This is a genomic window from Actinomadura sp. NBRC 104425, assembly GCF_030269545.1.
Classification (GTDB): domain Bacteria; phylum Actinomycetota; class Actinomycetes; order Streptosporangiales; family Streptosporangiaceae; genus Spirillospora; species Spirillospora keratinilytica.
Genome location: NZ_BSTN01000007.1, coordinates 1 through 230,686 on the forward strand (window position 1 = coordinate 1; position 230,686 = coordinate 230,686).

A 230,686-nucleotide genomic window follows, 5' to 3' on the forward strand; every position below is an offset into this window, starting at 1 on the left:
GCCTACACCGAGATCCTGCCGGATGAGACCAAGGAGTCGGCAGCCGCGTTTGTGGACTCGTGCGCAGGCGTTCTTCGCCGCCGCCGGAATCACCGTGCGCCGTGTACTGACCGACAACGGCTCGTGCTACCGATCGCGGCTGTGGCGCGACACCCTGACCGCCGCCGGAATCGCGCACAAGCGCACCCGCCCGTTCCGGCCGCAGACCAACGGCAAGGTCGAGCGCTACCACCGCACCCTGCTGGACGAATGGGCCTACGCCCGCCCCTACGCCTCCGAGAGCGAACGCCGCGCCGCGCTTGCGCCCTGGCTGCACATGTACAACCATCACCGCGGCCACACCGCACTCGGCGGCCTCCCACCCGCCAGCCGCGTCACCAACCTGTCAGGACAGAACAACTAGCGCGGGGCGGGCGCGCCGCCCGCGGGCTCCTTGGCCTCGGCGCCGTCCACCGCGCCGCCGTTCACCGCGCCGCCGTTCACCGCGCCGTCCTTCACCGCGCCGTCCTTCACAGCGCCATCCTTCACCGCGCCGCCTTTCACTGAGAGCAGGCGGCGCAGCAGTCGCGGGCCGAGCACCGAGACGGCGGCGGCCACCGCGGCCGACCCCAGCACCACCGTCCAGGCGCCCGGGCCGAGCGGCACCGACCCGAAGAAGTGGCTGAGGCCCGGCGTCTCGATGACGACGGCGAGCACCAGCACCGAGGCGGCGCAGGTCGCCAGCACGGCCGGGCTGTGCCGTCCCATCTGCAGCGTCTGCGCCAGCTGGGTGATGACCAGCGCGGCCAGGCCCATGGTGCCGGCGCGGCGGCGCCGCCCGGTGAGCCGGCCGATCTGCCAGGCGAGGATGGACCCGAGCGCGGTGACCAGGCCGCGCGCCGCGATGGCCTCGTACAGCGGGTCGCCGAACGGCCCGCGGCGGGCCGGGCGCTCGCCGTCGCCGTCGGGCGGCGCCAGCGCCACCGCCAGCGCGGGCATCATGTCGGTCAGCATGTTGACCAGCAGCAGCTGGCGGGTGCTGAGCGGGGCGCGCCCGCCGACGGCGGTGCCGTACACGGTGAAGGCGATCTCCCCCGCGTTCCCGCCGACCAGGATGGACACCGCGTTGCGCACGCTCTGCCACAGCATCCGGCCCTCCAGCAGCGCCTCGGTGATGCCGGGCAGGTCGCTGCCGGGCAGGATGAGGTCGGCGGCGGAGCGGGCGGCGGCCGAGTCCCCGGCGCTCAGCCCGATGCCGACGTCGGCGAGCCGGATCGCCGCGGCGTCGTTGGCGCCGTCGCCGGTCATCGCGACCACCCGGCCCGCCCGGCGCAGCGCCTGCACGATGCGGACCTTGTGCTCGGGGCCGACGCGCGCGAACACCGACGTGCGGGCGATGCGGGCGGCGCGGTGCCGGTCGCTGAGCCGGTCCAGCTCGGCGCCGGTGAGCACCCGGTCGGCGTGCGGGACGCCCAGTTCGGCGGCGACGGCCTGGGCGGTGGCGGGGTGGTCGCCGGTGATGACGACGACCCGGATGCCCGCCTCGGTGAGCGTGCGGATCGCGTCGGCGGCGTCGCGGCGCGGCGGGTCGGCGATGCCGACGAACCCGAGCAGGGTGAGCCGCTCCCCGTCGAGCGCGGCCCTGCCCTCGTCCAGCCGGGACGCGTCCGGCCGCGCCTCGGCGACGGCCAGCACCCGCAGGCCGCGTTCGGCCAGGTCCTGCACGACGCCGCGGGCCTTGCCGCGCCGCTCGGCGGTGAGCGCCTCGGTGCCGGCGGCGGACGCGACGCGGTCGCAGCGCTCCATGACGACCTCGGGTGCGCCCTTGACGACGAGGGCGGGCCGGTCGCCGTCCCAGCCGGTGGCGGCGGAGAAGCCGCGGCTGGGCTCGAACGGGGTCTCGTGGACCAGCCGCCAGCCGTCGTCGCCGCCCAGGTGCGCGGCGGCCGCGTCGAGGACGGCGCGGTCGGTGGCGTGGCGCGGCCGCTCCGCGCCCCGTCCCTGCGGGCAGGCGCGCGCGGCAGCGGTCAGCACGCGCCGCCCCAGCGCCGAGTCGAGCTGCGTTTCGCCGTCGGGTCCGCTGACGGTGGTGACGCGCAGCCGCCCCTCGGTCAGCGTCCCGGTCTTGTCGAAGCACAGGGTGTCGACGCGGCCCATGGTGCCGAGCGTGCGGGAGCTGCGCACCAGCACATTGCGGCGCGACAGGCGGCGCGCGGCGGCCAGCTGCGCCACGGTCGCCACCAGCGGCAGCCCCTCGGGGACGGCCGCGACCGAGACCGCCACGCCCGACGACACCGCCTGCCGGACCGACGCGCCGCGCAGCAGCCCGAGCGCGCCGACCAGCGCGCCGCTCAGCCCGGTCACCGGCAGCGCCACCCGGGTCAGCTCGTTGAGCTGCGCCTGCACGCCGCTGGGGGCGGCGCCGCGTCCGGCCAGCGCGGCGGCGCGCCCCGCCTGCGTGGCGGCGCCGGTCGCGACCACGACGGCGTAGGCGCGGCCGGTGAGCACGGTGGTGTCCTGGTAGAGCATGCAGGTGCGGTCGGGGAACTCGGCGCCCGGAACGGCCTCCACCGACTTGGCCACCGGCAGCGACTCGCCGGTCAGGCTGGCCTCGTCGACCTCCAGGTCGTCCGCGGCCAGCAGCCGGGCGTCCGCGGGCACCAGGTCGGACGGGCCGAGCGCGATGACGTCGCCCGGCCGCAGCTCGGCCGCCGGCACGCCGTCGGTCGGCACCGGTTCGCAGCGCCGCACCCGCGGATCGTCCCACGGCCGCCGGCCGCCGTCCGCGCGGACCCGGCGGACGGGGGGACGCTGGTCCAGCAGCAGCTCGCGCAGCGCCCGCTCGGCCCGCGCCCGCTGCACTCCGCTGATGAGCGCGTTGCCGGCCATGACCCCGCCGACCAGCCCCGCGTCCACCCCGGATCCGACGACGGCGGACGCGGCGGCGCCCAGCACCAGCACCGGCGTCAGCGGGTCGCGCAGCTCGTGCCCGACGGCGCGGGCCACATCGGCGAGCATCCCGGCGCGGCGGGCGGCCCCGTCGGGCAGCGGAAGGAAGATCGGCGGGCGCCGCCGCGGCGGCTCCTGCGCGGGCGGGGCGGCGCGCAGTTTGAGGGCCTGTTCGGCGGCGGCCTGCGGGTCCAGCGCGTGCCAGGGGACGCGCGGCAGCGGTTGCGGCGCGGGCCGGGCGGCCAGGCGCCGCGCGGACACCACGCCGCCGAGCAGCGCGATGAGCGCGGCGCTGTGCATCGGGGCGAGGTTGAGCGGCGCGGTGGCGCGGCGTCCGGTGACCACCAGCAGCGCACCCAGCGCCGACCCGCCGGCGGCCAGCCGCACCGCGCGTCCGCTGGCCTCGCGGGCGGCGCGCACGGCGGCCAGCACCCGCCACGCCTGTTCCAGCCCGCCGGTGCAGATCAGGTCCGCGCCCCAGCACACCGGCCCCGGGACCGCCCCGTCGGGGGGCGGCGCGGCCTCGCCGCCGCGCGGGGGCGCCGCCGGTCGCGCGACCACGCCGACGCCGACGTCGGCGGCCAGGGCGGCGTCATCGTCGGCGCCGGTGAGGACGAGCACGCCGTGCCCCTCCTCCTGCAGCCGCCGCACGTGCTCGGCGAGCGGCAGGCGGGGGTCGAGCGCGTCGTCGGCCAGCGGCATCAGCTCGTCGGTCGAGGCGTTCTCCGTCAGCAGCACGCGCACGCCGCCGTCGCGCGCCGCGGTGAGCACCGCCTCGGCCAGGGGGTCCAGGCGGTGGCCGACGACGGCGCCGCCGCGCGCGGTGCCGTCGGCGTCGACGACGCGCACCCGCACGCCCCCGGCGCCGTCGTCGGCGACGCGTTCCAGCCGCAGGCCGTCGTCGCCGGGCCTGCCGTCCAGGCCCGGATCGTGCTGCAGCAGCCGCGCCGCCGTCCGCCACGTCGACGGGTCGTCCGCGGAAAGGATCTCCAGGTCGTCCGCGCACAGCACGGACGCGTCCACCACCACCGCGCTGATCCGGTCGAGCCGCAGGTAGCAGGAGCCGTCCAGCGGGACGACCCCGGCGCGCGACAGCTGCCGGTCGAGCGTCGCGGCGAATCCGGCGCGGCCGAACCGGGCGGCCCGCGGCACGGTCGCCATGACGAGGTCGGCGGCCGTGCCCGGGTCGCGGGTCAGGGCCAGCACGGCCGCGGCCCCGCCCAATGTGGCCAGCGCGGAACGGTCGGCGGCCTTCTCCACCGGTCCGTCCGGCAGCGGGACGGGCCGTTCGGCGCGCAGCGGCGGCTCGTGCGGCACGCCGGCGGCGGACAGCCGGTGGTGCCAGCCGTGCCAGGCGGCGCGCCGCGCGTTGAGTTCGGCGATCAGGACGACGCGGTGCACGACGTCGACGGCCAGTCCGGCCGGCTCCTGGGTGAGCCCGTGCAGGGCGGCGTTGCCGACGGCGAGCACCAGGTCTGCGCCGTGCGGGCCGAGCCGGCGCTCCAGCAGGCGGCGCAGCCTCGGCTGGTGGTCCACCCAGGGCAGCACCATGCGGAACACGCCCGGCAGCCGCGGTGCGCGCGTCAGCCGCCCGGTGGCGGCCAGCGCGAGCGCCGCGCAGTCGGACGCCAGCGCGATCGTCTCGACGGTGACCGGTGCGCGGTCGGCGGGATGGGCGGACAGGGGGAAGGGCTCGTCGGGGAGATCGTGGTCCTTCTCCACGTCGGCGATCACCGCCACCAGCCGCTCCACCGGCAGCGCGTCCTCGTCGAAGGCGCACAGGATCTCGCCGGTGACCGCGTTGACCTGCGCCCAGTCCACGCCCTCCAGCCGCCGCACAGCCGCGCCGACCGCCCGGCGCAGCTCGGCGGCCTCGCGCGCCCGCCCGACGGCGCGACGGTGCAGCTCGATGCAGGCGCGTCCCTCGCTGGCCCACACGCGGCGCCTGCCGTGCGTCCCGACCAGGGCGCCCAGCTCGGCACGCCGCGAGAGGTCGGCGATCCGCGACCATCCGGGCGGGCGGGGCAGCGGCCTGGGCAGCCCGCGCGGCCGGTGCAGCGCGATCAGGCCGGACACCGCGGCGGGCAGCGCCATCGCCGCCGGCAGAACCGGCGGCGCCGGCCGGGGGACGGGCGGGGCGGGCAGCGCCCGCACGGCCCGCCGGGGGACCTGCACGGCCACCTCGGCGGCACCCCACGCCAGCCCGGCCGCACCCCCCGCCGCTTCGGCGGCCCCGGAGGCGACTCCGGGCACCAGGCGCGCCGCGGATCGCAGCAGTCCCATGATCGACTCAGCCCCCCACGCCTGCTGGACGTGACGGTCTGTGCAACTACCCCCGGTACCGGACTCGACACCGGAACGCCGCGACTTTCGTGGCCTCCGGGACCGGCTGCCAGGCGCCCTGCCCTTGAGCAACCCCGCTGTCAGGCCTGGGCGACGGCGCCGCCGGACAGCAGGTCGTCCACGTCGTCGAAGCCCAGTTCGGCCAGCACGGCGCGGGTGTCGGCGCCGGGGGCGGGGGGCGGGCCGCCGATCTCGGGGGCCGTGCGGGAGAAGCGCGGCGCCGGGGCGGGCTGGCGGTGCCCGCCGCGTTCCACGAACACCTCCCGCGCGGTGTTGTACGGGTGCTCGGCGGCCTCGCGCAGCGACAGCACCGGCGCCACGCACCCGTCGCCGGGCAGGAAGATCTCCGCCCACTCGTCGCGGGTCCTGGATTTGAACGCGGCGGCGAACCGCTCCCGCAGCTCCGGCCAGTTCGCGGGGTCGCCCCGGTCGGGCAGGCCGGCGTCGGCCAGGCCGAGGCGCTCCAGGAACTCGGCGTAGAACTGCGGCTCCAGCGCGCCGACCGCGACGTGCTCGCCGTCGGCCGTCTCGTACACGTCGTACCAGGGCGCGCCGGTGTCGAGCAGGTTGACGCCGCGTTCGTCGCGCCACATGCCGCCGGCCAGGAACGAGTGGATGAACGTCGACAGGTGCGAGGTGCCGTCGACGATGGCGGCGTCCACGACCTGGCCGCGGCCGCTGGCGCGCGCCTCCAGCAGCGCCGACAGCACCCCGACGACCAGGTACATGCTGCCGCCCGCGAAATCGCCGAGCAGGTTCATCGGGACCTGCGGCGGGCCGCCGGCGCGGCCGATGGCGTGCAGGGCGCCGGTGACGGCGATGTAGCCGATGTCGTGGCCGGCGCTGCGCGCCAGCGGCCCCTCCTGGCCCCAGCCGGTCATCCGCCCGTACACCAGGGCGGGGTTGCGGGCCAGGCAGGCGTCGGGGCCGATGCCGAGCCGTTCGGTGACGCCGGGCCGGAAGCCCTCGATGAGCACGTCCGACCGCTCGACCATGCGCAGCACGACGTCGCGTCCCCGCTCGTTCTTCAGGTCCACCGCGATCGAGCGCTTGCCGCGGCCGAGGAAGTCGGCGGGCACGGGATCGGTTCCGCGGGTGGCCGAGGAGGCGCGGTCGACGCGGACGACGTCGGCGCCCAGATCGGCCAGCAGCATCGCGGCGAACGGCCCCGGCCCGATGCCGGCCAGTTCGATCACCCGCACGCCCGACAGCGGCCCTTTGCCCATCGACGGCCCCTTTCGCCTCGTTTCGCCTCTCGCCGTCCGCACCCTTCGCGCGGAATGCGGTTCGCCTCCCTAGTCTGCCCCACTCCAGTAAGCGAGTGCTGACCGGGTGCCGGGCGGGTTCAGCGGGCGCGGGCGGTGAGGGTGATGGGGACGCCGGACTGGTGGGCCGAGCGGAGGCTGGAGGCGACCAGCAGGCGGCCCCTGGTGTCGGCCGTGCGCAGGGCCCCCTCGCTCTGGATGTGCGGCACCAGGCCCGGACCGGCCGCGGCGAGGTAGTACCAGCGTCCGGACGGCGCCTGCCACCAGGTGCCGCTGACCGGCCTGGCCACGTCGCAGCTGCCGGTTGCGTGGTGGGCGCCGCGCCGCAGCAGCGTGGCCTCGCCCGCCGGGCCGCCCGTGGTGAAGGACAGGCTCGTGCACACCCATTCGGCGGGGCCTCCGCCGTGGGGCAGGGTGCCCGTCCAGAACCGCCGGGCCGACGCCTCGGTGACCGAGCGTTCCAGGCGGGGCAGCGCGCACGCCACCCGCTCCCACAGCCGCACGCCGTCGGCCGTCAGCGGCGCGGCGGCGCGCGCGCCGGAGGCGGCCTTCGCGCTGCGCGCGTCGGGGGCGGGGCGGCGCGCGTCGGGGGCGGGTTCGGCGGGACGCTGGGTCAGCACGGCGGGCCGGGCGAAGCCGAGGTCGCCCACCGTGCGGGCGCCGTCGGCGCCTTCGAGGCGGAGGAGGGGGCCGCGCCCGCACGGGGTTTTGGGGGCGGGCACCCGTTCGGTCACGCCCGCGTCCACCTCCACCTTGCGGCCGCCGGGCGTCGCGGCGCGGGTGTCCCAGGGTGCGAGCAGGTAGCGGCCGCCGCCCAGCGGCAGCGGGGTCGAGCCGTCGTCGGCGGCGGCGGTGAAAATCTCCACGGGGCGCCCCTGCCCGCTGTAGCGGGCGACGCGGTCGCCGTTGCGCAGCAGTGCGGTGGGGACCCCGTCGACGTGCCCGGCGAACAGGAGCTGGGCGCCGACGTCGCCCCTGCCCGGCGGGCGCGGGGCGGCGGGCGAGCGGGCCCACGCGCGCAGCGCCCGCGTGGTGAAGCCGCGGTCGCCGGCCAGGTCGCCGCGGGCGGGCCAGACGTCCAGGCGGTGCGGGCCGCCGCGCCAGGCGCCGGGCGCGGCGGTGAGCAGGTGCAGCCGGCGGTCGTCGGCCGCCCCCTCGCCGCCCGCCAGCGACCCCTCGTTCTCGGTGATCACCAGGGCTCCGCCGAGCGCGGCGGTGAGCGCCACGGCCGCGGCGACGGGGATGAGCGGGCGGCGGCGGACGGGGTGGTCCATCCCGGGGCCGAAGGCGAACGCGTCCGGCGGCTCCAGGGCCGGCAGCTCGGCGGCGTCGGCGGCGTCGATCACCGGCCAGGGGTCGCGGACGCGCAGCCGCAGCAGCTGGTCGCGCACCGCGTACCGGCGCATGCCCTCGATCCGCCGCAGCACCCAGGCCACCCGCACGGGCGGCTCCAGGTCGGCCAGCGCGGCGGTCAGCGCCGCGTCCGGCAGGCGGGCGGGCAACGCGCGCAGCCACGGGCCCAGGCCGATGCGCAGCCGGCGGGACGGGCGCATGGCCCGGCGCAGCACCCGGGTCCGCTGCCGGGCCAGGTCGCCGCGCGGGCGGCGGGTGACGGCCTCGTCGACGATCCGCCGGGCGACCGCCATCCGGTAGACGCGGCGCGCCCGGCCCGGCTGAACGAAATACGCCAACCGGACAAGATCCCGATAATGCGTTTCCGCCTCGTTTCTCGTCGCCACTTTCTCCGGCATCGCGCCAGCTCCTCAGGCCGCGAGGGATGAATCGTCAGTGCGGACCGAGAGTAGGGAGCGCCGCCGGAAGGCCGTGCGGGTTTGGTGGAACGATTAACTACGACGCCCGACAATTCCCGCAATGTCGCGACAGAATGACGTCCCGCCGATCATGTGCGGCGCACTCTAGGCGCACACTGAAGCCTTCCGTCCCCTTTGCGCGGAGGCCGCCGCGGCCGGTGCACCGGGCCGACGGGGCGAACCCCGCACTCCCCGACGTGTCGCATGTGTGAGCGGAACCGCCGGAACGGAACGAACGCCGGGGCGATCCGGAACGTCCTACCCTGTGGGATCGCCGACGCGAACCGAGATTTCCGAGGTGGACGTGGACGTGGCAAGCGCTGACGCGGGCAGCATCGCCGACCTGTGGGATCGGCTGACCGGGACGCAACCGGACCCTCCGTGGTGGCTGGTGATCCTGGTCGGCCTGCTGGCGCTGGGCGCCGTCCTGCACGGGCCCACCTGGCGGGTGGCGCGCAACGTGGTGACGATCGCGCACGAGGGCGGGCACGCCCTGATCGCGCTGGCCACCGGCCGCAAGCTGGACGGCATCAAGCTGCACTCCGACACCTCGGGCGTGACCGTCTCGCGGGGCAAGCCGCACGGTCCGGGCATGGTGTTCACCGCGATGGCCGGGTACCTCACTCCCCCGCTGCTCGGCCTGCTGTTCGCCCTGCTGCTGGCCGGGGGCCGCGTCACGCTGATGCTGTGGTTCTCCCTGGCGCTGCTGGCCGGGATGCTCGTGATGATCCGCAACGTGTACGGGGTGGTGTCGGTGGTGGCCACCGGCGCGCTCATCTTCGGGGTGTCGTGGTTCGGCGGCGACAAGACCCAGGCGGGGTTCGCCTACCTGGCCGCGTGGTTCCTGCTGTTCGCCGCCATCCGCCCGGTCGTGGAGCTGCAGCGCATGCGCGCCCGCCACATGGCCCCGTCCTCCGACGCCGACCAGCTGGCGCACCTGACGGGCGTCCCCGGGCTGGCCTGGGTGACCCTGTTCGCGGCGGTGTCGCTGGCGTCGCTGCTGGCGGGCGCGACGCTCATGGCGCCCGACGCGTCGTCCCTGCCGGATCTTCCCCTGCTGCCCGGCGTCTGACCAGGGCGGACGCGGCCGGACCGCCGGTGCCCGGGGGCCCCGGCCGGGCGGATGCTCCGGCTCGGGTGTATGTCAGACCCGGTGGATATTTTCGACACGTGAGCGATCGATGGGGCCGGGAGCAGGTGCTCGCCCTCGCGCCCGACGCGGCGTCGGCCAAGGCCGCCGCCGGCGTCGCCAGGCCCGCCAAGTGGAGCGGGACGGGCGCCGACGGCGAGGCGGTCTGGGGCGAGTGCCAGGGCAGCGGCAGGAGCACCTACCGGGCGTGCGTCGATGTGACCGCCCCGGCGTTCCGGTGCACCTGCCCGAGCCGCAAGTTCCCCTGCAAGCACGGGCTGGCGCTGCTGCTGCTGTGGAGCGACGGCGCGGTCGGCGGCGGGGAGCGCCCGCAGTGGGCCGCCGAGTGGATCGAGGGGCGCCGCGCCCGGGCCGGCAAGGCGCGCGAACGCAGGGCCGCCGCCGCGCCCAGGACCAGGGACCCCAAGACCGCCGAGCGGCGCCGCCGGCGGGTCGAGGACGGGCTCGCCGAGCTCGACCGGTGGCTGTGCGACCAGGTCGCCCAGGGGCTCGCGCAGGCCGAGCACGCCCCCTACCGGATGTGGGACGACGTCGCCCGCCGCCTCGTCGACGCCCAGGCCGGCGCGCTGGCCGGGCAGATCAAGGCCCTGGCGGGGCTGCCGCGGCGGCCGGAGTGGCCCGACCGGCTGCTGGAGGAGTACGCGCTGCTGCGGCTGCTGGTGCGGGCCTACCGGCGCGGCGGGGAGCTTCCCGAGGGGCTGCGTGAGACGGTCCGCGCCCGGGTCGGTTTCACCCTGTCGCAGGACGAGGTCGCCGAACGCGGCGAGCGGGTCCGCGACCGGTGGTGCGTGACCGGCGCGCACGACTCCGAGCAGGACCGGCTCACCACGCGGCGGGTGTGGCTGCGGGGCCGCCGCACGGGCCGCCCCGCGCTGGTGCTGTCGTTCGCAGCGCCCGGGCGCCCCCTGGACGCGTCCCTGGTGGTGGGCACGGAGTTCGACGCCGAGCTGGCGTTCTACCCGGGGGCGCAGCCGCTGCGGGCGCTGGTGGGCGAGCGGCACGGCCCGGCCGAGCCCGCGGTGCCGGGCGGCACGACGGTGCGGGGGTTCCTGGACGAGCACGCCGCCGCCCTGGCGCGCGACCCGTGGCTGGACCGCTGGCCGGTGACGCTGGCGGCGGTGCGGCCGGCCCGCTCCGCAGCCGGCGTCCTGCACGTCATCGACGAGGCCGGGGACGCGCTGGCGCTGCGGCCGACCGACCCGTGGCGGCTGCTGGCGGTGTCGGGCGGGCACCCGGTCGTCTTCTCCGGCGAGTGGACGCCGCGCGGGCTGCGCCCCCTGGCGGCCTGGCACGAGGACGAGGGGATGGTGGTGCTGTGAGCACGGCGCCGGGCGGGGTGTGGAACGAGCACGTCACCGCCGCCCTGCTGGGGACGCGGCGCAGGTCCGCCCCGCCCCTGCCGCAGGCGCCCGCCGAGGCCGGCGACGCGGCGGAGCGGCTGCTCGACCAGGCGGCGCTGCTGACGGTGCGGCGGCGGGCGGGCCGGCGTGCGTCCGGGGGCGTGGAGCCGATCGCGCCGGCGCCGGTGGAGGACCTGCCGGTCGTGTCGCCCGCGGCGGCGCGGCGGCTGGAGCTGATCCTTGGCGGCACGCAGATCCGGGTGCTGCCCGAATGGCTGGAGGCGGCCGCGGCGCACGGTCGGCGCGTCCCCGCCCGGTTGCTGCCCGACCTGCTCGAACGCGGCCGCAGCGACCGGATGCTGCGGCCGTACATCGCGCGCGCGGCCGGCCGGCGGGGCGTGTGGCTGGCGCTGCAGAACACCGAGTGGGCGTACCTGGTGGGCGCCGGGGACGACCCGGGCGGCGGCCCCGAGGTGTGGCGGACCGGCACGCGCAACCAGCGCGTCGCCTACCTGACGGCGCTGCGCGGCACCGATCCGGCGGCGGCGCGCGAGGCGCTGCGCGAGACCTGGGGGCGCGAGCCCGCGCCCGACCGGGCGGCGTTCCTGGCGACGTTCGAGCACGGCCTGTCGGCCGACGACGAGCAGTTCCTGGAGTCGGCCCTGGAGGACCGCGGCAAGGACGTCCGGCAGACCGCCGCCGACCTGCTGGCCCGGCTGCCGGGTTCGGCGTACGCGGCGCGCATGGCGGCCCGGGCCCGCGCCTGCGTGCGCGCCGAGGAGCGCACGGTGCAGGGCCGCCGCCGCACCTGGGTGCTGGTGGAGCCGCCGCGCACGCACGACGAGGGCCTGGCCCGCGACGGCGTCCCGTTCCATCCCACCGGGTCGTTCGCGCCGGGCGGCCGGTCCGGCGGGCCGGTCGGCACGCGGTCGGCCTGGCTGCGGGAGATCCTGGCCCGCACGCCCCTGTCGGCGTGGACGGACCTGTTCGGCCTGCCGCCCGGGGAGATCGTCTGCCTGCCGGTGGCCGACGCCGCCGGGCGCGCAGACGCCCGCGCCGCCGACGCCCGGGCCGCCCGCGACATGCACATCGGCTGGGCGCGGGCCGCCCTGCGGCAACGCGACGTCGCGTGGGCGCGCGCGCTGCTCAAGGGCGGCGTCATGGTGGACGAGCCCGAGGCGCTGGCCGACCTGCTGCAGGTGCTGCCCGGCGGCGAACGCGAGCAGGCCGCCGCCGACCTGATCCGCTGGGTGGACGGCGACCCCGACCTGCTGCGCGTCCTGGAGCGCATCCCCGGCCCGTGGACGGGCCGGCTCGCCGACGCCGTGGTGGCCGCGCTGGCGGCCGCCGCCGAACGGCGGGCGCGGTCCCACGAGCACACCCTGACCCAGCTGTGCCGCCTGGCCGACCAGCGCCTCGGCCCGGACGCCGCGCCCCGGCTGGAGGCCGTCGCGGCCCGCCTCGGCACCGCCGCCCCCGGCACCACTGCCCCCGGCACCGCCGCACCCGGCGTCCGCGCGTCGGGGGCGGCCGGTCACGCGCTCGCCGAGCTGATCGAGACCCTGCGTTTCCGCCACGACATGCTGAAGGAGCTGTCCCGTTGACCTCTCCCACCGACTCCACTCCCCCGGGCGGCGTGCTGCGGCCGCACGCCGAGCAGCAGTACGCCGACGAGCTGGCCGGGCTGGCCGAGCACGACGACCGGCCGCGCCCGCCCGGGTGGCGGCTGTCGCCGTGGGCGGTCACCACCTACCTGATGGGCGGCGAGCTGCCCGACGGCACGCGGATCACCCCCAAGTACATCGGGCCGCGGCGGCTGATGGAGGTCGCCGTGGCGACGCTGGCCACCGACCGCGCGCTGCTGCTGCTCGGCGTGCCCGGCACCGCCAAGACCTGGGTGTCGGAGCACCTGGCGGCGGCCGTCAGCGGCGACTCGACCCTGCTGGTGCAGGGGACGGCGGGCACCTCGGAGGAGGCCGTGCGGTACGGGTGGAACTACGCCCGGCTGCTGGCCGAGGGCCCGTCGGAGCGGGCGCTGGTGGAGAGCCCGCTGATGCGGGCGATGCGCACCGGCGCGGTCGCCCGCGTCGAGGAGCTGACCCGCATGCCCGGCGACGTGCAGGACACCCTCATCACGATCCTGTCGGAGAAGACGCTGCCCGTCCCCGAGCTGGGCACCGAGGTGCAGGCCCGCAAGGGCTTCACCGTGATCGCCACCGCCAACGACCGCGACCGCGGCGTCAACGAGCTGTCCAGCGCGCTGCGCCGCCGGTTCAACACGGTGGTGCTGCCGCTGCCCGCCACGGTGGAGGAGGAGGTGGAAATCGTCTCCCGCCGGGTCGCGCAGATCGGCAGGGCGCTGGAGCTGCCGGAGACGCCCGCGGGACTGGAGGAGATCCGCCGGGTGGTGACGGTGTTCCGGGAGCTGCGCGGCGGCCTCACCGACGACGGCCGCACCCGGCTCAAGTCGCCCAGCGGCACGCTGAGCACCGCCGAGGCCATCTCGGTGGTCACCAACGGGCTGGCGTTGGCCGCGCACTTCGGCGACGGCGTGCTGCGCGCCGCGGACGTGGCGGGCGGCATCGTCGGCGCCGTCGTCCAGGACCCGGTGTCCGACCGGGTGGTGTGGCAGGAGTACCTGGAGACGGTCGTCCGCGAACGCCCCGGCTGGCAGGACTTCTACCGCGCCTGCCGGGAGGTGTCTTGACCCCGGCCCCGCCCCGTCCCGCCGCCTCCGCGCCGGCGGCCCCGGGCCCGTCCGCGGCGGGGCGGGCGCGGGTCGAGGTGTTCGGGATCCGGCACCACGGCCCCGGGTCGGCGCGGGCGCTGCGGCGGGCGCTGGAGGAGTACAAACCCGACGCGGTGCTGATCGAAGGGCCCCCGGAGGCCGACGACCTGGTCTCCCTGGCCGCCGACCCGGGCATGGTCCCGCCGGTGGCGCTGCTGGCCTACTCCCCCGGCCGCACCCCGTCCCCCGACGGCGGCGAGGGCGCCGGGCGGCAGGCGGCGTTCTGGCCGTTCGCCGAGTTCAGCCCGGAGTGGCAGGCGCTGCGCCACGCGCTGGACGCGGGCGTCCCCGTCCGGTTCTGCGACCTGCCCGCCGCGCACCAGCTCGTCCGGCAGCACGACCCCGGCGCGCCTCCCGAGGGCGACGGCCCGCAGCCGCCCGCCGGACGGCCCCCGGAGCAGGGCGAGGCGCACGGCATCCGGATGGACCCGCTGGGCTGGCTGGCCAAGACCGCCGGATACGACGACGCCGAACGCTGGTGGGACGACGTGGTGGAGCACCGCCGCGACGGCCCCTCGCCGTTCCCCGCGATCGCCGAGGCCATGACCGAGCTGCGCGCGCGGCTGGCCGAGCTGCCCGAGCCGGAGCGCGGCCCGGACCTGCTGCCGCCCGGCTACCTGCGGCGTGAGGAGCAGCGCGAGGCGTACATGCGCCGCACGCTGCGCCGCGCCCTGAAGGAGGGGTACGAGCGCGTCGCCGTCGTGTGCGGCGCCTGGCACGTGCCGGCGCTGCTGGAGCAGGTCCCGGCGGCGCGCGACGAGCGGACGCTGCGCGGCCTGCCCAAGACCAAGGTCGCGATGACCTGGGTGCCGTGGACGCACGGCAGGCTGGCGGGCGCCTCCGGGTACGGCGCGGGCGTGCGGTCCCCCGGCTGGTACCACCACCTGTTCACGTCCGGCGACCGGCCGGTCGAGCGGTGGCTGACCGAGGCCGCGCGGATGCTGCGCGAGGAGGACCTGCACGTCTCGTCGGCGCACGTCATCGAGGCGGTGCGGCTCGCCGAGGCGCTGGCCGCGCTGCGCGGCCGTCCGCTGGCCGGGCTGGACGAGGTCACCGAGGCGGTCCGGGCCGTCTTGTGCGAGGGCAACGACCTGCCGGTGGAGCTGATCCGGCGCCGGATGACGGTGGGCGAGCGGCTCGGGTCGGTGCCCGAGCGGACGCCGATGGTGCCGCTGCAGCGCGACCTGCAGGCCGAGCAGCGGCGGCTGCGCCTCAAGCCGTCCGCGATCGACCGGGAGTACGACTTCGACCTGCGCAAACCGCTCGACCTGGACCGCAGCCGGCTGCTGCACCGGCTGCGCCTGCTGGACGTCGAGTGGGGCGTGCCGCAGGAGGCGCAGGGCCGGTCCAAGGGGACGTTCCGCGAGAGCTGGACGCTGCTGTGGCGGCCGGAGTTCGACGTGGCGCTGATCGAGGCCAGTGCCTGGGGCACCACCGTGCTGGAGGCGGCGGCCGCGCGGGCGGAGGCGGCGGCCGCCCGGGCCGCGTCGCTGTCGGAGCTGACGTCGCTGGCCGAGCGGTGCCTGCTGGCCGACCTGGGCGACGCGCTGCCGGCCGTCATGCGCGCCCTGGCCGACCGCGCCGCCGTCGACTCCGACGTGGCGCACCTGATGGCGGCGCTGCCCGCCCTGGTGCGCGCGCTGCGGTACGGGGACGTGCGCGGCACCCCCACCGGCCCGCTGCGCACCGTCGTCGACGGCCTGGTGGTGCGCGTCTGCGTGAACCTGCCCCCGGCCGTCACCGGGTTGGACGACGACGCGTCCCGGGAGATGCTCGGGCGCATCGACGCCGTGCACGGGGCGCTGTCCCTCCTCGGCGACGACGGCCACACCGACCGCTGGCTGCGCACCCTGCGCGGCCTGGCCGACCGGGACGGCGACCGCGCGGTGCACGGCCTGCTGGAGGGGCGCCTGGTCCGGCTGCTGCTGGACGCCGGGCGGCTCGACGACGCGCCGGTCCGCATGGCCCGCGCCGTGTCGGCCGGCACCGCGCCCGACCGCGCCGCCGCCTGGGTGGAGGGGTTCCTGGCGGGCGGCGGGCTGCTGCTGGTGCACGACGACGACCTGCTGCGTCTGCTGGACGGCTGGATCGCCGGGCTGCCGGGTGAGGCGTTCACCGCCGTGCTGCCGCTGCTGCGCCGCACGTTCGGCGGGTACGCGGCGGCCGAGCGGCGCGCCATCGGCGAGCGGGTGCGGCGGCTGGGCGGCGCCGCGACCGCCGCGCCGCGCGGCGACCGCGACAGCGAAAACGACGGCGTCGACGCCGGCCGCGCGGCCGCCGCCGCCGCGACGGTCCTGCGCATCCTCGGCTGGGAGGCCCCCGCGTGAACGACGTGACCATTCCCGACGACGAGCGGCTCAGGCGGTGGCGGATGGTGCTGGGCGGCGAGTCCGCCGACGGCACCGGCGTCGCGCTCGAGGGCGCCGACGCGCGCATGGACGCGGCGCTGGAGAAGCTGTACGGCGGCGGGCAGGGCGGCGGGTCCCGGTCGGGCCGCCGCAGCGCCGGCCTGGGCGACTCGGCGCCGACCGTGGCGCGCTGGCTGGGCGACATCCGCGCCTACTTCCCGTCCAGCGTGGTGCAGGTGATGCAGAAGGACGCCATCGAGCGCCTCAACCTGACCCGGCTGCTGCTCGAACCGGAGATGCTGGAGGCCGTCGAGCCCGACGTGCACCTGGTGGGCACGCTGCTGTCGCTCAACAAGGTCATGCCGGACCGGGCCCGCGAGTCGGCCCGCGCCGTGGTCCGCGCGGTCGTGGCGGAGCTGGAGCGGCGGCTGGCCCAGCGCACCCGCTCGGCGGTGTCCGGCGCGCTGGACCGGGCGTCCCGGACGCTGCGGCCGCGCCGTGCGGCCGACATCGACTGGCACCGCACCATCCGCGCCAACCTGCGCAACTACCTGCCCGAGCACGGCACGGTGGTGCCCGAGCGGCTGATCGGCCACGGGCGCCGCGACCAGGCGGTCGAACGGGACGTGGTGCTGTGCGTCGACCAGAGCGGCTCGATGGCGGCGTCGGTGGTGTACGCGGGGGTGTTCGGCGCTGTGCTGGCGTCGATGCGCTCGCTGCGCACCTCGCTGGTGGTGTTCGACACCGCCGTGGTGGACCTGACCGCGCAGCTGCACAACCCGGTGGAGCTGCTGTTCGGCACCCAGCTCGGCGGCGGCACCGACATCAACCGCGCGCTGGCGTACTGCCAGGGCCTGGTCACCCGGCCCCGCGACACGATCCTGGTGCTGATCAGCGACCTGTACGAGGGCGGGGTGCGCGCCGAGATGCTGCAGCGGGCCGCCGCGCTGACCGGGGCGGGCGTCCAGGTGATCGCGCTGCTGGCGCTGTCGGACGAGGGCGCCCCGGCCTACGACCGGGAGAACGCCGCCGCCCTGGCCGCGCTGGGCGTCCCGGCGTTCGCCTGCACGCCCGACCTGTTCCCCGACCTGATGGCCGCCGCCATCCAGCGCCGCGACCTGAAGGAGTGGTCCGAACGCAACCTGGGCTGACCCCGCCCCGGCGGGCGCCGGACCGTAAGTTATATTTGCTCATATGAGCAGCGCTTCAGATGTCCGGGTCGCCGACGTGTGCGCGGTGCGGGTGGTGGACCGGGAGAAGGTCGCCGTGGTCACCGCGGCCCTGCCCGCCGACGACAAGATCACCGAACTGGCGCAGGTGTTCGGGCTGCTGGCGGATCCGGGCCGGCTGCGGATCATCACGGCGCTGCTGGAAGGCGGCGAGATGTGCGTGTGCGACATCGCGGCCGCGTGCGGGCACTCGGAGTCGGCGGTCTCGCACGCGCTGCGGCTGCTGCGCGCCAGCGGGGTGGTGCGGGCCCGCCGGTCCGGGCGCATGGCCTACTACCGGCTGGCCGACTCGCACGTCCGGATGCTGCTCGACCTCGCCCTGGCGCACGTCGGCCACCAGGAGGGCGAGGCATGAGCGCGGAGCGGCAGGAGGCCGCGGGGAAGCGGCGCGCGCGCCGGCGGTTCTTCCTGCCCGGACGCGGGAAGGCCGCCGAGCACGGGCACGGGCACGGCCATGGGCATGGGCACGCGGTGTCGGCGAACGCCGACCGGCGCCACCTGTCGGCGGCGCTGGCCCTGCTGCTGGCGTTCATGGCGGGCGAGGTGGTCGTCGGGCTCGCCGCCCGGTCGCTGGCGCTGATCACCGACGCCGCGCACATGCTGACCGACGCGTTCGCCGTCGCGCTGGCGCTGGTCGCCATGCGGATCGCGGCGCGTCCCCCCAAGGGCGGCTACACCTACGGGCTGCGCCGGGCGGAGATCCTGTCGGCGCAGCTGAACGGGCTGACGCTGATCCTGCTGGCGGCCTTCTTCGTCTACGAGGGGGTCCGCCGGCTGGTGGCGCCGCCCGAGGTGGACGGGAGCCTGGTGCTCTGGACGTCGCTGGCCGGCATCGCGGTGAACCTGGCCGCGACGTGGCTGATCAGCCGGGCCGACCGGCGCAGCCTCAACGTCGAGGGCGCGTTCCAGCACATCCTGAACGACCTGTTCGCGTTCGTGGCCACGGCGGTCGCCGGGCTGGCGGTGTGGGCGGCGGGGTTCACCCGGGCCGACGCGATCGCCTCGCTGGTGGTGGCCGCGCTGATGCTGAAGGCCGGGTACGGGCTGCTGCGCGACGCCGGGCGGGTGCTCATGGAGGCGGCCCCGGCGGGCGTGGACCCCGGCGAGATCGGCACCCGGCTGGCGGGCCGCCCCTGCGTGGAGGAGGTGCACGACCTGCACGTGTGGGAGGTCAGCTCGGGCTACCCGGCGCTGTCGGCGCACGTGCTGGTGGAGCCGCGGGGCGACTGCCACGCGGTGCGCCGCGACCTGCAGGACGTGCTGCGCTCCGCCTACGGCATCACCCACACGACGCTGGAGGTCGATCACGTCACCGACGACTTCCACTGCGAGGATCCGCACGGGCCCCGGCACGTCAACGGCTCGGGCGAACGGCACGACCATCTCGCCGACCCCCGCTGCGGCCACTGACCCGGCGGTGGAATGGCAGTCGCCCCACCGTCGTTCAACGGAACGTAATGGGGCACTCAAGTACGCGCGACGGCCGGGCGGGGGACGACGGGTAGGGTGATCGGGATGGACGGCACACGACCGCGCGCGCCGCGCAGCAAACCGCAGCTGCAGGCGGCGATCCGGAGCGGCGGGCGCGCCGTGCTGGTCGTCAACGCGCGGTCGCGGCGGGGCCGCCGTCTGCTCGACCGCGCCCGGGAGCTGCTGGACGCGGCGGGCATCGAGTTCGTGCGAGAGTTCCCGGTCACCGACCCCGGGCGGTTGGGGGAGATCTTCGCCGACGTGCTCGCCCTGGAGCCGGACCTGGTGGTGGTCGGCGGCGGGGACGGCACGGTCGCCGAGGCCGTCAGCCACCTGGCGCACCGCGACGTCGCGCTGGGCGTGCTGCCGCTGGGCACCACCAACAACTTCGCCCGCAGCCTGGAGCTGCCGCTGAACCTGGCGGACGCGGTGGCGGTGCTGCGCGACGGCAAGGTCGCCGACGTGGACGTGGGCTGGGTGCAGGGCACCCGGCCGGACGGGTCGGGCCCCGAGCCCGACGGCGGCCGCCACATCTTCGCCAACATGGTCAGCCTGGGCCTGTCGGTGCAGATCGCCGAGCACGTGCCGCACGGCCTCAAACGGGTCGCCGGCCGCGCCGCGTACGCGCTGACGGCGGCGTGGCTGCTGCCCCGGCACACCGCGTTCCGGGCGACCATCCGCGCCGGCGACCGCGTCGAGGAGGTCGTCACCCACCAGCTGAACGTGGCCAACGGCGCCCACCACAGCGGCCGGCGCATCGCCCGCGACGCCAGCCCCGACGACCGGCTGCTGGCGGTGTACCGGCTGGGCGACGAGCGGCGGCTGCGGCTGGCGTCGGCGACCGCGCGGCACCAGCTCACCGGCCCGCGGCGGTCGCTGCGCGAGGACGCCTTCCTCACCACCGACGAGGTGCACATCGCCACCGACCTGCCGATGCCGGTCGATGTGGACGGCGAGGTCCGCGGCCGGACCCCGGTGACGGTGCGGCTGCTCGGCAACGCCCTGCGGGTGATCGTCCCGCAGTCCTTCGTCGACACCTGAGCGGCCCCTCCCCCGGGCCGCGCCCGCCGCGAATCCGGGCGGCCCCGCCGGTTCGGCGGGGCGCCGAAGAGGGGAGGCATAGCCGCATGGGAACCGACATGCTCAGCGACCTGAACCCGTTCGACCTTTTCGACCGCGAAGCCCGGCGGCTGGACGCCTACTTCGCCGAGCTCGGCGCCGCCGACTGGGACCGCCCCTCCAGGTGCAAGGGATGGACGGTGCGGGACGTCCTGGCGCACCTGGCCGGGGAGGAGCTGTACAACCACGCCTGCCTGGACGACGAGCTGGACGTGCTGTTCAACCGCCTGGACAAGGAGGGTGTCGAGGGGCTGGCCGGCTTCAACCAGTGGTGCGTGGACACCCGCCGCGGCCTGCCGGTGGCGGGGGTGCTGGCCGAATGGCGCCGCCAGAACGGCGACACGCGGCGCCGCATGCGCGAACGCGGCGCCGACGCGATGCTGCCGACCATGGCCGGTCCGTACCCGGTGGGCCTGCAGACCTTCCACTACGCCTCGGAGTACGCCACGCACGCCGACGACGTCGGCGCGCCCGTCGCGGACGGCGAGGAGCCCGAGCGGTCGCGGTGGCGGGCCCGGGTGGGCCGGTTCGTGCTGGCGGAGCAGGGCTCGCCCGTGCAGGTCGAGGAGGTGCCCGGCGGTGTCCGGGTGCGGCTGGACGGCGAGGCCGGCGGCACGGCCGCCAAGGAGGCCGAGCTGTCCACGTCCGACTTCGTCGAGGCCACCGTCAACAGGCTGCCGGACGACCACCCGCTGGACGCGCAGCTGCGCGCGGCCCTGGTCTGCCTGGCCTGACCCGGCCCGGGTCCGCGCCGGGCCACCGGCTGAGGCCCCGGGCCCGGGGCCTCAGCCGCCGACGAGCGGCACCAGCTTGATGAACACCACCTCGGGGTCGCCGCCGAGGTCGACGACCTCGTCCAGGTCCTCGACCTGCCGGTCGCCGACGAGCACGAAGAAGCCGTTGGACAGGAACGCCCGCTCGGCGATGTCGGCCTGCCGCTCCCAGTCGACGTGGCGCGCCTTCCGCGGCCGGCCCCCGTCCGGCTCGGTCTCGTCCGGCTCGGTCTCGTCCGGCCCGGTCTCGGCGGGCTGCACCAGCCCGGTGAAGCGGCGGTCGGGCCGGGCGTTGTGGCGGGCCACCTCCTCGCGCACCCGCAGCCGGATCAGCTCCCGGACGGTCATCGTCGCGGGCAGCCCGGCGACGGAGAACGCGTCGAGCCCCCCGCCGGCGGCGGTCTCGTCGCGGAACGTCACGGCGGCCATGGTCATCCCCTCCGGATCTGCCGCATGATCGACGGGTCGGTGATCGCGGTGTCGGCGGCCAGCAGGAACGCCTTGGACAGGATCAGCGCCAGCCGGTCGTCCTCGAACGGCAGGAAGACCGTCCCGACGCGCGAACGCCCCGGGACGATGCACAGATACTGGTCGTCCGGCTCCATCAGGATGTTCGCCGACCCCAAATGGATCTTGTAGGTGCGCAGGTCACCGCGGACGACGAGGAAACGCCCGTCCAGCGCGCACCGGTCGGCGATCTTCGTGCGGGGCAGGATCCGGGCCAGCGCGTCCCGCCGCGTCTCGGCGCTCGCCGTCAACTCCCCGAAGCCCGCCTGCCGCCAGTAGCCGGCGAACCGGTCCTCCCCGCGGTCGATCCAGTCGGGGTCGGCGGCCACCGACGTCACCGACACGAACAGGTCCACATCCCGCATCGCCTCGCTGAACACCGCCGGCGGCACCTCGGCCAGCGGCACCTCGCGCCAGTCTCCGTCGCGGTGGCGGGCGATGCGCACCTGGTCGGTGGACGCCAGTTCCTCGCCGCCCTCCCCGTCGTGCAGGTAGGCGTGGAAGAAGCGGGCCTGCCACCGACCGCCCGCGAGGACGCGTTCGGCCCTGTCCTCGTCGCCGCCGTCCCAGGGGCCGAGCAGGCCGCTGGACCAGCCGCGCGAGCGCAGCAGCGCGAACAGCCGCCGGTAGCGGACGATGTGCCCGGCGAAGCGGTTGGAGTAGACGCCCGTCTCCTCCTCCGCCGGGGTCAGCCGGTAGATCTCGCGCCACGCCTGCCGGAACGGCTGGCGGATCCGGCGTTCGGCGAGCAGGTCGCGCCAGGCGCGGATCTCCTCCGCGGTGGCGTGGACCGGGTGCCACAGCCGGACGGGGGTGTCGTCGTCCACACCGTCCAGCGGCCTGCCGTCGACGCCGTGCAGGACGGCACCGCCGTCGGCGGGCAGGGCGGCGCGGCCGCCGACGTCCCAGATGAGGCGGCCGACGAGCGTCCCGGTGAGCGGGTGCGCGGCCAGTTCGGCCCGCCAGGCGCGGTACGGCCGGGCCGCCTCCACCGTGAAGCCGCCCTCCAGGGCGCGGGCGACCGTGGCGAGCTGCGCGCGGACCCGCTTGACCAGCTCGCGCAGCTCCTTGAGCTCGTCGCCGTGGTCGCGGCGGACCGCGGCGGGCACGCCGCGCAGCCGCCTGCCGTCCGCCGCCCGCCACCGCAGTTCCACGTCGTCGCCGACGACGATCTCGGCCTGGTGGCCGCCCAGGTCGCGGCGCAGGACACCGCCCGGCGCGAAGCCCGGCGCGGGCAGGCGCAGCGCGACGTCGACGCGTTCGGCCAGCGCCGTGTCGACCTTCCTCAGCATCTTGGCGAGCTGCTTGGGCACCGCCTTGTTGCGGGCGATGGCGCGGGCCTCGCGCAGGGTGGCGGCCAGCTCGGGGGTGGGGAAGTCCTGCGCGGCCCGAGCCAGCTCGTACAGCAGCGCCTGGGACGGCAGCGTCCGGGCCCCGGTGGGCGCGACGGCGACGCCGCGCACCAGCCGGTCGAGCAGACCGGGCAGCCACGGCTCGTCGTTCATCAGCGCGACCCTGGCGGCGCGGCCGAGCACCGCGACCTCGTCCTTGGTGAACGCCCGGTCGGCCCGGTACGGGATCTCGCCCGCCTGGATGGCCGCGACGCGGGCGTCCGCGGCCTTGAGGGCGGATCGGGCGAAGTCGGCGTAGCCGTACCCGGCCAGGCGCTGCCACCGGTCGGGCGGCGGCGCGGGTTCGGCTCCGGCGGAGAAGCGGTGCTCGTCGGCCAGGCCGGCCAGCAGCGCGTGCCCGGCCGCGTCCCAGCCGCTCAACAGCGCCAGCTCGTCCCGCGCGATCGGGCCGCGTTCGGCGGCGAGCCGGGCGGCGACCCGGTCGTACAGGTCGGGGCCGGCGATGCGGGCCAGCGCGAGCGCGGAGAAGGGGACGCCCCGGAACGGGACGCCCGCGTACAGGCCGTCCCGCGAGTCGTCGAGGACGAACTCGACCAGCGCGCGGGCCGGTTCCTCCAGGCCGCCGGGCGGCGGGCTCTCGCACCACAGCAGCGCTCCCGCCGCCAGCGCCAGGTCCGCCCACTCCCCGCCGTCGCCGATCGTACGGGCCTGAGACTCCAGGACCTCGCGGGCAGACGCGGGGGTGTGGCGGTCGCGCCGCTCGGCCGCAGGGGCGGTCACGGGGTCGCCGTCCGAATCTGCCGCATGATCGACGGGTCGGTGATCGCGGTGTCGGCGGCCAGCAGGAACGCCTTGGACAGGATCAGCGCCAGCCGGTCGTCCTCGAACGGCAGGAAGACCGTGCGGCGGCTGCGCGTGCGCGCCGGGACGATGCACAGGTACTGGTCGTCCGGCTCCATCAGGATGTTCGCCGACCCCAGGTGGATCTTGTAAGTGCGCAGGTCGCCGCGCACGACCAGGAACCGCCCGTCCAGCGCGCACCGGTCGGCGATCTTCGTGCGGGGCAGGATCCGGGCCAGCGCGTCCCGCCGCGTCTCGGCGCTCGCCGTCAGCTCCCCGAAGCCCGCCTGCCGCCAGTAGCCGGCGAACCGGTCCTCCCCGCGGTCGATCCAGTCGGGGTCGGCGGCCACCGACGTCACCGAGACGAACAGGTCCACATCCCGCATCGCCTCGCTGAACACCGCAGGCGGCACCTCGGCCAGCGGCACCTCGCGCCAGGCGCGGCCGGCGCGCCGGTCGAAGCGGACCTGGTCGGTGGAGGCGTACTCGGGCGCTCCGGCGCTCTGCGACTCGACCGCCTCGTGGAAGAAGCGGACGCGCCACTCCCCCTCGGCCAGGACCCACTTGGCCTCCCCGGCGTAGCCGTTGTAGTAGGGGCCGAGGTAGTTCGCCGTCCAGCCGCGCTGCTTGAACAGCGCGTACAGCTGGTCGTAGCGCACGATGTGGGCGGCGAAGCGGTTGGAGTAGACGCCCGTCTCCTCCTCGGCCGGGGTGAGCCGGTAGGTCTCGCGGAACGCCTGCTTGAACGGCTGGACCATCCGGTTGTCGGTGACGAACGCCCGCCAGGCCCGCACCTGGGCGGCGGGGGCGCGCAGCGGATGCCACAGCCGCACGCCGGCCGCTTCGCCCGGTTCGGGCAGCGCGTGCCCGTCGGCGGTGACCAGCGCGGAACCGGCGGGCGCGGCGGCCGTCCAGGTGCCGTCGGGGTGCTGGAACTCCCAGATCAGGCCGGACGTGACCGCGCCGGTGATCGGGTGGTCGCGGTAGTGGCGGCACCACTCCCCGTAGGTCCAGGTCGCCTCGGCCGACATGAGGGCCTCGATGCGGGCGCGTTCGGACGCCAGGGTGCCGCGCACCTGCTTGGCCAGGTCCTTCAGCTTGTCGATCTCGTCGGCGAACGGCTCTTTGAGCGCGGCCGGAACGGTGCGCAGCGCCCGCCCGGCCGCGTCGACGAAGGTCAGGCGCACGGTGCGGGGGTCCTCGACGGCGACGACGCCCCGATGGCCGCCGAGTTCCCGGGCCGCCGAGCCGTCCGCGCCGAGCCCGTGGTCGGGCACGGTGCGTTCGGTGAGCTGCCGGGGAGTCAGGCCCTGCCGTTCGGCGGCCGCCCGCACGGCGTTGGCGACCTGCTTGCGGCCGCCCGGGTAGCCGACCTGCTCGGCGAGGGCGCGCAGCGTGCTCATCACCTCGGGGTGGTCGCAGGCGCCGAGCGCGTTGACGGTGGCGTTGGCGAGCTTCTCGTCGGCGAAGTACTCGCGGCTGAGCCAGGCCGCGTGCCGGAAGACCGCGACCAGCTCGGTGAACGCCGCCGGGTCGCCGGACAGGGCGGCGGCCCAGACGTAGCCGCGCGCCTCGCGGTCGGCGACCAGTGTCTTGAGGTCGGGCGGCCCCCACTCGCACGGGGCCGCGCGGTCGCCCCGGGCGTACCCGCGGACGGTGGCCAGCACGTGCTCGCGGACCCCCGGCCGCTCCAGCAGTTCCAGCGTGCGGCGCCGCCACTTCTTGGTGGGGCGGACGGCCTGCATCTCGGCCATGTGGGCGTCGACGGCTTCGACGTCGGCGGGCGCGGGCGCGCCCGCCGGGGAGGCGTCCTCGTTCGGCATGGGGCCGATCATGGCAGGCGGCGGCGACACTTTGTGGGCCTGGTCAGCTGACCGATGGGTCATTACGCTCGGGGCACGGACATCGCAACGACACCCCCGGACGGCGAGATGGACGCACCGCACGACGTCGTGATCATCGGAAGCGGGTTCGGCGGGATCGGCATGGCGGCCCGGCTGCTGGCGGCCGGGGTGCGCGACGTGGCGGTCCTGGAGAAGGCCGCCGGGCTCGGCGGCACCTGGCGGGACAACACCTATCCGGGAGCGGCCTGCGACATCCCCTCGCACCTGTACTCGTTCTCGTTCGCGCGCAAGACCGACTGGAGCCGCCGCTTCCCGCCGCAGGAGGAGATCCTCGCCTACCTGTGGGACGTGGCGCGCGAGCACGGCGTGCTGCCGCACATCAGGTTCCGCACCGAGGTCACCGGGGCGCGGTTCGACGAGCGGGCCGCGGTGTGGCGGGTGTCGACCGCCGGCGGCGGCGAACTGGCGGCGCGGGTGCTGGTCAGCGCATGCGGCCAGCTCAACCGGCCCGCGCTGCCGCAGATCGAGGGCCGCGACTCCTTCGCCGGGACCAGCTTCCACTCCGCCCGCTGGGACCACGGCGCCGACCTGGCCGGCCGGCGGGTCGCGGTGATCGGCACCGGCGCCAGCGCGATCCAGATCGTGCCGGAGATCGCCCCGCGGGCCGGGCGGCTGACGGTGTTCCAGCGGTCCGCCCCCTACGTGATCGACAAACCGGACCGGCCGTACCGGGCGTGGGAGAAGGCGCTGCTGGCCGCCGTCCCGGCGCTGCACGACCTCAGCCGCGCCCGGATCTACCTGTCGTACGAGTCGCGGGCGCTGGGTTTCGTCAAGTACCCCTGGCTGATGAAGCCGCTGGAGTGGCGGTTCCGGCGCAACCTGCGCACGAAGGTGCCCGACCCGCGGCTGCGCGCCCGGCTGGTCCCCGACTACCCGATGGGCTGCAAGCGCATCCTGCTGTCCGACGACTACTACCCCGCGCTCCGCCGCCCCGGCGTCGAGCTGGTCACCGACCCGATCACGCGGATCACCCCGACCGGCGTGCAGACCGCCCGCGCCGCCTACGACATCGACGTGATCGTCTACGCCACCGGGTTCCACACCGACGGCTTCCTCGCCCCCATGACGATCGTGGGGCGGGACGGCCGGACCCTGGACGCGGCGTGGCGCGGCGGCGCCCGCGCCCACCTCGGCATCACCGTCAGCGGCTTCCCCAACCTGTTCCTGCTGTACGGCCCGTACACCAACCTCGGCCACAACTCGATCATCTACATGCTGGAGTCGCAGATCAGGTACGTGCTGGGCTGCGTGCGGGCGCTGCGCGAGGCCGGCCTGGCCTGGATCGACGTGCGCCCCGACGTGCAGGACGCCTTCGACCGCCGGATGCAGGAGCGGATGCGCTCCACCGTGTGGGAGGCCGGCTGCTCCAGCTGGTACCAGACCGCCGACGGCAAGGTCGTCAACAACTGGCCGGGGTTCACCTTCGCCTACCGGCGCGCCACGCGCCGCCCCGACCCGCGGCACTTCCGGGCGGGACGCGCCCGTCCCGCCGCCCCCGTCCGCGCCGTCCCGGGGTGACGCCGTAGGGTCGGGGCATGCCGACTGCTCTGATCACCGGCGCCACCGCCGGCATCGGCGCCGCGTTCGCCCGCCGGCTGGCGTCCGACGGATTCGACCTGGTCCTGCTGGCCCGCGACGCCGAACGGCTCGACCGCACGGCGCGCGACCTCGCCGACCGGTACGCGGTCCGGGTCGAGGCGCTGCCCGCCGACCTGGCCGCCGACGAGGGGCTGGCCGCGGCCGAGCGCCGCGTCCGCGACGGCGTGGACCTGCTGGTCAACAACGCCGGGTTCGGCCACGGCGGCCTGTTCCTGACCGTTCCGCTGGAGAACGAGCTGGTGATGCTGCGGGTGCACTGCGAGGCGGTGCTGCGGCTGACGCATGCGGCCCTGCCCGGCATGCTGGAACGCGGCCGCGGCGGGATCATCAACGTCTCGTCCACCGCCGCGTTCCTGGTGCGCGGCACCTACGGCGCGTCCAAGGCGTGGGTGGTGAGCTTCAGCAAGGCCGTCGCCGCGGACATCGCGGCGCGCGGCGGCCACGGCGTGCGCGTCATGGCGCTGTGCCCGGGGTTCGTGCGCACCGAGTTCCACGAGCGGGCCGGGATGGACGTCTCCCGCTTCCCCGAGGCGATGTGGCTGGACAAGGACATGGTCGTCGACACGGCGCTGCGCGACCTGCGCCGCGGTGTGCACGTCAGCGTGCCCGCCGCCCGGTACAAGGCGGTGGTCGGGCTCAGCCGCCTGGTGCCGTCGTCGCTCGTCGCGCGGGTGTCCTCGCGCCTCGGCCGCCGCTACCGCTGACCCGCCCGCCGGAGTGATCGCCGCCGCGCCGGAGCCGTCTGCGTTGCGGAGCGTACCCGGTGACGTGGATGCTTGGGACCATGCGGGTCTTGGTGACGGGGGCGGCCGGCTACGTCGGGTACGCGGTGGGACGGCGCCTGGTGGCGGCCGGGCACGCGGTGGACGGGCTCGTCCGCGACGCCGGCCAGGACCTGCCGCCGGGCGTGCGGCCCCTGGTCGGCGACCTGCTCGACCCGCCCGCGCTGCGGGCCGTGCTGACCGAGCCGTACGACGCGGTGTGCCACCTGGCCGCGCTGACGCGGGTCCGCGAGTCGTTCGAGGAGCCGCTGCGGTTCTTCGCGGTCAACGTGCAGGGCACCGTGAACCTGCTGGACCTGCTGGCCACCGGCACCCGCGTGGTGTACGGGTCGACGGCCGCCGTCTACGGCACGCCCGAGTGGCAGCCGATCCACGAGGACCAGACCCCCGCCCCCGCCAGCCCGTACGGCGCGTCCAAGCTGGCCGCCGAACAGGTGGTGCGCTGGCACGCCCGCACCGGCGCGATCGGCGCGGTGGTGCTGCGCACGTTCAACGTCGCCGGGGCGGTGGACGGGCGCGGCGACCCCGACCCGACCCGGCTGATCCCCCGGGCGCTGGCCGTGGCGGCCGGGGAGGCGCCGCACCTGGAGATCAACGGCGCCGGCGACGCCGTCCGCGAGTACGTGCACGTGGACGACCTCGCCGACGCGCATGTGCGCGCCCTGTCCGCCGTCCGGCCCGGCGAGGACCGCGTCTACAACGTCGGCAGCGGCGCACCGGTGTCGGTGCGCGACGTGGTGGCGGCCGTGGAGAAGGTCACCGGCCGCCGCGTGCCGACGGTGCGCCGCCCGCCGCGGCCCGAGCCGCCGCTGCTGATCTCCGATGCCACCGCCGTCCGCCACGACCTGGGCTGGCGGCCGCGGCGCTCGGAGCTGCCCCGCATGATCGCCGACGCGTGGGCGGCCCGCACCCGCGCGGCGGGATAAACTCCCAGCGTGTCCGAGCCGAAGTTCGAAGTCCAGATGCTTCACGACCGTGTCATGATCAAGGTCGAGAAGGAGCCCGGGGAGCGGCGCAGCACCGGTGGCATCGTCATCCCGGCCACGGTGGAGCAGTCCAACCGGCTCGTGTGGGGCCAGGTCTGCGGCGTCGGTCATCACGTGCGCACGGTCAAGGTCGGCGACCGGGTGCTGTTCCACCCCGACGACCAGTACGAGGTGGAGATCCAGGGCGAGAACTACCTGGTCATGCGGGAGCGGGACCTGCACGCGATCGCCAGCGAGCGGCCCGAGCACGGCACCGGCCTGTACCTGTGACGGCCCGCCGGCGTCGGCCGCGCCGCCGCTTCCGGGCCGATACTGCACCGATTTCGTACGCCTCACTCCCTTCCTGACTGTCATGACGGCATCGCTCAGAGATGCCAGAATGTGACTCCTCCACGAATCCGGGGGGCCGGCACAGGAAACGGCGGCGGGATGACAGAGCGCGGAACACGGCCGGGCGCGCGCCTCGACGCGCCCGCGAGCTCACGGATCACAGACTTCTCGCTGGGCGGCAAGGACAACTACGCACCCGACCGCCGGACCGCCCTCAGGGCGCTCGAGGCGCTGCCCGCCGCCCGGCTGCTGCCCCGGGAGAACCGCAAGTTCATGCGGCGGGCCGTGCGGTACCTGGTGGCCGCGGGCATCCGGCAGTTCCTGGACGTCGGGTGCGGCCTGCCCGGCAAGGGCAACGTGCACGAGGTCGTCCACGGCGCGGACCCCGCCGCGACCGTCGTGTACATCGACAACGACCCGGTGGCGGTGGTGCACTTCCAAGCGCTGCTGCACGCGGTGCCGACGGCGACGGCGGTGTGCGCCGACGCCCGCGACCCGGCCGCGATCCTGACGCATCCCGAGGTCACCGCGCTGATCGACTTCACCCGTCCGGTCGGGGTGCTGATGTTCTGCGTGCTGTCGCACTTCGCCGACCCGCAGCGGGCGCACTCCACGGTCGCCGCGTTCCGCGCCGCGATGGCTCCCGGCAGCCACCTGGCGCTGAGCGACTTCACCGACGAGGCGCTGACCGACCGCGAACGCGAGGTGTCCGCCGAGCTGATGCGCGAGAGCGGCATCCACCTGTCCTTCCGCCCCCGCGACTGCCTGGCCGCCTACTTCGACGGCCTGGAGCCGGTGGAGCCGGGGCTGGTGCCCGCCCCCGAGTGGCGCCCCGACCGGCCCTACGAGCGGCCGACCGGCTGGCTGCTGGCGGGCGTCGCCCGCAAACCCTGAGACCGGCCGGGCCCGCCGGGTCACACCGCGACGGTCACCGTGGAGCCCTCGCGGCGCTTGCGCAGGCGCAGCTGCGCGGGGATGCGGGTGCGCAGCTCGGCGACGTGGCTGACGACGCCGACCGCGCGTCCGCCGTCGCGCAGGCCGTCCAGGACGGCCATCACCTCGTCCAAAGTCTCCTCGTCCAGGGTGCCGAAGCCCTCGTCAACGAACAGCGTGCCGATCTCGGTGCCGCCGGCCTCGGCGGTGACCACGTCGGCCAGGCCGAGCGCCAGCGCCAGCGAGCTGACGAACGACTCGCCGCCCGACAGGGTGACCGGGTCGCGGGCCTGGCCGGTCCAGGCGTCCACCACCCGCAGGCCGAGCCCGCCGCCGCCCCTGCCGCGGTCGCCCGCGGCCTTGTCGACGGTGTGCACGAGCGTGTACCGGCCCGCCGACATGCGCGCCAGCCGCTGGTTGGCGGCGGCGACGACCTGCTCCAGCCGCGCGGCCAGCACGTACGCCGACAGCGACATGGCGCGCCGGTTGTCGGGCGACCGGCCGGAGGCCAGACCCGCCATCCGCGCGGCGACGGCATGGCGGTGCGCGGCCGGGCGCCAGGCGGCGACCGCGGCCGCCAGCTCGGCGCGCAGCTCGGCGAGGCGCTCGCGGCGGCGCCGGGCGGACGCGGCGGCGGACGCGGCGGCCGTGTGCTCCGCCTCGGCCGCCTCCAGGGCGGCGCCCAGCGCGTCCAGGTCGGGGGCGGGGGCCTGCGCGGCGGCGGCCGTCTGCGGGTCGTCCAGGACGGCCTGGACGCGGGCCCGCCGGTCGTCGTAGTCGCGGGCCTGCTCGTCGAGAGCGCGGCGGCGCTCGTCGGCGAGTTCGGCGGCGAGCGCGTCGTCGGGGGCCGCGAAGCCCGCCTCGGCCGCCGCCCGGGCCGCCCGCTCCCGGGCCGATGCCAGCTCGGCGGCGGCGTGCTCGGCGTCCCGCGCGGCCTGGACGGCGGCGGCGAGCGCGTCGGCCTCGCCCCGCAGCCGGTCGATGCGGGCCTCCAGCGTGGGGTCGTCGCCGCGCGCGGCGTCGAGCTCGGCGCGCAGCCGCTCCTGCTCGGCGGCCCGCTCCCGGTCGCGGGCACGGGCCTCGGTGAGCGCGTTGCGGGCCCGGTCGAGGCCGGTGCGCGCCTGTTCGAGGTCCTGTTCGCGGCGGTGCAGCTCGGCCTCCAGGCGTTCGGCCTCGGCGGCGCGGGCGGTCAGCTCGGCCAGGGCACGTTGGGCCGCGTCCAGCTCGGCGGCCAGCGCGGCGACGCCCGCCTCGCCGACGATCTCCAGCGCGGCGTCCAGTTCGGCGCGCCGCGACTCGACCTCTACGGCGGCCGACTCGCGCCGCCGCTGGGCGTGCTCGTAGGCGGCCTGGGCGTGCTGCTCGTCGTCCTCGCCGGGGACCGGGCCGGGGGCCGCGGCGGGCTCGGGATGCTCGCGCGACCCGCACACCCGGCACGGCTCACCGGGCCGCAGGTCGCGGGCGAGCGCGGCGGCCATGCCGTCCAGCCGGGCCTGCCGGACCTCCTGGAGCCGGTCGCGGGCCTCCTGCGCGGCATCGACGGCGGCGCGGTGCTCGTCCTCGGCCTTGGCGAGGAGCCCGGCCACCCGGTCGCGGCGTTCGGCGGCGTCCATGCGGCGGGCGGCCTCGTCGACGGCGGCCTGGGCGCCGGGACGCCCGGCGGCGGCGACGCGGGCGTCGTCCAGCCGCACCCGCAGCCCGTCGACGACGCCGGGCAGCTCCGTCAGGATGTCGGCGAGCCGCGCCTCTTCCTGCTCCAGCCGCTCCAGCTCGCGCGCCAGCCCGGCGCGTTCGTCGCCGATCCGCCGCAGCCGCTGGGCGTCGGCGCGCCTGCCCTCCAGGGCGGCGACCTGGTCGCGGCGGTCGCGTTCGACCTTGACGAGCACGTCCTCGGCGGCGCCCGGCGACACCAGCGCGCCGACCCGGGCGCGGGCCTCGGCGGCGCGGGCGCGGGCCCGCTCGGCCTGCCCCTGCCGGGCCGCGGCCTCGCGGATCAGCGGCAGCACGCGGTCGGCCCGGGCGGCGGCGTCGAGCCGCTCGGCGAGCGCGGCCCGCCAGGCGGCCTGCTCGTCCAGCTCGGCGCGGCGGCGCACCGCCTCGGCGTGCCGCTGCCGCAGCTCGTGCAGCGCGCGGCCATGGTCGGCGGCGGCGCGCGCGTCCGCCAGCCGCGCCCGGCTCTCGGCGAGCAGTCCTTCGGCGACCGCGTGCGCGTCGGCCGCGTGGGCCTCCAGCTCGGCCGCCCACGCGGGCAGCGCCTCGACCTCTTCGACGGGCTCGGGGGCGGGCTCGCCCTGCCGGGGTGCGGGGACGAGGGGACGCGCGGCCCGGCGCGGCGGCGCCGACCCGCTGATCTCGGCGACCCGGTCGGCGACCGACTCGGCCTCGGCGCGCAGGGCGGCGGCCTCGCGGTGGGTGTCGCGGCGCCGGTCGGCCAGCCAGTTCTCCACCTGGGTGAAGACCTCGGCGGCGAACAGCCGCTCCAGCACCTTGCGGCGCTCGTCGGCCTTGGCGCGCAGGAACCCGGCGAACTCCCCCTGCGGCAGCATCGCCACCTGGCAGAACTGGTCGCACGTCATGCCGAGCAGCCGCCCGATCAGGTCGCCGGCCTCGTCCAGCCGGGTGGACAGCGCCACCCACCGGCCCCGCTCGAACTCCTCCAGCGTGACCTTGGCCTGCTCGACCCGGGTGCCGCGGCCGCGCAGCTTGGGCCGCTCCCACCGCGGCGACCGGGTGACGCGCAGCCGCCGCCCCCGGATCGTGGTCTCCAGCACCACCCGCGGGGCCGCGCCCGCAGGGGCGTGGTCGCTGCGCAGGCCGGTGGCGTCGTTGCGGCTGCGGGCGCCGGGCACCCGCCCGTAGAGCGCGAAGCACACCGCGTCGAGGATGCTGGTCTTGCCCGCGCCGGTCGGCCCCTGGATGAGGAACAGGCCCGCGTCCGACAGCGCGTCGAAGTCGATGTGCTCGGTGCCGGGGAACGGCCCGAACGCGGTGATCTCCAGCCGGTGCAGCCTCACGCCGTGCCCCCTTCGCTCACGCCGTGCCTACTTCGCTCACGCCCTGCTCGCTCCGCTCACGCCCTGCTCGCTCCGCTCACGCCTGGGCCTCCTTCTGGCGGCAGGCCTCGAACGCCTCGTGCAGCAGCGCCCGCTCCTCGTCGCCGGCGGGGGCGCCGGTCACCTCGGCCACGAAGTCGCCCGCGATGTCGATCTCGGACTTGGCCCGCACCCGCTCCGACCAGGTGCGCCCGGACCGCCCGCCGCCGCCTTCGAGGGCGTGGCCCAGCACCAGGACGTGCGGGAAGCGGGCGCGCAGCCGCTCCATGGCGGCGGCGGGCCGGTCCGGGTCGGTGAGGGTGATCTGCAGCCAGTGGTCGCGGTAGGCGTCGTAGCGCGGGTCGGTCAGCAGCTCGTCGATACGGGCGGGCGGCAGCCGCTTGAGGGGGCGCGGCACGGGCGCCTCGGCGAACTCGGCCGTCACCGTGCCGTCGTCGGCCAGGTCCACCAGCCAGAAGCCCTTGACGTGGTGCTCCTCGGAGAACGAGTAGGCCAGCGGCGAGCCGGAGTAGCGGACCCGCTCGGTCAGCCGCTGCCGCCCGTGCAGGTGGCCCAGCGCCACGTAGTCGACGCCGTCGAACACCCCGGCCGGCACGTTCGCCGCGCCGCCCACCGAGATGTCGCGCTCGCTGTCGCTGGTCTCCGGCTCCGGGGCCTCGCCGCCGGTGACGAACGCGTGCGCCAGCACCACCGAGCGGGTGCCCGCGGGCCGCCCGGCCAGGTCGGCGCGGATGCGGCGCATCGCGGCGGTGAGCGCGGCGGTGTGCCCGCGCTCGTCCAGCTCCCACTCGCCGCGCACCAGGTCGGGCTCCAGGTACGGGATGCCGTAGACCGCCACGCCGTCGATCAGCACCGGCTCGCCGACCGCCGCCGGGTCGGTGCGCAGGTGCACGCCGGCGGCGTCCATCAGCCCCGCGCCGAAGCCGAGCCGCCGCGCCGAGTCGTGGTTGCCGGAGATCACCACGACGCGGGCGATCTCGCGCAGCCGCCTCAGCGCCTCGTCGGCCAGCTTCACCGCGTCCACCGGCGGCAGCGCGCGGTCGTAGACGTCGCCGGAGACCAGCACGGCGTCCACGCGTTCCGACCGCGCCGTCTCGACCAGGTGGTCGATGAACGCGCCTTGGGCGGACAGCAGGTCCTCGCGGTGGAAGGACCGGCCCAGATGCCAGTCGGAGGTGTGGAGGAATCGCATGTCCCGGCCACCATAGGCGTCACCTCTGACACTTCGGGCACAGAAACGCCGACGCGCCACAAAGGATCAGTGGCCGCCGCAGGCCGGCCGGGCGCCGACGTGGTGGGCCTCCGGTGGGCTCGGGGCGGCGGCGCTGCCTTAGGGTTACCGGCGTGAGCGAGCGTCCCTACGTGCTGCTGAGCTGCGCGATGTCGGTGGACGGTTACATCGACGACGCGAACCCGGAGCGGCTGCGGCTGTCCACCGCCGCCGACTGGGACCGCGTGGACGCCGTGCGCGCCGGCTGCGACGCCATCATGGTCGGGGCGGGCACCGTGCGGCGGGACGACCCCAGGCTGCTGGTGCGGTCCGCGGCGCGCCGCGAGCAGCGGGTGCGGCGCGGCCTGCCGCCCGACCTGACCAAGGTCACGGTGACCGCCGGCGGCGACCTCGACCCCGGCGCCCGGTTCTTCACCACCGGGGAGTCGCCCAAGCTGGTGTACGCGCCGTCCGGCGTGGCGCCCGGGCTGGCCGAGCGGCTGGCCGGGCGCGCCGAGGTCGTCGACGCGGGCGACCCGGTGAGCCTGCCGGCGCTGCTGGGCGACCTGGCGCGGCGCGGTGTGCGGCGGCTGATGGTCGAGGGCGGGGGCGAGGTCCACACCCGCTTCCTGACCGCGGGCCTGGTGGACGAGCTGCAGCTGGTGGTGGCGCCGTTCTTCATCGGCGACCCGGCGGCGCCGCGGTTCGCCGGCGCCGGGGTGTACCCGCAGAGCCCGGCGGCGCCGATGCGGCTGGAGGAGGCCACCCGCATCGGCGACCTGGTGCTGCTGCGCTACCGGCAGGGCGGCGGCCGCTGATGGACGGCGCCGCCCCGCCCGCCGCGCCGCCGTCCGCCGCCCGGCGCGGGGACGACCTGCGCTGGCTGGCGCTGGCCTGCGACCTGGCCGCGCTGTGCCCGCCGTCGGCCACGGCGTTCTCGGTCGGCGCGGTGATCGTCGACGCGGACGGCCGGGAGCTGGCCCGCGGCTTCTCCCGGGAGGCCGACCCGCACGCGCACGCCGAGGAGACCGCCCTGGCCAAGCTCGGCGCCGGTCCGTGGGGCGGGCCGCCCGCGCCGGTGCGGGCGCGGCTCGCCGGCGCCACCCTCTACAGCTCGCTGGAGCCGTGCGGGCGGCGCCGGTCCCGTCCCCGCACCTGCGCGGACCTGGTCCTGGCCGCCGGGATCCCGCGGGTGGTGTTCGCCTGGCGCGAGCCGACGCTGTTCGTCGAGGGCGAGGGCGGGGAGCTGCTGCGCGCGAAGGGCGTGCTGGTCGTCGAGCTGCCCGAGCTGGCCGGGCGCGCCCGCGAGCCGAACGCCCACCTGCTGCCGCCGTGACGCCGCCGTGACGTGAGACTCGGGTCTCATCCGGCTCTTGCCAATCCCGGGGGGCGCCGTGCGATGCTGTGACCAAGCAAGCATTCGGTCAAACTCCGCGGAGGTGCGACGGCATGCGCGAGCACGATCGGCTGTTCATCGACGGCGACTGGGCCGCCCCGGCCGGCACCGGCACCATCGAGGTCGTCTCCCCGCACACCGAGCAGGCGGTCGGACGGGTGCCCGAGGGCACCGAGGCCGACATCGACGCCGCCGTCGCCGCCGCCCGCCGCGCCTTCGACCACGGGCCCTGGCCGCGCATGACGCCCGCCGAGCGCGCCGCGGTCCTCGGCCGGCTGGCGGACATCTACGCCGAGCGGCAGCAGGAGATGGCCGACCTGATCACCGAGGAGATGGGCTCGCCCATCCTGTTCTCGGTGTTCGGGCAGGCCGCCATGGCGCAGATGGTGCTGCGCTACTACGCGGACCTGGCCGCCGGGTACGCCTGGGAGGACGAGCGCGCGGGCATGCTCGGCCCGGTCACCGTGACGCGCGAGCCGGTCGGCGTGGTCGCGGCGATCTACCCGTGGAACGTCCCGCAGTTCACGCTGATGATGAAGCTGGCGCCGGCGCTGGCCGCGGGCTGCACCGTGGTGGCCAAGCCGTCCCCGGAGGCGCCGCTGGACGCCTACGTGCTGGCCGAGTGGATCAGGGAGGCGGGCGTCCCCGAGGGCGTGGTCAACATCGTCCCGGCGGGGCGGGAGGTCGGCGCGTACCTGGTCGCGCACCCCGGCGTCGACAAGGTGGCGTTCACCGGCTCCACCGCGGCCGGGCGGGCGATCGGCGCGGTGTGCGGGGAGAAGCTGCGGCGCGTCACGCTGGAGCTGGGCGGCAAGTCCGCGGCGATCATCCTGGAGGACGCCGACCTGGCCGCCACCGTCGAGGGCCTGAAGACGGCGTCGCTGATGAACAACGGCGAGGCGTGCGCGGCGCAGACCCGCATCCTGGCGCCGCGCTCGCGCTACGACGAGGTCGCCGACGCCCTGGCCGCCATGGTCGGCGGGCTGGCCGTGGGCGACCCGGCCGACTACGGCACCGAGATCGGCCCGCTGGTGACCCGCCGCCAGCAGGACCGGGTGGAGGGCTACATCCGGATCGGCCAGGACGAGGGCGCCAAGATCATCACCGGCGGGCTGGACCGGCCGCACGACCGCGGCTGGTACGTGGCGCCCACGGTGTTCGCCGGCGTCCGCAACGACATGCGCATCGCCCGGGAGGAGATCTTCGGCCCGGTGCTGGCGCTGATCCCCTACGAGGACGAGGACGACGCCGTGCGCATCGCCAACGACAGCGACTACGGCCTGGGCGGCTCGGTGTGGACGGCCGACGTCGACCACGGCGTCGAGGTCGCCCGCCGCATCCGCACCGGAAGCTGCGGCATCAACCTCTACGTGCTCGACCCCAACACGCCGTTCGGCGGCTTCAAGGACAGCGGCCTGGGCCGCGAGCTCGGCCCCGAGGGCCTGGAGGCGTACCTGGAGCACAAGGCCATCCCCCGGCCGTCCTGATTCCGGCGGGCCGGGCCGTCGATTCCACGTTCGGGGGACGGGGGCCGTACCGTATGCGCCGTGTCCCCCACCAACGATGCTGCGAGCCTGGACGACGTGCTCGTCGGCGAGGCTGTGCTGGGCGTCTACCGGCAGATGTTCGCCGCGCTGGCGCGTGACAGCGGCGCCGTCGTCGACGACCCCGAGATGGTGGACGTGGCCGAGACGCTCCTCGCCGCGTTCGCCGACGCCGGGGAAGAGGGGCTGAGCCGCGAGCAGATGCGGTACGTGTGCCGGCGCTACCCCGCCGAGGTGTTCGAGAACCGGCTGCGCGTGCTCAAGGGCCTGGGCGCGATCCGCGAGGTGTTCCCCAAGCCCAACCAGCTCCGCTACCGCGCGTCGTTCACCAGCGTGGTGGGGCTGATGTTCATCCGGCGGATGATGCTGGACGGCGGCCAGAGCGAGATGCACCGGCTGCTGGCGCTGGAGCAGCTCAACGTCGCCGACCCCCGCATGACGGTCGAGCAGGCGCGCGCGGGGGCCGAGGGGCTGGCGCGCGCGTTCCGCCTGTGGAGCGTCGAGCTGGTCACGCTGACCAACGGCACCATCGAGGAGCTGCGCGAGCAGGCGCCGAAGCTGTGGGGCACCGAGGAGATCCTGCAGCGGGCCGAGCGGCTGCACGGGGCGATCCTGCGGCGCTGGCCCCAGCTGGACCGCACCTGCACCGACCTGCGCGCCGCCATCTACGCCTACGGGGACGCCTCGCGGCGCGCCGCGGCCCGGCTGTCGGACTCGGCGGGCACCACGCGCAACCTGACGCTGCTGCCGCCCGAGACGTGGCGGACGTTCGCGCGCACCGCCTCCCGGGAGGAGCTGGCGGCGGTGCTGGAGGGGTTCGTGTTCGACGCGCCGGCGCCCTGGCACGAGCCCGCCGCGGTGGTGACGGCCGTGCAGGACGGCCCCCGCGCGACCCCGCCCCGTCCGGCGCCGCCCCGTCCGTCCGTGCCCGACCCGGGGCTGTCGGAGGACGCGTCGAGCGACGACGCCGCCGCCGAGCGTCTGCGCGTGGTCGCCGAGCAGGTTCTGCGGGGACGCGACCGGGTCGCCGTGGAGGAGGTGCTCGACCAGGACTGGACCGCCGCCCGGCGGCTTCTGGCCGACCTGTCGTCGGCGCATCTGCATCCGGAGCTGCCCTACCGGCTGGTGTGGTCGGACGGGCTGGATTCGCGTCCGGACGGGTCCCCGACGTGGCTGTCCCCCGGCGTGTTCGAGAGGACCGGCACGTGAGCGCGCCCGTGCCTGCGCCCGTGCCGTCGTCCGCACCGTCGTCCGTGCCCGCTGAGGTGCTCGCCCGGGCGCGGGCGCGTCTGCTGGGCGCGCACTCGATCGCGGTGTCGGACCCCGCTCCGCCGGGGCTGGTCACCGCGAGCGACGGTTCGCGCGTGTGGCTGCTGTCCCCGTGGCCCGACGGCGCCACCCCGGCGGTGCTGGAGGAGTACGACATCGCGCCCATGCCGCTGGACCGCCCCGGCCAGGCGCGCCGTGTGCTGGCGGCCGCGCTGCGCTGCTGCTGGCCCCGGCTGGACGAGGCGCCCTGGCCCGGTGAGCGCGTCCCCGTGGGCGACGTGCTGGAGGTGTACGCGCGCATGTCGCGGGGCGACCCGGAGCTGGCGCGCCGCTGGGCGACCGGGGAGCTGCGCCGCCTGCACGACACCGGGTGGCTGCTGCTGGACGAGGAGGCCGCGACCGTCCGTCCCGGCCCCCGCATCGCCCTGTGGCCCGAAGACTCGCTGGGGTCGCTGCGCGACCTGATCCGCCGCCTTCCCCGGCCGCCCGAGCCGCTGCCCCGCGTCGACGAGCAGGCCGCCCCCGCGGACGAACGGCGCGAGCCGGACGTGCCGCACGAGCCGCAGGAGCAGGGCGGGCCCGTGGAGGATGCGGGTGAGTGAGCTGTTCGAACCGCTGCTGCGTTCCTACGACGAGAAGCGGCGGGCGGAGCTGGTGGCCGCCTACATGGCGGTGGAGCACGCGGCCGAGCCGGTGCCCGAGGTGCGGTTCCCGGCGCTGCGCGAGCCCGCCCTGCGCCGCACCGTCGAGGAGATGCTCGCCCTGTCCGGCCGCACGCTGGTGCGCACGGCCGTCAAGGGCGGTTCGCCGCGCTGGACGTCCGCCTACCGCGACGACGTCGCCGAGGCGCTGGCCGCCGACCCGGCGTGCGTGCCGCCGCCGGACGAACGCGCGGTGCTGACGCTGATCCTCATCCACTCCGTCGCGATCCCCCGCGCCACCGGCCTGCTGCCGGACGACTCGTGGCTGTCGCCGTATCCGACGCCGCTGGAGGAGCTGCGGCGCCGCTCGCAGCTGCCCATCGGGGAGCTGGAGGCCGCCCTGCGCCGCCTGCGCCTTGCCGGGCTGGTGTCGCAGGTGAAGGCGGGGCCGGACGAGCAGGGCGGGTTCGTCCCGGGCCCGCAGTTCCACCGGCTCACCGAGGCCGCCCGCCGCCGGCTGCAGGAGGAGCTGATCCTGGCGGCGGGCCCCGGCTCGCCGCTGGCCGCCACCATCCGCGCCCGCCGCCACAGCCGCGCCCGCGCCGCCTCTCAACAGGCCGCCGCACAGCAGTCCGGCGCGCAGCAGTCCGGCGGGGCGGAACCGACGCATCAGGGGGAGAACGAATGACGGCCGTCCTCGAACCGCTGGTGCCCGGCCCCGCGTCCGGGCCGGGGGACGACGAGAACGTCGTCGGGGACCGCGTGCTCATCGCCGTGCAGGCGGTGAACATCTCGCGGCTGTCCACGCATCCGGTGCCGACCGTGCCGGGCACGCTGATCGTGGTGGCGGGGCAGGGCCCCAAGGACTCCAACGGCGCGGGCAAGTCGTCGTTCATCGCGGCCATCACCGCGCTGCTGGGCGACGAGCAGTGGCGGTTCGCGTCCGGTGCGCGCGCCGTGGCCGAGCTGCTGTTCAACGCCGAGCTGGCGGCGCAGGGCGAGAGCCGGTGGGCCAGCGCCGACCACGGCTACATCATCGGCGTGTTCGACCACGCCGACTCCCCCGAGGAGGACGGCGCGTCGGCGGTCACGGTGTGGCTGCGCGTCAACGCCGACGCCCCGCACCTGGAGATCCGCTGGCGGCGCGGGGTGCACCTGGCGTCGGCCCCGTCGGAGGCCGAGCGGGTGTCGATGGCCGACCGGCTGTGGGCGGGCCTGCCGCGCAGCGCCGGGCGCCGCGACTTCGTCGCCAAGGACCTGACCCGCGTGCTGTACGGCGGGCAGGTGCGGTGCGTGTCGTTCCTGTCCACGTCGGTGCGCTCCAGGGTCGCCACCAACCTGCTGTCGCAGCCGCTCAACGAAATCCCGCCGGAGCGGATCTTCAGCGCGATCGCCGCGCTGACCGGGCTGGACCGGGAGCTGGAGGCCGAGCGGGTGTCGCGGGCCGAGGAGCACCGCGAGCGCGCCAAGGCCGCCGAGGCGGCCGAGCGCCTGGCCGCATGGGAGCGGGAGGCGGCGGCGCTGCTGAAGACCTTCGACCGCCGCGACAAGGCCCGCGAGCAGGTCGCGGCGGCGGTGCGGAACTGGCGGACGCGGCAGGCGCGGCTGCTGGTCGACGCCGCGGCGGCCGACGCGGCGCACGCCGCCGAGGCGGAGCGGCTGCACCGGGACGCCGCCGCGGCCGCCGCGGCGGTCAAGGCGGCGGAGCGGGAGGTGGAGCAGCTCACCGGCGGCGCGCTGGACGAGCGGCTGGCCGAGGCGGGCGCGGTGCTGGCCGACCTGAAGGGGCAGGCCGACGCGCTCGGCGCGGACAAGGCGGTGGCCCGCAACGGGCTGGAGGAGCTGCGCCGCCGGGTGTCGGCGCTGGAGGACCGGCGCCGCGACGCCGACGGGCGCGACACCGACGCCGCGCGCCGCGAGCTGGCCGAGGCCGAGGCCCGGCGCGACGAGGCGCAGCAGGAGTTCGGCATGGCCCGGGGCGCGGTGGCGCGGGCCGAACGGGAGCTGGCCGAGGCCGAGGCCGGGGAGAGCAGCGCCCCGGCGCAGATCCGCGCGCTGGCGGCGGCGGGCGTCGCGGCGGTCGGGCTGCTGGACGCGGTGGAGCTGGCCGAGGAGGTGCGCGAGCGCTGGGAGGCGGCGCTGTGGCCGTACCGGGAGGCCGTCGTGGTCGGCCCCGGCGACCTGGACGCCGCCATGGAGGCGCTGCGGGGCCTGCCCGGCTCGATGATCGTCCCGGCGGACGGCGAGCTGGCGGCGGACGCCGGCGCCGCCGGACGCGACGGCCATCCGCCGGGCGTGCGGTGCGGGCTGCCGCTGCGGCGGTTCTTTTCCGCGCTCGACGACGGCGACGGCACCGGCGTGGTGATCGTCGGCGGGTTCCCCGAGCCGGTGACGGGGCGGGTGGCGCGCGTGCAGGCGGCGCGGGCGGCGCTGGAGGAGGCGCGCGAGGCCCTGGAGGCCGCCCGGGAGCGCACCGCGCAGGCCGCGGCGGACGTGGCGCAGGCGCAGCGGCGTCTGGCGGGCGCGCAGGCCGCCGCCGAGCTGGAGCTCGTCCGCGAGCAGATGACCGGGCTGCGCGAGCGGCTGGAGGAGCTGGCGGCGGCCGAGGAGGCGCTGCAGCCGCGGCTGGAGGCCGCCGAGCAGGAGCTGCGCCGCCTGCAGGCCAAGGCCGACACGCGCGCGTTGGAGGTGGACCGGCTGCGCGGCCGCCGCGAGGCGCACGAGCGCACCCGCGAGCAGATCCACGCCAAGATCATCGAGTTGGAGGGGCGCCGCGCCGCGCTGGGCGTGGCCGAGCTGGAGAAGGAGTGGGGCGGGTCGCGGGAGGCGGCCGCCGAGTGGCTGGACGCCCTCACCGACGACGAGCGGACCTGGACGCCCGACGACTGGTGGCACACCGCCGAAAAGCACCTGTCGGAGGCGCTGCGCCTGGTCTTCCCCGACGGCATGGCCGACGAGGACATGCCCGAGGAGATCCGGTTCCTGCTGCGGGAGCGCGCCGAGGGCGAGGGCCGCCGCACCGAACGCGAACGTGCGACGTTCCCCCGCCTCGTCCGGGCCCTGGAGACGTACCTGCGGCAGCAGGAGGACTACGAGCGGCACCAGCGGCGGCAGATCGAGGTGCAGATGGCCGCGCGCCGCGCCGACCTGGACAAGGCGCAGAAGGGCGCGGTGGAGGCGGCGGGCGCGGCCGAGGCGCACCGCACCGCGCTGACCGCCGCGATCCGCACCCGGCTGCAGCGCGTCGCCGAGGAGTTCGACAAGCTGGACGTCGAGTACGGCGGGTACGGGGCGACGCTGGAGTTCCCCACGCCCGAGCCGCCCGCCGACCCCGAGCAGGAGTGGCGGTGGCGCGTCACGCCCAAGTGGCGGCGCGCGGACGGGCAGCGGTACGTCCCCTACAACCGGCGCGCCAACACCGCGCTGATGGACGAGAAGGCCGTCAAGCTGGTGTGCGCGGCGGCGCTGGCGTCCTCCGGCGGCGGCCGGCTGTGCCTGGTGCTGGACGAGCTGGGCCGCAACCTGGGCAAGGAGCACCGCAAGGAGGCCGTTGCGCTGTTCCGCGAGATCGGCGAGTCGCACGGCATCACGGTGATCGGCGCGCTGCAGGACGACATGGAGCCGTATGCGATCGACGCGTGCGGGCAGTACATCAAGCTGCGCCGCTCGTCGGACACCATGCCCTACAACGAGCCGCCCGTCGTGGTCGGGTACGACCGGCACGAGGCGCGGGTGCGGGCGCTGGCCAAGCACGTCACCGCGTCCCGTCCGCCCGTCGGCGAGGACTGAAAAAGGCGGTGCTCTCCGGCGGCGGGTTGCGGCAGGATGGCGGGCGATGCGCGCCGAAGACTTGCTGGACGAGGTCGAGCCGCTGCCGTTCAAGGAGCGCCGCCGCAGACTCGCCGAACGGGGGCGCGCCGCCGACCCGCGCGACCTGGCGCGGCTGCTGGACGAACTGGCGGCCGGCGGCCACTACGAGCGTTCGACCGCGCTGTTCGTGGCGTCGGCCGTGCGCGACGAGGCGGCCCTGGCCCATATCGTCCGCGCCGCCCGCGACCCCGACGCCGAGCTCGCCGCCCGCGCCGTCGATCTCGCCGCCCGCTACGGTGTGGCCGCCGAGTTCTTCGAGGCGCTGCTGGCGGACGCCCCGGCGGCGGTGCGCTCCGCCGTGTACCGGGCGGTCCGCCGGCGTCGGCGCCGCGACGTGGCCGAACGTCTCATCGACGCGGTGGCCGAACGCTGGGGCGAGGCGGAGGCGGCGGCGCTGCTGCCCGCCTGCGGCGAGGAGGCCGCCCGCGCGCGCTTGGACGGCCTGGCGCACGCCGTGCCGAACTGGGAGGCGTTCGCCCGGGCCCACCCGGGCGTGCTGCTCGACCACGCCGAACGCACCCTTCCCGGCGTGCCGGACGGCATGCTGCGCGCGTGGTGGTCCCGCGAGGGCGCCGGCGTCGGTGCGGCGGTGCCGCACGCGCCCGGCAGGGTCCTCACGCTGCTGGAGCGCTTCCTGCCCCCGGGGCCGCTGCCGGACGGCGTCCACCGCCGTATCGGCCTGCTGCTGGGCGCCGAGCCCGAGCGGACGCTGCGCCTGCTGCTGTCCGACGGGCACCGGTCGGCGCTGCCCGCACTGCTGGGCCGCAGTTGCGTCCGCAAGCGCCTGGCCGCGTTCGACGACGCGCGGATCATCGAGGTCGCCCGCGCCGTCCGGGACGACCGCCAAGCCCTGTACGAGCTGCTCGGGGCCATCGCGCCGAGCCGCCGGGAGGCGGTGGTCGCGGCCGTGCTGCCCGACGCCTGCCTGACCCGATTCGGGATCGACGAGGAGCTGCTGGACCTGCTGCCGCAGGCGGCGCGGGTGCGGGAGGCCCGGCGGCTGCTGCGGCTGCCGCGCGTCGCCCACCGGCCCGGCCTCCGCCGGGAGGCGGCCTCGTTCCTGCCGTACGACGAGGCCCTGCCCGTCCTGGAGCCGCTGACGCGCAGGCCGGACGGCGACGACCGCGCCGTCGGATACCGGCTGCTGATCCGGTGCGCCGGACGCACCCGGGACCCGCGGGTGCTCACGCGGGTGTTGCAGGCCCTGGGCCGGCTGCGCAACGAGCAGAACCTCATCCGGCAGAGCGCCCTGAAAGCGCTGACCGCGGTCCCGTCCTCGGTGCTGCGTGCCGAGCACGTCCCGGCGGTCGTGCGCATGGTGGGGGACGCGCTGGCCGCCCGCGACACCTCGTTCAGCACCCGCCGCCAGGCGATGCTGCTGGCCGCCCGGCTGGCGCGGCAGGGCGCGATGCGCCGGGACGCCGCGCTGCTGTCCCCCGCTGTGCAGATCATGGCCCGGTTGACCGGTGAACAGGGCTCGCTGCCGCTGCGGAAGTACGAGGACGAGATCGACGCGCTGCTGCCGCACGGCGCGGAGCACGAGCTGGGCCGGACGCTCGCGCCGTATCTGGCGGCGATGGCCCGGCGCAACGACCACGCCCTCGCGCTGACCCTCGCCGCGGATCTGCACCGGCGCGCGTTCGCCGTGCCGGAACTGCAGGACGCGCTGGAGGCGGCGCTCGACGCCCGCGACGACATGGTGATCCGGGAGGCGATCGAGCTGTGGCTGGCCGTGCCGGGCGCCAGGCGCGAGCGCGTCGCCCGGCTGCTGGCCGAGGAGCCGTCGGCGATCACGGTGCCGGAGGTGTTCCAGGTGGTCGCGCGGGAACGCACCGACCTGCTGCACCCGGCGCTGTCCGGGAGCCCCGCGGGCCGCTTCCACCGCCCGGACGTGCCGTTCGTGCCGATCGCCCCGCCGTCGTGGATGCGGCGCTGGACGGGCCGCCAGCACGCGACCTACCTGGCGCTGCTGCACCGGCTGGCCGGCGACGGCGGCTTGCCCGCCGAAGAACGCGCCCGCGCCGTGCGCACCATCGCCCGGGTGCCCGGCGCCGGGGCCGCCGACCTGCGCCGCTACCTCGATCCCGGGCCGCGGTCGCGCTCCGGCGGCGACCGCCCGCTGCTGCGGCCGGCGCTCACCGCCGCCCCCTGGCTGCCGCGCCCGCAGGACGTGCTCGCCGACCTGCTGCGGTTCGCCGACTCCGACGACGCGCACGTGGCGCTGTCCGCGGCGTCCCGGGCGGCGCGGTTCGTGCGGCCGTCGGCGCTGGCGGGCGTGCTGCACCCCGTACTGACCGGCGGCAAGATCACCGCCCGCAAGGCGGCGCTGCGCATCCTGCTGCGCAACCGGGTCCCCGGGGCGATGAAGCTGGTCACGGCGGTCTGGGACGACACCGATCAGCATCGGGACATGCGCACGGCGATCGCGTCGGCCGTCCGCGCGCACCTGGCCGAGCCGGCGGCCTGGCGCATCCTCGGCGAGGCCGCCGCGGCCGGAGGCGACCTGGCGCATGAGGTGCTCGGCGTCCCGCCGGCGCACGTCGAGGAGCGGTTCCGCGAACGGTATGCGGCGCTGGTGCTGGAGGCGGCCCGCTCCGACGACCGCGAGGTCCGCGACCGCTCGCTGGGCGTCCTGTCCGCATGGGCGCCGTGGGTGCCGCAGGTCCCGGCGCTGCTGGCCCGCGCGGTCGCCGATCTGGACGAGACCGGCTCCTGGCAGACCGCGCTGCGCGGACTCGTCCGCTGCGCGATGGCGGGCGTCGGCGCCGCCGAGCTCGCGGGGGCGGCGGACGCGCTGCGCGCCGCGCCCGCCGAGCCGGACGCCGGGGCCGACCGCGACCTGCCCGCCCTCCGGCGCCTGCGCACGCTGACGACACAGGTGCGGGACGCGGCGCGGGAGGACCTGGCGCGCGCCGAGCCGGTCCTGCGCGCCCTGGACGGGCGGCTGCCCGAGCCGCTGGCGTCGGAGCTGGCCGCCGGGACTCTGCGCTGGGACGCACCCGACGCCGGCGCCGTCCTGGACGCCCTGGCCGACCGTCCCATCGGCGGCGTGCTGGCGGTGCGGGACGTGGCGCGGGCGCTGGTTCCCGAGCCGCGGTCCGACCCGTGGCGCGTCCGGCCCGAGCCGAAGGAGCCCGAACCCGATCAGGTGCTCCCGCACGCCCTCCGGCTCGCCGCGCGCGGCGACGTCACCGGCGGGCTGTTCGCCTGCGCACTGGCCAAGCGGCACGGGCGGCGCGCCGACTGGCCGGAGCAGTGGCGCGACCTGCTGCGCAGTCTGCGGGCCCACCCGCACCCGGACGTCAGGTACGCCGCGCGCGATATCCAGACCGCATACGAATGAGGGAGGCGAGCACGGCCGGGAACAGCAGTGTCACGGCCGCCGCGAGCGTCCAGACGATCTCCCCGGCCGAGCGCTGGTCGGCCAGCGGGGAGACGCCCCAGGGCCGTCCCAGGCGGGTGAACCAGCCCGCGGCGAACGCGTCGTCGGAGCCGGCGAGGTGCAGCGCGAAGGCGACGTGGAAGGGAAGGGACGCCGCCAGGACCGCCGCCGCGCGCAGGCCCCGCCCGGGGCTCGTGACGGCCCGCAGGTAGCAGCACCCGGACGCCAGAAACACCGCCATGGCCAGCGAGTGGACCGCGTGGTTGCGCAGCGAGGCCTCGAACAGCGGCGTGAAGTAGAAGCCGTAGAGAGTCGCGGCGAGCAGCGCCGTCGCCGCGACCGGATGCGTGAGCAGCCGCAAGCCCCGGCTGCGGGCCACCGCCGCGACCAGTTCCCGGGGCCGCCCCTCGGGGAGCGCGCGCAGCGCCAGGGCGACGGGCGCGCCGAGCCACAGCATGACCGGCGCCAGCAGGGTCACCACCATGTGCTGCACCAGGTGGGCGCTGAACAGCACCATGCTGTAGCGGGCCAGCCCGCTGGACGTGGCGACCAGCACGATCGTCAGCCCCGCGTACCAGGCGACGACGCGTGCGGGCGGCCAGGCGCCGCCGTGCCCGCGCAGCCGCACGACGGCCGCCGCGTACAGGACGCCGCCGAGGACGACCAGCGTGCCGAACAGCGGGTCGATCCACCAGTCCAGGGCGTAGGCGGACACGCTCGGCGGGCCGGGCAGCGGGAAGCCGAGCCGCAGCTGCACCGGGTCGAGCGTGTCGCTGGCCAGTTCGGGCGGCGGGGTCCGCGACAGGCCGGTGGCCAGCGCCATGGCGGCGGCCATGACGACGGTCTCGGCGGCGGCGAGGCGCAGGAACGTCCCGGTGCCGTGCCGCGACCGCAGCCGCGGGATGCTCGCCCGCCGGTGCCGCCACCCGAACCCGGCCAGCGCCGCCAGCACGGCGGCCTTGGCGGCGATCAGCGCGCCGTACCGGGAGCCCAGGTCGAAGCCGCCCAGCCGGATCCAGGCGTTGACCGCGCCGCTCACCGCGACCACCGCGAAGCACACCAGCGCCACGGCGCTGTAGCGGGCGACGGCCTCGGCCGCGATCCGCCCGTCCCACCGCACCGCCACGGCGAGCGCGACCAGTCCGCCCGCCCACACGGCCGCGGCGAGGACGTGCGCGGCCAGGCTGTAGACGGCCAGGGCGTGGAACGAGGCGTCCGCCGCGTGCCCGGTGAACATCGGCGGCAGCAGTCCGGCCAGCGCCAGCAGCAGCGGGTATCCGGCGGCCTGCGGCGTGCGGGCCAGGGGCGCGGTGACCGCGACGGTGGCGGCGGCGACCGCGACGGCGACCAGGGCCCGCCCCTGCGGCAGGTCCGTCAGGAACGTAGCGAGCAGGTTCCCCGTGACGCGCCCGGCCGGGACGCCGAACAGGTCGCCCGTCGAGAACGCCACCACGGCGAGGACGGCCAGCGTCCACGCCAGCGCGCTCAGCGACGCCGCCCGCAGGCACCGCTCCAGGTGGCCGGACGCGGCGGGCAGCAGCACGGCGGCGAGCAGCAACCATCCCGCGGTGAGCGCCCCGGCGGCGTTCATCGCCAGCTCCGACAGCGCGAGGGCGCCCTTGGTGAACGCCCCCGCCTGGGTCAGTCCGGGCGCGGCCTGCTCGCTGATCGAGCCGCCGAACCGGACCGTGGCCGCCAGCACCACCAGCGCCGCCGCGACGGCGGCGAGCCCGGCCTGCGCGGGCCCGGCCGGTGCGGGCCCCGGCGACGCCATCAGGACGGCCCGCCCGTCTCCATGGGAATGCGCGCTGCTCACGCCTTCCCTGTACGCAGCGCGCCCCCTGCCCCGTTCAACCGGGCGGGGCAGGGGGACGCGGCGTCATTCGGACAGCTCGTCGGCGACGGTGCGGGACGTCGACTCCAGTTCGTGGGCGAGCTCCTGGAGTTCGGCGCCGCCCGCCATGAGGGAGGTGAGCTCCTCGCGGGTGATCTCGTCCTTGGTGTGGTAGCCGATGCTGCGGCCCCGGTTGAGGATGAGGAAGCGGTCCCCGACCGGGTAGGCGTGGTGCGGGTTGTGGGTGATGAACACCACGCCGAGGCCGCGTTCGCGGGCCTGGACGATGTAGCGCAGCACGACCCCGGCCTGCTTGACGCCCAGCGCGGCGGTCGGCTCGTCCAGGATCAGGACCTTGGCGCCGAAGTACACGGCGCGGGCGATCGCCACGCACTGCCGTTCGCCGCCCGACAGGGTGCCGATGGGCTGGTCGACGTCCCGCAGGTCGATGCCCATGTTCAGCAACTCGCCCTTGGCGGTGCGGCGCATGAAGTCGACGTCCAGGCGGCTGAACGGCCCGAACCCCTTGCGCTTCTCCGAGCCGAGGAAGAAGTTGCGCCACACCGGCATGAGCGGCACCACGGCCAGGTCCTGGTAGACGGTGGCGATGCCGCGGTCGAGCGCGTCGCGGGGGGAGGCGAACTCCACCGGCTCGCCCTGGACTTCGTAGGTCCCGCTGTCGTGCCGGTGCAGCCCCGCGATGATCTTGATGAGGGTGGACTTGCCCGCGCCGTTGTCGCCCAGCACGCAGGCGACCTCCCCGGCGTGCACCTCCAGCGACACCTCGCGCAGCGCGATGATGTTGCCGTAGTTCTTGCCGACGCCGTCCAGCCGCAGCAGCGGCACCCGTCCGCTCATCGCGCCTGCTCCACTCTGCGCCGGACCACCAGGTTGACCACGGTGGCCACGAGCAGCATCGCACCGAGGAAGAACTTGAACCAGTCGGGGTTCCACTCGGCGTACACGATGCCCTTGTTGGTCATGCCGAAGATGAACGCGCCGATGGCGGCGCCGACCGCCGAGCCGTACCCGCCGGTCAGCAGGCAGCCGCCGATCACCGCGCAGATGATGTAGAAGAACTCGTTGCCCACGCCCTCCCCGGACTGCACGGTGGCGAACGCGAACACCAGGTGCATGCCCGACAGCCAGGCGCACAACGCCACCCCCATGAACAGCCCGATCTTGACGCGGTCGACCGGCACGCCGACCGCGCGGGCGCTGGCCGGGGCGCCGCCCACCGCGAAGATCCAGTTGCCGATCCGGGTGCGCAGCAGGATCCAGGTGGCGACGGCGACGAGCAGCAGCCACCACAACACGGTGATGTTGACGTTGACGCCGCCGATGTCGAGGTCGGAGGCGAACACCGCGCGCGCCGAGGAGAAGCCGTCCATGTCGCGGACCGAGTCGCTGGCCACGTTTCCGGTGACCGCCTTGGTGACGCCGAGGTTGCCGCCGGCCAGCATGAAGAACGTCGCCAGCGTGATGATGAAGCTCGGCAGCCCCGTCTTGACGTACAGCAGGCCGTTGAGGAACCCGAGGCCGAGGGTGACGACGAGGGACAGCGCCACCCCCACCCACAGGTTCAGCGTGAGCTGGTAGCTGACCAGCGCGGCCACCAGCGCCGAGGTCGTCACCATCACCCCGGCGGACAGGTCGAACTCGCCGCCGATCATCAGCAGCGACACCCCGACCGCCATGATGCCGAACGTCGAGCTGGCGTACAGGACGGTGGAGAACGATTCGGCGCGCAGGAACGCGTCGGCGACCAGGGAGAAGAACACGAACACCGCAACGGCGCCGAGCAGCGCCCCCAGCTCGGGGCGGGCCAGCAGGCGGCGCGCCCACGACTGCCGGGCCAGCCGCTCGTCGGCCGCCGGTGCAGACGGCTCCACGACCACCTGCCCCATCAGCGCGTCCCCCGGTCGGCGTACGTCTCGATCCGCGCCGCGTCGTCCTTGGAGACGATGGCGGGCCCGGTCAGCACGGGCCGGCCGCCGCCCAGCACGTTGCCGTTGGTGCGGTACAGCCACACCTCGTCGACGGCCTCGTACCCCTGCAGGTAGGGCTGCTGGTCGACGGCGAACTGCACCGATCCCGCCTTCATCAGCGCGACCAGGTCCTTGTTGAGGTCGAACGTGGCGACCTTGGCCTTGGAGCCGCTCTCCTTGACCGAGTCGACGGCGGTGGCGGCGACCGCGGCGTTCAGCGTGAGCACGCCGTCGATGTCGCGGTCGGCCTGCAGCTTGGCGCTGATGGACGACTTGACCTGCGGCATGTTGGTGCCCTGGACGAACAGGTCCTGCATCTGCCCGCCGAAGGTCTTGCGCGCCCCGGCGCAGCGGTCCTCCAGCCCGACGTTGCCCTGCTCGTGGATGACGCACAGGGCCTTCTTGGCGCCGATCTTGGCCAGCTCGCGCCCGGCGGCCTCGCCCGCGACCGTCTCGTCCTGCCCGAAGTGGGCGATCGCGCCGTACTGGGCGGAGACGTCCGCCCCGGAGTTGATGGAGACCACCGGGATCCCGGCGGAGACGGCCCGGCCCACCACGTCCTTGAGCGCGTCCGGCTTGGCGAAGGTGACGATGATGCCGTCCACCTTCTTGTCGATCGCGGACTGGACGAGCTGGGCCTGCTTGCCGCCGTCCGGGTCGGCCGAGTAGAGGAACTTGGCGCCGTGCTTGGCGGCGGCCGCCTGCGCGCCCTTCTGCACGATGTCCCAGAACGCGTCGCCCGGCCCGGAGTGGGTGACCATCGCGATGGTGAGTCGCGGCCCGTCCGCGGTGGCCCTCTCCTCGGCCTTCTTGCCGCCCGACTGGCTGCAGGCGCTCAGTGCGAGTGATGCCGCGGCGCCCAGGGCCACCAGGGCCATGGTCCGTGTGCGCTTCATCGGCGTCTCCGTTCTCCCCGAGTGGGTGGGTGGGATGTGTTGCCCGAGTCGGTGTCCTCCGGACTCCGATGATCGCGAGATGTTAACGCTCCCGCCTCGTGGCCGCCGGTACATTCCCGTGCCCTGGTCGGGGACGGCGGCCCCTGCCGCCCGGGGACATGCCGCCCGGGGACATGCCGCCCGGGGACATGCCGCCCGGGAGCATGCCGCCCGGGAGCATGCCGCCCGGGAGCATGCCGCCCGGGAGCATGCCGCACGGGAGCATGCCGCCCGGGAGCCCGCCTCATCGCCGCACCTCCGCCACGTCCACGATCCGGTTCTCCCGCCGGGCCAGGTCGCACGCCTCGGCCAGGTAGAACGCCTCCAGCGCCTCCTCGGGCGGGCAAGGATTGCCGTGCCGGCCGGCGACGAGGCCGACGAAGGCGCGCAGCTCGGCGTCGTAGGCGTCGGCGAAGCGGTCCAGGAACCCGGTGTAGGGGCGCCGGGGAGGCGGGCCGCCGGGCAGCCCGGTGACGGGGGTGCGCTCGTCCAGCCCGGCCACGATGCTGTCCTTGGAGCCGAACAGCTCCAGCCGCACGTCGTAGCCCGCGGCGTTGTAGCGGGTGGCGGACAGCAGGCACAGCGTCCCGTCGTCGAGGGTCAGCACGGCCGCGCCGGTGTCGACGTCGCCGTGGCGGCGGAAGACCTCGTCGCCCCGGTTGGCGCCGACGGCGGCCACCGTGGCGACCTCCCGGCCGGTGACGTACCGGATCGCGTCCAGGTCGTGGATGAGGCAGTCGCGGAACAGGCCGCCGGAGCCCGGCACGTACGACGGCGGCGGCGGGGCGGGGTCGAAGGTGCAGGAGCGGACGGTGTGCAGCCAGCCGAGCCGCCCGCCGGCGACGGCCTCGCGCGCGGCGGTGTACCCGGCGTCGAAGCGGCGCTGGAAGCCGACCTGCACGGGCACGCCGGCGGCGGCCGCGGACCGCACTGCTTGGAACGTTCCATCAAGATCCGGGGCGAGGGGCTTCTCGCAGAACACCGGCACTCCGGCCGCCACGCCGCGGGCGACCAGGGCCGCGTGCGCCTCGGTGGCCGCGGCGACGACCAGCCCGTCCAGGCCGGCCTCGAACAGCTCCCCCACCGATTCCGCGGCCCGCACGTCCAGGCCGGCGGCCAGGCTCCGCGCCCTCTCCGCGTCGGCGTCGGCCACCATCAGCGAGTCGACCTCGGGCATCTCCCGCAGCGCGGCGGCATGGCGCGCCCCGATGCGCCCCGCGCCGACAAGTCCGATCCTCATGCGCTCTCCCGATCGGCGGTTGGGTGGCCCCCGAGTGTGCTGGAGCGTTCCATGATCGTCAACGCCTGGGACTGTCCGTCAAGCAATATAAAGGAGTCCGAAAAGTAGGCACTTGCTGGCAAGCGCTAGGTTTCCGGGCGCTAGGTTTCTGCCATGCGGGTCCTCGTCACCGGTGCATCCGGGTTCGTCGGCTCCCACACCGTGCGCGCGCTGCTGGCCGCGGGCCACCGACCGCGCGCGCTCGTGCGCGACCCGGGGCGCGCCGCCGGGGTCCTGGCGGCGCTGGACGTGCCGGCCGACCGCGTCGAACTGGTCCCCGGCGACATGCTCGACGGCGCTTCGGTCGCCGCGGCGCTGGACGGCTGCGACGCCGCGATCCACGCGGCCGCCGCGGTCGGCGTCACCGGCCCGTCCGCCGACCTGGTCGAGGTGAACGCGGCCGGCACCCGCAACGTCGTCGGCGGCGCCGTGGCGCGCGGCCTGGACCCGGTGGTGCACGTGTCGACCGTCGCGGTGTTCGTCCCGCCGCCCGGGCCCGTCATCACGGCCGACGGCCCGCTGGCCGCGCCCCGCACCGCCTACGGCCGCTCGAAGGTCGCCGCCGAACGCTACGTCCGCGAACTGCAGGACGCCGGCGCGCCCGTCACCACCGTCTACCCGGGCGGGGTGTGCGGCCCGCACCAGCCCCGGCTGGACTCGCTCATGGCGGGCCTGGCCGGCGCGCTCAGCCTGCTGTGGCCGATGCCTCCGGGGGGCGTGTCCGTGCTGGACGTGCGCGACCTGGCCGAGGCGCTGGCCCGCGCCGTCGCGCCCGGCCGGGGGCCGCGCCGCTGGATGCTCGGCGGCCACTACCTCACCTGGCCGCAGCTCGCCGACCTGTGCGACGACCTGACCGGCGTGCGCTGCCGCCGCCTGCCCGTGCCGGCCGGGGCCATGCTCGGCCTGGGGTCCGCGCTGGACGCCGTCAAGCGAGTGCGCCCCTTCGACTACCCGCTGACCAGGGACGCCGCCGAGCTCATGGTCACGCTCGTGCCGACCGACGACCGGCCCGCCCTCGACGCCCTCGGCCTCACCCTCCGCCCGCCCCGCGAGACGGTCGCCGACGCGCTGGCCTGGCTGGCCGCCGCCGGCCACCTGCCCGCCCGCCGCGCCGGGCGGCTCGCCCCCCGAAAGGAGCAGCCGATGACCGGTCTGACCCGCCGCACCGTCCAGCGCGTCTCGGGCTCGCTCTGGTTCGCCAGGGTCGGTCCCAAAGTCGTCCCGCCGCTGGACAGGGCGCTGCACCGGCTGACCGGCGGCCGGTTCCTGCTCGGCCAGGCCGTGGTGCCCAGCCTGGTGCTGACCACCACCGGCGCGGTGTCCGGCCTCCCCCGCCGGGCGCCGCTGGCCTGCCTGCCCGAACCGGACGGCTCGTGGATCGTCGTCGGCTCCAACTTCGGCCACGACAAGCACCCGGCCTGGAGCGGCAACCTGCTGAAGAACCCCGAGGCCGAGGTCAGCTTCCGCGGCCGCACCGTCCCGGTCACCGCGCACCTGCTCGACGACGCCGAACGCGCCGAGGTCTGGCCCCGGCTGCTGAGGGTCTGGCCCGTCTACGACCAGTACGCCGGCCGCGTCACCCGGCAGCTGCGCGTCTTCCGGCTCACCCCGCGCGCCTAGCGCGGCGCCCGCGCCGGAACGCCTCCGGCGCGGGCGCCTGCGGGGCCGCCGTCACGCGGCGACGGCGGAGCCGTTGGTGGCGGGCTCCAGGGCCAGGTCGAGGACCTCGCGGACGTCGCTGACGGCGAACACCGTCAGCTTCTCCAGCACCTCGGCCGGCACGTCCTCCAGGTCCGGCTCGTTGCGCTTGGGCACGATGGCGGTGGTGATGCCCTGCCGGTGGGCCGCCAGCAGCTTCTGCTTCAGCCCGCCGATGGGCAGCACCCGCCCGGTCAGCGACACCTCGCCGGTCATCGCCACGTCCGGCCGCACCGGACGGCCCGACAGCAGCGACGCCAGGGCGGTGGTCATCGTGATGCCCGCGCTCGGCCCGTCCTTGGGGATCGCGCCGGCGGGCACGTGGATGTGCACGCCGCGGTCCTTCAGGTCGCCGACCGGCAGCTCCAGCTCGGCGCCGCGCGAGCGCAGGTAGCTGAGCGCGATCCGCGCCGACTCCTTCATCACCTCGCCCAGCTGGCCGGTCAGTGTCACTCCGGTGTCGCCGGTCTCCGGGTCGGCCAGCGACGCCTCGATGTACAGCACGTCGCCGCCGGTGCCGGTGACCGCCAGGCCGGTGGCCACGCCGGGCACCGCGGTGCGCTGCTCGGAACGGCTCAGCTCCACCTCGGGGGTGTGCCGGGGCCGTCCCAGATACCGCTTCAGGTCGCCGGCGCCCACCGAGACCGGCAGCGTCTCGCGGCCCAGCGCCACGTTCGCGGCGATCTTGCGGAGCACCCGGGCGATCGAGCGGTCCAGCGACCGCACGCCCGCCTCCCGGGTGTACTCGGTCGCCAGCCGCCGCAGCGCCGCGTCGTCGAAGGACACCTCCGACGCCTCCAGCCCGGCCTTGTCCAACTGCCGGGGCAGCAGGTGGTCGCGGGCGATGACCACCTTCTCGTGCTCGGTGTAGCCGTCGAGCCGCACCAGCTCCATGCGGTCCAGCAGCGGCCCGGGGACGGCCTCCACGACGTTGGCGGTGGCCAGGAACAGCACGTCGCTCAGGTCGAGCTCGACCTCCAGGTAGTGGTCGCGGAAGGTGTGGTTCTGCTCGGGGTCCAGCACCTCCAGCAGCGCCGCGGTCGGGTCACCCCGGTAGTCGGCGCCGAGCTTGTCCACCTCGTCCAGCAGCACCACCGGGTTCATCGACCCCGCCTCGCGGATGGCGCGCACGATGCGGCCCGGCAGGGCGCCGACGTAGGTGCGCCGGTGCCCGCGGATCTCCGCCTCGTCGCGCACGCCGCCCAGCGCGACCCGCACGAACCTGCGCCCCATGGCGCGCGCGATCGACTCGCCCAGCGAGGTCTTGCCGACCCCGGGCGGGCCGGCCAGCGCCAGCACCGCGCCGCTGCGCCGCCCGCCGACGACGCCGAGGCCGCGGTCGGCGCGCCGCTTGCGCACCGCCAGGTACTCGACGATGCGGTCCTTGACGTCGTCCAGGCCCGCGTGGTCCTCGTCCAGCACGGCGCGGGCGCCCGCGATGTCGTAGGCGTCCTCGGTGCGGGTGTTCCACGGGATGTCCAGCACCGTGTCCAGCCAGGTGCGGATCCAGCCGCCCTCCGGGGAGGCGTCGGACGCCCGCTCCAGCCTCTCGACCTCCTTCAGCGCGGCCTCGCGCACCTTCTCCGGCAGGTCGGCGGCCTCGATGCGGGCGCGGTAGTCGTCCTGCTCGCCCGCGGGCTCGCCGTTCAGCTCGGCCAGCTCCTTGCGGATGGCCTCCAGCTGCTGCCGGAGCAGGAACTCGCGCTGCGTCTTCTCCATGCCCTCCTGGACGTCCTTGCGGATCGTCTCCGCCACGTCCAGCTCGGCCAGGTGGTCGCGCGCCCAGCCGATGACCAGGGTGAGCCGCTCCACCACGTCGGTGGTCTCCAGCAGCTCGATCTTCTGCTCCTGCGACAGGTAGGGCGCGTACCCGGCGTTGTCGGCCAGCGCCGACGGGTCGTCGATGCGCTGCACCACGTCCACGACCTGCCAGGCGCCCCGCTTCTGCAGGATCGCGCTCACCAGGCCCTTGTACTCCTTGGCCAGCTCCTGCGCGCGCCCGGTGGCGGGCGGCTCCTCGATGCGGGTGCCCTCCACCCACAGCGCCGCGCCCGGACCGGTCGTCCCGGTGCCGATGCGCACCCGCGCCACGCCGCGCACCACCGCGCCCGGCCCGCCGTCGGGGAGCCGCCCCTCCTGCTCCACCACGCCCAGCGTCCCGACCGCCGCGTACCGCCCTTCCAGCCGGGGCACCAGCAGCACCCGCGGCTTGGGCGCCGACCGTATCCCCGGCCCCGCCGTGCGCGCCGCGGCCCGCGCCGCCTCGACCGCCGCCCGCACCTCCCCCTCGGACAGGTCGAGGGGGACGACCATGCCGGGCAGAACGGCCCCGTCGTCCAGGGGCAGCACCGGCAGCGTCAGGGTCTCGCTCATGCTCCGCTCCAAGTCCATGTCGGCGACGGCCCCCGTCCCCCGGGAACCGCCCTGCGGACCCAACAAGGTTGAGTCACTTCCACTCAAGAAAACGGAGCAGGATTTTGTTTCCTCGACAACGTTCGCTCTGAGCGATCATCCACCTGACGCCCCGGCCGGCCTCATCGGCGGCCGCGCCCGCCTTGTGAGGCGGCGGCCGCCGGGCGGCCGCCGTCACAGATCTTCCTAGGGCGGCGTTTACAGGGTCATGACCTGAGGGTACTTACCGCAACGAGATCGTGACAGCGAGTGAAGGTCAACCCTCCGGGCCGGTAAAGGCCCGACCCGGCGGAACGAGGAGGGGTCACATGCCGCACACGGCGAGGGTCTGCGCGCCCCTTCCGTCCGCCCCGTCGCACGACCTCGTCCGGACGGCCGAGGACCGTCCCGGCGCGTCGGCCCGCACCGGCATCGCCCCCTTGCGCGTTCGGGTGCCCGCGGTGCCTGCGCCCGGCGGCACGCCTCGGGTTCTCGGCCGCTCCGGGCCGAAGGCGGGCCTGCCGCCGCAGGAGCGCGGTGCGGCGGCAGGCTCCCCGACAACGGGCGCCCGGCTCCCCGGCCGGCCGTCCCTCCGGGCGCCGGTGCCGTACGCCCCCGCGGCACCGGCGCCCCCCGTCCGCTCCGACCGTCCCCGGACGCGTGGCGCGACCCGAGCGTGCGGCCGTTCCCCGCACGGCCGTACGGCCGTCCCCGAAGGGAGGTGAGTGGCACAGGCAAGCGATCACCAGGGCGGTCCGGCACCCCTGTCCCGACCCCGTTCCCGGGCCGTCCGCACAGATGAACCGAATACCGCTGCGGTACCAGGCCCGCGGAGACCGCGTCTCCGCGGGCCGTCCCGTCTCACAGGTCGTCCCGTCTCACAGGTCGTCCCGTCTCACAGGTCGTCCGCTGTCACAGGTCGTCCGCTGTCACAGGGCGCGGCGCCAGTACTGGCCGTGGATGCGGGTGCCGAACCGCTCGACGGGCTCCTCCTCCAGCTCCAGCTCGAACCCGGCGCGCTCGTAGATGCGGCGGGCGGCCTTCTGCAGGGCCGTGGTCCACAGCATGATCTCCCGGTAGCCCGCGGCGGCGGCGAAGCGCAGGCACTCGTCCACCAGGGCCGTGCCGACGCCCATCCCGCGCGCGCTCGGCTCGACGTGCAGCAGCCGCAGCTGGGCCGTGCGGTCGTCGCGGCGCACGCAGAACACACTGCCGACCGGCTCGCCGTCGATCTCGGCGATCCAGGCGTTCTCCCGTTCGGGGTCGTGCCCGTCGACGTAGTCGGCCACGACCCTGGCGACCAGCGCCTCGTAGGTGCGGTCCCAGCCGCACTCGGCGTCGTAGAGGGCGCCGTTGCGCTGCACCACCCAGCCCAGGTCGCCGGGGCGCAGCGGACGCAGCGCGAAGGCGCGCGCGGGGGCGGCGCCGTCGAGGATGCCGCGGATGGTCCGCATGGCCGCGACGAGCCGCCGCCGCTCGCCGTCCGGGAGCCGCTCCAGCATGTCGCGGATCTCGGCGCCGGACCGCTCGTCGAGCATGGCGAACACCTCGCGGCCCCGCCCGGTGAGCCGGACGATCTGGCGGCGCGCGTCCTTGGGCGACCGTTCGCGCAGCACCAGGCCGTCGCTCTCGAAGCGGGCCAGCATGCGGCTCAGGTAGCCGGCGTCCAGGTCGAGGGTGCGGCGCAGGTCCAGCACCTCGGTGGCGTCCCGCTGGGCCAGCTCGAAGATCACCCTCGCCTCGGTCAGCGAGTACGGGGTGTGCACCAGCCCCTCGCCGAGCACCCCGATGATGCGGGTGTAGAAGCGGTTGAACGAGCGGACCGCCGACACGTCCTCCGCCGAGACAGTCATCGAGACAGTCATGACGCCACCTCCAGAACGTTTGACTCAGTCAAACATATCTGGACAAGACCGTCCAGGCGGAGGGCGGCCGCGGGCCGCGGCGCGGATTCAGACCGTGCCGATCAGACCGTGCCGATCAGACCGTGCCGATCAGACCGTGCCGATCAGACCTCGGCGACCGGCTGCTCGACGGCGCGCGCCGTCTCCCGCGCCTGCCGGACGATCCGCCGCTCGATGAAGAAGGCCAGGAAGGGCACCAGCCCCGCGGACACCATGATCACCATCTGCTTGAGCGGCCACTGCGCCCGGCGCCACAGGTCGTAGGCCATCGCCAGGTAGACGATGTACAGGGCGCCGTGGATCGGGGAGATGATCGACGACGGGGTGGGGTTGCCGCCGATGTAGCGGATCGGCATGCCGACGAAGACGACCATCAGCAGCATCACGCCGACGACGATCGCCAGGATGCGGTACCGGTTGATGGCCGCTTCCACGAATCACACCTCTCTCAGCGGGTCCTGGTCTCAAGCGGTTTCCGGCAGGACGGCACCGCCGCGGGCGCCTAAGCTCGGGGCGCTTGCGGCCGACGGCTCCGGTGCGGGTCAGTCGGGGCGGCCCGCCTGCGCGTTCAGCCGCGCCAGGTAGCGGTTGTAGGCCGCCAGCTCCGGGTCCTCTTCCTCCTGCCGACGGATGATCTCCTGCTTCACCTTGGCCTCGACGGGGTCCTCGATGACCTTCGGCGCGCGGGGCGCGGAGTCGCCGTTGAGCTCGTCGCGGATCATCTTGACCCACATGACGATCACGAAGCAGGCGAAGATCGGCCATTCGAAGGTGTAGGCCCAGCTGCGGTCGTTGCCCGACTGGGCCCGCTCGAACTGCCACCACCCGAAGCCGAGGAAGGCCACGAACAGCACGATCGCCAGGGCGTGCAGCCCAAGCCATCCGGGGGTGAAGAACCTTCGCACGGCATCGAGCCTACCCCGGGGTCCGGCGAGGCCGTGACCACCCCCGGGCATCGACGTTTCCTCAGGTCGGGGGCGGTCCGGTGTAGACGGCGCGGGGCCGCAGCGGGCCGCCGCGCCCGTACTCCTCCAGCGCGTGCGCGATCCACCCGGCGGTGCGCGCCACCGCGAAGACGACCTCCCCCGCGCCCGGGGCCATCCCGGCGACCGAGGTGAGCGCGGCCAGCGCCAGGTCGCTGTTGGGCGCGGGCAGGCGCCGCCGGGACGCCTCGGCCAGGACGGCGTCGACCACGTCGAGCCGCGGGTCGTCCGGCGCCGCGTCGCGCACGAGCCCGTAGAGGCGGGCGAAGCGGGCGTCGCCCGACTTGTAGACGCTGTGCCCGAGCCCGGGGATGCGCTGGCCGCCGCGCAGCCGCTCGCCGATCACCCGGGACGCCCGGCCGGGCTCGCCGATCTCGGCGAGCATCAACTCGGCGCCGTAGGACGCGCCCCCGTGCAATGGCCCGCCCAGCACGCCCAGCCCAGCGGCGACCACCGCGTACGGGTCGGCGCGGACGGACGCGGCCACCCGCGCGGCGAGCGTGGAGGCGGCCAGCTCATGGTCGGCCATCAGCACGAGCGCCGCCTGCAGCGCCCGCATCAGCCCCGGCGACGGCGGCGCGCCGCACAGCCGCCCCCACAGCCGCTCGGCGATCGTCCCCGCCCCCTCGGCTCCGGCGGCGGGCGGCGCATCCCGCCCGGCGGACCCGACGCGGGGCAGCGCGTCGACGAGGCCGGCGATGAGGGCGCGGGCGGTGGCGATCACGCCGGGGCGGTCGAGGTGGAAGCGCAGCGGGTCGGCGGCGGCGAGCGCCGTGGTGATCACCTGGAGGCGGTCGAGCGGGAGCACGTCGGCGGGCAGCCCGGACTGGGCGGCGACGGCGGCGGCCAGGCCCTCGCCGGACGCCCGCCACCGGCCCGCCTCGCCGTCCCCGGGCTCGCCCGTCCACAGCCAGGCGGCGACCGCCTCGAAGGGCTGCTCGCCGGCCAGTTCGAGGGCGTCGCGGCCGCGGTAGTACGGGCGGTCGGCGCCCAGCGCGGTGACGGACGACTCGATGACCAGCTCGGCCGGGGCCGGCGGGCGGCGGGGCCGGCCGCGCCGCGCCAGCTGCTCGACCTCGGCGGCGTCGAACAGGCTGCGCCGCCCGCCGCAGTCGCGCCGCCGGCGCAGCACCCCGCGGCTGACGTAGGAGTACAACGTGGCGGGCTTCACACCGAGTCGGCGTGCGGCCGCCGCGGCGTCGATCCACTCCCCCGCCTGCGCATGCTCTGCCATCCCCAGCTCCTCATATTGATTTTAATCAATATTGATACATGTCGATCGCGGTGTCAATCTGAGGCGACGGGCTCCCCGGTGGGCGAATCCGGATGGGCCCACGGGCGGACCCCGGCAAGCGAGTACCCGACGAGCGAAAGGCGGCGTGCCATGCCCCGGATCCACTTCCTCGACGTCACCAACCGCGACGGCGTGCAGACGGCCCGCACCGGGCTGTCGAAGTTCGGCAAGACGATGGTGAACTTCTACCTGGGACGTCTCGGCGTGGCGCAGTCGGAGATCGGCTTCCCGTTCCTGTTCCACGAGGCGCCGTACGTGCGCGCGCAGGTCGCGCTGGCCGAGGCCGGAGCGTTCGGCGAGTTGCGGCTGTCGGGCTGGTGCCGCGGCATCGCCCGGGACGTCGAGCAGGCCCTGCCCCTCGGCCTGCGGCACTACAACCTGTCCATCTCCACGTCCGACTACATGATCGCCAACAAGTTCCGGGGGCGCCTGGACCGCGCCGCGATCATCCGGGAGATGACCGAGGCGGTCCGCACCGCCAAGGCCGGCGGCGCGCATACCGTCGGGGTGAACGCCGAGGACGGCTCGCGCACCGACGACGGCTTCCTCACCGAGTTCGCGCTGGCCGCCAAGGAGGCGGGCGCGGACCGCGTGCGCTACTGCGACACCATCGGCGGCGACACCCCCGACCGGATCCGGGAGCGGTTCGCCAAGCTGGCCGCCGCGACCGGGATGCCGGTCGAGACGCACTGCCACAACGACCTCGGCATGGCGGTGGCCAACTCGGTGTCGGGCGCGCTGGGCGACCTGGAGGCCGGGCAGGACGCCTGGGTCAACACCTGCGTCAACGGAATCGGCGAGCGGGCCGGCAACGCCGACCTGCTGTCGACGATCCTGGCCTTCCGGCACGGGTTCGGGCTGGACGGGCGCGCCGAGATCGGCGATCCCATCGACCTGTCGTGGGCGCGGCGGTTCGCGCTGTGGGCGAGCTACGCGCTCGGCCAGCCGCTGCCCTACAACCAGGTCGGCGTCGGGGCGAACGCGTTCGCGCACGAGTCGGGCATCCACGCCGACGGGGCGCTGAAGGACCACGGCAACTACGAGCTGTACGACGAGGAGGTGCTCGGGCCCTTCCCCGAGGACTGGCACGCGCGGCGCGGGCGGGTCGTGCTGACCGGCGAGTACGGCGGCCGCGCGGGGTTCCGGCACGTGCTGGACGGGCTGGGCGTGGAGCCCGCGGACGAGGAGTCGGCGTTCAAGCTCGTCCAGCTGTGCAATGCGATGACGGGCCGTCCGCTGACCGACGACGAGCTGCGCCTGATCGCGGCCTTCCCGCACCAGCTCGCGCTGCTGTTCCCCGGGCTGCTGGACTGACCCGGCGGAGGTGTCCGATGCGCCGTCCATGGTCCTGCCATGGCGATCACGGCGCCGGCGGGACCGGCGCAGACCTACCGGTACCGGCGGCCCTCGGGGCCGGCGACCTGCGCGCCGAGGCGGCCGGGCCCGAGGCGGTGCGGCAGCCGCCCGGTCCGCGGGTCGGTCCGCCTCCACCGCCTCCTGGCCGCGCCGTGACCCGCGTCCCGCGGGGGTGCGCGGAGGCGGGATGATGGGAGGGTGCTGGTGTTCGTCCACGGCGGTAGGCGCGGCGGCAGGGCCGCGGCGCGCGGAGAGGCGGAGGGCCGATGACGCCGACCCTGGCGTTCGGCGCGGTCGAGACCGTGCTCGGCACGCTGCTCGTCGGCGTGACCGAGGAGGGGGTGGTGAGCCTGCGGTGGCGCGACTCCCCCGCCGAGCGTGCCCGCGTGGCGGCCGCGGTCGGCCTGCCCGTGGTGGACGACCCCGCCCGCACCGCCCCGGCGCTGGAACGGCTCGCCGCGTACTTCGCCGGCGAGCCCGTGCCGTTCGACCTGCCGGTCGACTGGCGGCTGACGTCGCGGCTGCAGCGGCAGGTGCTGGCCACGCTGCACGAGTCGGTGCCGTACGGCTCGGTGGTGACCTACGGCGAACTCGGCGAGCGCAGCGGCACCGGGCTGCCGCCGCAGGCCATCGGGCAGGTGATGGGCGGCAACCCGATACCGATCGTCGTGCCGTGCCACCGCGTGGTCGCGGCCGGCGGCCTGGGCGGCTACAGCGGCGGCTCCGGCGTCGAGGTCAAGCGCTGGCTGCTCACCCTCGAGGGCGCCCTTCCGGCCACGCTGGACTGGAACCTGGACCGGGGCCCCTGACGACCTGCCGCGCGGCCGGTGGAAGCCGGTCGGCGCGGCCGCCGCGCCGACCGCGGCGGCCGCGGGCGTGCCGGTCAGCCGGGGAGGTTGGCCTCGATCGCGGCGGTGACCTCGTCGGACTCGGGCTCGACCTGGGGGGCGAACCGCGCGACGACGGTGCCGTCCGGCGCGATCAGGAACTTCTCGAAGTTCCAGCGGATGTCGCCGGTGTGGCCCCCGGCGTCGGCGAAGCCGACGAGGCGCTGGTAGAGGGGGTGCCGCCCCTCGCCGTTGACCTCGACCTTCTCGGTGAGCGGGAAGGTGACGCCGTAGGTCGCCGAGCAGAACTCGGCGATCTCCTCCGGCGTGCCCGGCTCCTGGCCCATGAACTGGTTGCAGGGCACGCCGAGCACGGTGAAGCCGCGGTCGGCGTACCGCTTCTGGAGTCGTTCCAGCCCGGCGTACTGGGGAGTCAGGCCGCACTTGGAGGCGACGTTCACGATGAGCACGGCCTTGCCCCGGTACTGCCGGAGGTCCGCGGAGCCTCCCCGCAGACCGCCGATCTCCACGTCGTAGACGGACATGGGCCGATCTTAGGAGACGCCCCCTCCGCCCCGGCCGCGACCTGCCGCGGTCGCGGCGGGACGGCGACATTCGCGAGGCGGGGCCCCGGGCGGCGCGTCGGGTCGCCGCCGCGTGGAGCCCGCCCCGTGTCCGCTAACCCTGCCCGAGGTTGATGGAGGTCACGAACGCCCCCAGCTGGGTGCCGGCGTTGCCCAGCTGCGCGAGCGCGTTGTTGACGACACCTGCCGCGTCCTGCGGCGAGCTGAGCAGGTAGAAGATGACGAAGGCGATGGCCCCGTAGCGGAGGTACTTCTTCAACATCCCGATGCCGTCCCTCTAGTAGCGCAGCGACACAATGACCCGAACCAATTGTGCCCGTCTGCGTCTGCCCGCAAAGCGGGAGTTTACTGTGACGGCCCGGGAGCCCGATGATCCCCCGCGACGGAAGAATCCCGTGTCCTTCCGGCGTTCCGCGGGCGCCTGCGCCCCGCCGCAGGTCAGGGGATGGCGCTGATGAACGTCGAGAACGACTCGGCGGCGCTGCCGAGTCCGCCCAGGCTCTGGTTGACCAGGCCGGCCGCCGCCTCCGGCCGGCTGACGATGTACCAGATGGCGAAGGCGAGCCCCGCCATCTTGAACCACTTCTTGTTCACGTCCCCCACCTTCTGTGTCACGGGCTCCACGCCCAGTGATTCCCGGCGGCGGCACCGGGCGCGCCAAGGCGGCGGAAAGACCACGTCAAGCGCGCTCGGCGGGCATTCCGTGACGGGTCAGGTACTCGGTGTAGAGGGGACGCAGCGCCTCGGCCATCTCGCCCTGGCCGGCGTGGGTGAACTCCTCCAGCAGCGACAGCCCGTGGAGCAGGTCGAACGTGGCGCGGTCCTGCTCGCCGAGGGCGGCCGCGGCCGCCGGGATCGCGCGCAGCAGCTCCCACAGGAAGCCGACGTCGCGCCGCTCTTTGGCGCGTGCGACCGCCCTGTCGTGCAGTTCCCTGGCCGGCAGCCGGTCCAGGTCGGCGGCGTCGGGCGTGGCATCGGCCATAACCCGACTCTAATGCGCGGCCCGGCCCGGGAGCGTTCCCGGGCCGGGCCGTCAGCGCCGTCCGGCCGCGGTGACGAATCTCACGTCGTCCTTCAGTTGGAAATGGCGTCCGAGGGGACGGGCCGGTCCTGCTTGAGGGCGTCGAACAGCTGCGCGGCCTTGGTGCGGTGCCAGGTGATGTAGGCGCCGACTCCGGCGGCCGATCCGGAGCCGCCGATCGGCACGGTGGTGGTGACGCCGTCGCCGCCGGTGACGCCGCGCATCGCCCACATCATGCGCAGCAGGTCGTGCAGGTGGTCGCCGTCGTCCACCATGAAGTTGCTGGTGGCGTTGAGGGCCAGCGGGATGCTGCGGAACGGGTTGAGCAGCACCCCCGGGCTGGCGCTCTTCTTCATCAGCGCGCCGAAGAACTGCCGCTGGCGTTCGACGCGGTCCAGGTCGGCGCGGGCCGAGGCGCGGGTGCGCACGTAGCCGAGCGCCGTGCCGCCGTCGAGCGTCTGGCAGCCCGCCTGCAGGTTCAGGCCCGCCTTGCGGTCGCGCATCGGCTCCTTGATGCACATCTCGACGCCGCCGATCGCGTCGACCACGCCCACGAAGCCGCCGAACCCGATCTCGGCGTAGTGGTCGATGTGCACGCCGGTGGCCTGCTCGACGGTGCGCACCAGCAGCTTGGGGCCGCCGAACGCGAACGCGGCGTTGAGCTTGTTGCGGCCGTGGCCGGGGATCTCCACATAGGAGTCGCGCGGAAGGCTGACGAGGGTGGTGCCGCCGTCGCCGTAGTGCAGCAGCATCATCGAGTCGGTGCGGCGGCCCTGCGCGTCGCCGGTGGCGAACTGCCGCTTCTGCTCCCGCGTCAGCCCCTCCCGGCTGTCGGAGCCGACGATGAGCCAGTTGGTGCCGGGGGTGTCGGCGACACGTCCGGCGTAGTCCTCCAGCACGGACTCCCGGTTGAGCCGCGAGTCGAGGTAGAAGTAGCCGCCGACGACGACCACCAGCAGCAGCGCCAGCAGCACGGCCAGCACGCGCGGCCAGCGCCGCCTGCGACGGCGTCCCGCGTACGGGTCCCCGTCGTAGGGGTCCCCGCTGTAGGGATCCCGTCCGTAGGGGTCTGCGTAGGCGTCCCCGTACGGGTCGTGCTCGTGGTCGTACGGGCGCCCCGCCTGGGAGGATGCGGGCCTGCGTGCCACGCGCGTCCCCTTCCTATTAGTGTCCGGCCCCCGTCTGCCTTCGCGTCGTACCCGTAGACCTTAGACAACCCGGCGTGTCCCGCGCGTCAATCCACCGCATGATTGTGAGTCCGCCGATGTCACCTCATCCACCGACATGCGGACCGGTCGGCTCAGCCCTCCGGCCCACGGCCGCCCCGTGCGTCGCGCGGCTCAGATGTAGGGGCCGTGGCCGCCGCGGCCGGCTTCCTGCGGGCCGGGAGGCAGGTCCTCGGTGCGCAGCATGCGCACCTCGGCGTCGTCCATCTTGATGCCGGGCTTGGCGTCGGCGGCGGCGGTGATGCGCTGCGCCTGCCGCGCGATGGCGGCGTCCAGGAGGTTGCGCACCACGCGGGCGTTGCCGAACGACGCGCCGCGCGGCTCGGCCGCCAGCCGCGCCCGCACCTGCCCCAGCACCCCGTCGCCCAGGGTGAACCCCGCCTGGTCGGCCATCAGCTCGAAGATGGCCAGCAGCTCGTCGACGCTGTAGTCGGGGAAGTGCAGCCGCTTGGGGAACCGGGAGGCCAGGCCGGGGTTGGACGCCAGGAACCGCTCCATCTCGCTGCCGTACCCGGCGACGATGACGACCAGGTCAAAGCGGTGCTCCTCCATCAGCCGCAGCAGTTCGGCGACGGCCTCGTGGCCGAAGTCGCGCTGGTCGCCGCCGGTCCCGGCCAGCGTGTAGGCCTCGTCGATGAACAGCACGCCGCCCAGGGCGCGCTCGACCACGGTGCGCACGCGGTGCGCGGTCTGCCCGATGTACTCGGCGACCAGGTCGGCCCGGGTGGCCTCCACCAGATGACCGGACGACAGCAGCCCCAGCTGCGCGTACACCGCGGCGATGAGCCGGGCGATGGTGGTCTTGGCGGTGCCGGGGTTGCCGGTGAACACCATGTGCCGGGTCGGGAACGCGATCGGCACGCCGGCGTCGCGGCGGACCTGCTCGGCGCGCGCCTCGGCCACCAGCCTCGCCACCTCCTGCTTGACCGCCGCCAACCCGACCAGCCGGTCGATCTGGACCAGGGGGTCGTCCGACACGGCCTCGCGGCCGGGCATCAGGGAGTCGGGCACGTCGGCGAGCAGGATCTCGTCGAGCGACTCGTGCTCGTCGACGACGCCGTCCTCCAGCACGCGCCGGCCCTGCATGGCCACGGCCCGGTCGAGCAGGTGGCTCATCAGGCGGGCGTTGACGAGCCCGCGGTCGCGGGGCGCGGCCTGCACCAGCGCCCGCACCTTCCCCAGCACCCCGGCCGCCAGCGCGAACCCCGACTCGGCCGCCTTGCGGGCGAACACCTCCACCAGCTCGTCGTCGGTCAGATCCGGGAACCGCACCGTCTTGGGGAAGTACGCCGCCAGATCCTCATGCGAACGCAACAACCCGTTGAGCTCCGCCTCGGGCCCGGTGAGCACCACCACCAGGTCGTCCGAATGCGTCTGGACGGCGGTCAGCAGCGCCCCGACCAGCTCCCGGCCGCGCACCGGCTCCACCTGGGCGAGCGCGTGCGCACCGCGCACCAGCAGCACACCGCCCAGCGCGCGTTCCACGGCCCGCCGCATCTTCAAGGCGCTCTCGCTGGTGTACTCGCCCAGAAGGTCCGCCCGGTCCACCTCCACCAGGTGCCCCGATGACAGCGCCCCCACCTCGGCGAAGATCCGCCCGAGAATCCCGGCGACCTTGCCCTTGCCGGTGCCGGGACTGCCGGCGAACACCAGGTGCCGGGGGCGGGACGCCACGGCCATGCCCGCCTCGCGCCGCAACCGCGCCGCCTTCGCCTCCGCGACCAGCGCGGCGATCTCCCGCTTGACGGGTTCGATGCCGGCCAGGGCGGCCAGTTCGGCGTGGGGGTCGCGTTCTGCGGCCCGGCCCGGGATGAGCCGCTGCGGCAGGTCCGCCGCGACGACCTCCAGGACCCCCGGCCCGCCGGCGGCCGGGGCCTCGGCCGCGGCGGGCGACGGGTCGGCGTCCTCGGCGGCGGGCCGGGGAGGCTCGGCCTGCAGGGCGGCGGCCAGGCGGGCGCGGGCGTTGGCGGTGGCCTGGTTGGCCAGGTGCTCGACCAGGCGGGCGCCGCGCAGGTTGAGCAGGGGCGGGGTGGCGGCCAGCAGGGCGCCGGCCTGGGCGGCGACCTCGCGGGCGACCGCGGCGCCGCGGCGGGCGACGGCGCGGCGGAACAGCTCGGTGTAGTCGTCCTGCCGGAAGTCGCGGGTGCGGGTGACCTCGAAGGCGCGGACGAGGGCGGGATTGGCGTCGAACAGGCGGCGGTCGCCGCCGGGGCGGCACAGCGCGACGACGTCCAGCGTCGGCGACCGGGCCATCAGCCGCCGCAGCTCCTCCGCGGCGGCGGGCCCGCACCGCTCGTAGGAGGCCAGCCGCTCCAGGTCGTCGACGACCAGCAGCAGCCGCGCCTGCAGGCACTCGCGGACGCCGGCCTGCAGCCACAGCACCGCGTCGCTGACGCTCAGCTCGGCGAACACCTGGTCGGAGACCCAGGCGGCCTCGCGGATGGCGCCGCTCTCGGCCAGGACGCGCTCCAGCAGTTCGGCGGCGGTGCCCTTGCCGGTGCCCTCGGGGCCGGCCACCAGCAGGCGGATCGGGCGCTCCCCCGCGGCCCGCGCGGCCAGCGCCTCGCGCAGCGCGCGGGTCAGCTCGGGCTGCCCGACCAGCGCCTCCTTGAGCTCGGCGGCCTCCGGTGCGGCCGGGGAGGCGCCGGGCGGGGCCTGCCGTCCGGCCGCGGCGGCGCCGGGCGGGGCCAGGCGGCCCACCAGGTGGTTGGCGACGCGGCGGGAGGCGAACAGGCGCCGCAGGTCCACCTGGAACGCGCGCACCGGGACGCGGCAGCGCGGCATGGTTGCCGTCTCGGGCAGGCCCTGCACGGCGCCGGTGAGGCGGACCGCCATGTCCAGCCAGGCGCGGCACGCGTCGGCCTCGCCGGCGACGAGCCCGCGGGCCAGCCAGGCGCGCAGGTTCAGCTGCCAGGCCTCGACGTCGAACTCACCGCGGAGGGCGCGCAGCCGGTCCTGCAGGTTCTCGTAACGCGCCGTGCCCACCGCCACGGCCATCTCGGCGGGCACGGCGGTCAGCTCCGCCGCCAGCAGCAGGTTCGCGACGGCGGCGTCGGCGGGCTCGGTGTCGCCGAGCTGGGCGGCCAGGCGGCCGTGCGCGGCGTCCAGGCCCTGGCACACCCAGCTCAGGTAGCCGACGGGCCCGGCCAGCTCCGGCAGCACGGCCAGGGTGTCGTCGGGCAGGCCGTCCGCCCACGCGGCCTCCAGGCGGTCTTGAGGGACGGTCAGGTCCTGTTCGCGCAGCACCGGGTCGGCCGCGCGCTTGTCGAACAGCTCCACCAGCGCCCGGCGGCGCGGCTCCAGGGGCTCCAGCCCGGCGAACACCTCCAGGCCGTCGCGCGCCAGCCGGTACATGACGGCACGGCGCTCGGGGTCGTCGCCCGCGGGCTCGGGCAGCCACAGGCCGGGCGGGCGCCACCGGCCGCCCTGGGTGAACCACGCCAGCGGGTCGCGCACCGCGGGCTCGGGCGCGGCCAAGAAGTCCGACAGCAGCTCGTACTCCACGTCGCCGCGCGAGCCGCCCCGCACCGCCGAGGCGCCCAGCAGGAACGTCAGCAGCGACCACTGCTCGGCCCCGGCCGCCGAGGTGCGCGGCCCGTAGAAGTCGCTGAGCGGCCGCGCGAGCAGCACCGCGCGTTCGTCGGCGTTGAAGGCGACGGCGCGTTCCCGCATCTCCTCGTACAGGCCGTCCGGCACCCGCCAGGGACCGTGCGCGTACACGTCCAGGACGGGTTCGTCGGTCAGCAGCAGTTCGAGATGGTCGGGCAACCGGGGCGCGCTCACCTGGGACGCTCCTCCTTAGATCCCACCGCGGCCACGGGGGACGTCTCGCGTGAGAACGTCCCCCGTGAGAACACTTATCGGTCACGTCTGGCAAGCACCTTACGCCCGCAGGAAAGGCGGAGCGGCCCCCGTTTGCGCCCTTGACGATGGCACATAGTGCGGCGAGTGGTCCCCCTGCCGCGGGCTCCGCCGTTACGGACAGTGTCGAGACGCCCTATGGGGATGTCGCCTTATTGGCAGGCGTCGTCCGCTCCGGGATAGTTGCCGGATGAACCGATTTCGCCGCCGGGTCCGGCGGAGGCGTGTCCACCGCGACCACCGTGTCCATCGAGATGGGGACCCCCGTGCAGCCGCTGGAAGTGACCTCCCGCCCGTACGGCGGGTGCACCGTGGTCCGGCTGCGCGGCGAGCTGGACATCGCCACCGCCGACGAGCTGCGCCTGCGGCTGCGCCGGGCGCGCCGCGAGCACGGCGACCGGGTCGTGCTCGACCTGGCCGGGCTGGAGTTCACGGACTCGCACGGCCTCTCGGTGATCATCGGCTGCTACCGGTCTGCCGCCGAGGCCGGCGGCTGCCTCGTGCTGGTCGCCCCCCGGCCCATCGTGTGGCGAGCCCTGGAGATCACCGGGCTGCACCGCCGGCTGACCATCGTGGACACCGTCGAGGAGGCGGTCGCCGCCGCCGTCAAAACCCCGCAGCCGGCCGGCGAGGCGGGCGCGGCCTCCGAAGACGAGGCCCCCGAAGAAGGGGCCGGCGAGACCGGTGCCACGGGGAGCGGGGCCCCGGAAGGCGGGAGCGCAGGACCCGCCGCCGAGCGGCCCGCCGCCGCGACGGGCACCTGACCGGCGTCCCGCCGCACGCGGCGGACGGGGCTCACAGCGGCAGCGGAGTCGGCCGCTTGGGCGTGCGGCCGTCGCCGCTGGAACGGCCGGTGGCGCGGCGCCCGATCCATGGCAGCAGATGGGTGCGGGCCCAGCGCAGGTCCTCGCGGTACATGGTGAGGCGGCCCACGGGCGGGACGTCGTCGGGCCACGGCTCGCGCCAGTCCTCGTCCACCGGGACGCCGATCACTTCGGCGACGCGCAGCGCCATGCGCCGGTGCCCCTCCGGGGACAGGTGCAGGCGGTCCTCGTGCCAGGCCCGGGCGTCGCGGAAGACCGGCATGAGCGACCACAGGTCCACCACGGCGCAGCCGCGCCGGTCGGCGATGGCGCGCAGGTGCATGTTGTAGGTGGCGGCCTTGCCGCGCAGCCGCCGGGAGCCGACGCGGTGGTCGCGCGGGTCGAACCCGGTGAAGACGACGACGTCGGCGCCGCAGCCGCGCAGCCGCCGCACGGCGTCGTCGAACTCCACGGCCAGCGCGTCGGGGTCGGTGCCGGGGCGGATGATGTCGTTGCCGCCCGCGCAGAACGTCACCAGGTCCGGCCGCATCTCCACGGCCGCCGGCACCTGGTCGGCGACGATCTGCCGCAGCAGCTTGCCGCGCACGGCCAGGTTGGCGTACCGCAGCCCCGGATTGTGCGCGGCCAGGCGCTCGGCTAGCCGGTCCGCCCAGCCGCGGAAGCGGTCGGGGTCGTCCGGGTACGGGTCCTGCAGCCCCTCGGTGAAGCTGTCGCCGACCGCGACGTACGTCCCGACCCGCCGGGCGGACACCACGTCCTTCGACTGGTCCATAGCAACCCCCTGATACGGCGCAATCCAACCGATCACGACGACATATCATGCAGGGTGCATATAACCCTACGCGACCGTAGGCACGCGGGCCCGGAGCCGCCGCGCGGCTCCGGGCCCGCGTGCGCAGGACGCGCCGGTCAGGTCCAGCTGGGCGAGGTGCCCACCGCACCGCCGCTCGGCGGCACCGGCGGCGTGGACGGCGCCGACGGCGGCATCGGCCCGACCGATGCCGAGTGCACCGCCATCGCGTGCTGCACCAGCGTGATCAGCACCTGCTTGGTGGACTGCCGGCTGCGCGCGTCGCACTTGATGATCGGCACGTGCTTGCTGATCGACAGCGCCTCCCGGATGTCCTCCACCGCGTACGGGAACTCCCCGTGGAAGCCGTTGACGCCGACCACGAACGGCAGTCCCAGCTCCTCGAAGTAGTCCACGGCCGCGAAGCAGTCCTCCAGGCGGCGGGTGTCCACCAGCACCACCGCGCCGATCGCACCGCGCACCAGGTCGTCCCACATGAACCAGAACCTGTGCTGGCCGGGCGTGCCGAACAGGTACAGGATCAGCTCGCTGTCCAGGGAGACGCGGCCGAAGTCCATGGCGACCGTGGTGGTGGTCTTGTCGGGCACCGCCGACAGGTCGTCCACCTCGGCGCTGGCCGCGGTCATCACCGCCTCGGTGGTGAGCGGCATGATCTCCGAGACGGACCCGACGAAGGTGGTCTTGCCGACGCCGAAGCCGCCGCCGACGACGATCTTGACGGACGTCAGCTCGCCGTCCGCGCCGGGCGGCGCGGGTTCAGAGCTTGCGAAGGCCACTGAGCACCCTTTCGAGTAGGCGGAGGTCCGGCTGGGCATTGGCGGGGCGCGACTGGTGCAGCCGCAGCAGTCCCTCCAGAGCCATGTCGGCGACGAGCACGCGGGCGACGCCGAGCGGGATGCGCAGCAGCGCCGACACCTCGGCGACCGAGCGCGCCGACCGGCACAAATCCATGATCGCCCGGTATTCGGGCGTCAGGCTGGAGATGTCGCGGGGCGGGTAGGGCGCCGCCGTGACCAGGGCCTCGATGGCCAGGTCGTACCGCGGCTTGGTACGGCCCCCGGTCACGGCGTAGGGGCGCACCAGTGAACTGGCCTCACCCTCCGCCCGGGCCTCCGGCGCTGGGCGTCCCTGGGCCGGATCGCCCGGCCACTGGGGCGGGCCTCCCGGGCCGGGCCCGTAGGGCCTGCCTCGATCCATCTCGCCGACCTCCGTCCGAGTCAGTCGCTGCCACTACGGGGGGACGCCGCCCCCGCACCCCCGGGGTCATTACTGGTCAATAGCGGGCCGGACCCGCACCCATCTCCGACACCGACGGCCCGCCGTACGGCGGCTGCTGCTGCCCGTCGCCCGCGGAGCGCAGCGCCGGCGTCAGGACCCGACCCACGCGCTCCACCAGCAACGTCATCTCGTATGCCACCAGGCCCAGGTCGCAGTCGGGCGCCGCCAGCACGGCGAACACCGAGCCGTTGGCGATGGCCATCACGAACAGCAGCCCGCGGTCCATCTCCACGACGGTCTGGTTCACCCCGCCGGCATCGAAGATCTTCGCCGCGCCCTGAGTGAGGCTCATCAAGCCCGACGCGATGGCCGACAGCTGGTCGGCCCGCTCCGGTGGGAAACCCGACGAGTACGCCATCGGCAGCCCGTCGGAGGAGACCACGACGGCGTGGGCGACCTTCGGGACGCGATCCGCGAAGTTCGTCACCAACCAGTTGAGATCCTGCCCGCTCACGGGGTGCCTCCTGTCTCTCCGCCATCCTGTGACGGACCCTCACCATGCGTGCCGGCGGATCCGGCCGCGCCGCGAGCCTCATCGCGTCCGCGGCGCACGCCGCGCTGCAGGCTCGCGAAACGATTCCGTACGACGTCAGCGGACTGGCTCTGCGCCTGCTCGCGTCGCGCCGCGGCGTTCTGCGGCGTGACCGCGCCGGGAACCCGGTTGCGACCGGGCACCCGCTTGGGCAGCCCCGCCGCGGTGCGGCTGCCCGCGACCGGCTTGCGGGTCGCGGCCTCCGCCACCCGGAAGCCCTCGTCGGCCGGGGACGACCAGCCCTTGGCCGGGTCCCCCGACGCGCCCTCGGTCCGGCGCTGGAACCACTCCGATTGCATCGCATCGAAGATAGGGGAGCGCTCGGAGGGACGCACACCGCCCTGTGGGGCGGACGAGCCGCGCGCAGGCGGCCGGGCCGCCGGGGGCGTCTGCACCGAAGGCGGGGCGGCCTGCCCGAACGGCTCGTCCGGGTAGGGGCCGTCCTGGGCGGAGAATTCGTCCGCGGCCGCCGGTTCGGGCGCCGGCGCGTCGTCCCACTGGCCGCCGCCGGGCTGACGCCGGGCCGGCCTGCCCGGCCTGCCGGGCCGGACGGGCTGCATCGGGCCGGTCTCCCACGACACCTGCCGGGGCCGGTCCTGCTCCGGCACGGCCGGCTGCGCCTCCGGCACGACCGGTTCCGAGTTGTGCAGATGCGCGCCGGGCTTGCGGACGGGCAGATCGCCGCCGTAGCCGGGGCGGTCGTCGCCGGCGCGGCCCGGGCGCTCCTCGGCGCCGTAGCCGGGCCGGTCCTCGCCGGCGCCGTACGGGTCGCGGGCGCCGCCGTACGGGTCGCGGGCGCCGCCGTACGGGTCGCGGCCGCCGGACGCGTGGGAAGCGCGGGCGTCGACGCCGTAGGTGTCCTTCGGCTCGTACTCGCCGCCCATCGGCAGCGGGCCGGTGTTGCCGAACGCCTGCTGCGGCTCGGCCGGGCCGGACCGCTGCGGCTGCGGGCCGGAGCCGTCGTTGACGGGGAGCGGTCCGGTGGTGTCGGGCGCGCCGTGCGGGCCGGCTCCGGCCATGGGATGCGGACCGGTGCCGCCGACCGTCGGCAGCGGGCCCGTCCCGCGCAGCATCGGCTGCCCGCCGGTGCCGCCGTACGGGTCGTCGGCCTCGCCGCGCTGGAACATCCCGCCGCCGGAGCCGCCGGGCCCGGCCATCGCGGACTGCGCCGACACCCCGGCCAGCTGCGGTGACCGCCCCGCCGGGTCGGCGTCGCGGGAGCCGAAGCCGCGGGTGCCGACACCGCCGCCCTCGCCGGCGCTGATCACCGCGTCCGGCAGCATCACGAACGCGGTGATCCCGCCGCCCTGCGCGGCGCGCAGCTCGACCCGGATGCCGTGCCGCACCGCCAGGCGGCCGACCACGAACAGGCCCATGCGGCGGGCCGCGGAGAAGTCGATGACCGGCGGGTTGGCCAGCCGCCAGTTGGCCTGCTCCAGCTCCTCGGCCGACATGCCCACGCCGTTGTCGTTGATCTGCAGCATGGCGCCGCCGCCGCTGAGCAGCTGCCCCGACACCGTCACCTTGGTGTGCTCGGCGGAGAAGGTGGTGGCGTTCTCCACCAGCTCGGCCAGCAGGTGCACCAGGTCGTTGACGACCGGACCGGAGACGGTCATGTCGCCCTGCACGCGCACCGCGACCCGCTCGTACTGCTCGACCTCCGACAGCGAGGCGCGCACCACGTCGATCAGCGGCACCGGGCGGTTCCACCGGCGCACCTGCTCCTGGCCGCCGAGGACCAGCAGGTTCTCGCAGTTGCGGCGCATGCGGGTGGCCAGGTGGTCCAGGCGGAACAGGTTGGCCAGCTGCTCCTCGTCGCGCTCGCTCTGCTCCAGCTCCTCGATCAGCCGCAGCTGGCGTTCGATCAGGGTCTGGCTGCGCCGCGACAGGTTGACGAACATCGCGTTGATGTTGCCGCGCAGCACCGCCTCGTCGGCGGCCAGCCGGACCGCCTCGCGGTGGACCTCGTCGAACGCCCGCGCCACCTGGCCGATCTCGTCCTTGGAGTCGACGTCGATGGGCTCGACCTCGATGCCCTCGGCGGCGGCCTGCGGGTCGCGCAGCCGGTCCACCAGGCCGGGCAGCCGGGTGCCGGCGACCTCCAGCGCGCCCTCCTGCAGGCGGCGCAGCGGCCGCACCATCGACCGGGCCACCACGATGACCGCGACCAGGACGACGGCCAGCAGCAGGGCCAGAAGCACCGCGTCGCGGACGGTGGCGAACTCGGCGTCGGAGCGCAGCTTGTCGACGCGCTTGCCGAGGTCGGCGCGCAGGCGGGTCTCCACCTGCTGCATCCGGTCGATGCGGGCGGTGGAGTCGTTCACCCAGTCCTTCGCCTGGCGGGGACCCAGCGGCTGGATGCTCAGCGACGTGCTGCGGGCCGCCAGGGTCAGCGCCTGGGCCCGCGTGTACTCCGCCTGGTCCAGCTCGGGACCGGTGACGGTGTCATCGAACAGCCGCTCCTCGGCCAGGTTGGCCGAGGCCCGGAAGTCCGCCATGCTGCGGGTCAGGTCCGCCCGGGCGTCCTGCACTCCCTGCAGGGTGGCGGTGTCGAACCGGCGGTCCCACAAGGCCGCGGCGATGAGGGCGCGCTCGCGGGAAGCGGCGTCCTTGGCGCGCGACAGCGACACCAGTGTCAGCAGGCTGCGGGCGGTGTCGGAGTCGGACGAGTCGTAGGCGGCGACGACCAGGTGGGCCAGGATGTCGTCGTTGAACTCGCTGTACTTGTCGACGACCGGGCCGGGACCCAGCCGGCCGGCCAGCGACCGCAGCGCGCTCAGCGACCGCACCCGGTTGTCGATATTGGCCAGGCCGAGACGCAGCTGCGTCCCGGTGATGTCCGCGTCGGCGACGGCCTGACGGTATTGACGCGCTGCGGCGTCCACCGCCGACTGGCGCTGCCGCAGGGTGTCATCGTCCACGGCGCGCGCACCGCCCGCGGCGCGCTCGGCCATGGCGTCGCGCTCGTTCTCGAGCGCCTGGGACAGCACACTGAGACGACTACCGACAGTAGCCAGATCACTGCTGCGCCGATACTCCCCCGCGTTCTCCACGGAAGAGTGGACACGGCCACCGGCCAGCACCGCCGCAACGACCGTCGGGATCGCGATGACGGCGATCAGACGCGTGGTCACGCGCCAGTTGCGCAGCCGCAGCCACCCGCCGGAACCCTTCTTGCGCTGGGGTTCCTTGCCGGTAGTGGGCGCTGCCCGGGGGGACTGCGGGGCGACCTCGGCCCCTTCCGCTGTGCGCACTGCCCTCCGCTACCTCTCAATGGACGACCGCTCGCGGCCCACATGCCCCGAACGCGATTCGGATTGATTTCGCGCCCCAAGAGCCTCTGCGGGCGAGCGCGGAACATTGCAACACAGAGCCACCACCACAGCCAACCCGAATGATCACACAGGTCATGACTTGTGATGAATGAGCCGAAGATGTCACAGATTGTTTACAGCTGTTCACATTTGTACATGTAAAGCGGCATCTTACGACCATGTCCCGCGCCCGTACGCTACGCTCCCCGACCGTTGAAAGATCACATTGATCAACCCTCCCCCGCATCACGGAGCGTTGCCAAATGCATGCACTCCATCGCCGCACCCTGCTAGCCGGCGCCCTCGCCCTGACCGTGGCCGCCTCGGCGGCCGCCTGCGGTGACTCCGATGAGAAGGAGTCGGCCAACGGCCTGGAGCAGTCCGAGATCACCGTCGGCACCATGCTGGTCGGTGACACCGCCCCGCTGCAGCTGGCCATCAGCCGCGGCCTGTTCAAGGCCGAGGGCCTGACGGTCAAGACCCAGGTGATCAACGGTGGCGCGGAGGCCATCCCGCGCCTCAAGAGCGGCCAGCTCGACATCTCGTTCGGTAACTACGTCTCGTTCTTCAACGCCGCCGCCACCGGGGCGCTGAAGCCGAAGATCGTCGCCGAGGCGTCGCAGACCGCCCCCAAGACGCACACGCTGCTGGTCGCCAAGGACTCCCCGATCCGCAGCATCGCCGATCTGAAGGGCAAGAAGATCGGCGTCAACACCAAGCGCAACGTGGGCACGCTGCTGGTGCGCTCGGCCGCCAAGCCCGCGGGCGTCGAACTCGACGAGGACAAGAATTTCGTCGAGGTGCCGCCGCCCAACATGGAGGCCGCGCTCAAGTCCGGCAGTGTCGACGCCGTCCAGGCGATCGAGCCGTTCGGCACCCAGATCCAGCAGAAGCTGGGCGCCCGGCTGCTGGCCGACCTGTCCACCGGGGCCACCGCGGACTTCCCGCTCGCCGGCTACGCCACCACCGAGGAGTTCGCCAACAAGAACCCCAAGACGGTCGCCGCCTTCCAGCGCGCGATCGTCAAGGCGCAGGGCATGGCCGCCGACCGCAAGGTGGTGCAGGACATCCTGCCCAAGTACGCGCGCGGCATCGACGCCAACGTCGCCGCCACGATGGTGTACACCGCCTACCCGACGTCGCTGAACGCGACCCGGCTGCAGCGCGTGGCCGACGTCATGCAGCAGTTCGGGATCGCCAGCCAGCGCATCGACGTCAAGCCGCTGCTGATCTCGGGGGCGACGTCCGGATGATCGCTCCCCGGCGCTTGCTCCTGGGCGCCGCCGGCGTGGTCGGGGCGATCCTCGTCGTCGAGGCGGTCAACCGGCTCGGCCTGGTCGACGGGGACGCCCTGCCCGCCGCTTCGACGATCCTGTCGGAGGCGGGACGGCTGGCCGTCGACGGCGACTTCCTGGTCGACGTCGGCGACACGGTGCGCGCCTGGGCCGGCGGGCTGGCGCTGGCGGTGGCCGTCGCCGTCCCCCTCGGCGTCCTGCTCGGCGCGGTGCCCCTGCTGGGCACCGCCTCCCGCTTCCTGGTGGAGATGTGCCGCCCCATCCCGTCGGTGGCGCTGATCCCGTTGGTGCTCATCATGTTCTCCTCGGTCACCCAGCAGAAGATGGCGCTGATCTTCTACGCCTCGCTGTGGCCGATATTGATCAATACGCTGTACGCGCTGCGCGACGTGGACCCGGTCGCCAAGGAGAGCCTGCGCGCGTTCGGTTTCGGCGAGGGATCGGTGCTGTGGCGGGTGTCGCTGCCCAGCGCCGGCCCGTTCATCGCCACCGGCGTGCGCATCGCCGCGTCCGTCGGGCTCGTCGTCGTCATCAGCGCCGAGCTGCTGGCGGGCGGCGGCGAGGGCATCGGCGTCTTCCTGATGGAGAGCCAGTCCGGCGGCGGCGACACCGATGTCATGCTCGCCGGCGCGTGCTGGGCGGGTGTCCTGGGGCTGGCCGCCAACGCGGCCCTGGTCGGCCTGGAGCGGTTCGCCTTCCGCTGGAACACCGCCCGTGTGGAGGGGGTGTCATGACGCGGTTGCTGCGCGCGGCCGCCGAGCGGCTGTGGCTGGTCGTGCTCGCGGTGGTCGCCTGGGAGATCGGCACCCGGGCGGTGCAGGAGGAGTACTTCCCGCCGCCGTCGAAGATCGTCTCGGCGCTGCACGAGATGTGGTTCTCCGGCCCGGCGTCCCGGCTGTTCCTCACCGACAAGGCGGTGGACGACTTCTCCACCAGCCTGGGCCACCTGTTCGCCGGCTGGCTGCTGTCCTGCGTCGTCGGCGTCGCGCTGGGCGTGGCGATCGGCCGCTCCCGCACGCTGAACGACCTGCTGGACCCGCTGCTGCAGTTCCTGCGGGCGGTGCCGCCGCCCACCCTGCTGCCGTTCTTCATCATGGTGTTCCAGCTGGGCGCCACCATGCAGATCATCACGATCGCGTTCAGCGTGGTGTGGCCGGTGCTGCTCAACAGCGCCGACGGCGTGCGCACCGTGGACTCCCTGCAGTTGGAGACCGCGCGGGTGTTCGGGCTGTCGCGGTACCAGCGCCTGGCGACGGTGATCCTGCCGGCCGCCGCCCCGAAGATCTTCGCGGGGCTGCGGGTCAGCCTGGGCTTCGCGCTGATCCTGATGGTGCTGTCGGAGCTGGTGGGCAGCACCGCGGGCATCGGCGCGCAGCTGATCGGCGCGCAACGCGACTTCGACCTGCCCGCAATGTGGGCGGGGATCGTCATCCTCGGCGTGCTGGGACTGCTGTTCAACGGGGTGTTCGTGCTGCTGGAACGGCGGCTGCTCGCCTGGCACAGCGGTGCCCGCAGGCTGGCCAACTGAAACGACCAGGGGGGCGCGGGGGCCGCCCCCCGCGAGCACAAGCCTCGCTACCACCAACAGAAGGGTTGTCGTCGTGCTGGAGATTGCCGCCCTCAGCCATACCTATCCCGACGGGCACATCGCCATCCGCGGCATGGACCTCACCGTGCCCGACGGGCAACTGGTGAGCATCGTCGGCCCGTCCGGTTGCGGCAAGTCCACGCTGCTGCGCTGCATCGCCGGGCTGATCCGCCCCACCGGCGGGAAGGTCGTCCTCGACAACGAGCCGGTCGAGGGCGTCCCCGACGGGCTGGCCGTGGTGTTCCAGGACTACAGCCGCTCGCTGTTCCCCTGGCTGACGGTGCGCGACAATGTGGCGCTGCCGCTGCGCCGCCGCGGCAAGTCCAAGGCCGAGCGGCGGGACGCGGCGATGCGGGCGCTGGAGTCGGTGGGGCTCGCCGACGCCGCCCGCAAGTACCCCTGGCAGCTGTCGGGCGGCATGCAGCAGCGGGTGTCGATCGCCCGCGCGCTGGCCTACCAGCCGTCGCTGCTGCTGATGGACGAGCCGTTCGGCTCGGTGGACGCCCAGACCCGGGAGGACCTGGAGGACCTGGTGCTGCGCGTGCACCGGGCGAAGCGGATGACGATCCTGCTGGTCACCCACGACATCGACGAGAGCGTCTACGTCGGTGACCGGGTGGTCGTGCTGGCGCCGTCCCCCACCGGGGTGGTCGCCGACGTGCCGGTGCCGCTGCCGGCCGAGCGCGACCAGATCGAGACGCGGGGGCTGCCGGAGTTCATCAGCACGCGGGCCGCGGTGGGCCGGCTGGTGCGCGGCGACCGCGGCGCGCTCGGCGAGACCGATGTCACTGCGGTCGATTCCGCGAAGGCCGCGCCGGGCGGCGTCGGCGCGACAAGGATGGACACCACAAGACGGGCATAGCCGACATCTCGGCGGGGCGCCGGGACGGCTGAAGCGGCTGCGGGGGACCGGCCTTCCGCCGGCCGAGGTCGGACGTCCATCAACGCGAGGACGGAAAGGCGATTCATGGACGCACTTGTCGTCGGAGCGGGCATCGGTGGCCTCACCGCGGCGCTCAGCCTGCACGAGGCCGGAATCCGCACGCAGGTCATCGAGGCGGCGACGGAGCTGCGCCCGGTGAGCGTCGGCATCAACCTGCTGCCGCACGCCGTGCGCGAGCTGACCGAGCTGGGGCTGGGCGAGCAGCTGGACGCCACCGGCTGCAAGCCCGCCTCGATGGCGCATTTCGACCGGCACGGCGGCCGCATCTGGGCCGAGCCGCGCGGCACCGCCCAGGGGTACCGCTGGCCGCAGTACTCCATCCACCGCGGCGAGCTGCAGATGATCCTGCTGGAGGCCGTCCGGGCCCGGCTCGGCGCGGACGCCGTGCGCACCGGGACGGTGTTCGAGTCGTTCGAGCAGGACGACACGGGCGTGCGGGCCCGGCTGCGCGACCGCGCCACCGGCGCGGTCGAGACCGTCCGCTACGACGTGCTGATCGGGGCGGACGGGAACCGCTCGACGGTGCGGGCGCAGCTGCACCCGGACGAGCCCGGGATGCTGTGGAACGGCGTGCGGGTGTGGCGCGGCATGGCCGAGACCGAGCCGGTCCTGGACGACCGCACCATCGTGGTGGCGGGCAGCAACTCCCGCGCCAAGCTGGTGGTCTACCCGATCTCCCGGCCGCTGCAGAAGCAGGGGCGGGCGCTGCTCAACTGGGTCGCCGAGGTCAAGATCTCCCACGACGGGATCACCGAGGCGCCCGACGTGGAGACGCGGGAGGGGCGGCTGGAGGAGTTCCTGCACGTCTACGCCGACTGGAAGTTCGACTGGCTGGACGTGCCGGCGCTGCTGTCGTCGACGGACCGGATCGTGTCGCACCTGATGATCGACCGGGAACCGCTGCCGTTCTGGAGCCGCGACCGGGTCACCCTGCTCGGCGACGCCGCCCACCCGATGTACCCGATCGGGTCCAACGGCGGCTCGCAGGCGATCCTGGACGCCCGGGTGCTGGCCTACGAGCTGGCGCAGCGTTCCGACGACCCGGTCGGCGGGCTGGCCGCCTACGACAAGGTGCGCCGCGAGCCGGTGAACGCGATCGTGCTGGCCTGCCGCGACATGCCCGCCGACCGCGTGCTGCACACGGTGAGCGAGCGCGCCCCGGACGGCTTCGAGCGCATCGAGGACGTGCTGAGCGCCGAGGAGATCGCCGCCATCAGCAACGCCTACCGGCAGACGTCGTTCTCCGACGCGGAGGAGCTGAACAACCGCGAGTCGTTCAACGTGCGCCGCTGACGTCCTCGCGCGTCCCCGTCCGGTCTCACTTGGCGTCGGCGTAGCAGTCGACGACCGCGATCTGCATGGGGAAGACGACGGGGGTGCGGCCGAACAGCAGGCGCCCGGCCTCCTCGGCGGACGCCTGCACGGCCGCCCCCACCTCCCCGGCCAGCTCCCGGGGCGAGTGCACGATCACCTCGTCGTGCTGGAAGAACACCAGGCGGGGCGGGCCCAGCGCGGCCAGCCGGCGGCGCAGCGCGGCCAGCAGCACCAGCGCCCAATCGGCGGCGGTGGCCTGGACCACGAAGTTGCGGGTGAAGCGGCCCCGGCTGCGCACCGCCGCGGCCGCGCGCCCGGTGCCCTCGGCGGTCAGGGCGCGCCACTCGGCCGACGGCGGCGGACAGGTGCGGCCCAGCCGCGACCGGACGAGGTGACCGCGCTCCCCCGCGCGGGCGGCCGCCTCCACGAACCCGAACGCCTCGGGGAACCGGCCCTTCAGCACCGCGAGCAGCTGCCCGGCCTCGCCGGTGCCGCCCCCGTACATCGCCGACAGCAGAGCGAGCTTGGCCTTGTCGCGGGCGCCGCCGAAGGCGTCGGCGAGGGCGCTGTACAGGTCGCCCTGGGCGGCGGCGCGGGCGAACGCGCGGTCGCCCGCCAGCGCCGCCAGCACCCGCGGCTCCAGCTGGGCGGCGTCGGCGACCACCAGCACCCAGCCGGGGTCGGCGACCACCGCGCGGCGCAGCACCCGCGGGATCTGCAGGGCGCCGCCGCCGTTGGTGGCCCAGCGGCCCGACACCACGCCGCCAACCACGTACTCGGGCCGGAACCGCCCGCCCGACACCCAGGTGTCCAGCCACGTCCAGCCGTGCGCGGTGTGCAGCCGGGCCAGCTCCTTGTACTCCAGCAGCAGCGGCACCGCCGGATGGTCGACGCGTTTGAGCACGTGCGCGCGGGTGGACGGGACGGGCAGCCCGGCCGCGGCGAACGCCTTGACCACCTGCGCCGGGGAGTCGGGGTTGACGTGCCGTCCGAACGCCTCGCCGATGCGGTCGGCCAGCTCCTGCAGGCGGCGGGGGCGCATCCCGCCGGACGGGCGGGGCCCGAGCAGCTCGGTGAGCAGGGCGTCGTGCCGCTCGGCCGACCAGGGCAGCCCGTCGTGGCCCATCTCGGCGGCGGCCAGCGCACCGGCCGACTCGGCCGCCGCCAGCAGCGCGCCCCCCTCCAGCCCGGCGATGCGGCGGCGCTGCGCGGCGTGCACCGCCACGATCTGGTCGATGTCGTCGCGCCGGGCGGCCGCGCCGGGGGCGCCGCCGGCGTCGTCGAACAGCGGCGGCTGGGGTGCGGTGTCGGGCGGCGCGGGGTCGGCGGGGACGGGCGCGCCGTTCAGCCTGGCCCAGGCCGCCTGCACCGAGCGCGGCTCGCCGTGGCGGCCGTCGTGGCCGAGCAGCAGCGTCTCGACCAGTTCGAGGTCGTGGCAGCGCGCCACCCGCACGCCCGCGCGCAGCAGCCGCGGATACACCCGGGCGGTGGACGGCCACACCCAGCGGGGGGCGAGGGCGCGCTCGCGGTCGGCGACCGCGGCGGCGAGGTCGGCGACATGCTCGGCAGGCCCGGCGGGCGCGCCGTCGTCGCGGACCGGCCGCAGCGTGCCCCCGCCGTCCTCTCCGCAGGCCACCGCGATCCTCACACCGCCCCAGTGTCGCGGACGGCACCGACAGAAACGGCGCGAGGCCGGCTCGGGGCCGACGCAAGGGCCGGCGCAGCCGTCAGGCCGGCGAAGAAAAGGCGGCGGGCCGCAGGGGGATCGTCACGTCGTCCTCCACGGGCGGGCGGTCCTCCTGGTCGCCGCAGCCCGTCGCCGCGTAGCAGCGGATCCGCAGCCGCTCCTCGGTGACGTCGATGCGCAGGAAGCTCTTGAAGAAGGGCGGGGTGTCCCAGTCCGCCATCTCCGAACGGAACCGCTGCGGCACACGGCGCACCGGGAGCCGCGCATAGCCGGGCCTTCTCCGCTGCCCCTTCGGCACGCCCAGCAGCGCGGCGACGAAGCGCGCGCGCCGCGACGGGGCGGCCCCGGGGGCCGTGCCCACGCTGTTGTAGGCGCGGGCCGGTTCGATGCCCAGGCGGTGGCGGACGGCCTCGGTGGCCTCTTGCGGGGTGAGCTCGAACAGCTTCGGCATCCGCAGCCACCTGCCGTACAGCCTGCTGTAGCGCGACAGCGAGTCGCCCCGCAGCGGGTAGCAGCGGAAGTCGTCCTCGTCCACCAGGCGGGTGCGGGGGATGGTGTGGGTGGCGTGCATGAACGCGCCGCCGCCGCCCGCCACCACGTACTGGATCACGCGGTCGCCCACGCGCACCGGGTAGCGCTGGTAGTTGTGGATGTCGCCGCCGATCGCGGCGACGTAGTTGTTGGCCGGGTCGCGGACGATGGCGTCGATCGTCCCGCCGCCTTCGATCCGGCCGGGGGCGCGGCGGTCGTCCACGTACAGGGGCTTGCCGGTGATGAGCAGCTTGGGCTTGGGGCCCGCGGAGATCTCCCGCAGCCACGCCCCCTGGTCGCGGTCGAGGCCGCCGGTGATGCCGGTGTCGATGGCCACGATCCGCAGCGCGGGGGTGTCGATGGCCCAGTACGGGCCGGGCTGCCGCGCGCGCTGCCTGGGGGCGCCCCGGTAGCGGTCCCGGGCCTCGGCCAGCGCCTTGTCGTCCACTTCGGCCGGCCGGCGCCACAGCAGGCGCGGCACCACCGCCAGGGGGCCGGTCCAGGGGTCGGGCGTGCAGTCGATCGCCAGGTCGCAGAACACCCGGAGGAACCCCTGCAGGCCGTCGTACCAGTCGTGGTTGCCGGGGACGGCGTAGATGGGCCCCGGGTAGCCCTGGTAGGGCCGGAAGAATTTGTCGGGGTAGTCGGCCGCTTCCCCCGCCGGATAGATGACGTCGCTGGCGATGACCATGAAGTCGGTGTCCTCCCCCACGCGCAGCGCGGGCGGCACCACGGCGTACTGGGAGCGGTCGCCCTCGCCGGTGTCCCCCAGGAGCAGGAAGGAGAACTCCGCGGCCGAGCGGTGCATGGTGAACGCCGCCTTCGTGCCGCGGGCGGTCAGCGCGGCGACGCAGCGCCGCCGGATGCCGTTGGACGGGTCGCCGAAGAGCTTGGCGATGACGTCGTTGCGCGAGCGCCACAGGACCGTGGGGCGACGCCAGGAGAACGGCTCGACCCGCTCGGGCAGCAGCTCGTAGAAGCTGCCCGGTTTCCCGCACCGCCACCCCGCGCCGGCCTCGGACGTACGGGAGTTCTCAGGGGTCTGCTCCGCGGCCGCGTCCTCGGCGCGCACACTGCACCTCCGGAGGGATGAGGGGACAGCGCAACCCTTCCCGGAGATGATCTGCCCCGTCAAGCGATTCGGCGGGGCTCACCCGGGGGTCCCTCCTCCCTGACCGAACGGTGACCGTCTTTCTCAACGGTGCAGGCGCGCGCGGGGCGCCGGTGGGCACGATCACGCGGCCCGGCGGCGGTGACACGGAGATCAGCGTGAAGTCGGCGGTGCCGCACGGGCTGCGGTGGTCGTCACGCGACTCGGGGTGCGCCGAAAGGCGCGAAGAACGTGGTCGGCGCCGACGCCACCCCCGTGGACGTCGGCGCCTCCACGCCCAGAGCGGCCGCGCCGGTCATGAGTCCCCCCAGAACGGCGAGCTGTCGCCATCTCATGACCGGTCCCGCAGTCGCCCTTAGGTCCCTTATATCGGGACGTACTGAACGCTATACGGACGTCCGTAATGAGGGCTTAAACCGACCAGAACTTGCGGCCCAAATCTGGTGCGCGGTGCCGGCCTCGCCGTCCCGCAGGCTCAAGGGGCCAGGACGCGCAGCGCCCCGGGCAGGACGGTGGCGGTCACCGGGAGCACCCCGGGCAGTTCGCCGTCCGCCCCGTACGGGAGCGTCCGGCCCGGCGTGGTCAGCTCGATGCGGACCTGGCGGCCGCGCAGGACCTCCACCTGGGGGCGGCGCACGTGAAGGCCGGTCTCCAGCTCCCGCATCACGGCGAAGAACAGGGGTTTCGGTGCGCGCTTGATGACGACCACGTCGAGCAGGCCGTCGTCCACGCGGGCGTCGGGGGCGATGTGGCGGCCGAAGCCGTACCAGCCGGAGTTGGCGGCGACCACGGTGTAGCCGGTGCGAAGGTGCTCCCGGCCGTCCACGGTGATCCGGTAGTCGGCCGGGCGCCAGGCGAGGACGGCCCGCAGCGCGCCGACGTAGTACGCGGCCGACCCGCGCAGCACCCGGGTTCTGTTGGCGTTGCGGTTGGCGACGGCGTCCACCCCCGCGTAGACGCTGCCCAGGACGGGGGTGCCGTTGGCGTCGATGGCGTCCACGGCGCGCGGCTCCCCCTCCAGCAGCAGGCGGGCCAGGGCGTCGGGACGGGACGGGATGCCGAGCTGGCGGGCGAAGTCGTTGCCGCGCCCGGCGGGGACGATCCCCAGCACCGCCCCCGTCGTGGCCAGGGCGCCGCCCACGCAGCCGACCATGCCGTCCCCGCCCACGCCCAGCACGGCGCGGCCGGCGTCGGCGGCGGCGCGCGCGAGCTCGGCCGCGTGCGCCAGCCCGCGGCTGTGCTCGACGGCGACGTCGGCACCCGCCTCGCGCAGGAGGCGCGCCACGGGGACGAGCGTGGCCGCGGAGGCGGAGGCGCCCGCGGCGGGGTTGACGATCGCGGTGAACGCGCGGCGGCCTTGCGGCGACGGCATCGCGGCTACTCCTGGGCTGCGGGCGGGAGGAGGATGCCGGGGTCGGGCATCCCCGCCGGGTCAAGCCTGCGGTCGACGGCGCACGGCACGTCGACGCCGGAAACCCCGATCCCGCGCGTACCAGGCGCCGCGGCCGACGACCTCCTGGGGCGCGTCCTCCAAGCCGACCACGGCCGGGCCCACCATAGCCTCGGCCCCGTCCGCCCGCACCGCCCGGCCGGCGGCCGCCGGACGCTCCGCGCCGCCGCTCTGCCCGCGGCCGAGGCCTCCTTCCGATGCTGTGACACCGCGGTCGACGGCCCGCGAGGCGGCGGAGCGCATGGTGGCGCAGTGTGACGGGTGCGTCGATTGGAGCAAGCTTGGCCTAACCATACGGACAGCGCGCCCCAGCTCGCAGGTAAGACGCCGAATCCGCGTCCAAAAAGCAGATAAGGCACCAGAAACGGCACAACTCAGGGTCACCGGCGATCAAATCGCGGGTATGAAGTGGATCATGTCTCCTGGCGGCCGGGAACTTGATTAGGTTAACCTAACCTAAGCAGGTTCTCGATCATCGGGGGTCCCACGTGACGCGCCGTAACAGCTGTGCCCACTGCCCGGGCAGCCACTCGGGCGAGCGGCCGTGCCTGGCGAGCGCGACCACCAAGGCGCGCGCCTGGCTGCTCGTCGAGCACCCGGGGCCGTGGCCCGAGCGCGTCGAGCAGGGCCTGACCGGCCCCGCCGCGATCTCCGAAGCGGTGCGCGCCGCCCAGGCCGCGGGCGTGCGGCCGCAGCTCATCCGCAGGTCCGGCCGGCGCCGCCGCATCCCGCCGGTGCAGGTGTACGTGGGCTACTCCCACGGCGAGCGCGTCTGGCTGGAGGGGCGCGAGCTCGCCGACCCCGCCGAACTGGCCGATCTGGACCTGGCGGCGGTCGCCGCCGGGCGCTCCCCCGGGTTCGGCGAGCCGGTCGCCGACCCGCTGCTGCTGGTGTGCGCGCACGGCCGGCGCAACGCCTGCTGCGCCCGCTACGGCGCTCCGCTCGCCCGCGAGCTGACCGCACGTTTCGACCCTTTTGTCTGGGAAACGACCCACGTCGGCGGTGACCGCTTCGCAGCGAACCTGGTATGTCTCCCACACGGCGTGTACTACGGCGATCTCGACCTCGACGAGGCCGTGCGGGCCGTGGACGCCTACCTGCGGGGCGAGGTGGTGCTGGACCGGCTGCGCGGCCGCGCCGGGCTCCCCGAACCGGCGCAGGCCGCCGAGCACTTCGCACGAGCGCACACCGGAGCCCGCGGCGTGACGGCGGTCACCGTGGAATCGCTGTCGGGAACATCTCCGTACGAGGCGGTGGTTGTTGTAGGGGAGAGGCGTTACCGGATCGCCGTGGAACGGGTCGAGCAGACCGATCCATGCGGCCCGGGGTGTCAAGAGAACCTCGGAACCTACGTTGTTAGGGAACTCACCCTTCTCAACGAGGCGGCCCTCGTGTAATCTCTCGGAGGCCCCATTTTCGAGGGTCTCCCTTGCCGCACGCGGCCCCTCGTCCCGGAACGCGACCGGGCGGGGAACAGAGCGGCAACTCCAGACGTTGGACCTCTCGGCGCTGCTGACGCACGTCTTGTCGCACGTCGAGCGTCCATGTCCCGAAATTGCTCAGCAAACCAACCAAGGTGGGTGTTCCATGGCTCAGGTACGTCGGCAGGCAAACCTCCCTCGTCCCAGCTGGGGCTGGCAGGACGCCGCGGCGTGCCGGGGGGAAGACCTGGTGCTCTTCTTCGGACCCGACGGCGAGCGTCAGCCCGAGCGGGAGATCCGTGAGCGCAAGGCCAAGCAGATCTGCATGGGCTGTCCCGTGCGTACCGAGTGCCTGGACTACGCGGTGTCCCGGCCCGAGAAGTACGGCACCTGGGGCGGTCTCAACGAAGACGAGCGCGCCTCGGAGCGCCGTCGCCGGATGCGTCGCGCGAACGCCGCCTGAGGCGATCCCACGGGACGCCGGATCGCCGCGTCGCGCACCCCGGTACGCCACCGGAAAACGTCACGGCCCCGCACCCGCGGGGCCGTTTGCGTTGCCCGCGCATGAAAACCCGCAACGTCTTTCATCACATGTCCGTCACATGTACATCACGGTGCCGCCGAAAACCCCACGCGGGACCCGAATATGCGCTATGGGGTGGGCGCAATACACGATGACGGCCCGGCGTGTGATCAATTTACGCGAATTCCCGCTTCCCGTCATTTCCCGGTCGGCTCGGCACGCCCGTGCGGCCCGCCCCGCCCGCGTCCCGCCCGCACCGCGCCGGGTCACTCGGCGAGGCGGGCGCGGTCCAGCCAGGCGATGACGTCGGCGTCGGTCAGCTGGTCGAAATCCCGGTACCACTGGCCCACCGCGCGGAACGACCACGGCGCCGCCAGCACCGCGACCTCGTCCGCCTCGGCCTCCATCGCCCGGACGGTCTCGGCGGCGCCCACCGGCACCGCCAGCACCAGCCGCGCCGGGCGCCGCGCCCGCACCGCGCGCAGCGCGGCGCGGGCCGTGCCGCCGGTCGCCAGCCCGTCGTCCACCACGATGACGGCCCGCCCCGCCAGGTCGGGCAGGGGCCGGTCGCCCCGGTAGGCGCGCACCCGGCGGTCCAGCTCGGCGCGTTCGGCCTCGACCGTGCCGGCCAGGTCGTCCTCGTCCAGCGACAGGCGGTCCAGCAGGTCGCGGTCGAACACCGGCTCGCCGCCCTCGGCGAGCGCGCCCACGCCCAGCTCCGGCTGCAGCGGATAGCCGATCTTGCGGGTGACCAGCACGTCCAGCCGGGCGGGCCGGTCCGGCAGCGACAGCCGCCGGGCCACCTCGTAGCCGACCGGCACGCCACCGCGGGGCAGCGCCAGCACCACCGCCCCGTGCAGCCCCATCGGGACCAGCCGCTCGGCCAGGAGGCGGCCGGCCTCGGCGCGGTCGGTGAACGGCAGCCGCACGCTCTCGGTGGCGGATCCCGCGCCGCGCGCGGTCCCCCCGCCGGTCCTGTTCCAGGGCATCGGCGCCCCCTCCCGGGGTCGCGGACCTCGCCTGTCCTCTGCCCTGTTCCCTACCCAGCCTCGCCGGGTTATCGAGCCGGCCCGGCCGCGCATCGGGCCGTCGGACGGTGCTCCGCGGCGGTCAGGCCGCGTCGGCGCAGGCGAGCCAGCGCAGGGGGTTGTCGCGGACGATCCGCGTCAGCGTGTCCTCGTCGGCCCCCGCGGCGCGCAGCGCGGGCAGGAACACCTCGAACAGGTAGCCGTAGCCCGCGCCGCCGTAGCGGCGCACATGCGACATCCGGGACACGCCCGTGCTCAGCAGCACCCGGTCGGCCAGCCCGGCCTCCAGCAGCTCCATGACGGCGCGCACGCGGGCGCCCAGGGCCACCGGGTCCTCCCCCGCCAGGCCGAGCGAGCCGAACGACACGTACGCGCCCGCCTCAGCGATCTTGCGGGGCATGGCGGGGTCGTCGGCGAGGTCCTGGCGTCCGACGGCCACGCGGTGCGGCTCCAGGCCCGCGCCGGTGAGGATGTCCAGCTGGGCCGCCCCGGCGCGTCCGCAGGTCGCCACCGGCAGCCCGGAGTAGCGGGCGGCGCGGGCGGCGGCGCGCAGGCACCGCTCCTCGCGCTCGGTGGGCGCCTCGCCCCAGGTGCCGATCTCGCCGATGACGCCGGGCAGCGCGTTGGTGCCGTCGATGCCGAAGCCGATCTCGGCGAGGAAGTGCTCGGCCAGCCGCTCCACGTCGGCGTCGCCGACGAAGTCGGGGTGGAACGGCTCGGTGAACACGCCGGTGCCCGCCACCACCGCGACCCGCGAACCGGCGCTGACGCGGGCCAGGGACGGGGCGCTGCGCCCCATCCCGGCGCAGGTCAGATCGACGACCAGGGACAGGTCGCGGTCGGCGCGCAGCTGCGACAGCTCGACCATGACCGCCTTCTCCTCGTCCAGCCACCGGCGCGGGTCGGAGGCCAGCAGCGCGGGGCGGGTCGGCCAGCGCAGGTCCAGCCGCAGGTGCTCGTGCGGCAGGACCGGCCCGGTGACGGCGGAGACGGGAACGGCGCCGGTCACCGTGCGGATCCGGCCGCCGTTCTCCTCATGCAGGGTCATGTCTCGCGAGGCTACGACATACTTGGCCATTCCAGACCATTAGTCGGCGCAGTTTTTACCCGGCGGGACGTTTGGCGGCTCGCCGGCCGCCGCGGCGGCGCGCGCCCGGGCGGTGTCGCCGCTGGGCCAGCGCCGGTCGGTCTCGGCGTTGAGCGTGGCGCCCACCAGCACCGCCAGCGCCGCCACGTACAGCCAGGCGAGCACGGCGATCGACGCCGACAGCGGCCCGTACACCGATATCCCGCCGCTCAGCGACCCGCTCAGGTACAGCCGCAGCAGGAACCCGCCGACGATCCATATCACCAGCGCCAGCACCGCACCCGGCACCTGCCGCCACCAGGACGTCCGCACCGGGACGCTCATGTGGTACAGCAGCGCCAGGAACAGGATCGACAGCGTCACCACCACCGGCCAGTAGGCCGCCATGACGTATCCCGCGCCCTCCTCCGGCAGCGCCCGCCGCAGCAGCGCGGGCCCGACCACCAGCAGCGGCAGGACGACCAGCATGACGACCAGGCCGACCAGGTAGAGGAAGAAGGCGCGCAGCCGGGTGCGCACCACACCGCGCACGCCCGACAGCCCGTAGGCGATCGTGATGGTGTCGACGTAGACGTTGGTGGCGCGCGACCCCGCCCACAGCGTGAACACGAAGCTCAGGGACACGATGTTGGGGCTGCCGCCGCGGATCACCTCGTCGATCAGCGGGACCACCACGGAGTCGACCGCGGGCCCGGTCAGCACGGTCTCGGCCTGCGCGATCATCCAGGTGCGGATCTCCCCGACGGTGCCGGGGCCGAGCAGGCCGCGCAGATGGCCCATCAGCCCCACCAGCCCGATGACCAGGGGCGGCAGCGACAGCAGCGCGAAGAACGCGGCCTCGGCGGCAAGGCCCGTCACCCGGTAGCGGAAGGCCGCGACGGCCGTGTCCCGCACCAGCCCCCAGGCGACCGCGCGGACGGCCGGACGCTCCCCCGCCGGGCTCGCCGCCGTATCACCCGCCGGGCCCGCCGCCGCATCGCCCACGGGCTCGCCGGCCGGTCCGCCGACGGGCTCATCGGCCGGTCCGCCGGCCGTGGGGGTGGACGTCTCCGGACGTCGTCTCAGCCGCATGGCGCGCGCCCAGGCCCGGGCTTGCAGGTTGGCCGACCTGAACACGCTGGTCATGCCCACCCACCGTAGGGTGTATTCCGGCCAGGCCATTGCACACCGCCCAAATCCGCACTCCACTTGGCACGTCCCGTGATCGGACCGCTGCGCGCGGGACGGGCGACCCTCCCCGCCGTCGCGGGCGCCGCCGCCGTCCGCCGCGTCCGTTCCGCTCGTTTCGGTCCGCTCGTTTCGGTCCGCTTGCTTCGGTCCGATCGGTCCGCGTCGTTTCACACCGTTCGACGCGCGCCGCGCCCCGCCCGCCCAAGATCATTCGGCGGACCTGCCGGGAAACCGCGGCCGGTACCGGCGGGGCCGCGCGCATGCACCCCCGCCCATTGGTGACAATGGAAGGGTGATCTGTGCGGCGTGCCGGGAGCACCGCCACGGCGAGTGCCGTGGCGGGTCGTGGTGCGACTGCCAGCACGCGGCCGTCCCCGCGACGCCGGAGCAGCGGCGCCGCCGCGACGACGCGGCGGGCCCCCGGGACGCGGCGGCCCTCGACCGGACGGACGCGCCGCCGGCCGGCGAACCACGGGTGAACTGGAGGCGGCAGGGGTGAGCGATCCCGCTGTGCTGATCGAACACCCCAGGTGTCCGCATGCCGGACACAACTGGACATGCCGCAAGAGGCCGTGTCAAAGTGCTGATATGACTGCTGCGGACCCGTTGCTGGTGATGCGCCGGCACGTCGACTTCCTCCGCGTCCGCAGCGCGATCTGTCGGTGACGCCCGACCACGCCCCCGTTTCGCTCCGCGGGTGCGTGGTGCCCCGGCGTCCCGTGTCACCGCCTTCGCTCAGCGTCGAGCCCGGCCTCGCGACCGCCGGTGCGCCATGCGTCCGCCCCACGACACCGACCGCCCTGATCGACAAGGACGCGCGCCGTGCCACCAGCGACCAGACGCAAGCGGGGCGAGGGCCAGTGGGCCCTCGGCTACCGCGAGCCGCTGAACAAGAACGAAGAGAACAAGAAGAACGACGACGGGCTGAACGTCCGCCGCCGGATCATCGACATCTACGCCAAGCGGGGCTTCGACTCCATCGACCCGGCCGACCTGCGCGGCCGGTTCCGCTGGTACGGGCTGTACACCCAGCGCCGCCCCGGCATCGACGGCGGCAAGACCGCCGTGCTGGCCGACGAGGAGCTCGACGACCGCTACTTCATGCTGCGGGTGCGCATCGACGGCGGCCGGCTCGACGCGGCGCAGCTGCGCACGATCGCCGACATCTCGGTGAAGTACGCCCGCGGCACCGCCGACATCACCGACCGGCAGAACATCCAGCTGCACTGGGTGGAGATCGAGAACGTCCCGGCGATCTGGGAGTCGCTGGAGGCGGTCGGGCTGTCCACCACCGAGGCCTGCGGCGACACCCCGCGCGTGATCATCGCCTGCCCGCTGGCCGGGATCGCGGCCGACGAGGTGATCGATGCCACCCCGGCGATCCGCGCGGTGGCCGACCGCTACATCGGCTCGCCGGAGTTCTCCAACCTGCCGCGCAAGTTCAAGACGGCGATCTCCGGGTGCCGGTCGCACTGCACCGTGCACGAGATCAACGACGTCGCGTTCGTCGGCGTGGTCAACGAGGAGGGCGAGGCCGGCTACGACCTGTTCGTCGGCGGCGGGCTGTCCACCAACCCGATGTTCGGCAAGCGCCTGGGCGCGTTCGTGGCGCCCGAGCGGGTGCCCGAGGTCTGGGCGGGCGTCACCTCGATCTTCCGCGACTACGGCTACCGGCGGCTGCGGCACCGTGCCCGGCTCAAGTTCCTGATGGCCGACTGGGGCCCGGAGAAGTTCCGCGAGGTGCTGGAGAAGGAGTACCTGGGGTACGCGCTGCCCGACGGGCCGCCGCCCGCCGAGCCGCTGCCGCACCGCGACCACGTGGGCATCCATCAGCAGCGGGACGGCCGCTTCTACGTCGGGTTCGCGCCCAAGGCGGGCCGGGTCAACGGCGAGCTGCTGCGCACGGTCGCCGACCTGGCCGAGCGGTACGGGTCGGGCCGGGTGGCCACCACCACCGAGCAGAAGATGGTGATCCTGGACGTCCCGGCGGAGAACACCGAGCCGCTGGCCGAGGAGCTGGCCGCGCACGACCTGCAGGTGCGCCCGTCCACCTTCCGCCGCCAGACGATGGCCTGCACCGGCATCGAGTACTGCAAGCTGGCGATCGTCGAGACCAAGCAGCGGGCCATGGACCTGATCGACGAGCTGGAGAAGCGGCTGCCCGACTTCGACCAGCCGCTGACCATCAACCTCAACGGCTGCCCGAACGCCTGCGCCCGCATCCAGGTCGCCGACATCGGCCTGAAGGGCCAGCTGGTGGTGGACGAGAACGGCGACCAGGTCGAGGGCTTCCAGATCCACCTGGGCGGCCAGGTCGGCGCCTCCTTCGGCCGCAAGGTGCGCGGTCTGAAGACCACCTCCGCCGGGCTGACCGACTATGTCGAGCGGATCGTGCGCAGGTACGACGAGCAGCGCCGCGAGGGCGAGAGCTTCGCCGACTGGGTGGGGCGCGCCGACGAGGCCGACCTGAAGTAGGGGCCGACCTGAAGTAGCGGATGCGGACGCGCGGCCGTCCCCGGGCGGCCGCCCCTCCGCCGCCGATCTTCGCAACCGATCTTCGTAGCCGATCGTTGGAAACGATCGCCGTAACCGATCTCACAAGGCCTTCGAGCAATGAGCGAACGAGCGGCGCCGTTCTACTGCCCGTACTGCGGCGAGGAGCACCTGCGACCGCACGAGGAGGACGGGACCTGGGCGTGCGGGGACTGCCTGCGCGTCTTCAGGTTGAAGTTCCTCGGCGTCGGGGACGCGCGGGCGGCCGGGCGCCGGACACACGAGGAGACTTTCCGGTGACACTGCTGGAGACCGACAGACCGACCCTGGACCTGGAGGACGTGGCCGCCTCGGCCGCCGAGACCCTGGAGGGCGCGTCCACCCTGGAGATCATCCGCTGGGCGGTGGCGACCTTCGGCGACCGCATCTGCCTGACGTCCTCGATGTCGGACGCGGCGCTGATCCACCTGGTGTCCAAGGTCAAGCCGGGCATCGACGTGCTGTTCGTCGACACCGGCTACCACTTCGCCGAGACCATCGGCACCCGGGACGCGGTGGAGGCCGTCTACCCGGTCAACGTGATCAATGTGACGCCGTCGCGGACCGTGGCGGAGCAGGAGGCCGCGCTGGGGCCGCGGCTGTACGGGCGCAACCCCGACCTGTGCTGCCACCTGCGCAAGGTGGAGCCGCTGACCAAGGCCCTGGAGGGCTATATGGCCTGGTTCAGCGGGATCCGCCGCGAGGAGACCCCCAGCCGCCGCGACCGCAAGGTCGTCGAGTGGGACGGGCGGCGCGGCATGGTCAAGGTGAACCCGATCCTGCACTGGTCCCAGGAGGACATGGACAACTACATCGCCGACAACGGCGTGCTGGTCAACCCGCTGCACTACGACGGCTACCCCTCGATCGGCTGCGAGCCCTGCACCCGTCCGGTGGCGCCGGGCGAGGACCCGCGCAGCGGCCGCTGGGCCGGGACGGGCAAGACCGAGTGCGGCATCCACCTGTGACGCATGCACCGGTGACGACGGCGGCGGGCGCGCATCCGGCGCCGATGGTCGCGGTCGCGCACGGCAGCCGCGACCCGCGCGCCGCCGCCACCGTCGAGGAGCTGCTGGCCGCCATTCGGGGGCGGCGGCCGGGCCTTGCAGTGCTGGCCTCCTTCCTCGACCACGCGCCCCCGGCGCCCGCCGGGGTGCTGGACGGGCTGGCGCGGCGCGGCGAGCCCTCGGCCGTGGTGCTGCCGCTGCTGCTGACGGCGGCGTACCACAGCAAGACCGACATCCCGGGGGTGCTGGCCCGCGTCCGGGCGCGGCACCCCCGCCTGGGGCTGCGCACGGCGGCCACGCTGGGCCCGCATCCGCTGCTGGTGGCGGCGCTGGAGCGGCGGCTGGCCGAGGCCGGCGTGCCGGCCGGCGACCCCGACACCGCCGTGGTGCTGGTGGCGGCGGGGTCCAGCGACCCGTCGGCGAACGCGACGATCTGGGCGATGGCGCGCCGGTGGCGGTCCCGGGGCTGGCGGGGCGTGGTGCCGGCCTACGCGTCGGCGGCCCGACCCGCGCCCGGCGAGGCGGTCGCGGCGCTGCGGGACGCGGGCGCACCGCGCGTGGCCGTGGCGTCCTACTTCCTGGCGCCCGGGTACTTCGCCGACAAGGTGCGGGAGGAGTCCCTGGCGGCCGGGGCGGACGCGGTGTCGCCCGTCCTGGGCGCCGCCCCCGAACTGGCCGAACTGGTGCTGCACCGCTACGACGAGGCGGTCGCGGACGCCGGCGCGGTCGCCGTCTGAGCGCACCGGCCCGCATACCCGCGTCAGAGCGGGTATGCGGCGGTGCATGACCGAACACGCAGATCTGGGCCACGAGCCGGAGCAGACACAAGACAGGCGGATCGCACCCGTCACCCGGGGCGGCGACGCACGCGGGCGGACGGATGCCGACCGGCCGGGCGAAGTGGCCGGCGAGGGCAGCACCGTCCCGCGGGAGCAGGGCATGGCCCGCCAGGAGGACGAGGTCAGCGGCACCGGAGTGCCGGGCGTGGACGTCGGGCAGCCCGACGCGCTGCCGCCCGACGAGGAGGGCGTCCGGGACGCCGAACGCCACGACGACTCCCGATAGCGGCGGGAGCCGGTCAGCCGTCGGGACCGGAGCCTGGGCCGTGCCCTCCGCCCCGGGAGCGGCGCTCCCGCCACCAGGACGCCAGGGCGCGGCGCACCGGGGCATGGTGCTCGTCGTCCACGATCTTGACGTCGCCCATGACGGCCATGGCCCGCACCCGCACCACGGGCACCCGCAGGCCGGGCGGCACCTCCCGCACGGCGACCCTGCGGTCGCCCATGACCGCGTAGCCGGTCAGCTCGACCCGCACGCCGTCCGGCACGATGATCCGCACGTCCCCCATCACGGCGGTGACGCAGACCTCCACCTCGCCGGTGGGGACCTGCGCCTGGCGCAGGTCGAGCACGACGTCGCCCATCACCGCGTGGGCCTCCAGCGCGTCGCTGATGCGGCCGCTGATCCGCTCGTCGCAGTCGCCCATGACGGCGTGGAAGCGGCGCGGCGCGGGCAGCGCCGGGTCCGCCCCGGGCGCGCCCATGGCGGGCAGGTCGGCGGTGATCCCCTCCAGGTCCGCGCGGGTGGCGGCCAGATACGCCTTCTCGGTGCGCTCGGTCAGCTCCGCGAAGGTCAGCCGGCCCTCCACGGAGGCGACGCGCAGCCGCTCGACGACGGCCTCGCGCTCGGCGTCCGAGACGCGCGTCGGCGCCTGTTCCACGTCCGGGCGGGACGCCGGCGCCTGGCGCGGACCCTGCTGCGAGGTGGAGTCGGCCATGTGTCAGACGGTACGTGACGCCGCCCCTCGTACCCTCCGCCCCCCGGACGAGTTTCCCCCGCCCTTGAGGAGGACCGACCCTCCGAACAAGATTCGGTACTGTACTGGGGACGGCGCGGTGAAAGGCGGTGTGCGATGCCCCCGACCCACGAGGTGTTCAACCAGGTCCCCCCACTCGTCGGCCACGACGTGGCCGACGACCCCGCCCTGCTGGACGGGCTGACCCGCGAGGGCGCCGGATGGGCGGCCGAGGGCATCCGCGAGCTGGGCCGCCTGGCGGGCACCGAGCAGGCGCAGGAGTGGGGGCGGCTGGCCAACGAGCACCCGCCCGTCCTGCGCACCCACGACCGCTACGGGCACCGCATCGACGAGGTGGAGTTCCACCCGGCCTGGCACGAGCTGATGCGCGTCGCGGTGTCGCACGGCCTGCACGCCGCGCCGTGGGCCGACGACCGCCCCGGCGCACACGTGGCGCGGGCCGCCGGGTTCTACGTGTGGCGGGTGGACGCCGGGCACGGCTGCCCCATCAGCATGACCTACGCGTCCGTGCCCGCGCTGCGGCACAGCCCCGAGCTGGCCGCCGCCTACGAGCCGCTGCTGACGGCCCGCGAGTACGACTTCGGCCTGCGCGCCCCGCTCACCAAGGCGGGCCTGCTGGCGGGCATGTCCATGACCGAGAAGCAGGGCGGTTCGGACGTGCGCGCCAACACCACCCGCGCCGAGCCCGGCCCGGACGGCGCGTTCCGCCTGACCGGGCACAAGTGGTTCACCAGCGCGCCCATGTGCGACGTGTTCCTCACCCTCGCCCAGGGCCCGGACGGGCTGACCTGCTACCTGGTGCCGCGCGTGCTGCCCGACGGGACGCTCAACCCGATGCGGCTGATGCGGCTGAAGGACAAGCTGGGCAACCGCTCCAACGCCTCCGCCGAAATCGAGTACGACGGCGCGCTGGGCTGGCAGGTCGGCGAGGGCGGCCGCGGGGTGCGCACGATCATCGAGATGGTCAACATGACCCGGCTGGACTGCGTGGTCGGCGCCGCCGCAGGCATGCGGCACGGCACCGTCACGGCCGTCCACCACGCCGTCCACCGGCGGGCGTTCGGCCGCGCCCTGATCGACCAGCCGCTGATGCGCAACGTGCTGGCCGACCTGGCCGTGGAGTCGGAGGCCGCGACGGTGCTCATGCTGCGCCTGGCGGGAGCGGCCGACCGCTCGGTGCGCGGCGACGAGTCCGAGGCCGCGTTCAAGCGCCTCGCGCTGGCCGTCGGCAAGTACTGGGTGTGCAAGCGGTGGCCCGTCCACGCCGCCGAGGCCCTGGAGTGCCTGGGCGGCAACGGGTACGTGGAGGAGTCGGGCATGCCCCGCCTGTTCCGCGAGTCGCCGCTGAACTCCATCTGGGAGGGGTCGGGCAACGTCGCGGCGCTGGACGTGCTGCGCGCCATGGCCCGGGAGCCGCAGACGGTGGAGGCGTTCTTCGCCGAGGTGGAGTCGGCGTCCGGGGCCGACTCCCGGCTGGACACGGCCGTCAAGCAGGTCAAGGACTCGCTCGCCGACCCGGCCACGATCGAGCTGCGCGCCCGCCGCGTCGTCGAGCGGCTCGCCCTGGTCCTGCAGGCGTCGCTGCTGGTCCGGCACGGCCACCCGGCCGTCGCCGACGCGTTCTGCGCCACCCGCCTGGACGGCGACTGGGGGGCGGCCTTCGGCACCCTGCCGCCCGGCCTCGACCTCGCCGCGGTCATCGACCGCGCCCGGACGGCCTGAACGGCGGGGCGGCGGGCGACCGTAAGCTGTGGGCCATGTCCGCCGGGCCGCCCCAGTGCCACTGCATCATCTGCCACGACTACGGCGATCGCGACCGCCTGGACAACTTCGAGCTGCGCACCATCGTGCACATCACCGAGTACGGGTGGAGCGTGGTGCTGGTGGGGGCGGACGAGCAGGGCCCGGGCTGGGCGTACACGATCGGGCTGTGGCACAGCCACCGCTCCCCCGAGCTGGGCATGTTCGGCGGCGACGTGTACGAGATGGAGGAGGCCCTCAACGCGCTGGGCCGGCAGATCGCCGCGGGCCGCCCGGTCGCCGACGGGGAGCGCCGCGACGGCGTGCTGCGCGGCATGCCCGCCGCGTTCCGCGCCGTGGACCCCGGCTGGTACCGGGCGATGTTCGGCGGCACGGTGGCGTTCTACCGGAGTTCGCCGCCGCCGATCCTGCAGGCGGCCTGGCCGAATCCGGACGGGCTGTTCCCCTGGCAGCCCGGCACCGACCTGCCCTTCCGCCACTCCCAGCCGTGGCTGTGGCTCGCCCCGCGGCAGCATCCCCCGGGCGTCTGGACCCGCCATCTGTGACCGTTTCGTCCCGGCCGGGGCAGCCTCCGCCGCCGTCGCCCGCCGCCTCGGCCCGTCCCCCGCCTCCGGGACGTGCGGCGGCGAGGTCATCCGGCGCTCCGGCCCCCTCGGCTCCGCATGACCGCGCTCGCGCGGGGGTCGGGCGGGCCGGGCGGGTAAGGGACACTCCGGACGCCTGTCAGTCACGCCGACACGCCGGCCACGCCGACACTGGGGAGCACAGGACGATGCGGGAGGTCTGGCCCGGGGAGTCGTACCCGCTGGGCGCCACGTGGGACGGCACGGGCACCAACTTCGCGCTCTTCTCCGAGGTGGCGCACCGGGTGGAGTTGTGCCTGTTCGACGCGGCGGGCCGTGAGACCCGCCACGACCTGCCGGAGGTGGACGGGTTGGTCTGGCACGCCTACCTGCCGGGCGTGGGCCCCGGGCAGCGCTACGGGTACCGGGTGCACGGGCCGTACGACCCCGGGAGCGGCCACCGGTGCAACCCCGCCAAGCTGCTGCTCGACCCGTACGGCAAGGCCGTGGAGGGCGAGGTGCGCTGGCACGAGTCGCTGTTCTCCTACCGGTTCGCCGACGTCGACGCGGTCAACGACGACGACAGCGCCCCCTACATGCCGAAGAACGTGGTGATCAACCCGTTCTTCGACTGGGGCGACGACCACCCGCCGCGGGTGCCCTACCACGAGACGCTGATCTACGAGGCGCACGTCAAGGGCCTGACCCGGCTGCACCCGGCGCTTGCGCAGGAGCTGCGCGGCACGTACGCGGGGCTGGCCCACCCCGCCATGATCGACCATCTGACCGGCCTGGGCGTGACCGCCGTGGAGCTGATGCCGGTGCACCAGTTCGTCCCCGAGCACGCCCTGGTCGCGCGCGGCCTGACCAACTACTGGGGCTACAACACCATCGGGTTCCTGGCGCCGCACAACGCCTACAGCTCGTCCGGGCAGGCCGGCGAGCAGGTGCCGGAGTTCAAGGCGATGGTGCGGGCGCTGCACGAGGCGGGCATCGAGGTCATCCTCGACGTGGTCTACAACCACACCGCCGAGGGCGACCACCTGGGGCCGACGCTGTCGTTCCGCGGCATCGACAACGCCTCCTACTACCGGCTGCGCGACGACGACAGGCGCTACCACCTCGACTACACCGGCTGCGGCAACTCGCTGAACGTGCGCAGCCCGCACGCCCTGCAGCTGATCATGGACTCGCTGCGGTACTGGGTGACGGAGATGCACGTGGACGGGTTCCGCTTCGACCTGGCCTCGGCGCTGGCCCGCGAGCTGCACGACGTGGACCGGCTGGCGGCGTTCTTCGACCTGGTGCAGCAGGACCCGGTGGTCTCCCAGGTCAAGCTGATCGCCGAGCCGTGGGACGTGGGCGAGGGCGGCTACCAGGTCGGCAACTTCCCGCCGCTGTGGACCGAGTGGAACGGCAAGTACCGCGACACGATGCGCGACTTCTGGCGGGGGCGGCCCGGCAGCATGCCCGAGTTCGCGTCCCGGCTGACCGGCTCCAGCGACCTGTACGAGCACAGCTCCCGCCGCCCCGTCGCCTCGATCAACTTCATCACCTGCCACGACGGCTTCACCCTGGCCGACCTGGTCTGCTACGACCGCAAGCACAACGAGGCCAACGGCGAGGACAACCGGGACGGCACCGACGACAACCGGTCCTGGAACTGCGGCCGCGAGGGCCCCGCCGACGACCCCGAGATCTGCGACCTGCGGGCCCGGCAGCGCCGCAACTTCCTGGCCACGCTGTTTCTGTCGCAGGGCGTGCCGATGCTGTCGCACGGCGACGAGCTGGGCCGCACCCAGCACGGCAACAACAACGCCTACTGCCAGGACGGCGAGCTGACCTGGGTGCACTGGGACGGCGACGGCGCGGGCGGCGCAGGCGGCGCGGGCGGCCTGCTGGAGTTCGTGCGCACGCTGTCGCGGCTGCGGCGCGACCATCCGGTGTTCCGGCGGCGGCGGTTCTTCCGGGGGGCGGCGCCCGGCGCCGGGCAGCCCGCCGACATCGCCTGGCTCACCCCCTCCGGCGACGCCATGACCGGCGACGACTGGGCCGCGGGGTTCGCCAAGGCGCTGGGCGTGTTCCTCAACGGCGACGCCATCACCGAGCCGGACCCGCGCGGCCGGCCCGTCCGCGACGACTCGTTCCTGCTGCTGATCAACGCGCACTCCGAGCCGGTCGCCTTCACCCTGCCCGGCGCGGCCTACGGGGAGCGCTGGGAGTTCGCCCTGGACACCTCCGGCGGGCGCACGGCGGGCGAGCGGCCCCCGGCCAAGGCGCGCGACCGGCTGGACGTGCCGAGCCGCGCGCTGCTCGTCCTGCGGCGCCTCCCGTGAGGGGCGGCCCCGCGTAGCCTTCGGCCTATGCACGAGCCCCCTCACGACTCCGCGGAGCAGCCGACCGACGCCGATCTGGCGTTGCGCCCCCTCGCCGCCAGCGACCCGGTCCGGCCGGCCGACGCCTACGCCTACCCCCCGGGCGGCCCCTGGCTGCGCGCCAACATGATCGCCAGTGTGGACGGCGCGGCCGCCCGCGACGACCGGTCCGGCGGGCTCGGCAACGAGACCGACCGCAGGCTGCTGTCCCTGCTGCGCGGGTTGGCCGACGTGGTGATCGTCGGGGCGGGCACGGTCCGCGCCGAGGGCTACGGGCCCGTCCGCCCCGGACCCGGCGGCTGGGAGAAGCTGCGCGCCGGCCGCTCCCCGGTGCCGCCGCTGGCGATCGTGTCGCACCGCCTCGACCTGGACCTGGACGCCCCCGTCTTCACCGAGGCCGACCCGCGGGCCCGCACCATCCTTTTGACGACGCGCACCGCGCCGCCGGGGCGGGTGCGCGCCGCCGCCGAACGCGCCGACGTGATCGTCGCGGGCGAGGACCGGCTCGACTTCGCCGCCGCCGTCGCCGAGCTGGTGGCGCGCGGGCACGAGCGGATGCTGTGCGAGGGCGGCCCGCGGGTGCTGGCGCAGGTCGCGGCGACCGGGGTGCTGGACGAGCTGTGCCTGACGGTCAGCCCCATGCTGCTGGCGGGCGGCGCGGTGCGGATCCTCAACGGCCCGGCGGTGCCCGTCCCGCCCCGGCTGCGGCTGGCCGCGGCCTACCGGGACGGCGAGGACTACCTGTTCCTGCGCTACGTCCGCGGCGGGTAGCGGAAGGCGCGGCGGGCGGGGCGCGACCGGCGGGGTCAACGCGAAGGCTTTCCGCTCCGTTTCCCCGTTTTGTCACAGGTCAGGGCCACGATGGGGGAATGGACCTGCCGATCCGCCCGCCCCTGTCGCCGATGCTCGCCAAGGCCGTCAAGACCATGCCCAAAGGCGATCTGCTGTACGAGCCGAAGTGGGACGGCTTCCGCTGCGTGGTGTTCCGCGACGGCGACGAGGTGGAGCTGTCCAGCCGCGGCGAGCGGCCGCTGACCCGCTACTTCCCCGAGCTGGTGGAGGCGGTGCGGCGGGAGCTGCCGGAGCGCTGCGTGGTGGACGGCGAGATCATCCTGCGCCGCGGCCCCCGGCTGGACTTCGACGCCCTCCAGCAGCGCATCCACCCGGCCGCCTCGCGCATCAGCCTGCTGGCCGAGCGGACCCCGGCCTCGTTCGTCGCCTTCGACCTGCTGGCGCTCGGCGACGAGTCGCTGCTGGACACGCCGCTGGGCGAGCGGCGCCGGCGGCTGGTGGACGCCCTGGCCGGCGTCGGGCCGCGCATCCACGTCACGCCGGCCTCCGACTCCTACGAGGTGGCGCTGCGCTGGTTCGCCGAGTTCGAGGGCGCCGGGCTCGACGGCGTGGTCGCCAAGCCCGTCGGCATCGCCTACCGGCCCGACCGGCGCGCCATGTTCAAGATCAAGCACGAGCGGACCGCGGACTGCGTGGTGGCGGGCTTCCGCTGGCACAAGTCCGGGCCGGTCGTCGGGTCCCTGCTGCTCGGCCTCTACGACGAGCGGGGCGCGCTGCAGCACGTCGGCGTGACGGCCGCCTTCTCGATGGCGCGCCGGGCCGAGCTCGTGCACGAGCTGGAGCCGTACCGGATGACCGACCTGGCCGGCCACCCGTGGGAGGGCTGGGCCCGGCAGACCGGGGCGACGGCCGACCGCATGCCCGGCGCGGTCTCCCGCTGGACCGGCGCGAAGGACCTGTCGTGGGTGGCGCTGCGCCCGGAGCTGGTGGTGGAGGTCGCCTACGACGGCATGGAGGGCGACCGGTTCCGCCACACGGCCCGGTTCCGCCGCTGGCGCACCGACCGCACCCCCGCCTCGTGCACCTACGGGCAGCTGGAGGTCCCGGTCGCCTACGACCTGGACGACATCCTCGACAGAGGAGCCGGCGCGCCCCGCGCCGACAGGTGACCCCCCGGAGGGCGGCGTGCCCGCACCCGGTGTGCTCATGCCGGGCGCGGGCGCACCGCTCCCCGCCCCGTCGCCGCGGGGGCGCCTTTCGGAAGGGGCTATGGGCGCTGGGTCTCGCTGCGCACCGTCTCCTCGCCCAGGTCGCGCTGGGCGCGCGCCTCCATGGTGCTGACGTACGGACGCAGGTAGGTCTGGTTCAGGCCGGGGACGCGGTCCTCGATGACGAAGGTCGCCTTGATGGAGGCCTCCGCGTCCCGGGTCCGCACGGTCGAAAGCGTCTTGAAGTCGGCGCGCATCTCGCCCTTGCCGATGCGCGTCATCACGTAGCCGCGCTGGTTGTTGTAGAACTTCAGGTGCGGGTTGATCTTCAGGAACGGGTGGTCGGCAGGGTTGGAGTCGGCGCCGTCCCCGCCGCTGGTGATCGACGTGCAGACCAGCTCGGTGCCGACCGTCTTGCCGGTGGGGTCGTCGTAGTCGAGCTTCAGCTCGCTGGCCCAGTGGGCGTGCACGTCGCCGGTGAGCACGACGGGGTTGCGCACCCCGGCCTCGATCCAGCCCCGGGTGATGCGCTCGCGGGAGGCCACGTAGCCGTCCCAGGCGTCCATGCTGGTGACCTTGGCCGGGCCGGCGTTGTTGTCGCGCTGGGCGAAGAACACCTGCTGGCCGATGATGTCCCAGCGCGCGGCGGAGCGGCGGAACCCGTCCAGCAGCCACCGCTCCTGCCGGGGCCCGGTGATCGACCGGGACGGGTCGGAGGCGGCGGCGCACTCCTTGTACCCGTCGCCGCAGGCCTGGTCGTCGCGGAACTGCCGGGTGTCGAGCATGTGGAAGTTGGCCAGGCGGCCCCACCGGACGCGCCGGTAGATCTGGATGTTCGGGCCGTTCGGCACCGACGACCGGCGCAGCGGCATGTTCTCGTAGTACGCCTGGAACGCCGCGGCGCGCCGCCGCTGGAACTCCTCGGGGTCGGGGGTGTCGGAGCTCGCCTCGGGCACCCATCCGGCCCAGTTGTTCTCGACCTCGTGGTCGTCGAACACCACCAGCCACGGGGCGGCGGCGTGCGCGGCCTGCAGGTCGGGGTCGGACTTGTACTGGGCGTGCCGCTGCCGGTAGTTCGCCAGCGTGACGGTCTCGGGCCCCTCGTGGTCGCGGACGTTGCCGCCGGGGATGGTGTAGGTGTCCGCCCGGTACTCGTACTGGTAGTCGCCCAGGTGCAGGACCAGGTCGGGGTGCTCCTCGGCCAGCCGCCGGTAAGCAGTGAAGTACCCGTGCTCGAATTGCGAGCACGAGACGAACGCCATGGCCAGCGCCGGTCCGAAGGTGTCGGGGCGCGGCGCGGTGCGGGCCCGTCCGACCGGCGAGACGTATCCGGCGGCGCGGAACCGGTACCAGTAGTCGCGGTCCGGCCGCAGGCCGTTCAGCTCGACGTGCACGCTGTGCGCCGACTCGGGCCGCGCGGTGGCGACGCCCCGCCGCTCGATCTTGCGGAACCGCGGGTCGGAGGCGACCTGCCACTCCACGGAGACGTCGCGGGGCGGCATGCCGCCGAGGCCGTCCTCGGCCAGCGGCTCCAGGGCCAGCCGCGTCCACAGCACGAAGCCGTCGTGGTCGGGGTCGCCCGAGGCGACGCCCAGGGTGAACGGATCGGCGGTCAGCTTCCCGGAACTGCGCCGCGCGGCGGCACGGGCCGGGCCGGCGACCGCGGGCAGCGCCGCGGCGGTGCCGACGGCCAGCCCCGTGGTGACGAGGAAGGATCTCCGGTTCAGCGGGTGCACGGCAGCGGCCATGATGTGCCCTTTCGGGAGATATCCGACATCAAACGGCGGACAGCTTCACCAAGGCCGATGGCCGGAGGGTTGTCGCGGAGTGACGGCCCACCCAACAAGAACGATCGATTCACGTCCGCCATGAGAAACCGGGCGGCGCCCGCACCGCGCCCGCGGTCCGCTCGCCGCCGCCCCCGAGAACGCCCCCCATTCCCGCGCCGTAACGCATGTCAATCCCCGTGGGCCGGGTGGTCACTCCCGCACCGGGGATACCCCCGAGGACAGCGAGTACTCCTGCTGTGGCACAACGTGAGCAGGCCCGCGCCCGTTCAGGTTGCCCGGCAGGCGGGCCAGGCGGGTGGGCGAGCCCTGCACGACGACGCCCGGTGCCGGTCGGGTGGTGATGTCGGGGGCGGGCGGAATCTGTCTCCGCCGTCGCACGGCTCCGGGTCCTTGAGGGTGGCGGCAGGCGGTGTCACGTCCGCGGCCGCCCGCCCCCGGGTGGTCCGGAGAGCACGATCCCCGATCCAAGGAACACATTCGCCGCGGCCTTCGAAGCCGTGACCTGGAGCGTCGCCCGCCGCGGCGGAGGCAAGCAGGAAGCGGCGGGCGCGGAAGGCGGATCCCATGATAGGGTCTGCTGCACAACGCGCACAAAACCCCAATCCTATGAATAGGAGTGTACCGGCTTCATGGCTACTCGTCAAGAGGGAACCCGCCGAGCCGTGTCAACCCCCGGGCGCGAGACGTCGGCGAACGGTGCGGACAAGGACGCGCGGCACGCCGCCGTGCGGGCCGAGCAAGAGTACGTGACGCGGGTGTACCACAGGCTCGACGAGGAGCGCGCCGCGGCGGAGGAGGCGCTGCGGGCCGGGCCGGGCAAGGGCGGCGGCAGCGCGTTCTCGGCTCAGGTGGAGCGCACGGTCGTCGCCGACGAGCGGGCCCGCCGGCTGGCCCGGCTCAACGCGGTGGAGCGGGGGCTGTGCTTCGGCCGCATCGACCACCGCCCGGACAGGGACGGCGAACCGGGCGACACCCTCTACATCGGCCGGATCGGGCTGCGCGACGAGAACCGCGAGCCCCTCCTGATCGACTGGCGCGCCCCCGCGGCGCGCCCCTTCTACACCGCGACGCCGGGCTCGCCCGGCACCCTGGCCCGCCGCCGCCACCTGCACCTGCGCGGCCGCACGGTGGTCGGCGTCGACGACGAGGTGTTCGACCTGGACGGCCTCGGCCAGGGCGACCGCGGCCCCCTGGTCGGCGAGGCTGCGCTGCTGGCCGCGCTGCGCCGCGGCCGCACCGGCCGGATGAGCGACGTGGTCGCCACCATCCAGGAGGAGCAGGACCAGGTGATCCGCGCCGGGCTGCCGGGGATCCTGGTCGTCCAGGGCGGCCCGGGCACCGGCAAGACGGTCGCCGCGCTGCACCGCGCCGCGTACCTGCTCTACACCCACCGGGACGTGCTGGAGCGGCGTGGCGTGCTGGTGGTGGGACCGAACGCCACGTTCCTGCGGTACATCGAGCAGGTGCTGCCGGGGCTCGGCGAGACGGACGTGGTGCTGAAGACGGTCGGCGAGCTGTTCCCCGGGGTGCGCGCCACCGCCGTGGAGTCGCCCGAGGTCGCCGTGCTCAAGGGCGGGCTGCGCATGGCGTGGCTGGTGGAGGCCGCCGTGCGGGACCGCCAGCGCGTCCCCGACGGCGACCTGGAGGTGGAGTCGGACGGGCTGACGCTGCGCGTCGCCCACGAGACGTGCCGGCGCCTGCGCGACCGCGCTCGCGCGCTGCGCGCCCCGCACAACGTCCAGCGCCGGCTGTTCGTGCACGAGATGCTGGAGGCGCTCGCGCTGAACCGCGCCGAGCAGTACGACCGCATGACCGACGAGCCCTTGGAGCAGATGGCCCGCGAGGGGGGCCTGCCCGACTGGATCCGGGAGCTGATGGCCGAGAGCGCCGACGAGCCGCTGCTGGACGAGACCGACCTGCGGCTGGCCAAGGAGGCGCTGTGGCAGGAGCCGGCGGTGCGGGAGGCGCTCGACGGGCTGTGGCCGGAGCTGACGCCGCAACGCCTGCTGGAGGAGCTGTTCGCCGACCGCGAGGCGGTCGGCCGGGCCGGGGCGGCGGCCGGCCTGACGGAGGCCGAGTGCGGCCTGCTGGTGCGCCCGGCGGGCAGCCCGTGGACGGTCTCCGACGTGCCGCTGCTGGACGAGGCGGCCGAGCTGCTCGGTGAGGACGACCGGGCGGGCCGGGCCCGCGCCCGCGCCGCCGCGGCCGACCGCGCCGAGCAGGAGCGGTACGCGCGGGAGGTGATCCAGGTGACCGGGCTGACGGAGGTCGAGGGCCTGGACGCGGGCCTGCTGGCCGACCGGCACCACGACGACGGCCCGGCGCGGACCACCGCCGAGCGGGCCGCCGCCGACCGCACCTGGGTCTACGGGCACGTGATCGTGGACGAGGCGCAGGAGCTGTCGGAGATGGCCTGGCGGACGGTGATGCGCCGGGTCCCGACGCGTTCGCTGACGGTGGTGGGCGACATCGCGCAGACCGGCAGCCCGGCGGGCGCGCGCTCGTGGGGCCAGATGCTCGACCGGTACGTCACCGACGGCTGGCGGGAGCAGCGGCTGCTGGTCAACTACCGCACCCCGGCGGCGATCATGCGGGTGGCCGAGGACGTGCTGGCGGCGGTGGCGCCCGACCAGACGGCGCCGCGGGCGGTCCGCGACGACGGCCCGCCCCCGGTCGCCGTCCGCATCCCCCGCGCGGAGACGGCGCCCCGGCTGCGGGCCCTGGTGGAGGCGGAGCTCGGCGAGGTCGCCGCGGGCGCCGAGGGGCGGCTCGCGGTGATCGTCTCGGCGGCGCGGCACGCCGAGGTGCGGGCGGCGCTGCCAGACGCCCCCGCCGGGGCGACGCCGGAGGCGCTGGACTCCCCCGTGACCGTGCTGACCTGCGAGGAGGCCAAGGGCCTGGAGTTCGACGCGGTGGTCCTGGTGGACCCGGCGCAAATCCTGGCGCAGTCGCCGCGCGGCGGCCGGGACCTGTACGTGGCGATCACCCGGGCGACCCGGCGGCTGACCGTGGTGCACGACGGCGACCTGCCGCCGATGCTGTCGCGGCTGGCGTCCCGCTGAGCCCTCCCCCGGCCCGCCGAGGGGCCCGCGTCCGCGGCGTGCCCGCCCCGCGCACGCCGCGGACGCCGCTCATTGCTCCTCGTAGGGCAGCAGTTCCTTGTTGATCTCCTGCCAGCGGCTGCGCAGGGCCTGCAGCACGTCGGGGTGCCGGGCGGCGAGGTCGGCCTGCTCGCGCGGGTCGGCGGTCAGGTCGTGCAGCGTCTCGCCGCTTTCGCGGCGCAGGTACTTCCACTTGCCGCGGCGCACCGCGCCCTCGGTGCGCGTCCGCCAGAACAGGTCGCGTTCGGGCGGCCGCGCGCCCTTGAGCAGGTAGGGGACGAGGCTGTGCCCGTCCAGCGGGTGGTCGGCGGCGGGCCGAACCCCGGCGGCCTCCAGGATCGTCGCCGTCCAGTCGTGTGTGATGACCGGGACGTCGCTGACCTGGCGGGGCCGGATGCGGGCGGGCCAGCGCAGGATGTTCGGCACCCGGATGCCGCCCTCGTTCAGCCCGCCCTTGGCGCCCGACAGCGGCCACTGGTACGACCACCGCTCCCCGCCGTTATCGCTGGTGAACAGCACGAACGTGTCGCGTTCCCGGCCGCTGTCGCGCAGCGCCCGCAGCACCCGGCCGACGGCGGCGTCCATGGCCTGCACCATCGTGGTGTAGGTGGCCAGCGAGCCGCCGTCGTTGTGCCAGAGCGCCCCGGCGTCGCCGGCCTTCACCCGGGCGGTGATCTCCGCGCTGACGGCGCGGTCGCCGGGCGCCTCCCACGGCCAGTGCGGCGCGGTGAAGTTGAGGTTGACCAGCCACGGCCGGTCCCGGTGGCCGCGGACGAAGTCGGCGGCGCGGTCGGCGATGGCGTCGGTGTAGTACTCCAGGTTCTCGACCGGGACCTCGCCCTCGTACAGGTCGGCCCCGGTGCTGGAGATCTTGGAGTAGTAGTCGACGGCGCCGGACAGGTTGCCGAAGAAGGTGTCCCAGCCCGACTTCAGCGGGCTGTACCAGGGGAGGAAGCCGCAGTGCCACTTGCCGAACATGGCGGTGGCGTATCCGGCGTCGCGCAGCAGCGAGGCGAGGGTGGGGTGGCCCGGCGGGATGCCGTGCAGCTTGTCGGGCTGGGCGATCGGCTCCTCCAGCCCGCCGCGCAGCCGTCCCGGGTAGCGGCCGGTGTAGAGGGCGAACCGGGTGGGCGAGCAGACGGCGGCGGCCGAGTAGGCGTCGGTGAACCGCAGGCCCTCCCGGGCGAGCCGGTCCAGGTTGGGCGTGCGGATGTGCGGGGACCCGTAGCAGCCGAGGTCGGCCCAGCCCAGGTCGTCGCCGATGATGATCAGGAAGTTCGGCCGCCGGCCGCCGGCGGCGCGCGGGTCGGCGCGGAAGGGCCGCTCGTCCGCGTCCGCCCTGGCGTCGCCCCCGCCCAGCACCGTTCCGGCGACCGTGCCCGCCGCGACCGTTCCGAGCGCCGCCGCGACGCCCCGCCTGCCGATCCGCTCCGCCGTCACCCGGACCGCCTTTCCCTACTTTTTTGATGGTTTTTGCTCGAATAGTAGGGAATCGAGATCATCGCGCGCAATGCCGGATCGGCCGCCGATTGCGGCACCGATGGCGGCCACCCTTCCCCCGGACAGACAACCAAACATACGCTTGGTCAAGTGACGAGCCGGGACGGATCCGGGAGGGCACGGCGATGACCAGGCAGCTGCGGGAGTACTCCAACCTGATCGGCGGCGAGCTGCGCCCCGCCGCCGACGGCGGCACGCTGGACTCGGTGGATCCGTCCACCGGCGAGGTGTGGGCGCGGGTGCCGCGCGGCCGCGCCGCCGACGCCGAGGCGGCCGTGGCCGCCGCCCGCGCCGCCTTCCCCGCGTGGGCGGCGCTGCCCACCGCCGCCCGCGCGGCCCACCTGCGCAAGGTCGCCGGGGTCTTCGCCGCCCACGCCGCGGAGCTGGCCGAGCTGGAGACCCGCGACAACGGCCGGATCATCAGCGAGACCGCCGGACGCGACCTGCCCGGCATGACGTACCTGTGGAACAGCGCCGCCGCCGAGTGCGTCCGCGCCGCCGAGGGACGCGGCGTCGACTTCGGCCCCGGCGTACAGGGCCTGACGCGCCGCGAGCCGTACGGGGTGACGCTGGGCATCATCCCGTGGAACTCGCCGATCTCCACGCTGTCGGCCAAGGCCGCATGGGCGCTGGCGGCGGGCAACACCGTGATCATCAAGCCCGCCGAGCAGGCCGCCGTCTCGTCCCTGCGGGTCGGCGAGCTGCTGCGCGAGGTGCTGCCGCCCGGCGTGCTCAACATCGTCTCCGGCCTCGGCGAGGAGGTCGGCGACCCGCTGGTGCGCAGCCGGGGCGTGGACAAGATCAGCCTGACCGGCTCGGTGGACACCGCCAGGCTCATCACCCGGGCGTCGGCGGACGCGCTCAAGCCGCTGGCCCTGGAGCTCGGCGGCAAGTCCCCCAACATCGTGTTCGCCGACGCCGACCTGGACCGGGCCGCGCCGGGCGTCACCACGCAGGCGATCTTCACCGCGAACGCCGGGCAGATCTGCTACGGCGGCTCCCGGGTGCTGATCCAGCGGCCGGTGTACGACGAGATGATCGAGCGGATGCGGGCCGCCGCCGCGGGCATCCGCCTCGGCGACCCGCTGTCCCGCGACACCACGATGGGGCCGATCGTCTCCCGCGAGCAGTACGAGCGCGTCACCTCCTACCTGGAGCTCGGCGTCAAGGAGGGCGCCGAGCTGGTGTTCGGCGGGCGGTCCGGCGCCGAGCTGGTCGAAAAGCGCCTGGCCGGGGGCTACTGGGTGGAGCCGACCCTGTTCGCCACCGCCGACAACGGGCTGCGCATCTGCCAGGAGGAGATCTTCGGGCCCGTCGCGGTGGCCATCCCCTTCGACACCGAGGAGGAGGCCGTCGCCATCGCCAACGACTCGCCCTACGGCCTGGCCGCGGGCGTGTGGACGCGCGACCTCGGCACCGCCCACCGCATGTTCCGCGCGCTGGAGGCCGGCACCGTGTGGATCAACACCTTCCGCAAGGTGCTGTTCCCGCTGGAGGGCACCAAGGACAGCGGCTACGGCAACGACTCCCTGCTCGCCTACACGCGCGAGAAGGCGGGCGTGCTGGAGTTCTGAGCCGGGACGGCGGGTCCCCGGCGCGCCGGGGACCCGCCGTCGCACGGGCCGTCATACGGTCAGTAGAGCCGCTTGGGCTGCTTGGGCAGCACCACGTCGGACGGTCCGCGCCAGGCGCCCGTCTCCGGGGCGATCAGCGCGGCCGGATCCTCGTCGCCGAGCAGGACGGGGACGCCGACCGAGCTGCCCGCCAGATCGACGGTAACCCGGGCGCCGGTGGGCGTCTCGGTGTTGTAGTCGGCGTCGGTGCCCGCGATGACCAGGGCGAGCCGGTGGCCCTTCTTGAAGACGTACTCCTGGGCGAGCGTCTCCCAGCGCACCCCGTAGTACCGGCCCGGGGTCAGCGGGGTCGGCCTGCTGAGCGAGGTGCGGTTGTGGGCGTCCAGCCAGCCGCGCGCCACCACGTTCACCTCCGAGGTGACCGTCTTGGTGCGGGTCTGCCGGTAGCAGGCGTCGTCGGCGGCGGTGCTCTCGCCGTGGCAGCTCTCGGTGGCCAGCGTCTCGATGCCCTCGCCCGAGCCGAGGTAGTCGACGCGGGTGTCGGTGCCGTAGTCCACCAGCAGCGCGGTCAGGTTGGCGGTCGGCCCGTCCAGCTTCACCTTCAGGTCCGCGGTGGGCGTGCCGGACAGCCGCACGCTGCGCGGCAGCGGCGCCGACACGAACGACAGCCGGTACGGCTTGGCCGCGGTCGGGTCGGACACCAGGTCGCCCTCCGTGCGGCCGGCGCCCCGCGGCCCGGCCTCGTCGGTGAACGCGCCGGTGGCGCCCTCGGCGGCGGGCTTGAGGCCGAGCGTGCCGTCGGCACCGGGGCGCAGCGTCAGCGTGCGGGCCGCCGGCGCCGGCCAGTCCGCCTGGGTGATCCACTGGTCGGGGCCGATCTCGATGTCGGCGCGCGGCTCCCGCAGCACGTCATTGGGAATCCCCTGCAGCTCGTGGTCGAACCACTTGTGCAGCGTGGCGACCCACTGCTCGCGGCGGGTGTCGAACGGGTCCACGTGCCCGCGCTGCGACAGCCACACCTTGCGGGTCACGCCGCGCGCGGCCAGGGCCTTCCACCACTCGGCGAAGTGGTCGGTCTTGACGTTCAGGTCGTTGACGCCGTGGTAGGCGAACACGCTGGCCCGCACGTTGCGCACGTCGCCGACGGTGCCGTGCCGGTAGTTCGACTCGGCCCAGTAGGCGTTGTAGTCGCCCGTCTCGTCGTCCTCTCCCGCGTCCAGCTCGGCGCGGACGGCGGCGCACTTGTCGGGCGGGTCGGTGTCGACGTAGTCGGCGAGCCAGGGCTGCTCGTCCTCCCAGTACTTGACGCCGTTCATGCGGCTGTAGCCGTACCAGCTGCTGATCGCCGAGATCGGGACGATCGTCTCCAGGCCCCGCACGCCGGTGGCGGCGACGCCGTTGGCCAGCGTGCCGTCGTACGACTTGCCGATCATGCCGGTGCGGCCGGTCGTCCAGGACGCCTTCACCGGGGCGCCGTCCGCCGTGTACGCCCTGGCCCGCCCGTTCAGCCAGTCGATGACGGCCTTGACACCGAGCACGTCGGGCGCCCCGCCGCTGGTCGGGCAGCCGTCGGACCTGGTCGTGCCGATCATGTCGACGGCCAGGAAGGCGTACCCGCGCGGCACGAAGTAGTTGTCGTAGAACAGCGGGAACCTCACCGGGTTCCCGGCCGCGTCGTAGACCTTGCGCTCGCTCTCGTTGCCGCGCCCGGCGTTGTCGTAATACGGGCTGGCATCCATGATCACCGGCACCTTGAGGCCCCGCTCGGTCTCCCGGGGCCGGATGATGTCCACGTTGACGCGGTCGCGCCTGCCGTCGCGGTCGCTGTCGAGGGGCGACTCGACGTACACGTGCTCGCGGATCGCGTCGGCGTAGGAGAAGACCGGCTGGGTCACGCCGCCCTTCACCACGATCCTGGGGACGGCGGCGTCGGCCACGCCGCCCGCACCGGCCAGCACGACGCCGGTCGCCAGCGCCACCGCGATGGTCCGTCGGGTTCGTCGCAGGGATCTCCCGGGCAACCCGCACCTCCGGTCTCTCGATGATCTTACGGAGGCACAGGCAACACCGCGGACGGGGCCGGGTAAAGATCAACGATGTAGGAAGCGCGGCCGTTTTTGGTCACACATTGCCCTTGCCGCCCGGACGGCGTCCGGGACGGTCGGTGTCCTTGCTGGGCTGGACGCGTTTGGGCTCGCCGGGCATCTTCGGGTAGTTGGGCGGGTACGGCATGTCGCCGAGGCCGCGGTCCCGCTCGTCGCGGCCCGCCATCTCCAGCAGCGGCTCCAGGGAGAAGGCGCGGTCGTCGATGGCCGCGTGCGGGTCGCCGACCTTGGCGAACCGGGCCGGCATCGTGGCGATCGTGAAGTCCTCGGGCGCCGCGTCGGCCAGCTCGTCCCAGGTCACCGGCGCCGACACCGGGGCGTGCGGCAGCGGCCGGACGCTGTAGGCCGAGGCGATGGTGCGGTCGCGGGCGTTCTGGTTGAAGTCGATGAACACCTGCTCGCCCCGCTCCTCCTTCCACCACTTGGTGGTGACCAGGTCGGGCACGCGGCGCTCCACCTCGCGGCCGAACGCCAGCGCCGCCCGGCGCACGTCGGTGAACGTCCAGCGCGGCTCGATCCGCACGTAGACGTGCACGCCCGCCTTGCCGGAGGTCTTGACGAAACCGGTGTAGCCGAGCTCGTCCAGCAGGTCGCGCACCGGCCCGAGCGCCACCCGCACCGCGTCGGCGAACCCGGTGCCGGGCTGGGGGTCCAGGTCGATGCGCAGCTCGTCGGGGTGGTCGACGTCGGCGCGGCGCACCGGCCAGGGGTGGAAGGTCAGCGTGCCCAGGTTGGCCGCCCAGGCGATCACCGCCACCTCGGTGGGGCACACCTCGTCGGCGGACCGGCCGCTGGGGAAGTCGATGCGCGCCGACTCCACCCAGCCGGGCGCCCCCTTGGGCAGCCGCTTCTGGTAGAACGCGTCGGCGCCGCGCGGGTCGCCGCGGGTGGCCAGCCGGGCCCCCTCGAACACCCCGCCGGGCCAGCGCTCCAGCGTGGTGGGCCGGTCGCGGGTGGCGCGCAGAATGCCCTCGCCGACGGAGACGAAGTACTCCACCAGCCGCCGCTTGGTGTAGCCCGGCTGCGGGAAGTACACCTTGTCGGGGTTGCTCACCTTGACGAGACGGTCCCCCACCGGGATCTCGATGCTTGGCGCGGCCATGTCGGCACGCTAACCCACGCCGCCGACACTCCACCGGCCGGGGACCGGCTGATCTGGGCGGATGCGGCATGTCCCCCACCGCGCCCCGCCCGGGTACCGTCGGAGTATGGACAAGATCCGCAAGAGCGACGAGGAATGGCGGGCGCAGCTGTCGCCGGAGGAGTACCACGTGCTGCGCGAGGGCGGCACGGAGCGGCCCTTCACCGGCGAGTACACCGACACCACGACGGTGGGCGTGTACCGCTGCCGCGCCTGCGGCGCCGAGCTGTTCCGCTCGGAAGCCAAGTTCGAGTCCCACTGCGGCTGGCCGTCGTTCTTCGAGCCCGCCAAGTCGGAGGCGGTCACCCTGCTGGAGGACCGCTCCCTGGGCATGGTGCGCACCGAGGTGCGCTGCGCGACCTGCGACTCCCACCTGGGCCACGTCTTCCACGGGGAGGGCTACCCCACCCCCACCGACGACCGCTACTGCATCAACAGCATCAGCCTCACGCTGGAACCCGCCGAGTGACGACCCCCGCCCCTGCCCGGCCGGCCCGGGCGGGGGCGCGCCGCCGCGGCCGGGCCGGGGTCAGCGGGTCTCGCCCACCTTGCAGTCGTCCTTGTCGTTCTGCTTGTTGGCGAGCACGACGCTGCCGTTGTCCTCGCTCTTGCCGTGGACGAACACGCGGGGCTCGTCGTCCCCGCCCTCCTTCAGGAACTCGGTGGTCCACTCGCACAGCGACACCGCCGGGTCGGAGTTCTCGTCGCCCTCCTCCAGGTCGGTGTAGACGCGCAGGAAGTCGCCGCTGCGCCGGACGTCCTCGACATGCTTGGTGATCTTCTTGTCGGGATCCTTGCTCTCCAGGTACGTCAGCGCCTCGGGCACCTCGTCGGGGTCGCCCGACGTTGCGGCAGATGCTGCGGCCGAGCCGGTGGGCGACGCCGAGGCCGATGCGGACGCGCCGGACGTCCGCGCGGACGACGTGCCGCGCCCGCCCGTCCCGTGCTCGGCGGCGGCTGCGGCCCGGGGCGCCTCGTCGCCGCCGCCGGCGGCCGACATCACGACCGCCGCCGCCACGCCCATCAGCACCAGCGATGCCGTCCCGGCCCCGGCCGCCCGCAGCTTGCGCCTGCCCGACTCCCCCAGCCCCTTGACCATCCGGTCCCATCGGACGGCCAGCTCGGACGGCGGTTTGGCGTGCCTTCCACGCGCGTGCTTCGGGGGAGCCTTGGTCACGGGCCGCACTCTACCGGCAGTCCGCCGCAGGTTCCGTCCAGACGGGACAACGGGGGATACTCCGGCCGCCGCGTCCGTGCGCGGCCGCCGCGCCCCGGGCCCGCGGGGTCACGGAAGGTCGGCGACCAGCTCGGCGACCGGCTTGCGGCGGCCGGTGTAGAAGGGGATCTCCTCGCGGACGTGCAGCCGGGCCCGGGCGCCCCGCAGGTGCCGCATGAGGTCCACGATGCGGTGCAGCTCGTCGGCCTCGAACGCCAGCAGCCACTCGTAGTCGCCCAGGGCGAACGAGGAGACGGTGTTGGAGCGCACGTCCGGGAAGCCGCGGGCCATCTGGCCGTGCTCGGCGAGCATCTGGCGGCGCTCCTCCTCCGGCAGCACGTACCAGTCGTAGGACCGGACGAACGGGTAGACGCACAGGTACCCGCGCGGCTCCTCCCCCGCCAGGAACGCCGGGATGTGGCTCTTGTTGAACTCGGCCGGCCGGTGCAGCCCCATCACCGACCACACCGGCTCGCTGGCGCGTCCCAGCGCGGTGCGCCGGAACCGGGAGTAGAGCTCCTGCAGGTCGTCGGAGCTGGGGGCGTGCCACCAGAACATGTAGTCGGCATCGGCCCGCAGGCCCGCCACGTCGTACACCCCGCGGGTGGTCACGTCCTTCTGCGCGGCCTGGTCGAGCAGGTCCTGCACCTCGGCGGCGTGGCCCTCGGCGACCTCACCGTGGGTCCTCACCCGGAAGACCGACCACATCGTGTACCGGATCACCTGGTTGAGGTCCCGAGCCTTGGGCCGACTCGCCTGCTCCGTCATGACTCTTTCCTCCCCGATTGTCGAGGTATTCCAGCACCCGGGTCGCCGCCGCGCGCGCGGTGGCGATGCATGCCGGGATGCCCAATCCGTCGTATGCTGCGCCCGCCACGGCCAGCCCCGGCTGACCCGCGACGGCGGCGCGGATGCGGGCCACCACGTCGGCGTGGCCCACGTTGTACTGGGGCAGCCCCCCGCCCCACCGCGTCACGCGGGAGGCGATGGGCAGTTCGTCGACCCCGCAGGTGACGGCCAGTTCGGTGACGGCCGCGGCCCGCAGGTCGTCGTCGGAACGCTGGAGCGTGTGCTCCTCGCCGTACCGTCCAATGGAGCAGCGCACCGCGATGAGGTCCGGGGCGCTCTCGCGCAGGTGCGGCCACTTGACCGAGCTGAAGGTGACGGCCTTCACCTCCCGCCCCTCGACCGCCGGGACGAGGTAGCCGCTGACGCGCGGCAGGCGGGGGAAGGCGCTCACCGGGTAGACCAGCGTGACGATCGCCATGCTGGCGTAGTCGATGCGGGCCAGCTCCCGGGACGCGGCGGGCACCTCGTCGGCGAGCAGCCGGGCGGCCGGCGCCGCGGGCACGGCCACCACGACCGCGTCGGCCTCGAGGTACTCGGGCGAGCGCGCCGGGCCGACGGTGAGCCGCCACCCGGTGGGCGTGCGGCGCAGCTCGCGCACCATGGCCCCGGTGCGGACCGTCCCGCCCCCGGCGGTGATCGCGTCGGCCACCAGGCGCGGCAGGGTGCCCAGCCCGCCGGGCAGGGTGGCGAACACCGGGCCCGGCTTCTCGGGCGCGGCCTGCCGGATGCCGCGGACGGCGGAGATCAGCGACCGGTGGCTGCGGGAGGCGACCGCGACCTGCGTCATCGTCGCCTCGAACGACAGCACCTCCACCCGCCCGGCGTACACGCCGCCCAGCAGCGGCTCGACCAGCCGGTCCACCACCTCGCGGCCGAGGCGGGCGCCGACGTAGTCGGCCACCGACACGTCGGAGGCGCCGCGCGGCGTGGCCGGCAGCACCAGGTCGAGCGGCACGCGGGCCAGGCCCAGCGGAGACAGCACCTGCGCGCGGGCCAGCGCCGCAAGGTCCGACGGCACACCCATGACCTGCCCGGACGGCAGAGGGCGCAGCGCCCCGTGGCTGAGGATCGCCGACGAGGCCGTCCCCGGGTGCACCAGGTCGCCGGCCCGGCCGAGGTCGCGCACCAGCTCCAGGCCCTCGGGCCGGCGGGCGAGCATGGACTCGGCGCCCTCGTCGACGGGGATCCCGCCGACCTCGCTGACCTTCAGTTTGCCGCCGACGTCGGATGAGCCCTCCAGGACCGTCACCCGCGCCCCGCCGCGCAGCAGCTGCCGCGCGGCGGTCAGACCCGCGATCCCGCCGCCGATGACGACGGCGTGCGGCCGCCCTCCGTTCGCCTCCAGCTCGGTCATGATTCCACCTTTCCAGATGGTCTTCCCGAACCGGCATCAGGGTGGCCTTAGGGATCGGCCACGGGGTGACCCGCAGGTCAGGACGCGGACGCCTCGTGGACCAGGTCGGCCAGGCGCGCCAGCACGTCCGGATCGGTGGCGGGCAGCACGCCGTGGCCCAGGTTGAACACGTGGCCCTCGGCGGTGCGGCCCCGGGCCAGCACGTCGCGGGCCCGCGCCTCGATCACCTCCCACGGCGCGAACAGCAGCGCCGGGTCGAGGTTGCCCTGCAGCGCCTTGCCGGGCTCGACGCGGTGGACGGCCTCGTCCAGCGGGACCCGCCAGTCGACGCCCACCACGTCGGCCCCGGCCTCGCCCATCAGCCCGAGCAGCTCGCCGGTGCCGACGCCGAAGTGGATGCGCGGCACGCCGTACTCCTCCAGCGCCTGGAAGACGCGGCGGGTGTGGGGCAGCACCGAGGCCCGGTAGTCCTGCGGGCCGACCGCGCCGACCCAGGAGTCGAACAGCTGCACCGCGCTCGCCCCGGCCTCGACCTGCACCTTCAGGTAGTCGATGGTGATGTCGGCCAGCCGTCCCATCAGCCGGTCCCACAGCTGCGGCTCGCCGTACATCATGGCCTTGGTGCGCTCGTGGTTCTTCGACGGGCCGCCCTCGATCAGGTACGAGGCCAGCGTGAACGGCCCGCCCGCGAACCCGATCAGCGGGGTGGCGCCCAGCTCGCCGACCAGGCCGCGCACCGCCTCGGTGACGAACGGCACGTCGTCCGGAGTCAGCCGGCGCAGCGCGGCCACCCCCTCGGGGCTGCGGATCGGGTCGGCGACCACCGGCCCGACGCCCGGCTTGATGTCCAGGTCGACGCCGACCGCGCGCAGCGGCACGACGATGTCGCTGAAGAAGATCGCCGCGTCCACCGCGTACCGGCGCAGCGGCTGCAGGGTGATCTCGATGATCATGTCGGGGCGGGCGCACGCCTCCAGCATCGGCACGCCCTCGCGCACCCGCAGGTACTCGGGCAGCGACCGGCCCGCCTGCCGCATGAACCACACCGGCGTGTACGGCACGGGCCGGCGGCGGCAGGCCCTCAGGAAGGGGCTGTCCTCCAGCCCGGAAGCGGAGTCCTTGGTTCCAACGGCGTCTTCGACCACATGTGAGATGCTCCCACGGACACCCCCGCCGGGGCGCACCGCCCCGCGCAAGTCGCCCGCGGTCCGCCCGTTTTGCGTACAACGTACGCCGATTCGGCGGACTCCGGGGGGATCGGGCACGATCGGGGGGCGTCGCCGTGGCGGCGCACGAAGTTCCGGACACGCCGAGCGAAGTCCCGCATTCTGTCACCGCCGCATGCGAACGTGATCCGTGTCATAGCCGAGGGAGGTCCCCTTGTACTGCTCCACCTGCGGTGACGACCGCCTCTTCGAGCGGCCGCCCTGCCCTGACGGGCACGGCGCGGACTGCCCCGAGAGGGTCTGCACCGGGTGCGGGGCCGCGGTCCTGATCGGCCTGCCGCCCGGATCCGCCGGCGCCCCCGCCGCGCCGGCCGTCCCCGCGCCGGCCCGGTCGGCCCCGTCCGCCGCCGCGCGCGGCGGGTCGAGCAGCCCGGCCGCGGGCGGGTCCCCGGCCGCTCCCGGTTCCGCCCCCGGCGCATCCGCCAGCGGCCGCGCCGCGTACCAGCGGGCCGTGGCCTGACGGCGCGCGCCCCCGAGACGAAACCTGTGCTGTGCCTCTGTCTCCGCCTCAATCCCCCGTCGCCGCGCCCGGCGCCGCGACGAGCCCCCCGCACCGCGCCCCGGTGCGGGGCCGCCACCTCGGCGGTCCGATCATGACCGTGCCCGCGCCGTTCCGGCGCGCCCGCGACACGCTGCGGGCGATCCTGGAGGGCGAGCCGATCCGGCCCGAGCTCGACCTGGAGGACATGCCCGCGCCACAGCGGCTGGCGCCCTACGCGGCGGCCCTGTCCGGCAGCGTGTACCGCGACGCCGGCACCGACGCCGAGACCGAGGTGGCCACCGGCCGGCTGATCGTGCTGTACGACCCCGAGGGCCGCGCCGGCTGGACCGGCGGGTTCCGCGTGGTCGCCTACATCCGCGCCGACCTGGAGCCCGAGATCGCCGCCGACGAGCTGATCGGCTCGGTGGCCTGGAGCTGGCTGCTGGAGGCGCTGGAACCCGCGGGGTACGCGGGCGTGTCCGGCACGGTCACCCGGGCGGTGTCGGAGAGCTTCGGCGACAAGCGCGGCGAGCCGTCCACGACCGAGCTGGAGTTGCGCGCCTCCTGGTCCCCGACCGGCGACGATCTCACCGGGCACGTGCTGGCGTGGTGCGAGGTGATGTGCACCACGGCGGGGCTGCCGCCGTCCGGGGTGAGCGCGCTGCCGGATCGTCCCGGCGGATCCGGACACTGAGCGACGTACGGTAGGGGACGTGGGAAGCACAGCGTCCGAGACCGAAGCCGCCGACGAGGGCGCGGCAGGGGCGCAGTCCGCCGCGGGACCCGCCGCGGCGGCCGCCTCACCGCAGGAGTCCGCCCTCGACCCGTCCACCGCCGACCGGAAGGCCGCCGGTTCCGCCGAGCGGGCCGTGCACGCCGCCGGCACCGCGCCCCCCGCGGGCGCCGTACCGCTGCTGGAGCCCCGGGACGGCGTGCCCCCGGTGATCACCACCGCATCCGGTTTGGAACGTGTCATCGACGCGTTCGCGGCGGGCGCCGGCCCGGTCGCGGTGGACGCCGAGCGCGCGTCCGGCTACCGGTACGGCCAGCGCGCCTATCTGATCCAGCTGCGCCGCCGCGGCGCGGGCACCGCGCTGATCGACCCGGTGGCGCTGCCCGACCTGTCCGGGCTGGACGCCGCGCTGGACGGCGCCGAGATCGTGCTGCACGCCGCCACCCAGGACCTGCCCTGCCTGGGCGAGGTCGGCATCCGGCCGCGCCGCCTGTTCGACACCGAGCTGGCCGGGCGGCTGCTGGGCTATCCGCGGGTGGGGCTCGGCTCGATGGTGGAGAACGTCCTCGGCTTCAGCCTGGAGAAGGGGCACTCGGCGGCCGACTGGTCGACGCGTCCGCTGCCGGAGGACTGGCTGCGGTACGCGGCGCTGGACGTCGAGCTGCTGGTGGAGCTGCGCGACGCGCTGCGGGACGAGCTGCAGGCGGCGGGCAAGCTGGAGTGGGCGCTGGAGGAGTTCGCCGCGATCCTGGCCACGCCGCCCAAGCCGCCGCGTCCCGACCCGTGGCGCCGCACGTCCGGCATCCACCGCGTGCGCAACCGGCGGGCCCTGGCGGTGGTGCGCGAGGTGTGGAACGTTCGCGACCGCATCGCCCGGGAGCGCGACCTGTCGCCGGGCCGGGTGCTGCAGGACGCGGCGATCATCGAGCTGGCGCAGCAGCTGCCCAAGACCCCGGCGGACCTGCAGGCGCTGCCGACGATGCGCAGCCGCGGCGCCCGCCGCCACCAGACGGCGTGGCTGCGCGCGGTGTCGCGGGCGCGCGCCCTGCCCGACAAGGCGCTGCCGGAGGCCGGCGTCCCCGGCGACGGCCCGCCGCCGGCGCACCGCTGGCCCGAGCGCGACCCGCAGGCCGCCAAGCGGCTGGCCGCCGCCCGGGCGGTGGTGGCGGCGCTGGCCGACGAGCACACCATGCCGACCGAGAACCTGATCCAGCCGGACTACGTGCGGCGGCTGGCGTGGTCGCCGCCCGCCGAGCCGACCCCCGAGGCGATCGGCGCGGCGCTGCGCGGGCTCGGCGCCCGCGCATGGCAGGTGCGGCTGGTGGCCAAGCCGCTGGCCAAGGCGTTCCAGCGGCTGGAGAGCAAGGGCGAGCTGTAGCCCGCGCCGGACGCGCGAACGCACCCGCCGCGGACGGGGGCTCCGCGGCGGCTACAGGTCGGGCAGCGGGTCGCGCGGGAGGCTGTCGCGGTCGAAGACCTCGGCGTCGGCGGCGTTGATGACGGGCACGTACTCGTCGTCCACCTCGAACCAGGCGTTGGCGAACTCGAACACGGCGCCCGCGCCGGTCTCCACCGGGCCGATGCGGGTGCCGCGCGGATAGCTCCCCCAGACGCTCTTCGGATCGGCGCGCCCGACCGCGCCGGTGCTGATGACCGTGATCTGGTCATCGGTGACGACGAACAGGAACCCGGTGCCGCCCCCGGCGGTCAGCGCCGGGAAGATGTACCGGATGTCGGTGTCGAGGCCGAGGAACTCCCGGCAGCGGTCGCGGACCGGACGGGGCACGGGCATGGCGCCTCACCTCCGACCATCGGCTGGTCCCCATGATGCACCGGCCCGCACACCGCGACCAGGGCCGCGACCGGGTCAACCCCCGACGGCCTCGGGCCCGGCGGGCGTCCAGCGGACGAGGACGGCCTGGTGGGCGGTCTGGGCGCCGGTGGACGGGTCGATGCCGAACGCCCCGAACAGGGTGGTGGTGCGCAGGCTCGCGGCGACGTCCCACACCGGGCGGCGGGCCGGGCTCCCGGCGGTGCGGACGCAGTGCGCGGCGATCACCGCAGCGGCGTACGCCTGCGCCGCCGGGTAGTCGGGCAGGGTTCCCGTGCGCCGCCGGACGGCGGCGATGAAGGCGGCCTCGTTCAGGCCGAGTTCCGGTTCGCGCGGGCGTCCCGGGAACCACTGCCCCACCCCGTAGACCCCCTCGGGATCGCCGACGGCGCCGCCGAACCCGCGGACGCCCGCCGCCACCGCGCACACGGTTCCCGGCGGGTCGGGCCGCGCCCTTGCAGCGGCCACCGTCCGCACGTCCTCCTCGAAGGACGCGGCGCACAGCAGGTTCCAGCGGGCCGACGCGCCCGGCTCCGGAAGCCCGCCGACGCGCGCGACGTCGATGCCCAGGGCGCGCGCCGCGGTCTCGGCGCCGTCGGCGACCCGCCTGCCGAAGCCGCCGCCGCCGTGCACGAGGTAGAGCCGGGCGGGGTCCCGGGCCGCCGCCAGATGCCGCAGGAACGGGTCGGCGTACCGGCTCGCGGGAGTCGGCACCGAGACGACGTGGCCGGGATGGGCCGTCTCGGCGTCGTCGCCGGAGCCGCCGTGGTTCCAGACCAGCCGGTCGAGGTCGGCGGCGACGCCGCCCGCGGCCCGCATGAGGTCGGTCGCATAGGGGCCGAGCAGCACGTCGCACCGGCCGGCCAGGCCGCGCAGGGCCGTGCGGAGGCGGTCCCGGTCGCCGCGGTCGTCCTCGATCAGCAGGTCGGCGCGCCCGTCGGCCGCGCGCCACACCTCCAGGGCGGCCGCGGCCTGGCGGCCGAACCGGGCGTATCCGCCCGTCAGCGACAGGCAGGCGCCGACGCGCAACCGGGCCATGGCCGCTTCGTGCCCGCCCGCGCCCTGCCGACGCCCCTGCCGACGCCCCTGTTGATGCGCCCGCTGACGCGGCGGGGGCTGCTCAGCCGGTCCAGCGCTCGCCGGTCAGGCGCTCGTAGACCTCGATGTAGCGGGCGCGGGTCGCGTCGACGACCTCCTGTGGGATCTCCGGGCCGGGGGGCGTGCGGTCCCAGTCCAGCGTGCTGCTCCAGTCGCGGACGAACTGCTTGTCCAGGGAGTGCTGCGCGCGGCCGGGCCGCCACTCGTCGGCGGGCCAGAAGCGGGAGGAGTCGGGGGTGAGCACCTCGTCGGCGAGGACGAGGGTTCCGTCGGGGGCGCGGCCGAACTCCAGCTTGGTGTCGGCGATGACGATGCCCCGCTCGGCGGCCAGCTCCGCGCCGCGCCGGTAGACCTCCAGGGTGGTCTGCCGCAGCCGCTCGGCGGTGTCGGCGCCGATCTCCGCCACCACGTCGTCGTAGGTGATGAACTCGTCGTGCCCCTCGGCGGCCTTGGTGGTCGGGGTGAAGATCGGCTCGGGCAGCTTGGACGCCTCGACCAGTCCGGGCGGCAGCGCCACCCCCGAGACGGTGCCGCTCTTGTCGTACTCCTTGAGGCCGAGGCCCGCCAGGTATCCGCGCGCGATCCACTCCACCGGCAGCATGGTCAGGCGGCGGCAGCGGATCGCCCGGCCCCGCCACTCGTCGGGCACGTCGTCGGCGGAGATGACGTGGTTGGGGATGATGTCGGCGAGCCGCTCGAACCACCACAGCGACAGCCGGGTGAGGATCTTGCCCTTGTCGGGGATCGGGGTGGGCAGCACCACGTCGTAGACGCTCACCCGGTCGGAGGCGACCAGGATGAGGTCGTCGCCGTCGGCGTAGACGTCCCGGACCTTGCCGGAGTGGATCAGTTCCATGGTGTTCCTCTGCCCTCGCGCTTCCTTCGGACCGGCGGCCACCAGGGCAATCTACTCGCCGTGCCCGGCCGGCTCCCGTCCAGGGGCGGCACGGCCCGGCGTCAGTGGTTACTGACGAGTAAGATGGGCATTGTTACCCGCGAGTAGCCGGGGCCGCCTCCGGCCCGGCGCCGTGCCATTCGTGCCCATACGTGCCCATACGTGCCCATTCAAGGGAGGACGACCGTGCCCCGTACCGCACGCGACGTCGTATTCGTCGACGGCGTACGCACGCCGTTCGGCAAGGCGGGTCCCAAGGGCCTGTACGCCGAGACCCGCGCGGACGACCTGGTCGTCCGCGCCATCCGCGAGCTGATGCGCCGCAACCCGTCGCTGCCGCCCGAACGGGTGGACGAGGTGGCGATCGCGGCGACCACCCAGACCGGCGACCAGGGCCTGACGATCGGCCGGGCCGCCGCCGTGCTGGCCGGGCTGCCCAAGAGCGTGCCCGGCTACGCGATCGACCGCATGTGCGCGGGCGCGATGACCGCGGTCACCACCACCGGCGCCGGCATCGCGTTCGGCGCCTACGACGTGGCGATCGCGGGCGGCGTGGAGCACATGGGCCGCCACCCCATGGGCGAGGGCGTGGACCCCAACCCGCGGTTCCTCGCCGAACGGCTGGTCGATCCGTCCGCGCTGATCATGGGCGCGACGGCGGAGAACCTGCACGACCGCTTTCCGCAGATCACCAAGGAGCGGGCCGACGCGTACGCGGTGCGCAGCCAGCAGAAGGTCGCCGCCGCCTACGCCGCCGGGAAGATCCAGCCCGACCTGGTGCCGACCGCCGTCCGCTCGGCCGAGAAGGGCTGGGGCCTGGCCACCGAGGACGAGCCGCCCCGCCCCGACACCACCATGGAGGGGCTGGCCAAGCTCAAGACGCCGTTCCGGGTGGCGGGCCGGGTCACGGCGGGCAACGCCGCCGGGCTCAACGACGGCGCCACCGCCTGCCTGCTGGCCGCCGAGGAGACGGCCCGCGAGCTCGGCCTCACGCCGCGCATGCGGCTGGTGGACTACGCCTTCGCCGGGGTGGAGCCGGAGGTCATGGGCGTCGGCCCGGTGCCGGCCACCGAGAAGCTGCTCGCCCGCAACTCGCTGACCATGGACGACATCGGCCTCATCGAGATCAACGAGGCGTTCGCCGTCCAGGTGCTGGCCTTCCTGGACCACTTCAAGATCGCCGACGACGATCCGCGGGTGAACCCGTGGGGCGGCGCCATCGCCCTCGGCCACCCGCTGGCCTCCTCCGGCGTGCGGCTGATGACCCAGCTGTCGCGGCTGTTCCAGGAGCGCACCGACGTCCGCTACGGCCTGACCACGATGTGCATCGGCATGGGCATGGGCGGCACCGTCCTGTGGGAGAACACGAACTGGGAGGGCGCCAAGTGAGCGCGGACATCACCGGCCTGTTCGACGGCGAGGTGGTCACGCACGCCCGCGTCCGCGACGTGACGCTGCCGTACGGGGCGGGCACGCTGGCACTGATCACCCTGGACAACGGGCACGACCACACCAAGCCCAACACCTTCGGACCGCGCGGCCTGCTGGAGCTGAACGAGGCCATCGACCAGGTGGCCGGGCGCGACGACATCGCCGCCGTCGGCGTGACCGGCAAGCCGTTCATCTTCGCGGTCGGCGCCGACCTCAAGGGCGTGCCGCTGATCAGGACCCGCGAGGACGCCCTGGCCATCGCCAAGCTGGGCCACGACGTGTTCCGCCGCCTCGGCGAGCTGCACGTGCCGACGTTCGCCTACGTCAACGGCGCGGCCATGGGCGGCGGCGTGGAGGTCGCGCTGCACTGCACCTACCGGACGATCTCCTCCTCGGTCCCGGCGCTGTCGCTGCCGGAGGCGTTCCTCGGCCTGGTGCCCGGGTGGGGCGGCACCTACCTGCTGCCCAACCTGATCGGCGCCGAGAAGGCCATCAAGGTCATCATCGACCACCCGCTCGCGCAGAACCGGCAGCTCAAGGGCCCGCAGGCGTACGAGCTGGGCATCGCCGACGCCATGTTCGACCCGGCCGACTTCCTGGAGGAGTCGCTGGCCTGGACCGCCCGCGTGCTCAACGGCGACGTCACCGTCGAGCGCGCGCCCGTCGACAAGGGCAAGGCGTGGGACGACGCCGTCGCCGCGGCCCGCTGGAACGTCGACGGCAAGCTGCACGGCGCCGCCCCGTCCTACGTGCGGGCGCTCGATCTGGTGGCCGCCGCCAAGGACCGCACCCGTGACGAGGGGTTCGCCGCCGAGGACGAGGCGCTGGCCGACCTCATCATGAGCGACGAGCTGCGCGCCGGGCTGTACGCGTTCGACCTCACCCAAAAGCGCGCCAAGCGGCCCGCCGGGGCGCCCGACAAGAGCCTGGCGCGGCCCGTCACCAAGGTCGGCGTGGTCGGCGCGGGCCTGATGGCAAGCCAGCTGGCACTGCTGTTCGCCCGCCGCCTGGAGGTCCCGGTCGTCATGACCGACCTGGACCAGGAGCGGCTGGACAAGGGCGTCGGGCACGCCCACGCCGAGATCGACAAGCTGCTGGCCAAGGGCCGGGTCTCGGCCGACAAGGCGGCCCGGCTGAAGGCGCTGATCACCGGGTCGCTGTCCAAGGACGCGTTCGCGGGCGCCGACTTCGTCATCGAGGCCGTCTTCGAGGAGATGTCGGTCAAGCAGAAGGTGTTCGCCGAGGTCGAGGCCGTGGTCTCGGACGAGTGCGTGCTGGCCACCAACACCTCCTCGCTGTCGGTGACCGAGATGGCGTCCGGGCTGCGGCACCCCGAGCGGGTGGTGGGCTTCCACTTCTTCAACCCGGTCGCGGTGCTGCCGCTGCTGGAGATCGTCCGCGGGGCGAAGACCGACGACGCCGCGCTGGCCACCGCGTTCGCCGTCGGCAAGCAGCTGAAGAAGTCCTGCGTGCTGGTCAAGGACGCCCCCGCGTTCGTGGTCAACCGGATCCTGGTGCGGCTGCTCGCCGAGATCGTCAAGGCGGTCGACGAGGGGACGCCGATCGAGACGGCCGAGCGCGCCGCGGCCCCGCTGGGCCTGCCGATGCCGCCGTTCGTGCTGATGGGGCTGGTCGGACCGGCCATCGCGCTGCACGTCAACGAGACGCTGCACGCGGCGTTCCCGGACCGGTTCCCGCTGTCGGCCAATCTCGCCGAGATGGTCGCGGCGGGCAAGACCGGCGTGTACCGGCCCGACCTCACCCTCGACCCCGAGGTGGTGGAGATCTTCTCCGGGGGCGACGCGCCGTCCACCGAGGAGCAGGTGCTGGCGCGGGCGCTGCGCGCCCTGGCCGAGGAGATCCGGATCATGCTGGACGAGGGCGTGGTCGCCGCGCCGCAGGACATCGACCTGTGCATGCTCCTCGGCGCGGGCTGGCCGTTCCACCTGGGCGGCATCACCCCGTACCTGGACCGCACCGGCGTGTCCGAGGAGGTGAACGGCGCCCGCTTCCTGGAGCCGGGCGTCGCCTCCCTCCCCCGCTGAGCGGGTCCGCACCGCGCGGGAAGACGGCTCGGGGCGTCTTCCCGCGCGGCCCGCCTCGACCTGACCTGACCGACACGTGACCCTGGTCACTGTGTCTTTTCACACGGCGCATGGGCACAATGGCCCGCATGACTCCTGGTGCGCGCGTCGCCGTCGTCGGCTCGGGCCCCGCAGGGCTGTACGCCGCGGAAGCGCTGGTCAAGCAGGCCGAGGGGGACGTCCAGGTGGACGTCTTCGACCGGCTGCCCACCCCTTACGGACTGGTCCGCTACGGCGTCGCGCCCGACCACAAGTCGATCAAGTCGATCGCCCGCTACCTGCAGCGCGTGCTGGAGCACCCCGCCGTGCGGTTCTTCGGCTGCGTGGAGCTGGGCCGCGACCTGACCCGCGCCGACCTGCTGGACTGCTACGACGCCGTCGTCTACGCCACCGGCGCCATGGTCGACCGGCATCTGGGCGTGCCCGGCGAGGACCTGCCCGGCAGCGTCGCCGCCACCGACTTCGTCAACTGGTACTGCGGCCATCCCGACGCCGCCGACCACGACTTCGACCTGTCGGTCGAGGAGGTCGCGGTCATCGGCGTGGGCAACGTGGCCGTCGACGTGGTGCGGATCCTGGCCAAGACCGCCGACGAGCTGCGCGAGACCGACATCCCCCAGCACGTGCTGGAGAAGCTGGCGGCCAGCCGGGTCCGCCGCATCCACATGATCGGGCGGCGCGGGCCGGCGCAGGCCAAGTTCACCACCAAGGAGCTGCGCGAACTGGGCGAGCTGCCGCACGCCGGCGTCCACGTCGCCGCCGAGGACATGCGGCTCGCCCCGGCCGATGCCGCGCTGGCCGAGTCCGACCGGCACGTGCGCGGCAACGTCGCGGTGCTGTCCGGCTGGACGGGCGAGCCGCCCGCCGACCGGATGCGCCGCATCGACGTGCGGTTCTGGCGGGCGCCCCGCGAGATCATCGGCACCGGCCGGGTCGAGGCGCTGCGGCTGGAGCGCACCCGGCTCGGCGACGACGGCCGCGTCACCGGGACCGGCGAGTACGAGACGCTGCCGGTCGGCATGGTGCTGCGCTCGGTCGGCTACCAGAGCGTCCCGCTGGACGGCGTGCCGTTCGACGAGCGCGCCCACGTGGTGCCGAACGAGGGCGGCCGCATCATCGGCCCGGACGGCTCCCCGGTGCCCCGCGAGTACGTGGCGGGCTGGATCAAGCGCGGCCCGACCGGCGTGGTCGGCACCAACAAGTCCGACGCCGCCGAGACCGTCCGGCACCTGCTGGCCGACCTGGACGCAGGCCGCGAACGCCCGGTCCGCAAGATCGAGGAGCTGCTGGCCGAGCGCGGCCTGCCGGTGGTCGGCTACGCCGACTGGCTCAACCTGGACGCCGCCGAGATCGCCCTGGCCCGGTCGCTGAACCGCGGCGAGCGCGTCAAGCTGGCCCGCTGGGACGCCATGCGCGCCGCCTGCCGCCCGTCCTGAGCCGTCCCGAGCCGCCCGCCCGCGCGGCGCGGGGCGACCGTGCCGGGTATGCGGCCGTCCCGCGCCGGCGAAACGCGCGGCGCCCCCGGCCGCGCGGCCGGAAACCGCGGCCGGATGCGGAAAACCGCGCACGAAACCCGTGACGGCGCCGTGACACCGGCGCTACGGTGCGCCTGTGACCGGCGGTCCAGAACTGTACGGATTCCCCCCGCCCGCCGCGCTGCCCGACCTGAGGTGGCTCGGCCCGGACTACGTCTCCGTGCTCGTGCACGACCTGACCCGGGGCCTCCTGCGGCAGGACGCGGGGACGCGCGTGATGGGCGTCCGCTGCGACGGCGCACCCGAACTCAAGGCCGCGGTCGACTCCGCCGGGGTCATCCGCGCACACGAGGCCTGCTTCCCCCTCCAGGTGTTCTTGCAGGACGGCACGGGACGACCATGGCGGCTGCGCGGGCAGTGGACCTACCGCGGCCGCGGCCTCGGCACGCCCGGCGCCTCCGTCACCCACTCCTGGCGGCTGCTGTCGGCCGACGGCGTCTGACCCGGCGGCCCAGCGGCCCGGCAGGGCGCAGGCCGGCCTGCCGCGCGGTCACGGCAGGAGCCCGGCCGTGCGGGAGTCCGCCGTGGAGGTGACGGAGATCGTCCGGCCCTGGACGTTCCGGCAGTTCACGGTGGTGGTGTTCGCCGCGGGCCCGGGCCGGTCGTTGTCCGGCAGGCCGCCGAAGCCGTAGCGCCCCCAGTCGAAGTCACGCCAGACACGGTCGGCCCAGTCGTCGCCCCAGTCCGCGCCGGAGGGGGCGCCGAGTGACAGCGGCGCGCCCGCGAACCGCGCCCTGCCGACGGCGGGCATCAGGGTGGCCAGCAGCGTGCCGGGGTCGGCGGCCGCCGCGCCCCGGGCCGGCGCGGGCCGGACGTCCATCGCGACGGACGGCGCGGCGCCGTCCACGGTGCACGGCTGCGCGGTGTCGCCGGCGACCTGCAGGGCGCCGTTCGGCACCGCGTGGGCCGCCCGCCCGTGTCCGACCACCCCGGTGTTCACCAGCGAGACCTGCGCGCTCCGCCGGACCGTGATCGCCCTGGTGACGCGGGCGTTGCGGGTGGTCAGCCGCAGGTCGCGCAGCTCGATGCGCAGTTGGTCCACGGCCTGCGGCGCGGTCGCGCGCCGCAGCCCGGCGGCGGATCCGAGGCCGTCGAGCAGGCCGCCGAGGACGCCGGAGATGTCGATCTGCGGTTCGGCGAGCGGCGCGCTCTGCGCGCTCTGCGCGTTCTGCCCGGACGGCCCGCCGCCGACGTGGAAGAAGGAGGAGACCGGCGCCCGGCCCGTGTAGGCGATCGTGGCGTTGCGTCCGTTGACCCTGGTGCTCCTGGTGATCGTCGGCAGCACGGACTGCGTGCCGTACGGCCGGGTCAGCGTGTAGGTGCAGCCCCGGGAGAGGGTGATGTCGCCGCCCGCGCGGATCGCGCGCACCAGCGCGGCCGCGTCGCCCTTGCCGCCGCGGCATCCGACCGCGGCCGCCTGCGCCTCCCCCGGCGCCGCATCGGCTGCCGCCGGGGGCGCCGCCGCGACCGCCAGTCCCGCCGCCAGGACGGGGACCGCCACCCGTACCGTGCCGGCCGACCGGCCGGCGCCTGTTGTCCGCACGCTCATGTCCAGCCCTTTCTGTCGCGTCGGGCTCAAGATCGGCCCAGTTGATTACTCACCGAACCTGATCAATTACAAACCGGCGCCCCCGAAGATGCCGATCATGAACCGGACGCCACGGGACATGGAGGTCATCACGAACCCATGGCCCCAAAAAGCGGTTATTACCTACGGACCGTGTTGCAGCGACTCCAACGGGTAGTTGCGGTGGTGAAGGTACGCAACGGATCGTCACCAGATGGTCCAGCAGCGACTACCGAGCCGTGCGGCGGCACAGCCGCAGCGCGGCGAAGGGAAAGAGAGGATTCTCATGAACACGCTGCAACGCATCACCATCCTGGGCGCCGCCACCGCCGGTGCGGCGCTGCTCGCGCCCTCCGCCGCCATGGCGAGCACCGCCGGCGGCGGCGACGGCTTCGGCCGGGGCTTCGGCGGCGCCAACTTCGTCTCGGTGAAGGAGATCGCGGGTCCCAAGGGCATCGCCGCCTCCAGGGTCGTGGCCGGGTTCGGCCGCGACGGCTTCGGCCGCGGTTTCGGTGGCGGCTTCGGCGGCGGCTTCGGCGGCGGCTTCGGCGGCGGCTTCGGCGGCGGCTTCGGCGGCGGCTTCGGCGACGGCTTCGGCCGGGGCTTCGGCAGCGGCCCGTTCTTCAAGAAGCAGAAGTTCTTCGCCGGTCCCAAGGGCGTCGCGTCGTTCCGCCAGTTCGCCGGGTTCGGCCGCGGCGGCTTCGGCGGCGGCAAGTTCGGCGGTTTCGGCGGGTTCGGCCACTGATAGCCGCGCGTTTCCACAGGTTCACGTTCCTGAGGTGGTCCCGTCCGCGCCCACGCGGGCGGGACCACCGCCCCGTTTACGGCCTCGCCCGGCCCATCCGACGTATGCGAAAGCGAGTCGCCATGATGTCAATGCCGTTCCGCGTCACGGTCACCGCGGGCACCGTGCTCGGCGTGCTCATGGGCGCGCCGGCCCTCGCGCACGCCGACGCCAAGTACAAGGTCGTCTCCCAGAAGGCCAGCCGGCACGGGGCGTTCCTGCACATCCGCACGTCGCTGGTCGACGAGGAGCGGGGGCGCGTGCTGTTCAAGGACGTCTTCCTGAAGGCCGGCCCGAAGGGGGTCGTCAAGCGGGTGATCGTCAGCGCGGTGGACTGATGGCCGCGTCCTCGCCACGGGTCAGGCGGGCGCCGCCCCGGCGGCCGTCCGGCCGACGCTCGCGCGCACCGGGACCGCGCTTCGGATGACCGAGCGCGGCCCCGGGCATGCGCATGCCCGGGGCCGGCCCGCGAATCGCTTGCGGCGGGTCACTCGGGGGACGCGAGGTCCGTGGGCTCCGTCTCGGGCTCGGCCGCGTGCGTCAGGGCGGTGACCGCCTCGGTGATCTGCCGGGCCAGGTCCTGCGGGGTGAGCCCGATGTCGGCCAGGATCTCGGCGCGCGCGGCATGGTCGAGGAACTCCTGCGGGATGCCGAAGGTGCGCACCGGCACGTCGTTGCCCGCGTCGCGCAGCAGCCGCGCCACCGCGTCGCCGACGGCGCCGGTGCGGCCGTTGTCCTCCACCACGGCCACCATGCGGTGCTGCGCGGCCAGGTCGACCAGCGCCTCGTCCAGCGGCTTGACCCAGCGCGGGTCGACGACGGTGACGCCGATGCCCTGCGCGGCCAGCCGTTCGGCGACGCCCACGCCGAGCCCCGCCATCGACCCGGTGGCGACCACCAGCACGCGAGTGCCGTTGGCGCCGTCGTGGCGGGCCAGCACGTCCATGCCGCCGACGGTGTCGACGGCCTCGATGTCGTCGGCGACCGAGCCCTTGGGGTAGCGGATCGCGGTCGGGCCGTCGTCGACCGCCACGCACTCGCGCAGCAGCTCGCGCAGGCGGGCGCCGTCGCGCGGCACCGCGATGCGCAGGCCCGGCACCAGCGACAGGATGGACAGGTCCCACATGCCGTTGTGGCTGGCGCCGTCGTCGCCGGTCACGCCGGCGCGGTCGAGCGCGAACGTCACCGGCAGCCGGTGCAGCGCGACGTCCATGAGGACCTGGTCGAACGCCCGGTTGAGGAACGTGGCGTACACGGCCACCACCGGGTGCAGGCCGCCCAGCGCCAGCCCGGCGGCCGAGGTGACCGCGTGCTGCTCGGCGATGCCGACGTCGTAGATGCGGTCGGGGTAGGCCTCGGCGAACGGCGCCAGCCCCACCGGGTGCAGCATGGCGGCGGTGATGCCGACCACGTCGGGGCGCTCGGCCCCGATGGCCACCATCTCCTCGCCGAACACCTTCGTCCAGCTCGGGCCGCTCTTCTTGGCGACCGGCCGCCCGGTGGCCGGGTCGAACGACCCGGCGCCGTGCATGCAGTCCTCTTCGTGGTTCTCGGCGGGCGCGTAGCCCCGGCCCTTGCGGGTGATGCAGTGCACGATCACGGGGGCGCCGAACCGGCGGGCGCGGCGCAGCGCGCGCTCGACCGCCTCGATGTCGTGGCCGTCGATCGGCCCGACGTACTTGATGCCCAGGTCCTCGAACATCGCCTGCGGCTGCAGGACGTCCTTGAGGCCCTTCTTGATGCCGTGCAGGGCCTCGTAGGCCACGCCGCCGACCACCGGCGCCTTCGGCACCGTCTTCTTGATCAGGTCGAGCGCGTTCTCGTAGCCCTGGGTGACCCGCAGCTCGGCCAGGTGGCTGGCCAGCCCGCCGATGGTCGGCGAGTAGGAGCGGCCGTTGTCGTTGACCACGATGATGACGGGCCGGTCCCGGCCCGCCGCGATGTTGTTCAGCGCCTCCCAGCACATGCCGCCGGTGAGGGCGCCGTCGCCGACCACCGCCACCACCGCGCGGTCGGTCTCGCCGCGCAGCCGGAACGCCTTGGCCAGCCCGTCGGCGTACGACAGGGCGGTGGAGGCGTGCGAGTTCTCGATGATGTCGTGCTCGGACTCGGCCTGGCTGGGGTATCCCGACAGGCCGCCGCGCTGCCGCAGCCTGCTGAAGTCGCGCCGGCCGGTCAGCAGCTTGTGCACGTAGGCCTGGTGGCCGGTGTCGAAAAGGATCTTGTCGTGCGGCGACTCGAAGACCCGGTGCAGCGCGATGGTCAGCTCCACCGCGCCGAGGTTGGGTCCGAGGTGGCCGCCGGTCTTGGACACCGCCTCGACCAGGAACTCCCGGATCTCGCTCGCGAGCCGGGGCAGCTGCGCGGCGTCCAGTCGCCTGAGCTCCGCCGGACCTGTGATCGACTCCAGCAGGGTCACGCGCGTCAACTCCTCCATCGGGGGCCTCTCTGCCCCTGCTCGCCGGGCCCGTCCGAGTTTAGTGGCGCTTCATCCGCGCCGCGCCGGGGGCACGCCGCGCACACCGCACTGATATCGAATCTGCACCGAATCGCCACAGGCCGCCCCGTTTCGGGGCGGCGCGCCGGTGAGGAGGTACTCATTCCTGGTCGCGGGCCCGGGGCTGTAGTAATGAGAGCATGGTGGAGGAAATCGTGCTGCTCGACGAGGCCGATGAGGTCGCCGGCCGGGCCCCCAAGACGGCGAGCCATCATCGCCACACCCCGTATCACCTCGCCTTCTCCTGCTTCCTGGTCGATCCGCGCGGACGGGTGCTGATCACGCGGCGGGCGCTGGGCAAGCGGACCTTCCCGGGGGTGTGGACGGGCAGCTGCTGCGGGCATCCCGCACCGGGCGAGGGACTGCGCGAGGCGGTGCTGCGCCGCCTGGACACCGAGCTGGGCGTTTCGGCCGAGTCGGTCACGCCGGTGCTGCCCGCCTTCCGGTACCGCGCCACCGCGGCCGACGGCGTGGTGGAGAACGAGCGCTGCCCCGTGGTACGCGCGACGACGTCCGGGCAGGTCACGCCCAACCCCGACGAGGTCGAGACGGCCGAGTGGTGGACCTGGGACCGCTGCCTGGAGCTGGCCGAGCGGCCCGACTCCTCCCCCTGGTACCGATTGCAGATGGCCGAGCTGGCCCCGCTGGGCGCTCCCCTGGACTGGCCCGACGCCGGAACCGACAAGCTTCCTCCGGCATTGCGCTGGTGACCGTCCGGCCGCGGCGCCCCGGCGCGCCCCGGTCATCCGGTGCGCGCGGGGCGCCGCGGCATGTCCGGGGCCGCGCCGCCGGGCGCCCGCCGCGCACCCGATAACCGGGAGATCACTTTTCGGTCGCGCCTGTTGACCCGTCCCGCAACTTGAACGGACGCTTGGTTGTGGCGTAACCGAAGGGACGAACGATGCGTGGACGGTGGAAGGCGGTCGCCGCCGTGGTCCTCGGCGGGATGCTCGCGGTGTCCGGCTGCGGCGGAGGCGACGAGGACGGCTCGGACGCGTCCCAGGTGGAGGTCTTCTCCTGGTGGACCGGTCCCGGCGAGGCCGACGGGCTGCAGGCCATGAAGGCCGACTTCGAGAAGAAGAACCCGGGCACCAAGTTCGTCAACGCCGCCATCGCCGGCGGCTCGGGCACCCAGGCGCAGGCCGTGCTGGCCAGCCGGCTGCAGAACCGCAAGCCCCCGGACTCCTTCCAGGGGCACGCCGGCGCCGAGCTGCTCGACTACATCAAGGCCGGGCAGATCGAGCCGCTGGACTCCTTCTACGACGACAACGGCCTGCGCTCCGCCTATCCGCAGCAGCTGCTGGAGCAGATCACCTACCAGGGCAAGATCTACTCGGTGCCGGTGAACATCCACCGCTCCAACGTGCTCTGGTACAACCCGAAGATCCTCAAGGACGCCGGGCTGTCCGGGCCGCCCAAGACGGTCTCCGAGTTCATCTCCGCGCTCAAGGCCGTCAAGGACAAGACCGGCAAGGTGCCGCTGTCGCTGGGCGCCCAGTGGACCGCCGACCACCTGCTGGAGAACGTGCTGCTGGGCGACCTCGGCACCGACGCCTACAACGCCCTGTGGAAGCCGGGCGCCGACTGGAGCACCCCCGCCGTCACCAAGGCGCTCACCGACTTCGCCGAGATCCTCAAATACACGACGGTCGAGGCGGCGTCCACCGACTGGCAGGGCGCGGCCAAGGCGGTCGTCGACGGCAAGGCCGCGTTCAACATCATGGGCGACTGGGCCTACGGCTACTTCGTCAACCCGGCGCCCAACGGCCTGGGCAAGAAGCTCGACACCGACTTCAAGTACGCTCCCGCACCCGGCACCGACGGCACCTACATGTGGCTGTCGGACAGCTTCACGCTGCCGCGCGGCGCCCCGCACCGCGCCGGCGCGATCGCCTGGCTGAAGGAGGCGTCCAGCAAGGAGGGCCAGGACCTGTTCAACCCCAAGAAGGGGTCCATCCCGGCCCGCAAGGACGCCGACCGCAGCCTCTACAAGGGGTACCTGGAGTACGCGTTCACCGAGTGGACCAGGCCCGATATCAAGCTGGCCGGCTCGTTTTGGCACGGCGTGACCGCCAACAAGAAGTGGCACACCGACATCGACACGGCCGTGGGCCTGTTCCTGCAGAACAAGGACGTGGGCAAGCTGCAGACCGCCCTGGTGGAGGCGGCGAAGAACAGCGGCCAGTGACGGCGCGCCGGGCGGCCCCGGGGCGCGTCCCCGCGGCCGCCCGGCACCGGTCCCGCGCAGATGGGAGGACGCCCGCGTGGCGACGCTGAGACTGGGACGCAGCAGGCGCTGGCTGCCGGGCCTGCTGCTGGTGTCCCCGTCGATCGTGGCGATCGGCGTGTTCGTGTACGGGCTCATCGCCTGGAACACGCGGGTGGCGGTGAGCGGAAGCCACGACGAGGTCACCCCGTACGGGTTCGACAAGGGACGCAACTTCGCCGACCTGTGGAGCGATCCGAGCTGGCCTCCCGCCGTCCGGCACGCGCTGCTGTTCACGGTGGTGTTCGTCGGCGGGGCGCTGCTGCTCGGCGCGTTCCTGGCCTTCCTGATGGAGAAGGGCATCCAAGCCGAGGCGGGGTTCCGGGCCGTCTACCTGTTCCCCATGGCGATCTCGTTCATCGCCAGCGGGGTGGTGTGGCGGTGGCTGATGAACCCGGCGCCGCCCGAACGCGCCGTCGGCCTCAACCAGCTGTTCGACCGGATCGGGCTGGGCGCCCTCGCCAACGACTGGTGGCAGAACCCGTCGTGGGGCATGGCGGCCATGGCGGTCCCGGCGATCTGGCAGATGACCGGGTACGTCATGGCGCTGTACCTGGCCGGGTTCCGCGGGGTGCCCGACGACCTGCGGGAGGCGGCCCGGGTGGACGGCGCCTCCGAGTGGCAGGTGTACCGGTACGTGGTGTTCCCCCAGCTGCGGCCGGTGACGCTGTCGGCGCTGATCATCCTGGGGCACATCTCGCTGAAGGTGTTCGACCTGATCATGGCGATCGCGGGCAAGCAGATCATCACCTACGTGCCGGCCATCGCCACATACGTGGAGGTGTTCGACCGGCACGACCCGGCCAACGGCGCCACCATCGCCACGTACCTGCTGCTCGCGGTGGCGCTGCTGGTGGTCCCCTACCTGGTGTGGTCGGTGCGGGCGGAGCGTGACCGGTGAGCGCGCAGACGAGCGTCGGCAAGCCGATGGCGGGCGCCGGCGCGCGGCGGCGCGTCCCGGCCCGGCCCCAGGTGCTGCGGGGCGTGCGGTTCGCGGTGCTGCTCGCCTTCGCGGTGGTCTTCCTGATCCCCGTGTACGTGCTGGTCGTGACCAGCTTCAAGTCGCTGCAGGAGGCCGACCCGTCGACGGCGTGGAGCCTGCCGCGGGACTGGAGCGCGGACGGCTGGCGGGCGGCCTGGGAGGCGCTGCGGCCCGGCCTGGAGAACAGCGTCAAGATCGCGGTGAGCGGTTCGCTGATCTCGGCGGCGCTGGGCTCGCTGAACGGCTACGTGCTGTCGAAGTGGCGCTTCCCCGGGGCGGACGCGGTGTTCACGCTGTTTTTGTTCGGGATGTTCATCCCGTATCAGGCGGTGATGATCCCGCTGGCCGGGATGCTGACCGACCTGGAGCTGGCCGGCACCGTGCGCGGGCTGGTGCTGGCGCACGTGGTGTACGGCATCCCGATCTGCACGCTGATCTTCCGCAACTACTACGTCACCGTCCCGGACGAGCTGATCGAGGCGGCGCGGGTGGACGGCGCGGGCCTGCTGCGCACCTACCGGTCGATCGTGCTGCCGGTGTCGGGCCCGGCGTTCGCGGTGACGCTGATCTGGCAGTTCACCTCGATGTGGAACGACTTTCTGTTCGCGGTGTTCCTCGGCGCGCCCGACAGCTGGCCGGTGACCGTCATGCTGAACAACACCGCGGGCTCGGGCGCGGTGGCCGTCCAGTACAACCAGCAGATGGCCTCGGCGCTGCTGGCGTCGCTGCCCACGCTGCTGGTCTATCTGCTGCTCGGCCGGTTCTTCATGCGCGGCCTGATGGCGGGGGCGCTCAAGGGCTGACCCCGCAGGCGGCCGCGGAAGCGGCGTCCGCGAGATTCTCACGTGTCCTGCTTGCCGGTCCGGCGCCGGTTGGCGAATCATGGTGGGAACCGATCATCACGCCGACCCCTCGACCGCTTCCACTCCCGGCCCACACCACCGTGACCCGAACGCATCTGACCTCGCCGCCATTGTTGCCTGGCGCACCCGCGGCGACCCCACCGGCGGAGCCGGATACTCCGCTGCAAACCGGGCGTCCCGCTCTGGACGGCGCGGTGAAGATGGATACCAGCGAGCACGGGAGGGGGACCGCGTGCAGGCGATAAGCGTCCAGCAACCCTGGGCCTTCGCGATCGCCCGGGGCGGCAAGACCGTCTCCAACCAGGAGGCGCCGACCGCCTACCGCGGACCGCTGCTCGTGCACGCCTCCATGCGCGTCGACCTGCGCGCATGCGACTCGCCGCTGATCCAGGCCGCCGGCTGGGACCCGCGCGACCCCCTGGCCACGCTCGGCGCCGTCATCGCCGTCGCCCGCCTGGACGACGTCTGCTCGGCGGCCGTGAACGGCGAGCCGTGCGACTGCGGCTCCTGGGCCGACCCGTCGTCCTACCACTGGCGGCTGGCCGACATCCGGGCCCTCCCCCGCCCGATCGTCGCCTTGGGCCGCCCCGGCCTCTGGCAGCCCCAGCCCACCCTCGTCGCCGACGTCGAGCTGATGGTCTCCTCCTCTTCCACCCATCCCCCTTCCTGACCGCGACCATCCCGCTACGCGGTGTCGCGGAAGGTCGAGCGGGTAGCGTAGTTTCCAACAGACCTCGCACACCGACGGGAGCAGGGCCGTGACCATCACGCATGACCGACGCTTCGGCCCGTACACGGTCGAGGATCTGCACGCTCGCGACGACGACGGCAAGGGTTTCGAGCTTGAGGACGGATGGCTGGTCGAGTTGTCGCCGAGCTGGCCGCACAACTGGGCGGCGGAATGCGTGTGGGAGGTCGTGCGGTCGGCGGCCAAGGAGGCGGGAGCGGACGTCTTCGTCGCCCACGGCGGCGAATGGGAGATCACAACACCGGCCGGTATCCGCAAACCGGACGTCTTCGTGGTGCCGAAGGGCGTGGCCCGGGCCTCCATCGTCCACCGCGAACCGAGGACGGTCCCCGGCACGGAGGTTCTCCTCGCCGTGGAGGTCGTCTCCCCCGGCAGCGGCAGCGAGCGGCGCGACCGGGTGCGCAAGGTGCGGGAGTATGCCGCCTGCGGCATCGCGCAGTACTGGATCGCGGACGTCGAGCCTCGTCCCAGGGTGCAGGTACTGCTTCTGGACGACGGGGCGAGCGCCTACCGGCTGGACCGGACGGCGGAGGCCGGCGAGGTCCTGACCGCCGAGATCAAGGCGGACGTGGCGTTCACGGTGGTGTTCGACCCGCAGGTGATGATCGAGTTCTAGCCCTCGGGCGGTCTCCGGCGTCCGTCCAGCGCGTGCACTCGACTCGTTTCGGCGGCTTGGCGGAGGCGGGTCAGTTCGGCGGCGATCCTGTCCAAGGGCCAGCCGGCGTTGAGGCCGCTGGGGTTGGGCAGGACCCACACGCGGGTGGAGCCGATCGTGTCGTCCTGGGGGCCGATCTGGGCGCGGGGCCTGCCGAACGCGGTGCGGTAGGCGGTGACGCCCTGGACGGCCAGATAGGCGGGGCGGTGCCGTTCCACGAGCGCGACGAGGCGGCGGCCGCCCTCGCGCAGCTCTTCGGCGGCCAGCTCGTCGGCGCGGGCGGTGGTGCGGGGCGCCAGGTTGGTGATGCCCAGCCCGTAGGAGGGCAGCAGGTGCTGTTCGGAGGGGGCGAGCAGCCGGTCGGTGAAGCCGGCGCGGTGCAGCGCGGGCCAGAAGCGGTTGCCGGGGCGGGCGAAGTGGTGGCCGGTGGCCCCCGAGTACAGGCCGGGGTTGATGCCGCAGAACAGCACGCGCAGGGGCGTGCCGTCGTCGGGCAGCACGTCGGGGATCACGCGGTCGCGGGCCGCCTCCAGGTCGGCCTTGGTGGGGCGTCGCGTCGTCACGTCAGATCACACTACGCACGATCAGCGACAGGGCGGACAGGCCCACGACGACTGTGACGGCGTAGCGCATGCGCCCGTCGTCCAGGTAGCGGCGCAGCGGACCCGCCACGGCGAACCCGGTGAGCACGAACGGGGTCAGCGCCAGCCCGGCGACGACCTGCTCCTGCGGCAGCTGCCCCGCGGCGGCCAGGGTGGCCAGGGACAGGAGGGCTCCGACGGTGAAGAAGACGGACAGGGTGGCGCGCACCCGCGGGCCGTCCTCGCGCTGGTAGAGCAGCGCGATCGGGGGTCCGCCGATGGCCGAGGCGGTGCCGGTGGCGCCCGCCAGCAGTCCGGCGGTGGTGAGGGTGGCCGGGTTGCGGGGGACGGCCCCCGACCAGGCGGACGCGGCGAGCGCGGCCAGCACCACCGCGCCGATCAGCGCGCCGAGCGCGTCGACGGGCACGACCGCCACCACCCACACGCCGAGCGGGGTCCCGGCCAGCCGCCCGCCGAACGCCCACCCCAGGCCCCGCAGGTCGGCGTGGCGCATCTCCCGGACCAGCGTCGCCACCGGCAGCACGACCGCGGCGACCAGGATCGCGCCGGGCATCATCGAGGGGAACAGCAGCGTCACGACGGGAGTGGCGACCAGTCCCACGCCGAGTCCGACGCTGCTTTGCACGATCGCGCCGAGCAGCGCGGCGAGCCCGCCGACCAGCAGGAAGTCAAGATCAGGCATGATGCCTGGAACGTTACATCCCGACACTGTCGGTGGGATTTCGCGGGCGCGGGCGAAACGGGACGGGCCGTCCCCTCGGCGACCGGGGGGACGGCCCGTCAGCGCGTGGCTAGCCGCGGCGCCGCTGTGGCGTCGGCCTGGACCTGACGACGGCAAGCACAGGCTCGGCCGCCGCCTGCCGCCGGCGCCTGACCTCGGCGCCCTCGCCGGCCCTACTTGCGCAGCAGGTTCCGCAGCACGTACTGCATGATGCCGCCGTTGCGGTAGTAGTCGGCCTCGCCCGGGGTGTCGAGGCGGACGATGGCGGTGAACTCCTTGCCGTCGGCCTTCACCGTGACCTCGCGCGGGGTCTCGCCCTCGTTGAGCTTCTCGATCCCGACGATGTCGAACGTCTCGGTGCCGGTCAGGCCGAGCGAGGCGGCCGACTCGCCCTCCTTGAACTGCAGCGGCAGCACGCCCATGCCGATGAGGTTGGAGCGGTGGATGCGCTCGTAGGACTCGGCGATGACGGCGCGCACGCCCAGCAGCGCGGTGCCCTTGGCGGCCCAGTCGCGGGACGAGCCCGAGCCGTACTCCTTGCCCGCGATGACCACGAGCGGGATGTTGCGGGCGGCGTAGTTCTGCGCGGCGTCGTAGATGAACGCCTGCGGCGCGCCCTCCTGGGTGAAGTCGCGGGTGTAGCCGCCCTCCACGCCGTCCAGCAGCTGGTTGCGCAGCCGGATGTTGGCGAACGTGCCGCGGATCATCACCTCGTGGTTGCCGCGCCGCGAGCCGTAGGAGTTGAAGTCGCGGACCTCGACCCCGTTGTCCTGCAGGTACTTGGCGGCGGGGGTGCCGACCTTGATCGCCCCGGCCGGGGAGATGTGGTCGGTGGTGACCGAGTCGCCGAGCTTGACCAGCACGCGGGCGCCGTGGATGTCGGCGACCGGGTCGGGCTCCAGGCCCATGCCCTCGAAGTAGGGGGCCTTGCGCACGTAGGTGGAGTCCGGGTCCCACTCGAAGGTGTCGCCGGTGGGGATGGGCAGCGCGCGCCACCGGTCGTCGCCCTTGAAGACGTCGGCGTAGTCGCGCAGGAACATCTCCTGGCCGATGGAGCCCTCGACGATCTCCTTGATCTCCTCCATCGACGGCCAGATGTCGCGCAGGTAGACCGGGCCGTCGGCGCCGTCGGCGATCGGGTCGTTGAGGATGTCGATGTCCATTGTGCCCGCGAGCGCGTAGGCGACCACCAGCGGCGGCGAGGCCAGGTAGTTCATCTTCACGTCGGGGTTGATGCGGCCCTCGAAGTTGCGGTTGCCCGACAGCACCGACACCACGGCCAGGTCGTCGTCGTTGACCGCCTTGGAGATCTCCTCCTGCAGCGGGCCGGAGTTGCCGATGCAGGTGGTGCAGCCGTACCCGACCAGGTTGTAGCCGATCTTGTCCAGGTACGGGGCGAGGCCCGAGCGCTCCAGGTAGCCGGTGACCACCTGCGAGCCGGGGGCCAGCGAGGTCTTCACCCACGGCTTGCGGGTCAGGCCCTTCTCCACCGCCTTCTTGGCCAGCAGGCCCGCGCCGACCATGACGTACGGGTTGGAGGTGTTGGTGCAGGAGGTGATGGCGGCGATGACGACGGCGCCGTGGTCGAGCTCGAACGCGGTGCCGTCGGCCAGGGTGACCGGCACCGGGTTGTGCGGGCGCGGCGCGCCGTCCTCGCCATGCGGGCGCGGCTTGTCGCCGTTGGCGTCGTGGGAGATCGCCGGGGAGTCGGACGCGGGGAACGACTCGGCGGACGCCTCGTCGGCCGGGCCCTGAATGCTGTCGTCGGAGACGTAGTTGCGCACGTCGCGCCGCCAGGTCTGCTTGGCCTCGGCGAGGGAGATGCGGTCCTGCGGGCGCTTGGGGCCGGCGATGGACGGCACGACCGTGCCGAGGTCGAGCTCCAGGTGCTCGGAGAAGTCGGGCTGGGCGGCCGGGTCCAGCCACAGGCCCTGCTCCTTGGCGTACGCCTCGACCAGCGCGATCTGCTCCTCGGAGCGGCCGGTCAGCCGCAGGTAGTCCAGGGTCTGCCCGTCGATCGGGAAGATGGCGCAGGTGGAGCCGAACTCGGGGCTCATGTTGCCGATGGTGGCGCGGTCGGCGACCGGCAGGGCGGCCACGCCCTCGCCGTAGAACTCGACGAACTTGCCGACGACGCCGTGCCGGCGCAGCATCTCGGTGATGGTGAGCACCAGGTCGGTGGCGGTGGTACCGGCGGGCAGCTGGCCGGTCAGCTTGAAGCCGACCACCCGCGGGATCAGCATGGAGATCGGCTGGCCGAGCATGGCGGCCTCGGCCTCGATGCCGCCGACGCCCCAGCCGAGCACGCCGATGCCGTTCTCCATGGTGGTGTGCGAGTCGGTGCCGACGCAGGTGTCGGGGTAGGCGACGCCGTCGCGGTCGAACACCACGCGGGCCAGGTGCTCGATGTTGACCTGGTGGACGATGCCGGTGCCCGGCGGGACCACCCGGAACTCGTCGAACGCGGTCTGCCCCCAGCGCAGGAACTGGTACCGCTCGCGGTTGCGCTCGTACTCGCGCTCGACGTTGCGCTGGAACGCGTCCGGCGAGCCGAAGTAGTCGACGATGACGGAGTGGTCGATCACCATCTCGGCCGGGGCCAGCGGGTTGATCCGGGACGGGTCGCCGCCCAGGTCGCGCACGGCCTCGCGCATGGTGGCCAGGTCGACCACGCAGGGCACGCCGGTGAAGTCCTGCATGATCACGCGGGCCGGGGTGAACTGGATCTCCCGGCTGGGCTGCGCGGCCGGGTCCCAGTCGGCCAGCGCGCGGATGTGCTCGGCGGTGACGTTGGCGCCGTCCTCGGTGCGCAGCAGGTTTTCCAGCAGCACCTTCAGGCTGTACGGGAGCCGGGCCGAGCCCTCGACGGCGTCCAGCCGGTAGATCTCATACGACTTGTCGCCAACCCGCAGCGTGCTGCGGCTGCCGAAGCTGTTCGCGGACACGGACTCCTCCTCCGTCACCGCCGCGCGTCCGGTCCGGGACGCGACTGCGCGGCGTCGTCGATCCTGTTCAATCGTTCCTGCGGGCTCCCGGCCGCCGGGGACGCATGCCGGTCCGGTCGACGGACGGACAGGGTCCCCGGTGCACGGTCCGGGGCGGCGGGGCGCACGGTCCCTTTCGGAAATCCTGCCCTAGGAGCGGATCCGGCCGGGACTCAGGGCCGCCTAAGTTCCGCGGCTTTTTCTCTCGACGTCAAGCCATCTCCTAATTTATCTCGACATCGAGCTACTTGCATCTCGCCGCGGAATCCGATGCCGGGAACCCGGTGGCCACTTCGTACGTCTTCGATATATCGTTGTCGTATCGCGAGAGATCAACGAACGATCTCGGAAGGCGGTGGAGAACATGCGAGCGAGCTTCGAGTCCGAGTGGCCGTGGGCGGTGTCCGCGGTGGCCAAGCTCCGCGGCACGGCGGCCCGCGCGGCCGCCCACGCCGCATCGCACGCGGCCGCGCACGCCGCGGCGCACGGCCGGGGCCCCGACTGGGGGGCGTCGATGCGCGGCGAGTTCCCGGGCTTCGGCGGGTTCTTCGGCCCCTGGGGCGGCCCGTGGGGGCGCGGCGCGCCGTGGGGCAAGAGCAAGGCGCGCAAGGGCAACGTGCGCGCGGCGATCCTGGCGCTGCTGGCCGAGGAGCCGCGCAACGGCTACCAGATCATCCAGGAGATCGGCGAGCGCAGCGGCGGCGCGTGGCGGCCCAGCCCCGGCGCCGTGTACCCGGCGCTGCAGCAGCTGGTCGACGAGGGCCTGGTCCGCGCCGAGGAGGGGGCGGGCCGCCGCCTCCACCACCTCACCGACGAGGGCCGCGCCTACGTCGACGCGCACGCCGACGAGCTGCGCGAGCCGTGGGCGGCGATGACGCCCGACTTCGGCGAGGGCGTCCCGGAGATGTTCAAGCAGGCCGCGCAGACCGGGGCGGCGCTGATGCAGATCGTGCACTCGGGGTCGCCCGACCAGGTCGCCCGGGCCCGCGACGTGCTGGCCCGGACCCGCCGCGACCTGTACCGGATCCTGGCCGAGGACGGCGAGGACGTGCCCGACGACGACCGTGAGGAGTGAGGCTTCCGTGCCCCGTCCCGTGCCTTCTGCCGACATCGACCGGCTGCGCATCGGCGACACCGAACGCGACGCGGTGGCCGTGGCCCTGCACGACCACTTCGCGGCCGGGCGGCTGACCCGCGAGGAGCTCGACGAACGGCTGGACGCGGTCCTGGCCGCCAAGACGCGCGCCGACCTCGCCGCCGTCGTCCACGACCTGCCCGAGCCCAACGGCCTGCCCGACCCGCCCGCACCGCGCCCGGGACTCGCTCCCGCGTGGGGGCCGGGCTGGGGCCAGGGCTGGGGGCCGGCCTGGGCGGCGCATCCGATGTGGGCGGCGCATCCGGCGCTCGCACACCACCGCCGCCTGAGGCACGGACACCGGCATCCGTTTCACGGACACCGGCATCACCCGGCGCACGGACACCGGCCCCACTTCGCCTTCCCGCTGCTGCTGGCCGTCTTCCTGGTGACGACGTTCACCGCGGGCGTGCAAGCGGGCCTGCTGGCGGTGCTGCAACTGGCCCTGCTGGTGTGGGTGGTCCGCGCCGTCGTCCTCACCGTGCGGTGGCGCCGCACCCGACGCACCGGCGAGAACCCCTGACCACGACGGGCCGCACGGGGGCGCCGGGCAGTTCGGCCACGTCGGCGGGACCAGCGATGCCGCGGTCGGGGCGGCCGTCCACGACCGCGGCATCCCGCATAGAACGTCCCGCGCGCCCGGTCAGGGGCGCAGGGCGGCGGCCTTGGCGGCGAGCTCCTGGACGCGGTCCCAGTCGCCGGCGCGGACGGCGTCGGCCGGGGTGATCCACGTGCCGCCGACGCAGCCGACGTTGGGCAGCGCCAGGTAGCGCGGCGCGTTGTCGGCGGTGACGCCGCCCGTCGGGCAGAACCGCACCTGCGGCAGCGGCCCGCCGAGCGCCTTGAGGTAGGCGGCGCCGCCCGCGGCCTCGGCCGGGAAGAACTTCATCGCGGTGATGCCGTGCTCCAGCAGCGCCATCGCCTCCGAGGCGCTGGACACGCCGGGCAGCACCGCCAGCCCGGTCGCGGTCATCGCCTCGCGCAGCCGGTCGGTGCAGCCGGGGCTGACCAGAAAGCCCGCCCCCGCCTCGGCGGCGCGCGCGGCGTCCTCGGGCCGCACGACCGTGCCCGCGCCGACGACGGCGTCCGGCACCTCGGCGGCGATGCGCTCGATCGCGGCGAGCGCGGCGGCGGTGCGCAGCGTCACCTCGATGGCCGGCAGTCCGCCCGCGACCAGCGCCCGCGCCAGCGGGACGGCGGCGTCGGGGTCGTCCAGCACCACCACCGGCACGACGGGGGCCAGGTCGAACAGTTCCTCGGTTCTCATGCGTTCTCCAGGGTAGGGGCGGCCGCGCCGCGGACCGGGTGCGTCCGGGCCAGGTGGGCGGCGGCACCGAGCAGGGCCGGATAGGGGTGGACGACCAGCGCGGTGGGGATCGCGCGCAGATAGTCCTCGACCAGAGGCTTGGCCTCGAAGCGGGCGCGGAAGTCGCCGGCCTCCAACGCGTCGGCGATCCGGGGCAGGATGCCACCGCCCAGGTAGACGCCGCCGCGCGCGCCCAGCGTGAGCGCCGCGTTCCCGGCGAACGACCCGAGCAGCGCGCAGAACACGGCCACCGCGTCCGCGCACAGCGGGTCGTCGCGCCCGGCGACGATCTGCGCGGCGGTCAGCGGTTCGGCGGGCGTGCCGCGCACCGTGCCCAGCAGCCGGTGCAGGCGGGCCAGGCCGTCGCCGGACAGCAGCATCTCGGCGCTCGCGGCGCCGCATTCGGCGCGCAGCAGCCGCACCACCTCGACCTCCTCGTCGGTGGCGGCGGGCGCGTCGACGTGCCCGCCCTCCCCCGGCGTGGGAATCCACCCGCCGCCCGGCACCGGGACGAGCCCGGCCACGCCCATGCCCGTGCCGGGGCCGAGCACCGCCAGCGGGGCGGTGCCGTCCGGCGCGGGCGCCGCGCCGCCGACGGGGCGCAGGTCGTCCGGGCCGAGCAGGGGCAGCGACGCCGCCAGCGCGGCGAAGTCGTTGACGACCTCGACCGCGGCCAGCCCGAGGCGGTCGCGGACGTCCGCGACCTCGCCCGGGCGCCAGTCGGCGTTGGTCAGGTGGTAGCGGCCGCCGCCGACGGGACCGGCCACCGCCAGGCACGCGGCGGCGGGCCGGGCGGTCTCCTCCGCCAGATAGGCGGCCGCGGCCTCGCCCAGCCCGGTGAAGTCGCGGGTCGGCAGGACGCGCACCCGCTCCGGCGCGGCGCCCGGGGCCTCGACCAGCGCGAACCGGGCGTTGGTGCCGCCGACGTCGCCGACCAGCCACGGGCCGGCCGCCTCCGCCCGCACGGTCACACGACCACCCCGGCGCCGCGCTCGGCCGGGCCGACGGCCAGGCGGAAGACGTCGAACAGCTCGCGGCCGGTGCCGGTCCACTCGCCCTGGGCGGGCGCGCCGCCGTGCGGCTCCCGCGCGGCGAGCTCCTCGTCAGACAGCAGCACCTCCAGCAGGCCCTTGTCGGCGTCGAGGCGGACGATGTCGCCGTCGCGCAGCCGGGCCAGCGGGCCGTCCGCCGCCGCCTCGGGGGACACATGGATCGCGGCGGGCACCGTCCCGGACGCTCCCGACATGCGGCCGTCGGTGACGAGCGCGACGCGGTGGCCGCGGTCCTGCAGCACCGACAGCGGCGGGGTGAGGCGGTGCAGCTCGGGCATGCCGTTGGCGCGCGGCCCCTGGTGGCGGACGACCACGACGACGTCGCGGTCCAGCTCCCCGGCGGAGAACGCGCGGTGCAGCTCCTCCTGCGAGCCGAACACCCGCGCGGGCGCCTCGATCGCGCGGTGCTCGGGCCGCACCGCCGAAACCTTGATGACCGCGCGGCCCAGGTTGCCGCGGACGGTGCGCAGCCCGCCCTGCGGGTCGAACGGCTCGTCCACCGGGCGCAGGACATCGGTGTCGCCGGAGGTGCGCGGACCGGGCTCCCAGGTCAGGCCGTCGGGCGTCAGCCTGGGCGCCTGCCGGTAGGCGGCCAGGGTGCCGCCGCCGACGGTGCGGGCGTCCTCGTGCAGGAGCCCGGCGTCCAGCAGCTCGCCGATGAGGAAGGCGGTGCCGCCCGCGGCGTGGAAGTGGTTCACGTCGGCGGTGCCGTTGGGGTACAGGCGAGTGAGCAGCGGCGTGACGGCCGACAGCTCGTCGAAGTCGTCCCAGGTCAGCTCGATGCCGGCGGCCGCGGCCATCGCCACCAGGTGCAGCGTGTGGTTGGTGGACCCGCCGGTGGCCAGCAGCGCCACGACGCCGTTGACGAACGCGCGCTCGTCCAGCATCTCCCCGATCGGCAGGTAGGCGTCGTCGCCCTTCAGCGCGGTCAGCTCCAGGACGCGGCGGGCGGCGGCGTCGGTGAGGGCGTCGCGCAGCTCGGTGCCGGGCGGGACGAAGCTCGCCCCCGGAAGATGCAGGCCCATCGCCTCCATGAGCAGCTGGTTGGAGTTGGCCGTGCCGTAGAAGGTGCAGGTGCCGGGCGCGTGGTAGGAGCCGGCCTCGGCCTCCAGCAGCTCGTCGCGGCCGATCTCGCCCGCCGCGTACCGCTTGCGCACCTTGGCCTTCTCGGCGTTGGGCAGCCCGGACGGCATCGGCCCGGCCGGGACGAGGATCACCGGCAGGTGCCCGAACGACAGCGCCCCGATGACCAGCCCGGGGACGATCTTGTCGCAGACGCCGAGCAGCAGCGCCCCGTCGAACATGTCGTGCGACAGCGCGACCGCGGTGGCCATGGCGACCACGTCGCGGCTGAACAGCGACAGCTCCATCCCGGCGCGGCCCTGGGTGATGCCGTCGCACATGGCGGGCACGCCGCCGGCGAACTGGGCGGTGCCGCCCGCCGCGGCGACGGCGGCCTTGATCCGGTCGGGGTAGTCCTTGAGCGGCTGGTGCGCCGACAGCATGTCGTTGTAGGCCGACACGATCGCGATGTTGGGGGTCTCCTCGCCGCGCAGCCGCAGCTTCTCCAGCGGGCCGCAGGCGGCGAACCCGTGCGCCAGGTTCGCGCAGCCGAGCGCGGCGCGGGCCGGGCCGGCGGCCTTGGCCTCGGCGATGCGGCGCAGGTATGCGGCGCGGCGTCCGGCGCTGCGTTCGGCGACACGCCGGGTGACGCGCGCCACGACGGGATGCGGCGTGGTGCTCATAGAACGCTCCAGAACCGGGGGGACGAACGCTCCGCAACCTATCGCGGTAACGAAAACTCAGACAACAGACTTAGGCATCTAAGATGACAAAACTCCAAAGGTTCCGCCATGTGGACATCCACAAGACGCCCATGCTTCACTGACAGGATGCGCAGAAGCCCGTCCACCAGCGGCGAGGTGCTCCGGCTCGTCCGGGAGGAGGGCGTGTCCACGCGCGCCGAACTGGGGAGGCTCACCGGCCTGTCCCGTCCCGCCGTGGCGGCGCGGGTCAACGAGCTGATCGCGCACGGGCTGCTGGTCGAGCGGGCCGACAGCGCGTCCACCGGCGGGCGCCCGCCGGCGCGGCTGGAGTTCAACGCCGCGGGCGGGGCCGTGCTGGTCGCCAACCTCGGCCGGTCCCGCGGCCAGGCGGCCGTGTGCGACCTGGCCGGCACGCTGCTCGTGCAGGCCGACGTGGACCTGCCCGCCGACCTGTCCCCCGGCGCGGTGCTGCCCCGCCTGCTGGACCGCTGGAGCGAACTGCTGGCCAAGGCGGACCAGTCGCCCGCGACGGTGCGCGGCGCGGGCCTGGCCGTCCCCGACCCGGTCGGCCTGACCCCCGAGGCGTGGGACGGCGTCGAGGTCGGCCCGCTGGTCGCCGAGCGGTTCGACGTGCCCGTCCTGCTCGACAACGACGTCAACGCCGCCGCGCTCGGCGAGCACCGCACCCGCTACGCCGACCTGGCCGACCTGCTGTTCGTCAAGATCTCCACCGGCATCGGCGGCGGGCTGATCATGGGCGGCCGGATCCAGCGCGGCGCGCTCGGCGCGGCCGGGGAGATCGGGCACGTGCCCGTCCCGGGCGCCGAGGAGGCCCCCTGCCGCTGCGGCAACCTGGGCTGCCTGGAGGCCGTCGCGAGCGGCGCGGCCCTGCTGGCCCGCTCCGGCGCCCGCGACCTGGCCGAGCTGTCCGAACGCGCCCGCGCGGGCGACCCCGCCGTCGTCGGCCTGGTCCGCGACGCGGGCCGCCGGCTCGGCGAGGTGATCGCCACCGCGGTCAACCTGCTCAACCCGGCCGTGGTCGTCCTCGGCGGCGACCTGACGGGCGCCTACGAGCCGCTGATCGCGGGCGTCCGCGAGGTCGTCTACCGGCGCGCTACGGCCCTGGCCACCGGCCGGCTGCGCATCGAGCCCAGCCGCCTGGGCGACACCGCGGGCCTGATCGGCTGCGCCGTCATGACCCTCGACCACCTCCTCGCCCCCGCGACCGTCGACGCCGCCCTCACCGCCGCCCGTTCCTGACCGCCGGGAAAGGCGAGGAACATGCCCCCTTGCGGCGGCATGTCCCCCGTGTTCCCCGCGAGTCGTTCAGCGGCGGCAGCCCCGCCGGAATCCGTAGTCGTACCCGCTGGCCCAGCCGCGCGTGTAGCAGTCGCGGGTGAACCTGTAATAACGCCTGTGCCGCATCCGGCAGTCCCTGCGGCCGTCCCGGTAACCCTGCCGGAAGCCGTCCCGATAGCCCTGCTGGTAGCGGGCGTGGTCGCGTCCGCGTCGACACTGCTGGGCATGGGTCGCCGTCGCCGCCGTCCCCTTGCCGACCGACGCCGTTTTCGCGCACGCGGCGGCGGCCGGGCCTTGGGACACCGCCCCGGGCCCGGCCACCAGGGCCGTGAAGAGCACCGGTGTGAGCACCATCAGTCTTCGCTTGCCGGACATGGTCCGCCCCCCTTCGAAAGGCGAGTCCTGATCGCGAACACCGCGTTAATTCCCCCAAACCGGGACGGATGCCGACATATGCCATCAAAATCCGGCAAAACCCCAACTTCATGGCGCGGCGACCACGCTCACCACCCGCAAGCTCGCGAGTATCCCCCGACGAATCCCCTTATCCAGCCGCGCGTGTAGCAGTCGGGGGAACGCCGGTAGAACGGCTGGTACCGGTCCCCGCAATCACGGCGCCCCTCTCGGTATCCCTGCCGGAAACCGTCCCGGAATCCCAGCCGATAGCCCCACCCACACGGCTGGACATGGGTCGCCGAGCCCTTGCCGGCCGATGTCACGCAGGCGGCGGCCGACTCCTGCGACACGGCCGCGGGCCCGGCGGCCAGAGCGGCGAAGAGCACCGGCGTGAACGCCATCAGACGTCGCTTTCCGAACACGGTCCGCACCCCTTCGAAGGTGAGATCCGTCGGAACACCAATGAATCTCCCACCAGAAAGCGGGATATATGCGGACAAACACCTCCAATCTGCCAAAACTTTCCTTCACAGCGGCGTCAAATGGCCGGAAGGACGGTCAACTCTCAGACCGCCGCTCCCCATCCCCGGTTCGCGACCGGACCTCGAGCACGTCGAAACGTACTACTGATCAGGAATCGGCAGCATATGGGCACGCCGCTCATCGTCACTCAGGGATCGGAAGACGCGTGTACGTGCGGCCGCTTTGAGCGCGTCGAGATCGATTTCGGCCTTCCAGACGCGGGCCGTGCCGTCGAAGGAGCCGGTGATGACGTACCGGCTGTCAGGCGTCCATGCGGCACTGGTCACCCGGTCACGGTGAACGCCGATGATCCCGACTTCGGTGCCCCTCCGGGCATCCCAGACTCGGACGGTCCGGTCGTAGGACGCGGTCGCTATCAGCGTCCCGTCGGGAGACCAGGCCACGGCGTGCACCCGGGCTTCGTGGCCCACGAGCACGGCGACCTGATCACCACTCGCCACAGACCAGATGCGAGCGGTCCGATCGGCCGAGCACGTGACCACGAAGCGCTCGTCCGGTGACCAGGCCACGTCGTCCACCCAGTTCTCGTGGCCCCGCAACACGGTGAGCTGTCGCGCGGCCCTCGTATCCCAGATGCGGGCGGTACGGTCATCGGAGGTGGACGCCAACAGGGATCCGCCCGGCGACCAGGCCACTCCTGTCACCCAATCCCGATGTCCGGTGAGTTCGCCCAGGAGCGAGCCGTCGACATGGCTCCACAGGCGGATTCGCCGGTCGCGCCCCGCGGTGGCGAGCCGGCCTCCGGCGAAGGCGATCGCCTCCGGAACGGTGTCCGCATGGTCGGCCGACCACAGCATTCGCGCGGGGGCGCCCTGCCGGACCTCCCAGGCGGTCATCGTCTTGTCGGCCGAGCAGGTGAACAGAACGGCCCCAGCCGACGCGATGCCGTGGACGGCGTCCCGGTGTGGGCTGAGCACTGTCGTCTGCCGTTCGGACTCCCGGTCCCAGAACCGGACGCTTCCGTCATCCGAGCAGGTGACGATCTGATGCCCCGCGCCGCTCCAGTGGACGGCGCCTCGCAGGGGTCCTCGATGACCGGTCAGCAGCGTCTCCTCGACCCCGCGCGGCGTCAAATCCCATATCCGCGCCGTCCGGTCTCCCGAGGCGGTGGCCAGCCGACTGCCGTCCGGTGACCAGCACACCCCCCACACGTCGCCGTCATGTCCCCGGAGGGCGGCGATCTCCTGGGCGGAATAGGGATCCCATATCCGCGCCGTACGGTCGGCGCCGCAGGAGGCGAGCCGGGTGCCGTCCGGTGACCACGCAACGTTCCACACGCGCTCCTCATGAGCCCTGATCAGCATGTCCTGCCGCCCGGTGGCCGCATGCCAGAGCCGGACCGTCTGGTCGCCGGACGCCGCGGCCACGTGCTCGCCGTCGGGATGCCAGGCGACGCCTTCGACGAAGTCCTCTGGACCTTGGAGCATCGCGCACTGCTCGCCTGTCTCGACGTCCCAGACACGGACGGCGCGTTCGTGCGATCCGCTGGCCAGCCGAGCACCGTCGGGAGACCACGCCAGGCCGAGGATGTTGTCCGTATGGCCATGCAGCTCGCGGGTGAGATGCGCCGTGGCGGCGTCGTAGACCCGCACGGTGAGGTCCCGGGATCCGGTGGCGATCCAGCGGCCGTCCGGCGACCAGGCGACGCAGCGGACGACGTCGGTCGCCTCGCTCAGACTCGCACGCCGTTGTCCGGTGGCCGCGTCCCAGATCCCGACCGTGCGGTCGCGTGAGGCGGTGGCCACCTTCGAGGAATCCGGAGACCAGGCCACCATCTCCACCATGTCGGTGTGTCCGTCGATGACGGTGATGGTGCCGCCGGTCACCGCGTCCCAGATTCTGGCTGTGCCGTCCCGCGACGCCGTGGCGATGCGGGAACCGTCGGGGGACCAGGCAAGGTTGCGCACCGCGTCGATGTGTCCCTCCAGAACATCGGAGAGATGGTTGAAGGCCAGCGCGGTCATGAGAGCACGCTTCGCGGCCTGCGTGGGCGGGCAGTCCGACAGGGCCTCCAGCGACAACATGGTCGACAGTTCGGGATACCGCTCGGCGTTGGTGAGCACGTGTTGGGCGATCCCTTCGGAGACCCTGCGCAGAAACGCCAGATCACGCCGCTGGGACGCCTCGATCAGCGCGCGGACCTCACCGGATGCCTGCCCGGCTTCCTCCAGGCCGGCGAACCACTGCCGAGCGAGCGTCAGCCGCTCCCCGGTGAGCAGGTAGTCGGCGCTGCGCCCGGAGTGCTCCCAGTCGGCCGCCCAGCGTTCGAGTTCACCCCGTCGACGAAGCTGTTCGGCGCGGGTCTCGACTTCTTGCCGCAGCGGCGGCCATTGCCGGAAGAGCGCCTCGTGCGCGACCTGGGCATAAGGCCGCCCGTTGCCTGCGTCGGTGACGAGCAGTCGCGCGTCGACGAAGGCGTCCACCACCGCGCGTTCGTCCGCGGACAGGTCGTCCAACGCCACTCGCCGGCGCGTGACGTCCTGCCCCTCGATGGTGACGAACTTGAGCAGCACCGACAGGATCGCGTCGATCCCCTGCTCACCGCGCAGCTCGACCACCACGTAGTCGGCTTGGCGCGCCAGCGCTCCCGCCACGCCCCCCAGAGCCCGGTAGGCGTCCTCGGTGATGAGCGCATTCGGCCCCACGGAGAAGTAGAGCTCCTGCAGCAGGTAGGCCAGCAGCGGCAGCGCGTCGCTCGTTCCCGCCTCCTCGATCATCGTTTCGATGAGTCCGGGCGCGAAACGCAACCCCACCAAGGCGGCCGGCTGCTCGATCACCTGGGCCAACTGGGAGCGTCCCAGTGTCCCGATCGCAACCGGGCTCTGGAACAGCTCGGCGTGAGAGGTGTCGAGAAAGTCCCGCAGGAACTCGATGCGCACGGTGGCGAGGACCCAGAGCCGGGCGTCACGCGCCAGTGCCTCCGCGATCGCCGTGAGGAAGAGGTCCCGTTCCCGGTCGCCCGCCAGGGTGAGCAGTTCCTCCAACTGGTCGATCACCAGAAGCATGCGACGGAACCGGTTGCCCTCGCGACGGCGTTCGTTGAGCATATCGGTCAGGCTCGCCGGAGAGCGGCGCAGCCGACGCACGGCCGCCGCGGCGTCCGGTGCGCCCGTGACCGCGGCCAGAGCGCCGATCGGGTCCGATCCGGGGGTCAGCACCGGCAGGATGATCCAACGCCGTTGTCGAAGCCGGGACATGACACCGGCCTGGGCCAACGACGACTTTCCGCTGCCGGAAGCCCCCACCAACACCACGAACCGGTCGGACGAGCGATCGAGGGAGGCGTGCAACCGGCGCGTCAGTTCGGCGATCTGGACGTCCCGCCCGAAGAAGACCGCCGCCTCCCCCTCGGTGAAGGCGTCCAGGCCCGGGTAGGGAGTACGGTCTTGATCCCAGACTCGAGGCGGTGGCGCCGGGCTTTCCAGACGGAAGGCGATGACGTGTCCGACGATCAGAGCCAGGATCAGCACCCCGATGCCCGGAACCGCGGCCTTCTGCAGGATCCGCAGGACAAGTGGCGTGTCGTCGACGTTGGTGGCGTAGTTGGTGACGATGCCCAGCAGGCTCGCAAGCAGGACGAGAAGGACCTGGAGGAGCAGCGCGACCCGCCGACGCCTCATATGGACTTTCCGTGACGTATCACGTGAATCGACAATCTCTTGCGGCGATCGAGGGGATACATTGCGTCTTCAGTCATGATCAGATGAGTTCCTCCGACCCGGCAAGGCAGCGGCCGGAACGGGCCAGTCTGTTGATCACGGTTGGGGGCTATGTGACGTGGTATCCGCGAGTATCAAATACGGAAGGTGACGGAGATGGCAAGGACGACGCAGCTGCGTACGTACACCATCCGAGAGGGACTGCTGGACGAGTGGGCGGCCAAGTGGCGAGAACTGATCGTCCCGCTGCGCCTGGAGTTCGGGTTCGAGATCGGCGGCGCGTGGCTGGACCATGAACGCAGCCAGTTCGTGTGGTCGATCTCCTACGACGGCCCGGAGTCGTTCGAGGAGCGCAACAAGCAGTACTGGGCGTCGCCGAAGCGAGCCGCCATGGGCCTGGACCCTGCCGACTACCTGGTCGCCCGTGACGTGCGAGTTGTAGAACAGTTCTACTGACCAGGCACGTCCACCGAGGTACAGGCACGCCTGACACAGGGGCCCGTGCATGTGCCGCCAGGAGTGGGCTCACGTCACTCGGTCAGCGACACACCTCAAAGATCAAGCTCACCGCGCTTGACCCGCTGCACCAACTCGGCGAACTCCGTACGGCTGATGTTGAGCCGATCACCATCGGGGTTTTTGGAGTCGCGCACCGCGACTCCCTCGACGAGCCGAGCTACTTCGACACAGGCGTCATCGTTCATGCCGCCGCTGTAAGAACTCTTGCGCCACTCCGTCATCGTAAGCCCTCATCTCCGGTCGATCAGGTCTCGGGACTCGCGCTCCGAAAGGGCATAGCCCGCGAAACGTGTCCTCCTGCGCGAACGACCAGGCTCGCACTCGGTTCCAGGCCTCCCACCCTCGACACTGCGACGATGAGCCCAGCCGCTCAGCCGGCCAAGCTCTCGGCCACACGCGCCTGACCACCTCAGCGAACTGCGAGCGACTGAACCCCACACCGAGTCCCAGCCACGGTTCTGGTGTCCTGATGAGGACGCAACCCGTCAGCCTGGCGCCTGACACGAGAGTCGTGCATGTACCGCCACGGCTGGGCTCACGTCACTCGGTCAGCGACACACCTCAAAGATCAAGCTCACCGCGCTTGACCCGCTGCACCAACTCGGCGAACTCCGTACGGCTGATGCCGAGCCGATCACCATCGGGATCCTTGGAGTCGCGCACCCCGACCCCATCACTGAACTCCGCGATCTCGACACAAGCGTCGTCGTTGAGACCACCGCTGTGGGAGCTCTTGCGCCACTCGCTCACTGGTACGTCCTCATCACGTCTTCGATCATGTTGCGGGAATCATCCCTCGAAAGCGCGAGATTCCCGATCTGATCGAAGCGTATCGCGAGGGTGGCGGCCTCGTCACCGCCCTCGATCAGTCGTCCACCGATCTGGGCTCCAGCATGGGCGATCTCCCGCGATGCGATCTTGAACACCTGGAAGGCGCCGTCATGGCCAGGGTGAGGACCAACAGACCTCGGGACGACTCGGATGCTGATCAGGGGCCTTTTCCCGAGCTCCAGGAGATGCTGTAGCTGCTCATGCATCACCTCTCGACCACCAACGAGAGATTCAATGACCTCCTGGTCGATCAGAACCCACAGGTGTGGAGGGTCCTGACGGGACAAGATCTCTTGACGCTTCATCCGCGCCTTACTCTCGGCCTCGATTTCCCGCACACGTCCTGCCGCCCACACGATCGCACGAGCATAGGCAGGGGTCTGCATCAACGGAGGGACCGCCTTACCGTGATAGACCTTGATGATGTCAGCCATCTGCTCATATTGGACGTACTGCTTGAACCAGTCGGGATCATGCCCAGTCCGGGCATACCACAGCAGCCGCTGGAAATGACCCCCGGTGTCCCACGCCTTGTCGAGGCGCACCAGGTATTCCTCGCGCGGCCTCAACCGTCCCGCCTCCCAGTTGGATACGGTACCGCGCGCAACCTTGGCGATCTGACCCACCTGAGCCAGCGAGAGACCTCGCTTGGTGCGGTAAAGCCACAGGTCAAAGGCCAGCCAGGCCCATAGCGACGACTTCGGGTCGATCGACTCTCTGAGACTCATCGCTCACCCAAAGGTGTCTCACTCGTCTTCTAATACAGAGCAAAGTAACGCACCACCGCCGATCCTGACAGCAGTTCACGAGAAAAAGGACGGCGGCAATGAACGATCACGCTACAAAAGATCGCGAATCACAAGATCGCGAAATCAGAATGACCTTGCTCGCCGAGCCGGCCACGGTGGGCCTCGTTCGGGAGATCGTCCGCTACACGCTCGAAAGCTGGCACTATTCACGGCCGGTCATCGAGGACTCCACGCTGGTCATGAGCGAGATCGTCACCAATGCCGTCGCGGCGGCGCCCGCTCACCAGATCCGTATCGGCATCGCGGTGCACGAGGAGTGCCCACTGCTGGAGTGCTGGGACCCGTCACCCGTCCTCCCCAGCCCCTGCGACGCGTCCGAAGACGCCGAGGCTGGACGCGGCCTGATGATCATCCGCGCTTACGCAAAGGAGGCCGGGGGGTTGCGTCCACGGAGGTGGTGTACGAGTTGATGCAGGTCAGAGGGCGTGGCGTCGTGAAATGAGACGGCCACCGCGTGATCCTTCGAGAAGCCGAAAACCAAGATCGAAGGAGAGGACGCGATGGCCGACAACCCCAGTGTGGACCCCGCGGGCTGGTTTGCCGAGCAGATCGGGGCGTGTGAGCCCGATCTGCTGCGATCGATGGTCAAGACGATGGCCGAAGCGCTCATGTCGGCCGAGGCCGACGCGATCTGCGGCGCCGGCTACGGGCAGCGGTCCCAGGAGCGGGTGAACCGCCGCAACGGCTACCGGGAACGGACGTGGGACACCCGCGCCGGCACGGTCGAACTGGCCATTCCCAAGCTGCGCAGCGGGTCGTACTTCCCCGAGTGGCTGCTGGAGCGCCGCCGCCGGGCCGAGCAGGCCCTGATCAGCGTGGTCGCCACCTCGTATCTGCTGGGGGTGTCCACGCGGCGGGTGGACAGGCTGGTGGAGCAGATGGGCATCCAGGGCATTTCGAAAAGCCAGGTGTCGGAGATGTCGAAGGTGCTGGACGCCCAAGTGGCCGCGTTCCGCAACCGGCCCCTGGAAGGTGGGCCGTATGCGTTCGTGTGGCCGGCGCCCTCACCCAGAAGGTGCGTGAGGGCGGCCGCACCGTGAACGTGCACGTGCTGGTGGCCACCGGTGTCAACGCCGACGGGCACCGCGAGATCCTGGGGGTCGAGGTGGCCTCGGCCGAGGACGGCGCCGGATGGCTCGCGTTCCTGCGCGGGCTGGTCGCCCGCGGCCTGTCGGGGGTGCAGCTGGTGATCTCCGACGCCCACGCCGGGCTGGTCGAGGCGGTGGGGGCGACGCTGCCGGGGGCGTCCTGGCAGCGGTGCCGCACCCACTACCTGCGCAACCTGCTCACCAAGGTGCCCAGGTCGGCCCAGCCGTGGGTGGCGACGCTGGTGCGCAGCATCTTCGACCAGCCCGCCGCCGAAGAGGTCCACGCCCAGCACGCCCGCGTGGTGGAATCGCTGGAGGCCAAGCACCCCGAGGCGGCGCAGCATCTGGACGAGGCCCGGGATGACCTGTTGGCCTTCACCGGCTTCCCTCGCCAGATCTGGCGGCAGATCTGGTCGAACAACCCGCAGGAGCGGCTGAACAAGGAGATCCGGCGGCGAACCGACGTGGTCGGGATCTTCCCCGACCGCACCGCGGTCCTCCGCCTCGTCGGCGCCGTGCTGATGGAGCAGACCGACGAGTGGACCGAGGGTCGCCGCTACATGGGCCTGGAGTTCCTCGCCAAAGCCAGACTGCGAGTGATTGACGGCGACTGTTCCGGGGACGAGAGCGACCAGCAGGCGATCACTGCTTAACCTGCAGAAACAGGATCACGCGGAGGCCGACTCATACACACTCCCTGTGTCAACCTCAGGCGGCGGTGGAGGTGGCGAGTGCTGCCGCGGCTCCGTGTCTGGTGGGATCGTAGGGTTTGCCGTCGAGCCAGCAGCGCCAGATCACCCGGATCCATGCGCGGGCCAGGATCCGGATGGCATGGGCATGGTCCTTGCCCGCGCTGCGCGCGTCAGCATAGATCTTGGCCGCCCAGGGGCTGGAGCGTCGGCTGTTGTCGGCGAACCAGGTGAGGGCCCGGCGGAATCTCTTGTTGCATGCCCAACCGAACCCCACGGCACGGTGCCGTCCGGAGGCCCTGGTGACGGGGCACATTCCGGCGAGTGCGGCCACCGAGTCGGGTCCAGCATAGGCGGCTCGGCAGTCACCCCATTCGGCCAGGATCTGAGCGGCGTTGATCCGCCCGGATCGGGGCAGTGAGGTGAAGATCTCGCCGTCCGGGTGCTCGGCCAGGCGGGCGGCGACGGACTTGTCGAGGTCCTTCAACGCGGCGTTGACGGCCTTGAGCACGGCGACCAGCGCCAGCACCGCGTCGCGCAGCGCCGGCGCCGGCGTCTCATCCAGCGTCCCCGCCGGTGCGGCTCGCAGCCGTGCCACCAGCTCGGTGGGGGACCGGCGGCCGGAGTAGGAGTGCTTGGCGCAGAACGCGGCCATCCGTGCTTCTCCCAGGCGGGCGGCCGAAACCGCCGTGGGATAGCGGGTGAGGAACTCCAGGCTGATCGGGGACTCCAGGTCGGCGAACAGCGCTTTGGCGCCGGGCCGGTGAGCCTCCAGCAGAGCCGACAACCGGTTGATCGCCGTCACGCGCATTCCCACCAGGTCATCACGGGTGCGCACCACGGTCCGCACCGCCTTGGTCCGGCTGGAGTAGGGCGTGACGACCCGCAGCCGATGCTGCCGCAGCCGCAGGTACTCGGCGATCACCGCGGCGTCCCCTGCGTCGGACTCGGCGCCTGACAGCACCTCTCCCTCACGCCAGGTCTTGATCGCGTTCGGGCTTACCGGCACGACCGCATGCCCTGCCTCCAAAAAGCAGGTCGACCAGGCGGCCGTTGGGCCGCTCGATCGCGACAGGCACCAGTTCGGGGTCACCGTACCTGGCCAGCCGGTGCACCAGTTGGGCGATGCCGTCCGCCGAGTGCCCGACGGAGAACTCCGACACGATCTTCCCGGCCTCGTTCATCACGCATACCGCGTGTTCGGCCGCGGCCCAATCGATCCCGACAAAGAACAACGCCTCGCCCAGCGCAAGCGACAACCCGGCTCCCCTGATGGAAGTGACTTCGACGGCATCGACTCGGCGACGAGGCCGACGTCCGGGTGGTCACCAAGCGGCGCTCTGCGGCGCATCTCCCTGTTGCCGTTCCGCGGCCCCGGACAGGATCGAGGGCGGCAGTGTGTATGTGGCCGTTATCCGGCGACCACTCCAGGCCGTCACCTCGGTCCCCACCGAGTCTCTCTGCCAGGCACCAGCGGCGCCTGGCGACAGCCATGGTGCCCTAGTGACCACTCCGCTGGACGCGACACGCGGGTGCGCTTGTGCACGATCCCGGCGGCGGTCAGGGGGTCGCGCCACAGGCGGGAGCGGTGGAACGAGCCGTTGTCGGCCGGCACGCGGCGCACCGTGGTCCCGGCCGTGGTGAAGAAGTCCTGCGCGCGGGCCCAGAACGCGGCGGCGGTCTTCTTGGTCTCGTCGGGCAGGATCTCGGTGTAGGCCAGGCGGGAGTGGTCGTCGACGGCGTTGTGCAGGTAGCCGTAGCCCAGGTTGGGGCGTCCGCCGGTCGTGCGGGGGCGGTCGGGGTCGCGGTGGGCCGAGCTGTTGCGCCGGCCGTTGGCGCGGCCGTGCACGCGGTGGCCGCCGCCGTCGGGGATGTTGCCGAGTTTCTTGATGTCGACGTGAACCAGGTCGCCGGGCACGGGGTGTTCGTAGCGGCGGATCGGCCGTGCGGTGGCTCGGTCCAGATGGGCCGGGCGGGCCAGGCCGTAGCGGGTCAGCACGCGGTGGACCGTGGACGGGGGCAGGCCGAGCAGGTAGGCGATGCGGGCCGGGCCCCACCGGCGCAGCACCCGTACTTTGATGATCCGCCGTTCGGTGCGGGCCGGGGTGCGCCGTGGGGTGGTGTGCGGGCGGCTGGAGCGGTCGCTCATGCCCGCCTGGCCGTGCTGCCGGTAGCGGGCGGCCCAGCGTTGCGCGGTGCTGACCGAGACCTGGAAGCCTTCGGCGGCCCGCCGCAGCGGCCGACCGTCCTCCACGACGCACTTGGCGAGGCGGAGCCTGCCGGTCTCGGTCAGCGCGCGTCACGGTGGGGCATGAGGGTCTCCTGGAGCCGGTGCAGATGTCGCAATCCACACCGAACCCGGAGACCCTCACTTACTGCAAGATCATTCGAGCGTGTCCGCCGCGTTCGCAACCTCTGTGGTCAGTACACCTAGTCGTCGGGGGCCATCGCCTTGAGGATGCGCTCCAGATCCTCCCTGGTGGCGAACTCGACGACGATCTTTCCCTTGGTGCGGCCCATGTCAACGCGGACTCGGGTCTCGTAGCGCTCGGACAGGCGGTCGGCGATCTCCCTGAGCGCGGGGTCCGCGGGCTGCTTGCGACGGCCCTGGCGTGGCTTGGGAGGTTCGTCGGCCTCCCGGGCTGTGATGATCTCGTCCACGGCGTGGACGGAGAGGCCCTCGGCCACGATGCGCTGTGCGAGGTGCTCCTGGGCCTCGACGCTGTCGAGGCGGAGCAGTGCCCGGGCGTGGCCGGCGGACAGCACCCCTGCGGCAACGCGGCGCTGGACGCCTGGCGGCAGGTTCAGCAGCCGAAGCGTGTTGGTGATGTGCGGCCGGGAACGGCCGATCCGCGCGGCGAGCTCCTCGTGGGTGGCGCCGAAGTCCTCCAGAAGCTGCTTGTAGGCGGCCGCCTCCTCCAGCGGGTTGAGTTGCTGGCGGTGCAGGTTCTCCATTAGGGCGTCGCGGAGCATGTCATCGTCGCTGGTGTCCCGGACGATGGCGGGGATGGTGTCCACGCCCGCCTTCCTGGAGGCCTGCCAGCGGCGCTCGCCCATGACCAGTTCGTAGTCGTGGTCCGGTGAGTCGATCTTGCGGACCACGATGGGCTGCAGCAGCCCCACGATGCTGATCGACGTCGCCAGCTCGTCGAGCGCCTCCTCGTCGAAGTGCCGACGTGGCTGGCGTGGATTCGGCCGGATCGAGTCAAGGGGCAGCTCGGCGAAGTGAGCTCCCGCCACCGGCTGCATGTTCGAGCCGGGTACCGTCCCGTTGGCACCCGCGGAGTCGTCGACGCCCGTGGGAAGCAGGGCGCCCAGCCCTCGGCCCAGTCCTCGACGCTGCTGGCTCACTTGGCGGCTCCCCGATGGGCCATCTCGGAGGCGGCTTCGCTGTAGGCCAGCGCGCCGCTGGATCCGGGATCGTAGGTGATGACGGACTGTCCGTAGCTGGGGGCCTCGGAGACCCGGACGCTACGGGGGATCACGGTGTTGAGGACGATGTCGCCGAAGTGGTTGCGCACGTCCTCGGCCACCTGGGCGGCCAGGCGGGTGCGGGCGTCGTACATGGTCAGCAGGATGGTCGAAACCTTCAGTACCGGGTTGAGGTGGGCCTTGACCAGGTCGACGGTGCGGATCAGCTGACCGAGCCCCTCCAGTGCGTAGTACTCGCACTGGATCGGGATCAGCAACTCGTTCCCGCCGACGAGCGCGTTCACGGTGAGCAGCCCTAGGGAGGGCGGACAGTCGATCAGGACGTAGTCGAACTGCCCCGTGTCGTAGGAGTCCAGTGCCCGACGCAGCCGCGATTCCCGCGCCACCTTGGAGACCAGCTCGATCTCAGCTCCGGCGAGGTTGAGGTTCGCCGGGGCGCAGAACAGGCCGGGGATGTCCGGGGCCGGCACCACGATGTCGGCCAGGGGCATGTCCTCGATCAACACGTTGTAGATCGACGGGACGTCGGCGCGGTGCTCCACGCCCAGCGCGGTCGACGCGTTGCCCTGGGGGTCGAGGTCAACGACGAGCACGCGGGCCCCGTGCATCGCCAGCGAGGCGGCGAGATTGACCGAGGTCGTGGTCTTGCCCACGCCGCCCTTCTGGTTGGCGATGGTGATGATCCGGCACTCGGGTGGTCGGGGCCACTCTTTCTCTCGGCGGCCCGACATGGCCTTCGTCGTTGTTTCACGTGAAACCTTGGCGTCTTTGAGCGCCTCACGCACGACTTCCGACTCCCCCTGAGATGGTCCCTGCGGCTGTTGCACGGAGCCACCGCCGGTCGGCACATAACCGACGCTCTCCGCCGTCCCGGACGTCGTACTGCCCCACATCGCATGCCCGGACGGCGGCTTCGCCCCCGCCTGGGGGGCGGTCTTCCCGGGTTTCCCGCTCACCGACGCCGTGTTTCCCGGCGTCGTGCCCTTGGGTGCCCCGCCTTCCTCGGGCCAGCCCGGGCCGGTCATTCGATTGTCGGGGGATTCGTTGGCGTGGTCCGGCCAGCCCAGTCCTGGTCCCGTGCTCATGAAGACCTCTTCCTCGACCCTTTAGCGCGGCGGGGCACGCGTTCGGCGACCACACGGACAAGCGTTGTCGGCGGATCGACCATACCGCGCCCGACTTGAAGCAGTTCGCTAGTGCGTACGCCGAAGCGCTTCAGGACCGGCCGCGCCTCCTCCAGCTCGGCCGCGGCGCGCTCGCCCTTGAGCGCGAGCAACTCACCTCCGGGCCGCAGCAACGGCAACGCCCAGGTGACCAGGCGTTCCAGTGGGGCGACCGCGCGGGCGGTGGCCACGTCCACGGCGAACTCGCGGGCAACCTCCTCGGCCCGGGCGCGGCGAACCTGGACGTTGCGCAGTTCCAGCATGTCCACGCACTCATTGAGGAAGGTCGTCCGGCGCAGCAGCGGCTCCAGCAGCGTGACCTGCAGATCCGGGCGGACGATCGCCAGCACCACACCGGGCAGTCCGGCACCCGAGCCGATGTCCACGACCTGTGCGCCCTGCGGGATCACCTCCGCCACCACGGCGCAGTTGATCAGGTGGCGTTCCCACAGTCGATCGACCTCGCGCGGACCGATCAGACCACGCACCACGCCCGCGTCGGCAAGAAACTCTGCATACCGTTCCGCGACGGGCAGTGACTCGCCGAAGACTTCTCGTGCCATCCCCACCGTACGAATCGTTCCACATGGGCCCCGGGGTCGCACACATGAAACGAGCCTGTGGATAACTCCGCGGTGTGCCCGCAAGCCCCTGGCCGCAGGGGGTTGCCGCATACTCGGCGTCACGCGGGTAAAGGGGAGGCCAGTGCCCATCACGGAAGGAGGCACCGAGGCATGGGAATCGGAGTCAGCCTCGCCTTCATCACCGCCGGCGCGATCCTGGCGTTCGCGCTTCGCGTCGATCTCAGCGGCGTGGACATCCGGATGGTCGGCTGGATCTTGATCCTGGTCGGGCTGGTCAGCCTGTTCTTTACGGTCAGGTACATCCGTCCGCGTCGCAGCGCCGCCCCGGTCACCACCGGGACCGACCCGCTGTACGTGGAACGCCCCGACGAGGCGGATCCGGCAGTCCATGAGGAACGCGTCATCGGGCGGCAGACAGAACCGCACATCGAGCGCGTCGAACGTATCATCGAACCCCCCGCCGCTCCGCCGTCGGCTACGCCCCGGAAATACAGTGCGCAGGACCCGGCCGTGGCCCAGGATCCGGAGTACGCCCAAGACCCGGCGGATCAGAACAGCCCCTCTCTCACATCCGAACCCGGTCGTGTTTCGTCCGAACCAGGCCGCCGAACACGGCGCGACCACAGCTGACCAGCCATTCGAGGGACTCCCCCACCCGGAGGCCGTCCCCCCATCGGCGTTGATGCCACCCGGCGGTGCCGTGTCACCGTCGGGTGAGGTCGTCCGGGCTCGTCCCGTCGCGCGGGCGCCTCACTGAGGGCTCTTCTGAAGGTCGCCCCCGAAGTGCAATCCCGCCGTAGGCGGATACACCTTGCGTACTGAGGGAGCCGTGTACGCCATGGCCGGTTACCGTCATGGCGTCATAGCGTGCGGCCCTTCCAGGGATCGCGTTCGTATCCGCAAGGCGCACCGCGCCCCCGCTCCATGTTCCTCGCCAACGGGTTCTCTGCAGCTACAGAGTGGGGATAACCGGTCGGCCGCAAGCGCGCCTGCCGTCCCGCCAATGGAGATAACCGCCAGCGTGACCGCCGCGTGCCTCTGGGGCAGCGGTGCGACGGGGCGGTGTTGTTGCCGGGCAGCAGCACGATGCGAGCAGACGGGGCATCCTTCCCGGCCTCAGCGTCCGAGGAGCTGTGGGCGAGGCGACCGAAGGCGGGGAACGATGCGGTGGATGTGTGCGCGTCATAGCGGAGCACTCGCCCGCAACGTTTGATGCTCCCGTTCCGCTTCGAGGGCACCAAGGGTGCCGACGTCCACATCAGCGGTCCGGACAGCTGCGATTGCACTCGGCGTCTTGGTGGCCGTCCGGGCTTCGGGGTTTATCGCCGGGCTGGGGCTACGGGAGGACGGCCGCGCACACGCGAAGGAGGAACACGCAGGCCCCCGCGTCCCGTCGGGGACGTGGGGGCCTGTGGACAGCCGAGAAAGAGGAACGGTGACGTCAGGAGGGGTAGACGACCACGTAGCGGTCGGGCTCCTCGCCTTCGGACTCGCTGCGCAGCCCGGCGGCGGCCACCGCGTCATGCACGATCTTGCGTTCGAACGGCGTCATCGGGGCCAGCGGCTTGGGCGTGCCGCTCTGCTTGACCTCGTCGGCCACGTCCTGGCCGAGCTTGGTCAGCTCGGCGCGGCGGCGCTCCCGATAGCCGCCGATGTCGAGCATCAGGCGGCTGCGGTTGCCGGTCTGCCGGTGCACCGCGAGGCGGGTCAACTCCTGCAGGGCCTCCAGCACTTCGCCGCGCTTGCCGACCAGTTCGTCCAGGGACGCGCCGACCACCGCGACCAGCGCACGCTCGCCCTCGACGTCCATGTCGATGTCGCCGTCGTAATCACCGATGTCCAGCAGGCCCTCGATGTAGTCGGCGGCGATCTCGCCCTCCTGTTCGAGCGCCTGGACGTCGACCTCAGTGGTGTCGGTCTGGCTCAACGGGGTCTCCTTCTTCGGCATGGACCGGGTTCACAACCTAGCGCTTCTGACTGCCGGTGCGCTTGCTACGCGGCTTGCGGGTCGGCTGGTTGCGGACGACCTTCGGCTTGGGGACGGTGTCGGTGGACGCGGCGGCGTCCTTCTTGGTACGGCCCTTGGCGTTCTTACCCGCGCCGACCCCGGTCGCCGCGGTGCCGCCGGTCTTGCCGGCGCCCTTGACGGCCTTGCCGGCCGCGGCGCCGTTGCCCGCGCCGGCGGTGGCCCCGGCCGGCTGCTGCGGGTAGCGCTTGTAGATGTAGTGCTGCTGCGCGAGTGTCCAGCTGTTGGACGTCACCCAGTACATCAGCACACCGAGGGGGAAGCCGAGCCCGAACAGGCCGAAGAACGGCGCCATGAAGACCATCATCTTCTGCGCCTGCATCATCGGGTTGTTGTCGTCCATCGCGCCCTGCTGCATCTTGGCGCGCCGCATGCTGGACCGGACGGTGAAGAACGTCGTGCAGGAGCTGATGACCACGGCGAGGCCGGTGACGATGATCGCGCTCCAGGTCTTGGGGTCGTTCCCCCAGGCGTTGAGGAAGGTGTCCGGGATGTGCGCGCCGAAGATGTTGGCTTCCTGAGCGCTCCGCACCAGGTCCGGGGTGACCGCGAAGACGCCCTGGCCCGGCTCGGCGTCCGAGATCCGCCGCAGCACCTGGAAGAGGCCGATGAAGACCGGCATCTGCACCAGGATCGGCAGGCAGCCCGACAGCGGGTTGGCGCCGTTCTCCTGGTAGAGCTTCATGACCTCCTGGTTGAGGCGCTGCTTGTCGTTCTTGTACTTCTTGCGCAGCGCCTGAACCTTGGGGTTCAGCTCCTGCATCTTCCGGGATGCGTGGATCTGCTTGACGAACAGGGGGAACAGCAGGATCCGGAAGAACACGGTCAGCAGGATGATGGCGCCGCCCCAGGCCCACCCGCTGTTCTTGGGGAAGACAAGGCTCAGACCGCTGTGGATCCAGACGATGAGCTGAGCGACTATCTGGTACAGCCAATCAAGCACCGGGCAGCTCCTTGGGCTCTGCTAGCGCGGGGCCGCTTTGCTCGCGGCCGGAGGAGGTCGTGGCGGGCACCTCGGGTACGTCCTTGGGGGCGGAGGCCGTGGGGCCTTCGGATTCCTGAACTGTGGATTCCGGGGCGGCCGCGCGGCCCTTGGGGGGCGGAACCGGATCGTAGCCGCCGCGGTTGAATGGATGGCACCGCCCTATCCGCCGGACGGTGAGCCAAGTGCCGCGCAGGGCTCCATGCGTCTGCAGCGCCTCAAGGCCGTACGCGCTACAGGTGGGATAGAAGCGGCACTGCTGCCCGAGCAGAGGACTGAGAAAGCGTCTGTAGGCGCGGATGAGAAACACGAGCGCGCGGGCCGCGAGGCTGATTCCCCCGGCCGCCGGCTGCGAAGGGGCCGATCCCCCTGGCTGGCTCGTCATTTTCGCCCCTTGGACGCGGGCCGCAGCACCCGGTCGAGCGCCGACTTCAGATCCGCGGCCAGTTCGTCGTGGCGCGCCGACCCCGCGCGGGGGTTCGCGCGCACTACGAGCAGGCTACCTTGCGGGAGTCGATCGAGGTGCGGCCGGACGAGGTGACGCAGCCGCCGCCGCACGCGATTGCGCACGACCGCGTTACCGACCGTCCGCGCCACGATGAACCCCACGAGCGGGGCGGTGCCGGACGGTGCGGCGTCGTCCTGGCGGAGCAGGTGCACGACGACAGTCGGCCGTCCGGCGCGGCGACCGCGCCGGACGGCCAGGGTGAATTCCTCCCGCCGCCGCATCCGGTTGCCGGACGGCAGCATGAGCGTGGTGCGGGTCGGTCAAACCGCGATGCGCGCGCGCCCCTTGCGGCGCCGCTCGGCGAGGATGGCACGCCCCGCACGGGTGCGCATGCGCAGCCGGAAGCCGTGCTTCTTGTGGCGGCGACGGTTGTTCGGCTGGTAAGTACGCTTGCTCACTCGATGCTCCAGTGCTGCGGTCGGATTGTCTTCGGGTGCGAAAACTCGCATCGAGGGCCGCGTCTGGTCCCCCGCAGCCGGGGGCCCATCCGTAGTTCCCAGGGGGTCCGACGGCGGGCACGCGTCATCTCCGCCGATGCGACTCGACCTCAGCACGTTACGGGCTACCGAGCCATCAGGTCAAACGGAACGCCCCCTCCGCCCGCCGTCCACTTGATCACACGGGGCCGATCCTGAGGCGCCCGGACGATTCCCGCTGACGGCAGCGGCAGCCCCGCCCTCTCCCCCACCCCTGCCCGGTTGGCGGTGTTGTCCTTGGGTGGAGAACTTGGCGGGCGCTGACCAGCAACTGACGGCCACACCTGAACCCTCTTGGAATAAGCGCCATCAGGCCACCGTGCTTCCGCACAACAGTCACCCCGCGCCGCCTGGTGCGAACCTTCCCCCCGCCCCCCTGTTCGTCCCTCCGGGGCCCCTGGCAACTGCACACGCCAGGAGAAGACCTATACCCCGGCACGGCTTGATACGCAGCCCGCCATGGTGGGTGGTGGAGGAGCCGGTGCCGGCGGTCTGCATCCATGTTCCCGGCCGTCTCGTCAGTGGCCGCAGGTGTCCGCGCGGCCGGGCCCGGGTGCCGTCTTCGTGTCGGCGTGTGCCCGCTCGGACCGGGTCTGCCGGGGCCAGTGGCGTTTCGGGGATGTCCCGGGCCGGGGACGCGCCCGTCCGCAACCGCCACAAGATGCCTTCATAAGATCCGCTTGCGGTCCTGCCACCGTCGACCCCGCCGTGGCGGGTCTGCCCGGGCCCGTGGCATCCCAGGACGGCCCGCCACGGCGCCCCCGTCCGCAACCGCCACAAGGTTGTGTTGATCTGTCGCGGATCTGGATCTTGGGGTCGTGGCTTGATCGGTGGCCATGGTTCGCCGACGCGAGCCGGCCGATGCCGCCTGGGCCTGGGGCGGACTGCTGCTGCCGGTCAACATCTGGCCTCGGCGGCCGGTGACGGGACCATCGGCAGGTGATCAACGGGATCTTGTAGAGGGGCCGCACCGGCGCCGACCGGCGGGACATGCCCGAACCGGCAGACCCTCCACCAGCGGTCCCGCCGCTGGAGCACGGACCGGGCTTGAGACCGGATGCCGGCACACGTCCAAACCCATGACCACGCCATCGGGGCGGTGAACCGGTCGGCGGTGGCCTCCTTGTGTCGGCTCCGATTGCGGTGATCGGATCGGTGTGACGGGGAAGGCGGCGAGTGGGCCCGGTCAGCGTCACAGTTTCCACGGAGTCGGGCTGCTCGGCGACTTGCGGAAGGACGTCGCCAGGCCGGCCCGGCGGGCGAGCACGGCTGCCCGTGGCGCGGACCAGCCGGGCAGGCTCTGGTCAAGCGGATGGTTCGGCACGCGTAGCACGAGGGCGCCCTGGTCGGGCAGGTCGCCCGGCAGCAGGGGCGTGACGACCGTCGGCAGTGCATCGGCCGAGCGCGAATCCAGGCTCAGCACGCCGGGCGCACCGTGTCGTCAGCCGCGGCCGTTCCGGGTTCCAGGAGCGATACCTCAAGGGTGTGTCCGGTAGATCAGGCGGCGCACGGGCCGGCCGGTGGCCCGGTCCAGATGGGCCAGTGGCGGGCAGCCGGAGCGGGTCAGGACGCGGTGCACCGTGGAGGGGGCAGGCCCAGGCGGGCGGCGATGCGGGCCAGGGCCAAGCCAGTGGCGGACACGGGCGCGCATGATCCGCCGTTCGATCCGCCGGGGCGTGCGCCGGAGGCTGGTGTGCGGACCGCTAGGAGGGGCGCCCATGCCCGCTACGCCCTGTCGCCGGTACCGGTCGGCCCAGCGTTCGGCGGTGGTGGCCGAGACCTGGAATCGTTCGGCGGCCCGCCGCAGCGACCAGCGTTCGTCCACGACGCAGCGGGCCAGGCGTAGACGACCCAGCTCGGTCAGCGGGGTTACGGTGGGGCATGAGGACCTCTCGGCGGGTGGTGCGAATCTTGGTCGACTCACACCACGCCAGGATGTCTCCACATCCCAAGATCATCTGACTGTGTCGCCGTCACCAACGTCCATGGTCAGTACACCTAGGGCATGTTTCGAAGTTGGCCGGAGCCGTTCGTTGATGGCGGCGATGTGGACGGTGGCCTGGTAGCGGACGGCGAGCTCGTCGAACCCGGGTGGTCGGCCGCCGCGGATGCCGGGCGGGCGCCGGTGGCCGGCCTGATCGACCGGTTCGCAGATCGTGGCCGCGATGCCTCACTGCGTCGGGCGTGCGACATGCCGGCACTCACCACACTTCGAAACAGGTCCTAGCAGGGGGCGCTCTTACGGCGCCATGCCCTCACGCACGGGAGGAGGGGCTCGGTCCCCTCTGTGCGCAGGCGGAGGCTGTGGATGGGGCGGCGTGAGGCTGTCCCCAAGGCGGGGTGTCGCTGTGGATTTCTCGGGCTGTGCGGGACTCGTGTTGCGAGCGTCGCCCGGCGGGCGCTAGTGTCTTCGACCGAGCTGGCACGACCGTCGGCTTGTGTGCCAGTACCCCCTCTCCTGAAGGATGCCGCGGGTTCACGCGGCGCGAAACGCTCCCCGATCAACACCTGACCGGTCACGCGCATCGTGACTTATGCACAGGGTTTTCCCCATGCTCATGCACAGCATGTGGACAACTCTGTGGACAACTCGTGAGAGAGTAGGTCTTCCGCAGCGCCGGGTGTGGTCTTTGGGGCGTTCTCGCGCGCGCGGGACTGCTGGGCAGTAGGTAACTCCGGGTGACGGAGATTGGGGAGGGACCTTGCGCATGGACGGTCAAGATCTCGCATCGGTCTGGGCCCGCACCCTCACTGCGCTGTCCGAGGGGGAGCTGCCCGCGAGCTACCGTGCGTGGTTGCCGATGGTCCGTCCGCTGGCGTTGGTCGAGGGGACGGCGCTGCTGGCCGCGCCCAACGAGTTCGCCAAGGACGCGTTGGAGACCCGGCTGCGCAGCCTGATCACGCAGGCGTTGTCCCACGAACTGGGCCGGGAGATCCGTGTCGCGGTGACCGTCCAGCCGGATCCGCCCTCGACGCAGGGGACGCAGCCCGAATCACAGGGCCAGGGGCACCACGAGATGGGGCCGTCGTACAGCGAGCGGCCCTACGGGAGCGAGTCCTACAACGAGGGGCCGTACACCGAACGAGGCCCGTACGGGGGGGCCGACCGTTACTCCGAGTATTCGGAGCAGGGGTACGGCGGACTGCCCCAGAACGGCCCCGGCGGTTATCCCCCGCCTGGGGATGACGACCGCGGATGGCCCCAGCGTGACAACGAGCACTACGCGCCGCGTCCCGTTCCGTACGGGTTGGGGCCGGAGCTTCAGCGCGACCAGCACTACCCGTACGGCCAGCACGGCGGCTACCCCGGCCAGGGCAGGCCCGGGCCGGGGGGCGGGTCGCGTCCCGGCGACGGGTACGGGCAGGGGCCGCAGGCGGGGCCTGTCGGTCACGGGCATGCCCCGTCGCATCTGAACGACCGCACGCTGGGAGCGCCTCGGCGTGGTCCCGGCGGGGGCCTGGAGGGGCAGCAGCGCGGGGAGGCGCAGAACGGGCGTCAGGGGGAGCAGCCCTACCAGGACGACGAGCAGCCGTCACTGGGGGAAGCCGGCTCCCCCTCCCCTGAGGCGGGGCCCGGACACGGTCCCATGCCCGGTGGTGGGCCGGTGCCGTCGAACGGTCCCGTCGCGGGTTACACAGGGCCGGCGCCGGGGGGTGTGGGCGAGCACGCCCGGCTGAATCCCAAGTACACGTTCGAGACGTTCGTCATCGGCTCCTCGAACCGTTTCGCGCACGCCGCCGCCGTGGCCGTGGCGGAGCAGCCGGCCAAGGCGTACAACCCGCTGTTCATCTACGGGGACTCGGGGCTGGGCAAGACGCACCTGTTGCACGCCATCGGACATTACGCACAGAGCCTGTTTAACGGGGCGCGTGTCCGTTATGTCAGTTCCGAGGAGTTCACCAACGACTTCATCAATTCGATCCGGGACGGCAAGGCCGACGGGTTCCGCCGCCGCTACCGGGATGTGGACATCCTCCTCGTCGACGACATCCAGTTCCTGGAGGGCAAGGAGCAGACGCAGGAGGAGTTCTTCCACACCTTCAACACGCTCCACAACGCCAGCAAGCAGATCGTTATCTCCAGTGATCGTCCGCCCAAAGAGCTGGTGACGCTGGAGGACCGGCTGCGTAACCGGTTCGAGTGGGGGCTGACCACCGACGTGCAGCCGCCGGAGCTGGAGACCCGTATCGCGATCTTGCAGAAGAAGGCGCGCCAGGAGGGCCTGGCGGTGCCGCCGGACGTGCTGGAGTTCATCGCCTCGCAGATCGCCACGAACATCCGGGAGCTGGAGGGCGCGCTGATCCGGGTGACGGCGTTCGCCAGCCTGAACCGGCAGTCGGTGGACATGAAGCTGGCCGAGATCGTCCTGAAGGACCTGATCCCCAACGACACCGGCCCGGAGATCACCGCCGCGATGATCATGGCGCAGACTGTGGAGTACTTCGGGACGACGATCGAGGACCTCTGTGGACCGTCGCGCTCCCGGATGCTGGTGACCGCCCGGCAGATCGCGATGTACCTGTGCCGGGAGCTGACCGACCTGTCGCTGCCCAAGATCGGACAGCAGTTCGGCGGCCGCGACCACACCACCGTGATGCACGCCGAGCGCAAGATCCGGGCCCTGATGGCCGAGCGTCGCGCGATATACAACCAGGTCACAGAGCTGACGGGGCGGATCAAGCACCAGGCCCGCCAGCGCTGACCGGCAGCCCGCCGGGCGCCTTGGAGCCGCGGCGGGGACGGGTCGCGGCGGCCGGTGCGGGCGACGCAAAACGGACGACCAGCCCCCAGCGCGAATCCCCGTCACCCACAGCCTGTGGAAAACCTTGGGGATTCCCGTGGATAACCCCTGGGATAACTTGCGGAGAACCTGAGGACGATGTGTGGACGGATTGGGGATCGTTGGGGACGGCCGGCAGGCCCCCTGGGGACGACCCTGTGGACAACCTGGGGAATTCCTGGGGACGGCCTGGGGACGCGCGTCGTCCGATCGCCCGCCGGACGCGGCCGGGACGCGCGGGGCCGGGACAACCTGAGGAAAACCCGTGGACAACCGGGGGATGACGTGGGGACGGCGTGTGGGGACAACTGCTTCATCCTCAGGCCGCGCCGTTGTGCACAGCCGCCGCACACAGCCGCAGTGGACAAAAATCCCCGCCGTCACCTGGGAAAACGCGGGTTGTCCACACTATCCACGGCCCCTATGACGAGTACTTCCCTATGTACTTCCCAAGAGAAAACTCATCTCAACTCAGGGCCTGGGGATACCGAGCCCCGGGCGCGCAGTCAGAACGATCTCTTCCACCTCACCCCTAGTCCGAAACCTGCAGGAGGCGGGTACTTGTGAAGTTCCGCATCGACAGAGACGCCCTGGCCGACGCCGTGGCCTGGACGGCACGGACCCTCCCCGTCCGGCCCCCGGTGCCCGTGCTGGCGGGCATGCACATCCAGGCCGCCGACCGGCTGACGCTGTCGGCGTTCGACTACGAGGTGTCGGCGCAGGTCGGCACCGACATCGACACCGAGGAGCCGGGCACCGCGCTGGTGCCGGGGCGGCTGCTGGCCGAGATCTCGCGCAGCCTGCCTCCACAGCCTGTGGAGGTGAGCACGGACGGCGCCAAGGTGATGCTGCGCTGCGGCAGCGCGAAGTTCACCCTGCCGACCATGCCGGTGGAGGACTACCCGACGCTGCCGGAGATGCCTCCGGCGGCGGGCTCGGTGGGCAGCGACGAGTTCGCCGCCGCCGTCGGCCAGGTCGCCATCGCCGCGGGCCGGGACGACACGATCCCGATGCTCACCGGCGTCCGGGTGGAGATCGAGGGCGAGACCGTCACGCTGGCCTCCACCGACCGGTACCGGCTGGCCGTGCGGGAGCTGCACTGGAAGCCCGAGCGGCCGGACTTCTCGGCGGTGGCCCTGGTGCCGGCCAAGACCCTGGCCGACACGGCCAAGTCGCTGACCGCGGGCGCCGAGGTGTCGATCGCGCTCGGCGGCGCGGGCGGCGGCGGCGAGGGGATGATCGGGTTCGCGGGCGGCGGCCGCCGCACCACGTCCCGGCTGCTGGACGGCGACTTCGTCAAGTACCGCTCGCTGCTGCCGAGCGAGTACGCCGGGCTCGCCGAGGTGCAGACGTCCCCGTTCATCGAGGCGGTCAAGCGCGTGTCGCTGGTGGCCGAGCGCAACACGCCGGTGCGGCTGTCGTTCCGGCAGGGCGAGGTCATCCTGGAGGCGGGGACCGGCGACGACGCACAGGCCGTGGAGGCGCTGGAGGCCACGCTGGAGGGCGAGGACATCGACATCGCCTTCAACCCCGGGTTCCTGCTGGACGGGCTGTCTGCGACCGGCTCAGACGTCGCGCGGTTGTCGTTCACCACGCCGACCAAGCCCGCCGTGCTCACCGGCAAGCCGCCGGAGGAGGGCGCCGACCCCAACTACCGGTACCTGATCATGCCGGTGCGGCTGTCCGGCTGAGCGTCGGGCGGTCCGCTGCGCGTCCGGGCGGCACGACCGGCGGCGCCGGGGCGTACCGGAGCGGTGCGCCGGCCGGTCGGGCCGCGTGCGGCGCCGGGGGCGGCGCATCGGTCCGTCTCCCGCGGTCGTAGCCTCACACCCGAAAGGGCAGCGAAACAGTCAGTCCACGCCAGAACGCGCGAAGAGCCCCAACGCTCGCATGACCGGCGCGCCCCCCGGCCGCCGCACGGTCGTGCGCGGGCGGTTCGCACGGGATGACCACGCCGCCGTGGGTTGGGCCCAGGCCATGCGGGCACGGTCATACCGGGACGAACCGCGTCAAGGGTCCGAGCATGGGCCGGTCGGATGCCTGCCGCGGCCACGGGACGACGTCGGGAGCACGTCCCGGGCCGCGCAGGGCCGTCCACCGCCTGTGGACGGAGCGGGCCACCGCGACTCGGGGGTCCGCGGACGGGCGGGTGCGGGGCGGGCTGGGCGTGCCGAAGGCGGACGAGCCGAACGCGACAGGGAGAGTTGAAGCATGGAGCTGGGGATCATCGGCCTCGGCAAGATGGGCGGGAACATGGCCGAGCGCCTGCGGCGCGGCGGCCACACGATCGTCGGCTACGACCGCAACCCCGACGTCAGCGATGTCGGGTCGTTGGAGGAACTGGTCGAACGCCTCACCCCGCCGCGGGCGGTGTGGGTGATGGTGCCGGCGGGGCAGCCGACCCACGACACCATCCACAGGCTGGGGGAACTGCTGCAGGCCGGGGACATCGTCGTCGACGGCGGCAACTCGCACTATGTGGACGACCAGCGGCACGGCACGGAGCTGGGCGAGAAGGGCATCGGCTTCCTCGACTGCGGCGTCAGCGGCGGCGTGTGGGGGCTGGAGAACGGCTACGCCCTGATGGTCGGCGGCGAAGACGAGCACGTGAAGCGGCTGATGCCGATCTTCGAGACGCTCAAGCCGGAGGGCGAGTACGGCTTCGTGCACGCCGGTCGGATCGGCGCCGGGCACTTCGTCAAGATGGTCCACAACGGCATCGAGTACGCGATGATGCAGGCCTTCGGCGAAGGCTACGAGCTGATCGAGGCCAGCGACATCGTCACCAACGTCCCGGAGACGTTCCGCAGCTGGCAGGAGGGTACGGTCATCCGGTCCTGGCTGCTGGACCTGATGAACCGGGCGCTGGCCGACGACCCGCACCTGGACGAGATCCACGGCTACGCCCAGGACTCCGGCGAGGGCCGGTGGACGGTGCAGGCCGCCGTCGACCACGCCGTCCCGCTGCCCGCCATCACCGCGTCGCTGTACGCGCGGTTCGCCTCGCGCCAGGAGGACTCCCCCGCGATGAAGGTCGTGGCGGCGTTGCGCAACCAGTTCGGCGGCCACGCCGTGGAGAGCGCGAAGGGCGCCGACTCCCCCGGCGCCGACGTGACGCCGCCCGCCGTCTAGATCCCCAGGCGTATCCCGCGCGCGCCCATGGTTGTCCACAGGGCTGTGGACAACCATGGGGCGGCTGTGGGAGACACACTGTGGCGGACGCGGCTTGCGGGAGGCTCTACGCTCGTGTCCCGTGCACGTCGCCCACCTTTCGCTCCAGGACTTCCGTTCGTACGCCTCCGCCGAGGTGGCGCTCGAACCGGGAGTCAGCGCGTTCGTGGGCCCCAACGGGCAGGGCAAGACCAACCTCGTGGAAGCCGTCGCCTACGTGTCCACCCACGGCAGCCACCGCGTCGCCACAGACGCCCCCCTCGTCAGGCAGGGCGCGCCCCGGGCCATCGTGCGCGCCGGAGTGGTACGGGACGACCGCAAGGCCCTGATCGAGCTGGAGATCAACCCGGGCAAGGCGAACCGGGCCAGGCTCAACCGCGCCCCCGTCCCCAGGCCGCGAGAGATCCTGGGGATGCTGCGGACGGTCCTGTTCGCCCCCGAAGACCTGGCTCTGGTCAAAGGCGACCCGGGAGAGCGGCGCAGGTTCCTGGACGAGCTGCTGACGGCCCGCGCGCCCCGGTTCGCGGGCGTGCGCTCCGACTACGAGCGCGTCCTCAAGCAACGCAACGCCCTGCTGAAATCGGCGGCCGCCCACCGGCGCGCCCCGGGCCCCGAGGTGCTGGCCACCCTGGACGTGTGGGACTCCCACCTCGCCCGTACCGGCGCCGAGCTCCTCGCGGCCCGGCTCGACCTCGTCGCCGCGCTGCGCCCGTTCATGGCCCGCGCCTACGAGGCCCTGGCCCCGTCCGGTGGCGCGGCCGGTCTCGTCTACAAGTGCTCCTTGGGCGACGTCGAGTTGTCCACAGACCGTGCACAACTGGCCGAGGCGTTGCTCAAGGCGCTGAACGAGACACGCCGCCAGGAACTGGAACGCGGCATCAGCCTCGTCGGCCCGCACCGGGACGAGCTGCTGATCCGGCTGGGGGACCTGCCCGCGCGCGGCTACGCCAGCCACGGCGAGTCCTGGTCGCTGGCCCTGGGACTGCGGCTGGCCGCCTACGAACTGCTGCGCGCCGACGGCGACGACCCTGTCCTGATCTTGGACGATGTCTTCGCCGAGCTCGACGCCGGCCGCCGCAGCCGCCTGGCCGAGATGGTCGCCCCGGCCGAACAGGTCCTCATCACCGCCGCCGTGCCCGCCGACGTCCCGGACGAGCTGACCGGCGCCTCGTTCGCCGTGTCCGACGGCAAGGTGACCCCGGCATGACGTCCCGGCCGGGCGCACTGCGGCGGCCTTCAGGGGAGCCGACATGAACGATCATCCACAGGATGTGCACAACCAGGCGGAGCCTGGCGCGCGGCGCCCGGACGGCGAAAGCCCCGCGCAGCCCCCGGAACCGCCGATGCCCCCCGCCAAGTCGGGGATAGAACTGGCGCGCCAGGCTCTGGCCCAGGCAAAGGCAGACGCCCGTAAGCGCGGCTCTGTGCCGGGACAGGGGGGCGGCCGGCGCAAGCCGCAACGTCCCGTACGGCTGCGGGAGCCGGGACGGGGCGGCGACCCCAAGGCGTTCGGCGCGGCCATCCGTGAACTGCTGGCCTATCGGGGGTGGGAGCAGCGTGCCGCGGTCGGCGGGGTGTTCGGCAACTGGCCCGGCATCGTCGGCCCGGAACTGGCTGAGCACACCCGTCCCGAACGCTTCGAGGACGGTGAATTGACGGTCGTCGCCGACTCCACAACCTGGGCGACCCAACTGCGCCTGCTGTCGGCGACCCTCGTCAGGCGCCTGAACGAGGAACTCGGGCACGGCACCGTACGCCGCGTCAAGGTGGTGGGGCCGTCCTCAGGCCCGCGCCGCCCAGGCGCCTGGCGCGTCCGCTGACCGCACTGAAGCGCGCGGCACCGCCGCCCAAGGCCGCGCCGTTGCCCACCCCCACCACCCACGGGGCTGCGCGCCAGCGCTTGGCGCCGGCTGAGGTGGCCGGGCGGCTGCGAAAGTCGGCGGGCTGCCTGGTGGCGCCTGCTTCCGCTGGGTGTGGCTGGAGTGGCGACCAGCACGTGCACGTTCACGGTCCGGCCGCCCTCACGCACCTTCTGCGTCAACGCGTCCAGCCACACGAACGCATACGGCCCGGCCTCCAACGGCCGGTTGCGGAACGCGGCCACTTGGGCGTCCAGCACCTTGGACAACTCCGACACCTGGCTTTTGCCAGATGCCCTGGATGCCCATCTGCTCGACCAGCCTGTCCACCCGCCGCGTCGACACCCCCAGCAGATACGAGGTGGCCACCATGCTCACCAGGGCCTGCTCGGCCCGGCGGCGCCGCTCCAGCAGCCACTCGGGGAAGTACGACCCGTGCGCAGCTTGGGAATGGCCAGCTCGACCGTGCCGGCGCGGGTGTCCCAGTCCCGCTGCCGGTAGCCGTTGCGCCGGTTGACCCGCCCGTCCGAGCGCAGCCCGTAGCCGGCGCCGCACACCGCATCCGCCTCGGCCGACATGAGCGCTTCGGCCATCGTCTTGACCATCGATCTCAGCAGATCGGGCTCACACGCCCCGATCTGCTCGGCAAACCAGCCCGCAGGGTCCACACTGGTGTCATCGGCCATCGCGTCCTCTCCTTCGATCTTGGACTTGGTATCTCGAAGGATCACGCGGTGGCCGTCTCATTTCACGACGCCATGCCCTCTGACCTGCATCAACTCGTACACCACCTCCGTGGACGCAACCCGTGGTCCGCGGGCGCGGGGCGGCGCTCGTCCGTCTGCGCCTGTTTGCATCCGGAGGGCTTCTTCGCGAAGTCCCACCAGATGCACACGGAGGTGTGCACGCATGCCTAGCGACCCGACGGCCGTTGCGCGCGAATCGCCCGAGGAGAAGGACTCCGGCGAGGCCGTGCTGCAGGCGGGAGGCCGCCGAGTACTGGTGCAGGCTGTGGGGTCTTGCGGCCGCGCGCAGGCGGCGCTCCCCGGCCGTAGACCGCCGGCGTGTCGGTCCGTCAGCGGTTGGCGCCTGGTGCTGGTCGAGGGAGTGGTCGTGAGAGCCGGTGGGCCGCCTGGTGGGGCCCGTCCCGGGCCCTGCGGCGGTTCTGGTCAGGCGGCGGGGTGTGCCCTGGACCGGGGCGGCTGGCCCGACTGAGGCTGCAGGACGCTTGGCGCGTGGGTGGTTAGTGGATCGACTGCGGCGGGAGCGCCACCCGGGCCGCGCCGTCCACTGCTTGTGGACCCAATGGGGCCCGGACACAAGGCCGGATGGGGGCGTGTGGCGAAAGCGTGCGGAATCTGTGGCCGGGATGGTGAACGAGAGGTGGCTCCGGAGACGTCAGAACAGGGGCCGAGCGTGTCAGTGGCTAGGGCTAGGTTCGGCTTGTCGCGGGTCCGACCTCGCCGCCGGCGAGAGCGTCCGGCGGACCAGCCCAGGACGGAGGCAAGACCAGCCGGTCTCGCCGCATACCGTCGATGGGAAGGACGCAAGTCGCGGCCGAACATCTGTTCGGAGCGTGCATCACTCGCATCCGCTGCCAGTTCCCCGTAGGCCAGATGACACCCCCGGCCGAATGGGGGGATGTGTCTCCTCGCCCGTTGGGCCGCCACACGCGCACACAGCGCCCGTGAGTGCCTCTTTTTGTCAGACCAGCCGGTAGAATGACGTTGGGTTCAGGATGCTGCGCCGTCACGGGTCGCCCGGCTCCCCTCCGACGTATGGAGCACGCGAACGGTCCTGCTGCGCATCGGCCGCCGGTCGATCGGGCCAGGACGCCGCGATGTGGGTTGGAGAAGGGCGCCCTTACGTGTGTTACGGGGCACACCGCGTTCCCCGCGAGCGCGGGACGGCGAGCGTCCCCGGCAGGAGGATCTCCTTTGGCGTACGACGCTAGTTCGATCACTGTCCTCGAAGGGCTGGAGGCGGTACGCAAACGCCCCGGCATGTACATCGGGACCACCGGTGAACGCGGACTCCACCATCTCGTCTATGAGATCGTCGACAACTCCGTCGACGAGGCCCTCGCCGGCTACGCCGACACCATCGAGGTCACGTTGCTGGCGGACGGAGGCGTCCGCGTCTACGACAACGGCCGCGGCATCCCCGTGGGCGAGCACCCGGTGGAGAAGCGCCCCGCCATCGAGCTGGTGCTCACCACCCTGCACGCGGGAGGCAAGTTCGACGGCAAGTCGTACGCGGTCTCCGGCGGTCTGCACGGCGTCGGCTCGGCGGTGGTGAACGCACTGTCCACCCGGCTGGAGGCCGAGGTCAGGCGGGACGGGTACGTGTGGCGGCAGGCCTACACCTGGCGCGGCGCCGAGGCGCCGCTGGCCAAGGGCGAGCCGACCGACGAGACCGGCACCACGATCACCTTCTGGCCGGACGCGGAGATCTTCGAGACCACCAAGTGGAACTTCGAGACGCTGTCGCGCCGGATGCAGGAGATGGCCTTCCTCAACCGCGGCCTGTCCATCACGCTGCGGGACGAGCGGCCCGACCACATCAACGGCGAGCCCCACGTCGTCCGCTTCCACTACGAGGGCGGCATCGAGGACTTCGTCCGCTACATCAACAGCAAGAAGGACGCCGTCCACGACTCGGTGATCTACTTCGGCGACGACACCGAAGGCATGTCGGTCGAGATCGCCATGCAGTGGAACTCCTCGTACGCCGAGTCGGTGCACACCTTCGCCAACACGATCAACACCGCCGAGGGCGGCACGCACGAGGAGGGCTTCCGGGCGGCGCTCACCGCGATCGTCAACCGGTACGCCAAGGAGCAGAGGCTCCTGAAGGACAAGGACGACAACCTCACCGGCGAGGATGTCCGCGAGGGCCTCACCGCGATCATCTCGATCAAGCTGGCCGACCCGCAGTTCGAGGGGCAGACCAAGACCAAGCTCGGCAACACCGAGGCCCGGTCGTTCGTCCAGAGGGCCTGCCACGAGCACCTGCGCGACTGGTTCGAGCGCAACCCGGGCGAGGCCAAGGAGATCATCAACAAGGCCACCCAGGCGGCGCGGGCCCGCATCGCCGCGCGGCAGGCGCGCGACCTGACCCGCCGCAAGAGCCTGCTGGAGAGCACGTCGCTGCCGGGCAAGCTGGCCGACTGCCAGTCCACCGACCCCGGCCGGTCCGAGCTGTACATCGTGGAGGGCGACTCGGCGGGCGGCTCGGCCAAGGGCGGCCGCAACCCGCACTACCAGGCGATCCTGCCGATCCGCGGCAAGATCCTGAACGTCGAGAAGGCGCGGATCGACAAGATCCTCAAGAACAACGAGGTCCAGGCGATCATCACCGCGCTCGGCACCGGGGTGCACGACGAGTTCGACATCTCCAAGCTGCGGTACCACAAGATCATCCTGATGTCGGACGCCGACGTCGACGGCCACCACATCAACACGCTGCTGCTGACGCTGCTGTTCCGGTTCATGAAGCCGCTCATCGAGGCCGGGCACGTCTACCTCTCCCAGCCGCCGCTCTACAAGATCAAGTGGGACGCCCGCGGCACGGACGTCGACTACGCCTATTCCGACCGGGAACGCGACGCGATCATCGAGGCGGGCATCGCCGCCGGCAAGCGCGACCCCCGCCCCCGCGACCAGGTGCAGCGCTTCAAGGGTCTGGGCGAGATGAACGCCAACGAGCTGTGGGAGACCACCATGGACCCCGACAACCGGGTCCTGCTCCAGGTCACCCTCGACGACGCCGCCCAGGCCGACGAGTTGTTCAGTGTCCTCATGGGCGAGGACGTCGAACCGCGCCGCGAGTTCATCCAGCGCAACGCCAAGGACGTGCGCTTCCTCGACATCTGATGGTTTCCTCGCCGTCCCTCCGGTCCCGTCCGGGTCCGCATCCAGGGCCCGCGCCCGGCCGCGCCCACGGCCGGGCCGGCGCCCCGGACCCCGGCGCGGTGCCGCATGCGGCGTCCGCGATGGCACGCGGCGGCGAGACCCCGCGACCCGCCGCGAACGCAAGCGCGCGCGGCGGCGTGCCCCGGGACGGACGGACGACACAGGGGCCACGAGCCTCGGGGGCAGGCGGCCCCGGGTCGGCGGCGGGCCGGGCGTGCGGGCCGACCGCCGACCGTACTTCACCCAGTAGAAGAGGTCTTAGACAGTGACGGACGTGACCACCGAAGGCGGGGGGCGGCCCGAGCGGATCGAGCCGGTCGACATCCAGGTCGAGATGCAGCGCAGCTATCTCGACTACGCGATGTCGGTCATCGTGTCCCGAGCGCTGCCCGAAGTCCGCGACGGGCTCAAGCCGGTGCACCGGCGGGTGCTGTACGCGATGTACGACGGCGGCTACCGGCCCGACCGCGGCTACTTCAAGTGCGCCCGTGTCGTCGGCGACGTCATGGGGAACTACCACCCCCACGGCGACTCGGCCATCTACGACGCGCTGGTGCGCCTGGCGCAGCCGTGGGCCATGCGCTACCCGCTCGTCGACGGCAACGGCAACTTCGGCTCGCGCGGCAACGACCCCGCCGCGGCCATGCGGTACACCGAGTGCCGCATGGCGCCGCTGGCGATGGAGCTGCTGCGCGACATCGACAAGGAGACCGTCGACTTCTCCCCCAACTACGACGGTCGCTCCTACGAGCCGGGCGTGCTGCCGTCCCGCTACCCGAACCTGCTGGTCAACGGGTCGGCGGGCATCGCGGTCGGGATGGCCACCAACATCCCCCCGCACAACCTGCGCGAGGTCGCCGACGGCGTCCAGTGGTACCTGGACAACTACGACGCAAGCGACGAGGAGCTGCTCGAAGCGCTCATCGAGCGGATCAAGGGCCCCGACTTCCCCACCAGCGGCCTGATCGTCGGCCGCAAGGGCATCGAGGACGCCTACCGCACCGGCCGCGGCTCGATCACCATGCGCGCCGTCGTCGACGTCGAGGAGATCCAGGGCCGCACCTGCCTGGTCGTCACCGAGCTGCCCTACCAGGTCAACCCGGACAACCTCGCACTCAAGATCGCCGAGCTGGTGAAGGAGGGCAAGCTCGACGGCGTCGCCGACGTCCGCGACGAGACGTCCGGCCGCACCGGCCAGCGCCTGGTGATCGTGCTGAAGCGGGACGCGGTCGCCAAGGTCGTCCTGAACAACCTGTACAAGCACACCCAGCTGCAGGAGACGTTCGGCGCCAACATGCTGGCGCTGGTCGACGGGGTGCCGCGCACGCTGCGTTTGGACCAGTTCGTCCGGCACTGGGTGGCGCACCAGATCGACGTCATCGTCCGCCGCACCCGGTTCCTGCTGCGCAAGGCCGAGGAACGCGCCCACATCCTGCGCGCCCTGCTCCGGGCGCTGGACCGGATCGAAGAGGTCATCGCGCTGATCCGGCGCTCCCCCTCGGCGCAGGACGCCCAGCAGGGCCTGATGAACCTGCTGGAGATCGACGAGGTCCAGGCGCAGGCCATCCTGGACATGCAGCTGCGCAAGCTGGCCGCCCTGGAACGCCAGCAGATCACCGACGAGTACGACCGGCTCATGGCCGAGATCGCCGACTACAACGACATCCTCGCCTCGCCCGAGCGGCAGCGCCGGATCGTCGGCGAGGAGCTGGCCCCGATCGTCGAGAAGTACGGCGACGAGCGGCGCACCCAGATCATCCCCTTCGACGGCGACGTGTCCTACGAGGACCTGATCGCCGAGGAGGACGTGGTCGTCACGATCACCCGCGGAGGCTACGCCAAGCGCACCAAGACCGACCTGTACCGCGCGCAGCGGCGGGGCGGCAAGGGCGTGCGCGGCGCGCAGCTCAAGCAGGACGACATCGTCGACCAGTTCTTCATCACCACCACCCACCACTGGATCCTGTTCTTCACCAACAAGGGCCGGGTGTACCGGGCGAAGGCCTACGAACTGCCCGACGGCGGCCGCGACTCGCGCGGCCAGCACGTCGCCAACCTGCTGGCCTTCCAGCCGGACGAGCACATCGCCCAGGTCATGGACCTGCGCGACTACGACGTCGCGCCCTACCTGGTGCTGGCCACCAAGCAGGGCAAGGTCAAAAAGTCGCCGCTGCGCGACTTCGACTCGCCCCGCAGCGGCGGCATCATCGCCATCAACCTGGCCGAGGGCGACGAGGTGATCTCCGCCCGGCTGGTGCGGCCCGAGAACGACCTGCTGATGGTCTCCACCGGCGCGCAGGCCATCCGGTTCCACGCCGACGACGAGTCGCTGCGCCCGATGGGCCGCGCCACCAGCGGCGTCATCGGCATGCGGTTCGACGGCGACCACGAGGTCCTCAACATGCTGGTCGTCCAGGACGACACGCAGGACGTGCTGGTGGCCACCGAAGGCGGCTACGCCAAGCGCACTCCCGTGGGCCAATACCCTGTCCAAGGTCGTGGGGGGAAGGGCGTTCTCACCGCTAAGATCGTGCAGACGCGCGGGAGGTTGGTCGGCGCTCTGATGGTCGGCCCGGACGACGAAGTGTTCGCCATGACCTCCAACGGTGGCGTTATCCGTACCAGCGCGGCCGAGGTCAAGCAGTCGGGGCGGCAGACCATGGGCGTGCGCCTCATGAACCTCGCCGACGGGGACAGCGTCGTCGCGATCGCGCGGAACGTAGAGTCCATGGAGGACTCGGACGCCGGAAACGGCGGCGAGGAGAGCGAGAGTGAGTGACGTCCGTAGGCCCGCAGCCCAGGAGGAGACGTGAGCACCCAGCCCGGTAAGAGCAAGGGAAAGGCGTCCGGCTCCTCCCCCGGCTCTTCGTCCGGCTCCTCTTCGGCGTCCGGGGGCGGCAAGAAGACCTCGGCCGCTTCGGCCCGGCCCGATCGCGACGAGGCGAAAGTGAACATCCCCGACACCCCGGTGTCCGACGAGACCCGGCCGGACCTGCGCGCCACCAAAGACGACACCAAGATCGCGCCGGTCACGGACGACACGACCGTCGACGGCTGGGGCAAGCCCGCCGCCGAGCCGGGCGGTCCGAAGACCGACCAGCCGGCCGGCCGTCCCGCGGGCTCGGGCTTCACCGGAACCGCCGTCAAGGACCGCCAGGGCCCCGGCACGGGCCCGGCCGCCACGCCGGTGGCCGGTGCCGGGGCGACGCCTGGCGCCCCGCAGGGGGCGGCGCCTGCCGCTCCCGGTGCGCCCGGGGCGCCGCAGGCCGGCGCGCCCGCGGCGCCTGCCGCGTCGGCGCCGTCCGCGTCGGGCCGCCCGACCCGCAAGGCCCAGCTGCAGCTGGCCCGCCTCGAACCGTGGTCGGTCATGAAGTTCAGCTTCATGATGTCGCTGGTCTGCTTCATCGTCCTGCTGGTCGCGGTGGTCGTCCTGTACGTGATCCTGTCCGGCCTGGGCGTGTTCTCGGCGATCAGCGACACGGTCAACGACCTGACCCGCCAGCAGGGCGAGACGAGCGGCGGCCTGGACGCTGGCAGCTGGTTCTCCTTCGCCCGCATCTTCACCTACACGCTACTGGTGGGCGCGCTGAACGTGCTGCTGGTCACCGCCCTGTCCACGGTCGGCTCGGTCATCTACAACCTGGTGGCCGACTTGGTGGGAGGCGTGGAGGTCACCCTGAAGGAGGCCGAGTAGCGTCGGGGTCCGCCGTCCGCCGAACTGATTACCGGTCGCGCCGCGCGATGGGGTAGTCTCTCGGTACGCCGCACGGACGGCGTACCCCCACTCGGGCGTATAGCTCAGTCGGTTAGAGCGCATCCCTGATAAGGATGAGGTCCGTGGTTCAAGTCCACGTACGCCCACCAGCTCAGAGCCCCCGCCGGAATCCCGACGGGGGCTTTTGACAGCAACGGTGACAGCAACGACTCAGCTTTCCGCCGTCCCGAACAATTCCCCGGCGGCCTTGCCGAGCCTCGAGCGGTGACCCTCGTTGCCACCGTGCGCCCAGACCTCCAACGTCGCGCAGGTGACCGAGGATCTCGGCAAGGGCGACAGGAAGCGGATGGAGTGCGTGCACCAGGGGGCGGCGGCCGCGACGGCGCGTTCGCGAACGTGATCGGCGATCCGCTTCCCCGGCGGGCGGCACCGGTGCCGTGACGACGTGCGTCGCTTAGCGTGCCGGAGATCGTGCAGTCGGATTGCCGAAGTCCCGCGCGAGTACAGATGCGCTCAAAGGCGCGAGCCAAGTTGCGCGGTTCGAGGGGACAGCCCGTCCGCGCAGACAAGACCAGGCCAGTTTCCCCATTCCCGCCCGCCCCGCGCGTGTCCTGCATTAGCTGCCCAGCCAGGCCGACGAACACTTCTCAGACGATCGACGAAATGGTCAGGCCCTTCCGCCCCGCTTCCGTTGTGACCACGGCCCGGGTGAGCTGACCACCCACCCTCGGTGCACAACCTCGGGCACGGCACCGGACACGCCGGCGTCACGACGACATGCTGCGCGGCGTGTGCGCCGACATGCCCGGTGCGGTCTCCGGCAGCGTTCTCCAGTTGCGAGGCCACGGCCAGCCCGCCGGGTTCAGGATCGCCCTTCGCAGTTCAGCCGGGTCGACCGCTTCCACCAGCCGCCACCGGGCCCCGATCGGGACCATCGCCCACCAGGAACCTGTCGCCTTCCCGTACCACGCCGGTATCTCTGGGAAGTCCCGCCTGATACCTGCCAGCAGCCACCCGTCCGCATCGGACGGCGCCATCCGGCATGGCTGCTCACCCGTCATCACGCGGCCCACCGTGTGACGCCGCGTCAGCGGCGGAGGGCACCTCCAGGACTTTCGCGATCCTGTCGGCCGCCAGTGCGGCATCGGCCGCCGGGCACAGCGGTTCCAGGTCCGGGGGAGACTGCCGCGTCGGCCCCGCCCACGCCCAGTACCACCACAGCACCCCGCCGTCATCGGGATTGGGGAGGCACCGCACCTCCTGCCGCAGACCCGGACTCATCACCCGCGTGCGGGGATCATCGCCCTCAGGGTCCCCGGCGGGGTTGATTGTCAGCACGACACCCAGTGCGAGCACCCTGCCCACCAGGCCCCGCGCGTCCAGCGCCGACACCAGCGCCGACGACATCGCGGTCACCCGCTCAGCCAACGGCCGCGTGTCGGAGTCGTCCACAGGCTGACTGTTGGTCACCTCGTTCATGTCGCCTCCCACACCCCCGGAGCGGGACCGCCGGCCCGTACTGCGACACGGCCACTTATGCGGCCAGGCCGGGGGGTCACCAGGTCGCCGCCTACCAACCGCATCGCGCCGCCGGTCCCGCCGCTCATCAGGCCACCCGCGTCTTACGCGTCGGTGCAGACCCCAGACACGGAGACCGCCGAGGCCCGTCATCCGTGCTGGGCGGCCCCACCAGCACCACCCGGCGGGGGTGAAGCAACATCCAGCCCCGCCCCCCACACCGGGAACACCCAGCCGTTCGCGCATCGCTCATGCACACCAAGAATCAAGATCAACAGGGGGTACTTCGAGATCCTGGAGTAATCCAACGAATGGATATAGGCTCCCCGGCATCCATGAAGCCGCGCGTAGAACTGGGCAAATAACCGCAAAGGGGGATTGTGGGGGATGCCCGGATCAGCTTTTGAGCCGATCCACCTACCAGACTGGGTCTGGCGCACGCCGGAGGCAGACAAGATCCTTTCAACGCGTGACGTGGGCGCCCTCTTCCGTCTCGCGAAGCGGTACGCGGGGGCGAGCCAGAACCGCATCGCCGCCGTCACCACCATTGGCCAGCCGCGCGTCAACGGCCTCATGCGCGACAAGGGCGGCCCCATAGAGAAGCTGGAACTGTTCGAGCGCATCGCCGACGGTCTGAACATGCCCGACCATGCACGCATGCGCTTCGGTCTGGCCCCCCCGCAACACCTCAGCAGAAGCCCCGCAGACGTCGCCGACCGTCCCGGCACTCCCGCCTGTCAGGCTTCCGAAGAAGCCCAGTCCCCTGGTTGTTGCCGGTTTGCGAAAAGTACTCAACGCGCACATCCAGGCCGACGCGGTCATGGGTCCACTGTTCTTGCTCCCCGCCGTCCACAGTCAGATCCCCGTCATCGAGCGGATATGCCACACGAGCCGAGGTGCCGACCGCATAGAAGCCCTGAACTTCGGAAGTGAATTCCTGGAATTCTGTGGGTGGCTCTACCAGGACGCGGGTGACTTTGAAGCCGCGATGTACTGGACGAACAGAGCCCAAGATTATGCGACAGAACTTGGAGATCCGTGCGTTACATCATACATTCTCATGCGCAAGAGCAATATCTCGACGGATGCACGTGATCCCGAACTCGCCTTGAGTCTCGCCGAGTCTGCCCTCAAAAATGAGGACATGCTCACACCGCGCTTGCGAGCCGTCATACTACGGCAACGCGCGAATGTGAACGCCATGCTGCGGAACCGGCGAGACTTCGAACACGATTCAGAGGAAGCGCTGTCCCAAGCTGCCGACGGGTTGGATCAAGAGGAGGACGACCGCGCTCGCTACTGCACTCCCGCATACGTAGAAATGGAGTCCGGCGGAGCATGGACCATGCTCGGCAAGCCGAGCGCAGCGCTTCCAATCTTCGAGGAGAGCAGAGCGCAACTCCAAGGCTCCACCCAGATCCGAGACCACGCACTCTGTCTGGCCAGACTCGCCACTGCCTATGCCGCGGCCGACGAGCCGGAAGAGGCGTGCAAGGTTGTCCACGAGGTGTTGCCCCTTACCCAGTCGCTAGGTTCACCGAGGGTGCTTGCCCAGCTCAGGCGCGCGAGGAACAAGATGGGCAGATGGTCGCGTGACCCCGAGGTGGCAGACTTGATTCGGAGGCTCGATCTCACTGTTGAGGCCCCCGCATCACCGCCGTCCCGATCGGAGGGAGCACCGTGAACCATCTCCTGCCCACGGCCACGGCAACCGACGAGCAGCGCCGTAACGCAAACGTGGCCGTTCTTCCGGTCGGAAGTTTCGAACAACATGGCGACTATCTACCACTGATCACAGATACCGTCGTAGCATGCGCTATCGCCCGAGAATTGGCGGACGCATACCCCGTGCTTTTGCTTCCACCCATAACACTTTCCTGCTCGCATGAACACAGTGCATGGGCAGGAACCACCAGCATCTCAGCCCAAACTCTTTTCTCTGTGATCAACGACGTGTACGAGTCCGTAACCCGCTCTGGCCCGTTCGCCATGGCAGTTGTCAACGGGCACGGCGGCAACTATGTGCTCAGCAACGTCGTCCAGGAGGCGAACGCCAAGGGGCATCGCATGGCACTGTTCCCGCAGCGGGAGGATTGGAACGACGCCCGCAAGGCCGGAGAGTTGGTCACGTCCATCAGCGAAGACATGCACGCAGGTGAGATCGAGACGTCGATCCTCTTGCATGTGACTCCGGACCTGGTACGGCGCGGCTACGAATCCGCCGATCACATGGCAAATGACCGCCGCCATCTCCTGACCGCAGGCATGCAGGCCTACACCGAGAGCGGAGTCATCGGTCGTCCATCGCTCGGCACCGCCGAGAAGGGCAAGGCTGTGCTCGGCTCACTCGTCCAGAGCTTCGCCGAAGTTCTGCGTCTGCTCGACAACGCACCGCCCCGCCCATGAACAATGCCGAATCCCGTTTTCAGGGATCAAGGGCGGCGCCGCTCGCGCCGCCGCACCCGCCCCGCGCCCACGCCGCCCGGAGCGTGCGGCGTGGGCGCCGGTCTCCGGACGTCGGGGCGAAAAGGCCGCGCGCCGCACACCTCCGACGCCGCCCGCATGACCTTGGGCTTGGCGCCACGTACCTTCGAGTCGAGCACAACCCCGAGGAGCAACGCGACCACCATCACACGGCAAGACGGGCACGCGGTCTTGGACGCAGCCGGATTACTGGTTTCCCTGGACGTAGATCCCGACGTCCAGCAGGAAGGGGAGCCCGTGCGAAGGCGGACGTTCCACAAGATCGCCGGAGCCGGTGTGTTCAACGCGATCCTCGCCGACGTACCTGGCGACGACGCCCCGCTCAAAGGCATCGACGCGTTCGCGGCCGCGCTGGCGGGCTATGCCGATATCGGCACCCCACCCAGCCAAAACACGGTCGACCTGACCAGGTTGACCAACGCCGTAGCGGCGGCCAAGCGCAACTACCAGGACTGCCGCTATTGCGTCGTCATCGACTCCCTGCCGCGCCTCCTGGTCGACCTGCGTGCCGCATGCGAGTCCCACGAGGGAGACGCCCGTCTCAAGGCCGAGGCACTGTCGGCCGAGGCGCACCACGTCGCGGCGAGCATCCTGCTCAAGCTCGACCAGGAAGGGCTAGCCTGGCTCGCCGCCGATCGCAGCATGCAGGCCGCACGCAACAGCCAAGACCTGACGATCATCGGCTCCAGCGCCCGTATCGTCACCCACGCCCTGATGCACGGCGGACACCACGGCGCCGCCATTCGGACCGCGAGCACGTTCGCCGAGCGCATTTACCGCGACGCCGACGACAAAACGCCCGCCTTCCTGTCGGTGTACGGCGCCCTTCTGCTGCGTGGAGCCGTCGCCGCCGGTCGGCGCGCTGACCGGGACACCGCCGCCACCCTCCTGGACGAGGCCGAGAACGCCGCTCGACAACTCGGCGGAGACTTCAACCACCGCTGGACCGCGTTCGGCCCGACCAACGTCCAACTCCACCGCGTCAACATCGCCCTTCAGGTAGGCGATGCCGGAACCGCCCTTCAACAGGCCCGCCGGATCAACCTCGATCGCATCCCCCTGACCGAGCGCAAGGCGATCCTCCTTATCGACACCTCCCGCGCCCTCACCCACTGGGGCAAGCACGACAAGGCCTATGACATGCTGCGCCTCGCCTACAGCATCGCCCCCGAAGAGATCTCGCAACGCCCCTCCAACCACCGCATGATGCGCGAACTCATGACCAGCGCCCCGCCCAGCACCAGGCGGAACCTTCGGGCATTCGCCGCACAGATCGGGGTGCGCCTGTGACCGAGACCGACCGCCGCCCAGTCCTCTACGTCATCGTGTGTGCTGCCGGACCCGCCGGCGATGTCGGGAAGCTTGTCACGCTGGCCCAGCAGCGGGGTTGGGACGTTCGGGTCATCGCCACGCCGTCGGCTTTGGGCTTCATCGACGTTCCCGCCTTGGAGGCGCAGACCGGCTTCCCAGTGCGCAGCGAGTACCGCAGGCCGGGCGAACCCCGCTCGCCCAAGGCGGACGCCATCATCGTCGCTCCGGCGACCTACAACACCATCAACAAGTGGGCCGCGGGCATCAGCGACACCTACGCGCTGGGCATCCTCGCCGAAGCCCCGGGGCTGGGCATTCCCGTGGTGGTCCTGCCGTTCGTCAACACCGCCCTCGCCGGCCGCGGCCCCTTCCAACGCAGCGTTTCCGACCTCCGCGCCGAAGGCGTCCGCATCCTCCTCGGCCCCGGCGAGTTCGAACCCCACGCGCCTGGCACAGGCGGCAAGTATCTCGCCACTTACCCTTGGTCTCTCGCCATCAGCGAGGTCGAAAGGCTGCAAGACGTGCAAGTGGACTCCAACAGCTGACATGCGGAGCCGTGGCTGAGCCAGTGAGCAAGCTCGTCCTGTGGGACGTCGATCACACGCTGATCGAGACCGGCGGAGTCGGAAGCGAGGTGTTCAAGGACGCGTTCGAGCAGGTCACCGGCCGCAAGATCGACAGGTTGGCCGACGTGACCGGCCGTACCGAACAGGTGATCTTCCGGGAGACCCTGGAGATGTTCGGCATCGAGGACCCCGGCGACTACTTCCCCGAGTTCGTCCAGGCCCAGGCCGCCGGCTACCGCGCCCGAGCCGACGAGATGCGCCGACGAGGACGAGCACTCCCCGGCGCCCGCGAGGCGCTCGCGGCACTCGCCGAACTCCCCCACATCATTCAGACCGTCCTCTCCGGGAACCCCCGCCCCTCCGCCGTTGGGAAGTTGCGCGTGTTCGGCCTTGACGACGTGCTCGATCTCGACAGCGGCGCCTACGGCACCGACGATCCCGTACGTCTCAACCTGGTCGGCATCGCTCGTCGGCGCGCCGCCCGGCGCCATCGCGTCACCTTCACCGAAGAGACCACGATCGTCATCGGCGACACCACCCGCGACGTTGAAGCCGCCCTCAAGGGCGGAGCCCAGCTCATCGCCGTGGCCTCCGGCCGCACCCCCGCCGAACGACTCCGCGCCGCCGGAGCCGCTACCGTCTTCCCTGACCTCCTCGACACCACCGCCATCGTCCACGCCATCACGACCACGCGCTGAACCGCCGCACCGGTCCTGCACCCCTGCCGCCTGGAGCGTGCGGCGTGCTGATTGCGGGAGGTGGACCGGCCGACTCGGTTGAGTTACCTCGGAGGTCGCCTGGGGTCTGTCATGGTTGTGCTGGGGCGCTGAGGGGAGACCGTGATGGGTGGGGTTCTGCCGGAGGGGCTCCGGGCGGACGTCGAGGTGTTGTGGCGGTATCACGACATGGGGCATGCCGTCCGGCGTTGTGATGTCGCGATCGGGCTCGGCAGTCATGATCTCGGGGTGGCGACGTACGCGGCCGAGCTTTATCACCAGGGGATGGCGCCGCTGATCGTGTTCACGGGGGCGAACGCGCCGACGACGGTGGAGCGGTTCCCGCGCGGGGAGGCCGTTCACTACCGGGAGCACGCCCTGGCGCTCGGAGTGCCGGACGAGGCGATCCTGGTTGAGCCGAAGGCGACGAACACCGGGCAGAACATCGCGTTGACGCGCCGGCTTCTCGAGGACAGGAAGATCGAGGTGCGGTCGGCCCTGGTGATATCCCGTCCGTACCAGCAGCGGCGGGCCTATGCGACCGCGAAGAAGGTGTGGCCGGAGCTTGAGGTGGTGTGCGCGTCCCGGCCGCTGCCGCTGGACGACTACGTGCGCGGCATCGGCGACGCCGATCGTGTGATCAACATGCTGGTCGGGGACACGCAGCGGGTTTGGGTGTACGCGGAGCGCGGGTTCGCCATCGCGCAGGAGGTGCCCGCCGAAGTGCTGGGCGCGTATGAGCGGCTGGTCGCGGCGGGGTTCACCAGCAGGCTCGTGGACGGAGATCGCGGTTTGGGCTGATCCTGCCGCGCGACCTGTACCGCCAGGGGGCGCAGAGGAATCCGACCTCAGCCGTTGGCCGAGGAGCCTGAGGTCTCCTCGAAGACGATCCAGGTGCGGGTGGTGCGGACGCCGGTGACCGCGTGGATTCCGGCGAGGACGACGTCGCGGAGGGTGGCGGTGTCGGGGGTGCGGACGAGCATGATCAGGTCGACGTCGCCGCCCACGAACGCCAGGTGCTGGACGTAGGGCACCTCGCGCAGGTTGACCGAGACGTCGCGCCAGGCGTGCTGGTCGATGCTCACCAGGACGTAGGCGGTGGTGCCGAGGCCGGCGCGGACTGGGTCGACGCGGGCGCTGAAGCCGGTGATGACGCCTTCGGCGAGCAGGCGTTCCAGGCGGGCGTAGGCGTTGGAGCGGGAGATGCGGACGCGTTCGGCGAGGGCGCGGATGGACATGCGGCCGTCGGCGGTCAGCTCGCGCAGGATGGCGCGGTCGATGTCGTCGAGGGGCACCGCCGAATGTCCCGGGGGCGGGGTCGCCGGTGGAATGTTGAGGGACAGATGGTCCATGGTGACCCCCTGAAAAAGCCGTATGTCCGGACTTTAGCGCGGTTATTGAGACGTATGGCCCAACTGATTCATATTCCTCCAAAGAAGGCACGGACGAGGAGGTTGGTGCCGTATGTCGGATCGACGGCGTGAGGGGCCGAGGGCGCTGCTCCCGTCCGAGAGGCCGGTCCGGTTCCTGACCGACGGCGGGGCGCCCGCGCGCAGCCGTCCCGCGTATCCGGAGCCGGGCCCCGAACTGCTGCGCCGCGCGTACCGGCACATGGTCGTGGGACGCCGGTTCGACGCCCAGGCGACCGCGCTGACCAAGCAGGGCCGGCTGGCGGTGTACCCGTCGAGCAAGGGCCAGGAGGCGTGCCAGGTCGGGGCCGTGCTCGCCTTGCAGGAGGGCGACTGGCTGTTCCCTACGTACCGGGACTCGGTGGCCCTGGTGACCAAGGGCATCGATCCTGTGGAGGTGCTGTCGCTCCTGCGGGGGGACGCGCACTGCGGCTACGACCCGTACCGTCACCAGGTCGCTCCCCAGTGCACTCCCCTGGCGACGCAGACGATCCACGCCGCGGGCCTGGCGTATGCGGAACGCCGCAAGGGGACGGGACGCATCGCGCTCGTCTGCGTAGGGGACGGGGCAACAAGTGAAGGCGACTTCCACGAGGCGCTGAACTTCGCCGCCGTGTTCAAGGCGCCGGTGGTGTTCCTCGTCCAGAACAACCAGTACGCCATCTCCGTGCCGCTGGAGCGGCAGACCGCCGCCCCGGCGCTGGCGTACAAGGGCGTCGGGTACGGGGTGCATTCCGAGCAGGTGGACGGCAACGACGCCGTGGCCGTGCTGGCGGTGCTGTCCGCCGCCGCCGAGCACGCGCGTTCGGGCAAGGGGCCGTTCCTGGTGGAGGCCCACACATACCGGATGGAGCCCCACACGAACGCCGACGACGCCACCCGGTACCGGGAGGAGAAGGAGACCGAGCGCTGGCGTCGGCGCGACCCCATCGCGCGGCTGGAGGCGTACCTGCGGCGGCGCGGCCATCTCACCGACGAGGACGTTGCGGCGGTCAACGCCGAGGCCGAGGAGTTCGCTGCCCGGGTGCGGGCCGAGCTGAACGAAGACCCGCGGGTGGCGCCGCTGGAGCTGTTCGACCACGTCTACGGCACGCTCACGCCGCAGCTGGCGGAGCAACGCGAGGTCCTGGAGGCCGAACTGCAAGCCGAGGAGGCGCTGAGGTGACGACGATCAGCATGGCGCAGGCGCTCAACGCCGCATTGCGCGACGCCCTGGAGGACGATGAGCGCGTCCTGGTGTTCGGCGAGGACGTGGGGCCGCTGGGCGGGGTCTTCCGCATCACCGACGGCCTGACCGCCAAGTTCGGCGAGGACCGCTGCTTCGACACGCCCCTGGCCGAGTCGGGCATCGTGGGCTTCGCCGTGGGCATGGCCATGGGCGGGTTCCGGCCCGTGGTGGAGATGCAGTTCGACGCGTTCGCCTACCCGGCGTTCGAGCAGATCGCCTCGCATGTGGCGAAGATGCGCAACCGGACGCGGGGACGGGTGACGCTGCCGATGGTCATCCGCATCCCCTACGGCGGCGGGATCGGCGGCGTCGAGCACCACAGCGACTCCAGCGAGGCCTACTACGCGCACACGCCCGGGTTGAAGGTCGTCACGCCCGCGACGGTGGACGACGCGTACTCGCTGCTGCGGGAGGCGATCGCAGATCCCGACCCGGTGATCTTCCTGGAGCCCAAGAAGCTGTACTGGACGAAGGCGCCGGTGACCCTGCCGGTGCGCACGGAGCCGTTCGGCCGGGCGGTGGTGCGCCGCCCGGGCGGGGATGCGACGATGATCGCCTACGGGCCCGCCGTGCCGGTCGCGCTGGAGGCCGCCGAAGCCGCCGCCGAAGAAGGCTGGGACCTGGAGGTCATCGACCTGCGCACGATCGTCCCGTTCGACGACGCAACGGTGACGGCGTCGGTGCGCCGGACCGGCCGCTGCGTGGTGGTGGCGGAGGCCGCCGGGTTCGCCGGGGTGGGCGCCGAGATCGCCGCCCGCGTCCAGGAGCGCTGCTTCCACAGCCTGCTCGCGCCGGTGCTGCGGGTGACCGGGCTGGACGTGCCCTATCCGCCACCGATGCTCGAACATCGCCACCTGCCGGACGTGGACCGGATCCTGGACGCCCTCGACCGGCTCCAGCGCGACGACCGGCCCGACGTCCGGTACCTGCCCAAGGCGGGTGCGGCATGACCGCGACGGCGACCGAGCAGGTGTTCCGCCTCCCCGACCTGGGGGAGGGGCTGACCGAGGCGGAGATCCTCCAATGGCGGGTGTCGGTGGGGGACGTCGTCGCCGTCGACCAGGTCGTGGTGGAGGTCGAGACGGCCAAGGCGGCCGTGGACGTGCCCATTCCCATCGCCGGGACGGTGGTGCGCCTGTACGGCGAGCCGGGCACGTCCGTCGCGGTGGGCGCCCCGTTGATCGCGGTGGCCGTCCCGGACGAGCGGTACCGGGAGGAGGAGCGCGCCGGGTCGGGCAACGTCCTCGTCGGGTACGGCACCGGTTCCGGCAAGCGGGCGCGGCGCCGCCCCCGCGTCAGGCGGCCCGAGCCGGCGGTCGTGCGGCCCGGGCCTGTCAGCGCGCTCAAGGGCGGCGCCGTCGGTGTCGTGGTGCCGTCGGTGTCGACGTCCCGCCTGGCGGCCGTGCCGAATGCCGCGTCGAGGCCTGCGGGGAAGGAGGTGCCGCGGGTCATCGCGCCGCTGGTGCGGCGGCTGGCGGAGGAGCACGGCATCGATCTCGCGCAGGTGACGCCCAGCGGGCCGCGCGGTGTCGTGCTGCGCCGGGACGTGGAGGCCGCCATCGCCGTGTCCGCCGGAACCGGTGAGGCGCCGCAGGGCGAGCGGGTGCCGCTGCAAGGGGTGCGGCGGGCCATCGCGGACAAGCTCTCCCGCAGCAGGCGGGAGATCCCCGACGCCACCACCTGGGTCGACGTGGACGCCACTGCGCTGGTGGAGCTCAAGGACGACATCCGCCGGGCCTCCCCGGACGCCGGGATCGGCATGCTGGCGTTGCTGGCCCGGATCTGCGTTGTCGGGCTGCGGCGCTTCCCCGAACTGAACGCCTACGTGGACGTCGAACGGCAAGAGATCGTGCGGCTGCCGCACGTCAACCTGGGGTTCGCCGCCCAGACCGACCGGGGCCTGGTGGTGCCGGTGGTGCACGATGCGCACCGGCTGACACTGACCGAACTGTCCGCGCGGCTGCGCGAGCTGTCGGCGGCCGCGCGGGACGGCAGGCTGACACCCCGGCAGCTCACCGGCGGGACGTTCACCCTGAACAACTACGGGGTCTTCGGGGTGGACGGCTCCACACCGATCATCAACCATCCCGAGGCGGCCATGCTCGGGGTCGGGCGGATCGCCGACCGGCCCTGGGGCTACCAGGGTGAAGTACGGCTGCGGAAGGTCGCGCAGCTGTCGTTCACGTTCGACCACCGCGTGTGCGACGGCGGCGTCGCCGGAGGCTTCCTGCGGTTCGTCGCCGACTGCGTGGAGCGTCCCGAGGTACTCATCACTCACCTGTAGACGGCGGCCCGGTCGGGGCGTCCGCCGGCAGGGGCGCCCCTGGGCCGTCGTGGCGCGCCGGCGTGCCGCGGCGGGTGGGAGAATTTTCTTGGCGGGGGATGTCGAGGTTCGCGCTCCGGCTCCGACCTGTTCGCGGAGGGCGCCCGCCCGGGCGTCCCGTGTGAAGGAGGCGACCGTGAAGTACATGATCATCATTTACGGCAACCAGGAGCTGTGGGAGTCGTTCTCCGCCGAGGAGTTCCAGAAGGAGATCGCCGCGCAGGACGCGTTCAACCGCAGGTACGCCGAGACGGGGGAGCTGCTCGGCGCGTACGGCAACGCCGACGCGTCGCAGACCAAGATCGTCCGGGTGCGGGACGGGGTGCCGGCGGTGACCGACGGCCCGTACCTGGAGACCAAGGAGTACATGGCCAGCTGGTACCTCATCGACGTGGAGAGCGAGGAACGCGCCCTGGAGATCGCCGCCGAGATCCCGTTTGCCTCGTATCGGCAGGTGGAAGTGTGGCCGATCCTGCACGAGGCCGCTGACAGCGAGTGACCGGGCAACGGCTGGAGGACCTGCTGCGCCCCCTGGCGCCGCAGGTCCTCGCCGCGTTGCTGCGCCGGTACGGGCAGTTCGACGGCTGCGAGGACGCGGTGCAGGAGGCGCTGCTGGCGGCGGCCGTGCAGTGGCCCCGGGAGGGGGTGCCCGACAACCCCTACGGGTGGCTGGTCACCGTCGCCACGCGGCGGTTCACCGACTGGGCGCGCAGTGACGCGGCCCGGCGGCGCCGGGAGGACGCGGAGCTGCTGGCGACCCCGCCGTCCATGTTCGTCGCCGCCCCCGCCGACCATCCGCCCGCCGGTGAGCACGACGACACGCTCACGCTGCTGTTCCTGTGCTGCCACCCGTCGCTGTCTCCGGCGTCGCAGGTGGCGCTGACGCTGCGGGCGGTCGGCGGGCTCGGCACAGCGGAGATCGCGCGCGCCTTCCTCGTTCCGGAGCCGACGATGGCGCAGCGGATCAGCAGGGCCAAGCAGACCATCCGCAAGGCGGGCGCCCGGTTCGCTCCGCCGCCGCCCGGCGGGCGGGCCGACCGGCTGAGGGCGGTGCTGCACGTCCTCTACCTGATGTTCAACGAGGGCTACACGACCAGCTCCGGCGACGCGCTGCAACGCCCCGACCTCACCGCCGAGGCGCTGCGGCTGACCCGTCTGCTGCACCGCCTGCTGCCCGACGAGCCCGAAGTGGCGGGGCTGCTGGCGTTGATGCTGCTCACCGAGGCGCGGCGGGACGCCCGCACCAGGGATGACGGGTCGATCGTCCCGCTGGACGAGCAGGACCGCGGCCGGTGGGATCGGGGGCTCATCGCCGAGGGCGTCGAGCTCGTCACCGCGACGCTGGCGCGCACCCGGGAGCTCGGCCCGTTCCAGCTGCAGGCGGCGATCGCCGCGGTGCACGACGAGGCGCCGTCCGCCGACGAGACCGACTGGCCGCAGATCCTCGCCCTGTACGAGCTGCTCGAACGCGTCGCCCCCAACCCGATGGCGACGCTCAATAAGGCCGTCGCCGTCGCGATGGTCCGCGGCGCGCAGGCGGGCCTGGAGATCGTCGACGGGCTGGAGGCCGATGGGCGCATGGCGCGCCATCACCGGCTGCACGCCGTCCGGGCGCATCTGCTGGAGAGGGCGGGGCGGCCGCAGGAGGCCCGTGCCGCCTTCCGGGGCGCGGCCCGGCTGGCGACGAACCTGCCCGAGCAGCGCTACCTGCGCCTGCGTGCGGCGGCGTCCGGTGAGAACCAGGGCTTGTCCGGAGGATCTCGGTAGCCGGCTGTCGAGTGCGGCCTGGGCGTCCGCGGCGTGCGGCGGGTCCGCGGCTTGGCCGCCGTCATGTGCGAGGTGCGGCCCTGCCGATGCAGCGACGTTGTCAGGGCCGCCCTGGTCGCCGCATTCGGCCCGTCAAGATCCACCAGAGACGGCCGAGGACTGCGGGTCCGGGGGGCGGGGGCGGCGGACGCCGGTAAAGGCGATCTTGCAGACGGTGTCGGCCAGTTCGGCGCCGCTGCGGCGGCCCTGCGGGCGGTACCACTCGACCAGCGAGTTGACCATGCCGAACAGCAGCCGGCTGGTGATCGCCGGATCGACGTCCGGGCGGATGTCGCCCTCGGCGGCGGCCTGCGCGACCAGGTCGGCCACCATCCGGTCGAACTCGCGGCGGCGGGCCATGGCGCGGCGCTCGACGGTGGTGTTGCCGCGCACCCGCAGCAGCAGGGTGACGAACGGCAGCCGGTCGACCAGGACGCCCACGCTGGCCCGTACGAGATGCTCCAGGCGGTCGACGGCGCGCCCCTCGACCGCCATGGCCTGCTCGGCGGCGGCGAACAGCCCGTCGAGGGCGCGGTCGACGGCCAGGCGCAGCAGCTCGTCCTTGCCGGACACGTGGTGGTAGATGGCGGATTTGCTGATGCCGAGCCGTTTGGACAGCTCGTCCATGCTGGTTCCGTCGTAGCCGCGTTCGTTGAACACCTTGACGGCGACCTGGAGCAGGGACTCCTTGTCGTAGCCGGGGCGTCCCCGCCGCGTCTGCCGTCCGTCCGCGGTGGTCACGCCGCTCAGTATCGCAGCGTTCCAGGGGTGCCGGGGCCTGGCGGCCCTGCGGTGTCCGGAGTTACTATCCCAACTGAACGTCCGGTCGGTTATTTGGGTCGAAAGACGAGGTGAGGAGGCCCGCGATGGGCACCACGGCTCCGCTGCGCAGCTATGTTTCGGGTGCCTGGCAGGCACCGCCGGACGAGGGCGTGCCGCTGCTGGACGCGGTGACCGGCGAGCAGGTCGCCCGGCTGTCGGCGACCGGGATCGACCGCGCCGCCGCGCTGGAGCACGGGCGCCGGGTCGGCGGGCCCGCGCTGCGCGAGCTGACCTTCCACCAGCGGGCCCTGCTGCTCAAGCGGCTCGCCGCGCACCTGCGCGAGCACCGCGAGGAGCTGTACGCGCTGTCCGCCCGCACCGGCGCCACGCTCGCCGACTCCAAGATCGACGTGGACGGCGGCCTCGGCGTGTTGTTCAGCTACGCCAGCAAGGGCCGCCGCGAGCTGCCCAACGACACCGTGCTGGTGGACGGCGACGTGGAGCCGCTGGGCAAGGGCGGCACGTTCGTCGGCCGGCACCTGTGCACGCCGCTGCGCGGTGTCGCCGTGCAGATCAACGCGTTCAACTTCCCCGTGTGGGGGCCGCTGGAGAAGTTCGCGCCCGCATTCCTGGCGGGCATGCCGAGCCTGGTCAAGCCCGCGCCGCAGACCGCCTACCTCACCGCGCGGCTGGTCGAGCTGATCATCGAGTCGCAGATCCTCCCCGAGGGCACCCTGCAGTTGCTGTGCGGCGAGCCCGGCGACCTGCTCGACCACCTCACCGAACAGGACCTGGTGGCGTTCACCGGATCGGCCGCCACGGCCCGGCTGCTGCGCACCCACCCGGTGATCACCGGTCGGGCGGTGCGGTTCAACGCCGAGGCCGACTCGCTGAACTGCTCGATCCTCGGGCCCGACGCCGCGTCCGGCACCGCCGAGTTCGACCTGTTCGTCAAGCAGCTGGTCACCGAGATGACGGTGAAGGCGGGCCAGAAATGCACCGCGATCCGCCGCGCACTGGTGCCCGCCGAACGGATCGACGAGGTCGCCGAGGCGGTGCGGGAGCGGCTCGCCCGGGTCACGGTCGGCAACCCGGCCGACCCCGACGTGCGGATGGGCGCGCTGGCCACCCTGGAGCAGCGCGAGGAGGTGCGGCGGGGCGTCAAGGCGCTGGCGGACGCCGGCCGGATCATCTTCGGCGACCCCGAGCACGTCGAGGTGATCGGCGCCGACGCCGAGCGCGGCGCGTTCATGTCGCCGGTGCTGCTGCGCGCCGACGACCCCGAGCGCGCCGAGCCGCACGAGGTGGAGGCGTTCGGGCCGGTCAGCACGCTGCTGCCGTACCGGGACGCCGACCACGCCGTCGAGCTGGCGGCGCGCGGCCGGGGCAGCCTGGCCGGGTCGGTGGTGAGCGCCGACCCCGGGTTCGTCCGGCACGTGGTGCTGGGCGCGGCGTCGTCGCACGGCCGGCTGCTGGTGCTGAACGCCGAGGACGCCGGCGAGTCCACCGGCCACGGTTCGCCGCTGCCGATGCTGGTGCACGGCGGGCCGGGACGCGCCGGGGGCGGCGAGGAGATGGGCGGCATCCGCGGCGTCCTGCACCACATGCAGCGCACGGCGGTGCAGGCCGGGCCGTCCATGCTCAGCGCGCTCACCGGCCGGTGGGTGCCGGGGGCGCCGCGCACCGAGACCGACGTCCACCCGTTCCGCAAGCACCTGGAGGACCTGCGGGTCGGCGACACGGTCGTGGCGGGGCCGCGCGTGGTGTCGCTGGAGGACATCGAGCACTTCGCCGAGTTCACCGGCGACACCTTCTACGCCCACATGGACGAGGAGGCCGCCCGGCGCAACCCGTTCTTCGGCGGCCGCGTCGCGCACGGCTACCTGGTCGTGTCGTTCGCGGCGGGTCTGTTCGTCTCCCCCGAACCCGGCCCGGTGCTGGCCAACTACGGCCTGGAGAACCTGCGGTTCCTGGCGCCGACGTTCCCGGGCGACGAGCTGACCGTCACGCTGACCGCCAAGCAGATCACGCCGCGGGAGGGCGCCGACTACGGCGAGGTCCGCTGGGACACCGAGGTCGCCCGGCAGGACGGCGTCGTGGTCGCCCGGTACGACGTGCTGACCCTGGTGGCCAAGCGTCCGGAGGGGAAGGAGGCGTGATGGCCGACAACGGCGAACTGGCCCGCCACTTCGAGCGGACGATCGAGCGCGACCAGCGGATCGAGCCGCGCGACTGGATGCCGGACGGCTACCGGGCGACGATGATCCGGCAGATCGCCCAGCACGCCCACTCGGAGATCATCGGCATGCAGCCGGAGGGCGGCTGGATCACCCGGGCGCCGTCGCTGCGGCGCAAGGCGATCCTGCTGGCCAAGGTGCAGGACGAGGCCGGGCACGGCCTGTACCTGTACGCGGCCGCCGAGACGCTGGGCGCCGACCGCACCGACCTCACCGAACGGCTGATCTCCGGCGCGCAGAAATACTCGTCGATCTTCAACTATCCGACGCTGACCTACGCCGACGTGGGCGTGATCGGCTGGCTGGTGGACGGCGCGGCCATCTGCAACCAGGTGCCGCTGTGCCGCAGCTCCTACGGGCCGTACGCGCGGGCCATGATCCGGATCTGCAAGGAGGAGTCGTTCCACCAGCGGCAGGGCTACGAGCTGCTGATGACGATGATGCGCGGCACCGACGCGCAGCGCGAGATGGTGCAGGACGCGGTGAACCGCTGGTGGTGGCCGACGCTGATGATGTTCGGCCCGCCGGACGCCGAGTCGCGGCACACCGCGCGCTCCATGGCCTGGAAGATCAAGCGGCACACCAACGACGAACTGCGGCAGCGGTTCGTCGACATGACGGTGCCGCAGGCCGAGGCGCTCGGCGTCACCCTGCCCGACCCGCAGCTGCGCTGGAACCCCGAACGCGGCCACTACGACTTCGGCGAGGTGGACTGGGCCGAGTTCAAACGGGTCATCAGCGGCGACGGGCCGTGCAACGCCGAGCGGATCGCGGTGCGCCGCGCCGCGCACGAGGACGGCGCATGGGTGCGGGAGGCGGCCGCCGCCCACGCGGCCAAACGGGCACGGCGGTCCCGGCACGCGAAGGAGGCGGCATGACCGGCGACGGCGCGGTGCGGGCGGAGTGGCCCCTGTACGAGGTGTTCGTCCGGGGCAAGCGCGGGCTGAACCACGTGCACGTCGGGTCGCTGCGCGCCGCCGACCCCGAGATGGCGCTGCGCAACGCCCGCGACCTGTATACGCGCCGCAATGAGGGCGTGAGCATCTGGGTGGTCGAGGCGGCGCAGATCACCGCCTCCAGCCCGGATGAGAAGGACCCGTTCTTCGCCCCCAGCGGCGACAAGGTCTACCGGCATCCGACGTTCTACGAGATCCCCGAGAACGTCCCGCACATCTGAGGGGACCCATGGCGCGCGACGACCTGACCGCCGACCCGACCGGAACCGTCGGCCCGACCGCAGCCGGCGCCCCGGCCGGAACCGCGCTCGACGCGCTCGCCGAGGACCACGGCGACGCCCGCTGGGCGTACGGGACCGGCTTCCACGACCCGCTCGCCGGGCTCGACACGGCCGTGCCGGACGGCGTCGACGGCGACGTCCTGGCCGCGTACTGCCTCATGCTCGGCGACGACGCGCTGATCATGTCGCACCGGCTGCAGGAGTGGTGCGCGCACGCCCCCGAGCTGGAGGAGGAGGTCGCGCTCGCCAACATCGCGCTTGACCTGCTCGGGCAGGCACGGCTGCTGCTGACCCGCGCCGGGCAGGCCGACGGCACCGGCCGCACCGAGGACGACCTGGCGTTCCTCCGCGACGCGGGCGAGTTCCGCAACGTCCGGCTGGTCGAGGCGCCGCGCGGCGACTTCGCGTTCTGCATGGTGCGGCTGCTGGTGTTCGCCACGTGGCGGCTGGCGCTGCTGGATCGGCTCACCGCCTCCCGCGACCCCGTGCTCGCCGCGGCCGCCGCCAAGGGCGTCAAGGAGGTCGCCTACCACCGCGACCACGCCGCCATGTGGACGATCCGGCTCGGCGACGGGACGGCCGAGTCGCGCCGCCGCATGCTCGCCGCCCTGGACGCCGTCTGGCCGCAGGTCGGCGAGCTGTTCACCCCGCACGAGGTCGAGCGGCGGATGGCCGAGGCGGGGCTGGGGGTCGACCCGTCCACCGTGCGGGCCGAGTTCGACCACGTCATCGCCGACGTCCTCGCGGAGGCCACGCTGCCCGTCCCCGACCTTGCGGCGCCGCACGAGCCGGGCCGCGGCGGACGCGACGGCGTGCACACGGCCGAGTTCGACGCGCTGCTCGCCGAGCTGCAGAGCGTCGCCCGCGCGCACCCGGGGGCGACATGGTGACCGGCGACCAGGCGACCGCCTCGGCGGTGCAAGCCCCCGCTGCCGAGGCCCGCGCCGCCAAGGCCCGCGCGGTCGCCGAGACGGTGACCGACCCGGAGCTGCCCATGCTGACCCTGCGGGAGCTGGGCGTGCTGCGCGACGTGCGGGTCGCCCCGGACGGAGCGGTGGAGGTGACGATCACCCCCACCTACACCGGCTGCCCCGCCGTCCAGGCCATGCGCGACGACCTGCGCGCGCGGCTGGCCGAGGCGGGCTTTACGCGGGTGGAGGTCCGCACGGTGCTGCACCCGCCGTGGACCACCGACATGATCAGCGAGTCCGGGCGGCGCAAGCTCGCCGCCGCCGGGATCGCTCCCCCGGGTCCGGCGCCCCGCCGCACGTCCGGGCCCATACCGCTGACCCTCGGCCCGCCTCGCACCGTGGTGCGCTGCCCCCGCTGCGGCTCCCGCGACACCGACGAGCTGTCGCGGTTCGGCTCCACCGCCTGCAAGTCGCTGCGCCGCTGCCGCGCCTGCCGGGAACCGTTCGAGCACTTCAAGGAGCTCTAGTGACCGCGCTCGACGCCGCGCCCGCCCCCGCCGCCGGACGGCGCCGCCGCCGCGCCGCCTTCCACGCCCTGCGCGTCACCGCGGTCGAGCGGCTGTGCCGGGACGCGGTCGCCGTCTCCTTCGAGGTGCCGGACGAACTCGCCGACGAGTACGCCTTCCGCCCCGGCCAGTTCCTCACCCTGCGCCGCATCGTCGACGGACGCGAGGAGCGGCGCTCCTACTCCATCTGCGCCCCGGCGGGAGCCGCCCTGCGCATCGGCGTCCGCGAGATCCCCGGGGGAACGCTGTCGTCCTGGCTGGTCCACCGGGTGCGGCCGGGCGATCTGGTCGAGGTGCTGCCGCCGGACGGCGGGTTCACGCCCGACCTCTCGCGGCCCGCCCACCACGTGTTGATCGCCGCCGGGTCGGGGATCACGCCGCTGCTGTCGATCGCCGCGTCCGCGCTGCGCGACCCGCAGGCACGGGTCACCCTGCTGTACGGCAACCGGCGCAGCGACACCGTCATGTTCGCCGACGAGCTGGCCGACCTGAAGGACGCCCACCCGGACCGGTTCGAGCTGGTGCACGTGCTGTCACGGGAGCCGCGCGAGGCCGAGCTGTTCAGCGGCAGGCTGGACGCGGCCCGGCTGCGCACCCTGCTGCCGCTGCTGCTGCCCGTCCGCGACGTGGACCACTGGTGGCTGTGCGGCCCGTTCGGCATGGTCACCGACGGGCGGGCGGTGCTGGCCGGCCTCGGCGTGCCGGACGACCGCGTCCACCAGGAGCTGTTCCACGTGGACGACGTGCCGCCCGGACCCGTCCGCCGCCCGGACGAACATCCGCCGGAGGAGGCCGGGCCCGTCACCGAGGTCACGATCATCCTGGACGGCCGGGCCACCACGCTGACGCAGCCCCGGGACACGACCGTCCTCGACGCCGCCCAGCGGATGCGCCCCGACCTGCCGTTCGCATGCAAGGGCGGCGTGTGCGGCACCTGCCGGGCCCGCGTGATCGACGGGCGGGCCGACATGCGGCGCAACTTCGCCCTCGAACCGTCCGAACTCGCCGCCGGGTTCGTGCTGACCTGCCAGGCCACCCCCCTCACCGACCGCCTCACGATCGACTACGACGGCTGACCGGGCGGGCCGTCCGCCCGGTCAGCCGTCGGCAGGTCAGGTGCGGCCGAGATCGTCGATCTCGTCCTTGAGGGTGGGCCTGAGCTGCTTGAGGCACATGATCGGCAGGTAGGTGTCCTCCTTGGCCTCCATGTAACTGTCGGACTCCGCCGGGCACTCGTTCTTCGTGCGGACGCGTCCGGTGACCTTGGCGACGGCTGAGGTGTCGTTGCAGTCGGCCTTCTCCAGGCCCTGGAAGCTGAAGGTCGGGTCCTTGATGCAGTCGCCCGGGCCGACCACACCGCCGCCCGCGCCCAGACACAGGATCGGCCGCGGATCGGACGAGCTGGTGTTCTTGGCGATCTCCATGGTGCGCGGCGAGGGGCACTGCGACTCCGTCGCCACCCGCGCGATGACCTTGCCGTACCAGTCCGACGACGAGCACGGCAGCTCGCGGTTGAAGGCGATCTCGCCGCTGATGCAGTCGCCGGGGCCGATCTGCCCGCCGCCCATGCCGGGATCGCCGGGGTGCGGGCCCTTGAGGTTGCGCACGCAGACATCCCAGTACTTGGGGTCGTTCTCCGACACCCTGACGCGGGCACCGCCGTCGGAGTCGTCCGGGCACCCCTCGGCTGAGAAGGTGAAGCCGCCGACGGTGCCCTCGCCGGTGCGCAGCACCTTGGTGACCCGGCCCTTCGCCTGGTCGGACTTGCAGCCGACCCGCAGAGCGGACGGCACGGTTTGCAGGGTGCTGGACTTCTCGCTCAGATCAAGCCGCTTGTCGATGCACTGCTCGGCCGCGACGGGGCCGCTCGGCTCGTCGCTTCCGTTCCGCACGACCACCACGGCGGTCGCCGCCAGCAGGACCGCGACCACGGCGCCGCCGGCCGCCAGCAGCGCGATCAGGCGACCCTTCTTGCGCGGCGTCTGCTGCGGCGGCAGGCCGGGGAGACCGGCGGAGGGCATCGTGGCCATCTGCCCCGGCCCCATGCCGCCGGGCGGCACGGTCGGCGGCCCTCCATATCCCTGCTCGGGCCGACCCGGTTGCGCCGCCCAGTTCGGCTGCTGACCGAACGGCTGCCCCGCTGACGGCTGCCCGGGGGTTCGACCGGACGGCGGCTGACCCGGCGCTTGACCGGGCGCCTGACCGGGTGGCCAGCCGGGGGCCTGACCGGACGGCGGTTGGCCAGGCGCCTGCCCGGCCGGCTGAGCGGGTGCTTGGCCGGATGGCGGTTGGCCGGGGGGCCAGCTGGATGCCTGAGCGGGCACCTGGCCGGGTGCCTGGCCGGCTGGCGCCTGACCGTGGGCTTGGCCGGGCGGTTGACCTGTCGGCGGCTGACCAGGTGCCTGGCCGGGGGGCCAGCTGGATGCCTGAGCGGGTGGCTGGTTAGGTGCCTGGCCGGAGGGTGCTTGGCCGGATGGTTGACCGGGCGGCGCCTGGCCGGACGGCGGCTGCTCGGGCGCCTGCCCGGGGGCCTGGCCGGACGGCTGCTGACCCGGCGTTTGGCTGGCTGGCGCCTGAGCGGGGGTCTGGCCGGGCGGTTGACCTGTCGGCGGCTGACCAGGTGCCTCGCCGGCCGGCTGAGCGGGTGCTCGACCCGCCGGCGCCTGGCCGGGGGGTTGGCCGGGCGGCGGCTGGGTGCTCGAGGGCTGGCCCGCGGCGGGGTCGGCCCAGGAACCCTGCTCGGAGGGATGACGGATCTCTTCGGGGCGTCCACCCTCGGTGCTCACCTGTTTCCCTTTCCACCAACTCGTGCCGCGGGGAGCGACGACGCGACCATAACCGGTGACCCCGACATCAACGGCCGGACGGCCACCCCGCCTCGAACCCGCGAACCGGGGCGCACTGCGGGGTTAGCACATAAATTGACGACCAGTTCACCCCAGGAGTTGGGGCGCAGTCCAGACAAATATGATTCGCGAGTTGACGATCAGTGGTGCCAGGGGAGACGCACCGGCTCGTCGGGGACGCGCCCGGCCAGCAGATCGGCCAGCAGCGGCGGCAGGCCGAGCGGATAGACCGGCTCGTCGGCCGCCCGCAGCTCGTCCAGCGTCCACCAGCGGTGACCGGTGATCTGGGTGCGTTCCACGGTCTGGAACCCGGAGGTGTCGATCTCGTAGGCGGCCGTGCGGTGCAGGAAAAAGTCGTCCCGGAACACGCCCCGCGCCCAGCCCAGATCGGCGTATCCGGACGTGACCGCCACGTGGGGGCCGAGCTCGTCCGGCGCGACGGCGAGACCGGTTTCCTCGCGCAGTTCCCGGACGGCCGCCGCGCGCAGGTCCTCGCCGCCGTCGACGCCTCCGCCGGGGGTGATCCAGAAGTGGCCGAGGTCGGGCCTGCCCCGCTCGCGCAGGAAACGGAACAGCAGGATGCGTTCGCTGTCGTCCACCAGCAGCACGCGCGCCGAACGGCGGCGGTAGCGCTCCTGCTTCGCCGCGCCGTCGCCCGCCGGGGTCTTTGCGGCGCGCGTCATCCGGCGAGCTCGGACGCGAGCTTGGCGAGCTGCTCGTCGTAGATGCGCTGCAGGCCGCGGGGTGCGAACGTGCGTTCGAAGAACCCGCCGATGCCGCTCGCTCCGCGCCAGGTGGTGGTGACGCGCACGCGCGTGCCGTCACCGGCGGGGGAGACCGTCCAGGTGGTGACCATGGACGAGTTGGCGTAGCGTTCGACGAGCGTGTTCGCGTCGGGGACGCTGACCGACATCAGGCAGTCGCGGACGCGCTTGCCGGTGGCGGCCAGCTTCCAGTGCACCACCGTGCCGGCGCCCTTGCCGCCCTCGCGCACCTCGTACTCGCTGAAGTGCCCGGTGAGCGTCCGCGCGCGCACGCCGTCGTAGTCGCCGACCGCCTCCAGCACCCGCTGCGGGCTCGCTTTGACCGTCTTCTCGGCGGTGGCAGTGACCTGTCCCATTCCCCCATCCTCTCGCACCCGCGGCGGACGGCCCCGAAAAGGGGTGTTCCAGGCGTCACCGGCCGTCCGCGGCCGTGTGCATCCGCTTGTTGAGGTCCCTGAGCTCGCGGTCCCTGACGGCCTGCCAGTCGCGGTCCGTGGTGCCGGGATCGACCAGAGCCTGGCGCACATGCGTCTGGATGAGGCTGGACACCTGGTCGTAGTAGGGCGTGACCGGACGGGGGCGGGCCGCTTTGATCGCCTCCCGCATGGTGTCCAGATGCGGATACGCCCTCCGCAGCGCATCGTCTTCGTAGAGCGCCTTGCGGGTCGGCGCCACCCCGGCCTGGCTGAACAGGGTCCGCTGGCTGTCCGGGCTGGTCAGGAACTTCATGAACCGCCGGGCCGTGTCGCGGTGCCGCGAGCAGCTCGACAGCGCCAGGTTCCAGCCGCCCAGCGACGAGGGGGTCGGCAGCGCCGCCACCGCGAACTTTCCGGCGACGCGCGAACCGCTGGAGTTCAGCACCTGGTAGGCGTACGTCCAGTTGCGCATGAACAGCGCCTTGCCGTCCTGGAACGCCGCTCGGCTGCCCTCCTCGTTGTACGACAGGGTCTCCCTCGGTATCCAGCCCTCGGCGAGGCCCTGGTGGAGCCGGTCGATGCCCGGCCGCAGCTTCTCGGGCTTGGTGAGGATCTCGCCCTTGGGGCCGATGATCTCTCCGCCGGTGGCCCAGAACGCCTCCATGGCGTTCACGGTGAACCCCTCGTAGGCGCCCAACTGGGTGACATAACCCTCCAGCTTGTACGCGGGCGCCACCTGCAGGGCGATGTCACGCAGATCCTTCCAGGTCCATTTCTTGGGAATCTGCCGCCCGGCCTGGGCGAGCACGTCCGTGCGGTAATACAGCAGCCCGACGTCCGCGCGCAGCGGAATCGCCCACAGTTTCCCCTGGTAGCTGGCACCTTCGAGGGGCTTGGCCAAAAAAGCGTCGGCGTCGAAGTCGTCGCGGTCGAGCGGCACGATGTAACCCCAGCGGGCGAATTCGGCCGTCCGGACGATGTCGATGGACACCACGTCGTAGCAGGCGTCGGCGCCCGTCGCCGCTTCCTCCCCGTCCGCCTCCCGCTCGCGGGCGGCGGACGCGTCCTGGGCGTGCGCGACAAGCTGGGCGCGCTGGTCGTCGGAGTTCTCCGTCAGCTCCACCATCTCGACGCGCTCGTCGGGATGGATCCTGTTCCAGGCGTCGACGAGCCGTGCGATCTGCCGACCGCGGGTGGTGTCGTGGCTGTCGGCGAAGACGATGCGGCCCACCCCGTCGGCGTCCTCATCGTCCGGCGCCGCGGACGTGCACGCCGCTGCGACCGCCACCGCCGCGGACGCGGCCGCCACCGCCGACACGGCCCGGCGGAGCACCGGTGAAGCCAGTTCCATCGCGACCCCCTCGTCGTGTGACCGCACGCGGCCGGACCTCACGTGGACCGCCGGGGCTTGCCCCACAGCCCGGCCGCCACGCCGTCGAGCGCCTTGCGCATGGCGGTCATGTCGTCGATCGGGTAGCAGGCGCCGCCGCCCGCCTGCGCGATGCGGTCCAAGCCGTTGGCGCAGCCGCCGCTGTGGAAGGCCAGGACGTAGAGGCGGACGGGCGAGCCGTCCAGCAGATCGGCGCGCAGCCGGTCGGCCAGCACCTGGTCGTCGTCGCCGTCGTCGGTGCCGTCGGCGATCACGATCAGCGCCTTGGTGGGCGCGTCGGAGTCCTCCCGCCCCTGCCCGCCGCCGGACCGGCGCAGCTCCCGCACGGCGTCGCGGACGGGGCCGTACAGGACGGTGCCGCGACCGCCCAGGTCCAGCCGGACCTTGTTCAACCGGTCGGTCTGCGCCCGGTCGGGCGGTCCGAGCGGCACCACCGAGCGGTGGTCGCGGTCGCCGTCCAGGTCGCGGGCGAACGTCCACAGCGCGATCCGGTCGCGTGCGCCCATGAGCCGCCGCGACAGCGCGATGGCGTTCTCCGCAGCGGCCAGCCGGGTGCCGTCGGCCTCGGGGAACGGGACGTCCATCGCCGCCGACACGTCCACCGCCATCAGCACGTCGGCGGACTTGCGGACGCGGTCCCACGCCTCCAGCAGCGGCCCGTAGTGGATCTTCCCAGCGAGGTCCACCGGCGGTGTGTCCAGCGGCGGGTTCCAGTCCGTCACGGTGCTGAACCCGGCGTACCGGAACTGATCCTGCGCATCGCCCGAGCGCAGGAACCGGTAGAGCTGGTCGATGACCCGCCGCCGCTCGGGGCTCGCCTGCGGCGTCCGGTTGATCACCACGTACGGGTGGTCGAACAGGGGGGTCCCTTCCCGAATCGCGAACGTCAGCAGCTCGGGCTGCTCGGCACCGGCAGGCAGCGGGCAGCGGCCGCCCAGCGAGTCGCCCGCACGGTAGTCGACCAGCGCCTTCTGCGAGACCAGCACCGCCGTCCTGTCGTGCAGGTCGCTGCCCGCGGGGGACGTGCGCACCGCGCACAGCAGCCGCTCCGGCTCGTCGTCGTCGCGGGCGATGGCCTGCTCCACGGCGTGCAGCCGCGTGGCCGCGTCCGTGCCGCTCAGCGTGTCCTCGTTCAGCACGTCGCGGCCCAGCACGGCGCCGTACAGCGCGGCCGTCGCCGCCAAGCCCGTGCTGGACGTGCGGGGGCTGGCCCGGCCGAACAGGTAGCCCTGCTCCGGCCACTTCAGCATCTCCTCCCAGGGCACGACCCCGCCCCCGGGCAGTTTCAGCTTGTCGGCCATGGTCGAGGGCACGCCCAGCACCAGACGCGACCGCGCGATGCTCCCCTTGACGTCCAGCGTGACCGTGCCGATCCGCTGGGCGCGCAGCACCTCCCGCACCTGCTCGACCTCCAGGGACGAGTCGGGCAGCCACACGTCCGCCTCGTCGGACACCTCGCCGCCGGTGGTCTGCGCCGACGCCGCCGCCGTCCGCTCGACGGACATCTGGGCCGGGCCGCGCATCAGCCAGCCCTGCCTGACCGACTCCTCGATGCCGCCCGCGTTGGACGCCGTCACCACGTTGATGTCGACCATCCGGCAGCCGGTCTCCTTGTGGTGGCGGATGCGCTCGAACTCCTGGGCCAGCGTCTGGACGACGCCGGCCTTCTCGGCGGACACCCGCACCCGCAGCTGCACCGGCGGATCGCTGCAGAACATCGGCCGCGACTCCCCCGGCACCAGAGTCAGCAGCGACAGCGCCGTCACGCCCACCGCCACGGCGCCGAACACACGGGGCGGAGCCGACCGGCCCGTGACACGCATGCGCAGCCGCGGCTCGGGGAACGACCGCGTCCACGCCCGTGCGGGCCGCTCCTGCCGCACCGACGCCATCAGCGGCCGGTAGGCGCCCGGATCATTCTGCGGACCGCCCTGTCTGACGATGCCGGTGTAGAACGCATCGGAAATGATCACGTGCAGGACGGCGTCGTTTTCCCGTACCTGCGCCTTGAATTCCGGTGCGTCCAGCAGCCGGAAAGTGTCGTCGACCGCCTTGCCCAACACCCCGTAAGGGTCGTGCGTCACCTCCCCGGCGTGCAGGGCGACCCGCAACCGGATGTGCGCGCCCGTGTTGGTGGTGGCGTTGTGCGCGGCCAGCTCGCGGGCCAGATGCGGCAGCGCCTTCAGCGCCCGCGCGGACGGCACCGCCGCGGAGATGAGGATGAGCGCGCCGTCCCCGCGGTCTTCGAGGTGCCGCCGCCAGCGCAGGTACCAGGGCAGCCGGGCCCGAACGAACGCCCGGCGCAGCGCCCGGTACATGCCGCTGCGCGCCACGCGCCGATGCCAGTCGGTGGGGCTCTTGGTCGAGTCCACCATGTCGACGCAGAAGATCGTGTAATGCAGCGGTTCCATGGTCGACCTTCGGGGGGTGGGCGTACCGGCGCTCACGGCTGCGACCGCCGGTCCTTGTCGAGCCTAGGCGAATGGCGGTGTGAGCACCCTCTCATAGGTCGAGTACCGGGGAAATGGACCCCTGCGGTATTGCTGAGCCAGCCGTGATGTTCGGTTCGCCGGACCTTTTGAAATGGCTTGCATGACCGTTCCGAGAGGTTTTCGGTGTTCGGCGAAGATCCTTCCCGACGGGTCGGGAGGCCATGTGCGCCTTGCCGGAATCGGCCGTCCGCCGCCGCGGTTACGGGCAGGGCGCTTGCGGGGGCCGGCAGGGTTCGGCCGACTGGTCAGGGGCGGCCGTGGCCGAGGAGCCAGCGCAGCCGCCGCGCCCCGTCCTCGCCGAGGCGCGGGCCGGCCTGTGCGGCGAGTGCGTGCAGCCGTTCGCGGGTCTGCGGGGACGGCGTCGTGTACACGGTGGCGGAGTCCCGGTACAACCACGCGAGCAGGTCCGCGCGGGCGATCTGCCCCAGGACCGGGTCGTCGGAGGCGAGCAGCAGCAGGTCGGCCTCGACCCGCGTCCAGGCGCCGCAGGTCTTCAGCAGGTAGAACGCGCCTTGGCGGACGTGGCGCGGATGTGTGGCATCGGCCAGCAGTTCCCGCAGCCGTTCGGAGGGCAGGGCGGTCACCCGCCGCCGCGTCACCGCGCGGACCACGGCCGGAGACGGGTCGGTCAGCAGCGCCGCGAGCTCCTCGTCCGGCCCGCTGAGCCGGTGGAAGGCGCGGACGGCGGCGGCCCGCACCCGCGGACGTTCGTGACGCAGGTAGGGACGCACGCGTTCGACGTCCCGCGCGTCCCCGCACTCGCCCAGGCCCGCCACCAGCCCCGGCAACTCGGCGGGGGACGCCTGGGCGGTGCGGTACAGCTCCGCGGGGTCGGAGCCCGTCTCCCGTACGGCCCACTGGGCTGTGGCCCGCACCAGCGCGGAGCGGCTGGTGAGGAAGACCCGGCCGCGGTCGGCACGACCCAGCTTGACCAGGGCGGTGAGGGCCTCGGCCTGCACGCGTGTGTTGCGCGAGGCGAGCATCCGCTCCAGTGGTCGAACGTCCCCCTCCGCCAGGGCACGCTGCGCGGCCGCTTCGGCGCACAGCATGCGGCAGACGATGTCGGTCTCCCGCAGGGCGGTTTCGACGAGCGTGTCCAGGGCGACCGCGTCGTCCAGCCACAGCCGGTAGGCCCACCGCCGGATGGGCGGGCTCGGGGACCGGCGTGCTTCTGCCAGCAAGGCCGAGGAGTCGTTGCGCACGGCCTCGGTCACCATCGCCATGATGGCGTCGGCGCGGGCCCGCCCGCGTATCCGCAGCGCCACGCCGACCGCTGTGAGCAGCGCGGAGGTGCGCTGCCCGCCGCGGGCGGTGGCGAGCGCATACCGCAGGACGGTCCTGGCGTTGTTCCGGACGGGCGCGGCCCAGTCGGCCGAGCGGAGCACCAGGATCGGCCACAGGCGGGGGTCGGTGCGCAAGGCGGTGGTGGCGAGGGCGGCCTGGCGGACGCGTCCGTCGTTGGAGCAGGCGGCGACGAGCACGTCCAGCGCATCGGCGTCCACCGGGGGCTTGACCCTGGGGGCGCCGGTGTAGGCGTGCCAGGAGCGCAGTGCGGTGTCGAGCCGCAGCCAGGTGCGGGGCTCGGCGGCGGACAGGGCGCGGAGCGCCGCGTCAGGGTCGGTGCCCTTGTCGGTCAGGCGCCGCGCGAGATCCCATGCGCTGGCGTCCCGGCCCTCCTGCACGGCGGCGAGCAGACCGGTGAGCTCCGTCTCGGTGTCCGCGGACCGCCTGCCGCCCGTGTCGCTCACGTTCGCATCGTAGGAGTCGTTCGGGACGCCGTGCGACCATGGACCGCGCTCGCCGACCTGGGGACGACGCCTCCTGCAAGATCGCGATCCATCCGCGTCGTCCCTGCTCAGGCACTACCGGACGAGTTATCCACAACCTGTGGACGAAAGTCCTGCACGGACGGCTCCGCCGCGCGGCGCCGACGCCACAGCGGGGCAACCGCACCTCCGACGGGGGAGGATGCCCCGATATGCCCGAGCCTTCCGGTCGCCGGACTCGGCCGCGCGACTACTGCGGCCACCCCGCCTGGGGGAGGTGGAAGGCGACCACCTGTGGAGGCGTTCGAGGATTTCACTTCTTGGGTGGGATCGGTGTGGATGGCGGGTGGTGCGTCCTTGGGGCTCGGCCGTGGATGGGGTGGAGGTCGGCGTTGTGGTGGGGGTTGCACGTTTGGGGGGTGCCGTGTTGGGCGTGAGCCTTCTGGTTGGCAGGCTCGGCCGCATTGTGGAGCGGCTCGCCCGGGGGTGGATGGCGGTCCACCTGTGGAGGCGTTCAAGAAATCGGTACTTCCTGAGCGGGATCGATGTGATAACGGGCACGACCTTTGGGCGTCGGCGCCATGGTGGGGAGAACCACACCTCCGGTTGGGGAGGAAGCCCCGCTGCGTCCGATTCTTCCGGTCGGCAGGCTCGGTCGCATGCGGATTGCGGGACCATTCACCCGGGGCGTGCGGATAGCGCTGGGCAGTGTCGTCGGCCTGGCACTCGTCGCCGGGATCGTGCAGACCTCGCCGTCCCGTCCGGTGGTGGCGGCGGCACGGGCCCGCGCCACCGAGTCCAACACCACGACCTGGGTGGGCGGTTGGGGCACGGCCGTGCAGCCCCCGGTGGCAGGCGATGAGGACTCCGGCCGAAACTGGTCGGAGGAAGGCTTCCACAACCAGACCGTCCGGCAGGTCGTGCGGGTCGGCGTGGGTGGGACGCGGCTGCGCGTCCGCCTGTCCAACGTGTTCGGCACCAGGCCGCTGCGGGTGGACGGCGCGACGGTGGGCAGGTCGGCCGGTGGCGCCCTGGTGTGGCCGGACAGCCTGCGGAAGGTGACGTTCGGCGGGGCGTCCGGCACGGTGATCCCGCCCGGACGGGAGGCGGTCAGCGACGCGGTGCCCCTCAGCACGTCTCCGCTGGAACGGCTGACGGTGAGCCTGCGGTTCACCGGTGCCACCGGTCCGGCCACCTTCCACCGCTTCGCCCTCGACTCCACCTACCGGGCGGACGGCGACCACCTGTCCGACGTCGGCGCGGAGGCGTTCACGGACTCCACGGGCTCCTGGTACTTCCTGAGCGGCGTCGATGTGGACGGCGGCCGGGCCGGGAGGGGGACGGTGGTCGTCCTCGGCGACTCGCTCGTGGACGGGGTGGGCACGACCTCGGGCGCCGACCGCCGCGTCCCCGACGGGCTGGCCGAGCGGCTGGCCGCGGCGCGCCGCCCGTACGGCGTCGTCAACGCGGGGGTCGGCACCGGCAAGCTGCTGCGCGACTCGCAGTGCGGCGGGCAGAGCGGCGTCGGCCGGTTCCGCCGCGACGTGCTCGGCCGTCCCGGCGTCCGCGCGGTGATCGTGCATCTGGGCGCCAACGACATCGGCGCTCCGCAGATGGACGACCCGTGCGTGCGGCCGAATCCGGAGGTGAGCGCGGCGGAACTGATCGACGGCCACCGCCGGCTGATCCGGGAGGCGCACGCCCACGGGATCAAGGCGATCGGCGCGACCATCCTGCCGATGAAGGGCGCGCTGTTCCCGATCTGGAGCCAGGAGGCGGAGAAGGTCCGCCGCCAGTTCAACGAGTGGGTGCGCACCAGCGGCGAGTACGACGCGGTGCTGGACGTGGACCGCGTCATGGCCGACCCGGCGGACCCGACGCGGCCGCGTCCCGGCTACGTGTTCATGGACGGCCTGCATCCGAACGACGCCGGGGCCCTGGCCATCGCCGCCGCCGTGAACCTGGGCGATCTTTGAGGAGCAACGCCTTCGCACCGCCGGTGTGTCGCGTGGAGCCGGGGTGCGTCCTGCCGGGATCGTGTCTTCCACACCCGGCCGGCCCTGGGGACCGTCCTGGGGACAGGCGGTGGGTAACGTCATCCACCTGTTCGGCGGCACTGTGGAGAGACTTTGTCCACAGGCTGTGAATGAACGAGCGCAACGAGTGATCATTTTTGCTGTGTTGCCTGGTCAGCGCGCTGTCCGCCCGGTGGGCGAAAGGTCCGCGGGTTGGGGGTGAAGGTGGGGATGAGCGGTGGACCATCGTCGCGCCGCTCACCCACAGGTTGTGCACGGCAGTTATCCACAGGCTGTGGACTCCTGGGGAATGTCCACAGGTGATCGTTTACCTGGGATGATTGTGCAAAACTCGGCGCGCGGGCTGCGGAAAGCCCTGCCTGCTGGGGATTTCCGTGTGGAGAGGATGTGGGCAGACACGCGTACGCGCCGGTCAGAGCGTGTGCACAAAGTTATCCACAGCCTGTTGATGTCCACAGCTCTAGGCGGTCCGGGAGGGCGGCCGGGTCGCGGCGGCCACGAACATCGGCACGGCCAGGAGGAAACGGTCAGAGCGGACGCGGTCGCGCTGCTCGGCCAGCCAGCCGTCGGCCTCCGCGCGCGTCACCACGCCGGAGGTGCACGCCGCCTCGGCCGCGGCCGTCAGCATCCCCAGCATCGGCTCGGCCCTCTGGCCTGTGAAAACGGCCGTGTGCACCTCGACCGCCACGTCCTGGAAACCGGCGTCCAGCAGGAGCGAGCGGTGTGCGCGGGCCGCACGCGGGGAGGTGATCTGGTCGGCGCGGGCGTGCACGATGCGCCTGGTGAGCTCGGGGGCGGACGAGTCGATCACGAACGTGTCCCAGTCCTGGCCGACCAGGACGATGCGTCCGCCGGGCATCAGCACCCGCCGCGCCTCGGCCAGGGCGCGCGTCGGGTCGGCCAGCTCGTGGAACACCTTGTCCGCGCGGTACCCGGCGAGCTCGCCGTCGCCGAACGGCAGGTCGCAGGCGCCGCCGATGCGGAAGTCGGCGCCGGACCGGCGGCGTCGGGCAAGCTCGATCATCTGCTCGCTGACGTCGACACCGACCGCCTGCACGCCCCGCTCGGCCAGTTCGGCCACGGCCAGGCCCGCGCCGCACCCCACGTCGGCCACCAGGCCGGCGGGGTCGCCGAGCAGTTCGTAGGAACGGGTGCGCAGCCGGACCGCGGACGGGTCGGCGTCGTACGCGTCGAGCCGTGCGATGAGTGCGTCGATGGACATGCGCGGGATGCTGCGCCTTAAAGTCCACATGAAGTCAACCCCCCGGGCTCCCGGCGCCCCGGCGGTGTGGCGATCCCCGGCCGAGCCGCATCCGGACACGTAAAATCTCCGCGGACGTCGGACCGGCCCCCAGGTCTTGCGGGGACGCCGATCCGGGCTCTTTCGGAACCGTCCCATGCCCCCGCTGGGCTGCGAACATACGTTCGAACGGTGCTAGGCTCGCGGAACCATGGGGCAGCTTCTCAACGAGCCGATCCGCGCTGAGCACGACGCCTCAGGACGGCTCACCGCGTACGAATGGCGGGGGGCACGCTACGCCGTGTCCGCGGTCCTGAAGACCTACGCGGCGCCCCCGCACGGCACGGTCTACCGGGTGCGGATCAACAGCGCCGAGGGCGTGGCGGTGGCGGAACTGGGCCGCGACGCCGACAGCTGGCGACTCCGGCACGTCTTCCCCGCCTGACACCGCAACGGCAGTCCGTCCCGGGCCGTCCAGCGGCCCGGGACGGACGCGGCGTCGCCCGCACGGTCGCCCGACGCCGTGGCGCCCGAGATGCCGGACCCGACGGACGCTCACGGAGCGGCGCTGGACGTGCAGTCCGCGTTGGCGCAACCGCCGTTCGAGCAGCGTGCGGCCCCGGCGCTCGCCGAACCGGGCATGCCGGGTGACCGCCTCCTACGCGTTTCACGGGAATGCCGCCGTACGCGTCGCCGGCCTGCTGCCTGGTCCGCGAGCCAATCTGACGCGCGGGTTCCGCCGCATTGCGCAGCAACGTTCAAGGCGGAATCGCCCGTATCGTGACGGCGGCGAAGCCGCAGACTCGCAGCACGCAGCGAGCGACCCGGCCGGCGCCCCCACCCGCGCTCAAGAGCCGGACGCCATGATCACCGGACCTGCCTAGGCCAGCTCGGCGAGCTCGGCGACCTCCTCGTCGGTCAGCGAGATCGTCGCCGCCGCCACGTTGTCCTCCAGGTGGGCCACCTTGGACGTGCCCGGAATCGGCAGCATCACCGCAGACCGGTGCAACAGCCACGCCAGCGCCAGCTGCGCCGGGCTGGCGTCGTGCCGGGCCGCCGCCTCGGCCAGCACCCCGCCCGGCTTGGCCAGCTCGCCGGTCGCCAGCGGGAACCACGGGATGAAGCCGATCTTCTCGCTCTCGCAGTACTCCAGGACGTCCTGGGACTTGCGCTCGGTCAGGTTGTAGAGGTTCTGGACCGACGCCACCTCGACGTGCTCGCGCGCGGCCCGGATCTCCTCCACCGTCACCTCCGACAGCCCGATGTGCCGGATCTTGCCCTCGCCCTGCAGCTCGCGCAGCACGCCCAGCTGCTCCTCCAGCGGCACCTTCGGGTCGATGCGGTGCAGCTGGTACAGGTCGATGCGCTCCAGCCGCAGCCGGCGCAGGCTCATCTCCACGCACTGCCGCAGGTACTCGGGACGCCCCACCGGCAGCCAGCGGTTCGGACCCGGCCGGGTCAGGCCGCCCTTGGTCGCGATCACCAGGCCCTCCGGGTACGGGTACAGCGCCTCGGCGATCAGCTCCTCGCTGACGAACGGGCCGTAGGAGTCGGCGGTGTCGATCAGGTCGACGCCCAGCTCGACGGCACGGCGCAGCACCCGCACGGCCTCGTCGCGGTCGGCGGGCTCACCCCACACGCCCGGCCCGGTGATCTGCATGGCGCCGTATCCCAGCCGGTGCACGGTCAGGTCGCCGCCGATCGTGAACGTGCCGCTGGCGGTCGCGGGACGTGCGGTGTCACTCATGCATCCCCCTCATGTCCGTTCGGTGGTGATGTCTTCATTTGATCATCGGCGAGATCATTTCGCGGCTCCGAGCCGGAGATCGCGGATCACCAGCCCGTCCGCCACAGCAGCATGATCAGCCCGGCCACCACCAGCCCCGCCGCGCCCAGCGGCGCCTCACCGAGCCCGATCATCGCCGTGCAGCCCAGCGACGTCATGATCGCCACCAGCAGCATGCCGCGCCTGCCGCCGCGGTCCTCGGCCGCGTCCGCCCGGTCGCGTCTCAGCTCCTGCTCCCAGAGACCGAAATCGTCCTCAGCGTGCATTCGCCCCCCTCTCCCCCGGGTCGTCCGGTCCGTCCTGGATGGACCGGACACCCCGTCCAATACCGGTGTTGGGGTGCGGACCGACCGGCATCGGTTGCTAGGCTGCGGAGAGCCTGGGGGAGACTCTTTTCGCATCCGTTCCTTCCCCGGGGTCTGGCTTCATAGTCGAGGTAAGGGGTCCCACCGTGAAGAAGCTGCTTGTTCTCGCTGTCGTCGCTCTCGGTGGCTTCGTCGTGTGGCGTCGGCTGCAGCAGGACCGTGCCGAGCTGGACCTGTGGACCGAGGCGACGTCCACCGACAACTGATCCGCCGGCGCCGCCGCCGCGGCGGACGGAAGAACGACTTCGAGGAGGGCCCGGCGTGACCGAAGCGGGGCGGATCACCGTCGCCTGCCTCGATCTCGCCGGGACCACGGTCGCCGACGGCGACGCCGTGGAAACCGCCTTCGCCGAGGCGATCGCCGCGCTGGGCATCGCGTCCGGCACGGCGGCGCACGAACGCGCCATGGCGCAGGTGCGCGACTGGCGCGGACGACCCAAGATCGAAATCTTTCGGGCGCTGTTCCCGGGGGACGAGGCCCGCGCGCGGGCCGCGCACCTGTCGTTCGAACGCGCCTACGACCAGATCGTCGACCGGCGAGGCGTTGTCCCCGTACCCGGCGCCGAGACCGCCATCGAACGGCTGGCCGGCGCCGGGGTACGCGTATGCCTGATCACCGGGTTCAGCCAGCGCACCCTCGGCCGCATCCTGGACGCCCTGGGCTGGTGGGACCGCGTCGACCTGGCGCTGTGCCCCGACGAGGACCGCCGCGGCCGCCCCTGGCCCGACCTCGTCCTGTCCGCCGCGCTCCGCCTGCACGTCGACGACGTCCGGCACATCGCCGTCTGCGGCGACACCGAGAACGACATCCTGGCCGGCCGCCGCGCGGGCGCCTCGATCACCGCCGGCGTCCTCACCGGCGCCCACGACCGCGACCGCCTCCTGCGCGCCGGCGCCACCCACGTGCTGCCCAGCATCGCCGACTTCCCCGACCTGGTCCTCACCGCGTCCGACGGCGCCCACGACGATGACACGCTGAGCGCCGCACCCGGGTAAGCTGTCGCCTGCCGCGCCCGCGGCGCCCATCAGGGGGGCATAGCTCAGTTGGCAGAGCACTGGCTTTGCAAGCCAGGTGTCCGGGGTTCGAATCCCCGTGCCTCCACCCACGAAAAAGCCCAGGTCAAGGGATAGTTCCCCGACCTGGGCTTTCATCGTTCAGGCCCCCTTCTTGCGCTTTCGTGCCCGTTGCGTGCCCGATCGCTTCCTGCCTGTCTTCTTGAGTTCGTCGCCGGCCATCTTGCTCAGCAGGTCCGCGGCGGATCGTCCCCACGACCGCTTGGGCGGCCGGACGGGCGCGGATGTCCCTGTGCGGTGCCGGGTTGGTGTCCCGGTGCGGGTCCCGGTTGCCGGGGGGAGCGTGGACGGCGCATCCACTCGGCGAAAGGTCAGGGACGGTGGGGCGATCACATGGTGTCCAGAAGTTCGTGCAGGAAGCGGCGGGACTCCTTCGGTGGCAGGGCCAGCGCCTGGACCTGTTGGAAGGCGGCGCTGTAACGGCCGACCTCTTCGGCCGACTCGATCGGATGGCCGCGGTCGAGCACCTCGGCGTAGGCGACCTTGGGGTCCTCGCCGTTGAACTCGAAGACCCGGAAGGGGAAGCCCATGGCCTGGTGGGGGCCGGCGGTGAACGGCAGCACCAGCAGGGTCACCGAGGGGCGGGCGGAGTCGTCGATCAGGCGTTCCAGCTGGGCGCGCATCACCTCCCCGGAGTCGACGCGGCGGCGCAGCGCGGCCTCGTCGAGGACCACGGTGAGTTCGGGCGGGTCCGCGCGGTCCAGGATGCGCTGGCGGTCCATGCACAGCTCGACGCGGCGGCGGACGACGTCCAAAGGAAGGTCGGTCCAGGACTGCAGGCAGCACCGGGCGTAGTCGGCGGTCTGCAGGAGGGGCGGCACCACGCCGTTCTCGTAGAGCCGGATCGCCACCGCCTCCTCCTCCAGGCTGAGCAGGGTCTCGGTGGCCTCGTCGAGCAGGTCGGCGTAGCCGGCCCACCAGCCCTTGACCCGTGCCTGGCGCACCATCTGGAGCAGTTCCTCGCGCCGGTCGCCGGTCACCCCGTACAGGTCGAGCAGCTCGCGGGCGTCCTGGATCCGCACGGCCACCTGGTTGTTCTCGATCCGGCTGATCTTGGCGGGCGAGCATTCCAGGTGGGCGGCGACGTCCTCCAGGGTTTTGCCGGACGCACCGCGCAGTCGGTGTAGCTCGGCGGCGAGCCGGCGACGCTGCATCACCGGACTCCTACCACGTGCCATACCTCTCCTTGTAGATCGCAATTTTCATAGTGTAACCCGCCGTACCGCGACGACCCGGCGGTCAGTATGACCGCGAGTAATGGAGGGTACATGTCCTCGCGGCAACACTCGCCTTACCCCCAGGGGCCGCGCCCGCCGCAGTCCAAGAGCGTCCTGGAGATCGTGGAACGGTCCGCTGCGCTGGCGGGGAGCCTGTTCATGGTGCTCGGCCTCACAGGCGCCGCGACCTGGGCCCTGATCGTCGCGCTCGCCTGTCTGCTGCCCGGCGTGGCGGTGCGGGTGAAGCGCGCGGTCTGGCCCGCTCCGCGGGGGCGTCACGGCAAGTGAGGCGGTCCGTCCGAGTTGCGGCGGCTTGCGGACGGCATTCATACTGCAAAATGCAGAACGAAAAATCCCCATCGAGTCCGGCGGGAGGATCTGCATGGCGCGACACCTGCCCGACGTCCACCTCCGCAGGCGGCGGCTCGGCCATGCGCTGCGCGCGCTGCGACGGCAGGCCGCGCTCGATCTCGACGAGGCGGCGGGCTGCATCGGCTGGACGGGCAGGCGCCTCGGCAGCCTGGAGGCGGGCCTGGCGACCGTCCGGCGGGCCGACGTCAAGGAACTGCTCGCCCTGTACGGGGTCGCCGGCGGCGACGCGGGGCACGTGCTGGCGCTGCTGGACGGCACCGCCGGCTGGTGGGCGCCCTACTCCGACCTCGTGCACGACGACTTCGAGACGCTGCTCGTCCTGGAGGAGGGCGCCGACCGCATGTCCACCCACCAGGCCGGCTTGATCCCCGGCATGCTGCAGACCCGCGACTACAGCTGGGAGCTGATCACCACCATGTCGGACCAGCCGCTCGACCGCATCGAACGGCTGGTGGAGTTGCGGCAGGCCCGCCGCCGGGCGCTCGACCGGCACCCGCGGCCGCGGATGACGGTGCTGATCGACGAGGCGGCGCTGCGCCGTCCCGTCGGCGGCCCCGAGGTGATGCGCGGGCAGTTCGAGCGTCTGGTCGCGGCGGCGCGGGAACCCGAGATGACCCTGCTGGTCCGGCCGCTGGACGCCGGGCCGCACCGGGCCGCCACTTTCACCTTCCATCTGTTCGAGTTCGCCGGGGACCGGCCGATCGTGCAGTCGGAATTGTTCGACCGCGTGGAGGTCGTACACGCGGACCGGCAGATAGCGCTCTATCGCGAGGCGTTCGCGAAAGCGCTGGAGGGCGCCCTGTCGCCCGACGAGTCGGTGAGTTTCATCGCGGAACTGGCGGACCGGTGCTGATGGTCGCCCCCCGGTCTGGACGCGGAGAGAGCGCCTTGGCAGCGGGGGCCAAGGCGCTCTCTCCGTCGTTCACTTGCTGCGCAGCTCCTCCAGCAGTGCCCGCGCCGCCGCCTTGCTCAGCCGCAGGACGCCGCCGTCGGGGCGCTTGGAGTCGCGGATCAGGACGTGGCCGGGCGTGCCGGCGAGCTCCACGCAGTTGCAGTTGGCAGCCCCCGACCGGGAGCTCTTCCGGAACACCGGCTGCATCGGTTCGGTGTCGTCCATGGCCTTCCTCCAGCCCGCGGAAATCGCTGTCTTTCCGATGGCCAGAGCGTCCAGGGCGATACCGGGCGGGCGGCCGGGGCGCCGACCGGGATCGCAACGGGGAATTCCACTTCACCGACACAGAAAGGACCGAGCAATGGTCGACAGTCTCGCCGTTCCGGATCCGGCGGCCGCGCTTTCAGTCCCGGCGGCGGTGCGGTTCCAGCTGTTCGGGACGGTCGGTGTCCTGCGTGACGGCCGGCCGCTGGACGTGGGGCCTCGCCAGGCGCGCTGCCTGCTGGCGATGCTCCTGCTCGCGAAGGGCTGGGTCTCCCGCGACGAGCTCATGGGCGCGCTGTGGGACGACCCGTCCGACACCGCTCGCGAGGACTTCTACAAGCTCGTCGGCAAGCTCAAGAAGGTGCTCGCCCAGGCCGGGCTGCCGGGCGCACTTGAGTCGCGGGACGGCCTGTACCGGCTGCGCACGCCCGCGGGGTCGGTCGACGTCGAGCGGTTCCGCGCCCTGGTGAACGGGGCCGCGCGGGCCGACGACCGCCGGGCCGCCGAACTGCTGGAGGAGGCGCTGCGGATCGCTTCTGCGGAGCCGATGGCCGATCTCGTCGGCCTGCGGGTGGACGCCAGGCGGCAGTCTCTGGTCGAGGAGCGCAAACAGGCCCGGGTCGAACTGGAGCGGGTCTCTCTGCGCCTGGGACGGCACCATGCCCGCATCCCCCACTTGAAGGCCGAGTTCGCGCGGGACCCGGGGGACGAGACCGTCGCCGGGCTGCTGATGGCCGCGTTGTACCTGGCCGGCCGCCAGAAGGAGGCCGTCGAGGTCTACCACCGGGTCAGGGAGTACATCCGGGAGACCGCCGGGCTGGACGTCGGCCCCGATCTGGCCCATCTGTACCAGCAGATGATCAGCAGCGATCCGCGGTTGCACATCGTGGGGAGCGCGCGCGAGCGGTCCGCCTCCCCGCCCGGGGACACGCCCGGGGAGAAGGCCGAGGAGACGTCCGAAAAGGAACCCGAGGAGGAGCAGGCCCCCGAGACCCCGCACATCCACAACGAGTTCCACGAAAAGGTCGATGCGCGCGGCGCCACCTTCGGCGTCGTGCAGAACTACCACGGGAGGAGGCGGCGGTGACCGTGGTAGTCGGGCGGCGGGATGCCGAAGGGGGCGAGCGGGCCGACGGGGATGTGCGGGCCGTGGTGTGCGAGGTCGTGGTGGGTGTGGGTGGCGGCTGCGGTGTCGTGCAGCACTACGACGGGAGGACGCGGGGGTGAACCGTGGTCGAACGGGAGGATGCCGAGGCGGTCGAGGGGGCCGACGAGGACGTGCAAACCGTGGCGGGCGAGGCCGTGGCGGGCGAGGACGCGGCGGGCGAGGACGCGGCGGGCGAGGACGCGGCGGGCGAGGACGCGGCGAGCGCGGGCGGCGGCCACGACGACGGCGAGGGCGACGGCACACGGCAAGACGGGGACGACGCCTCCGCCGAGCCGTCCGCGGGCCAGGCGGTCACTCTCATCCTCAACGCCTTCCACGACGCGGTCACCGCGGACGGTGCGACTTTCGGTGTCACCGCGCACGGAGCGTCCACGCCCAGGGGCACCGGCGATGCACCGGAGACCGGTCGCCTCGACTCGGCCGTCGTCTCCACGACCGTGGAGCGGTATGTCAGGCCCGCACCGTACGCCGACGCGCTGCGGGCACTGGCCGAGGACCGGGTCGTGGTGCTCGCCGGGCCGCGCGGCTGCGGTAAGCGGACCGGCGCGATCGCGCTGCTGCGCGACGTGCTGCCGGCCGACGCCCCGATCGTCTCGCTGTCCCCGACCGCGACGCTCGAAGAACTCGCCGGCAAGTCGGCCCGGAAGAAGGGCGGTGGCGGCGGCCGCGGCTTGGTCGTCTTCGACCGGCTCACCTTCGAGCAGGGCCGGGAGGCCGACCACCGGTGGGAGGTGCTCTGCGGCAAGGTCCGGGAGGCGGGCGACCACCTCGTCATCACGACCTGGGAGCAGGACCGGAGGGTCGGCGAGGCCGTCCGGCGCATCGTCTGGGAACGCCCCGACCCCGCGCGGGCGCTGCGCGCCCACCTGGACGGCGCCGCCACCGACGAGGTGATCGCGGAGATCGTGGCGGCGCTGCCCGCCGACCACGCCATGTCCGACCTGGTCGCGGTGGCACGGCGGGTCGCCGTGGACCGGGCGTCGCCGCGGGACGCGGTAGCGGCGGTCTTCGACCAGTCGGAGCGGCGCGCCGTCGAGGAGTGGTTCGACGGCGCTCCCACCCTGGAGGAGATCCTCGATATCACCACGCTGGCGTTCGCCTCGCAGCTCGGAGTGCGCGACTTCGAGGGCGAGCGGGCCCGGCTGCAGGACTTGCTCGCCGCGACCCGGCCGCGGCACTACCCGCAGGAGCCGGCCGGTGTCCAGGACGGCGGCGCCGCGGCCGAGCCGCCGCCCGCGGTGCCCGCCGTCCGGAGCCGTGGCGACCGGCTGCTCAAGCACGCCCTCATAAAGAAGGTCGACGTGGTGGACGGTGTGCGGCGCAAGTCCGTCGCGTTCCGCGAGCAGGGGTACCGCCGCCTGGTCTTGGAGCGGCTGTCCGACGAGTGCGGCGTCGAGTTCTGGGACGCGGTGCGGTTGTGGCTGCACCAGGCGGTGAAGGACGACGCCTGGCGGTTGCGCATCGCGTCCGGGCTGGCCCTGCTGGCGCACTCGCATTTCGACGAGGTCGAGCAGTCCTACCTCGACCCCTGGTCGTCCGGGAGGGCGGGCGTCAAGGGCCGGGACGCGGCCGCCGCCACGCTCTGGTTCATGTGCCTCGACGAGGAGCTGCGGCCGATCGCGCTGCGCACGGCGGTGCGCTGGGCGTCCTACGGGTCCCGCGAGGCGCGGCGTACCGCGATCGTCGCGTTCGTCGGCGAGCTGGGCATGCGCTACCCGACGGAGGCGTCCCGGCGATTGTGGCAGCTCGTCGAACAGCCCGGCGACCTCAGCGCGCTGGCCGCCGATGCGTTCGGCGACCTGTTCGCCGGCCTGGTCGCCAGGGACGGCGGGCGGCAGGTCGTCAACCGGCTCAGCGGGCGGGTCGACGGCCGGGGCGACACCCGCAAGGACCGCCGCCGGACGTACCTGCGGGCCGCGCTCGCCGTCGTGTCGGCGCGCGATCCGGGCACCGGGCGGCCCGCGATCGTCAGGTACATCCGGGACCGGCCGGAGGAGACCCCGGTCGTGGCCCGCATGTGGGCGGCGCTGCTGCGGCACCGGCCCGTCCGCGCCCGGGCGCTGACCGCCCTGCACGACGGCCTGGACGCGCTGGAGCCGCTCGCCTCCTCGGCGGCGGAGGCGTCCGGCCTCGCCCGGTGCCTGGGGGTCGGGCTGCGTGCGGCGCTGCCGGAGCCGGAGCGCGCGGCGCTGGCCCGCGACCTGGCCAGGCGCGTCCGCAACCGCGGGCGCGTGAACCGTTCGGCCGCGCTCGTCCAGATTCTGATCAGGACGTTGGACCGGACGCGGCCCGGAAGAAAGGAATGACATGCCCACGCCCTATCCGATCGTCGAGTCCAAGCCCCTGCCGCCGGTGGGCAGGTCCGGCTGGTTCGGGCTGGGAGAAAGAAGGCGGGACTGGGCGGACCTGCCGGCGCCGAAGGCCGACCACGCGTACGTCTACCTGGTCGACGGCAGGCACGTCGTCGACCACGGGCGCCTCGGGCCGGGAGACGACATCGTGGTGCGCGCCACCCACGTCAGCGTCGTCGACCTGACCGTCAACCGCGGGGTCTCGGTGGAGCTGGCCATCCCGTCGGCCGACGCCAAGCAGTTCACCGTCCGCGCCCACTTCCAGTGCACGGTGCTGGAGCCCGACAAGGTCGTCAAATGCGGGCAGGGCGACGCGACCACGGTCCTGCTCGACTACCTGCGCGGATACCAGAAGCTGTTCCAGCTCGGCCTGCCGTACAAGATCTCCGACGTCGACAAGGTCTCGCTGATCGTGCAGACCCAGGTGGAGTCCTACAACAAGCACGTCCCGCCGGAGGTGCCCGGGATGCGGGTGGTGTACGTCAGCACGCAGGTGCTCACCCCCGGCGAGCTGGTCGACTACTACGACAGCCGGTTCAGAAACGAGCAGCAGTTCCTCACCGACGTCGCGCGCACCCGGCAGCAGATGCAGCTCGAACAGCTCGAGGCCGCCCGCGTAAGGGAGCAGGAGCTGCAGGCCAAGAGCCACGAGCTGAGGCTGGCCGAACAGCAGCACAGCATCGACATGACGCGCCAGCGCAGCCGGCACCGGCTGGCCGAGGAGGACAACCGGTTCGCCGCCGGGCAGGCCCGGATGCTCACCGAGGCGATCGGCCGCGACCCGCAGACGGCGGCCTACTACGCCCTGCAGAAGGGCGAGGGCTCGGCGGAGCAGATCACCGCCGCGCTCCAGCAGGGCCAGGCCGATGCCGAGGCCCGCCGGCGCGAGCTGGAGGACAGGGAGTTCGCCCTGCGCAAGGCCGACCGGGAACGCGCGTGGGCCGTCGAGGACCGCGACGTCGCCTGGCAGCGCGAGCAGCAGGAGCGGGCGCTGAGGGAACCCTTCAGCCTGGTGAAGGAACTGGCCAAGCGCGGGCATCTCGATGAGGTCGGCTACGACGAGGTCTGCCGCCTCATGGTGCAGCTGATCACGACGTATAGGGGCGAGCTGGACACCGCCGCCGGGCCCAGACCCGGACTGGACGCCGCCGCCGAGCCCAGACCCGAACTCGACGCCGCCGCCGAGCCCGGGTCCGAGCTGCCCGAGGCCGACGACTTCTTCTCCGAGGACGAGGACTGATGGTCGCCCAGCTCGCCCGCCCCGCCGGGTCCGCGGAGCCCGCCGGACCCGGCGGGGCGCAGCCCTACCGTCCCGCACCGCCCGGCGACGGCGTCGGCCGCTGGCTGCGCGCACGGATCGGCGTGGTGGAGAACGTGCTCGACTACACCCCCGAGCTGCGGCCCCACTACACCAAGGTCGGTGCACTGGTGCTCACCACCAGTGCGCTCGCGGCGGTGTCCATGTGGACCGCGCTGGTCAAGTTCCTGGACGTGCACTGGCTGCTGCTGGCACCGGTCGCCGCGTTCTGGGGCTGGCTGATCTTCTGCATCGACAGCTGGCTGATCACCACCATGCACGGCTCCCAGAGCGCCGGACGGTCGTTCTGGGTGCGGCTGGTCCTGGCCGGGCTGCTCGGTTTCGTCATCGCCGAGCCGCTGCTGCTGAAGGTGTTCGAACCGGCGATCCACCGGCAGGTCGCGGAGAACCGCGTCCTGGAACGGGCCGAGCGGGAGTCGGCGCTGAAGGCGTGCAATCCCGTCCCGTACCGGGAGCTGACGGCCGCCGAACGCGAGCGGTGCCGGGTGCGCAGGCTGCTGCTGACCGTGCCCGCCGACCCGGGCGCCGTCAGCGCCGACATCGCCACGCTGCGAAGCGAGCGCAAGAACAAGCAGGAGAAGCTCGACGCCGATAAAAAGTCGCTGCAGCGCCTGCGGGACGACGCCCGCAAGGAGTGCAACGGGCACAACGGGCCGGGCCTCAGCGGTGTGTGGGGCGCCGGCCCGCGCTGCGCGGAGGCCAACCGGGACGCCGAGAGCTTCGCCGAGCAGAGCCGGCTGGACGCGCGCCAGAAGGAGATCAACGACCTCGACGAAAGGATCAAGACGCTGGTCGAGAGCCGCGAATCGGTCGCGCGGGACTACGCCACGCAGATGAATCAGGCGATCAAGGCGCAGCTTCCCCCGCCGGACGGCGAGATCGGGCTGCTGGAAGAGCACAAGGCCCTCGGGTCCCTGAGCGGCGAGAGCCTGCTCGTCCTGGTCGGGCCGTGGCTGCTGCGGCTGCTGCTGGTCGTCGTCGACTGCCTGCCGGTGCTGTCGAAGCGGCTGTCCGGACCGACCGCCTACGACCGCAACATCGCCCGGCAGCTCGGCACCGGCGAAACGCTGTTCGAACTGGACGACGAGCTGCGGCGCCGCCGGGACCAGTCGGCCAAGGAGACCGAGCTCGGCGAACTGGACCGGCTCGACCGGGCCCGGCAACGCGACCGCGACGCGGAGCTGGAGCGCACGCGCGTCCGGCAGGACAAGGAGCTCAACCGCAAAATCGACGAGTACGCCCGCTGGCTGCGCGGCGAGGCCTGACATGGGAGCCGACGGCGGGGGAGGACGCATGCCACGAGAACGCACATTCGCACGGCGCCTTTTGATCTCGGCGGACGCCACAGGGTACGGGCGGCGCGGCGACCGGGGACAGGCGCGGCTGCAACGAGGGCTGCTGAAGGTGCTGGGTGAGGCGGCGGAACGTGCCGGCCTGCACCGCGCCGCCTGGGACCGGCAGGTCGCGGGGGACGGCGAACTGGCCGTGCTTCCCGACAGCGAGCCCGAGCCCCGCGTCGTGGACGGCTACGTGCGGCAGCTGGCGGCCGCGCTGCGGCGGCACAACCGCGGCGTCTCAGGCGACGTGCGGGTGCGGCTGCGGCTGGCGATCCACCACGGCACCGCCGTGCGCGGCGCGGAGAGCTACGACGGCCGGGGTGTCGTCGAGGTCACCCGGCTGTGCGACAGCGCGCCGCTGCGGACCGCGCTGCGGGAGTCGGGGAGCGACCTGGCGGTCATCCTGTCCGGCCGGGTGTTCCACGATGTGGTGGGCGGCGAGTACACCTTGTGGCGGCCGTCGGACTTCCGGAAGGTGCGGGTCGGGGTGAAGGAACTCACGACGGAGGCGTTCCTGCTCGTCCCGGGGCACGACGTGCACTCCCTCGACCTGGCTGCGGACATGCCGTCGTCCCCGGCCTCCGAGCGGCGGCCGGGGGCGGCGGACACGCCCGTGGTCCAGAACAACTTCTACGACCGCGTCGACGCCTCCGATGCGACGTTCGGGATCGGTGCGTCCCGCCGGTGACCGTCGGATCCACCGCCCCGCGCCCCGTTCGCGGACGGCTGTGGTGAGAGGGATCCGAGAGGATCGGGCATAAACGCGCGCCCTCCCGGCGTTAGACTGGCCGAACCGAACTTTTCTTCGACGCCCCCGCGTCCCGGCTCGTCTGCGCAGCCCACCGCTCCGAAAACCAAGGTGGCCTCCCGAGACGCAGCCCCCTCTCGGAAGGTTATG

The 230,686-nt window shown here is 73.1% G+C and carries 187 protein-coding genes, 2 tRNA genes and 7 pseudogenes; 108 read left to right on the plus strand and 88 right to left on the minus strand.

The window, feature by feature from the left end:
* Positions 1–403, plus strand: a pseudogene (locus QSK22_RS12995) (integrase core domain-containing protein); the annotation flags it as partial.
* On the opposite strand, the gene QSK22_RS13000 reads toward QSK22_RS12995, so the two are convergent.
* The 3 genes from QSK22_RS13000 to QSK22_RS13010 form a co-directional block, all read right to left on the minus strand.
* Positions 400–5,211 (minus strand): HAD-IC family P-type ATPase, encoded by a 4,812-nt coding sequence (locus tag QSK22_RS13000; protein ID WP_285494365.1) that lies wholly within the window; start codon positions 5,209–5,211, stop codon positions 400–402. The pseudogene QSK22_RS12995 and the gene QSK22_RS13000 overlap by 4 nt on opposite strands.
* A 140-nt stretch (positions 5,212–5,351) precedes the next feature.
* Positions 5,352–6,497 carry a CaiB/BaiF CoA transferase family protein gene (locus QSK22_RS13005; protein WP_285494366.1) on the minus strand — a complete coding sequence of 382 codons (1,146 nt, stop codon included), beginning with the start codon at positions 6,495–6,497 and terminating at the stop codon, positions 5,352–5,354.
* Between the two features lie 119 nt (positions 6,498–6,616).
* Positions 6,617–8,227, minus strand: coding sequence for a hypothetical protein (locus QSK22_RS13010; protein ID WP_285494368.1), 1,611 nt, complete (start codon positions 8,225–8,227; stop codon positions 6,617–6,619).
* Positions 8,228–8,657: 430 nt separating this feature from the next.
* Between QSK22_RS13010 and QSK22_RS13015 the strand changes: the two genes are divergently transcribed.
* From QSK22_RS13015 to QSK22_RS13060, 10 genes are all read left to right on the plus strand, one after another.
* Positions 8,658–9,419 (plus strand): M50 family metallopeptidase, encoded by a 762-nt coding sequence (locus QSK22_RS13015; protein WP_285494369.1) that lies wholly within the window; start codon positions 8,658–8,660, stop codon positions 9,417–9,419.
* 98 nt (positions 9,420–9,517) lie between these two features.
* Entirely contained in the window at positions 9,518–10,816 is a 1,299-nt protein-coding gene (locus QSK22_RS13020; protein ID WP_285494370.1) for an SWIM zinc finger family protein, read from the plus strand.
* Positions 10,813–12,441, plus strand: coding sequence for a DUF5691 domain-containing protein (locus tag QSK22_RS13025; RefSeq protein WP_285494371.1), 1,629 nt, complete (start codon positions 10,813–10,815; stop codon positions 12,439–12,441). Before QSK22_RS13020 ends, QSK22_RS13025 begins: the two co-directional genes overlap by 4 nt.
* Entirely contained in the window at positions 12,438–13,544 is a 1,107-nt protein-coding gene (locus QSK22_RS13030; RefSeq protein ID WP_285494372.1) for an ATP-binding protein, read from the plus strand. The genes QSK22_RS13025 and QSK22_RS13030 overlap by 4 nt, the downstream gene beginning before the upstream one ends.
* Positions 13,541–15,952 (plus strand): DUF5682 family protein, encoded by a 2,412-nt coding sequence (locus QSK22_RS13035; RefSeq protein WP_502872306.1) that lies wholly within the window; start codon positions 13,541–13,543, stop codon positions 15,950–15,952. The genes QSK22_RS13030 and QSK22_RS13035 overlap by 4 nt, the downstream gene beginning before the upstream one ends.
* A 44-nt stretch (positions 15,953–15,996) precedes the next feature.
* Positions 15,997–17,124, plus strand: coding sequence for a VWA domain-containing protein (locus QSK22_RS13040; protein WP_285494637.1), 1,128 nt, complete (start codon positions 15,997–15,999; stop codon positions 17,122–17,124).
* A gap of 43 nt (positions 17,125–17,167) precedes the next feature.
* The gene (locus tag QSK22_RS13045; RefSeq protein ID WP_285494373.1) at positions 17,168–17,557 is read left to right on the plus strand and encodes an ArsR/SmtB family transcription factor; all 390 of its coding nucleotides are present in this window, start codon (positions 17,168–17,170) and stop codon (positions 17,555–17,557) included.
* The gene (locus tag QSK22_RS13050) at positions 17,554–18,612 is read left to right on the plus strand and encodes a cation diffusion facilitator family transporter (protein WP_285494374.1); all 1,059 of its coding nucleotides are present in this window, start codon (positions 17,554–17,556) and stop codon (positions 18,610–18,612) included. Before QSK22_RS13045 ends, QSK22_RS13050 begins: the two co-directional genes overlap by 4 nt.
* A 105-nt stretch (positions 18,613–18,717) precedes the next feature.
* Positions 18,718–19,713 carry a diacylglycerol/lipid kinase family protein gene (locus QSK22_RS13055; protein ID WP_285494375.1) on the plus strand — a complete coding sequence of 332 codons (996 nt, stop codon included), beginning with the start codon at positions 18,718–18,720 and terminating at the stop codon, positions 19,711–19,713.
* Positions 19,714–19,799: 86 nt separating this feature from the next.
* Positions 19,800–20,525, plus strand: a complete 726-nt coding sequence (locus QSK22_RS13060) for a maleylpyruvate isomerase family mycothiol-dependent enzyme (protein ID WP_285494376.1) — start codon at positions 19,800–19,802, stop codon at positions 20,523–20,525.
* A 51-nt stretch (positions 20,526–20,576) separates the two neighbouring features.
* On the opposite strand, the gene QSK22_RS13065 is transcribed toward QSK22_RS13060, so the two are convergent.
* From QSK22_RS13065 to QSK22_RS13075, 3 genes are read right to left on the minus strand one after another with little or no spacing between them, the layout of a single operon-like run.
* A complete protein-coding gene (locus QSK22_RS13065) occupies positions 20,577–20,993 on the minus strand; it encodes a hypothetical protein (protein WP_285494377.1) in 417 nt (138 codons plus the stop codon).
* A gap of 2 nt (positions 20,994–20,995) precedes the next feature.
* Entirely contained in the window at positions 20,996–23,203 is a 2,208-nt protein-coding gene (locus QSK22_RS13070; protein ID WP_285494378.1) for a DUF4132 domain-containing protein, read from the minus strand.
* On the minus strand, positions 23,200–25,086 hold the full coding sequence (locus QSK22_RS13075; RefSeq protein ID WP_285494379.1) for a DUF4132 domain-containing protein: 1,887 nt from the start codon (positions 25,084–25,086) through the stop codon (positions 23,200–23,202). Before QSK22_RS13075 ends, QSK22_RS13070 begins: the two co-directional genes overlap by 4 nt.
* 108 nt (positions 25,087–25,194) lie before the next feature.
* Between QSK22_RS13075 and QSK22_RS13080 the strand changes: the two genes are divergently transcribed.
* The 5 genes from QSK22_RS13080 (at position 25,195) to QSK22_RS13100 (ending at position 29,758) form a co-directional block, all read left to right on the plus strand.
* Complete coding sequence (locus tag QSK22_RS13080; RefSeq protein ID WP_285494380.1) at positions 25,195–26,685, plus strand: flavin-containing monooxygenase; 1,491 nt, start codon at positions 25,195–25,197, stop codon at positions 26,683–26,685.
* A 17-nt stretch (positions 26,686–26,702) separates the two neighbouring features.
* Complete coding sequence (locus QSK22_RS13085) at positions 26,703–27,470, plus strand: SDR family NAD(P)-dependent oxidoreductase (RefSeq protein ID WP_285494381.1); 768 nt, start codon at positions 26,703–26,705, stop codon at positions 27,468–27,470.
* 80 nt (positions 27,471–27,550) lie between these two features.
* Positions 27,551–28,474 (plus strand): NAD-dependent epimerase/dehydratase family protein, encoded by a 924-nt coding sequence (locus QSK22_RS13090; RefSeq protein ID WP_285494382.1) that lies wholly within the window; start codon positions 27,551–27,553, stop codon positions 28,472–28,474.
* A 9-nt stretch (positions 28,475–28,483) separates the two neighbouring features.
* Positions 28,484–28,804, plus strand: coding sequence for a GroES family chaperonin (locus tag QSK22_RS13095; RefSeq protein ID WP_285494383.1), 321 nt, complete (start codon positions 28,484–28,486; stop codon positions 28,802–28,804).
* A 159-nt stretch (positions 28,805–28,963) separates the two neighbouring features.
* A complete protein-coding gene (locus tag QSK22_RS13100; protein ID WP_285494384.1) occupies positions 28,964–29,758 on the plus strand; it encodes an SAM-dependent methyltransferase in 795 nt (264 codons plus the stop codon).
* A 20-nt stretch (positions 29,759–29,778) separates the two neighbouring features.
* Here QSK22_RS13100 and QSK22_RS13105 read toward each other — a convergent pair whose 3' ends face one another.
* Both QSK22_RS13105 and QSK22_RS13110 read right to left on the minus strand, forming a co-directional pair.
* A complete protein-coding gene (locus QSK22_RS13105) occupies positions 29,779–32,811 on the minus strand; it encodes an AAA family ATPase (protein WP_285494385.1) in 3,033 nt (1,010 codons plus the stop codon).
* Between the two features lie 76 nt (positions 32,812–32,887).
* Positions 32,888–34,042 (minus strand): exonuclease SbcCD subunit D, encoded by a 1,155-nt coding sequence (locus QSK22_RS13110; protein WP_285494386.1) that lies wholly within the window; start codon positions 34,040–34,042, stop codon positions 32,888–32,890.
* A gap of 152 nt (positions 34,043–34,194) precedes the next feature.
* Here QSK22_RS13110 and QSK22_RS13115 point away from each other — a divergent pair, with 152 nt between their 5' ends.
* The 8 genes from QSK22_RS13115 (at position 34,195) to QSK22_RS13150 (ending at position 46,123) form a co-directional block, all read left to right on the plus strand.
* Positions 34,195–34,878, plus strand: coding sequence for a RibD family protein (locus QSK22_RS13115; protein ID WP_285494387.1), 684 nt, complete (start codon positions 34,195–34,197; stop codon positions 34,876–34,878).
* Entirely contained in the window at positions 34,878–35,396 is a 519-nt protein-coding gene (locus tag QSK22_RS13120; protein WP_285494388.1) for a cytidine/deoxycytidylate deaminase family protein, read from the plus strand. The genes QSK22_RS13115 and QSK22_RS13120 overlap by 1 nt, the downstream gene beginning before the upstream one ends.
* Before the next feature lie 113 nt (positions 35,397–35,509).
* Positions 35,510–36,943, plus strand: a complete 1,434-nt coding sequence (locus QSK22_RS13125) for an aldehyde dehydrogenase (protein WP_285494390.1) — start codon at positions 35,510–35,512, stop codon at positions 36,941–36,943.
* Positions 36,944–37,003: 60 nt separating this feature from the next.
* Positions 37,004–38,209 (plus strand): hypothetical protein, encoded by a 1,206-nt coding sequence (locus QSK22_RS13130; RefSeq protein WP_285494391.1) that lies wholly within the window; start codon positions 37,004–37,006, stop codon positions 38,207–38,209.
* Positions 38,206–38,871, plus strand: a complete 666-nt coding sequence (locus tag QSK22_RS13135) for a hypothetical protein (protein WP_285494392.1) — start codon at positions 38,206–38,208, stop codon at positions 38,869–38,871. The genes QSK22_RS13130 and QSK22_RS13135 overlap by 4 nt, the downstream gene beginning before the upstream one ends.
* Entirely contained in the window at positions 38,864–39,598 is a 735-nt protein-coding gene (locus QSK22_RS13140) for a DprA-like winged helix domain-containing protein (protein WP_285494393.1), read from the plus strand. Before QSK22_RS13135 ends, QSK22_RS13140 begins: the two co-directional genes overlap by 8 nt.
* Positions 39,595–42,699, plus strand: coding sequence for a chromosome partitioning protein ParA (locus QSK22_RS13145; RefSeq protein WP_285494394.1), 3,105 nt, complete (start codon positions 39,595–39,597; stop codon positions 42,697–42,699). The genes QSK22_RS13140 and QSK22_RS13145 overlap by 4 nt, the downstream gene beginning before the upstream one ends.
* A gap of 46 nt (positions 42,700–42,745) precedes the next feature.
* Positions 42,746–46,123 carry a hypothetical protein gene (locus QSK22_RS13150; protein ID WP_285494395.1) on the plus strand — a complete coding sequence of 1,126 codons (3,378 nt, stop codon included), beginning with the start codon at positions 42,746–42,748 and terminating at the stop codon, positions 46,121–46,123.
* Here the strand turns inward: QSK22_RS13150 and QSK22_RS13155 are convergent.
* From QSK22_RS13155 to QSK22_RS13175, 5 genes are all read right to left on the minus strand, one after another.
* Positions 46,083–47,978 (minus strand): bifunctional copper resistance protein CopD/cytochrome c oxidase assembly protein, encoded by a 1,896-nt coding sequence (locus QSK22_RS13155; protein WP_285494396.1) that lies wholly within the window; start codon positions 47,976–47,978, stop codon positions 46,083–46,085. The two genes, QSK22_RS13150 and QSK22_RS13155, sit on opposite strands and share 41 nt — an antisense overlap.
* A gap of 63 nt (positions 47,979–48,041) precedes the next feature.
* Positions 48,042–48,854, minus strand: a complete 813-nt coding sequence (locus QSK22_RS13160; RefSeq protein ID WP_285494397.1) for an ATP-binding cassette domain-containing protein — start codon at positions 48,852–48,854, stop codon at positions 48,042–48,044.
* Positions 48,851–49,903, minus strand: a complete 1,053-nt coding sequence (locus QSK22_RS13165; protein WP_285494398.1) for an ABC transporter permease — start codon at positions 49,901–49,903, stop codon at positions 48,851–48,853. Before QSK22_RS13165 ends, QSK22_RS13160 begins: the two co-directional genes overlap by 4 nt.
* Complete coding sequence (locus QSK22_RS13170) at positions 49,903–50,880, minus strand: substrate-binding domain-containing protein (protein ID WP_285494399.1); 978 nt, start codon at positions 50,878–50,880, stop codon at positions 49,903–49,905. The genes QSK22_RS13165 and QSK22_RS13170 overlap by 1 nt, the downstream gene beginning before the upstream one ends.
* Before the next feature lie 283 nt (positions 50,881–51,163).
* Complete coding sequence (locus QSK22_RS13175; protein WP_285494400.1) at positions 51,164–52,159, minus strand: Gfo/Idh/MocA family protein; 996 nt, start codon at positions 52,157–52,159, stop codon at positions 51,164–51,166.
* 153 nt (positions 52,160–52,312) lie between these two features.
* Here QSK22_RS13175 and QSK22_RS13180 point away from each other — a divergent pair, with 153 nt between their 5' ends.
* Entirely contained in the window at positions 52,313–53,818 is a 1,506-nt protein-coding gene (locus QSK22_RS13180) for a nitroreductase family deazaflavin-dependent oxidoreductase (RefSeq protein WP_285494401.1), read from the plus strand.
* A gap of 51 nt (positions 53,819–53,869) precedes the next feature.
* On the opposite strand, the gene lon is transcribed toward QSK22_RS13180, so the two are convergent.
* From lon to QSK22_RS13205, 5 genes are all read right to left on the minus strand, one after another.
* On the minus strand, positions 53,870–56,269 hold the full coding sequence (gene lon, locus QSK22_RS13185; RefSeq protein WP_285494402.1) for an endopeptidase La: 2,400 nt from the start codon (positions 56,267–56,269) through the stop codon (positions 53,870–53,872).
* Between the two features lie 947 nt (positions 56,270–57,216).
* Positions 57,217–58,152, minus strand: coding sequence for a bifunctional helix-turn-helix transcriptional regulator/GNAT family N-acetyltransferase (locus QSK22_RS13190; protein ID WP_285494403.1), 936 nt, complete (start codon positions 58,150–58,152; stop codon positions 57,217–57,219).
* Between the two features lie 143 nt (positions 58,153–58,295).
* Complete coding sequence (locus QSK22_RS13195) at positions 58,296–58,625, minus strand: DUF3817 domain-containing protein (RefSeq protein ID WP_285494404.1); 330 nt, start codon at positions 58,623–58,625, stop codon at positions 58,296–58,298.
* 108 nt (positions 58,626–58,733) lie between these two features.
* A complete protein-coding gene (locus QSK22_RS13200; protein WP_285494405.1) occupies positions 58,734–59,096 on the minus strand; it encodes a hypothetical protein in 363 nt (120 codons plus the stop codon).
* A 61-nt stretch (positions 59,097–59,157) separates the two neighbouring features.
* A complete protein-coding gene (locus tag QSK22_RS13205) occupies positions 59,158–60,408 on the minus strand; it encodes a citrate/2-methylcitrate synthase (RefSeq protein WP_285494406.1) in 1,251 nt (416 codons plus the stop codon).
* A 150-nt stretch (positions 60,409–60,558) separates the two neighbouring features.
* Between QSK22_RS13205 and QSK22_RS13210 the strand changes: the two genes are divergently transcribed.
* Complete coding sequence (locus QSK22_RS13210; RefSeq protein WP_285494407.1) at positions 60,559–61,782, plus strand: hydroxymethylglutaryl-CoA lyase-like TIM-barrel protein; 1,224 nt, start codon at positions 60,559–60,561, stop codon at positions 61,780–61,782.
* Between the two features lie 308 nt (positions 61,783–62,090).
* Complete coding sequence (locus tag QSK22_RS13215; RefSeq protein ID WP_285494408.1) at positions 62,091–62,633, plus strand: methylated-DNA--[protein]-cysteine S-methyltransferase; 543 nt, start codon at positions 62,091–62,093, stop codon at positions 62,631–62,633.
* A 74-nt stretch (positions 62,634–62,707) separates the two neighbouring features.
* Here the strand turns inward: QSK22_RS13215 and QSK22_RS13220 are convergent, their stop codons facing one another.
* The 6 genes from QSK22_RS13220 to QSK22_RS13245 form a co-directional block, all read right to left on the minus strand.
* A complete protein-coding gene (locus QSK22_RS13220) occupies positions 62,708–63,196 on the minus strand; it encodes a glutathione peroxidase (RefSeq protein WP_285494409.1) in 489 nt (162 codons plus the stop codon).
* Between the two features lie 133 nt (positions 63,197–63,329).
* The gene (locus QSK22_RS13225) at positions 63,330–63,497 is read right to left on the minus strand and encodes a hypothetical protein (protein WP_285494411.1); all 168 of its coding nucleotides are present in this window, start codon (positions 63,495–63,497) and stop codon (positions 63,330–63,332) included.
* Positions 63,498–63,673: 176 nt separating this feature from the next.
* A complete protein-coding gene (locus tag QSK22_RS13230; protein ID WP_285494412.1) occupies positions 63,674–63,829 on the minus strand; it encodes a hypothetical protein in 156 nt (51 codons plus the stop codon).
* An 85-nt stretch (positions 63,830–63,914) separates the two neighbouring features.
* Positions 63,915–64,217 carry a hypothetical protein gene (locus QSK22_RS13235; RefSeq protein WP_285494413.1) on the minus strand — a complete coding sequence of 101 codons (303 nt, stop codon included), beginning with the start codon at positions 64,215–64,217 and terminating at the stop codon, positions 63,915–63,917.
* A 92-nt stretch (positions 64,218–64,309) separates the two neighbouring features.
* Complete coding sequence (locus QSK22_RS13240) at positions 64,310–65,404, minus strand: LCP family protein (RefSeq protein ID WP_285494414.1); 1,095 nt, start codon at positions 65,402–65,404, stop codon at positions 64,310–64,312.
* Positions 65,405–65,596: 192 nt separating this feature from the next.
* Complete coding sequence (locus QSK22_RS13245; protein WP_285494415.1) at positions 65,597–69,265, minus strand: AAA family ATPase; 3,669 nt, start codon at positions 69,263–69,265, stop codon at positions 65,597–65,599.
* Positions 69,266–69,567: 302 nt separating this feature from the next.
* Between QSK22_RS13245 and QSK22_RS13250 the strand changes: the two genes are divergently transcribed.
* On the plus strand, positions 69,568–70,107 hold the full coding sequence (locus QSK22_RS13250) for an STAS domain-containing protein (RefSeq protein ID WP_285494416.1): 540 nt from the start codon (positions 69,568–69,570) through the stop codon (positions 70,105–70,107).
* Between the two features lie 31 nt (positions 70,108–70,138).
* On the opposite strand, the gene QSK22_RS13255 is transcribed toward QSK22_RS13250, so the two are convergent.
* The 5 genes from QSK22_RS13255 to QSK22_RS13275 form a co-directional block, all read right to left on the minus strand.
* Positions 70,139–70,939, minus strand: coding sequence for an SGNH/GDSL hydrolase family protein (locus tag QSK22_RS13255; RefSeq protein ID WP_285494417.1), 801 nt, complete (start codon positions 70,937–70,939; stop codon positions 70,139–70,141).
* A gap of 137 nt (positions 70,940–71,076) precedes the next feature.
* The gene (locus tag QSK22_RS13260; protein ID WP_285494638.1) at positions 71,077–71,706 is read right to left on the minus strand and encodes a GTP-binding protein; all 630 of its coding nucleotides are present in this window, start codon (positions 71,704–71,706) and stop codon (positions 71,077–71,079) included.
* A gap of 28 nt (positions 71,707–71,734) precedes the next feature.
* Positions 71,735–72,175 carry a DUF742 domain-containing protein gene (locus QSK22_RS13265; protein ID WP_285494418.1) on the minus strand — a complete coding sequence of 147 codons (441 nt, stop codon included), beginning with the start codon at positions 72,173–72,175 and terminating at the stop codon, positions 71,735–71,737.
* A gap of 76 nt (positions 72,176–72,251) precedes the next feature.
* Positions 72,252–72,710 (minus strand): roadblock/LC7 domain-containing protein, encoded by a 459-nt coding sequence (locus tag QSK22_RS13270; RefSeq protein WP_285494419.1) that lies wholly within the window; start codon positions 72,708–72,710, stop codon positions 72,252–72,254.
* Positions 72,707–76,042: a nitrate- and nitrite sensing domain-containing protein gene (locus tag QSK22_RS13275; protein WP_285494420.1), complete on the minus strand. Its 3,336-nt coding sequence runs from the start codon at positions 76,040–76,042 to the stop codon at positions 72,707–72,709. Before QSK22_RS13275 ends, QSK22_RS13270 begins: the two co-directional genes overlap by 4 nt.
* A 323-nt stretch (positions 76,043–76,365) precedes the next feature.
* On the opposite strand from QSK22_RS13275, the gene QSK22_RS13280 reads away from it, so the two are divergent.
* The 5 genes from QSK22_RS13280 (at position 76,366) to QSK22_RS13300 (ending at position 81,221) form a co-directional block, all read left to right on the plus strand.
* A complete protein-coding gene (locus tag QSK22_RS13280; RefSeq protein WP_285494421.1) occupies positions 76,366–77,355 on the plus strand; it encodes an ABC transporter substrate-binding protein in 990 nt (329 codons plus the stop codon).
* The gene (locus QSK22_RS13285) at positions 77,352–78,131 is read left to right on the plus strand and encodes an ABC transporter permease (protein ID WP_285494422.1); all 780 of its coding nucleotides are present in this window, start codon (positions 77,352–77,354) and stop codon (positions 78,129–78,131) included. The genes QSK22_RS13280 and QSK22_RS13285 overlap by 4 nt, the downstream gene beginning before the upstream one ends.
* Positions 78,128–78,925 (plus strand): ABC transporter permease, encoded by a 798-nt coding sequence (locus QSK22_RS13290; RefSeq protein ID WP_285494423.1) that lies wholly within the window; start codon positions 78,128–78,130, stop codon positions 78,923–78,925. The genes QSK22_RS13285 and QSK22_RS13290 overlap by 4 nt, the downstream gene beginning before the upstream one ends.
* Positions 78,926–78,998: 73 nt before the next feature.
* On the plus strand, positions 78,999–79,847 hold the full coding sequence (locus tag QSK22_RS13295) for an ABC transporter ATP-binding protein (RefSeq protein ID WP_285494424.1): 849 nt from the start codon (positions 78,999–79,001) through the stop codon (positions 79,845–79,847).
* A gap of 105 nt (positions 79,848–79,952) precedes the next feature.
* Positions 79,953–81,221, plus strand: a complete 1,269-nt coding sequence (locus QSK22_RS13300; RefSeq protein ID WP_285494425.1) for a flavin-dependent oxidoreductase — start codon at positions 79,953–79,955, stop codon at positions 81,219–81,221.
* Positions 81,222–81,246: 25 nt separating this feature from the next.
* Here QSK22_RS13300 and QSK22_RS13305 read toward each other — a convergent pair whose 3' ends face one another.
* From QSK22_RS13305 to QSK22_RS13315, 3 genes are all read right to left on the minus strand, one after another.
* Entirely contained in the window at positions 81,247–82,890 is a 1,644-nt protein-coding gene (locus QSK22_RS13305) for a bifunctional 3'-5' exonuclease/DNA polymerase (protein WP_285494426.1), read from the minus strand.
* 79 nt (positions 82,891–82,969) lie between these two features.
* The gene (locus QSK22_RS13310; RefSeq protein ID WP_285494427.1) at positions 82,970–84,532 is read right to left on the minus strand and encodes a metallophosphoesterase family protein; all 1,563 of its coding nucleotides are present in this window, start codon (positions 84,530–84,532) and stop codon (positions 82,970–82,972) included.
* Positions 84,533–85,046: 514 nt separating this feature from the next.
* Positions 85,047–85,943, minus strand: coding sequence for a diacylglycerol/lipid kinase family protein (locus QSK22_RS13315; protein ID WP_285494428.1), 897 nt, complete (start codon positions 85,941–85,943; stop codon positions 85,047–85,049).
* Positions 85,944–86,509: 566 nt separating this feature from the next.
* Here QSK22_RS13315 and QSK22_RS13320 point away from each other — a divergent pair.
* A complete protein-coding gene (locus QSK22_RS13320) occupies positions 86,510–87,418 on the plus strand; it encodes a ferredoxin family protein (protein ID WP_285494429.1) in 909 nt (302 codons plus the stop codon).
* Positions 87,419–87,608: 190 nt separating this feature from the next.
* Positions 87,609–87,905 carry a WhiB family transcriptional regulator gene (locus QSK22_RS13325; RefSeq protein WP_021600082.1) on the plus strand — a complete coding sequence of 99 codons (297 nt, stop codon included), beginning with the start codon at positions 87,609–87,611 and terminating at the stop codon, positions 87,903–87,905.
* Positions 87,906–88,231: 326 nt separating this feature from the next.
* Here QSK22_RS13325 and QSK22_RS13330 read toward each other — a convergent pair whose 3' ends face one another.
* The 3 genes from QSK22_RS13330 to QSK22_RS13340 form a co-directional block, all read right to left on the minus strand.
* Positions 88,232–88,954, minus strand: a complete 723-nt coding sequence (locus tag QSK22_RS13330) for a phosphoribosyltransferase (RefSeq protein WP_285494431.1) — start codon at positions 88,952–88,954, stop codon at positions 88,232–88,234.
* A gap of 121 nt (positions 88,955–89,075) precedes the next feature.
* Complete coding sequence (locus QSK22_RS13335) at positions 89,076–90,041, minus strand: phosphotriesterase family protein (RefSeq protein ID WP_285494432.1); 966 nt, start codon at positions 90,039–90,041, stop codon at positions 89,076–89,078.
* A 39-nt stretch (positions 90,042–90,080) separates the two neighbouring features.
* Positions 90,081–91,205, minus strand: coding sequence for a YihY/virulence factor BrkB family protein (locus tag QSK22_RS13340; protein ID WP_285494433.1), 1,125 nt, complete (start codon positions 91,203–91,205; stop codon positions 90,081–90,083).
* Between the two features lie 867 nt (positions 91,206–92,072).
* Here QSK22_RS13340 and QSK22_RS13345 point away from each other — a divergent pair.
* The 5 genes from QSK22_RS13345 (at position 92,073) to QSK22_RS13365 (ending at position 95,854) form a co-directional block, all read left to right on the plus strand.
* Entirely contained in the window at positions 92,073–93,725 is a 1,653-nt protein-coding gene (locus tag QSK22_RS13345; protein ID WP_285494434.1) for a nitrite/sulfite reductase, read from the plus strand.
* A 138-nt stretch (positions 93,726–93,863) separates the two neighbouring features.
* Entirely contained in the window at positions 93,864–94,043 is a 180-nt protein-coding gene (locus QSK22_RS13350; RefSeq protein ID WP_285494435.1) for an Insertion element protein, read from the plus strand.
* Positions 94,040–94,750 (plus strand): phosphoadenylyl-sulfate reductase, encoded by a 711-nt coding sequence (locus QSK22_RS13355; protein WP_285494436.1) that lies wholly within the window; start codon positions 94,040–94,042, stop codon positions 94,748–94,750. Before QSK22_RS13350 ends, QSK22_RS13355 begins: the two co-directional genes overlap by 4 nt.
* 44 nt (positions 94,751–94,794) lie before the next feature.
* Entirely contained in the window at positions 94,795–95,526 is a 732-nt protein-coding gene (locus tag QSK22_RS13360; protein ID WP_285494639.1) for a sirohydrochlorin chelatase, read from the plus strand.
* A gap of 46 nt (positions 95,527–95,572) precedes the next feature.
* The gene (locus tag QSK22_RS13365) at positions 95,573–95,854 is read left to right on the plus strand and encodes a hypothetical protein (RefSeq protein WP_285494437.1); all 282 of its coding nucleotides are present in this window, start codon (positions 95,573–95,575) and stop codon (positions 95,852–95,854) included.
* 13 nt (positions 95,855–95,867) lie between these two features.
* On the opposite strand, the gene QSK22_RS13370 is transcribed toward QSK22_RS13365, so the two are convergent.
* Positions 95,868–96,566: a DUF1707 SHOCT-like domain-containing protein gene (locus QSK22_RS13370; protein WP_285494438.1), complete on the minus strand. Its 699-nt coding sequence runs from the start codon at positions 96,564–96,566 to the stop codon at positions 95,868–95,870.
* A 135-nt stretch (positions 96,567–96,701) separates the two neighbouring features.
* On the opposite strand from QSK22_RS13370, the gene QSK22_RS13375 reads away from it, so the two are divergent.
* The 5 genes from QSK22_RS13375 to QSK22_RS13395 all read left to right on the plus strand — a co-directional run bounded on the left by QSK22_RS13375 (position 96,702) and on the right by QSK22_RS13395 (position 103,265).
* Positions 96,702–98,327 carry an acyl-CoA dehydrogenase family protein gene (locus tag QSK22_RS13375; RefSeq protein ID WP_285494439.1) on the plus strand — a complete coding sequence of 542 codons (1,626 nt, stop codon included), beginning with the start codon at positions 96,702–96,704 and terminating at the stop codon, positions 98,325–98,327.
* A gap of 35 nt (positions 98,328–98,362) precedes the next feature.
* Entirely contained in the window at positions 98,363–98,911 is a 549-nt protein-coding gene (locus QSK22_RS13380) for a DUF4262 domain-containing protein (RefSeq protein WP_285494440.1), read from the plus strand.
* Between the two features lie 227 nt (positions 98,912–99,138).
* Positions 99,139–101,265, plus strand: coding sequence for a glycogen debranching protein GlgX (glgX, locus tag QSK22_RS13385; protein ID WP_285494441.1), 2,127 nt, complete (start codon positions 99,139–99,141; stop codon positions 101,263–101,265).
* Positions 101,266–101,292: 27 nt separating this feature from the next.
* On the plus strand, positions 101,293–102,075 hold the full coding sequence (locus tag QSK22_RS13390; RefSeq protein ID WP_285494442.1) for a pyrimidine reductase family protein: 783 nt from the start codon (positions 101,293–101,295) through the stop codon (positions 102,073–102,075).
* Positions 102,076–102,173: 98 nt separating this feature from the next.
* Positions 102,174–103,265 (plus strand): ATP-dependent DNA ligase, encoded by a 1,092-nt coding sequence (locus QSK22_RS13395; protein WP_285494443.1) that lies wholly within the window; start codon positions 102,174–102,176, stop codon positions 103,263–103,265.
* Between the two features lie 98 nt (positions 103,266–103,363).
* On the opposite strand, the gene QSK22_RS13400 is transcribed toward QSK22_RS13395, so the two are convergent.
* On the minus strand, positions 103,364–105,052 hold the full coding sequence (locus QSK22_RS13400; protein ID WP_285494444.1) for an alkaline phosphatase D family protein: 1,689 nt from the start codon (positions 105,050–105,052) through the stop codon (positions 103,364–103,366).
* A gap of 704 nt (positions 105,053–105,756) precedes the next feature.
* On the opposite strand from QSK22_RS13400, the gene QSK22_RS13405 reads away from it, so the two are divergent.
* Positions 105,757–108,156, plus strand: a complete 2,400-nt coding sequence (locus QSK22_RS13405; protein WP_285494445.1) for a HelD family protein — start codon at positions 105,757–105,759, stop codon at positions 108,154–108,156.
* Positions 108,157–108,225: 69 nt separating this feature from the next.
* Here the strand turns inward: QSK22_RS13405 and QSK22_RS13410 are convergent, their stop codons facing one another.
* The gene (locus QSK22_RS13410) at positions 108,226–109,635 is read right to left on the minus strand and encodes a sulfatase-like hydrolase/transferase (RefSeq protein WP_285494446.1); all 1,410 of its coding nucleotides are present in this window, start codon (positions 109,633–109,635) and stop codon (positions 108,226–108,228) included.
* Positions 109,636–109,820: 185 nt separating this feature from the next.
* Here QSK22_RS13410 and QSK22_RS13415 point away from each other — a divergent pair, with 185 nt between their 5' ends.
* A complete protein-coding gene (locus tag QSK22_RS13415; protein WP_285494447.1) occupies positions 109,821–111,269 on the plus strand; it encodes an aldehyde dehydrogenase family protein in 1,449 nt (482 codons plus the stop codon).
* A gap of 59 nt (positions 111,270–111,328) precedes the next feature.
* Here QSK22_RS13415 and QSK22_RS13420 read toward each other — a convergent pair whose 3' ends face one another.
* Together QSK22_RS13420 and QSK22_RS13425 are read right to left on the minus strand one after the other, a co-directional pair.
* Positions 111,329–113,248 (minus strand): Xaa-Pro dipeptidyl-peptidase, encoded by a 1,920-nt coding sequence (locus QSK22_RS13420; RefSeq protein WP_285494448.1) that lies wholly within the window; start codon positions 113,246–113,248, stop codon positions 111,329–111,331.
* Positions 113,249–113,390: 142 nt separating this feature from the next.
* Positions 113,391–114,476, minus strand: coding sequence for a DNA polymerase domain-containing protein (locus QSK22_RS13425; RefSeq protein WP_285494449.1), 1,086 nt, complete (start codon positions 114,474–114,476; stop codon positions 113,391–113,393).
* 106 nt (positions 114,477–114,582) lie between these two features.
* On the opposite strand from QSK22_RS13425, the gene msrB reads away from it, so the two are divergent.
* A complete protein-coding gene (msrB, locus tag QSK22_RS13430) occupies positions 114,583–114,984 on the plus strand; it encodes a peptide-methionine (R)-S-oxide reductase MsrB (RefSeq protein ID WP_285494450.1) in 402 nt (133 codons plus the stop codon).
* Between the two features lie 60 nt (positions 114,985–115,044).
* Here msrB and QSK22_RS13435 read toward each other — a convergent pair whose 3' ends face one another.
* The 4 genes from QSK22_RS13435 to hemE form a co-directional block, all read right to left on the minus strand.
* Complete coding sequence (locus QSK22_RS13435; protein ID WP_285494451.1) at positions 115,045–115,692, minus strand: hypothetical protein; 648 nt, start codon at positions 115,690–115,692, stop codon at positions 115,045–115,047.
* Positions 115,693–115,800: 108 nt separating this feature from the next.
* On the minus strand, positions 115,801–116,499 hold the full coding sequence (hemQ, locus tag QSK22_RS13440; protein ID WP_285494452.1) for a hydrogen peroxide-dependent heme synthase: 699 nt from the start codon (positions 116,497–116,499) through the stop codon (positions 115,801–115,803).
* Positions 116,405–117,934, minus strand: a complete 1,530-nt coding sequence (hemG, locus tag QSK22_RS13445; RefSeq protein ID WP_285494453.1) for a protoporphyrinogen oxidase — start codon at positions 117,932–117,934, stop codon at positions 116,405–116,407. Before hemG ends, hemQ begins: the two co-directional genes overlap by 95 nt.
* A gap of 77 nt (positions 117,935–118,011) precedes the next feature.
* On the minus strand, positions 118,012–119,037 hold the full coding sequence (gene hemE / locus QSK22_RS13450; protein WP_285494640.1) for a uroporphyrinogen decarboxylase: 1,026 nt from the start codon (positions 119,035–119,037) through the stop codon (positions 118,012–118,014).
* 716 nt (positions 119,038–119,753) lie between these two features.
* Here hemE and QSK22_RS13455 point away from each other — a divergent pair.
* Positions 119,754–120,335 carry a DUF3000 domain-containing protein gene (locus QSK22_RS13455; protein WP_285494454.1) on the plus strand — a complete coding sequence of 194 codons (582 nt, stop codon included), beginning with the start codon at positions 119,754–119,756 and terminating at the stop codon, positions 120,333–120,335.
* A 175-nt stretch (positions 120,336–120,510) separates the two neighbouring features.
* Complete coding sequence (locus QSK22_RS13460; RefSeq protein WP_285494641.1) at positions 120,511–121,752, plus strand: ribonuclease D; 1,242 nt, start codon at positions 120,511–120,513, stop codon at positions 121,750–121,752.
* A gap of 51 nt (positions 121,753–121,803) precedes the next feature.
* Here the strand turns inward: QSK22_RS13460 and QSK22_RS13465 are convergent, their stop codons facing one another.
* The 3 genes from QSK22_RS13465 to QSK22_RS13475 all read right to left on the minus strand — a co-directional run bounded on the left by QSK22_RS13465 (position 121,804) and on the right by QSK22_RS13475 (position 124,159).
* Positions 121,804–122,166, minus strand: a complete 363-nt coding sequence (locus tag QSK22_RS13465; protein ID WP_285494455.1) for a hypothetical protein — start codon at positions 122,164–122,166, stop codon at positions 121,804–121,806.
* Between the two features lie 75 nt (positions 122,167–122,241).
* On the minus strand, positions 122,242–123,243 hold the full coding sequence (locus QSK22_RS13470) for an ABC transporter substrate-binding protein (protein WP_285494456.1): 1,002 nt from the start codon (positions 123,241–123,243) through the stop codon (positions 122,242–122,244).
* 82 nt (positions 123,244–123,325) lie between these two features.
* A complete protein-coding gene (locus tag QSK22_RS13475) occupies positions 123,326–124,159 on the minus strand; it encodes a phosphoribosylaminoimidazolesuccinocarboxamide synthase (protein WP_285494457.1) in 834 nt (277 codons plus the stop codon).
* Positions 124,160–124,384: 225 nt separating this feature from the next.
* Here QSK22_RS13475 and QSK22_RS13480 point away from each other — a divergent pair, with 225 nt between their 5' ends.
* From QSK22_RS13480 to QSK22_RS13495, 4 genes are all read left to right on the plus strand, one after another.
* Positions 124,385–125,587 (plus strand): thiolase family protein, encoded by a 1,203-nt coding sequence (locus QSK22_RS13480; protein ID WP_285494458.1) that lies wholly within the window; start codon positions 124,385–124,387, stop codon positions 125,585–125,587.
* Positions 125,584–127,674 carry a 3-hydroxyacyl-CoA dehydrogenase NAD-binding domain-containing protein gene (locus QSK22_RS13485; protein ID WP_285494459.1) on the plus strand — a complete coding sequence of 697 codons (2,091 nt, stop codon included), beginning with the start codon at positions 125,584–125,586 and terminating at the stop codon, positions 127,672–127,674. The genes QSK22_RS13480 and QSK22_RS13485 overlap by 4 nt, the downstream gene beginning before the upstream one ends.
* 128 nt (positions 127,675–127,802) lie before the next feature.
* Positions 127,803–129,149 (plus strand): FAD-dependent oxidoreductase, encoded by a 1,347-nt coding sequence (locus QSK22_RS13490; protein WP_285494460.1) that lies wholly within the window; start codon positions 127,803–127,805, stop codon positions 129,147–129,149.
* 175 nt (positions 129,150–129,324) lie between these two features.
* Positions 129,325–129,690 carry a hypothetical protein gene (locus tag QSK22_RS13495; protein WP_285494461.1) on the plus strand — a complete coding sequence of 122 codons (366 nt, stop codon included), beginning with the start codon at positions 129,325–129,327 and terminating at the stop codon, positions 129,688–129,690.
* A 48-nt stretch (positions 129,691–129,738) separates the two neighbouring features.
* Here the strand turns inward: QSK22_RS13495 and QSK22_RS13500 are convergent, their stop codons facing one another.
* On the minus strand, positions 129,739–130,797 hold the full coding sequence (locus QSK22_RS13500) for a hypothetical protein (protein ID WP_285494462.1): 1,059 nt from the start codon (positions 130,795–130,797) through the stop codon (positions 129,739–129,741).
* 304 nt (positions 130,798–131,101) lie between these two features.
* On the opposite strand from QSK22_RS13500, the gene QSK22_RS13505 reads away from it, so the two are divergent.
* Positions 131,102–131,560 (plus strand): hypothetical protein, encoded by a 459-nt coding sequence (locus QSK22_RS13505; RefSeq protein ID WP_285494463.1) that lies wholly within the window; start codon positions 131,102–131,104, stop codon positions 131,558–131,560.
* Positions 131,561–131,664: 104 nt separating this feature from the next.
* Positions 131,665–131,937, plus strand: coding sequence for a hypothetical protein (locus tag QSK22_RS13510; protein ID WP_285494464.1), 273 nt, complete (start codon positions 131,665–131,667; stop codon positions 131,935–131,937).
* 149 nt (positions 131,938–132,086) lie between these two features.
* On the opposite strand, the gene dxs is transcribed toward QSK22_RS13510, so the two are convergent.
* Complete coding sequence (dxs, locus tag QSK22_RS13515; RefSeq protein ID WP_285494642.1) at positions 132,087–134,018, minus strand: 1-deoxy-D-xylulose-5-phosphate synthase; 1,932 nt, start codon at positions 134,016–134,018, stop codon at positions 132,087–132,089.
* Between the two features lie 218 nt (positions 134,019–134,236).
* On the opposite strand from dxs, the gene idi reads away from it, so the two are divergent.
* From idi to QSK22_RS13545, 6 genes are all read left to right on the plus strand, one after another.
* Positions 134,237–134,806 (plus strand): isopentenyl-diphosphate Delta-isomerase, encoded by a 570-nt coding sequence (gene idi, locus QSK22_RS13520; RefSeq protein ID WP_285494465.1) that lies wholly within the window; start codon positions 134,237–134,239, stop codon positions 134,804–134,806.
* 191 nt (positions 134,807–134,997) lie between these two features.
* On the plus strand, positions 134,998–136,284 hold the full coding sequence (locus QSK22_RS13525) for an ABC transporter substrate-binding protein (RefSeq protein WP_285494466.1): 1,287 nt from the start codon (positions 134,998–135,000) through the stop codon (positions 136,282–136,284).
* 76 nt (positions 136,285–136,360) lie between these two features.
* Positions 136,361–137,263 (plus strand): carbohydrate ABC transporter permease, encoded by a 903-nt coding sequence (locus QSK22_RS13530; RefSeq protein ID WP_285494467.1) that lies wholly within the window; start codon positions 136,361–136,363, stop codon positions 137,261–137,263.
* 26 nt (positions 137,264–137,289) lie between these two features.
* Positions 137,290–138,147, plus strand: coding sequence for a carbohydrate ABC transporter permease (locus QSK22_RS13535; RefSeq protein WP_285494643.1), 858 nt, complete (start codon positions 137,290–137,292; stop codon positions 138,145–138,147).
* 292 nt (positions 138,148–138,439) lie between these two features.
* On the plus strand, positions 138,440–138,877 hold the full coding sequence (locus QSK22_RS13540) for an ASCH domain-containing protein (protein ID WP_285494468.1): 438 nt from the start codon (positions 138,440–138,442) through the stop codon (positions 138,875–138,877).
* Between the two features lie 88 nt (positions 138,878–138,965).
* On the plus strand, positions 138,966–139,571 hold the full coding sequence (locus tag QSK22_RS13545) for a Uma2 family endonuclease (protein ID WP_285494469.1): 606 nt from the start codon (positions 138,966–138,968) through the stop codon (positions 139,569–139,571).
* On the opposite strand, the gene mug is transcribed toward QSK22_RS13545, so the two are convergent.
* From mug to QSK22_RS13560, 3 genes are all read right to left on the minus strand, one after another.
* Complete coding sequence (gene mug, locus QSK22_RS13550; protein WP_285494470.1) at positions 139,568–140,173, minus strand: G/U mismatch-specific DNA glycosylase; 606 nt, start codon at positions 140,171–140,173, stop codon at positions 139,568–139,570. The two genes, QSK22_RS13545 and mug, sit on opposite strands and share 4 nt — an antisense overlap.
* A 1-nt stretch (position 140,174) precedes the next feature.
* Entirely contained in the window at positions 140,175–140,894 is a 720-nt protein-coding gene (locus QSK22_RS13555) for a sulfite exporter TauE/SafE family protein (RefSeq protein WP_285494471.1), read from the minus strand.
* A 212-nt stretch (positions 140,895–141,106) separates the two neighbouring features.
* Positions 141,107–143,878: an aconitate hydratase gene (locus QSK22_RS13560; protein ID WP_285494472.1), complete on the minus strand. Its 2,772-nt coding sequence runs from the start codon at positions 143,876–143,878 to the stop codon at positions 141,107–141,109.
* 403 nt (positions 143,879–144,281) lie between these two features.
* On the opposite strand from QSK22_RS13560, the gene QSK22_RS13565 reads away from it, so the two are divergent.
* Together QSK22_RS13565 and QSK22_RS13570 are read left to right on the plus strand one after the other, a co-directional pair.
* Complete coding sequence (locus tag QSK22_RS13565; RefSeq protein ID WP_285494473.1) at positions 144,282–144,992, plus strand: PadR family transcriptional regulator; 711 nt, start codon at positions 144,282–144,284, stop codon at positions 144,990–144,992.
* 19 nt (positions 144,993–145,011) lie between these two features.
* Positions 145,012–145,575: a DUF1707 SHOCT-like domain-containing protein gene (locus tag QSK22_RS13570; protein ID WP_285494474.1), complete on the plus strand. Its 564-nt coding sequence runs from the start codon at positions 145,012–145,014 to the stop codon at positions 145,573–145,575.
* A gap of 120 nt (positions 145,576–145,695) precedes the next feature.
* On the opposite strand, the gene eda is transcribed toward QSK22_RS13570, so the two are convergent.
* From eda to edd, 3 genes are read right to left on the minus strand one after another with little or no spacing between them, the layout of a single operon-like run.
* Positions 145,696–146,319, minus strand: a complete 624-nt coding sequence (eda, locus tag QSK22_RS13575) for a bifunctional 4-hydroxy-2-oxoglutarate aldolase/2-dehydro-3-deoxy-phosphogluconate aldolase (RefSeq protein ID WP_285494475.1) — start codon at positions 146,317–146,319, stop codon at positions 145,696–145,698.
* The gene (gene glk / locus QSK22_RS13580) at positions 146,316–147,329 is read right to left on the minus strand and encodes a glucokinase (protein ID WP_285494476.1); all 1,014 of its coding nucleotides are present in this window, start codon (positions 147,327–147,329) and stop codon (positions 146,316–146,318) included. The genes eda and glk overlap by 4 nt, the downstream gene beginning before the upstream one ends.
* Complete coding sequence (gene edd, locus QSK22_RS13585; RefSeq protein WP_285494477.1) at positions 147,326–149,155, minus strand: phosphogluconate dehydratase; 1,830 nt, start codon at positions 149,153–149,155, stop codon at positions 147,326–147,328. The genes glk and edd overlap by 4 nt, the downstream gene beginning before the upstream one ends.
* A gap of 147 nt (positions 149,156–149,302) precedes the next feature.
* Between edd and QSK22_RS13590 the strand changes: the two genes are divergently transcribed.
* Positions 149,303–150,436, plus strand: coding sequence for an ROK family transcriptional regulator (locus QSK22_RS13590; RefSeq protein ID WP_285494478.1), 1,134 nt, complete (start codon positions 149,303–149,305; stop codon positions 150,434–150,436).
* 66 nt (positions 150,437–150,502) lie between these two features.
* On the opposite strand, the gene QSK22_RS13595 is transcribed toward QSK22_RS13590, so the two are convergent.
* Positions 150,503–150,850, minus strand: coding sequence for a hypothetical protein (locus tag QSK22_RS13595; protein WP_285494479.1), 348 nt, complete (start codon positions 150,848–150,850; stop codon positions 150,503–150,505).
* Positions 150,851–151,494: 644 nt separating this feature from the next.
* Positions 151,495–155,034 (minus strand): NACHT and WD repeat domain-containing protein, encoded by a 3,540-nt coding sequence (locus tag QSK22_RS13600; protein WP_285494480.1) that lies wholly within the window; start codon positions 155,032–155,034, stop codon positions 151,495–151,497.
* A gap of 195 nt (positions 155,035–155,229) precedes the next feature.
* Here QSK22_RS13600 and QSK22_RS13605 point away from each other — a divergent pair, with 195 nt between their 5' ends.
* Entirely contained in the window at positions 155,230–155,529 is a 300-nt protein-coding gene (locus QSK22_RS13605; protein WP_285494481.1) for an NIPSNAP family protein, read from the plus strand.
* 95 nt (positions 155,530–155,624) lie between these two features.
* Here QSK22_RS13605 and QSK22_RS13610 read toward each other — a convergent pair whose 3' ends face one another.
* The 3 genes from QSK22_RS13610 to QSK22_RS13620 all read right to left on the minus strand — a co-directional run bounded on the left by QSK22_RS13610 (position 155,625) and on the right by QSK22_RS13620 (position 157,151).
* Positions 155,625–155,813: a DUF397 domain-containing protein gene (locus QSK22_RS13610; RefSeq protein WP_285494482.1), complete on the minus strand. Its 189-nt coding sequence runs from the start codon at positions 155,811–155,813 to the stop codon at positions 155,625–155,627.
* Positions 155,814–156,153: 340 nt separating this feature from the next.
* On the minus strand, positions 156,154–156,342 hold the full coding sequence (locus QSK22_RS13615; protein ID WP_285494483.1) for a DUF397 domain-containing protein: 189 nt from the start codon (positions 156,340–156,342) through the stop codon (positions 156,154–156,156).
* A complete protein-coding gene (locus QSK22_RS13620) occupies positions 156,339–157,151 on the minus strand; it encodes a helix-turn-helix domain-containing protein (RefSeq protein WP_285494484.1) in 813 nt (270 codons plus the stop codon). Before QSK22_RS13620 ends, QSK22_RS13615 begins: the two co-directional genes overlap by 4 nt.
* Before the next feature lie 98 nt (positions 157,152–157,249).
* Between QSK22_RS13620 and QSK22_RS13625 the strand changes: the two genes are divergently transcribed.
* Together QSK22_RS13625 and QSK22_RS13630 are read left to right on the plus strand one after the other, a co-directional pair.
* The gene (locus QSK22_RS13625; RefSeq protein ID WP_285494485.1) at positions 157,250–157,642 is read left to right on the plus strand and encodes an ATP-binding protein; all 393 of its coding nucleotides are present in this window, start codon (positions 157,250–157,252) and stop codon (positions 157,640–157,642) included.
* 90 nt (positions 157,643–157,732) lie between these two features.
* Positions 157,733–158,973: pseudogene (locus tag QSK22_RS13630) on the plus strand (IS256 family transposase).
* A gap of 55 nt (positions 158,974–159,028) precedes the next feature.
* Here the strand turns inward: QSK22_RS13630 and QSK22_RS13635 are convergent.
* The 5 genes and pseudogenes from QSK22_RS13635 to rsmG all read right to left on the minus strand — a co-directional run bounded on the left by QSK22_RS13635 (position 159,029) and on the right by rsmG (position 164,167).
* Positions 159,029–160,193: pseudogene (locus QSK22_RS13635) on the minus strand (IS110 family RNA-guided transposase).
* 332 nt (positions 160,194–160,525) lie between these two features.
* A pseudogene (locus QSK22_RS13645) lies at positions 160,526–161,322 on the minus strand (IS481 family transposase); the annotation flags it as partial.
* Between the two features lie 117 nt (positions 161,323–161,439).
* Complete coding sequence (locus QSK22_RS13650; protein WP_285494488.1) at positions 161,440–162,360, minus strand: ParB/RepB/Spo0J family partition protein; 921 nt, start codon at positions 162,358–162,360, stop codon at positions 161,440–161,442.
* The gene (locus QSK22_RS13655) at positions 162,357–163,172 is read right to left on the minus strand and encodes a ParA family protein (RefSeq protein ID WP_285494644.1); all 816 of its coding nucleotides are present in this window, start codon (positions 163,170–163,172) and stop codon (positions 162,357–162,359) included. Before QSK22_RS13655 ends, QSK22_RS13650 begins: the two co-directional genes overlap by 4 nt.
* Before the next feature lie 350 nt (positions 163,173–163,522).
* Positions 163,523–164,167: a 16S rRNA (guanine(527)-N(7))-methyltransferase RsmG gene (gene rsmG / locus QSK22_RS13660; RefSeq protein ID WP_285494489.1), complete on the minus strand. Its 645-nt coding sequence runs from the start codon at positions 164,165–164,167 to the stop codon at positions 163,523–163,525.
* A gap of 171 nt (positions 164,168–164,338) precedes the next feature.
* Between rsmG and QSK22_RS13665 the strand changes: the two genes are divergently transcribed.
* Positions 164,339–164,818, plus strand: a complete 480-nt coding sequence (locus QSK22_RS13665) for a DUF6458 family protein (RefSeq protein ID WP_285494490.1) — start codon at positions 164,339–164,341, stop codon at positions 164,816–164,818.
* A gap of 811 nt (positions 164,819–165,629) precedes the next feature.
* On the opposite strand, the gene QSK22_RS13670 is transcribed toward QSK22_RS13665, so the two are convergent.
* From QSK22_RS13670 to QSK22_RS13700, 7 genes and pseudogenes are all read right to left on the minus strand, one after another.
* On the minus strand, positions 165,630–166,115 hold the full coding sequence (locus QSK22_RS13670; RefSeq protein WP_378271025.1) for a Jag family protein: 486 nt from the start codon (positions 166,113–166,115) through the stop codon (positions 165,630–165,632).
* A gap of 37 nt (positions 166,116–166,152) precedes the next feature.
* On the minus strand, positions 166,153–167,157 hold the full coding sequence (gene yidC, locus QSK22_RS13675; RefSeq protein ID WP_285494492.1) for a membrane protein insertase YidC: 1,005 nt from the start codon (positions 167,155–167,157) through the stop codon (positions 166,153–166,155).
* Between the two features lie 79 nt (positions 167,158–167,236).
* A pseudogene (gene yidD / locus QSK22_RS13680) lies at positions 167,237–167,581 on the minus strand (membrane protein insertion efficiency factor YidD); the annotation flags it as partial.
* Positions 167,578–167,946 carry a ribonuclease P protein component gene (gene rnpA / locus QSK22_RS13685; protein WP_285494494.1) on the minus strand — a complete coding sequence of 123 codons (369 nt, stop codon included), beginning with the start codon at positions 167,944–167,946 and terminating at the stop codon, positions 167,578–167,580. The gene rnpA and the pseudogene yidD, both read right to left, overlap by 4 nt.
* 18 nt (positions 167,947–167,964) lie before the next feature.
* The gene (gene rpmH / locus QSK22_RS13690; RefSeq protein ID WP_285494495.1) at positions 167,965–168,102 is read right to left on the minus strand and encodes a 50S ribosomal protein L34; all 138 of its coding nucleotides are present in this window, start codon (positions 168,100–168,102) and stop codon (positions 167,965–167,967) included.
* A gap of 1,270 nt (positions 168,103–169,372) precedes the next feature.
* Positions 169,373–169,603, minus strand: a complete 231-nt coding sequence (locus tag QSK22_RS13695; protein WP_285494496.1) for a hypothetical protein — start codon at positions 169,601–169,603, stop codon at positions 169,373–169,375.
* 75 nt (positions 169,604–169,678) lie between these two features.
* A pseudogene (locus QSK22_RS13700) lies at positions 169,679–170,063 on the minus strand (helix-turn-helix domain-containing protein); the annotation flags it as partial.
* An 825-nt stretch (positions 170,064–170,888) separates the two neighbouring features.
* Between QSK22_RS13700 and dnaA the strand changes: the two are divergent.
* From dnaA to QSK22_RS13725, 5 genes are all read left to right on the plus strand, one after another.
* On the plus strand, positions 170,889–172,883 hold the full coding sequence (dnaA, locus tag QSK22_RS13705; protein WP_285494497.1) for a chromosomal replication initiator protein DnaA: 1,995 nt from the start codon (positions 170,889–170,891) through the stop codon (positions 172,881–172,883).
* 641 nt (positions 172,884–173,524) lie between these two features.
* Entirely contained in the window at positions 173,525–174,652 is a 1,128-nt protein-coding gene (gene dnaN / locus QSK22_RS13710) for a DNA polymerase III subunit beta (protein ID WP_285494498.1), read from the plus strand.
* A 520-nt stretch (positions 174,653–175,172) separates the two neighbouring features.
* Positions 175,173–176,093: a phosphogluconate dehydrogenase (NAD(+)-dependent, decarboxylating) gene (gene gnd / locus QSK22_RS13715; protein ID WP_285494499.1), complete on the plus strand. Its 921-nt coding sequence runs from the start codon at positions 175,173–175,175 to the stop codon at positions 176,091–176,093.
* A gap of 121 nt (positions 176,094–176,214) precedes the next feature.
* The gene (gene recF, locus QSK22_RS13720; RefSeq protein WP_285494500.1) at positions 176,215–177,339 is read left to right on the plus strand and encodes a DNA replication/repair protein RecF; all 1,125 of its coding nucleotides are present in this window, start codon (positions 176,215–176,217) and stop codon (positions 177,337–177,339) included.
* Between the two features lie 43 nt (positions 177,340–177,382).
* A complete protein-coding gene (locus tag QSK22_RS13725) occupies positions 177,383–177,952 on the plus strand; it encodes a DciA family protein (protein ID WP_352231447.1) in 570 nt (189 codons plus the stop codon).
* A gap of 137 nt (positions 177,953–178,089) precedes the next feature.
* Here QSK22_RS13725 and QSK22_RS34005 read toward each other — a convergent pair.
* Positions 178,090–178,677, minus strand: a pseudogene (locus QSK22_RS34005) (transposase); the annotation flags it as partial.
* Positions 178,678–179,928: 1,251 nt separating this feature from the next.
* Here QSK22_RS34005 and gyrB point away from each other — a divergent pair.
* From gyrB to QSK22_RS13750, 4 genes are all read left to right on the plus strand, one after another.
* A complete protein-coding gene (gyrB, locus tag QSK22_RS13735; protein WP_285494501.1) occupies positions 179,929–181,866 on the plus strand; it encodes a DNA topoisomerase (ATP-hydrolyzing) subunit B in 1,938 nt (645 codons plus the stop codon).
* Positions 181,867–182,170: 304 nt separating this feature from the next.
* Positions 182,171–184,684: a DNA gyrase subunit A gene (gene gyrA, locus QSK22_RS13740; protein ID WP_285494502.1), complete on the plus strand. Its 2,514-nt coding sequence runs from the start codon at positions 182,171–182,173 to the stop codon at positions 184,682–184,684.
* Between the two features lie 30 nt (positions 184,685–184,714).
* Positions 184,715–185,599: a DUF3566 domain-containing protein gene (locus QSK22_RS13745; RefSeq protein ID WP_285494503.1), complete on the plus strand. Its 885-nt coding sequence runs from the start codon at positions 184,715–184,717 to the stop codon at positions 185,597–185,599.
* A gap of 93 nt (positions 185,600–185,692) precedes the next feature.
* A tRNA-Ile gene (locus tag QSK22_RS13750) sits at positions 185,693–185,769 on the plus strand.
* 901 nt (positions 185,770–186,670) lie between these two features.
* Here the strand turns inward: QSK22_RS13750 and QSK22_RS13755 are convergent.
* Together QSK22_RS13755 and QSK22_RS13760 are read right to left on the minus strand one after the other, a co-directional pair.
* On the minus strand, positions 186,671–187,099 hold the full coding sequence (locus QSK22_RS13755) for a hypothetical protein (RefSeq protein WP_285494504.1): 429 nt from the start codon (positions 187,097–187,099) through the stop codon (positions 186,671–186,673).
* 501 nt (positions 187,100–187,600) lie between these two features.
* A complete protein-coding gene (locus QSK22_RS13760; protein ID WP_285494505.1) occupies positions 187,601–187,960 on the minus strand; it encodes a hypothetical protein in 360 nt (119 codons plus the stop codon).
* On the opposite strand from QSK22_RS13760, the gene QSK22_RS13765 reads away from it, so the two are divergent.
* The 6 genes from QSK22_RS13765 to QSK22_RS13790 all read left to right on the plus strand — a co-directional run bounded on the left by QSK22_RS13765 (position 187,917) and on the right by QSK22_RS13790 (position 193,016).
* Entirely contained in the window at positions 187,917–188,822 is a 906-nt protein-coding gene (locus QSK22_RS13765; RefSeq protein ID WP_502872307.1) for an NsdA family TPR-like regulatory protein, read from the plus strand. The two genes, QSK22_RS13760 and QSK22_RS13765, sit on opposite strands and share 44 nt — an antisense overlap.
* Entirely contained in the window at positions 188,819–189,544 is a 726-nt protein-coding gene (locus QSK22_RS13770) for a creatininase family protein (protein ID WP_285494507.1), read from the plus strand. Before QSK22_RS13765 ends, QSK22_RS13770 begins: the two co-directional genes overlap by 4 nt.
* 315 nt (positions 189,545–189,859) lie before the next feature.
* Complete coding sequence (locus QSK22_RS13775) at positions 189,860–190,912, plus strand: XRE family transcriptional regulator (protein ID WP_285494508.1); 1,053 nt, start codon at positions 189,860–189,862, stop codon at positions 190,910–190,912.
* Positions 190,909–191,478, plus strand: coding sequence for a flavoprotein (locus QSK22_RS13780; RefSeq protein ID WP_285494510.1), 570 nt, complete (start codon positions 190,909–190,911; stop codon positions 191,476–191,478). The genes QSK22_RS13775 and QSK22_RS13780 overlap by 4 nt, the downstream gene beginning before the upstream one ends.
* Positions 191,479–191,489: 11 nt before the next feature.
* Positions 191,490–192,197, plus strand: coding sequence for an HAD family hydrolase (locus QSK22_RS13785; protein WP_285494511.1), 708 nt, complete (start codon positions 191,490–191,492; stop codon positions 192,195–192,197).
* Positions 192,198–192,341: 144 nt separating this feature from the next.
* A complete protein-coding gene (locus tag QSK22_RS13790; protein WP_285494512.1) occupies positions 192,342–193,016 on the plus strand; it encodes a YdcF family protein in 675 nt (224 codons plus the stop codon).
* A 47-nt stretch (positions 193,017–193,063) separates the two neighbouring features.
* Here the strand turns inward: QSK22_RS13790 and QSK22_RS13795 are convergent, their stop codons facing one another.
* Entirely contained in the window at positions 193,064–193,567 is a 504-nt protein-coding gene (locus QSK22_RS13795; protein ID WP_285494513.1) for an Lrp/AsnC family transcriptional regulator, read from the minus strand.
* Between the two features lie 112 nt (positions 193,568–193,679).
* Between QSK22_RS13795 and pdhA the strand changes: the two genes are divergently transcribed.
* The 5 genes from pdhA to QSK22_RS13820 all read left to right on the plus strand — a co-directional run bounded on the left by pdhA (position 193,680) and on the right by QSK22_RS13820 (position 198,942).
* Complete coding sequence (pdhA, locus tag QSK22_RS13800) at positions 193,680–194,789, plus strand: pyruvate dehydrogenase (acetyl-transferring) E1 component subunit alpha (protein ID WP_285494514.1); 1,110 nt, start codon at positions 193,680–193,682, stop codon at positions 194,787–194,789.
* Positions 194,790–194,800: 11 nt separating this feature from the next.
* The gene (locus QSK22_RS13805) at positions 194,801–195,802 is read left to right on the plus strand and encodes an alpha-ketoacid dehydrogenase subunit beta (protein WP_285494646.1); all 1,002 of its coding nucleotides are present in this window, start codon (positions 194,801–194,803) and stop codon (positions 195,800–195,802) included.
* The gene (locus QSK22_RS13810; protein ID WP_285494515.1) at positions 195,799–197,136 is read left to right on the plus strand and encodes a dihydrolipoamide acetyltransferase family protein; all 1,338 of its coding nucleotides are present in this window, start codon (positions 195,799–195,801) and stop codon (positions 197,134–197,136) included. The genes QSK22_RS13805 and QSK22_RS13810 overlap by 4 nt, the downstream gene beginning before the upstream one ends.
* A gap of 184 nt (positions 197,137–197,320) precedes the next feature.
* The gene (locus QSK22_RS13815; protein WP_285494647.1) at positions 197,321–197,674 is read left to right on the plus strand and encodes a YciI family protein; all 354 of its coding nucleotides are present in this window, start codon (positions 197,321–197,323) and stop codon (positions 197,672–197,674) included.
* Positions 197,671–198,942: an RNA polymerase sigma factor gene (locus QSK22_RS13820; RefSeq protein ID WP_285494516.1), complete on the plus strand. Its 1,272-nt coding sequence runs from the start codon at positions 197,671–197,673 to the stop codon at positions 198,940–198,942. Before QSK22_RS13815 ends, QSK22_RS13820 begins: the two co-directional genes overlap by 4 nt.
* Positions 198,943–199,074: 132 nt before the next feature.
* Here the strand turns inward: QSK22_RS13820 and QSK22_RS13825 are convergent, their stop codons facing one another.
* Positions 199,075–199,722 (minus strand): TetR/AcrR family transcriptional regulator, encoded by a 648-nt coding sequence (locus tag QSK22_RS13825; protein WP_285494517.1) that lies wholly within the window; start codon positions 199,720–199,722, stop codon positions 199,075–199,077.
* A gap of 125 nt (positions 199,723–199,847) precedes the next feature.
* On the opposite strand from QSK22_RS13825, the gene paaZ reads away from it, so the two are divergent.
* From paaZ to paaE, 6 genes are read left to right on the plus strand one after another with little or no spacing between them, the layout of a single operon-like run.
* The gene (gene paaZ / locus QSK22_RS13830) at positions 199,848–201,902 is read left to right on the plus strand and encodes a phenylacetic acid degradation bifunctional protein PaaZ (protein WP_285494518.1); all 2,055 of its coding nucleotides are present in this window, start codon (positions 199,848–199,850) and stop codon (positions 201,900–201,902) included.
* Complete coding sequence (gene paaA, locus QSK22_RS13835; RefSeq protein WP_285494519.1) at positions 201,902–202,858, plus strand: 1,2-phenylacetyl-CoA epoxidase subunit PaaA; 957 nt, start codon at positions 201,902–201,904, stop codon at positions 202,856–202,858. The genes paaZ and paaA overlap by 1 nt, the downstream gene beginning before the upstream one ends.
* Positions 202,855–203,157 carry a 1,2-phenylacetyl-CoA epoxidase subunit PaaB gene (paaB, locus tag QSK22_RS13840; RefSeq protein WP_285494520.1) on the plus strand — a complete coding sequence of 101 codons (303 nt, stop codon included), beginning with the start codon at positions 202,855–202,857 and terminating at the stop codon, positions 203,155–203,157. The genes paaA and paaB overlap by 4 nt, the downstream gene beginning before the upstream one ends.
* Before the next feature lie 8 nt (positions 203,158–203,165).
* Positions 203,166–204,107: a 1,2-phenylacetyl-CoA epoxidase subunit PaaC gene (gene paaC / locus QSK22_RS13845; RefSeq protein WP_285494521.1), complete on the plus strand. Its 942-nt coding sequence runs from the start codon at positions 203,166–203,168 to the stop codon at positions 204,105–204,107.
* Positions 204,101–204,655 (plus strand): 1,2-phenylacetyl-CoA epoxidase subunit PaaD, encoded by a 555-nt coding sequence (gene paaD, locus QSK22_RS13850; protein ID WP_285494522.1) that lies wholly within the window; start codon positions 204,101–204,103, stop codon positions 204,653–204,655. Before paaC ends, paaD begins: the two co-directional genes overlap by 7 nt.
* Positions 204,655–205,770, plus strand: a complete 1,116-nt coding sequence (gene paaE, locus QSK22_RS13855; RefSeq protein ID WP_285494523.1) for a 1,2-phenylacetyl-CoA epoxidase subunit PaaE — start codon at positions 204,655–204,657, stop codon at positions 205,768–205,770. The genes paaD and paaE overlap by 1 nt, the downstream gene beginning before the upstream one ends.
* A gap of 36 nt (positions 205,771–205,806) precedes the next feature.
* On the opposite strand, the gene QSK22_RS13860 is transcribed toward paaE, so the two are convergent.
* The 6 genes from QSK22_RS13860 to QSK22_RS13885 form a co-directional block, all read right to left on the minus strand.
* The gene (locus QSK22_RS13860; protein ID WP_285494524.1) at positions 205,807–206,724 is read right to left on the minus strand and encodes an LppU/SCO3897 family protein; all 918 of its coding nucleotides are present in this window, start codon (positions 206,722–206,724) and stop codon (positions 205,807–205,809) included.
* A 956-nt stretch (positions 206,725–207,680) separates the two neighbouring features.
* Positions 207,681–208,223 (minus strand): NUDIX hydrolase, encoded by a 543-nt coding sequence (locus tag QSK22_RS13865; protein ID WP_285494525.1) that lies wholly within the window; start codon positions 208,221–208,223, stop codon positions 207,681–207,683.
* Positions 208,220–208,660 (minus strand): SRPBCC family protein, encoded by a 441-nt coding sequence (locus QSK22_RS13870; protein WP_285494526.1) that lies wholly within the window; start codon positions 208,658–208,660, stop codon positions 208,220–208,222. Before QSK22_RS13870 ends, QSK22_RS13865 begins: the two co-directional genes overlap by 4 nt.
* A 55-nt stretch (positions 208,661–208,715) precedes the next feature.
* Positions 208,716–210,071: an ABC transporter substrate-binding protein gene (locus QSK22_RS13875; protein ID WP_285494527.1), complete on the minus strand. Its 1,356-nt coding sequence runs from the start codon at positions 210,069–210,071 to the stop codon at positions 208,716–208,718.
* A gap of 38 nt (positions 210,072–210,109) precedes the next feature.
* On the minus strand, positions 210,110–212,521 hold the full coding sequence (locus QSK22_RS13880; protein ID WP_285494528.1) for a substrate-binding domain-containing protein: 2,412 nt from the start codon (positions 212,519–212,521) through the stop codon (positions 210,110–210,112).
* 326 nt (positions 212,522–212,847) lie between these two features.
* Positions 212,848–214,350, minus strand: a complete 1,503-nt coding sequence (locus tag QSK22_RS13885) for a hypothetical protein (protein WP_285494529.1) — start codon at positions 214,348–214,350, stop codon at positions 212,848–212,850.
* Positions 214,351–215,027: 677 nt separating this feature from the next.
* Here QSK22_RS13885 and QSK22_RS13890 point away from each other — a divergent pair.
* On the plus strand, positions 215,028–216,344 hold the full coding sequence (locus QSK22_RS13890; RefSeq protein ID WP_285494530.1) for an SGNH/GDSL hydrolase family protein: 1,317 nt from the start codon (positions 215,028–215,030) through the stop codon (positions 216,342–216,344).
* 520 nt (positions 216,345–216,864) lie between these two features.
* Here QSK22_RS13890 and QSK22_RS13895 read toward each other — a convergent pair.
* Positions 216,865–217,626 carry a methyltransferase domain-containing protein gene (locus QSK22_RS13895; protein WP_285494531.1) on the minus strand — a complete coding sequence of 254 codons (762 nt, stop codon included), beginning with the start codon at positions 217,624–217,626 and terminating at the stop codon, positions 216,865–216,867.
* Between the two features lie 229 nt (positions 217,627–217,855).
* Here QSK22_RS13895 and QSK22_RS13900 point away from each other — a divergent pair, with 229 nt between their 5' ends.
* Positions 217,856–218,089, plus strand: coding sequence for a hypothetical protein (locus tag QSK22_RS13900; RefSeq protein ID WP_285494532.1), 234 nt, complete (start codon positions 217,856–217,858; stop codon positions 218,087–218,089).
* A gap of 435 nt (positions 218,090–218,524) precedes the next feature.
* Here the strand turns inward: QSK22_RS13900 and QSK22_RS13905 are convergent, their stop codons facing one another.
* Both QSK22_RS13905 and QSK22_RS13910 read right to left on the minus strand, forming a co-directional pair.
* Positions 218,525–219,391: an aldo/keto reductase gene (locus QSK22_RS13905; RefSeq protein ID WP_285494533.1), complete on the minus strand. Its 867-nt coding sequence runs from the start codon at positions 219,389–219,391 to the stop codon at positions 218,525–218,527.
* An 86-nt stretch (positions 219,392–219,477) separates the two neighbouring features.
* The gene (locus QSK22_RS13910; protein ID WP_285494534.1) at positions 219,478–219,696 is read right to left on the minus strand and encodes a hypothetical protein; all 219 of its coding nucleotides are present in this window, start codon (positions 219,694–219,696) and stop codon (positions 219,478–219,480) included.
* A 185-nt stretch (positions 219,697–219,881) separates the two neighbouring features.
* Between QSK22_RS13910 and QSK22_RS13915 the strand changes: the two genes are divergently transcribed.
* From QSK22_RS13915 to QSK22_RS13925, 3 genes are all read left to right on the plus strand, one after another.
* On the plus strand, positions 219,882–220,001 hold the full coding sequence (locus QSK22_RS13915) for a DLW-39 family protein (RefSeq protein ID WP_285494535.1): 120 nt from the start codon (positions 219,882–219,884) through the stop codon (positions 219,999–220,001).
* Positions 220,002–220,056: 55 nt separating this feature from the next.
* On the plus strand, positions 220,057–220,791 hold the full coding sequence (locus QSK22_RS13920) for an HAD-IA family hydrolase (RefSeq protein WP_285494536.1): 735 nt from the start codon (positions 220,057–220,059) through the stop codon (positions 220,789–220,791).
* A 33-nt stretch (positions 220,792–220,824) separates the two neighbouring features.
* Positions 220,825–220,897: transfer RNA gene (locus tag QSK22_RS13925), tRNA-Ala, on the plus strand.
* Positions 220,898–221,198: 301 nt separating this feature from the next.
* On the opposite strand, the gene QSK22_RS13930 is transcribed toward QSK22_RS13925, so the two are convergent.
* A complete protein-coding gene (locus tag QSK22_RS13930) occupies positions 221,199–222,023 on the minus strand; it encodes a helix-turn-helix domain-containing protein (protein ID WP_285494537.1) in 825 nt (274 codons plus the stop codon).
* A 114-nt stretch (positions 222,024–222,137) separates the two neighbouring features.
* On the opposite strand from QSK22_RS13930, the gene QSK22_RS13935 reads away from it, so the two are divergent.
* Positions 222,138–222,374: a hypothetical protein gene (locus tag QSK22_RS13935; protein ID WP_285494538.1), complete on the plus strand. Its 237-nt coding sequence runs from the start codon at positions 222,138–222,140 to the stop codon at positions 222,372–222,374.
* 94 nt (positions 222,375–222,468) lie between these two features.
* Positions 222,469–223,311, plus strand: coding sequence for a helix-turn-helix domain-containing protein (locus QSK22_RS13940; RefSeq protein ID WP_285494539.1), 843 nt, complete (start codon positions 222,469–222,471; stop codon positions 223,309–223,311).
* Positions 223,312–223,380: 69 nt separating this feature from the next.
* Here QSK22_RS13940 and QSK22_RS13945 read toward each other — a convergent pair whose 3' ends face one another.
* Entirely contained in the window at positions 223,381–223,575 is a 195-nt protein-coding gene (locus tag QSK22_RS13945) for a DUF397 domain-containing protein (protein WP_285494540.1), read from the minus strand.
* Positions 223,576–223,711: 136 nt separating this feature from the next.
* Between QSK22_RS13945 and QSK22_RS13950 the strand changes: the two genes are divergently transcribed.
* Genes QSK22_RS13950 through QSK22_RS13975 form a run of 6 tightly spaced genes read left to right on the plus strand, consistent with a single transcriptional unit; the run spans position 223,712 to position 230,476 of the window.
* The gene (locus QSK22_RS13950; protein ID WP_285494541.1) at positions 223,712–224,701 is read left to right on the plus strand and encodes an AfsR/SARP family transcriptional regulator; all 990 of its coding nucleotides are present in this window, start codon (positions 223,712–223,714) and stop codon (positions 224,699–224,701) included.
* A complete protein-coding gene (locus QSK22_RS13955; protein WP_285494542.1) occupies positions 224,698–224,841 on the plus strand; it encodes a hypothetical protein in 144 nt (47 codons plus the stop codon). Before QSK22_RS13950 ends, QSK22_RS13955 begins: the two co-directional genes overlap by 4 nt.
* 3 nt (positions 224,842–224,844) lie before the next feature.
* Positions 224,845–227,088, plus strand: a complete 2,244-nt coding sequence (locus QSK22_RS13960; protein ID WP_285494543.1) for a hypothetical protein — start codon at positions 224,845–224,847, stop codon at positions 227,086–227,088.
* Between the two features lies 1 nt (position 227,089).
* Positions 227,090–228,373, plus strand: coding sequence for a hypothetical protein (locus tag QSK22_RS13965; RefSeq protein WP_285494544.1), 1,284 nt, complete (start codon positions 227,090–227,092; stop codon positions 228,371–228,373).
* Positions 228,373–229,716 (plus strand): DUF4407 domain-containing protein, encoded by a 1,344-nt coding sequence (locus tag QSK22_RS13970; RefSeq protein WP_285494546.1) that lies wholly within the window; start codon positions 228,373–228,375, stop codon positions 229,714–229,716. Before QSK22_RS13965 ends, QSK22_RS13970 begins: the two co-directional genes overlap by 1 nt.
* Positions 229,717–229,744: 28 nt before the next feature.
* Positions 229,745–230,476, plus strand: coding sequence for a hypothetical protein (locus QSK22_RS13975; RefSeq protein WP_285494547.1), 732 nt, complete (start codon positions 229,745–229,747; stop codon positions 230,474–230,476).
* Positions 230,477–230,686 lie beyond the last annotated feature (210 nt).

Bases quoted from the DNA above. Each gene is read 5' to 3' on its own strand.
- QSK22_RS13000 (WP_285494365.1), bottom strand. From the start codon at position 5,211: ATGGGACTGCTGCGATCCGCGGCGCGCCTGGTGCCCGGAGTCGCCTCC.
- QSK22_RS13005 (WP_285494366.1), bottom strand. From the start codon at position 6,497: ATGGGCAAAGGGCCGCTGTCGGGCGTGCGGGTGATCGAACTGGCCGGC.
- QSK22_RS13040 (WP_285494637.1), top strand. From the start codon at position 15,997: ATGGTGCTGGGCGGCGAGTCCGCCGACGGCACCGGCGTCGCGCTCGAG.
- QSK22_RS13045 (WP_285494373.1), top strand. From the start codon at position 17,168: ATGAGCAGCGCTTCAGATGTCCGGGTCGCCGACGTGTGCGCGGTGCGG.
- QSK22_RS13050 (WP_285494374.1), top strand. From the start codon at position 17,554: ATGAGCGCGGAGCGGCAGGAGGCCGCGGGGAAGCGGCGCGCGCGCCGG.
- QSK22_RS13055 (WP_285494375.1), top strand. From the start codon at position 18,718: ATGGACGGCACACGACCGCGCGCGCCGCGCAGCAAACCGCAGCTGCAG.
- QSK22_RS13060 (WP_285494376.1), top strand. From the start codon at position 19,800: ATGGGAACCGACATGCTCAGCGACCTGAACCCGTTCGACCTTTTCGAC.
- QSK22_RS13065 (WP_285494377.1), bottom strand. From the start codon at position 20,993: ATGGCCGCCGTGACGTTCCGCGACGAGACCGCCGCCGGCGGGGGGCTC.
- QSK22_RS13075 (WP_285494379.1), bottom strand. From the start codon at position 25,086: ATGCCGAACGAGGACGCCTCCCCGGCGGGCGCGCCCGCGCCCGCCGAC.
- QSK22_RS13080 (WP_285494380.1), top strand. From the start codon at position 25,195: ATGGACGCACCGCACGACGTCGTGATCATCGGAAGCGGGTTCGGCGGG.
- QSK22_RS13085 (WP_285494381.1), top strand. From the start codon at position 26,703: ATGCCGACTGCTCTGATCACCGGCGCCACCGCCGGCATCGGCGCCGCG.
- QSK22_RS13090 (WP_285494382.1), top strand. From the start codon at position 27,551: ATGCGGGTCTTGGTGACGGGGGCGGCCGGCTACGTCGGGTACGCGGTG.
- QSK22_RS13100 (WP_285494384.1), top strand. From the start codon at position 28,964: ATGACAGAGCGCGGAACACGGCCGGGCGCGCGCCTCGACGCGCCCGCG.
- QSK22_RS13110 (WP_285494386.1), bottom strand. From the start codon at position 34,042: ATGCGATTCCTCCACACCTCCGACTGGCATCTGGGCCGGTCCTTCCAC.
- QSK22_RS13120 (WP_285494388.1), top strand. From the start codon at position 34,878: ATGGACGGCGCCGCCCCGCCCGCCGCGCCGCCGTCCGCCGCCCGGCGC.
- QSK22_RS13125 (WP_285494390.1), top strand. From the start codon at position 35,510: ATGCGCGAGCACGATCGGCTGTTCATCGACGGCGACTGGGCCGCCCCG.
- QSK22_RS13145 (WP_285494394.1), top strand. From the start codon at position 39,595: ATGACGGCCGTCCTCGAACCGCTGGTGCCCGGCCCCGCGTCCGGGCCG.
- QSK22_RS13150 (WP_285494395.1), top strand. From the start codon at position 42,746: ATGCGCGCCGAAGACTTGCTGGACGAGGTCGAGCCGCTGCCGTTCAAG.
- QSK22_RS13160 (WP_285494397.1), bottom strand. From the start codon at position 48,854: ATGAGCGGACGGGTGCCGCTGCTGCGGCTGGACGGCGTCGGCAAGAAC.
- QSK22_RS13165 (WP_285494398.1), bottom strand. From the start codon at position 49,903: ATGGGGCAGGTGGTCGTGGAGCCGTCTGCACCGGCGGCCGACGAGCGG.
- QSK22_RS13170 (WP_285494399.1), bottom strand. From the start codon at position 50,880: ATGAAGCGCACACGGACCATGGCCCTGGTGGCCCTGGGCGCCGCGGCA.
- QSK22_RS13175 (WP_285494400.1), bottom strand. From the start codon at position 52,159: ATGAGGATCGGACTTGTCGGCGCGGGGCGCATCGGGGCGCGCCATGCC.
- QSK22_RS13180 (WP_285494401.1), top strand. From the start codon at position 52,313: ATGCGGGTCCTCGTCACCGGTGCATCCGGGTTCGTCGGCTCCCACACC.
- lon (WP_285494402.1), bottom strand. From the start codon at position 56,269: ATGAGCGAGACCCTGACGCTGCCGGTGCTGCCCCTGGACGACGGGGCC.
- QSK22_RS13190 (WP_285494403.1), bottom strand. From the start codon at position 58,152: ATGACTGTCTCGATGACTGTCTCGGCGGAGGACGTGTCGGCGGTCCGC.
- QSK22_RS13205 (WP_285494406.1), bottom strand. From the start codon at position 60,408: ATGGCAGAGCATGCGCAGGCGGGGGAGTGGATCGACGCCGCGGCGGCC.
- QSK22_RS13210 (WP_285494407.1), top strand. From the start codon at position 60,559: ATGCCCCGGATCCACTTCCTCGACGTCACCAACCGCGACGGCGTGCAG.
- QSK22_RS13215 (WP_285494408.1), top strand. From the start codon at position 62,091: ATGACGCCGACCCTGGCGTTCGGCGCGGTCGAGACCGTGCTCGGCACG.
- QSK22_RS13220 (WP_285494409.1), bottom strand. From the start codon at position 63,196: ATGTCCGTCTACGACGTGGAGATCGGCGGTCTGCGGGGAGGCTCCGCG.
- QSK22_RS13225 (WP_285494411.1), bottom strand. From the start codon at position 63,497: ATGTTGAAGAAGTACCTCCGCTACGGGGCCATCGCCTTCGTCATCTTC.
- QSK22_RS13235 (WP_285494413.1), bottom strand. From the start codon at position 64,217: ATGGCCGATGCCACGCCCGACGCCGCCGACCTGGACCGGCTGCCGGCC.
- QSK22_RS13255 (WP_285494417.1), bottom strand. From the start codon at position 70,939: ATGGACCAGTCGAAGGACGTGGTGTCCGCCCGGCGGGTCGGGACGTAC.
- QSK22_RS13265 (WP_285494418.1), bottom strand. From the start codon at position 72,175: ATGGATCGAGGCAGGCCCTACGGGCCCGGCCCGGGAGGCCCGCCCCAG.
- QSK22_RS13280 (WP_285494421.1), top strand. From the start codon at position 76,366: ATGCATGCACTCCATCGCCGCACCCTGCTAGCCGGCGCCCTCGCCCTG.
- QSK22_RS13285 (WP_285494422.1), top strand. From the start codon at position 77,352: ATGATCGCTCCCCGGCGCTTGCTCCTGGGCGCCGCCGGCGTGGTCGGG.
- QSK22_RS13290 (WP_285494423.1), top strand. From the start codon at position 78,128: ATGACGCGGTTGCTGCGCGCGGCCGCCGAGCGGCTGTGGCTGGTCGTG.
- QSK22_RS13300 (WP_285494425.1), top strand. From the start codon at position 79,953: ATGGACGCACTTGTCGTCGGAGCGGGCATCGGTGGCCTCACCGCGGCG.
- QSK22_RS13315 (WP_285494428.1), bottom strand. From the start codon at position 85,943: ATGCCGTCGCCGCAAGGCCGCCGCGCGTTCACCGCGATCGTCAACCCC.
- QSK22_RS13325 (WP_021600082.1), top strand. From the start codon at position 87,609: ATGGCTCAGGTACGTCGGCAGGCAAACCTCCCTCGTCCCAGCTGGGGC.
- QSK22_RS13330 (WP_285494431.1), bottom strand. From the start codon at position 88,954: ATGCCCTGGAACAGGACCGGCGGGGGGACCGCGCGCGGCGCGGGATCC.
- QSK22_RS13335 (WP_285494432.1), bottom strand. From the start codon at position 90,041: ATGACCCTGCATGAGGAGAACGGCGGCCGGATCCGCACGGTGACCGGC.
- QSK22_RS13340 (WP_285494433.1), bottom strand. From the start codon at position 91,205: ATGACCAGCGTGTTCAGGTCGGCCAACCTGCAAGCCCGGGCCTGGGCG.
- QSK22_RS13350 (WP_285494435.1), top strand. From the start codon at position 93,864: ATGAGCGAACGAGCGGCGCCGTTCTACTGCCCGTACTGCGGCGAGGAG.
- QSK22_RS13360 (WP_285494639.1), top strand. From the start codon at position 94,795: ATGGTCGCGGTCGCGCACGGCAGCCGCGACCCGCGCGCCGCCGCCACC.
- QSK22_RS13365 (WP_285494437.1), top strand. From the start codon at position 95,573: ATGACCGAACACGCAGATCTGGGCCACGAGCCGGAGCAGACACAAGAC.
- QSK22_RS13370 (WP_285494438.1), bottom strand. From the start codon at position 96,566: ATGGCCGACTCCACCTCGCAGCAGGGTCCGCGCCAGGCGCCGGCGTCC.
- QSK22_RS13375 (WP_285494439.1), top strand. From the start codon at position 96,702: ATGCCCCCGACCCACGAGGTGTTCAACCAGGTCCCCCCACTCGTCGGC.
- QSK22_RS13380 (WP_285494440.1), top strand. From the start codon at position 98,363: ATGTCCGCCGGGCCGCCCCAGTGCCACTGCATCATCTGCCACGACTAC.
- glgX (WP_285494441.1), top strand. From the start codon at position 99,139: ATGCGGGAGGTCTGGCCCGGGGAGTCGTACCCGCTGGGCGCCACGTGG.
- QSK22_RS13390 (WP_285494442.1), top strand. From the start codon at position 101,293: ATGCACGAGCCCCCTCACGACTCCGCGGAGCAGCCGACCGACGCCGAT.
- QSK22_RS13395 (WP_285494443.1), top strand. From the start codon at position 102,174: ATGGACCTGCCGATCCGCCCGCCCCTGTCGCCGATGCTCGCCAAGGCC.
- QSK22_RS13400 (WP_285494444.1), bottom strand. From the start codon at position 105,052: ATGGCCGCTGCCGTGCACCCGCTGAACCGGAGATCCTTCCTCGTCACC.
- QSK22_RS13415 (WP_285494447.1), top strand. From the start codon at position 109,821: ATGACCAGGCAGCTGCGGGAGTACTCCAACCTGATCGGCGGCGAGCTG.
- QSK22_RS13425 (WP_285494449.1), bottom strand. From the start codon at position 114,476: ATGGCCGCGCCAAGCATCGAGATCCCGGTGGGGGACCGTCTCGTCAAG.
- msrB (WP_285494450.1), top strand. From the start codon at position 114,583: ATGGACAAGATCCGCAAGAGCGACGAGGAATGGCGGGCGCAGCTGTCG.
- hemQ (WP_285494452.1), bottom strand. From the start codon at position 116,499: ATGACGGAGCAGGCGAGTCGGCCCAAGGCTCGGGACCTCAACCAGGTG.
- hemG (WP_285494453.1), bottom strand. From the start codon at position 117,934: ATGACCGAGCTGGAGGCGAACGGAGGGCGGCCGCACGCCGTCGTCATC.
- QSK22_RS13455 (WP_285494454.1), top strand. From the start codon at position 119,754: ATGACCGTGCCCGCGCCGTTCCGGCGCGCCCGCGACACGCTGCGGGCG.
- QSK22_RS13465 (WP_285494455.1), bottom strand. From the start codon at position 122,166: ATGCCCGTGCCCCGTCCGGTCCGCGACCGCTGCCGGGAGTTCCTCGGC.
- QSK22_RS13470 (WP_285494456.1), bottom strand. From the start codon at position 123,243: ATGGCCCGGTTGCGCGTCGGCGCCTGCCTGTCGCTGACGGGCGGATAC.
- QSK22_RS13475 (WP_285494457.1), bottom strand. From the start codon at position 124,159: ATGGAACTGATCCACTCCGGCAAGGTCCGGGACGTCTACGCCGACGGC.
- QSK22_RS13490 (WP_285494460.1), top strand. From the start codon at position 127,803: ATGACTCCTGGTGCGCGCGTCGCCGTCGTCGGCTCGGGCCCCGCAGGG.
- QSK22_RS13500 (WP_285494462.1), bottom strand. From the start codon at position 130,797: ATGAGCGTGCGGACAACAGGCGCCGGCCGGTCGGCCGGCACGGTACGG.
- QSK22_RS13505 (WP_285494463.1), top strand. From the start codon at position 131,102: ATGAACACGCTGCAACGCATCACCATCCTGGGCGCCGCCACCGCCGGT.
- QSK22_RS13510 (WP_285494464.1), top strand. From the start codon at position 131,665: ATGCGAAAGCGAGTCGCCATGATGTCAATGCCGTTCCGCGTCACGGTC.
- idi (WP_285494465.1), top strand. From the start codon at position 134,237: ATGGTGGAGGAAATCGTGCTGCTCGACGAGGCCGATGAGGTCGCCGGC.
- QSK22_RS13525 (WP_285494466.1), top strand. From the start codon at position 134,998: ATGCGTGGACGGTGGAAGGCGGTCGCCGCCGTGGTCCTCGGCGGGATG.
- QSK22_RS13535 (WP_285494643.1), top strand. From the start codon at position 137,290: ATGGCGGGCGCCGGCGCGCGGCGGCGCGTCCCGGCCCGGCCCCAGGTG.
- QSK22_RS13555 (WP_285494471.1), bottom strand. From the start codon at position 140,894: ATGCCTGATCTTGACTTCCTGCTGGTCGGCGGGCTCGCCGCGCTGCTC.
- QSK22_RS13565 (WP_285494473.1), top strand. From the start codon at position 144,282: ATGCGAGCGAGCTTCGAGTCCGAGTGGCCGTGGGCGGTGTCCGCGGTG.
- eda (WP_285494475.1), bottom strand. From the start codon at position 146,319: ATGAGAACCGAGGAACTGTTCGACCTGGCCCCCGTCGTGCCGGTGGTG.
- edd (WP_285494477.1), bottom strand. From the start codon at position 149,155: ATGAGCACCACGCCGCATCCCGTCGTGGCGCGCGTCACCCGGCGTGTC.
- QSK22_RS13590 (WP_285494478.1), top strand. From the start codon at position 149,303: ATGCGCAGAAGCCCGTCCACCAGCGGCGAGGTGCTCCGGCTCGTCCGG.
- QSK22_RS13595 (WP_285494479.1), bottom strand. From the start codon at position 150,850: ATGTCCGGCAAGCGAAGACTGATGGTGCTCACACCGGTGCTCTTCACG.
- QSK22_RS13600 (WP_285494480.1), bottom strand. From the start codon at position 155,034: ATGAGGCGTCGGCGGGTCGCGCTGCTCCTCCAGGTCCTTCTCGTCCTG.
- QSK22_RS13605 (WP_285494481.1), top strand. From the start codon at position 155,230: ATGGCAAGGACGACGCAGCTGCGTACGTACACCATCCGAGAGGGACTG.
- QSK22_RS13610 (WP_285494482.1), bottom strand. From the start codon at position 155,813: ATGACGGAGTGGCGCAAGAGTTCTTACAGCGGCGGCATGAACGATGAC.
- QSK22_RS13620 (WP_285494484.1), bottom strand. From the start codon at position 157,151: ATGAGTCTCAGAGAGTCGATCGACCCGAAGTCGTCGCTATGGGCCTGG.
- QSK22_RS13625 (WP_285494485.1), top strand. From the start codon at position 157,250: ATGAACGATCACGCTACAAAAGATCGCGAATCACAAGATCGCGAAATC.
- QSK22_RS13655 (WP_285494644.1), bottom strand. From the start codon at position 163,172: ATGTCGGGCCGCCGAGAGAAAGAGTGGCCCCGACCACCCGAGTGCCGG.
- rsmG (WP_285494489.1), bottom strand. From the start codon at position 164,167: ATGGCACGAGAAGTCTTCGGCGAGTCACTGCCCGTCGCGGAACGGTAT.
- QSK22_RS13665 (WP_285494490.1), top strand. From the start codon at position 164,339: ATGGGAATCGGAGTCAGCCTCGCCTTCATCACCGCCGGCGCGATCCTG.
- rnpA (WP_285494494.1), bottom strand. From the start codon at position 167,946: ATGCTGCCGTCCGGCAACCGGATGCGGCGGCGGGAGGAATTCACCCTG.
- dnaA (WP_285494497.1), top strand. From the start codon at position 170,889: ATGGACGGTCAAGATCTCGCATCGGTCTGGGCCCGCACCCTCACTGCG.
- gnd (WP_285494499.1), top strand. From the start codon at position 175,173: ATGGAGCTGGGGATCATCGGCCTCGGCAAGATGGGCGGGAACATGGCC.
- QSK22_RS13725 (WP_352231447.1), top strand. From the start codon at position 177,383: ATGAACGATCATCCACAGGATGTGCACAACCAGGCGGAGCCTGGCGCG.
- QSK22_RS13755 (WP_285494504.1), bottom strand. From the start codon at position 187,099: ATGAACGAGGTGACCAACAGTCAGCCTGTGGACGACTCCGACACGCGG.
- QSK22_RS13760 (WP_285494505.1), bottom strand. From the start codon at position 187,960: ATGACCGCGTCGGCCTGGATGTGCGCGTTGAGTACTTTTCGCAAACCG.
- QSK22_RS13790 (WP_285494512.1), top strand. From the start codon at position 192,342: ATGGGTGGGGTTCTGCCGGAGGGGCTCCGGGCGGACGTCGAGGTGTTG.
- QSK22_RS13795 (WP_285494513.1), bottom strand. From the start codon at position 193,567: ATGGACCATCTGTCCCTCAACATTCCACCGGCGACCCCGCCCCCGGGA.
- pdhA (WP_285494514.1), top strand. From the start codon at position 193,680: ATGTCGGATCGACGGCGTGAGGGGCCGAGGGCGCTGCTCCCGTCCGAG.
- QSK22_RS13805 (WP_285494646.1), top strand. From the start codon at position 194,801: ATGGCGCAGGCGCTCAACGCCGCATTGCGCGACGCCCTGGAGGACGAT.
- QSK22_RS13810 (WP_285494515.1), top strand. From the start codon at position 195,799: ATGACCGCGACGGCGACCGAGCAGGTGTTCCGCCTCCCCGACCTGGGG.
- QSK22_RS13815 (WP_285494647.1), top strand. From the start codon at position 197,321: ATGATCATCATTTACGGCAACCAGGAGCTGTGGGAGTCGTTCTCCGCC.
- paaZ (WP_285494518.1), top strand. From the start codon at position 199,848: ATGGGCACCACGGCTCCGCTGCGCAGCTATGTTTCGGGTGCCTGGCAG.
- paaA (WP_285494519.1), top strand. From the start codon at position 201,902: ATGGCCGACAACGGCGAACTGGCCCGCCACTTCGAGCGGACGATCGAG.
- paaB (WP_285494520.1), top strand. From the start codon at position 202,855: ATGACCGGCGACGGCGCGGTGCGGGCGGAGTGGCCCCTGTACGAGGTG.
- paaC (WP_285494521.1), top strand. From the start codon at position 203,166: ATGGCGCGCGACGACCTGACCGCCGACCCGACCGGAACCGTCGGCCCG.
- paaD (WP_285494522.1), top strand. From the start codon at position 204,101: ATGGTGACCGGCGACCAGGCGACCGCCTCGGCGGTGCAAGCCCCCGCT.
- QSK22_RS13860 (WP_285494524.1), bottom strand. From the start codon at position 206,724: ATGGCCACGATGCCCTCCGCCGGTCTCCCCGGCCTGCCGCCGCAGCAG.
- QSK22_RS13865 (WP_285494525.1), bottom strand. From the start codon at position 208,223: ATGACGCGCGCCGCAAAGACCCCGGCGGGCGACGGCGCGGCGAAGCAG.
- QSK22_RS13870 (WP_285494526.1), bottom strand. From the start codon at position 208,660: ATGGGACAGGTCACTGCCACCGCCGAGAAGACGGTCAAAGCGAGCCCG.
- QSK22_RS13875 (WP_285494527.1), bottom strand. From the start codon at position 210,071: ATGGAACTGGCTTCACCGGTGCTCCGCCGGGCCGTGTCGGCGGTGGCG.
- QSK22_RS13880 (WP_285494528.1), bottom strand. From the start codon at position 212,521: ATGGAACCGCTGCATTACACGATCTTCTGCGTCGACATGGTGGACTCG.
- QSK22_RS13890 (WP_285494530.1), top strand. From the start codon at position 215,028: ATGCGGATTGCGGGACCATTCACCCGGGGCGTGCGGATAGCGCTGGGC.
- QSK22_RS13895 (WP_285494531.1), bottom strand. From the start codon at position 217,626: ATGTCCATCGACGCACTCATCGCACGGCTCGACGCGTACGACGCCGAC.
- QSK22_RS13900 (WP_285494532.1), top strand. From the start codon at position 217,856: ATGGGGCAGCTTCTCAACGAGCCGATCCGCGCTGAGCACGACGCCTCA.
- QSK22_RS13905 (WP_285494533.1), bottom strand. From the start codon at position 219,391: ATGAGTGACACCGCACGTCCCGCGACCGCCAGCGGCACGTTCACGATC.
- QSK22_RS13910 (WP_285494534.1), bottom strand. From the start codon at position 219,696: ATGCACGCTGAGGACGATTTCGGTCTCTGGGAGCAGGAGCTGAGACGC.
- QSK22_RS13930 (WP_285494537.1), bottom strand. From the start codon at position 222,023: ATGCAGCGTCGCCGGCTCGCCGCCGAGCTACACCGACTGCGCGGTGCG.
- QSK22_RS13935 (WP_285494538.1), top strand. From the start codon at position 222,138: ATGTCCTCGCGGCAACACTCGCCTTACCCCCAGGGGCCGCGCCCGCCG.
- QSK22_RS13940 (WP_285494539.1), top strand. From the start codon at position 222,469: ATGGCGCGACACCTGCCCGACGTCCACCTCCGCAGGCGGCGGCTCGGC.
- QSK22_RS13945 (WP_285494540.1), bottom strand. From the start codon at position 223,575: ATGGACGACACCGAACCGATGCAGCCGGTGTTCCGGAAGAGCTCCCGG.
- QSK22_RS13950 (WP_285494541.1), top strand. From the start codon at position 223,712: ATGGTCGACAGTCTCGCCGTTCCGGATCCGGCGGCCGCGCTTTCAGTC.
- QSK22_RS13965 (WP_285494544.1), top strand. From the start codon at position 227,090: ATGCCCACGCCCTATCCGATCGTCGAGTCCAAGCCCCTGCCGCCGGTG.
- QSK22_RS13970 (WP_285494546.1), top strand. From the start codon at position 228,373: ATGGTCGCCCAGCTCGCCCGCCCCGCCGGGTCCGCGGAGCCCGCCGGA.
- QSK22_RS13975 (WP_285494547.1), top strand. From the start codon at position 229,745: ATGCCACGAGAACGCACATTCGCACGGCGCCTTTTGATCTCGGCGGAC.